Annotated in this window: 163 protein-coding genes, 6 tRNA genes, 1 other RNA gene, 1 pseudogene and 2 riboswitches (1 of these 173 only partly in view); of the genes and pseudogenes, 109 read left to right on the top strand and 62 right to left on the bottom strand. The window is 67.5% G+C overall.

The annotated features are described in order from the left end of the window. Positions 1 to 539 precede the first annotated feature (539 nt). From ACTWQD_RS09425 to ACTWQD_RS09385, 9 genes are all read left to right on the top strand, one after another. The gene (locus ACTWQD_RS09425; protein WP_066437226.1) at positions 540 to 959 is read left to right on the top strand and encodes a DUF3052 domain-containing protein; all 420 of its coding nucleotides are present in this window, start codon (positions 540 to 542) and stop codon (positions 957 to 959) included. Beyond that, on the top strand, positions 956 to 1,453 hold the full coding sequence (locus tag ACTWQD_RS09420) for a peroxiredoxin (protein WP_443195871.1): 498 nt from the start codon (positions 956 to 958) through the stop codon (positions 1,451 to 1,453). Before ACTWQD_RS09425 ends, ACTWQD_RS09420 begins: the two co-directional genes overlap by 4 nt. Before the next feature lie 31 nt (positions 1,454 to 1,484). Beyond that, positions 1,485 to 2,378, top strand: a complete 894-nt coding sequence (locus ACTWQD_RS09415; RefSeq protein WP_443195870.1) for an NAD-dependent protein deacetylase — start codon at positions 1,485 to 1,487, stop codon at positions 2,376 to 2,378. Between the two features lie 101 nt (positions 2,379 to 2,479). Then, positions 2,480 to 2,555 (top strand) — tRNA-Val (locus tag ACTWQD_RS09410). A 252-nt stretch (positions 2,556 to 2,807) separates the two neighbouring features. Further along, positions 2,808 to 4,670 (top strand): DUF222 domain-containing protein, encoded by a 1,863-nt coding sequence (locus ACTWQD_RS09405; protein ID WP_443195869.1) that lies wholly within the window; start codon positions 2,808 to 2,810, stop codon positions 4,668 to 4,670. 141 nt (positions 4,671 to 4,811) lie between these two features. Further along, entirely contained in the window at positions 4,812 to 5,090 is a 279-nt protein-coding gene (locus tag ACTWQD_RS09400) for a hypothetical protein (RefSeq protein ID WP_443195868.1), read from the top strand. 272 nt (positions 5,091 to 5,362) lie between these two features. Further along, the gene (locus tag ACTWQD_RS09395; RefSeq protein ID WP_443195867.1) at positions 5,363 to 6,193 is read left to right on the top strand and encodes a fumarylacetoacetate hydrolase family protein; all 831 of its coding nucleotides are present in this window, start codon (positions 5,363 to 5,365) and stop codon (positions 6,191 to 6,193) included. 192 nt (positions 6,194 to 6,385) lie between these two features. Beyond that, positions 6,386 to 7,183 (top strand): IclR family transcriptional regulator, encoded by a 798-nt coding sequence (locus tag ACTWQD_RS09390; RefSeq protein ID WP_443195866.1) that lies wholly within the window; start codon positions 6,386 to 6,388, stop codon positions 7,181 to 7,183. A gap of 160 nt (positions 7,184 to 7,343) precedes the next feature. Then, positions 7,344 to 8,699 carry an MFS transporter gene (locus ACTWQD_RS09385; RefSeq protein WP_443195865.1) on the top strand — a complete coding sequence of 452 codons (1,356 nt, stop codon included), beginning with the start codon at positions 7,344 to 7,346 and terminating at the stop codon, positions 8,697 to 8,699. A gap of 462 nt (positions 8,700 to 9,161) precedes the next feature. Here ACTWQD_RS09385 and ACTWQD_RS09380 read toward each other — a convergent pair whose 3' ends face one another. Continuing rightward, the gene (locus ACTWQD_RS09380) at positions 9,162 to 10,226 is read right to left on the bottom strand and encodes a D-2-hydroxyacid dehydrogenase (protein WP_443195864.1); all 1,065 of its coding nucleotides are present in this window, start codon (positions 10,224 to 10,226) and stop codon (positions 9,162 to 9,164) included. Between the two features lie 78 nt (positions 10,227 to 10,304). On the opposite strand from ACTWQD_RS09380, the gene ACTWQD_RS09375 reads away from it, so the two are divergent. From ACTWQD_RS09375 to ACTWQD_RS09365, 3 genes are read left to right on the top strand one after another with little or no spacing between them, the layout of a single operon-like run. Next, positions 10,305 to 11,264, top strand: a complete 960-nt coding sequence (locus tag ACTWQD_RS09375) for an NAD(P)-dependent oxidoreductase (protein ID WP_443195863.1) — start codon at positions 10,305 to 10,307, stop codon at positions 11,262 to 11,264. 14 nt (positions 11,265 to 11,278) lie between these two features. After that, positions 11,279 to 12,049 carry an SDR family oxidoreductase gene (locus tag ACTWQD_RS09370; protein WP_443195862.1) on the top strand — a complete coding sequence of 257 codons (771 nt, stop codon included), beginning with the start codon at positions 11,279 to 11,281 and terminating at the stop codon, positions 12,047 to 12,049. Beyond that, the gene (locus ACTWQD_RS09365) at positions 12,049 to 13,116 is read left to right on the top strand and encodes an L-idonate 5-dehydrogenase (protein WP_443195861.1); all 1,068 of its coding nucleotides are present in this window, start codon (positions 12,049 to 12,051) and stop codon (positions 13,114 to 13,116) included. Before ACTWQD_RS09370 ends, ACTWQD_RS09365 begins: the two co-directional genes overlap by 1 nt. Before the next feature lie 41 nt (positions 13,117 to 13,157). Here ACTWQD_RS09365 and ACTWQD_RS09360 read toward each other — a convergent pair whose 3' ends face one another. Next, entirely contained in the window at positions 13,158 to 13,886 is a 729-nt protein-coding gene (locus tag ACTWQD_RS09360) for a FadR/GntR family transcriptional regulator (RefSeq protein ID WP_443195860.1), read from the bottom strand. A gap of 239 nt (positions 13,887 to 14,125) precedes the next feature. Here ACTWQD_RS09360 and gndA point away from each other — a divergent pair, with 239 nt between their 5' ends. Next, positions 14,126 to 15,562, top strand: coding sequence for an NADP-dependent phosphogluconate dehydrogenase (gene gndA / locus ACTWQD_RS09355; RefSeq protein WP_443195859.1), 1,437 nt, complete (start codon positions 14,126 to 14,128; stop codon positions 15,560 to 15,562). Positions 15,563 to 15,688: 126 nt separating this feature from the next. Beyond that, positions 15,689 to 16,522: an oxidoreductase gene (locus ACTWQD_RS09350; RefSeq protein WP_443195858.1), complete on the top strand. Its 834-nt coding sequence runs from the start codon at positions 15,689 to 15,691 to the stop codon at positions 16,520 to 16,522. A gap of 28 nt (positions 16,523 to 16,550) precedes the next feature. On the opposite strand, the gene epsC is transcribed toward ACTWQD_RS09350, so the two are convergent. The 3 genes from epsC to msrA all read right to left on the bottom strand — a co-directional run bounded on the left by epsC (position 16,551) and on the right by msrA (position 18,700). Next, entirely contained in the window at positions 16,551 to 17,135 is a 585-nt protein-coding gene (epsC, locus tag ACTWQD_RS09345) for a serine O-acetyltransferase EpsC (RefSeq protein ID WP_066437290.1), read from the bottom strand. Between the two features lie 38 nt (positions 17,136 to 17,173). After that, complete coding sequence (cysK, locus tag ACTWQD_RS09340) at positions 17,174 to 18,109, bottom strand: cysteine synthase A (RefSeq protein ID WP_443195857.1); 936 nt, start codon at positions 18,107 to 18,109, stop codon at positions 17,174 to 17,176. Between the two features lie 66 nt (positions 18,110 to 18,175). After that, entirely contained in the window at positions 18,176 to 18,700 is a 525-nt protein-coding gene (gene msrA, locus ACTWQD_RS09335) for a peptide-methionine (S)-S-oxide reductase MsrA (RefSeq protein WP_443195856.1), read from the bottom strand. 79 nt (positions 18,701 to 18,779) lie between these two features. Here msrA and ACTWQD_RS09330 point away from each other — a divergent pair, with 79 nt between their 5' ends. Both ACTWQD_RS09330 and ACTWQD_RS09325 read left to right on the top strand, forming a co-directional pair. After that, positions 18,780 to 19,697: a Nif3-like dinuclear metal center hexameric protein gene (locus tag ACTWQD_RS09330; protein WP_443195855.1), complete on the top strand. Its 918-nt coding sequence runs from the start codon at positions 18,780 to 18,782 to the stop codon at positions 19,695 to 19,697. A gap of 122 nt (positions 19,698 to 19,819) precedes the next feature. Next, positions 19,820 to 20,557, top strand: coding sequence for a zinc ribbon domain-containing protein (locus tag ACTWQD_RS09325; protein WP_443195854.1), 738 nt, complete (start codon positions 19,820 to 19,822; stop codon positions 20,555 to 20,557). Between the two features lie 30 nt (positions 20,558 to 20,587). Here ACTWQD_RS09325 and ACTWQD_RS09320 read toward each other — a convergent pair whose 3' ends face one another. After that, positions 20,588 to 21,352: a YaaA family protein gene (locus ACTWQD_RS09320; protein WP_443195853.1), complete on the bottom strand. Its 765-nt coding sequence runs from the start codon at positions 21,350 to 21,352 to the stop codon at positions 20,588 to 20,590. A 34-nt stretch (positions 21,353 to 21,386) separates the two neighbouring features. Next, entirely contained in the window at positions 21,387 to 22,283 is an 897-nt protein-coding gene (locus tag ACTWQD_RS09315) for an alpha/beta hydrolase (RefSeq protein ID WP_443195852.1), read from the bottom strand. A 72-nt stretch (positions 22,284 to 22,355) separates the two neighbouring features. Between ACTWQD_RS09315 and rnpB the strand changes: the two genes are divergently transcribed. Together rnpB and ACTWQD_RS09305 are read left to right on the top strand one after the other, a co-directional pair. Beyond that, positions 22,356 to 22,749, top strand: an RNA gene (gene rnpB, locus ACTWQD_RS09310) — RNase P RNA component class A. Between the two features lie 213 nt (positions 22,750 to 22,962). Next, positions 22,963 to 24,573, top strand: a complete 1,611-nt coding sequence (locus ACTWQD_RS09305) for a GMC family oxidoreductase (RefSeq protein ID WP_443195851.1) — start codon at positions 22,963 to 22,965, stop codon at positions 24,571 to 24,573. A 27-nt stretch (positions 24,574 to 24,600) separates the two neighbouring features. Here the strand turns inward: ACTWQD_RS09305 and ACTWQD_RS09300 are convergent, their stop codons facing one another. Further along, on the bottom strand, positions 24,601 to 25,431 hold the full coding sequence (locus ACTWQD_RS09300; RefSeq protein WP_443195850.1) for a glycerophosphodiester phosphodiesterase: 831 nt from the start codon (positions 25,429 to 25,431) through the stop codon (positions 24,601 to 24,603). Between the two features lie 260 nt (positions 25,432 to 25,691). Between ACTWQD_RS09300 and ACTWQD_RS09295 the strand changes: the two genes are divergently transcribed. From ACTWQD_RS09295 to ACTWQD_RS09285, 3 genes are all read left to right on the top strand, one after another. Beyond that, positions 25,692 to 27,188 (top strand): glyceraldehyde-3-phosphate dehydrogenase, encoded by a 1,497-nt coding sequence (locus tag ACTWQD_RS09295; protein ID WP_443195849.1) that lies wholly within the window; start codon positions 25,692 to 25,694, stop codon positions 27,186 to 27,188. 84 nt (positions 27,189 to 27,272) lie between these two features. Then, positions 27,273 to 27,482: a hypothetical protein gene (locus ACTWQD_RS09290; RefSeq protein ID WP_443195848.1), complete on the top strand. Its 210-nt coding sequence runs from the start codon at positions 27,273 to 27,275 to the stop codon at positions 27,480 to 27,482. A 100-nt stretch (positions 27,483 to 27,582) separates the two neighbouring features. Then, the gene (locus tag ACTWQD_RS09285) at positions 27,583 to 28,386 is read left to right on the top strand and encodes an HNH endonuclease family protein (protein ID WP_443195847.1); all 804 of its coding nucleotides are present in this window, start codon (positions 27,583 to 27,585) and stop codon (positions 28,384 to 28,386) included. Position 28,387: 1 nt separating this feature from the next. Here ACTWQD_RS09285 and ACTWQD_RS09280 read toward each other — a convergent pair whose 3' ends face one another. Then, a complete protein-coding gene (locus tag ACTWQD_RS09280) occupies positions 28,388 to 29,362 on the bottom strand; it encodes a 1-phosphofructokinase family hexose kinase (RefSeq protein ID WP_443195846.1) in 975 nt (324 codons plus the stop codon). A gap of 152 nt (positions 29,363 to 29,514) precedes the next feature. Between ACTWQD_RS09280 and ppk2 the strand changes: the two genes are divergently transcribed. After that, positions 29,515 to 30,447, top strand: coding sequence for a polyphosphate kinase 2 (ppk2, locus tag ACTWQD_RS09275; RefSeq protein ID WP_443195845.1), 933 nt, complete (start codon positions 29,515 to 29,517; stop codon positions 30,445 to 30,447). Positions 30,448 to 30,495: 48 nt separating this feature from the next. Beyond that, a complete protein-coding gene (locus ACTWQD_RS09270; RefSeq protein ID WP_443195844.1) occupies positions 30,496 to 31,200 on the top strand; it encodes an alpha/beta fold hydrolase in 705 nt (234 codons plus the stop codon). Positions 31,201 to 31,210: 10 nt separating this feature from the next. Here the strand turns inward: ACTWQD_RS09270 and def are convergent, their stop codons facing one another. From def to orn, 4 genes are all read right to left on the bottom strand, one after another. Continuing rightward, the gene (gene def, locus ACTWQD_RS09265; protein WP_443195843.1) at positions 31,211 to 31,783 is read right to left on the bottom strand and encodes a peptide deformylase; all 573 of its coding nucleotides are present in this window, start codon (positions 31,781 to 31,783) and stop codon (positions 31,211 to 31,213) included. Positions 31,784 to 31,830: 47 nt separating this feature from the next. Then, positions 31,831 to 32,985: an acyl-CoA dehydrogenase family protein gene (locus ACTWQD_RS09260; RefSeq protein ID WP_443195842.1), complete on the bottom strand. Its 1,155-nt coding sequence runs from the start codon at positions 32,983 to 32,985 to the stop codon at positions 31,831 to 31,833. Between the two features lie 118 nt (positions 32,986 to 33,103). Further along, a tRNA-His gene (locus ACTWQD_RS09255) sits at positions 33,104 to 33,176 on the bottom strand. Between the two features lie 156 nt (positions 33,177 to 33,332). Continuing rightward, positions 33,333 to 33,992: an oligoribonuclease gene (gene orn / locus ACTWQD_RS09250; RefSeq protein ID WP_443195888.1), complete on the bottom strand. Its 660-nt coding sequence runs from the start codon at positions 33,990 to 33,992 to the stop codon at positions 33,333 to 33,335. Positions 33,993 to 34,194: 202 nt separating this feature from the next. Here orn and mptB point away from each other — a divergent pair, with 202 nt between their 5' ends. After that, on the top strand, positions 34,195 to 35,751 hold the full coding sequence (mptB, locus tag ACTWQD_RS09245; RefSeq protein WP_443195841.1) for a polyprenol phosphomannose-dependent alpha 1,6 mannosyltransferase MptB: 1,557 nt from the start codon (positions 34,195 to 34,197) through the stop codon (positions 35,749 to 35,751). On the opposite strand, the gene ACTWQD_RS09240 is transcribed toward mptB, so the two are convergent. Continuing rightward, entirely contained in the window at positions 35,748 to 36,425 is a 678-nt protein-coding gene (locus ACTWQD_RS09240) for a DNA alkylation repair protein (RefSeq protein ID WP_443195840.1), read from the bottom strand. The two genes, mptB and ACTWQD_RS09240, sit on opposite strands and share 4 nt — an antisense overlap. 44 nt (positions 36,426 to 36,469) lie before the next feature. On the opposite strand from ACTWQD_RS09240, the gene map reads away from it, so the two are divergent. Next, positions 36,470 to 37,237 (top strand): type I methionyl aminopeptidase, encoded by a 768-nt coding sequence (gene map / locus ACTWQD_RS09235; RefSeq protein WP_443195839.1) that lies wholly within the window; start codon positions 36,470 to 36,472, stop codon positions 37,235 to 37,237. 97 nt (positions 37,238 to 37,334) lie between these two features. On the opposite strand, the gene ACTWQD_RS09230 is transcribed toward map, so the two are convergent. Further along, the gene (locus ACTWQD_RS09230; protein WP_443195838.1) at positions 37,335 to 37,802 is read right to left on the bottom strand and encodes a LapA family protein; all 468 of its coding nucleotides are present in this window, start codon (positions 37,800 to 37,802) and stop codon (positions 37,335 to 37,337) included. Positions 37,803 to 37,979: 177 nt separating this feature from the next. Between ACTWQD_RS09230 and ACTWQD_RS09225 the strand changes: the two genes are divergently transcribed. After that, on the top strand, positions 37,980 to 38,996 hold the full coding sequence (locus ACTWQD_RS09225; RefSeq protein ID WP_443195837.1) for a magnesium and cobalt transport protein CorA: 1,017 nt from the start codon (positions 37,980 to 37,982) through the stop codon (positions 38,994 to 38,996). Between the two features lie 74 nt (positions 38,997 to 39,070). On the opposite strand, the gene ACTWQD_RS09220 is transcribed toward ACTWQD_RS09225, so the two are convergent. Continuing rightward, a tRNA-Arg gene (locus ACTWQD_RS09220) sits at positions 39,071 to 39,146 on the bottom strand. Between the two features lie 236 nt (positions 39,147 to 39,382). Here ACTWQD_RS09220 and ACTWQD_RS09215 point away from each other — a divergent pair. Together ACTWQD_RS09215 and ettA are read left to right on the top strand one after the other, a co-directional pair. After that, positions 39,383 to 39,952, top strand: a complete 570-nt coding sequence (locus tag ACTWQD_RS09215) for a single-stranded DNA-binding protein (protein WP_443195836.1) — start codon at positions 39,383 to 39,385, stop codon at positions 39,950 to 39,952. Positions 39,953 to 40,106: 154 nt separating this feature from the next. Beyond that, positions 40,107 to 41,789, top strand: coding sequence for an energy-dependent translational throttle protein EttA (gene ettA, locus ACTWQD_RS09210; RefSeq protein WP_443195835.1), 1,683 nt, complete (start codon positions 40,107 to 40,109; stop codon positions 41,787 to 41,789). 88 nt (positions 41,790 to 41,877) lie between these two features. Here ettA and tesB read toward each other — a convergent pair whose 3' ends face one another. After that, positions 41,878 to 42,858: an acyl-CoA thioesterase II gene (gene tesB / locus ACTWQD_RS09205; RefSeq protein ID WP_443195834.1), complete on the bottom strand. Its 981-nt coding sequence runs from the start codon at positions 42,856 to 42,858 to the stop codon at positions 41,878 to 41,880. Positions 42,859 to 42,921: 63 nt separating this feature from the next. On the opposite strand from tesB, the gene ACTWQD_RS09200 reads away from it, so the two are divergent. Both ACTWQD_RS09200 and ACTWQD_RS09195 read left to right on the top strand, forming a co-directional pair. Then, complete coding sequence (locus tag ACTWQD_RS09200; RefSeq protein ID WP_443195833.1) at positions 42,922 to 43,581, top strand: hypothetical protein; 660 nt, start codon at positions 42,922 to 42,924, stop codon at positions 43,579 to 43,581. 87 nt (positions 43,582 to 43,668) lie between these two features. Next, positions 43,669 to 44,388: a Pr6Pr family membrane protein gene (locus ACTWQD_RS09195; RefSeq protein WP_443195832.1), complete on the top strand. Its 720-nt coding sequence runs from the start codon at positions 43,669 to 43,671 to the stop codon at positions 44,386 to 44,388. A gap of 106 nt (positions 44,389 to 44,494) precedes the next feature. On the opposite strand, the gene ACTWQD_RS09190 is transcribed toward ACTWQD_RS09195, so the two are convergent. After that, on the bottom strand, positions 44,495 to 44,953 hold the full coding sequence (locus ACTWQD_RS09190; RefSeq protein ID WP_443195831.1) for a globin: 459 nt from the start codon (positions 44,951 to 44,953) through the stop codon (positions 44,495 to 44,497). Positions 44,954 to 44,957: 4 nt separating this feature from the next. Beyond that, positions 44,958 to 45,626: a mechanosensitive ion channel family protein gene (locus ACTWQD_RS09185; RefSeq protein WP_443195830.1), complete on the bottom strand. Its 669-nt coding sequence runs from the start codon at positions 45,624 to 45,626 to the stop codon at positions 44,958 to 44,960. 136 nt (positions 45,627 to 45,762) lie between these two features. Here ACTWQD_RS09185 and ACTWQD_RS09180 point away from each other — a divergent pair, with 136 nt between their 5' ends. Then, complete coding sequence (locus ACTWQD_RS09180; RefSeq protein WP_443195829.1) at positions 45,763 to 46,770, top strand: NAD-dependent epimerase/dehydratase family protein; 1,008 nt, start codon at positions 45,763 to 45,765, stop codon at positions 46,768 to 46,770. 54 nt (positions 46,771 to 46,824) lie between these two features. Here the strand turns inward: ACTWQD_RS09180 and ACTWQD_RS09175 are convergent, their stop codons facing one another. Together ACTWQD_RS09175 and pepN are read right to left on the bottom strand one after the other, a co-directional pair. Next, a complete protein-coding gene (locus ACTWQD_RS09175) occupies positions 46,825 to 47,310 on the bottom strand; it encodes an OsmC family protein (protein ID WP_443195828.1) in 486 nt (161 codons plus the stop codon). A gap of 74 nt (positions 47,311 to 47,384) precedes the next feature. Continuing rightward, positions 47,385 to 49,937, bottom strand: a complete 2,553-nt coding sequence (pepN, locus tag ACTWQD_RS09170; RefSeq protein WP_443195827.1) for an aminopeptidase N — start codon at positions 49,935 to 49,937, stop codon at positions 47,385 to 47,387. Between the two features lie 145 nt (positions 49,938 to 50,082). Between pepN and ACTWQD_RS09165 the strand changes: the two genes are divergently transcribed. The 3 genes from ACTWQD_RS09165 to ACTWQD_RS09155 all read left to right on the top strand — a co-directional run bounded on the left by ACTWQD_RS09165 (position 50,083) and on the right by ACTWQD_RS09155 (position 52,650). Continuing rightward, a complete protein-coding gene (locus tag ACTWQD_RS09165) occupies positions 50,083 to 51,084 on the top strand; it encodes a hypothetical protein (RefSeq protein WP_443195826.1) in 1,002 nt (333 codons plus the stop codon). 130 nt (positions 51,085 to 51,214) lie between these two features. Further along, positions 51,215 to 51,712, top strand: a complete 498-nt coding sequence (locus ACTWQD_RS09160) for a ribose-5-phosphate isomerase (protein ID WP_443195825.1) — start codon at positions 51,215 to 51,217, stop codon at positions 51,710 to 51,712. Further along, the gene (locus ACTWQD_RS09155) at positions 51,712 to 52,650 is read left to right on the top strand and encodes an Fpg/Nei family DNA glycosylase (protein WP_443195824.1); all 939 of its coding nucleotides are present in this window, start codon (positions 51,712 to 51,714) and stop codon (positions 52,648 to 52,650) included. Before ACTWQD_RS09160 ends, ACTWQD_RS09155 begins: the two co-directional genes overlap by 1 nt. 134 nt (positions 52,651 to 52,784) lie before the next feature. Here ACTWQD_RS09155 and ACTWQD_RS09150 read toward each other — a convergent pair. Beyond that, positions 52,785 to 52,855: transfer RNA gene (locus tag ACTWQD_RS09150), tRNA-Gly, on the bottom strand. Between the two features lie 133 nt (positions 52,856 to 52,988). Between ACTWQD_RS09150 and ACTWQD_RS09145 the strand changes: the two genes are divergently transcribed. The 6 genes from ACTWQD_RS09145 to ACTWQD_RS09120 all read left to right on the top strand — a co-directional run bounded on the left by ACTWQD_RS09145 (position 52,989) and on the right by ACTWQD_RS09120 (position 58,283). Then, a tRNA-Pro gene (locus ACTWQD_RS09145) sits at positions 52,989 to 53,063 on the top strand. Between the two features lie 67 nt (positions 53,064 to 53,130). Then, complete coding sequence (tig, locus tag ACTWQD_RS09140) at positions 53,131 to 54,525, top strand: trigger factor (RefSeq protein WP_443195823.1); 1,395 nt, start codon at positions 53,131 to 53,133, stop codon at positions 54,523 to 54,525. A 244-nt stretch (positions 54,526 to 54,769) separates the two neighbouring features. Next, positions 54,770 to 55,414 carry an ATP-dependent Clp protease proteolytic subunit gene (locus tag ACTWQD_RS09135; RefSeq protein ID WP_443195822.1) on the top strand — a complete coding sequence of 215 codons (645 nt, stop codon included), beginning with the start codon at positions 54,770 to 54,772 and terminating at the stop codon, positions 55,412 to 55,414. 34 nt (positions 55,415 to 55,448) lie between these two features. Continuing rightward, on the top strand, positions 55,449 to 56,108 hold the full coding sequence (locus tag ACTWQD_RS09130) for an ATP-dependent Clp protease proteolytic subunit (protein WP_443195887.1): 660 nt from the start codon (positions 55,449 to 55,451) through the stop codon (positions 56,106 to 56,108). Positions 56,109 to 56,257: 149 nt separating this feature from the next. After that, positions 56,258 to 57,538: an ATP-dependent Clp protease ATP-binding subunit ClpX gene (clpX, locus tag ACTWQD_RS09125; protein WP_443195821.1), complete on the top strand. Its 1,281-nt coding sequence runs from the start codon at positions 56,258 to 56,260 to the stop codon at positions 57,536 to 57,538. A 133-nt stretch (positions 57,539 to 57,671) separates the two neighbouring features. Beyond that, complete coding sequence (locus ACTWQD_RS09120; RefSeq protein ID WP_443195820.1) at positions 57,672 to 58,283, top strand: mycothiol-dependent nitroreductase Rv2466c family protein; 612 nt, start codon at positions 57,672 to 57,674, stop codon at positions 58,281 to 58,283. Positions 58,284 to 58,631: 348 nt separating this feature from the next. On the opposite strand, the gene valS is transcribed toward ACTWQD_RS09120, so the two are convergent. Then, positions 58,632 to 61,238 carry a valine--tRNA ligase gene (gene valS, locus ACTWQD_RS09115; RefSeq protein ID WP_443195819.1) on the bottom strand — a complete coding sequence of 869 codons (2,607 nt, stop codon included), beginning with the start codon at positions 61,236 to 61,238 and terminating at the stop codon, positions 58,632 to 58,634. A 93-nt stretch (positions 61,239 to 61,331) separates the two neighbouring features. On the opposite strand from valS, the gene ACTWQD_RS09110 reads away from it, so the two are divergent. Then, on the top strand, positions 61,332 to 62,105 hold the full coding sequence (locus ACTWQD_RS09110) for an SDR family oxidoreductase (protein ID WP_443195818.1): 774 nt from the start codon (positions 61,332 to 61,334) through the stop codon (positions 62,103 to 62,105). 72 nt (positions 62,106 to 62,177) lie between these two features. Here the strand turns inward: ACTWQD_RS09110 and ACTWQD_RS09105 are convergent, their stop codons facing one another. Then, the gene (locus ACTWQD_RS09105) at positions 62,178 to 63,224 is read right to left on the bottom strand and encodes an endonuclease/exonuclease/phosphatase family protein (protein ID WP_443195817.1); all 1,047 of its coding nucleotides are present in this window, start codon (positions 63,222 to 63,224) and stop codon (positions 62,178 to 62,180) included. 336 nt (positions 63,225 to 63,560) lie between these two features. Here ACTWQD_RS09105 and ileS point away from each other — a divergent pair, with 336 nt between their 5' ends. From ileS to ndk, 4 genes are read left to right on the top strand one after another with little or no spacing between them, the layout of a single operon-like run. Next, the gene (gene ileS, locus ACTWQD_RS09100; protein ID WP_443195816.1) at positions 63,561 to 66,938 is read left to right on the top strand and encodes an isoleucine--tRNA ligase; all 3,378 of its coding nucleotides are present in this window, start codon (positions 63,561 to 63,563) and stop codon (positions 66,936 to 66,938) included. Between the two features lie 3 nt (positions 66,939 to 66,941). Beyond that, a complete protein-coding gene (locus ACTWQD_RS09095; protein WP_443195815.1) occupies positions 66,942 to 68,300 on the top strand; it encodes a bifunctional folylpolyglutamate synthase/dihydrofolate synthase in 1,359 nt (452 codons plus the stop codon). 3 nt (positions 68,301 to 68,303) lie between these two features. Next, a complete protein-coding gene (locus ACTWQD_RS09090) occupies positions 68,304 to 68,747 on the top strand; it encodes a DUF4233 domain-containing protein (RefSeq protein ID WP_443195814.1) in 444 nt (147 codons plus the stop codon). A gap of 39 nt (positions 68,748 to 68,786) precedes the next feature. Further along, positions 68,787 to 69,206: a nucleoside-diphosphate kinase gene (gene ndk / locus ACTWQD_RS09085; protein ID WP_066437408.1), complete on the top strand. Its 420-nt coding sequence runs from the start codon at positions 68,787 to 68,789 to the stop codon at positions 69,204 to 69,206. A 102-nt stretch (positions 69,207 to 69,308) separates the two neighbouring features. On the opposite strand, the gene ACTWQD_RS09080 is transcribed toward ndk, so the two are convergent. Next, positions 69,309 to 69,977 (bottom strand): vitamin K epoxide reductase family protein, encoded by a 669-nt coding sequence (locus tag ACTWQD_RS09080; RefSeq protein ID WP_443195813.1) that lies wholly within the window; start codon positions 69,975 to 69,977, stop codon positions 69,309 to 69,311. A gap of 489 nt (positions 69,978 to 70,466) precedes the next feature. Here ACTWQD_RS09080 and ACTWQD_RS09075 point away from each other — a divergent pair, with 489 nt between their 5' ends. The 12 genes from ACTWQD_RS09075 (at position 70,467) to ACTWQD_RS09020 (ending at position 83,914) form a co-directional block, all read left to right on the top strand. Next, positions 70,467 to 73,763: an Rne/Rng family ribonuclease gene (locus ACTWQD_RS09075; protein ID WP_443195812.1), complete on the top strand. Its 3,297-nt coding sequence runs from the start codon at positions 70,467 to 70,469 to the stop codon at positions 73,761 to 73,763. 106 nt (positions 73,764 to 73,869) lie between these two features. After that, positions 73,870 to 73,967: riboswitch (TPP riboswitch) on the top strand. Continuing rightward, positions 73,960 to 75,582 (top strand): bifunctional hydroxymethylpyrimidine kinase/phosphomethylpyrimidine kinase, encoded by a 1,623-nt coding sequence (locus tag ACTWQD_RS09070; RefSeq protein WP_443195811.1) that lies wholly within the window; start codon positions 73,960 to 73,962, stop codon positions 75,580 to 75,582. Its footprint overlaps the riboswitch before it by 8 nt. A 353-nt stretch (positions 75,583 to 75,935) precedes the next feature. Continuing rightward, a complete protein-coding gene (gene rplU / locus ACTWQD_RS09065) occupies positions 75,936 to 76,244 on the top strand; it encodes a 50S ribosomal protein L21 (protein WP_024368343.1) in 309 nt (102 codons plus the stop codon). A gap of 61 nt (positions 76,245 to 76,305) precedes the next feature. Next, positions 76,306 to 76,569 carry a 50S ribosomal protein L27 gene (gene rpmA / locus ACTWQD_RS09060; RefSeq protein WP_009372867.1) on the top strand — a complete coding sequence of 88 codons (264 nt, stop codon included), beginning with the start codon at positions 76,306 to 76,308 and terminating at the stop codon, positions 76,567 to 76,569. Positions 76,570 to 76,686: 117 nt separating this feature from the next. Then, positions 76,687 to 78,276 (top strand): GTPase ObgE, encoded by a 1,590-nt coding sequence (gene obgE / locus ACTWQD_RS09055; protein ID WP_443195810.1) that lies wholly within the window; start codon positions 76,687 to 76,689, stop codon positions 78,274 to 78,276. Then, a complete protein-coding gene (proB, locus tag ACTWQD_RS09050; RefSeq protein ID WP_443195809.1) occupies positions 78,266 to 79,411 on the top strand; it encodes a glutamate 5-kinase in 1,146 nt (381 codons plus the stop codon). The genes obgE and proB overlap by 11 nt, the downstream gene beginning before the upstream one ends. Before the next feature lie 26 nt (positions 79,412 to 79,437). After that, complete coding sequence (locus ACTWQD_RS09045; protein WP_443195808.1) at positions 79,438 to 80,859, top strand: glutamate-5-semialdehyde dehydrogenase; 1,422 nt, start codon at positions 79,438 to 79,440, stop codon at positions 80,857 to 80,859. A gap of 80 nt (positions 80,860 to 80,939) precedes the next feature. Continuing rightward, a complete protein-coding gene (locus ACTWQD_RS09040) occupies positions 80,940 to 81,179 on the top strand; it encodes a hypothetical protein (RefSeq protein ID WP_066437427.1) in 240 nt (79 codons plus the stop codon). 55 nt (positions 81,180 to 81,234) lie between these two features. Beyond that, positions 81,235 to 81,879, top strand: a complete 645-nt coding sequence (gene nadD, locus ACTWQD_RS09035; protein WP_443195886.1) for a nicotinate-nucleotide adenylyltransferase — start codon at positions 81,235 to 81,237, stop codon at positions 81,877 to 81,879. Positions 81,880 to 81,886: 7 nt separating this feature from the next. Beyond that, on the top strand, positions 81,887 to 83,218 hold the full coding sequence (locus ACTWQD_RS09030) for a hypothetical protein (RefSeq protein ID WP_443195807.1): 1,332 nt from the start codon (positions 81,887 to 81,889) through the stop codon (positions 83,216 to 83,218). A 79-nt stretch (positions 83,219 to 83,297) separates the two neighbouring features. Next, a complete protein-coding gene (gene rsfS, locus ACTWQD_RS09025) occupies positions 83,298 to 83,699 on the top strand; it encodes a ribosome silencing factor (RefSeq protein ID WP_443195806.1) in 402 nt (133 codons plus the stop codon). Positions 83,700 to 83,841: 142 nt separating this feature from the next. Then, positions 83,842 to 83,914, top strand: a tRNA-Ala gene (locus ACTWQD_RS09020). 44 nt (positions 83,915 to 83,958) lie between these two features. On the opposite strand, the gene ACTWQD_RS09015 is transcribed toward ACTWQD_RS09020, so the two are convergent. Further along, positions 83,959 to 84,486, bottom strand: a complete 528-nt coding sequence (locus ACTWQD_RS09015; protein ID WP_443195805.1) for a DoxX family protein — start codon at positions 84,484 to 84,486, stop codon at positions 83,959 to 83,961. Positions 84,487 to 84,572: 86 nt separating this feature from the next. On the opposite strand from ACTWQD_RS09015, the gene ACTWQD_RS09010 reads away from it, so the two are divergent. The 3 genes from ACTWQD_RS09010 (at position 84,573) to ACTWQD_RS09000 (ending at position 87,552) form a co-directional block, all read left to right on the top strand. Further along, positions 84,573 to 84,926, top strand: coding sequence for a zinc ribbon domain-containing protein YjdM (locus ACTWQD_RS09010; protein WP_443195804.1), 354 nt, complete (start codon positions 84,573 to 84,575; stop codon positions 84,924 to 84,926). A 104-nt stretch (positions 84,927 to 85,030) separates the two neighbouring features. After that, positions 85,031 to 86,215: a class I SAM-dependent methyltransferase gene (locus ACTWQD_RS09005; protein WP_443195803.1), complete on the top strand. Its 1,185-nt coding sequence runs from the start codon at positions 85,031 to 85,033 to the stop codon at positions 86,213 to 86,215. Positions 86,216 to 86,349: 134 nt separating this feature from the next. Continuing rightward, positions 86,350 to 87,552, top strand: coding sequence for an ROK family transcriptional regulator (locus tag ACTWQD_RS09000; protein ID WP_443195885.1), 1,203 nt, complete (start codon positions 86,350 to 86,352; stop codon positions 87,550 to 87,552). 24 nt (positions 87,553 to 87,576) lie between these two features. Here the strand turns inward: ACTWQD_RS09000 and ACTWQD_RS08995 are convergent, their stop codons facing one another. Continuing rightward, complete coding sequence (locus ACTWQD_RS08995) at positions 87,577 to 87,780, bottom strand: hypothetical protein (protein WP_066437441.1); 204 nt, start codon at positions 87,778 to 87,780, stop codon at positions 87,577 to 87,579. 150 nt (positions 87,781 to 87,930) lie between these two features. Between ACTWQD_RS08995 and ACTWQD_RS08990 the strand changes: the two genes are divergently transcribed. From ACTWQD_RS08990 to metE, 8 genes are all read left to right on the top strand, one after another. After that, a complete protein-coding gene (locus tag ACTWQD_RS08990) occupies positions 87,931 to 88,926 on the top strand; it encodes an AAA family ATPase (protein ID WP_443195884.1) in 996 nt (331 codons plus the stop codon). 2 nt (positions 88,927 to 88,928) lie between these two features. Then, the gene (locus ACTWQD_RS08985; protein WP_443195802.1) at positions 88,929 to 89,819 is read left to right on the top strand and encodes a DUF58 domain-containing protein; all 891 of its coding nucleotides are present in this window, start codon (positions 88,929 to 88,931) and stop codon (positions 89,817 to 89,819) included. A gap of 5 nt (positions 89,820 to 89,824) precedes the next feature. After that, complete coding sequence (locus ACTWQD_RS08980; RefSeq protein ID WP_443195801.1) at positions 89,825 to 90,373, top strand: hypothetical protein; 549 nt, start codon at positions 89,825 to 89,827, stop codon at positions 90,371 to 90,373. After that, on the top strand, positions 90,364 to 91,398 hold the full coding sequence (locus tag ACTWQD_RS08975) for a vWA domain-containing protein (protein ID WP_443195800.1): 1,035 nt from the start codon (positions 90,364 to 90,366) through the stop codon (positions 91,396 to 91,398). Before ACTWQD_RS08980 ends, ACTWQD_RS08975 begins: the two co-directional genes overlap by 10 nt. Beyond that, the gene (locus tag ACTWQD_RS08970) at positions 91,395 to 92,444 is read left to right on the top strand and encodes a VWA domain-containing protein (RefSeq protein ID WP_443195799.1); all 1,050 of its coding nucleotides are present in this window, start codon (positions 91,395 to 91,397) and stop codon (positions 92,442 to 92,444) included. Before ACTWQD_RS08975 ends, ACTWQD_RS08970 begins: the two co-directional genes overlap by 4 nt. Further along, positions 92,441 to 93,229, top strand: a complete 789-nt coding sequence (locus tag ACTWQD_RS08965) for a hypothetical protein (protein ID WP_443195798.1) — start codon at positions 92,441 to 92,443, stop codon at positions 93,227 to 93,229. Before ACTWQD_RS08970 ends, ACTWQD_RS08965 begins: the two co-directional genes overlap by 4 nt. Before the next feature lie 355 nt (positions 93,230 to 93,584). Then, positions 93,585 to 94,544: a methylenetetrahydrofolate reductase gene (locus ACTWQD_RS08960; RefSeq protein WP_443195797.1), complete on the top strand. Its 960-nt coding sequence runs from the start codon at positions 93,585 to 93,587 to the stop codon at positions 94,542 to 94,544. A gap of 25 nt (positions 94,545 to 94,569) precedes the next feature. Continuing rightward, positions 94,570 to 96,951 (top strand): 5-methyltetrahydropteroyltriglutamate--homocysteine S-methyltransferase, encoded by a 2,382-nt coding sequence (gene metE, locus ACTWQD_RS08955; RefSeq protein ID WP_443195796.1) that lies wholly within the window; start codon positions 94,570 to 94,572, stop codon positions 96,949 to 96,951. 128 nt (positions 96,952 to 97,079) lie between these two features. Here metE and ACTWQD_RS08950 read toward each other — a convergent pair whose 3' ends face one another. Both ACTWQD_RS08950 and ACTWQD_RS08945 read right to left on the bottom strand, forming a co-directional pair. Next, a complete protein-coding gene (locus ACTWQD_RS08950) occupies positions 97,080 to 97,586 on the bottom strand; it encodes a DUF2004 domain-containing protein (protein ID WP_443195795.1) in 507 nt (168 codons plus the stop codon). Positions 97,587 to 97,649: 63 nt separating this feature from the next. Continuing rightward, on the bottom strand, positions 97,650 to 99,545 hold the full coding sequence (locus ACTWQD_RS08945) for a BCCT family transporter (protein ID WP_443195794.1): 1,896 nt from the start codon (positions 99,543 to 99,545) through the stop codon (positions 97,650 to 97,652). 90 nt (positions 99,546 to 99,635) lie between these two features. Between ACTWQD_RS08945 and ACTWQD_RS08940 the strand changes: the two genes are divergently transcribed. Beyond that, positions 99,636 to 101,054 (top strand): aldehyde dehydrogenase family protein, encoded by a 1,419-nt coding sequence (locus tag ACTWQD_RS08940; RefSeq protein WP_443195793.1) that lies wholly within the window; start codon positions 99,636 to 99,638, stop codon positions 101,052 to 101,054. 34 nt (positions 101,055 to 101,088) lie between these two features. Here ACTWQD_RS08940 and ACTWQD_RS08935 read toward each other — a convergent pair whose 3' ends face one another. Then, a complete protein-coding gene (locus tag ACTWQD_RS08935) occupies positions 101,089 to 102,021 on the bottom strand; it encodes a LysR family transcriptional regulator (protein WP_443195792.1) in 933 nt (310 codons plus the stop codon). Positions 102,022 to 102,195: 174 nt separating this feature from the next. Here ACTWQD_RS08935 and ACTWQD_RS08930 point away from each other — a divergent pair, with 174 nt between their 5' ends. The 9 genes from ACTWQD_RS08930 (at position 102,196) to ACTWQD_RS08890 (ending at position 112,677) form a co-directional block, all read left to right on the top strand. Continuing rightward, positions 102,196 to 103,635, top strand: coding sequence for an NAD(P)/FAD-dependent oxidoreductase (locus ACTWQD_RS08930; RefSeq protein WP_443195791.1), 1,440 nt, complete (start codon positions 102,196 to 102,198; stop codon positions 103,633 to 103,635). Then, the gene (locus ACTWQD_RS08925) at positions 103,632 to 104,363 is read left to right on the top strand and encodes a DUF1365 domain-containing protein (RefSeq protein ID WP_443195790.1); all 732 of its coding nucleotides are present in this window, start codon (positions 103,632 to 103,634) and stop codon (positions 104,361 to 104,363) included. Before ACTWQD_RS08930 ends, ACTWQD_RS08925 begins: the two co-directional genes overlap by 4 nt. Further along, positions 104,360 to 105,802, top strand: a complete 1,443-nt coding sequence (locus tag ACTWQD_RS08920) for a class I SAM-dependent methyltransferase (protein WP_443195789.1) — start codon at positions 104,360 to 104,362, stop codon at positions 105,800 to 105,802. Before ACTWQD_RS08925 ends, ACTWQD_RS08920 begins: the two co-directional genes overlap by 4 nt. Next, positions 105,799 to 107,037, top strand: a complete 1,239-nt coding sequence (locus ACTWQD_RS08915) for a class I SAM-dependent methyltransferase (RefSeq protein WP_443195788.1) — start codon at positions 105,799 to 105,801, stop codon at positions 107,035 to 107,037. Before ACTWQD_RS08920 ends, ACTWQD_RS08915 begins: the two co-directional genes overlap by 4 nt. A gap of 469 nt (positions 107,038 to 107,506) precedes the next feature. Next, on the top strand, positions 107,507 to 107,752 hold the full coding sequence (gene nrdH, locus ACTWQD_RS08910; protein ID WP_056429759.1) for a glutaredoxin-like protein NrdH: 246 nt from the start codon (positions 107,507 to 107,509) through the stop codon (positions 107,750 to 107,752). 36 nt (positions 107,753 to 107,788) lie between these two features. After that, positions 107,789 to 108,256 carry a class Ib ribonucleoside-diphosphate reductase assembly flavoprotein NrdI gene (gene nrdI / locus ACTWQD_RS08905; protein WP_443195787.1) on the top strand — a complete coding sequence of 156 codons (468 nt, stop codon included), beginning with the start codon at positions 107,789 to 107,791 and terminating at the stop codon, positions 108,254 to 108,256. Positions 108,257 to 108,315: 59 nt separating this feature from the next. Then, positions 108,316 to 110,436 carry a class 1b ribonucleoside-diphosphate reductase subunit alpha gene (gene nrdE, locus ACTWQD_RS08900; protein ID WP_443195883.1) on the top strand — a complete coding sequence of 707 codons (2,121 nt, stop codon included), beginning with the start codon at positions 108,316 to 108,318 and terminating at the stop codon, positions 110,434 to 110,436. A gap of 91 nt (positions 110,437 to 110,527) precedes the next feature. Continuing rightward, positions 110,528 to 111,502, top strand: a complete 975-nt coding sequence (nrdF, locus tag ACTWQD_RS08895) for a class 1b ribonucleoside-diphosphate reductase subunit beta (protein WP_443195786.1) — start codon at positions 110,528 to 110,530, stop codon at positions 111,500 to 111,502. A 428-nt stretch (positions 111,503 to 111,930) separates the two neighbouring features. Further along, positions 111,931 to 112,677 carry a toll/interleukin-1 receptor domain-containing protein gene (locus tag ACTWQD_RS08890; protein WP_443195785.1) on the top strand — a complete coding sequence of 249 codons (747 nt, stop codon included), beginning with the start codon at positions 111,931 to 111,933 and terminating at the stop codon, positions 112,675 to 112,677. Between the two features lie 147 nt (positions 112,678 to 112,824). Here ACTWQD_RS08890 and ACTWQD_RS08885 read toward each other — a convergent pair whose 3' ends face one another. After that, positions 112,825 to 113,481, bottom strand: a complete 657-nt coding sequence (locus tag ACTWQD_RS08885) for a hypothetical protein (protein ID WP_443195784.1) — start codon at positions 113,479 to 113,481, stop codon at positions 112,825 to 112,827. A gap of 99 nt (positions 113,482 to 113,580) precedes the next feature. Then, positions 113,581 to 114,483 (bottom strand): annotated as a pseudogene (locus ACTWQD_RS08880) (DUF3387 domain-containing protein); the annotation flags it as partial. Between the two features lie 809 nt (positions 114,484 to 115,292). Between ACTWQD_RS08880 and ACTWQD_RS08875 the strand changes: the two are divergent. Together ACTWQD_RS08875 and ACTWQD_RS08870 are read left to right on the top strand one after the other, a co-directional pair. Further along, positions 115,293 to 115,967, top strand: coding sequence for an endonuclease/exonuclease/phosphatase family protein (locus ACTWQD_RS08875; protein WP_443195783.1), 675 nt, complete (start codon positions 115,293 to 115,295; stop codon positions 115,965 to 115,967). A 150-nt stretch (positions 115,968 to 116,117) separates the two neighbouring features. Continuing rightward, positions 116,118 to 117,476 (top strand): nucleotide-binding domain-containing protein, encoded by a 1,359-nt coding sequence (locus ACTWQD_RS08870; RefSeq protein ID WP_443195782.1) that lies wholly within the window; start codon positions 116,118 to 116,120, stop codon positions 117,474 to 117,476. A 218-nt stretch (positions 117,477 to 117,694) separates the two neighbouring features. On the opposite strand, the gene ACTWQD_RS08865 is transcribed toward ACTWQD_RS08870, so the two are convergent. From ACTWQD_RS08865 to ACTWQD_RS08855, 3 genes are all read right to left on the bottom strand, one after another. After that, positions 117,695 to 118,183, bottom strand: coding sequence for a hypothetical protein (locus ACTWQD_RS08865; RefSeq protein WP_443195781.1), 489 nt, complete (start codon positions 118,181 to 118,183; stop codon positions 117,695 to 117,697). Positions 118,184 to 118,312: 129 nt separating this feature from the next. After that, on the bottom strand, positions 118,313 to 118,480 hold the full coding sequence (locus tag ACTWQD_RS08860; protein ID WP_443195780.1) for a hypothetical protein: 168 nt from the start codon (positions 118,478 to 118,480) through the stop codon (positions 118,313 to 118,315). A gap of 42 nt (positions 118,481 to 118,522) precedes the next feature. Further along, positions 118,523 to 119,098 carry a KH domain-containing protein gene (locus ACTWQD_RS08855; RefSeq protein ID WP_443195779.1) on the bottom strand — a complete coding sequence of 192 codons (576 nt, stop codon included), beginning with the start codon at positions 119,096 to 119,098 and terminating at the stop codon, positions 118,523 to 118,525. A 138-nt stretch (positions 119,099 to 119,236) separates the two neighbouring features. Here ACTWQD_RS08855 and ACTWQD_RS08850 point away from each other — a divergent pair, with 138 nt between their 5' ends. After that, complete coding sequence (locus ACTWQD_RS08850; protein ID WP_443195778.1) at positions 119,237 to 123,259, top strand: NB-ARC domain-containing protein; 4,023 nt, start codon at positions 119,237 to 119,239, stop codon at positions 123,257 to 123,259. Between the two features lie 115 nt (positions 123,260 to 123,374). Then, positions 123,375 to 123,584, top strand: a complete 210-nt coding sequence (locus ACTWQD_RS08845) for a hypothetical protein (RefSeq protein ID WP_443195777.1) — start codon at positions 123,375 to 123,377, stop codon at positions 123,582 to 123,584. Between the two features lie 244 nt (positions 123,585 to 123,828). Here ACTWQD_RS08845 and ACTWQD_RS08840 read toward each other — a convergent pair whose 3' ends face one another. The 3 genes from ACTWQD_RS08840 to ACTWQD_RS08830 form a co-directional block, all read right to left on the bottom strand. Next, positions 123,829 to 124,284, bottom strand: a complete 456-nt coding sequence (locus tag ACTWQD_RS08840) for a hypothetical protein (RefSeq protein WP_443195776.1) — start codon at positions 124,282 to 124,284, stop codon at positions 123,829 to 123,831. 230 nt (positions 124,285 to 124,514) lie between these two features. Further along, positions 124,515 to 125,009, bottom strand: a complete 495-nt coding sequence (locus ACTWQD_RS08835) for a hypothetical protein (protein ID WP_443195775.1) — start codon at positions 125,007 to 125,009, stop codon at positions 124,515 to 124,517. Positions 125,010 to 125,051: 42 nt separating this feature from the next. Further along, complete coding sequence (locus ACTWQD_RS08830) at positions 125,052 to 125,921, bottom strand: PhzF family phenazine biosynthesis protein (protein WP_443195774.1); 870 nt, start codon at positions 125,919 to 125,921, stop codon at positions 125,052 to 125,054. A 266-nt stretch (positions 125,922 to 126,187) separates the two neighbouring features. Between ACTWQD_RS08830 and ACTWQD_RS08825 the strand changes: the two genes are divergently transcribed. The 3 genes from ACTWQD_RS08825 to ACTWQD_RS08815 all read left to right on the top strand — a co-directional run bounded on the left by ACTWQD_RS08825 (position 126,188) and on the right by ACTWQD_RS08815 (position 130,546). After that, positions 126,188 to 127,597 carry a phenylacetate--CoA ligase family protein gene (locus ACTWQD_RS08825; protein WP_443195773.1) on the top strand — a complete coding sequence of 470 codons (1,410 nt, stop codon included), beginning with the start codon at positions 126,188 to 126,190 and terminating at the stop codon, positions 127,595 to 127,597. A gap of 51 nt (positions 127,598 to 127,648) precedes the next feature. After that, a complete protein-coding gene (locus tag ACTWQD_RS08820; protein ID WP_443195882.1) occupies positions 127,649 to 129,283 on the top strand; it encodes a LuxR C-terminal-related transcriptional regulator in 1,635 nt (544 codons plus the stop codon). Positions 129,284 to 129,457: 174 nt separating this feature from the next. Continuing rightward, positions 129,458 to 130,546 (top strand): class I SAM-dependent methyltransferase, encoded by a 1,089-nt coding sequence (locus ACTWQD_RS08815; protein WP_443195772.1) that lies wholly within the window; start codon positions 129,458 to 129,460, stop codon positions 130,544 to 130,546. Positions 130,547 to 130,628: 82 nt separating this feature from the next. Here the strand turns inward: ACTWQD_RS08815 and ACTWQD_RS08810 are convergent, their stop codons facing one another. Continuing rightward, on the bottom strand, positions 130,629 to 130,784 hold the full coding sequence (locus tag ACTWQD_RS08810) for a hypothetical protein (protein WP_443195771.1): 156 nt from the start codon (positions 130,782 to 130,784) through the stop codon (positions 130,629 to 130,631). A 129-nt stretch (positions 130,785 to 130,913) separates the two neighbouring features. Between ACTWQD_RS08810 and ACTWQD_RS08805 the strand changes: the two genes are divergently transcribed. Then, positions 130,914 to 131,258, top strand: coding sequence for a hypothetical protein (locus tag ACTWQD_RS08805; protein ID WP_443195770.1), 345 nt, complete (start codon positions 130,914 to 130,916; stop codon positions 131,256 to 131,258). 30 nt (positions 131,259 to 131,288) lie between these two features. On the opposite strand, the gene ACTWQD_RS08800 is transcribed toward ACTWQD_RS08805, so the two are convergent. Together ACTWQD_RS08800 and ACTWQD_RS08795 are read right to left on the bottom strand one after the other, a co-directional pair. Beyond that, positions 131,289 to 133,451 carry a transglycosylase domain-containing protein gene (locus ACTWQD_RS08800; RefSeq protein WP_443195881.1) on the bottom strand — a complete coding sequence of 721 codons (2,163 nt, stop codon included), beginning with the start codon at positions 133,449 to 133,451 and terminating at the stop codon, positions 131,289 to 131,291. A 361-nt stretch (positions 133,452 to 133,812) separates the two neighbouring features. Beyond that, the gene (locus ACTWQD_RS08795) at positions 133,813 to 136,023 is read right to left on the bottom strand and encodes a transglycosylase domain-containing protein (RefSeq protein ID WP_443195769.1); all 2,211 of its coding nucleotides are present in this window, start codon (positions 136,021 to 136,023) and stop codon (positions 133,813 to 133,815) included. Between the two features lie 226 nt (positions 136,024 to 136,249). Here ACTWQD_RS08795 and ACTWQD_RS08790 point away from each other — a divergent pair, with 226 nt between their 5' ends. From ACTWQD_RS08790 to ACTWQD_RS08750, 9 genes are all read left to right on the top strand, one after another. Next, positions 136,250 to 139,747 (top strand): glycogen/starch synthase, encoded by a 3,498-nt coding sequence (locus tag ACTWQD_RS08790; RefSeq protein WP_443195768.1) that lies wholly within the window; start codon positions 136,250 to 136,252, stop codon positions 139,745 to 139,747. Next, positions 139,744 to 140,835 carry a phosphotransferase gene (locus tag ACTWQD_RS08785; protein ID WP_443195767.1) on the top strand — a complete coding sequence of 364 codons (1,092 nt, stop codon included), beginning with the start codon at positions 139,744 to 139,746 and terminating at the stop codon, positions 140,833 to 140,835. Before ACTWQD_RS08790 ends, ACTWQD_RS08785 begins: the two co-directional genes overlap by 4 nt. A 71-nt stretch (positions 140,836 to 140,906) precedes the next feature. After that, complete coding sequence (locus tag ACTWQD_RS08780) at positions 140,907 to 142,760, top strand: ABC transporter ATP-binding protein (RefSeq protein ID WP_443195766.1); 1,854 nt, start codon at positions 140,907 to 140,909, stop codon at positions 142,758 to 142,760. After that, entirely contained in the window at positions 142,757 to 143,782 is a 1,026-nt protein-coding gene (locus ACTWQD_RS08775) for a hypothetical protein (RefSeq protein WP_443195765.1), read from the top strand. The genes ACTWQD_RS08780 and ACTWQD_RS08775 overlap by 4 nt, the downstream gene beginning before the upstream one ends. Further along, entirely contained in the window at positions 143,779 to 144,783 is a 1,005-nt protein-coding gene (locus tag ACTWQD_RS08770; protein WP_443195764.1) for a phosphotransferase enzyme family protein, read from the top strand. The genes ACTWQD_RS08775 and ACTWQD_RS08770 overlap by 4 nt, the downstream gene beginning before the upstream one ends. 108 nt (positions 144,784 to 144,891) lie before the next feature. After that, complete coding sequence (gene ggt / locus ACTWQD_RS08765; protein ID WP_443195763.1) at positions 144,892 to 146,718, top strand: gamma-glutamyltransferase; 1,827 nt, start codon at positions 144,892 to 144,894, stop codon at positions 146,716 to 146,718. A gap of 78 nt (positions 146,719 to 146,796) precedes the next feature. Beyond that, positions 146,797 to 147,309 carry a mycothiol transferase gene (locus tag ACTWQD_RS08760; RefSeq protein WP_443195762.1) on the top strand — a complete coding sequence of 171 codons (513 nt, stop codon included), beginning with the start codon at positions 146,797 to 146,799 and terminating at the stop codon, positions 147,307 to 147,309. A 272-nt stretch (positions 147,310 to 147,581) separates the two neighbouring features. Beyond that, entirely contained in the window at positions 147,582 to 148,040 is a 459-nt protein-coding gene (locus ACTWQD_RS08755; protein WP_443195761.1) for a universal stress protein, read from the top strand. A gap of 227 nt (positions 148,041 to 148,267) precedes the next feature. Next, positions 148,268 to 148,588, top strand: a complete 321-nt coding sequence (locus tag ACTWQD_RS08750) for a GYD domain-containing protein (RefSeq protein ID WP_443195760.1) — start codon at positions 148,268 to 148,270, stop codon at positions 148,586 to 148,588. A gap of 58 nt (positions 148,589 to 148,646) precedes the next feature. On the opposite strand, the gene ACTWQD_RS08745 is transcribed toward ACTWQD_RS08750, so the two are convergent. Then, positions 148,647 to 150,206: a DUF222 domain-containing protein gene (locus tag ACTWQD_RS08745; protein ID WP_443195759.1), complete on the bottom strand. Its 1,560-nt coding sequence runs from the start codon at positions 150,204 to 150,206 to the stop codon at positions 148,647 to 148,649. A 319-nt stretch (positions 150,207 to 150,525) separates the two neighbouring features. Between ACTWQD_RS08745 and ACTWQD_RS08740 the strand changes: the two genes are divergently transcribed. Beyond that, positions 150,526 to 151,176, top strand: a complete 651-nt coding sequence (locus ACTWQD_RS08740; RefSeq protein ID WP_443195758.1) for a DNA alkylation repair protein — start codon at positions 150,526 to 150,528, stop codon at positions 151,174 to 151,176. A gap of 49 nt (positions 151,177 to 151,225) precedes the next feature. On the opposite strand, the gene ACTWQD_RS08735 is transcribed toward ACTWQD_RS08740, so the two are convergent. Next, entirely contained in the window at positions 151,226 to 151,495 is a 270-nt protein-coding gene (locus tag ACTWQD_RS08735; protein WP_443195757.1) for a hypothetical protein, read from the bottom strand. A 202-nt stretch (positions 151,496 to 151,697) separates the two neighbouring features. After that, a riboswitch (cyclic di-AMP (ydaO/yuaA leader) is annotated at positions 151,698 to 151,867 on the top strand. Positions 151,868 to 151,872: 5 nt separating this feature from the next. Between ACTWQD_RS08735 and ACTWQD_RS08730 the strand changes: the two genes are divergently transcribed. After that, positions 151,873 to 152,625 carry an NlpC/P60 family protein gene (locus ACTWQD_RS08730; protein WP_443195756.1) on the top strand — a complete coding sequence of 251 codons (753 nt, stop codon included), beginning with the start codon at positions 151,873 to 151,875 and terminating at the stop codon, positions 152,623 to 152,625. A 57-nt stretch (positions 152,626 to 152,682) separates the two neighbouring features. Here ACTWQD_RS08730 and ACTWQD_RS08725 read toward each other — a convergent pair whose 3' ends face one another. Continuing rightward, positions 152,683 to 153,270, bottom strand: a complete 588-nt coding sequence (locus ACTWQD_RS08725) for a dihydrofolate reductase family protein (RefSeq protein WP_443195755.1) — start codon at positions 153,268 to 153,270, stop codon at positions 152,683 to 152,685. 212 nt (positions 153,271 to 153,482) lie between these two features. Between ACTWQD_RS08725 and ACTWQD_RS08720 the strand changes: the two genes are divergently transcribed. Together ACTWQD_RS08720 and ACTWQD_RS08715 are read left to right on the top strand one after the other, a co-directional pair. Beyond that, on the top strand, positions 153,483 to 154,514 hold the full coding sequence (locus tag ACTWQD_RS08720) for a serine hydrolase (protein ID WP_443195754.1): 1,032 nt from the start codon (positions 153,483 to 153,485) through the stop codon (positions 154,512 to 154,514). 71 nt (positions 154,515 to 154,585) lie between these two features. Further along, a complete protein-coding gene (locus ACTWQD_RS08715) occupies positions 154,586 to 154,792 on the top strand; it encodes a DUF1918 domain-containing protein (RefSeq protein WP_443195753.1) in 207 nt (68 codons plus the stop codon). A 7-nt stretch (positions 154,793 to 154,799) separates the two neighbouring features. On the opposite strand, the gene ACTWQD_RS08710 is transcribed toward ACTWQD_RS08715, so the two are convergent. Continuing rightward, positions 154,800 to 156,257, bottom strand: coding sequence for a DUF5129 domain-containing protein (locus tag ACTWQD_RS08710; protein ID WP_443195752.1), 1,458 nt, complete (start codon positions 156,255 to 156,257; stop codon positions 154,800 to 154,802). 152 nt (positions 156,258 to 156,409) lie between these two features. On the opposite strand from ACTWQD_RS08710, the gene ACTWQD_RS08705 reads away from it, so the two are divergent. Beyond that, positions 156,410 to 156,928: a hypothetical protein gene (locus ACTWQD_RS08705; protein WP_443195751.1), complete on the top strand. Its 519-nt coding sequence runs from the start codon at positions 156,410 to 156,412 to the stop codon at positions 156,926 to 156,928. Further along, complete coding sequence (locus tag ACTWQD_RS08700; RefSeq protein WP_443195750.1) at positions 156,868 to 158,598, top strand: DUF5671 domain-containing protein; 1,731 nt, start codon at positions 156,868 to 156,870, stop codon at positions 158,596 to 158,598. The genes ACTWQD_RS08705 and ACTWQD_RS08700 overlap by 61 nt, the downstream gene beginning before the upstream one ends. Positions 158,599 to 158,639: 41 nt before the next feature. On the opposite strand, the gene ACTWQD_RS08695 is transcribed toward ACTWQD_RS08700, so the two are convergent. Together ACTWQD_RS08695 and ACTWQD_RS08690 are read right to left on the bottom strand one after the other, a co-directional pair. After that, the gene (locus ACTWQD_RS08695) at positions 158,640 to 160,334 is read right to left on the bottom strand and encodes a SulP family inorganic anion transporter (RefSeq protein WP_443195749.1); all 1,695 of its coding nucleotides are present in this window, start codon (positions 160,332 to 160,334) and stop codon (positions 158,640 to 158,642) included. A 12-nt stretch (positions 160,335 to 160,346) separates the two neighbouring features. Next, on the bottom strand, positions 160,347 to 161,057 hold the full coding sequence (locus ACTWQD_RS08690) for an endonuclease/exonuclease/phosphatase family protein (RefSeq protein WP_443195880.1): 711 nt from the start codon (positions 161,055 to 161,057) through the stop codon (positions 160,347 to 160,349). A gap of 151 nt (positions 161,058 to 161,208) precedes the next feature. Here ACTWQD_RS08690 and ACTWQD_RS08685 point away from each other — a divergent pair, with 151 nt between their 5' ends. After that, on the top strand, positions 161,209 to 162,015 hold the full coding sequence (locus ACTWQD_RS08685) for a thioesterase family protein (RefSeq protein ID WP_443195748.1): 807 nt from the start codon (positions 161,209 to 161,211) through the stop codon (positions 162,013 to 162,015). A 65-nt stretch (positions 162,016 to 162,080) separates the two neighbouring features. Here ACTWQD_RS08685 and ACTWQD_RS08680 read toward each other — a convergent pair whose 3' ends face one another. Then, positions 162,081 to 162,464: a DUF2177 family protein gene (locus tag ACTWQD_RS08680; protein ID WP_443195747.1), complete on the bottom strand. Its 384-nt coding sequence runs from the start codon at positions 162,462 to 162,464 to the stop codon at positions 162,081 to 162,083. On the opposite strand from ACTWQD_RS08680, the gene ACTWQD_RS08675 reads away from it, so the two are divergent. Next, the gene (locus tag ACTWQD_RS08675) at positions 162,457 to 163,227 is read left to right on the top strand and encodes a lipoate--protein ligase family protein (RefSeq protein WP_443195746.1); all 771 of its coding nucleotides are present in this window, start codon (positions 162,457 to 162,459) and stop codon (positions 163,225 to 163,227) included. The genes ACTWQD_RS08680 and ACTWQD_RS08675 overlap by 8 nt on opposite strands. On the opposite strand, the gene ACTWQD_RS08670 is transcribed toward ACTWQD_RS08675, so the two are convergent. Then, positions 163,228 to 163,671, bottom strand: a complete 444-nt coding sequence (locus tag ACTWQD_RS08670) for a MarR family winged helix-turn-helix transcriptional regulator (protein WP_443195745.1) — start codon at positions 163,669 to 163,671, stop codon at positions 163,228 to 163,230. Positions 163,672 to 164,068: 397 nt separating this feature from the next. On the opposite strand from ACTWQD_RS08670, the gene ACTWQD_RS08665 reads away from it, so the two are divergent. Genes ACTWQD_RS08665 through ACTWQD_RS08655 form a run of 3 tightly spaced genes read left to right on the top strand, consistent with a single transcriptional unit; the run spans position 164,069 to position 165,903 of the window. Continuing rightward, entirely contained in the window at positions 164,069 to 164,857 is a 789-nt protein-coding gene (locus ACTWQD_RS08665; protein WP_443195744.1) for a hypothetical protein, read from the top strand. After that, a complete protein-coding gene (locus tag ACTWQD_RS08660) occupies positions 164,854 to 165,276 on the top strand; it encodes a phage holin family protein (RefSeq protein ID WP_443195743.1) in 423 nt (140 codons plus the stop codon). The genes ACTWQD_RS08665 and ACTWQD_RS08660 overlap by 4 nt, the downstream gene beginning before the upstream one ends. 18 nt (positions 165,277 to 165,294) lie before the next feature. After that, on the top strand, positions 165,295 to 165,903 hold the full coding sequence (locus tag ACTWQD_RS08655) for a DUF3618 domain-containing protein (protein WP_443195742.1): 609 nt from the start codon (positions 165,295 to 165,297) through the stop codon (positions 165,901 to 165,903). Between the two features lie 159 nt (positions 165,904 to 166,062). On the opposite strand, the gene ACTWQD_RS08650 is transcribed toward ACTWQD_RS08655, so the two are convergent. The 4 genes from ACTWQD_RS08650 to ACTWQD_RS08635 form a co-directional block, all read right to left on the bottom strand. After that, positions 166,063 to 167,559 carry an FAD-dependent oxidoreductase gene (locus ACTWQD_RS08650; protein WP_443195741.1) on the bottom strand — a complete coding sequence of 499 codons (1,497 nt, stop codon included), beginning with the start codon at positions 167,557 to 167,559 and terminating at the stop codon, positions 166,063 to 166,065. Continuing rightward, complete coding sequence (locus ACTWQD_RS08645) at positions 167,556 to 168,134, bottom strand: cysteine hydrolase family protein (protein WP_443195740.1); 579 nt, start codon at positions 168,132 to 168,134, stop codon at positions 167,556 to 167,558. Before ACTWQD_RS08645 ends, ACTWQD_RS08650 begins: the two co-directional genes overlap by 4 nt. Further along, a complete protein-coding gene (locus ACTWQD_RS08640; protein ID WP_443195739.1) occupies positions 168,131 to 168,271 on the bottom strand; it encodes a hypothetical protein in 141 nt (46 codons plus the stop codon). The genes ACTWQD_RS08645 and ACTWQD_RS08640 overlap by 4 nt, the downstream gene beginning before the upstream one ends. Before the next feature lie 310 nt (positions 168,272 to 168,581). After that, positions 168,582 to 168,956, bottom strand: a complete 375-nt coding sequence (locus ACTWQD_RS08635) for a DUF2243 domain-containing protein (protein ID WP_443195738.1) — start codon at positions 168,954 to 168,956, stop codon at positions 168,582 to 168,584. On the opposite strand from ACTWQD_RS08635, the gene ACTWQD_RS08630 reads away from it, so the two are divergent. Beyond that, positions 168,945 to 169,073 carry a hypothetical protein gene (locus ACTWQD_RS08630; protein WP_443195737.1) on the top strand — a complete coding sequence of 43 codons (129 nt, stop codon included), beginning with the start codon at positions 168,945 to 168,947 and terminating at the stop codon, positions 169,071 to 169,073. The two genes, ACTWQD_RS08635 and ACTWQD_RS08630, sit on opposite strands and share 12 nt — an antisense overlap. A gap of 45 nt (positions 169,074 to 169,118) precedes the next feature. On the opposite strand, the gene rfaE2 is transcribed toward ACTWQD_RS08630, so the two are convergent. Further along, a complete protein-coding gene (gene rfaE2, locus ACTWQD_RS08625) occupies positions 169,119 to 170,714 on the bottom strand; it encodes a D-glycero-beta-D-manno-heptose 1-phosphate adenylyltransferase (RefSeq protein WP_443195736.1) in 1,596 nt (531 codons plus the stop codon). 302 nt (positions 170,715 to 171,016) lie between these two features. Between rfaE2 and ACTWQD_RS08620 the strand changes: the two genes are divergently transcribed. Further along, positions 171,017 to 172,213 (top strand): glycosyltransferase family 9 protein, encoded by a 1,197-nt coding sequence (locus ACTWQD_RS08620; RefSeq protein ID WP_443195735.1) that lies wholly within the window; start codon positions 171,017 to 171,019, stop codon positions 172,211 to 172,213. Here ACTWQD_RS08620 and ACTWQD_RS08615 read toward each other — a convergent pair. The 7 genes from ACTWQD_RS08615 to ACTWQD_RS08585 form a co-directional block, all read right to left on the bottom strand. Then, complete coding sequence (locus ACTWQD_RS08615; RefSeq protein ID WP_443195734.1) at positions 172,179 to 172,892, bottom strand: SDR family oxidoreductase; 714 nt, start codon at positions 172,890 to 172,892, stop codon at positions 172,179 to 172,181. The two genes, ACTWQD_RS08620 and ACTWQD_RS08615, sit on opposite strands and share 35 nt — an antisense overlap. Before the next feature lie 77 nt (positions 172,893 to 172,969). Further along, positions 172,970 to 174,346, bottom strand: a complete 1,377-nt coding sequence (locus ACTWQD_RS08610) for a PfkB family carbohydrate kinase (RefSeq protein WP_443195733.1) — start codon at positions 174,344 to 174,346, stop codon at positions 172,970 to 172,972. Continuing rightward, complete coding sequence (locus ACTWQD_RS08605) at positions 174,343 to 175,041, bottom strand: D-sedoheptulose-7-phosphate isomerase (RefSeq protein ID WP_443195732.1); 699 nt, start codon at positions 175,039 to 175,041, stop codon at positions 174,343 to 174,345. The genes ACTWQD_RS08610 and ACTWQD_RS08605 overlap by 4 nt, the downstream gene beginning before the upstream one ends. Further along, the gene (locus ACTWQD_RS08600; protein ID WP_443195731.1) at positions 175,038 to 176,315 is read right to left on the bottom strand and encodes a glycosyltransferase; all 1,278 of its coding nucleotides are present in this window, start codon (positions 176,313 to 176,315) and stop codon (positions 175,038 to 175,040) included. The genes ACTWQD_RS08605 and ACTWQD_RS08600 overlap by 4 nt, the downstream gene beginning before the upstream one ends. Beyond that, positions 176,312 to 177,328, bottom strand: coding sequence for a glycosyltransferase (locus ACTWQD_RS08595; RefSeq protein WP_443195730.1), 1,017 nt, complete (start codon positions 177,326 to 177,328; stop codon positions 176,312 to 176,314). Before ACTWQD_RS08595 ends, ACTWQD_RS08600 begins: the two co-directional genes overlap by 4 nt. Continuing rightward, positions 177,325 to 178,401: a glycosyltransferase family 9 protein gene (locus ACTWQD_RS08590; RefSeq protein ID WP_443195729.1), complete on the bottom strand. Its 1,077-nt coding sequence runs from the start codon at positions 178,399 to 178,401 to the stop codon at positions 177,325 to 177,327. The genes ACTWQD_RS08595 and ACTWQD_RS08590 overlap by 4 nt, the downstream gene beginning before the upstream one ends. After that, complete coding sequence (locus ACTWQD_RS08585) at positions 178,398 to 178,952, bottom strand: D-glycero-alpha-D-manno-heptose-1,7-bisphosphate 7-phosphatase (RefSeq protein WP_443195728.1); 555 nt, start codon at positions 178,950 to 178,952, stop codon at positions 178,398 to 178,400. Before ACTWQD_RS08585 ends, ACTWQD_RS08590 begins: the two co-directional genes overlap by 4 nt. Before the next feature lie 92 nt (positions 178,953 to 179,044). Between ACTWQD_RS08585 and ACTWQD_RS08580 the strand changes: the two genes are divergently transcribed. Next, positions 179,045 to 179,989: a glycosyltransferase family 9 protein gene (locus tag ACTWQD_RS08580; protein WP_443195727.1), complete on the top strand. Its 945-nt coding sequence runs from the start codon at positions 179,045 to 179,047 to the stop codon at positions 179,987 to 179,989. On the opposite strand, the gene ACTWQD_RS08575 is transcribed toward ACTWQD_RS08580, so the two are convergent. Further along, on the bottom strand, positions 179,947 to 180,220 hold the end of the coding sequence (locus ACTWQD_RS08575) for a sigma-70 family RNA polymerase sigma factor (protein WP_443195726.1). The gene runs 497 nt beyond the window's last position; the window shows 274 of its 771 coding nt (coding positions 498-771); its start codon lies off the right edge, out of view; the stop codon is at positions 179,947 to 179,949. The two genes, ACTWQD_RS08580 and ACTWQD_RS08575, sit on opposite strands and share 43 nt — an antisense overlap.

Below are 180,220 nucleotides of genomic sequence, written 5' to 3'. Positions count from 1 at the left end.
TCCTGAATCAAAGCATCCAGGGACTCCAGCCACTCGGCGGTCTCTTCCGGATCACGATCAGGCAGCTGGTTAGTCAACCCGCTGAGGATATGGGAGGTCTCTTCTCCTGCAGCCACGTCCAACCTCTCTTTGAGCGCATTCATCGGCGCCCTCAGCTCCGGCAGGGTGACTGCCTGGCGTGAACGCGACATGTGCGACGTATCGGTTACAACTGCCCGGTCATGTGCGCCGGGCAAGGTCCAATCACAACTAATCCCGCCTTCGTCAGCGGGTATTCGCCCTCGCGGGCGTAGTCGTCACCAGCCACTCTAGCTCTGACAGCTCAGGGATGCGTAGCCGTCGTGTGGGGGCCCTGTCGTATTTGACCGGCATACTGGTTGTGTGACGACGTGCCGCCCGGCGGTGCCCGGATCGCGGCGTGTGACGCAGAATATGGCGGATCGCGGGGCCAACAGCTTGAAGCGCGGGCGCAAAGGGTGTTGGCTTGGAGTAATGGAAATCACTAGCGCTATTGAAAACACCAAGCATAGGAGCAACACGTGAGCGAGGCCGACGCCGCCACTTCGGTAAATGTGGCGGAAAAACTGGGTTTCAAAGCCGGGGACCTGATTCAGGAATTCGGCTATGACGACGATGTCGACTTCGACCTGCGTGACGACATTGAAGACCTCACGGGCTCTGAACTCTTCGACGAGGACGACCACGAAGTAGTCGATGCAGTGATTCTTTGGTGGCGCTCCGACGACGGCGACCTGGTGGACAACCTGGTCGGCTCGCGCACCACCCTGACCGAGGGCGGCGTCGTCTGGGTACTCACCCCGAAGTCCGGCCGGGTCGGCTACGTCTCACCGGCTGACATCCAGGACGCTGCGCCCACTGCCGGCCTGCACTACACCACGTCTGCCGGCGTCTCCAAGGACTGGAGCGCCACCCGCCTCGTCACGCGGAAGAACAAGTGACCCAAGCGGCAACGGTCGTCGACATCGACGCCGTTCCCGCCGTCGGCGAGGTAGCTCCCGACTTCGAACTGCTGAACCAGTTCGGCGAACCCGTGAGGCTTTCGGAGCTGCGGGGCCGGAACGTGGTGCTGGTGTTCTTCCCGTTCGCCTTCTCCGGCATCTGCACGGGGGAGCTGTGCGAAATCCGGGACAACCTGGCCCTGTTCGAGGACGCGGACGCCGTCGTACTTGGCATTTCGGTGGACAGCAAGTTTGCCCAGCGGGCCTACGCCGAGAAGGAAGGCTACTCCTTCGACCTGCTGGCCGACTTCTGGCCGCATGGCGCCGTCGCCGGGCAGTACGGGGTTCTGGATGCCGGGAGCGGCATGGCGAAGCGGGGGACCTTCATCATCGACGCCGGCGGAGTGGTGCGATACGTGGTGGTGAACCCCCGCGGCCAGGCCAGGGACTTCACCGAGTACCGCGAAGCCCTGGCGGGACTCGGCAGGAATTGACGCGGTGAGGACGCGGCGGCCCGGGACCGGCATGACTGGTTTTGCCAGCCTGCCCCCGGTCCCCGCGGGCGAACCCGCCCGGGACGAACTCGAAGTCCTGCAGGAGATCCATGGCATCCTCGCGGGGGAGCGCTTCGCGCTGCTGACGGGGGCCGGCCTCAGTACTGATTCCGGCATCCCGGACTACCGGGGACCGGGCGCGGCGCCCCGTGCGCCCATGACCTATCAGGAGTTCATCGGCGCAGCGGAAAACCGCCGCCGTTACTGGGCGCGCAACCACATCGGCTGGTCCCATCTGAAGCGGGCGGATCCGAACGACGGCCACGTCGCCGTCGTCCGCCTTGAGCGCCGTGGGCTGCTTACGGGCCTCATCACGCAGAACGTGGACCGTCTCCACGAGGACGCGGGAAGCGTCAACGTTGTTGACCTGCACGGACGCTTTGACCAGGTGGTGTGCCTTGCCTGCCACCGCCGTTTCAGCCGCACCCTGCTTGCCGGGGTGCTGGAAGAACTCAACCCGGGGTTTCTGGACAAGGCCCTGGCCGCCGGAGCGGTCGAAATGGCGCCGGACGCGGATGCCACGGTCGAGGACGCGGCGCTGATCGAGAGTTTCGTCGTGGCGCACTGCCCGGCCTGCGGCGGCACGCTCAAACCGGACTTCGTCTACTTCGGCGAGAACGTCCCCAAGGACCGGGTGGAGCGTTCCTACGCCATGGTGGACGAGGCCGCCGCGCTCTTGGTGGCCGGGTCCTCGCTGACCGTCATGAGCGGCCTGCGCTTTGCCCGGCACGCCGCGAAGCAGGGAAAGCCGGTGGTCATCATCAACCGGGGCCAGACCCGCGGGGATGACCTTGCCACCGTCAAACTCAACGCCGGCGTCAGCGAATCGCTGACCTGGCTCGCTGCCGAACTTCCGCCGCTGTAAGCAGCACACTGCCGCCCCGCGGCCAATTGGCGCTGGGCCTTGTTCATCCGGTACAGTAACTGTTCGTTGGTTGAAGCGCGGAAGCGCAGAAGCAGCGGTTTGGGTCTTTAGCTCAGCTGGTAGAGCGCCACGTTTACACCGTGGATGTCATCGGTTCGATCCCGGTAGGACCCACCACGAGAAACCCCGTCACAGCAGGCCCAAGGGCTGCAGTGGCGGGGTTCTTTTGTGTGGTGTGGCGGCTTCGGGCAGGCACCTCTATCACCCGGAGTGGCATGGTGTGGGCTGTCCCGTTTTCTGTCGACGACAGGCAGGCTCTATCTGACGTCCGTCGCGCTAATGACTTTCGAGAGCCGCTGAGTTTTCCCTAGTCCGCGGCCGCTCACGGCACGGACCATAAATGTCGGTGGTCTCTGGTGGGATGGTTGCATGAAAGCCTCCCAGGATTTCATCACCGTTGAAGACTCGGACTTGAGCATCGTTCCGGCCGGGGACTCCGGTGCGGACGGCTTGAGCGTCGCGGAGGCTGTGGACGCGGCCCTGGCGCTCCTACGGGATGCGGGGTCGCGGGCGGCCGGGGACTCCGCAGTGTGGGGGTTCCAGGAGGCGTCGGATATCGCCGGCCGGGTGGAGGAGGCGTCGCGGCACATCGAGCACCTGCAGATCGCCGCGGCCGGGGCCGTGGACCGAACCAGGAAGCAGGCCGCGGCCGCCGCAGCGAAGGCCAATACATCGTGGACCACCGGCTGGCGCGATGATTCGAGTAACGGGACCACACCCACGACTGCGGATCCAGCTTCCGGTGTTGCGGCCGGCTGGCGCGATGATTCGAGTTACGGCACGCCGGGTGGTGTTGCAGATGCCGGGGCCGCGCAGGCCGTCCCTTCCGGCGATGCTGCCGGCTGGCGTGATGATTCGAGTTTCGGGACCCCGGCTGCGGTACCGCCGCGGGGTGCCGTGGTGGCGGGCGTGGCGGGTGCCGCTGCTGCGGCGGCTGCTGCGGTAGTGGATGACGGGTACCGGAACACGACGGAGTTTCTGCGGGCGCGGTTGCGGGTCAGCGGCCCGGAGGCCCGCCGCCGGCTGGCGCTGGCCGGGGAGCTGCTGCCGCGGCAAGGCTTCACGGGTGAAGTATTGCCTGCGGTGCGCGGAGAACTCGGTGCCGCTGTCGCGTCCGGGGAGGTCGGTTCCCGGGCCGCGACCATCATCACTTTGGCGCTGGACCGGGTCCGGCACGTCTGCGCTCCGGAGGCCGTGGACGGGATGGAGTACGCCCTGACCCGTGTCGCGGCCGAGAACGACCAGGACTTCCTGGCCCGGGTGGCCCGGAAGTGGGTTGATGCGCTGGATCAGGACGGGGCCGAGCCGTCCGAGGAACTCCTGCGCCAGCTCCAGGGCGCGTTCATCCGCAAACCCCGCCACGGCCTGCACCACCTGGAGATCTTCGCGACCGCCGACCAAGCCGAACAGCTCCTCACCGTGATGAACACCGGCACCAACCCCCGCACCAGCACCGGTGCGGGAACGGCAACCGACGCGGCAGCACCGGGCCCCGCAGCGGCGGAGACCACGCCAGCCCACCCGGGAACGGGCTCCGTCGGAGCCGCCTCCGCCTGGCCCGCGAGCTCCGCGGACGCCAGCGCCAAGGATGGCGGTGCCGGTCCGGGCGTTCCGCTGGATCTCCGCACCCGTCCGCAACGATTACTCGATGGCCTCGTCGGCGCCTGCAAAGTCGCGTTGGCCGCCGGCGGGCTGCCCGCCACCGGAGGGCTCCGCCCCCAGGTCATGGTCACCATCGACTACCAAGACCTCCTCGCCCGCCTCAACACCGTAGACATGAGTACTGCGGGGAACACGGGGACCATGCTGTTCACCGGGCCTGTGACCGCTTCCACGGCCCGGAAAATCGCCTGCGACGCGGACATCATCCCGGTCTTGCTCGGCGGAAACGGCCGGATCCTCGACATCGGCCGCACCTCACGGATCTTCCCGCCCCACATCCGTAAAGCCCTCACCGCCCGCGACCAGGGCTGCGCCTTTCCCTCCTGCACCATCCCCGCCACCTGGTGCGAGGCCCACCACATCACCTACTGGTCCCGCGGCGGCACCACCGGCACCGACAACGGCGTCCTGCTCTGCTCACACCACCACCACCTGATCCACAAAGAGCAATGGACCATCCAACTCCACACCGGCATCCCGTGGTTCATCCCGCCACCCCACATCGACCCCCACCAAGAACCCCGCCGCAACCACTACTTCCACCCCGACCACCACGACACCGCAGCGTGACCACCGTCGCTGGATCTTCAACTGACTGCCGAGAACGGTCGTGGCCACTGCATGAGCGCTGCGGCATCCGCCTTGTGGCAGTGCAAGGGCCGGTGAAGATTGTCGGAGCCTCGTCGTACTGTCGCTGGCATGGAACACGTCATGGTGAAATCGGGCCCGGATGGCAGGCCCCAAGCGGTGGTACGCGGCGGCCGCGAATGGACAGTCGGTGCCGAGCCGGTCCGCTGGTTCGAACGGGTGAGTTGGTGGGAGGCGGAGCGGCGGATGCCCAAGGGGCTGAGCCGCGTCGACGTCGAGGTTTGGCAGGTGCAGGCGAGGCTGGGCCGCAACGTGGGTTCCGCCCTCACCACCATGGAAATTATCCGTGACGGACTCGGTGGGGGCTGGCGGCTTCGGGACGTCGTGGCGGACGCCGCGTAGAGACGGTCCGGTGCTTCGACCGGAGCCCTGGCCCGTATGGCGGTCCCGAAATGCCGGGGCATTGGAAAAGCCTTCCACCGCGACTATTGGGGGATGCCGCGGTGGAAGGCTTAAACATGAATATACCGTGAAGATTCGGAAATGAGAAACAGGAGGTGGGCGTTTCCGAGCTGCAAAAATGCCCATTCGATGGCGTAATCGTCGGCCTCTTAGCGGCGCAATGCCAGCACTTCTGTGCATGGCTGGTTGGCTCCCCGGCCTAGGATGTGTGGATGAATGCCGCACCTACCCGCCGGATTGCCCGGGTCCGCCCCTTGGACGCCATGTCGGAGGCTGAGTACCACTTCGTCGCCAACGATGCCCCGGACTTCGGAAGTGAGGCGGGTCTGGCATGGACCGTGATCGGCTCGCCGTTTCCGGATTCGCCGGCCAACGCTGGCGGCGTACCCCGCCCAGGCTGGGAGCCGGGCATCACGGTTGAAGAAGGCTCCTTCACTTTCCTGGCACCCAGCACACCGGCCAACATCCTGGGGATGGCCCACAACACAGGGCAGGCAGGCCGCGAGCTCCCTCCCCAGGCCTTCCATAAGGCAGCAACCAGCGTGGTGGGTCCGGGCGATGCCATAGAACTGGGACCGGCCGTGGGGCACGTCGAGCCGGAAGCGGAACTGACGGTTGTCATCGGGAGCAAGGTTCGGGGACTCACCCTCGACAACGCGCACACCGCTATCCTCGGTTACACCATCGGAAACGACGTCTCTGCCAGGGATCTGCAGAAAACCGACCAGCTCTGGATCAGCGCCAAGAGCCAGGACACGTTCACGCCGGCGGGGCCATGGATCGTCACCGGCCTCGATGCCGCAGGCCTTGCCATCGGCATCACGCACAACGGCGTGGACCTTAGGCCGGCCACTACGGCCGATCTGGGCTGGGGGGTGGACGAAATCCTGGTCTACCTGACTTCTTTTATGACCCTTCATCCCGGCGACCTGGTGCTCACCGGATTCCCGGCCGAATGCGCTCGCATCGTTCCCGGTGACACCGTCACCTGCCGGATTGCGGGCGTCGGGGAACTCACGAATCCGGTTGTCGCAGGGCTCTGATTCCCAACACGGCTCGGGTCCCGCCCAAGGATGGTTCCCGGGGCCAACGTCTCCGCAATTCGGCCACCGCCGGGGCCGGCCGCCGTCGGGTGTGGGGGCTCAGTTGATCCAGACATTATGATGGTTACTGTTCAGCTGAATGGACACCATTGCTGGCGCCTGCGATCCACACGCGATATTTGAAGGAGAATCATGGCCGATTCCCGAGTTTCCCGAACCTCCGATGGGCTGGGGAGCGCATCGCCCGCGCCGGCAGTTACCCGCGCGGCGGCCGTGCTGGAGGCGTTGGCGGCGTCCGCGACCGGGCGCCTGACGCTCAGTGATCTCGCGCGGGAGCTGGGCATCCCCAAATCGTCGACGTCGAATCTCCTCCTTGCGCTTGAGGAAGCCCGGCTAATCAACCGCCAGGGTGCGGAGTTCACACTGGGACGCAAATTGGTCGAGCTTGGCGCGGCCTACCTCAGCCGCCTCGACGAGGTCCAGGAGTTTTACCGGTTCTGCGAACAGGCGCCGACGCTGTCCGGCGAAACGGTCCGCATCGCCATGCTGGACGGAACGAACGTCATTTACCTGGCCCGCTATGAGGGCCACCCCGCCGTGCGCCTGACGTCCAATATCGGCGACAGGATGCCGGTGTCCCTCTGCGCCGTGGGCAAAGCCCTGATCGCGCGCCTGCATGACCATGACGTTGCGGAAATGTTCCCGGACGACGCCGAGCTGCCCGTCCTGACGCCGAAATCTCTGCGGACCGGGGCCGAACTCAAGGCGCAGCTCGAGGTCATCCGGGAACAGGGCTACGCCTTCGAGGACGAGGAATCGACAACGGGCGTCGTCTGCCTTGCCGTCTCAGTCCCGACACGGGGTGCCCACGGCCCGAGCCTGGGCCTCTCCGTGACCGCGCTGAAGGCCACCTATTCCGAAGACCAGGGCGCGCAGATGGTCAAAGAACTCAAGGAGCTGGCCCGGTCTCTGGGCAATCCCATGGGCTAAAAGGACACCTTTGCCCGGCAAATCAGGGGAACAAAAAATAAATCAGATGACACATTGGCTAGGTGATCACTATGTTGTACGCTGTTCAACATGGTGATCATCCCCTCCGGGGTTGTTCGCACCCACCAGGCCAACGGGGGTCTGGGGTGTCCTTGAGGGAGTGCTTGTGTCTACCAGTACCACTACACAGCTTGCTGAAGCTGACGGCGCCGTCGTCGAACCGGACCAGCTGCGGAGGGCAACTCTTGCCAGCTCCGTCGGCTCGGCACTGGAGTACTACGACTTTTACATCTATGGCCTGGCCTCGGCCCTGATCTTCGGGCCGCTGTTCTTCAAGCCGCTTGGCGACGACGGCGCACTGATCGCATCCTTCGCCACCTACGGCGTCGGATTCGCGGCCCGTCCCTTCGGCGGAATGCTCTTTGGCTACATCGGCGACAGGTTCGGCCGCAAGATGGTCCTCATCCTCACCATTGGCCTGATGGGTACGGCCAGCTTCGCCATCGGCCTGCTGCCCACCTTTGAACAGGCGGGGATGGTGGGAGCCGTCCTTCTGGTCACCCTGCGCATCCTCCAGGGCCTGGGCGCGGGCGCAGAGCAGGCCGGCGCCACCACGCTGATTTCCGAAGTGGCGCCGCGCCGCCGTCGCGGATTCTTCGCTGCGCTTCCCTTCGTCGGTATCCAGCTGGGCACACTGCTTGGTGCCGGAACCTTTGCGCTTATTGCCATGGCGGACAAGGCCACGCTGGAGGGCTGGCTGTGGCGGGTGCCGTTCCTGGCCAGCGTGCTCCTGATCGCGGTGGCCGTCTTCATCCGGCTGCGGCTGAAGGAAACCCCTGTCTTCCAGGAACTCGAGAAGCACAAGAACGTCGCCAAGAACCCCATTGGCCAGCTCTGGAAGCACTCCAAGAAAAACACCCTGATCGGCATCGGCCTGCGCATGGGTGAAAACGGCAACTCCTCCATCTACTCGGCCCTCCTCATTGCCTTCCTGGCAGCCAAGGATGGGGTGTTCCCGGGGGACAAGTTCATCGGCCCGGTGGGCCTGCTCATTGCGGCCGGTTTCGCCGCCGTGATGGTCGTGACGTTCGGTGCGCTGTCTGACCGGTTCGGCCGGGTGCCTGTCTACCGCTATGGGGCGCTGTTCCAGGCGCTCATCGCTTTGCCGGCGTTCTACCTCGTAACTCTGGGCAACGTCACCCTGGTGTGGGTCGTGATGGTTGTGGGCATTGCCCTGGGCGTCCAGTCCATGCTCGGCCCGCAGTGCCCGCTCCTGCCCGAGCTCTTTGGGTCGCGGTACCGCTTCACCGGCGTAGCCATGAGCCGCGAGATCTCTGCCGTGATGGCTGGCGGGCTCGTTCCGCTGGTGGGTGCGGCGCTCCTGGCGGTGACCGGCCACTCCTGGCTGGTGCTTGGCATCTACTCGCTGGTGCTGGCTCTGATCTCCTTTGTCACGACGTTCTTCACGCCCGAGACTGTGGGACGCGACCTCCTCCTCATCGAGGACGCCAGCTAGCCGCCTGGCACGTCAGGCCGCTGACAGCCCGGCAAGGCCGTGGCCCCTTCCGACCAGGAAGGGGCCACGGTCTTCTGTTGTTCCGGGGCGTTTTGGGGTGTGCAGGGGCGTCCGGCACCGGGATGTGCGGCGCCGGTCAGCAACCGCAGCGCGGGATAGTGATCGCGGGCATTGGTGGGGTGTGGCGACGCGCAAAGTGCCTTATGACGCGGCAAGGTCTGTGCGATGCGGGAGTACCGGCGCGCTGGGCAGGATGCGCGTCGTCGGGCACGACGTGGGTCGCCGGGACGGAAACTCAGCGCAGGCCGGGCGCGGGACGCGTCGCCGGCAAGGGGCAAGGGGCAGGGGGCAGGCGACGCGGCGTGAGTCCTTCCGCACCCCGCCCACAAAAAATCGGCCCCTCCGATGCCGGAAGGGCCGATTCTTTGTCCGCTGCACCAGGGCTGCGGGCCCCGGGGCGGCCTAGTAGAAGTGGACCGTGTCCACCAGGTGGGGGAGTTCGCCGCCGTCGAGGAACGTCCGCAGGTTGCTGCAGAAGCGCTCGGCGATCAGCCGGTTCTCCGCCGCGCTGAGGGCCGAGGTGTGCGGCGACACCATGACCTTCGGGTGGCTCCACAGCGGGCTGTCCGCCGGCAGCGGTTCGACGGCGAAAACGTCGAGGCACGCATAGGACACCTGGCCGTTCCCGAGCGCCTCCAGCAGCGCTTCCTCGTCCACAACGGTGCCGCGGCCCACATTCACGAACACCGTTCCCGGCTTCATGGCCGCGAACACGTCGCGGTTGAAAAGCTTCTCGGTGGACGGCGTCCCCGGAAGCGTGTTCACCACCGCATCCGCCGTGGCGAGCAGGCCCGGGAGGCCGTGGTTGTCCGTGACCTCCTGGATTCCGTCGAGGGGCTCCACCGTCCTCTTGGTGCCGCTGACGCTCATGCCGAGGGCGCGGGCGATCCGCGCCGTCTCGACGCCGATCTCGCCCAGCCCGGTGATCACGAGGTGTGAGCCGTTGACCAGGCGCGTGGGGGTGCGGATTTCCGGCCAGTTCCGGGCCGCCTGGTCCTGGGCCAGCTCGGCGCTGCGCTTGAAGCCGTTCAGGATCCCGAGGGCGGCGAACTCGGCGAGGGGCAGCGCGTGGACGCCGGCCGAGGTGGTCACCTTGAGTTTCTGCAGCGCCTGTGCGTCCAACCCGGAAGCCTTCACTGCACCGCCGGCGCCGGCGGCCATGGCGTGGATCCACTCCAGGTGCGCGCTGCTTTCGGCGATCCTGGCGAGGCCCGCGGGGCTCTCGTTCGGGAAGCCGTACAGCACCTGGGCCTTGTTGAGCATGTCCCAGTACCGCTCCTCCTGTTCCGGCGTCCGGCGGAACGCGGGATCACCGGCGTGGTCGGCGGGGTAGCGCTCCGGAGGCAGCAGGTCCGGCTCGTAGAGGACGGTCACGGAGGGATCTACGGCGCGAATGCGCTCCACAAACTCTGCTTCGAGCGGGACGGCGATCGCGACGGTGGTTTGAGTCGTCATAGTGTTCATCATACTGAATGGGGGCTAGGATATTGAACAGATTGTTGAAATTCACCGGCAGAAACCACAACGGAGTGAGGCGGAATGCATATGGACCGGAAGGAAGCCGGGTTTGTGGGACTGGGCCTGATGGGGGCGCCCATGGCCGGAAACCTCCTCGCTGCGGGCTGGGCGGTCCGCGCCTGGAACAGGTCGGCGGCGGCGCTGGAGAAGTTTGAGGCCCTCGGCGGGTCAGGGGTTGCCCACGTCGAGGAACTCCGCGACGCGCCGGTGGTCATCTTTATGCTGCCGGACCTGTCCTACATCGAGGACGCCGCCGCACCGCTTCTGGCCGCCTGGTCCCGCAACCCTCCCGCCGCGGGGACCTTCGTGGTGGTCATGAGCAGCGTCTCGCCGGCCGCGGTGAAGGAATTCGGGGCGCGGGTGGACCAGGCGAGCGGCGGAAACGCCGTCGTGGTCGATGCCCCCGTCAGCGGCGGCACCGCCGGCGCCGTTGCAGGAACCCTGGCCATCATGGCCGGTGCCTCCGAGGAAGACTTCCAGCGGCTCCTTCCGCTGTTCAGCGCCATGGGCAGCACCGTCCGGCGGCTGGGTCCGCTGGGCTCCGGCTCGCTGGCCAAGGCGTGCAACCAGCTCATCGTCGGGACCACGACGGCGGCACTCGCCGAGGCCGCCGAACTCGCCGAACGTTCCGGCATGGACGTTGACGCCCTCTACGGCGTCCTCGCCGGCGGCCTGGCCGGCAGCCGGGTCCTTGAGATCGTGGGCCCGCGGCTCGCCGCCAAAGACTACGAGCCGACCGGGCCGGCCAAGTTCATGCACAAGGACCTGTCCTTTGTGCTCGAGAGCGCCCGCGCCGTCGATGCCGCGGTGCCCATGGCCGCCGCCGGAGTGGACCTCTACGCAGAACTGACGCGCCAGGGACTGGGGGACCGGGACCTCGCCGTGGTGCGGCAGGCCATCGCCAACCTCAGCGGCGCCGCCGGAGGCGGCAGTGCAGGCGACACGACAGACGGCGCGGCAGCCACCATCACAGCCAACACCAAGTAAGGACCAGCAAACGCATGAGTGGACTCTTTGACCTGACCGGCCGGACCGCACTGGTGACCGGCTCCAGCCGGGGGATCGGCAACGCCCTGGCCCGCGCCCTGGCCGACGCCGGGGCAACCGTGGTGCTCAACGGTGTCAACCCCGAACGGCTGAAGGCCGCCGAAACCGCCATGGCCGTCGACTACCCGCCCGGCCGGATCGCCAGCTGCGCGTTCGACGTCACCAGCGACGCCGAGGCGGCACGGGGCATCGCATGGGTGGAAGACACCATCGGGCCGCTGGAGATCCTGGTCAACAACGCCGGCATCCAGCACCGGGTCCCCATGCTGGAGCTCGACGTCGCCGACTGGGAACGCGTCATCGCCACCGACCTGACCAGCGCCTTTCTCGTGGGGCGGGAGGCCGCCCGGCACATGATTCCGCGCGGCCGGGGCAAAATCATCAACATCTGCTCCGTCCAGACGGACCTGGCCCGCCCCACCATCGCGCCCTACGTCGCGGCCAAGGGCGGCCTGCGGAACCTGACCCGTGTCATGACAGCCGAATGGGCAGGTTTCGGGCTGCAGATCAACGGCATCGCGCCAGGCTACATCCACACTGAAATGACCCAGAACCTGGTGGATGACGAACAGTTCAACGCCTGGATCCTGGGCCGGACCCCGGCGCGCCGGTGGGGGACGGTGCAGGACCTGGCCGGCCCGGCCGTCTGGCTCGCGTCCGACGGCTCGAATTTCGTCAACGGGCAGACCATCTTCATCGACGGCGGAATGACGGTGGTGGTCTGATGGCCGGCGCAGCGCTCCTTCCGGCCACCGCGGCCGCAGTGGTGGCCCATGCCGCGGGCGACCTCCGTATAGAAGACATCCCCCTCGCCGCCCCGGCGTCCGACGAGGCTGTGATTGAGGTGGCCTTCGGCGGCATCTGCGGCTCGGACCTGCACTACTGGCTGCACGGCGCCGCCGGCGAATCCGTCCTCAAGGCGCCCATGATCCTCGGCCACGAAATCGTGGGGACGGTGCTCCAGGCCGCCGCGGACGGCACCGGGCCGACGGCCGGAACCCGGGTGGCCGTCCATCCCGCCACGCCCGGCCCGGGCACCGTCCCATACCCCGCAGACCGGCCCAACCTTTCGCCGGGCTGCACCTACCTCGGCAGCGCCGCGCGCTATCCCCACACCGACGGGGCCTTCAGCCGGTACACAATCCTTCCGGCCCGGATGCTCCGCGCCCTGCCGGACAACCTCGGGCTGCGGTCCGCCGCGCTGGTGGAACCCGCGGCCGTCGCCTGGCACGCCGTCTCGCGCGCCGGGGACGTGGCGGGCAAGACCGCCCTGGTGATCGGCAGCGGTCCCATCGGCGCGCTAGCCGTGGCGGTCCTCAAACGGGCCGGCGCACGGCGGATTGTGGCCGTGGACATGCACGCCAGGCCACTGGAGATAGCCCGCGCCGTGGGCGCCGACCACGTTCTCAGGGGCGACGAGACGGAAGCCATCGAAGCCGTCGCCGCGGACGTGGTCATCGAATCCTCCGGCAGCCACCACGGGCTGGCCTCCGCGATCAAGGGGGCAGTGCGCGGCGGCAAGGTGGTCATGGTGGGCCTGCTGCCGGCCGGGCCGCAGCCGGTCCTGATCTCGCTCGCCATCACCCGCGAACTGGAACTGCTGGGATCCTTCCGCTTCAACGACGAAATCGACGACGTCATTGCGGCGCTCGCCGACGGGACGCTGTTCGTCGACCCGGTGGTCACCCACACGTTCCCGCTGGGCGAGGGGCTCGAAGCCTTCGAAGTGGCCCGGAATTCAGCAGCTTCCGGGAAGGTGCTGCTGGACTTCCGCCCGGACGCCGGAGCGTGACCGGCCCGGACGCAGGGCCGGTAACGACAGGCAGGGGAGGCTTACGGCCGGGGGACCGGGACGAACACCCGTGGCTGGTCCTTCCATTCGGGTTCCATCTCGGAGATGGTCTGCCGCATGATCCGCTCCGAGGCCTCGCGGGCACCGGCCGGGTTTCCCGCGGCAATCGCCTCGGCCACATCCACGTGCCACTGCAGGGCCGAATCGTTCGGGTGGTCCGGCATGAGGCCGTGCACAGTGCGTCCGGTCAGCGTTTCGGCCACCTGGCCCACCATGTTGGCGAACATCTCGTTCCCGGAGCCGGTCAGCAGCAGGGAATGGAAGTGGATGTCCAGCTCAAGGAACCTGGGCACGTCCCCGCCCTTCCCTGCGTCGTGCATGGCGTGCGCGACCTCCACCAGTTCGCGGCGGATCTCCTCGGGGGCGTTGGCGGCGGCCAGTTCGGCGGCCACGGGTTCGACGGCGGTGCGCAGCTCGGCGAGGGAGCGCAGCTGCGCACCGCGTCCGACGCCGGCGAGGCGCCAGCGGATCACCTGGGGGTCGAAGGGGTTCCACCGGCTGGCCGGCAGCACCCGGATGCCCACCCGTTTGGTCGTTTCGACCAGGCCGAGGGACTGCAGGACGCGCACCGCTTCACGGACCACCGAACGGGACACCTTGAGTTCCCCTTCGAGGTGCTCGGCGAGCATGATGTGGCCGGCCGGGAGCTCGCCCGTCACGATGCGGGTGCCGAGGTGCTCAATCGCGCGGTGGTGGAGGCTGGTTGACATAGTCGTAAGCATAGTGCGGCGCGGGGTCAGCCACCTGCCGCACGGCCCCGGACCGGCGCAAAGGGCGCCGAAAATCATAGACTGTTTGTGACGCGCCATATTCCGCCACGTGGGCACTGCTTTCCCGTAGCCCGTGGAAATACATATGGTTTATTGACAGCCACTGATCCCAAAGAAGATAGTGCCGCCTTCCGCGCGGCACGGACTGCACTCGTTGCACAGAATGAATTGGAGTTTTGATGTCAGCACACATCGGTGTCACCGGCCTTGCGGTGATGGGGGCCAACCTCGCCCGCAACCTGGCCCGGAACGGCTTCACCGTTGCCCTGCATAACCGGTCCGTCGAGAAGACCGACGCGCTCCTGGCCAAGCACGGCCACGACGGTGACTTCGTCCGCACGGAAACCCTGCAGGAGCTCGTCGACTCGCTGGAGAAGCCGCGCCGCGTGCTCATCATGGTCAAGGCCGGCAAGCCGGTTGACTCCGTGATCGAACAGCTCGAACCGCTCCTGGAACCGGGCGACATCATCATCGACGCCGGCAACTCCCACTACGAGGACACCCGCCGCCGCGAGGCAGCACTCGCGAAGAAGGACCTGCACTTCGTCGGCATCGGCGTCTCCGGCGGCGAAGAGGGCGCGCTCAACGGCCCGTCCATCATGCCCGGCGGATCCAGGGAGTCCTACGACGCCCTCGGCCCGCTGCTGGAAAAAATTGCCGCCCAGGTGGACGGCCAGCCCTGCTGCGCCTGGATCGGCACCGACGGCGCCGGCCACTTCGTCAAGATGGTCCACAACGGCATCGAATACGCCGACATGCAGGTCATCGGTGAAGCCTTCGACCTGCTGCGCTCCGGCGCGGGCATCGAACCTGCGGACCAGGCAAAGATCTTCGAAGAGTGGAACAAGGGCGACCTCGCCTCCTTCCTGATCGAAATCTCCGCCGAGGTCCTCGGCCACGTCGACCCGAAGACCGGCAAGCCGTTCGTCGACGTCGTCGTGGACGCCGCAGGCCAGAAGGGCACCGGCCGCTGGACTGTCATCTCCGCACTCGAGCTGGGCTCCCCGACGTCGGGCATCGCCGAATCGGTCTTCGCCCGCGCCCTGTCCTCCCAGACGGAGCAGCGCAAGCTGGCCCAGGAGCTCCTGGCCGGTGCGGAAGCCGACGTCGAGATCCCCGAGAGCTTCGTCGAGGACGTCCGCCAGGCGCTGTACGCCTCCAAGCTGGTCTCCTACGCGCAGGGGCTGGACATGCTCACCTCCGCCGCCAAGGAATACGGCTGGGACCTGAAGCTGGACGAGATCGCGTCCCTGTGGCGCGGCGGCTGCATCATCCGCGCCGAGCTGCTCAAGGAAATCACCAAGGCCTACGCCGCGGAGGAGAAGCCGGCGAACCTGCTGTTCGCCCCGGCCTTCACCAAGGCGATCGCCGATGTCCTCCCGGCCTGGCGCCGCGTGGTCTCGACCGCCGTCCAGCTCGGCATCCCGGTGCCGGTGTTCTCCTCCTCGCTGGCCTACTACGACGGCCTCCGCCGCAAGCGCCTTCCGGCCGCCGTGATCCAGGGCCAGCGCGACCTCTTCGGCGCGCACACCTACGGCCGTGTTGACGCCGAAGGCACCTTCCACACCCTCTGGGGCGAGGACAAGTCCGAAATCGAGGCAGTGGACACGCACTAGTTCCGGCCCCTGACGCCGGCGGCCGGTGCTCCCGTTACTCTGGGAGCACCGGCCGTTTGTTTTTCCCCGGGCCCCGTCCCGGAATCCACACCCGCCGTCCACGCCGCCGTCCGAGGAGTGCAGCAGATGAACCAGCCCGTAGCGTTTGTCACCGGAGCTTCCACCGGCATCGGCTTCGAGGCCGCCTGGAAGCTGGCCGCCCGGGGTTTTATCGTGTATGCCGGCGCCCGCCGGGTCGAGAAGATGGAGCCGCTCAAGGCCCACGGTGTAACGGTCGTGGAGCTGGACGTCACGGACGAGGACTCCATGAGCGCCGCCGTCGGGCAGGTCATCGCTGCCCACGGCCGGGTGGACGTGCTGGTGAACAACGCCGGCTACGGGTCCTACGGTTCGCTGGAGGAAGTTGAGCTGGCCGAGGGGCGGCGGCAGTTCGACGTCAACGTCTTCGGCCTCGCACGGATGACCCAGCTGGTGGTTCCCGGGATGCGGGCCGCGGGGCGGGGGAGGATCATCAACGTGTCCTCGATCGGCGGGAAAATGTATGAGCCGCTGGGTGCCTGGTACCACGCCACGAAGTTCGCCGTCGAGGGCCTCAGCGATTCACTGCGCCTCGAACTGCAGCCCCACGGCGTCGAGGTGAGCATCATCGAGCCGTCCGGGACCGAATCGGAGTGGGGGGCCATCTCCGGTGACAGCCTGCTCGCCACATCCGGCCACGGACCCTACATGGACCAGGCAAAGGTGGTGGCGGCGGCGCTGGCGTCCACGGTGGGCTCCACGATGTCGACGCCCCCGGGCGTCATTGCCGACGCCATCGTCCACGCCGCGACGTCCCCGAAGCCCAAGACCCGCTATCCCGTGGGCAAGGGCGCCCGGGCCATTCTGCTGCTGCGGCGGGTGCTCCCGGACCGGATCTTCGACGTCGTCATCTGGAACATCTACAAGCGGTTTACCGCGTAACCCCGCCGGGAGCCGGGCGGCCCGCCGGTCAGATCCGGTATTCGATCAGGTACTCGGCGGGGTCGACGGCGGCCTTGGTCTCGCGCTGCGCGTCCCGGTGCCGCCACGTGGCGGGCACGCCGGTGAGGATCGATTCGGCGGGGGCGTCCTTGACCACCACGGCGTTGGCGCCCACGGCGCTGTCCCGGCCGATGGTGATGGGGCCCAGGATCTTGGCCCCGGCCCCGATCACCACGCGGTCCTCGATGGTGGGGTGCCGCTTGACCTTGGCCAGGGAACGGCCCCCGAGGGTGACGCCGTGGTAGATCATGACGTCCTCACCGATTTCGGCGGTCTCGCCGATCACCACGCCCATGCCGTGGTCGATGAAGAAGCGGCGGCCGATCGTGGCGCCGGGGTGGATCTCGATCCCGGTGAGGAACCTGGCCAGCTGCGAGACCAGCCGTGCCGGGAACCGCAGCGCCGGGTTCTGCCACATCCTGTGCGTCAGGCGGTGGAGCCAGATCGCGTGCAGGCCGGAGTAGGCAAAGAAGTTCTCAAAAGAACCTCGAGCCGCCGGGTCGTGGGACCGGGCGGCGTCGAGGTCTTCCTTCAGTCTTGCGAAGAAGCTCACAAAGACCTTTCTACGAATTCTGGGGACACGGCCGGGACTCAGCCGCGGATGTCGTCGTACAGCACGGTGGAGATGTAGCGCTCACCGAAGTCGCACACAACAGCAACAATCAGCTTACCGGCGTTCTCGGGGCGCTTGGCCAGTTCCAGGGCAGCCCACACGATCGCGCCGGAGGAGATGCCGCCCAGGATGCCTTCCTTGACGCCAAGGTCGCGGGCCACGCGAACCGAGTCCTCAAGGGTGGCGTCGAGGACCTCGTCGTACACGTTGGTGTCGAGGATCTGCGGGACGAAGTTGGCGCCGATGCCCTGGATCTTGTGCGGGCCCGGTGCGCCGCCGTTGAGGATGGCGGAGTCCTTCGGCTCGACGGCGATAATCTGCACCTCGGGCTTGCGCTCCTTGAGCACCTGCCCGACGCCGGTGACGGTTCCGCCGGTGCCGACGCCGGCGACGAAGATGTCCACCTTGCCGTCCGTGTCGGCCCAGACTTCCTCGGCCGTCGTCTGGCGGTGCACCTCGGGGTTGGCCTCGTTGGCGAACTGCTGGGCCCAGATGGAGTTCTCCGTGTTGGCGACGATCTCCTGGGCCTTCTCGACGGCGCCGCGCATGCCCTCGGACCCGGGGGTGAGCACAATCTCGGCACCGTAGGCGCGCAGCATGACCCGGCGTTCGGTGGACATGGTCTCCGGCATGGTCAGGATGACCTTGTAGCCGCGGGCAGCGCCCACCATGGCCAAGGCGATGCCGGTGTTGCCGGAGGTGCCTTCGACGATGGTTCCGCCGGGCTTCAGCGCCCCGGACTTCTCCGCGGCGTCGACGATCGCGACGCCGATGCGGTCCTTGACGCTGTTGGCCGGGTTGTAGAACTCCAGCTTGACGGCCACCGTGGCGTCCAGTCCTTCGCTCAGCCGGTTGAGCCTGACCAGCGGGGTTCCGCCGACCAGCTGGGTAACATCGTCATAGATCCGTGCCATGGGTGTCTGCGCCTGTCTGTCGAAGAGGGAATTGAGGTCAGCTTAACGAGGGCTCTCGGACCCTAGCTAAGCATTAAGCCATGCAGAGTAATATTTCCTGGCCTTTGCCAGCTTCGGATTGATGATCACCTGGCAGTAGCCCTGCTCCGGGAACTTGGCGAAGTAGTTCTGGTGGATTTCCTCCGCCCGGTGGAACACGGGCAGCCGGCTGACCTCCGTGACGATCGGGTGCGCCCACAGGGCCTGGTTCCGGTCGATCGCTTCCTCAAAGAGGATCTTCTCCTCGGTCGTTTCGTAGAACATCGAGGAGCGGTACTGGGTTCCGACGTCGTAGCCCTGGCGGTTGAGGGTGGTGGGGTCATGCAGCGCGAAGAACATGTCCAGGATGACCTCCGCGGGGATCACCTCCTCATCGAACGTCACGGCCACAACTTCGGCGTGGCCCGTGGTTCCCGAGCAGACGGCGTAGTAGTCCGGGGCGCGGTCATGGCCTCCGGTGTAGCCCGAGACGACGTCGCTGACACCGCTGGTTTTCTGGTAGACGGCGTCGAGGCACCAGAAGCAGCCTCCGCCGAGGACAAAAGTTCTCATGCTCTCTTCAATGGTTCAAGGGCCCCGATGATTCCCGGCGTCTGCGGCGGAGCCCGGCCGATAGGGTAAAAATGTGGGTATGGAACCTGAAAACACCGACGTTTCAGCCACGCCGGCCGAAGGAAACGATGCTGCCGGCAACGGGTCCGGGGACGCTGCCGAGGCTCCCACGCTGGGCACCGTCCTGCTGGCTGTCGAGGAACTCTGGCCGGAATCGCTCGCTGAGGACTGGGACGAGGTGGGCCTCGTGGCCGGCCATCCGTCCGCGCCGGTCGGCAGGATCCTTTTCGCCGTCGATCCCACCCTCGAGGTGATCGAGGAGGCCATCGAGTTCGGCGCCGAGCTGCTCATCACGCACCATCCGCTGTTGCTCAAGGGGGTCACGTCGGTCGCGGCGACCACCGCGAAGGGCCGGGCCATCCACCGGCTGATTGAGTCAGGGACGGGCCTCCTGACCGTGCACACCAACGGGGACTCCGCCGTCGGAGGCGTCTCGGATGTCCTGGCCGACGCCCTGGGGCTGCAGAACGTCGAGCCGCTGACCCCGGCGGCGAACGGCCTGCCGGAAGAGGGCATCGGGCGGGTGGGTGACCTCGACGAGGTCGTGACCCTGGGCGACTTCGCCGCCCGCGTCTTCGGCATCCTGCCCGCGGTGGCCGGCGGGGTGCGCGTCTCCGGGGACCGGGACGGGCTGGTGCGCCGTGTAGCGGTATGCGGAGGCGCCGGGGACTCGCTCCTCGGCGAGGTCCGGGCGAGCAACGCCGACGTGTACCTGACGGCGGACCTCCGGCACCACCCGGCGTCGGAAGCCCGCGAGGCGGCGGTCAACGACCGGCCCTACCTGATCGACGTTTCACACTTCGCCAGCGAATGGCTGTGGCTGCCGGCCGCCGCCGAGGCGCTGGGCAACGTGCTGAGCGACCAGGGCCACGACGTTGAAATCCGGGTCAGCACCACCAACAGTGACCCGTGGGACTTCATTCTGACTCCGGGCTAAGCCTGGCGTGCGAAGGGCCCAAGTGGGCGCAGCGAGGCCGGGGAGTACGCTAGGCGCTAGAGTCTAGGGAGCGCCGCGTAGGCGCCCGGCTCCGGCCGGCAGGGAACAAGCGGAGGTAAATAGTGGCCAAGGCAGCACCGGCGGAACAGTTGAAGTTGCTCGAATTGCAGGGACTCGATGCGAAGCTCAAGTCCCTGTTCAACCGCCGCCGAAGCCTTGAAAGCGACTCCCGGATCACCGATCTCGAAGCCGCCCTCGCCGTGGCCAACGGCGAACTCGGTGCCGCGAAAGTGGCCGTCCACGACGCCGAACTCGAGCTCAAGCGCGCCGAAGCGGACGTGGAGCAGGTGGCGTCCAGGATTGAACGCGACGAGGCCAGGCTCAACAGCGGCACCGGGCTGTCCAAGGACCTGGTGGCCCTGCAGCGCGACCTCGTCTCCCTGAACAAGCGCCGCTCCGACCTTGAGGACGTGGAACTGGAAGTCCTGGAGCGACTCGATTCCCTCCGCCTGCGCCAGGCCTCCCAGCAGCAGATCGTGGACGACATCCAGGGCTCCTTCGGTGCCATCCGTGCCGAACTCGACGAGAAGCTCGCCGAGATCGCCGCCGAGGCCACCGTGGTGCGCGGCAAGCGTGCCGAATTCGCCGACGGCCTGGACGCCGGACTGCTGGCTGTGTACGAGAAGACCCTGGCCAAGCGCGGGGTCGGCGCGGCCCGCCTTTTCCATGGAACGTCCGAGGGGTCCGGCATGCAGCTGAGCCCGGGCGACCTCGCCGACATCAAGGCCGCGGCGGAGGACGACATCGTCTTCTGCCCGGACTCCGGCTGCATTCTGGTCCGCTCCGCCGAATGGGCCTAGGGCCCGCCTGACCGCCGGCGGGTTGTACCGCTAGCCGGGCAGGATGATGTTGAGGGCGTGCGGCTTCCGGGCTGTGCCCTCGACGAGTTCCGCGGTCCACTTCTCGGCCGCGGCCTTGTGAAGCTGCGCGGGGGTCTGCGGCGCCTTGCCCCGCCGGACCAGCAGGTGCCGGGCGAGCTCGCCGCGGGTGTGTTTGGCGAAGTGGCTGACCACCTTCCGCACGCCGCCCGCCTCGGTGAACACGTTCACGGCAACGGTTTGCTGCGGCGGGGGAGCCCACGCCGCGGCGTACGTGCTGGAGCGGCAGTCCACCAGCAGCTCACCGTCCACGGCCGCCGCGAGGGCAGCCGTGAGCTGCGGCTTCCAGAACGACGCAAGGCGTCCGACGTCGGGCAGTGCGGTCCCCATGGAGAGCCGGTAGGCGGGCACACAGTCGCCGAAGCGGATGGCTCCCCAGAGCGCGGAAATCACCAGGACAGACTCATCGGCCCTGCGTTTTTGCGCCGGCGTCAGGGTGTCGTAGCCCAGTGCGTCGTACAGAACGCCGGAGTAGACCTGGTGGGCGGGGGCCGCCGGCTCGGCGTGCAGCCGGGTGTTGCGGTCGACGTCGGCCTGCAGCGAGGGCCCCACGCCCAGGAGCGACAGCGCGTCCTGGTGGGCGCTGACCGTTCCGAGCCCGTCCAGCACCTTGGCCCGGCAGGCGTTCAGCGCGGGAAAGCTCAGGGCGGACCAGTCGATGGTGTCGCCGGCCGTGGCGGGGGTCTTGCCTTCGGAGGGCGGGAGCAGAATCAGCACCGGTCAATCTTAGCGGTGCCATCCTGTCGCGGGCTCAGGCCAGGTGGCGGCCCAGGAAGGCCAGCACGTCGGGCATGATCGAACGCCAGTAGCTGTCGTTGTGCCCGCCGGGCTGAAACCCGCCCTCGACGGGGCCCGGCAGTCCGGCGCGGTAGGCACGAACGGTGGCGGCAAGTTCGTCCCCGGTGCCGCAATCAATCCTCGTGGGCAGCGCCGCGAGCCGGGGCCGGAGCGCGAACACGTCGTTGGCCGCGAAGTCGGCCGGCCCGTCGAAGGCGCCTTCCATCCCCGAGTCGTAGTTGTCCCACACGGCCGGACTCATGGCCGCGACGGCCCGGACGCCGGGCAGCCGGCCTTGGGAGGCGAGCAGGAGCGAGCCGAAACCGCCCATCGAGAGGCCGAAGAGACCGATGCTGCCGAGGTCGTAGCCCCGCTGGCCGAGGAACGGCGCGAATTCCTGCACCAGCATCGCCTGGGTGTCGGTGCCGTTCGCGCGGGCGTGCCACCAGTTGTCCCCGCCATCCACGGCAGCGAGCGCCATCGGCGCCCCGCCGGCGTCGAGGTGCCGCCGCAGGGCCTCGTCGGCGGCGAGGCCCTGCAGCAGGGCGGAGTGGTCGCTGCCGAGTCCATGCAGAAATATCGCCACGGGCAGTTCGGGCTGCGCGCTGCCGGGCGGCATTTCGGGAGCGGCGAGGGACCAGTGCGTGGCGACCCCGGGCCGGTAGGCCGAGACAAACTGGCCCGTGCTGGTGCGGACGGCCACAGGGGCGGGCCGCGCTGGAGCCGGGTCCGCCGCCGGGCCGGTGGGGGAGTCCGTCTCGACAGGGGTGAGCCCGGCCGTGCACGCCGTGAGCGCGGCCGTGCTCACCCCTGTCGAGACAGTTGCGGCCAGTTGCAGCAGCCGGCGCCGGGACAGGACGGACGGATCCATGCCCCGATCTTAGGCCCGGCCGCCCGTGGTGTCGCAGGACAGGTCTGCGCTGACCGTAGAATGGACTGCGGATGGGTTGACCAGGCGGCCGCGCGTCACGCAAGTGGCTCGAGGAACGTCCGGGCTCCGCAGGGCAGGGTGGTGGGTAACGCCCACTCGGGGTAACCCGCAGGCCAGTGCCACAGAGAACAGACCGCCTGCATGCGGCGCGTGCCTGCACGCGCGGCAGGGCAGGTAAGGGTGAAACGGTGGTGTAAGAGACCACCAGCTTCCCGGGTGACCGGGAAGGCTAGGTAAACCCCACCCGGAGCAAGGCCAGACAGGGCACGTTTGAGGGCTGCCCGCCCGAGTGCCCGGGTAGGCTGCTGGAGGGCGTCGGCAACGGCGTTCGTAGATGGATGGCCGCTACTCCCGCGCTGGTAACGGCGCGGGAACACAGAACCCGGCGTATCGGTCAACCCATCCCACTACTGAATAGTTGCGGTTGCGCCAGCGCGGCGCCGCGGGCTCGCGATTCCTGCGCCCGGTTCCGGCCCGCCGGGACGCTTTTCCGGCCCCGCCGGCCTCCTCCCGCGGTACTGCGGGCCAAACTGATTGCTTGACATCCCTTCTGCCTAACCAGAGACTGCAAGGAACGCTTCAAGCGACGGTGGATTTTGCGAACAGCATAGGAGCCAGAATGCCGGATGACGCAGCATATGACTATGTGATTGCCGGGGGCGGCAGCGGCGGCAGCGTTCTGGCCGGCAGGCTCAGCGAAGATCCCTCGATCCGGGTCCTGCTGCTTGAGGCAGGCAGATCCGACCGCCACCCCTTCATCCACGTCCCCTCGGGCTTTCCGAAGCTGAAAGGCAGCCCCTACCAGTGGGACTACGCCAGCATCCCGCAGCAGCACAGCAACGGGCGCTGCATCCCGCTCACGCAGGGCCGCGTCCTGGGCGGCGGGGGCTCCATCAACTCGCAGGTCTTCACCCGCGGCGTCGCTGAGGACTACGACAGCTGGGTGACTGACTTCGGCTGTGAGGGCTGGTCCGCCTGCGAGGTGAACGAGTACTTCGTGCGCTCCGAATCGAACAGCCGGCTCTCGGCACCGCACCACGGGACCGACGGCCCGCTCGGGGTTTCCGACCCGCAGCGGCCGCACAAGCTGTCGGCGGCGTTCGTCAAGGCCGGCCAGGAGTTCGGGCTGCCTTACAACAGCGACTTCAACGGCGCCGACCAGTACGGTGTGGGCTTTTACCAGACCACCACGAAGAACGGCCGCCGGTGCAGTGCTGCGGTGGCCTACCTCAAACCCGCACGGAAGCGGCCCAACCTGACTGTCCGCGCCAATGTGACCGTTTCCAAGGTGATCATCAAGAACGGCAGGGCCGTCGGGATCCAGGCGATCGAGGGCGGCAGCCTGCGGACGTACAGCGCCAACCGCGAGGTGATTGTCTCGGCCGGCGCCTTCGGTTCGCCCAAGCTGCTGCAGCTCTCCGGCATCGGCGACCCGGCGGACCTGGCGGCCGCCGGCATCGACACCGTCCATGCGCTGCCGGGCGTCGGCAAGAACCTGCATGACCATTGCGACGTCGACATTGTCTACGAGCTCAGGGATTACCACAGCCTGGACCGGCTCAACCAGGTGCGGCCGGCGACGGTGCTGGCCGGCGTCGAGTACCTGGCCTTCCGGTCGGGCCCTTTTGCCTCAACGCTGGTCGAGGCAGGGGGGTTCAGCTACGCCAACACGGACGAGAAGAGCCCCGACCTGCAGTTCCACTTCCTGCCGGCAGCCCGGGTGGGGACGGCCGCGGAGGCACTGAAGCCCGGGTTCGGGGCCACACTGAATTCCTACTTCCTGCGGCCCCGCAGCCGGGGAACGGTCCGGCCCTCATCCTCCGACCCCAGCAAGCCACTGCTCATCGACCCGAACTACCTCGCCGATGACTACGATCTTGAGATGTCCATCGCCGGGGTAAAGCAAAGCCGCGAGATCATGAGCCAGTCGTCCATGGCGTCGCTGGTCAAGGCGGAGCGCATCGGCGACGGCACACGCGTGGAAACCCGCGACGAGTACGTGAACTTCGTACGGTCCTACGGGCGGACGTCGTACCACCCGGTGGGCACCTGCGCCATGGGAACCACTGACCAGTCCGTCGTCTCGCCGCGACTGAACGTCCACGGGCTTGAGGGTCTGCGCGTTGTCGACTCCTCGATCATGCCGCGCCTGGTCAGTGCCAACACGCAGGCGCCCACCATCATGATCGCGGAAAAGGCGGCGGATATGATCCTCGCGGACGCCAACTAGAACGTTTCTGCTGAAGCCGGGGCCGGATCAGCGCGTTTCCAGCTGCTCTGCCAGCTCCCACGGGGTATCGGTGAAGACTCCGTCGGCACCGCCGGCCCGCAGCCGGGACGCGGTTGCGGCATCGTTGACCGTGTAGGGCCACACGGTCAGGCCGGAGTCCTTCAGCCGCTGCAGGTACTCCGGGCTGATGCCCTTGTGCGGGCCCACATGCCCGATTCCGGCTGCAGTGATCGACGCCGGATCGGGCTCGTCGCCGTCCCTCACGAGGTACAGCACCTGCAGGCCGTGCCCGGCCAGCGCCTGGGCTGCGGGGAAGCTGAAGGTCTGCACCACCACTTTCTCCTGGATGCCGCGCCGCAGGATGGACTGCGCAAAGGCAGCGAGGTCGATGGCGGGGTCCTTCACCTCGGGGACCAGGACGTTCCGGCCGCCGTACAGATCCAGCATTTCTTCCCATGTGGTGGGTGTGCCCTCGGCGCCGCCCGCCGGGTGCCTGATCCGGGCCGCTCCCCACTGGGCCGGAGTGATGTCGCCCGGGCGGCCGGTGACTCCCGTCATGGTGCGTTCGGCGGCGTCGTCATGCAGCGGGACAAGCGTGCCGTCCCGGAGCTGGCGGAGGTCCGTCTCGATGGGAAACGCCGTCTTGCTGACGGCATCGAAGGCTTCCGCCGAGGACTCCGGGTAGACCAGCGCGCCGCCCCGGTGCGCCACCAGGGTGAACCCGGCCGCCGTCGGAACTCCGGGACGGGCATCCGACGGCGGCCCCGGCGACGGCGACCCGTCCGGCGCTCCCTGGCCGGCCGCCGCGCAGCCGGTGCACAGCACAACGGCTAGTACCAGTAACCCCATCTTGACCATCGCCCCAGCCTAGCGGGGCAGGAACCGGTGTGAGTCAATTCACGCACGGCCGGGCACGGGTCCTGCCCGTCCGCCCGTAGAATGGATGGTGAACGTAGAAGTTCTGCCGCCGGGTCTGCGTTCGCAGCCGGCGGTTTTTCTTTGCTCGTCGCAGGCGCCCCGGGGTGGACCGAATCCCCGGCGCCGAGGTGCCGGACAACCTCCGGCAGCCGACTTCCGCATACGAGGGCGTATGTGGTGGATTCTAGGAAGGTATTTCTGTGAGCCAGACGTCAGATTCTTGTCTTGATACGTGGATGGGCCGGGAGGCGCTCGCCGAGGCCATGATCCCGGTGATCGGCCGGCTGTACCGTGAGAACAACGTGGTGACGTCCATCCATGGCCGCAGCCTGATCAACAAGTCCACCATGAACATCCTCAAGGCGCACCGCTTCGCCCGCCGGATGAGCAAGGAAGAACTGCGCCTCGAGGAGACCGCTCCTCTGCTGGACGCCCTGACCAAGCTGGATCTCGGCGCCGCGGCGATCGACATCGCCCGCCTCACCGAGAAGTACCGGGTTGAAGGCAACGGCGCCAGCCTGGATGAGTTCCTCCGGAAGGAACTCGCCGAGGTGGTCGGCAAGCGCGGCGGCGACGACCGCACCAGCACCGACGTCGTTCTCTACGGCTTTGGCCGCATCGGCCGGCTCCTGGCCCGCCTCCTGATCGAAAAGGCCGGCGGCGGGCACGGCCTGCGGCTGCGCGCCATCGTGGTCCGCCGCGGGTCGGACAACGACCTCGCCAAGCGCGCAAGCCTCCTGCGCCGCGACTCGGTCCACGGTTCCTTCGAAGGCACCATCAAGGTGGACACCGAGAACGACACCATCACCGCCAACGGTGTCCAGATCCAGGTCATCTACTCGGACAACCCCGCGACCGTGGACTACACCGCCTACGGCATCCACGACGCCCTGGTTGTTGACAACACGGGACGCTGGCGCGACGCCAAGGGCCTGTCGCAGCACCTCCAGAGCAAGGGCGTGGCCCGCGTGCTGCTCACCGCTCCGGGCAAGGGCGAGCTGAAGAACATCGTGCACGGCATCAACCACACCGCGATCACCGATTCGGACACCATCGTCTCGGCCGCCTCCTGCACTACCAACGCCATCACCCCGGTCCTGAAGGCCATCAACGACCGCTACGGCGTGGTGCACGGCCACGTGGAGACCGTCCACTCCTTCACGAACGACCAGAACCTGATTGACAACTTCCACAAGGGTGACCGCCGCGGCCGCTCCGCGGCGCTGAACATGGTCATCACCGAGACCGGTGCCGCCACCGCGGTGGCCAAGGCCCTGCCGGAGCTCCTGGGCAAGCTGTCCGGAAGCTCCATCCGGGTCCCCACCCCGGACGTGTCGCTGGCCATCCTGAACCTGAGCCTGGAAAACGGCACCACCAAGGATGAGGTCAACGACTACCTGCGGGAAATGTCGCTGCACTCGGACCTCCGCAAGCAGATCGACTACATCGATTCGCCCGAGGTGGTCTCCACCGACTTCGTCGGCTCACGCCGCGCCGGCATCGTCGACGGCCTCGCCACCATCTCCAACGACAAGAACGTCATCCTCTACGTCTGGTACGACAACGAGTTCGGCTACAGCTGCCAGGTGGTCCGCGTGATGGAGGAAATGGCCGGCGTGAACCCGCCGTCGTTCCCCGCCAAGGACGCGGCCGCCACCCTGGAGGCTGCCGGCCTGCCCGTTGAGGTCACGGCCTGACGCTCCGGCCCTGAAAGCTGTCCTGTTCTGTCTTTCCCGGCCGATCCTCTGGAATCGGCCGGGGAAGGGCACCACAATGGTGCAATGGAACAGAACTCAGCAGTGGAGCACGAAACCACCCTGGAACATGCGCTGGATGTCGCGCGGCGGAACGCCAAGGAAGCCAAACGGCTCCTCGACGACGCCCGCGCGAAGCACGCCGCCGGTGACGTCGATGACGCGAGGGTCCAGCAGCTCGAATCGCTGGCGGCCCTCGCCAACGAGGACCTCATCCGGGTGACAAAAGAGAATTGACAGGCGCACTCGTCCTCCACGCTGTGGACAACCCCGGCAGCATTGGGGGAGCGGCCTAGGCTTTTGGGGTGGAGAGTTTTCGCTCCGTCCCGGAGCCGGCATGACGCTCACGTGGGCGGAGTTCCGGAAGGAACGACGGCGGTCCCGCCAGGCGTGGGCGCTGCTGGCTGCCGCTGCCCTGGCTGTTGTTGCGGGGCTCGGCTGGTTCTTCACCGCAGGACAGTTCGCCGCCGTTGGGCCGCCGGCAGACGGACCCAGCGAGGCGCCAGTGCTGGCTCCCGGCTGGATGGAGGCCGTCACCTCCGTGCGGCAGGTCCCTTCGGGTTCCGCCGCGGCGCTGCTGGACACGCTCCCGGTCAAGGGCCGGGCCAGCCGGGACAACTACGACCGCAGCGCCTTCGGCCAGGCGTGGCTGGACGTCGACCGCAACGGCTGCGACACGCGCAATGACATCCTCCGCCGCGACCTGGCAGACGCCACGTTCACCGCGGGGTCCCGCTGCCTGGTGGCCGCCGGATCGTTCCGGGAACCCTATACCGGCCATGAGGCAACCTTCCGCCGGGGAGCCGAAAGCAGCGCAGCGGTGCAGATCGACCACGTCGTGGCGCTGGGGGATGCCTGGCAAAAGGGGGCCCAGCAGCTGACACCTGCACAGCGCGAGCACCTGGCGAACGATCCGCTGAACCTGATCGCCGTCGACGGCTCCGCCAACCAGGACAAGAGCGCCTCCGACGCCGCTACCTGGCTCCCGCCCAACAAGAACTTCCGCTGCCACTACGTCGCCCGGCAGATCTCCGTCAAGGCGGCGTACCGTTTGTGGGTCACGCCGGCGGAGAAGGACGCCATGAAACGGATCCTCGGCTCCTGCCCCGGCCAGCAGGCGGTGGTCGCGGCGGCGCGGTAGGTCAGGCGCTTCCGTCCCGGGCCTGGGCGGCGAGTCCGGCCTCCAGCCGCTCCACGTCCTCGCGGTGGCAGAGCTCGGTGGCGGCCGTCGTCACCGTGGCGCTTCCGGCGGCGACGGCGGCCCGGAGCGCCTCCTCGTGCGTGCGGCCCTGCGCCAGGCGCAGCACGAACGCGGCCAGGAAACTGTCACCGGCCCCGACGGTGCTGCGGACCGTCACCTGGGGCACAGCCATCCGGAGAACGCCCGACGCCAAGGCGAGCACGGCCCCTTCTCCGCCCAGGGTCAGGGCAACGTGTTCCGCGGAGCCGTCCGCCACCAGCGCCCTGGCCGCCTCAACCTGGCTCTCGGCGCTGTCCAGGGGTTTACCGACGTGCAGCCCCAGCTCGCGCCGGCTTGGCTTCACCAGGAACACCCCCTCGGCGAGGGCCTCAGACAGGGCCGGGCCGGAGGCGTCCACGATGCACCGCGCACCATGCAGGCGAGAAAGCCGGGCCACCTGGGCGTAGAAGTCCTCCGGCACGCCGGGCGGGAGGCTGCCGCTGGCCACAACGTACCCGCCCACCGGGATCGAATCCGCCACGAGCGCCAGGCACAGACGCCACTCGGGCTCACTTAGTTCGGGGCCCTGCAGCACGAAGCGGAACTGCCTGCCCGTCGTCGTCTCGTCGACGGTGAAGTCCTCGCGGGTACTGCCCTGGATGGGCACGGCGAGGGTGGGGACGCGTTCTGCTTCGATCAGCCGGCGGTACGCCTCGCCGGTAGGTCCGCCGGCGGTGTAGACAGCCAGGGTCCGCCCGCCCAGGCGTTGCACCACCCGGGACACGTTGATGCCGCCGCCGCCCGGATCCAGCCGGCTGGTGTGGCAGCGCAGCTTGTGGCCGCTGATGACCTCCTCTGTCGCGGTGCTGACGTCCAGGGCGGGGTTCACCGTGAGCGTGAGGATGGGCTGCATCGCTGTCCGGGCTGGGGGTTCCATGGCCCCAGCATAGGAGCCCGGGTTCCCGTTGTCCCGGGTGGACGTGCCCTTGTGGGCCGCCGGCCGCTCCGCGAGAATGGGCGCGGCGGGCAAAAGTGGCAGGTCTTGCGACTGGAAAAGTCCGCCACGCCGCAGGGAACGGGACGGGAACCATGGCACATCCAAAAGGCGGGTCCGGCAAGGCCGGCAACGGCAGAACCGGCTCCGGCAGGGCCGGCTCGGGAAAGGCAGGCTCGGGCCGGAAGGGCGCCAAGGGCGCCAAGGGCGCCCGGGAGCGCCCCGGGCGGTTGAGCCTCGCTGTCTACGAGGCCGAGCTGGTCCGTCTCCAGTCCGAGCTGGTGGCGCTGCAGGAATGGGTCCGCAGCACGGGCGCCCGGGTGCTGGTGATCTTCGAGGGCCGCGATGCCGCCGGGAAGGGCAGTGCCATCAAGCGGGTCACCGAATACCTGAATCCGCGGGTGGCGCGCATTGTGGCCCTGCCGGCCCCCACGGAGCGGCAGCGGGGCGAGTGGTACTTCCAGCGCTATGTGGCGCATCTTCCCGCCGCGGGCGAAATCGTGCTGATGGACCGCTCCTGGTACAACCGGGCCGGCGTCGAGCATGTCATGGGGTTCTGCACCCCGGCCGAACATAAACGCTTTATGGCCCAGTGCCCGGTCTTTGAGCGGCTGCTGATCCAGGACGGCATCCTGCTGTTCAAGTACTGGTTCTCGATCAGCCATGCGGAGCAGGAACGGCGGTTCAAGTCCCGGCTGGACGACCCGCTGCGGCAGTGGAAGCTCTCCCCGATGGACCGTGAGGCGATCCTCCGCTGGGAGGACTACTCGCGGGCCAAGGACGACATGTTCATGCAGACGGACACTGCCGAATCGCCGTGGTACGTGGTGGAGGCAGAGGACAAGCGCCGGGCCCGGATCAACATGATCGCCCACCTGCTGTCCAGCATCGACTACACCGAAGTGCGGACCGAATCAGTGACCCTGCCCGAACGGCCCAAAGCCGTCAACTACACCCGCCCGCCGCGGGAGCTGTTCCGGTACGTGCCTGACCACGCCGGCAAGCTGGAGCGGCCCGTCGAGGGCTGATGGTCAGATCCCTGCCTTTTTGTCGGACCGGGACGGTAGGGTACCGGCATGGACATCATCCTCGTACCCGGATTCTGGTTGGACGCCGCATCGTGGGAGGAGGTCACCCCGCCGCTTGTAGCGGCCGGGCACCGGGTCCACCCGCTCACGCTGCCCGGGCTCGAATCGGCGGACGCGCCGCGCGCCGGCATTGGCCTGCGGACACACATCGAGGCTGTGGTGGATGCCATGGACGCTTTTGAGGCCCCGGTGGTGTTGGTGGGCCATTCAGGCGGCGGCGCCGTCATCCACGGCGCCGTCGACTCCCGCCCGGACAAGGTCCGCCGCGCCATCTACGTCGACAGCGGCCCGCTCGGCGACGGAGGCGTGATCAACGACGAGCTGCCCGACGACGGCGACGACGTGCCGCTTCCCCCGTGGGAACTTTTCGAGGACGAAGACCTCACCGACCTGGACGAGGAACTGCGGGCCCGGTTCCGGGCCCGTGCCGTCCCGCAGCCCAAGGGCGTGGCGCAGGACCGGCAGCGGCTGCACGACGAGCGCCGCTACGATGTCCCCGCCACCGTCATCGCGTGCGAGTTCCCGTCCGCCATGCTCAAGGAGATGATCGACGCCGGCCACCCGTATGTTGCGGAGCTCGGACGCATCCGCGACGTCGACTACGTGGACCTTCCCACCGGGCACTGGCCGCAGTTCACCCGGCCTGCCGAGCTGGGCGCGGCCATCCTGGCCGCCGTCGACCGGACGGCGTGATTTCGGGTCCCTAGTGGCCGAAGGGGTCCGGGTCCACACCCGGCATCCAGGTCAGTCCGGGCACGCCCCAGCCGCTCTTTTTTGCCTGCTTCAGGGCCTTGCGGGCGTAGCGGTCAATCAGGCGGTTGACGTACAGCTTGCCGTCAAGGTGGTCATACTCGTGCTGCATCACCCGGGCGAACCAGCCGGTCGCCTCGAACGAGACCGGGTTGCCGTCCCCGTCGAAGCCCTCCACCCGGGCCCACTCGGCGCGTTTGAGCGGATACTGCCCGCCGGGGAAGGACAGGCAGCCTTCCTCTTCCTCGTCCGGGTCCGGCAGCGCGCCGGAGACCTTGGAGAGGGTCAGCACCGGGTTGACCACGACGCCGGTGGGCGGGGCGCCGTCGTCGTTCTCGTATTTGTAGACGAACAGGCGTTTTCCCACGCCCACCTGGGGTGCGGCGAGCCCGACGCCGTTGGCGGCGTCGTTGGTCTCGAACATGTCGGCGATCAGGGTCCGGAGTTCGTCGTCAAAGACTTCGACCTCGGCGGCCCGGCGGTGCAGGACAGGCTCACCCCAGATGGTGATGGGCAGAACGGTCATGTCAGGAAAGGTCCTCTGGTGCTGGGCTGTGATTTGCGGGATGCCGGTCAGTCCGCGATGGTGCGGCCGACGACGTCGCGCATGATTTCGTTGGTGCCGCCGAAGATGGTCAGCAGCCGGGCGGCCAGGTAGGCCTGCGCCACGGGGTACTCCAGGATGTAGCCGTAGCCGCCGTGCAGCTGCAGGCAGCGGTCGGTGACGGACTTGGCGCGCTCGGACGCCCACAGCTTGGCCCGGGCGGCGCCTGCGGCATCGAGCTCACCGGCGTTGAAGGCCAGGACTGCCTGGTCCACGTACGCCTCGGTGACCTCCACCTCGGTGAGGATGTCCGCGAGTTCGAAGCGGCTGTTCTGGAAGTCGATGATCCGCTCGCCGAAGGCGTTGCGGTCCTTCGTGTAGCTGACGGTGGCCTCATAGACGGCGCGGACGACGGCGGAGCTCGCCACAGCGATCGCGAGCCGGCCCTGGGGGAGCTGCTCGGCGGCGTACTGCAGGCCCTTGCCCTCTTCGCCGACGAGGTCGCCGTGCGGAACCCGGACGTTGTCGAAGAAGAGCTCCGCGGTGTCCGAGGCCTTCAGGCCCATCTTGTCCAGCTGCTTGCCGGTGTTGTAGCCCTCGCCCTTCTGGACCATAAACAGGGAGAAGGAATCGGCGTTGCCGCGGCCGGTGCCGCCGTCGGTGCGGGCCAGGACGAGGGAGGCGTCACCGGAGATGCCGTTGCCGATGAATGTCTTCTGGCCGCTGATCAGCCAGCCGTCGCCGTCGCGGACGGCCTTGGTGCGGATTCCCCGGAGGTCCGAGCCTGCGCCGGGCTCCGTCCAGGCCACCGACGTGACCTTTTCCCCGGAGACCATGCCGGGAAGCCAGCGGCTCTTGAGGTCATCCGAGCCGTAGGCCAGCAGGTGGGGGAGGACCAGGTCGTCGTGGAGGTGGAAGGCCAGGCCCACGGCGAGGTGGTTGCTCCTGGCAAACTCCTCATCCAGCACTGCGCGGAAGCGGTAGTCGCTCATGCCCATGCCGCCGAATTCCTCGGGGACCGCCAGGCCCAGCAGGCCCTGCCCGCCGGCTGCCGTCCACAGCTCCCGGGACATGATGTGGTCCTTGTCCCACTGGGCGTAGTGCGGCGCCACCTCCCGCGTGTTGAACTCGGCCGCCACCTCACGGAACATCTCGTGGTCTTCTTCAAAAAGCTTGCGCTTCAAAGCGGTTCCTTCCGTTCAAGGTTCCTGGCACGGGCAACTGGAGAGACAACAAAGGCCGCACCGGATAACCGGTACGGCCTTTGAAAAGGATCGGACAATTCCTGCCGTCCTTCGTGAGGGTGAGCGACGGGGGTTGAACCCGCGACCTCCTGGACCACAACCAGGCGCTCTGCCAACTGAGCTACGCCCACCATGTGCCCCGCCATGCCCTCCGGTGAACCGGCGGGCTGAAAAGGCAACGACAAATAGCTTACCTGCTTCCGGGGGCTGCTTTTGCCACTTTTGCGGTTTTCGGGAAAATTTTCCTCAAACGTGGCGCAGATTACACCCGGGGAGCGGGGCCGGGGTCACAACACCTGGCTGGCGGCAGGGTCGGCCGCAGTGTCTCCGGCAGGATCTCCTGTAGTGCCGCTGGTAGTGCCCGTGGCTGGTGCGGGCTGGTCCGCTGAGCCCATGACCCGCTTGGCGATCCGCTGCGCCGTGGCGCTGTCCGGCCCGGGGGCGGGGACGAAGACCGCCTCGCGGTAGTAGCGAAGCTCGTCAATGGAATCCTGGATGTCACCGAGGGCGCGGTGGCCGCCGAGCTTGGCGGGGGACTGAAAGTAGGCCCGCGCATACCAGCGCCGGGACAGCTCCTTGATGGTGCTGACATCGATGACCCGGTAATGCAGGTGCTCCACCAGCTCCGGCATGTCACGGACCAGGAACACCCTGTCGGTGCCCACGGAGTTGCCGCCCAGCGGCGCCTTCTTCGGGTCCGGCACCCACTTCTTGATGTAGTCCAGGACGATCGCCTGGGCCTCGGCCATGGTCTTGCCGTGGGGGAGTTCGGCCAGCAGCCCGGAGCGGGTGTGCATGTCGCGGACGAAGTCGTTCATCTGCGCCAGGGCCGCGTCGTCGGGCTTAATGACGACGTCGACGCCGTCACCGAGGACATTGAGCTCGGAGTCCGTCACCAGCGCGGCCACCTCGATGAGGGCGTCGTTCGTGGTGTCCAGGCCGGTCATTTCGCAGTCGATCCAGACGATGCGTTCATTAGATATAGGCACGCGCCCAGCCTACCGTTTCGTCGCCTCCGGGAGGCTCGATGCTAGGATTTCGGGTACGCGGGCGGCGAAATTTTTTCGTTCCCGCGGCGCTCCCCGGGCCTCGTTCTGACGCCCGGCCGCGGGCGGAGACGAGCCCCACAACAGATTGGACGATCCTGAGATGACGGCGCCTGTGCCTGCGGCAGGGAAAACGGCTGCCGGCACGTCCCCGGCGGCACCTCTGGCTGAAGTGGACAACGCCCGTTCACCGCTGCTGGCGGGATTTGTCGGTTCGCACTTTATGGCGATCGGGTCTCTCGGCGTCGGCTGGCTCGCCCCGGCCTCCGAACTCCGCCGGGTGCCGCTGTTTATCTGGATGCGCACCGAGGCCGTCGGCGTCGCCTTGTGCATTGTGCTGCTGGCTGTCGGCGGGATGCTGCTGGTCCGCGCCTGGCTGAGGCTGGGCCAGCGCGTGCGGGTCTGGGGGGCGGAGGCCCGCAAGGCCACGCTGCAGGCGGTTGTCCTGTGGGGGCTGCCCCTGATGTTCTCGGTGCCCCTGTTCAGCCGCGACGTCTACGCCTATATCGGGCAGGGCCGGCTGATGGTGGAGGGCTTCAACCCGTACGAAAACGGCATCTCCGCGCTGTCGAACTACTTCCAGCTCGGGGCCGACAAGATGTGGACCGAGGCCCCGGTTCCGTACGGCCAGCTCTTCCTGTGGATCGAGCAGTTCGTGGTGTGGTCCACCAACGTGCACCCGGAGGCCAGCATCATGCTGTTCCGCGTGGCGGCGCTGATCGGGGTGGTGCTGTGCATCATCTACGTGCCGAAGCTCGCGGACCTGCACGGCGTCAACCCGCACCGGGCCCTGTGGCTCACCGCCGCGAACCCGCTGTTCCTCACCAACTTCATCGCCAGCGTTCACAACGACGCGCTCATGATCGGCCTGGCACTGGCCGGGCTGTACTACTGCGCCACCCGGCGGGTCATTTTCGGCCTGGTCCTGGTTACCCTCTCCATCTCGGTCAAGCCCATCACCATCGTCTTCCTGCCGTTCATCGGCCTGCTGTGGGCCGGGAAGGACGCCGGCTGGCCGCGCAAGTTCGTGTTCTGGGCTCTCACGGCAGGCATCAGCCTGGGTCTGCTGTACGCCATGAGCATGGTCAACGGCTTCGGGTTCGGCTGGATCAACGGGCTTTCGGCCCCGGGCAGCATCTGGATCTGGTACGCCCCGGTGGGGCTGATGGGCCTGGTGGTGGCTTCGATCTCCAACGCCTTCGGACTGGACGGCTGGGGCCTGGCCAAGTGGGTGTACGACGCCGGCAAGCTCCTGGCGGTGGGCATCATCGCCTGGCAGATCTTCCGCGGCGACTACGACCGCCTGATCCGCCGGCTCACGCTGGCGTTCGCCGCCGTCGTGGTCCTGGCCCCGATGATCCAGTCCTGGTACGTTGTGTGGCTCATTCCGCTATTCGCCGTGACCGGCATCCGCGATGACTGGCAGGTCAAGGCCCTGTACTTCATCGTGTCGTTCTTTATGGTGTACGCGATCTCAGACCAGCTGGAAGTCTTCCCCTACCTTCAGACCGCCGATCTCGGCCTTGCCCTTGCCCTGGCCCGCAACGCCGCGGCAATCATTGCGCTGCTTTTCGCCCTGTACCTGATCTTCCTCGACCCCAAGACCAAGATGCTCTTCAGCAAGTCCGAGGAACCTGTCACCACCCGCCCTGTCATCTAGAGTTTCCGCAGCGCTTCCCGCCGGGAAAGCGGGCTCAGCGCATCTAGGTGCCGTGCCACGAAGCTCCGGACCCACGCGGGGTCCGTGGCGGCGTAGTCCCGCAGCGCCCAGCCGATCGCCTTCCGGATGAAGAACTCCCGGTCCGCCAGGTTGGGTTCGATCACCTCTGCCAGCAGGCCGGGGTCCGTGGCCGACTTCGCGCCCAGCTGCGCCGTGATGGCGGCCCTCCGGATCCAGACGTCGGTGTCCACGCTCCAGCGGCGGAGCACCGCGGACATGTCCTCCCGGTGCGCCTGAAGCAGCCCGCGCAGCCGCTGCGAAACCCCGTCCACCAGGTCCCACCACGCTCCGCTGCGGATCATCTCCTCATAAAGGGCAAGCATGCCCATCTCGCCGGCGGCCAGCCGCAGCCCCGTGAGGTCGATCGCCGCGTAACGCTCCTCCCGCCAAGCGGCTTCCCGCCAGAGCAGCAGCACGGAGCCCTGCAGGTCCGCCAGGCTGCCGGGCGGCAGCTCCCTGGCGGCGGCCTTGACGATCTGCCGGACCTCCGGAACGCGGACGCCCAGCAGGGGCATGGCCGACTTCAGGTAGGCCTGCGCCCCTGCGGCCCGGGCCGGGTCCGCTGCCTGCCGCAGCTGGAACCGGATGGCGGATATCAGTTCAGCGCTGGCCATGGGGCCACTTTAGCCAAGCACCGGCTGGCCCTACAGTTGAGGACATGTCGATGATCAAAACCCCTGCCGAGATTGCCCTGATGCGCGAAGCAGGCAGGGTGGTGGCGACCACGCTGGAGCGCGTCCGGGAGGCGGCCGCCGTCGGGGTTTCCCTGAAAGAACTGGACGGACTGGCCGCGGACACCATCGCCGCCGCCGGAGCAACGCCCGCGTTCCTCAACTACAAGCCGCGGTGGGCGTCCGTCGCGTTTCCGGGTGTGATCTGCACCTCCGTCAACGACGCCGTGGTGCACGGCATCCCGGGCGGCTACCGGCTCCAGGACGGCGACCTGCTCAGCGTGGACTGCGGCGCGTTCCTCGACGGCTGGTGCGGGGACGCCGCCGTCAGCTTCATCGTGGGAACGGCCGATCCCGTGGACCAGGCGCTGATCGACGCCACCGAGGCCGCCTTGGCCCGCGGTATCGAGGCGGCACGGATCGGCAACAAGATGGGGGACCTGGCCTACGCGATCGGCGGGGCGTCGCGCCGGGCCGGTTACGGCCTGCTGGCGGACCACGGCGGCCACGGGATCGGCAAGACCATGCACGCCGACCCGCACGTCCCCAACGACGGCCGGCCCGGCCGCGGCATCAAGCTGACCGAGGGCCTGGTCATCGCGATCGAGCCCATGCTGATCCTGGGCGGCAAGGACGACTACTTCCACGACGACGACGAATGGACCCTCCGCTCGGCCAACGGCCGCCGGGCCGCCCACAGCGAGCACACCGTGGCCATCACGAAAGACGGGCCGGTCATCCTGACCCTGCCCTAGGAACCGGACGGCCTGGGAACCGGGTGCGGGGCCGGCCGATGCCCGTGCCGACGGGCGGGGCGGGCCGGCGTCAGCGCCTGGGTACGCCCGGGCGGGCCTAGCGGGTGGCGCGGCTGCGGCGCGCAGCGACCCGGAGCTGGATGATGCGCGCGGCTCCGGCGATGGCGACCAGCACGCCGCCACCCACCGCAGCGATGAGCAAAGCAATGCCCAGCGGGACCGATCCCTCGAGGCCAAAGAACTTCACCTGGACGTATTCCTGGTTCTGCAGGATGAACGCGATGAGCAGGATCAGGACCACCAGCGCGCTGGCAACCGCGGCCCAGACCATTCCCGCACGGGTGACCTGGCGTTCCGGATCGGGAGCGGGCGTTGGGGGCGCGCCGGCCGCGGGCCCCTCGCCACGCCCTGCCGCCGTTGCGGCAGCCGGGGTCCCGGGCACCAGATCGGTGCCGGCGGCGGGGGAGGCTGCGCCGGAGCCTTCCCCGGCATCCGGGGCGCCAAAGGCCTCCGGCTGGGTGGGCGGGACGTTGGTCGGATCGAATCCGCGGGGTGTCTGGGTCATGGCGGCCGTACCTTTCGGTTGCGGGCAGGGACTTTTCCTCGGGCCTCTGCCTGTCTGCTCAATACTAAGCGTGCTGATGGCTTAAGTCTGATAGCCGGGCAGGGGCCCGTTGGCAGCGGACGGGCAACGGTATAGCGTCGCAGCCAGAGGATGCGATGCCAAGAGGAGGCGGCCGCCGTGAGCATTGTCGATAACGCGGTGTACGTGGACGGCTTCCGGACGGCCGACCCGGAGGGCCTCGAAGAGACGTACTTCATCCTGCGGCAGCGCCAGGGCATGGCCTGGATCGGACTCTACCGGCCGGATCCGGGCGAGCTCCGCTCCGTGGCTGAAGAATTCGATTTAAACCATTTGGCCGTGGACGACGCGCTTGCCGGCCATCAGCGGGCCAAGCTGGAACACTACGGCGAAACGCTCTTCCTGGTGCTCCGTCCGGCGCGGTATCTGGACGACGTGGAGCAAGTGGAGTTCGGCGAAATCCATGTCTTCGCCGGTGAGGACTTCGTCGTCACGGTCCGCCGGGCCGAATCACCGGACCTCGCACGGGTCCGCCGGCGCATGGAAGCCCGGCCGGGGTTCCTGGCGCTCGGCCCGGACGCCGTGCTGTACGCGATCCTTGACCAGGTGGTCGACGAGTACGAGCCCGTGGCAGCCGGCCTGGAAAACGACGTCGACGAAATTGAGAACGATCTCTTCGCCGCAGACCCGGGCGTGTCCCGCCGGATCTATGAACTTTCCCGCCAGGTCATTATGTTCCAGCGCGCGACGGCGCCCCTGGTCCCGATCCTCCAGGCACTGATGGGCGGGCCGCCGGACCGCCAGCTCCGGCCCGAGCTGCAGGACCACTATCGGGACGTCCTGGACCACGCGCTGCGGCTGGGCGAGCGCGTCGCGGCGTTCCGCGCCCTGCTGCAAAACGCGCTAGCCGTGAACGCCGCACTGGTGGCCCAGCGGCAAAACGACGAAATGCGCCTGCTGACCGAGTCAAGCTATGCCCAGAACGAGCAGGTCAAGCGGATCTCCTCATGGGCGGCCATCCTGTTCGCGCCCACGCTGATCGGCACTATCTATGGAATGAATTTCCGGGCCATGCCTGAACTGGACTGGGTCTTCGGCTACCCGATGGCGCTGGGCCTGATGATCGGCATGGGCCTGGTGCTGTTCTGGGCCTTTAAGCGCAACAAGTGGATCTAGCCGCGCTGCGCCGGCTTCCGTTGGAATGCCGGCCCCGGCCTGCGGAAATATTTCCGGCAGGCCAGGCCGCGCTCTGGTGCCCCAGGAGGGAATCGAACCCCCGACCGGCGGATTAGAAGGCCGCTGCTCTATCCCCTGAGCTACTGGGGCGGGACCTGACCGGCCATTGCCGGTGGACGCCTCAAAAAGCTTACCGTGCCCGGCGGCCGTCCGCTGTCAGGACCTATGCGGCGCGTATGACCCCGGGCCGGACACCGACGTGCCGGCTGAGGCGGCTTCCGGTGCGGGTTTTCCACATGGCGCACCGGCGCTCTCGCGGAGAAACCCGTCCGGCGCGAAGCTGAAAGAGCCTGCTAGGGCACGACATTTCGAGAGAGGACATGAGCATGAGCGACAACATCACGGTCCGCGGCTTCGTTGCTACGGAGCCCAAGAGCTCGACGACGCCCGGTGGTGTGGCGACGGCGAACTTCCGGCTGGGTTCCACCGAACGTCGCTTCGACCGCGAGACGAACGCCTGGATTGACGGGAACACCAACTGGTTCAAGGTCCAGGGGTACCGGCAATTGGCCGGAAACATCGGTTGCAGCGTTAAGAAGGGCCAGAAGGTCATCGTCGTCGGACGACTCAAGTTGAGGAGCTGGGAACACGACGGGCGCATCTACCACTCGGCGGAAATCGACGCCGAATCGGTCGGCCACGACCTGACATGGGGGTCCGCCAACTTCATCCGCACGGCAGCCAACGGCCCCCTGGACGCGGCCGCCGCAGCCGGTCCGTCGGCAGGTTCCACGGACGGCGGCCCGGACGGGAGCCACGTGGACGACGATCCGTTCGAGGGCCCCGACGACGACGGTGACCCGCAGGGATCCCGGACCGTCTTCGTCAATGACGTCAACGGCGAGGTGGAGGAACTCGACGAGGAGACGGGCGAACTGAAAGGGGCCGCCGCCTGAACGGGTACCCGCTGCCGGGGTTCCGTGGCGCCAGCGGTCCGGCCCGGCGCCACGGCCGGCGCGGCGGCTGAGGCTGCATCCTTCCCCGCCGGCGGGCGGACATCAGGGCCGCATGAATGTGAGTTATCCCGGCTGAACCACTAGATTTGTAGGCATGGCGGAATTTATCTACACAATGACCAAGGCCCGTAAGGCCGTTGGCGAAAAACTTATCCTCGATGACGTGAGCATGTCCTTCTTCCCGGGGGCCAAGATCGGCGTCGTCGGCCCGAATGGTGCAGGTAAGTCCACCATTCTCAAAATTATGGCGGGGCTGGACACACCTTCCAACGGTGAGGCCCGGCTGAGCCCCGGCTACACGGTCGGCATCCTGCTGCAGGAACCGCCGCTGAACGAGGACAAGACCGTCCTGGGCAACGTCCAGGAGGGTGTCGGCGAGATCTTCGGCAAGATCCAGCGGTTCAACGAAATCTCCGAGGAGATGGCCAATCCGGACGCCGACTACGACGCCCTCCTTGAGGAGATGGGCCAGCTGCAGGAAGCGATCGACGCCGCCGACGCCTGGGACCTCGACTCCCAGCTCGAGCAGGCCATGGACGCCCTCCGCTGCCCGCCGCCGGAATCCGACGTCACCCTGCTCTCCGGTGGTGAGCGCCGCCGCGTCGCACTCTGCAAGCTGCTCCTGCAGAAGCCTGACCTGCTGCTCCTCGACGAGCCCACCAACCACCTCGACGCCGAGAGTGTGCTCTGGCTCGAACAGCACCTCTCCAGCTACCCCGGCGCCGTGCTCGCCGTCACCCACGACCGGTACTTCCTCGACCACGTGGCCGAGTGGATCGCCGAAGTGGACCGCGGCCACCTGTACCCGTACGAGGGCAACTACTCCACGTACCTCGAGAAGAAGCGCGCCCGCCTGGAAGTCCAGGGCAAGAAGGACGCCAAGCAGGCCAAGCGGCTCACCGAGGAACTCGAGTGGGTCCGCTCCAACGCCAAGGGCCGCCAGACCAAGTCGAAGGCCCGCCTGGCCCGCTATGAGGAGATGGCGGCCGAGGCTGACCGGACCCGCAAGCTGGACTTCGAAGAGATCCAGATCCCGCCGGGACCGCGCCTGGGCGGCCTCGTCCTGGAGGCGAAGGGCCTGCAGAAGGGCTTCGAGGACCGCACGCTGATCGACGGGCTCTCCTTCAGCCTGCCGCGCAACGGTATCGTCGGTGTGATCGGGCCCAACGGCGTCGGCAAGACCACCCTGTTCAAGACCATCGTGGGGCTCGAGCCCCTCGACGGCGGCGAGCTGAAGATCGGCGACTCGGTCAAGATCTCCTACGCGGACCAGAGCCGCGGCGGCATCGACCCGAACAAGACCCTGTGGGAGGTCGTCTCCGACGGCCTTGACTACATCCAGGTCGGCCAGGTGGAAATGCCGTCCCGCGCCTACGTCGCCGCTTTCGGTTTCAAGGGTCCGGACCAGCAGAAGAAGGCCGGTGTGCTGTCCGGTGGTGAGCGCAACCGCCTTAACCTGGCCCTGACCCTCAAGCAGGGCGGCAACCTGCTGCTCCTCGATGAGCCCACCAACGACCTTGACGTCGAAACCCTCAGCAGCCTCGAAAACGCCCTGCTCGAATTCCCGGGCTGCGCCGTTGTGGTCTCGCACGACCGCTGGTTCCTGGACCGGGTGGCCACCCACATCCTTGCCTACGAAGGCGACGAGGAGAACCCCTCGAAGTGGTACTGGTTCGAGGGCAACTTCGAATCCTACGAGGAGAACAAGGTTGAGCGGCTGGGCCCGGATGCGGCCAAGCCGCACCGCGTGACCCACCGGCGCCTCACCCGCGACTAGTCCGCGGGCATATAGCGCCACAACAAAACGCCGGCTCCCTGACAGGGGAGCCGGCGTTTTGTTTGCCGCCGCGAGGGAGCAGCCCGGATCAGCCGCGCTCGGCCTTGCGCATCTGGTGCTGCAGAACCTTGGACTGGACGGCGCCCTTGACCTTGTTCTTCAGGTCCGTAGGAACCCGGATCATACCTTCCTGCGCCACCGTGGCCACATGCCGGCCGTCGCGGCTGAAGATCCGGCCGGTGGCCAGGCCGCGGGCACCCTGGGCGCTGGGGGACTCCTGGACGTACAGCAGCCACTCGTCCACGCGGACCGGGCGGTGCCACCACATGGCATGGTCCAGGCTGGCCACCGACATCCCCGGCGTGATCCAGCTCATCCCGTGCTTGCGGAGGATGGACTCCAGGAGGGTGTAGTCGCTGGCGTAGGCCAAGGCGGCGCGGTGCAGGTCCGCATCGTCCGGCATGGGGCCGAAGGTCTTCATCCAGACCGCGTTGCGGGGTTCCTTCTCGCCCTTGGCCGAGACGTACAGGGCCGGGTCAACGTGCCGGATGTCGAAGGGCCGCTCGTAGGCCCAGTGCCGCGCCACCGGGTGGTCGTATTTGCCCAGCAGGTCGGCGGTGCTGGGCAGCGACTCCGGCGCGGGGATGCCGGCCGGCATCTCGGACTGGTGCTCGATGCCCTCGTCCTCGTCCTGGAACGACGCGATCATGGACAGGATGGGCGTGCCGTCCTGGTAGGCGTGGACGCGCCGCGCGGAGAACGAGCGGCCGTCCCGGAGCCGCTGGACGCCGAAGGTGATGGGCTGGTTGGCGTCGCCCGGGCGCAGGAAGTAGCCATGCATGGAATGCACGCTCCGGCCTTCGGGAACAGTCCGGCTCCCGGCAATGAGTGACTGCGCCAGCACCTGGCCGCCGAACACTCGGTGCCGGGGCTGCTGCTGGGAGGGGCCCATAAAAATGTCCTCATCCGTCCGGGCACCCTCCAGTTCACCGAGGTTCAGCAGTTGGAGGAGTGAGGAGGTGGGGTCCTGGGTCGGCGGCCCCTGCAATCCGGCTTCGGCTTCAGTCATGGTTCGACTCTAGACGCCACTTCGGCGCCGTCCCAAGGAGGCACAGCCGGTAGAGTCAATATTGTGTCTGACGTTCTCACCCAGTCCCTGCAGTTTACCGATCCCCGCGACCTCGCCGATCTGCGCACTTTCGCCACCCGCGCCAAATCGATTGACGACGGCGCCATCCGGCTCCAGGCCTCGGGCCGGGTGCTCGCCGCCTACGTCTGCGTGCTGCGGCCGCGGCTGCTGGGGGAGTCGACGCCGACCATCCTCGGGCTGCGGACCATGGCCCTGGCGCAGCCGTCCGATGCGGATGTCACCGTCCCGGTCTCGGCAGTGCTGGACCGGCTCGCCCGGGCAGGGGAGAACGACGTCGGCCTGCCGTTGCCGCCGGTCACCGTCACCGAGTCGTGGGCCGGTGTCGGGGCGCCCCGCACCGGATGGGAACCCGCGGGCACGCTCCAGGATGCCGCGCTGCGCCAGTCCGCCGAGGCCGGCATTACCGAGATCGCCGCCATCATCCCGGACAAACCCGGCGCATTGATCGTCAACAACGCCCGCGCCACGGTCTGGGGCAGGGAACTGCCGGGCGCCGCCGGGCTTCCGCTGGGCGCCGCCTTCGCGGCCCTCACCCTCGGCTTCCTGGCCGACGGGGAACAGCAGCTCTTCCGCGCGGGACGCTGGTTCCGGCTCAGCGGTGCCCGGGGCCACGTCCTGGCCCGCACCGGTCCAGGACTCTAAGCCACCCGTCCCCGTGCGCCGGCCAAGGCCTCGGCGCCGGAGGACTTCCGCCCCAGGCACTCTTGACGGCCCTGCCATACTGGCCCCATGAACGGCCTGTCAGTGCTGGATCCGCCGGTAGAGCGGCACTATGGTTTCAACGATTCGCTGCATCCTGACCGCCGCTGGATCCGGATGCTCCGCCTCGCGGTGGGTATCTTCGTGCTCGTCGCCCTTGTCCAAAAGACGTACGACGCAATGCTCCCCGGCAGTGACGTGGACATCTTCCAGCTGTATTCGGAGTTTACGGTCCAGTCCAACCTCGTCCTCGGGCTCGTGCTGATCGCCTCGGCCGCACGGCGGCGGGCCCGGTTGCCGGAGTGGTGGGACCACCTGTTCGGTGCGCTGGTCTTCTATCTGGTGATGACCGGCATCATCTATGCGGTCCTGGTGGCCCCGCCGGACGAGCCCTGGTGGAGCTGGGACATGTACTGGCCGCAGCTCGCGCACCACCGGCTGGCTCCGCTGTTCGTCGCGCTCGACTGGCTACTGGTCACGCGGACCGCGCACGGCAGGTGGTGGCGGCCCGTCGTGTGGCTGAGCTACCCCGTCGCTTTTCTGGCCTTCTCCTGGCTGCGCGGCGCTCTTGACGGATGGTACGTCTACGACTTCCTCGATCCCACGCTCGACGGCGGGTGGCCGGCCGCACTGGGGACCACCGCCCAGGTTCTCGTCGCGTTCCTCGTGGTTGCGTTCCTCGTGCACGCCGCCGGCAACGGACGCGCCGCCTTGGCCGTCGCGCATACGCGGACCCGACCCGGTTCGTAAGGCGCCAAAAAATATTTGCCACCCGATACCCGGCCCGGTATTATTTACGCAGAAAGACCCCGGAGACATCCCCCCAAGTGCCTCCGGGGTCTTTCCATGTCCGTGCCTAGGCGCCGGACGGGCTGTTGACCATCGACAGGGCCGCGCGCTCCATGTAGTCCCAGAGCGTCCCCTCATACAGGGGCGGGAGCTCCAGCGCATCCACGGCGGTGCGCATGTGGAACAGCCAGCGGTCTTTCGCCTCCGGGGTGACCCGGAACGGCATGTGGCGCATCCGCAGCCGGGGGTGTCCGCGTTCCTCGCCGTACGTCGTGGGCCCGCCCCAGTACTGCTCCAGGAACATCAGGAAGCGGCGTTTCGCCGGGCCCAGATCCTCCTCCGGGTACATCGGCCGCAGCAGCGGATCAGTCGCCACGCCGTCGTAGAACACGTCGATGAGCTTCACGAACGTCTCGTGTCCGCCCACGGCGTCGTAGAAGTTGTCCGTGTAGCCGGGCTTGCTGAACGGATCGTTCTGCAGCAGCTGCTTGGGCTGCCGGGGCTGGCCGGCGCTGGGAATCGTCATGGTCCTATTCTCCGGCCTTCTGCTGGGGAGCAGCGTCCGCGTCGTCCTCCGCCGGCGTCTCCGGCGGGATGTAGGTGCCCTGGGAGCGGTTGCCTACGCGCAGGATCTCGCCGTTGCGCAGGTACCAGATGGTGCCGTCCTCGGCCCGGACCCGGGTGATCCGGAGGTTCATGGCCTCCACCGTGCCCACCACCTCGGAGGTCTCGATGACGTCCCCGATGCCGTACTGGTCCTCGATGGTGATGAAGATGCCGGCGAGGAAGTCGCGGATGAGCTGCTGGGCGCCGAAACCGATGGCGATACCGAGGATACCGACGCTGGTCAGGATGGGAGCCACGTCCACGTTCAGGTTCTTGAGCACGTACACGCTGGTGAGGACGGAGATGAGGACGCCCACCACGCTCCGGAGCAGCGCGCCGATGGTGTGGGCCCGCTGGACGCGGCGTTCGTGTTCCAGCGCGCGGAGTGCGGGCGCCGCCCAGCGGAAGTACGGTTTCTTGAAGAAGGTGGATCCGGCGGCGATGCGCTTGGTGATGACGGAGATCACAAAGGACGCCACCAGCCACACGGCGATGCCGACGCCCAGGCTGATCAGGACGCCCGGCAGGTTGATCTCGGACATTGCCGACATGTCCGGCGGGGTGATGGGTTCGGTGGTGGTCAAAATGGACATCGCCGGGGGAACTCCTCGTTGCTGCGTTCTTGCTGCCGGCCGGGTGGCGCCGGGCTTGGGGTCCGGAGGGCGGCCGGTGTTCGCCGGGCGCATAACGCTCTGGTCCCCTTCAACAGTAGCGCCGTAGCGTGACCCCATGCGCATCCTGGTCCTCGGCGGCACGGCTTTCCTGTCAGCAGAAATCGCGCGGCAGGCCGTGGCCGCCGGGCACGACGTCACCTGCCTGGCGCGCGGGAGCACGTCCGTCCCGCCCGGCGGCGCCGCCTGGCTGCGGGCGGACCGCTCGCAGGGTGCGGCGGCCTATGCACCAGCCGCCGCGGGTCCGGCGTCCGGCGGCCGGTGGGACGCCGTCGTCGACGTCGCGCGGGACCCGGGCCAGGCGCGGGAAGCGCTCGAGGCATTGGCCGGCTCCGCCCGGCACTGGACCTTCGTCTCCAGCTGTTCCGTCTACGCGGACCACTCCGTGGCCGGGGCGGCGGAGGACGCGGAGGTACTGGCGCCGCTCGCCGCCGGCACGGAGCCCGGCGCGGACACCTACGGCGAAGCCAAGGCAGCCATCGAGCAGTTGACCGCGGAGCTCGCGGGGGACAAGGCCCACATCTGCCGGCCCGGGCTGATCGGGGGCCCGGGCGACGGCTCGGACCGCTACGGGTACTGGCCGGCCCGGTTCGCCCGGGACGCCGGACCCGTCCTGGTCCCCGACATCCCGGCAGACGCCACCCAGGTCATCGATGTCCGGGACCTCGCGGCCTGGATCCTTGCCGCCGCCGAAAACGGCACCACCGGGGCGCTGAACGCCGTCGGCGAGCCGGTTCCGTTCCATGCCTACCTCGAGGAAGCCCGCAGGCTGGCCGGCGGCGCCGAGGTGGTGGCCGCTCCGCCGGATTGGCTGGCGTCCCGCGGGGCGAACTACTGGGCGGGCCCGGACTCGTTTCCGCTCTGGCTCCCGCCGGGACATGATGGGTTCGCGGCCCGCAGCAGCGCCGCCGCCCGGGCCGCCGGACTGCGTACCCGGCCCTGGCCGGACACGCTGCGGGACACCCTGACCGACGAGCGCCGGCGCGGACTGGGCCGGGCCCGCAAGGCCGGGATGAGCCCGGACACCGAATGCCGCCTCCTGGCCGAGTACCTGGCCTCTGCGTAGGGGCCCCCGCGTTAGGGGCCCCGGGCCGCGGGCCGGCGACACTGCCGGCCCGGGTCAGCCGGCGGCTTCCTCGACCACCGCCGTGGGCTGGTGCAGCACCGGGAAGTTGACGCTCCGGGCGATGAAGCAGACCTTGTTCGCCGCGGCGTGCAGTTCCTCCAGAAGGCCCTCCGCTGCCGGGGCGGCCAGGGTCACGCGGGGCCTGAGCGTGGCCGATTCAAACTGCCCGCTGCCGTCCCGGTTGGTCCGCATCAGGGCCTCGGCACGGTCCTCGTAGGCCGTCACCACCACGTTATGCTTCACGGCCACGTGCAGGAAGGACAGCATGTGGCACTGGGACAGGGCGGCCAGCAGCAGCTGTTCCGGGTTGTACCGGTCCCGGTCGCCGTGGAAGGTCGGGTCCGCGGAACCGTGCAGCACGGGGAGCCCCGGGATCTCGACGTCGTGGTCCCGGGAATAACCGCGGTACGACGCCGTCCCCTCGCCCAGGTTACCGGTCCAGCGGACTGTCAGCGCATAGCGGTGCTCGTCGAGGCTCATGGCTCCAGCCTAGAACGCAAAACCCCGGCGCCGCACAGCGGCGCCGGGGTTTCCCGCGGTGCTGGAGGTTGCGGCTAGATATCCGCCTGCCGGGCCCGCAGGGCGCGCGCCACGCCGTCGCGGTTTTCCAGCATCATCCGGCGCAGCGCCGCGCTGTCCTCCGGCAGCGAGGCGAGGAACTCATCGGTCCGGTCCACGGTGGCCTGGGTGGTCAGCTGCGCCGGGTAGAGCCCAACGACGATCTGCTGCGCCAGCGCGTGGGTGCGGTCCCTGACGATGCCCGGGACGGCGTCGAAGTACTTCGCCGCGTACGGCTCCAGCAGGGAGGGGTCGAGCACCCGGGTGAAGCCGCTGACGGCCGAACCCTGCAGGGCGTTGGACAGCTCGCCCTTGACCACAATCGACTCCCACGCGGCTGCCTTGGCTTCCGGCGTCGGAATCGCAGCCTTGGCGAGGGCGGCCGCGTTCTGGCCGGTGGCAGTGTTGTCGTGCTCGAGTTCGGCGTCGATCTGCTCCTGCCCGGCCCGGCCGCCGGCAACCAGGGAGGTGAGCAGCTCCCAGCGCAGGTCCTGGTCCACGGCCAGGCCCGCCAGCGTCACGCTGCCATCCAGCAGGCCGGCCACGGTATCCAGCTGACCGCCGCTGCGGGCCAGCAGCGCGTAGGACTTGACGAACTGCAGCTGCGCGTCGGAGCCGGCGGGGACGGCGGAAGCCAGCTGCCAGAGCCGGTCGGCGGCGGCCACCGTGGTGGCTTCCTTGTGGTCGGCGGCCACATAGAAGTTCAAGGTGGTGGCCAGCTGGCGCAGCTGGACCAGGATCACCGAGGAATCGGATTCCTCCGCGATGTTGGCCAGGATCAGATCCACATAGCCGCGGGCGGGTGTTTCGCCGTCCCGGGCCGCATCCCAGGCGGAGCCCCACACCAGGGTGCGGGGCAGGCTCTGGCTGAAGTCCTTGAGGTGCGCGGTGGCGGTGGCCAGGGATTCCGGGTCGAGGCGGACCTTCGCGTAAGCGAGGTCGTCGTCGTTGAGCAGGATCAGGTCCGGCCGGGCACGTCCGGCCAGGGCCGGCACATCGGTGCGGACGCCGTCGACGTCGAGCTCCTCGCGGTGGACCCGTTCCAGCTTCCCGGCGTCATTGAGGTTGTAGAAGCCGACGGCGAGCCGGTGCGGGCGGAGGGTGGGCTGGGCCTCGGTGGCGGACTGCAGGATCGCGAAGGAGGAGATGGTGCCGTCCCCGTCCACGGACAGCTCGGGCTTGAGCGTGTTGACGCCGGCGGTCTCCAGCCAGAGCCGGCCCCACTGGTCCAGGTCGCGGCCGCTGGCCTTCTCAAGTTCCACCATCAGGTCGCTGAGCTCGGTGTTGCGCCAGGCGTGCTTGCTGAAGTACTCGCGGACGCCGGCCATAAACTGCTCCGGGCCCACCCAGGCCACCAGCTGGCGGAGCACCGAGGCGCCCTTGGCGTAGGTGATGCCGTCGAAGTTCACCTCGACGTCCTCCAGGTCGTTGATCTCGGCGAAGATCGGGTGCGTGGTGGGGAGCTGGTCCTGGCGGTAGGCCCAGGACTTTTCCACCGACGCGAAAGTGGTCCAGGCGTGGTCGAACCGGGTGTTTTCGACGGCGGCCAGGTGGGACATGTACTCGGCGAAGGACTCGTTGAGCCAGAGGTCGTTCCACCAGCGCATGGTGACGAGGTCCCCGAACCACATGTGGGCCAGCTCGTGCAGCACGGTGATGGCGCGGCGTTCCACCTGGGCGTCGGTGACCTTGCTGCGGAAGACGTAGCCCTCCAGGATGGTCACGGCCCCGGCGTTCTCCATGGCCCCGGCGTTGAACTCCGGAACGAACAGCTGGTCGTACTTCTCGAACGGGTACGGGCAGCCGAACTGGGCCTCGAAGAACTCGAAGCCCTGGCGGGTGAGCTCGAAGATGTTGTCCGCGTCCAGGTACTGCATCAGGGATTTGCGGGCAAAGACGCCCAGCGGGGTGACTTTCCCGTCGGCGGACACCACTTCGCTGCGGACCGACTGGTACGGCCCGGCGATCAGCGCAGTGACATAGGAGGAGAGCCGCGGGGTGGGGGCGAATTCCCAGACGGAGCGGGCGCCGCCGTCGGCGCCGGGGATGGTTTCCACGGGCACCGGGGTGGGGGAGTTGGAGATGACATCCCAGTGCGACGGGGCAATGACCGTGAACGTGAAGGTGGCCTTGAGGTCGGGCTGTTCAAACACCGCGAACATCCGCCGGGAATCCGGAACCTCGAACTGGGTGTAGAGGTACACCTCATGGTCCACCGGGTCCACGAAGCGGTGGAGCCCCTCGCCCGTGTTCATGTACGGGGCCTCGGCCACAACCAGCAGCTCGTTGACCGCCTCCAGCTCCGGAAGCTGGATCCGGACGCCGTCGGAGACCTCGGCGGGATCAAGCTCACGCCCGTTCAGGGTCACGCTCTGCACGGAGTCGGTCACGGCGTCGATGAACGTCGAGGACCCCGGTGTGGCCGTGAACTTCACGGCCGTGGTGGCGCCGAAGACCCTCTCCCCGCGGGTCAGGTCCAGCTCCACCTCGTAGGAGTCGACGTTGATCAGTTGGGCGCGCTCGCGCGCTTCGGCGCGCGTCAGGTTCATTCCGGGCAAAGTGGGGCCTCCAGGGACGGATAACGGTAGGAACTCGATACTGTGAAGTCATTCTTTCACTTCTGCGCCGCTTGGCAAGTTGCCCAGGTCACACCAAGATACCGAACGCCGGGCCGCCCGGAGTAGCGTTGGAGGCATGGGAAAGCTTCGAGATTCCGTGGACGTCAGGGCGCTCCGCTTCGCGGCGGGTTTCCCGCTGATGCTCGCCGCCGGGTTTGTGGTGTGTGCTTTCCTGATCCGCTCCGACCTCCCCGAGCCGCTGGCAGTGCGCTGGTCCGGGGGCGTGGCCGTGGACTTCGCGCCGTTCGGATCCGTTGTCGGGGCGGGGGCGGCGCTGATCGTTCTGGTCGGCTGGGGCATCCTGGTCCAGGCCGCGCCGCTGTCCCGCCCGGCCATCATGCGCAGGATCATGATGGGCACGGGACTGTCCGTCAGCCTCTTCATCGCCACGGTGCTGGCCGCTGTGCTGGTGGGCCAGCTCGGCCTGGACAGCGCGGAGCAGGCCCGGGTGGATGTCGCGGTTCTGGCCATGGGCAGCGGCGCGGCCCTGGGCCTTGGGGTGGTGATGGGCTTCGTCTTCAAAGCCGACGAGCGCTGGTCCACGGACGACGACCGGGCCATGGAAGCGGCACTGGCCCGGGAACTCGATCCCGACCTGGCACGCGACTCCATGAGCCTGTGGGTGCACGCCCGCAGTTCCGTCTTCGTGATGATTGGGATCGCCACCCTGCTGCCGGCCGCGCTGCTCACGATCGCCGTGCCCTGGCTCGCTGCCCTCCTGGCCGCACTGGCCCTGCTTGCGGCCGCCTGCCTGTTCGCCCGCATCCGCGTGGACCGGGCCGGCTTGCGCGTGTTCGCCGCCGGGTTCGTCAGGATCGCAGACGTGCCGGCGGCCGCCATCGAGGCCGCGACGCCCAAGGATGTCAGGGCAGCAGACTACGGAGGCTGGGGCTACAGGAGCCACGGAACCGCGACGGCACTGCTGGTCAGCAGCGGCCCCGCCATCGTCGTCGACCGCTCCGACGGCCGCACCCTGACGGTCAGCGGCGGCAGCGCCACGACGGCGGACAACATCGCCCAGGTGATCTCCCGGGTCGCGGCGAGGGCCCACCGGCCCGGCAGCGGCACCGGAATGTGAAGTCCCGGACGCCGGACGGACGAGCCGCCCGGCCGTGGCCCTAGTAGGCTTGGGGTCAGCCCCCACACCCGCAGCAGCAGCCCCGCGGCCCACCGCGATCCCGGCGGCTGCCCGACCGAACGGATACGCCGTGACCCCAACAGATTCAGACTTTCCGCGCGTGCACATCGCCACCGACCACGCCGGCATGGAACTGAGCGCCCACCTCGTCAGCCACCTCAGCGCCAAGGGCTACGAGGTGGTGGACCACGGGCCGAAGGTCTACGACGCCTTGGATGACTACCCCTCGTTCTGCATCAACGCCGCCCGCGCGGTAGTGGCCGACCAGGAAAACGGCACCAGCGCCCTCGGGATCGTGCTGGGCGGCTCGGGCAACGGCGAACAGATTGCCGCCAACAAGGTCAAGGGCGTCCGCGCCGCTTTGGCCTGGAACCTGTCCACCGCCAAGCTCGCCCGGGAGCACAACGACGCCAATGTGGTGGCCGTCGGCGGACGCCAGCACAGCGTCGAGGAGGCCACGGACATCATCGAGGCGTTCCTGGCCGAACCCTTCAGCAATGATGAGCGCCACGTCCGCCGGATCGGCAAAATCGCGACCTACGAGCGCACCGGCGAGGTCGTCGACTAGTGCCGGAAGGGCATTCCGTCCACCGGCTGGCCCGCCAGTTCGGGGACGTCTTCGCGGGGGAGCGGCTTGCGGTCTCCAGCCCGCAGGGCCGGTTCAGCCAGGGCGCGGCGCTGCTCGACGGCCACACGCTCACCGGGGCCGTGGCGCACGGGAAGCACCTTTTCCTGGAGTTTGAGCACGGGCTCGTGCTGCACGTCCACCTCGGCCTCTACGGCGCTTGGGACTTCGGCGGCGACGAGAGTTTCCGCGGCGCGTCCAGCATCGGCGCGCCCCGCAAGGTGGGGGAGCGGGAAGAGTACGACGCCGTCGGTGGAGATGCTGCCGGGGCGGCCGGCGCTGACGGGGCCGCCGGGTACGCGGGCCCGCCCCCGCCGGTCGGAGCCGTCCGCGTCAGGCTTGCCGGCGCCCACGGCTGGGCCGACCTCCGCGGCGCGACCACGTGTACGGCGATCACGGAAGCGGAGGCCGCCGCCGTCGTGGCCCGGCTCGGTCCGGACCCGCTGCGGAACCTCCCCGGTGACCGGGACTCCTTCACGGAGGCCGTCCTGGCCAGGCGCACGCCCCTCGCTGCCCTCCTGATGGACCAGAAAGTCGTTGCCGGCATCGGCAACGTGTACCGCGCCGAACTGCTGTTCCGGCAGCGCCTCGACCCCTGGCTGCCCGGCAACGGGCTCCCCGCCGAGGGGGCGCAGCGGCTCTGGGACGATACCGTCGCCATGATGTCCGACGGAGTCCGCGACGGCCGGATCATCACCACGCCCCCGCAGTACTGGTCCTCCGGAGCAACCGCCGCGGCGTCCGCCACCGCAGCGCCGGAGGAGGCCCACTTCGTCTACCGGCGGCACGGGCTCGATTGCCGGGTGTGCAGAACGCCGGTGGCCCTCACCGAACTCGCTACCCGGAAGCTCTACTGGTGCCCGGCCTGCCAGGCCGCCTGACCGGCCTCGTGGCTCCAACCCCATCGACTGCTCCATAACTGCCCTTCTGAGCCGCCAAAAGGGCCGTTATGGAGCAGCCGATGGTGCGGGTACGAAAAAAGCCCCTCCGGAGAGGGGCTTTCGTCATCATTCGGAGGGGACGACGGGAATCGAACCCGCGTAATCAGTTTGGAAGACTGAGGCTTTACCATTAAGCTACGTCCCCGGGAAATTGCAGGACCTTTCCTGCAAAACTTCCGGGCGGCTGTTGAAGCCGGATACAACTAAACCTAATTCAGGGCCCCGGTGTCAAATGTGCAAACCGGCTCATTTTGACCGTAGACTGTTCTGTGCACTTACGGGGTGTAGCTCAGCTTGGCTAGAGCACCTGCTTTGGGAGCAGGAAGTCGCAGGTTCAAATCCTGTCACCCCGACTCTGCTGGTACCGCCAGGCCTTGGCGGTGCAGAACCCCACCCCCTAAAACCAGGAGTACTTAGACTGTGAAGAGCGCTGTCGAGAACCTCACCCCCACGCGGGTCAAGCTCAATGTTGAGGTCCCCTTTGAGGAATTGAAGCCCAGCATCGCAGAGGCATACAAGACTGTTGCTTCGCAGATCCAGGTCCCCGGGTTCCGCAAGGGCAAGGTCCCCTCCAAACTGATCGACCAGCGCGTCGGCCGCGGCTACGTCCTGGAGACCGCCATCAACGAAGGCCTCAACGGCTGGTACCAGGCAGCTGTCCAGGAAACCGGCATCCGCCCCCTGAGCCGCCCCGAGGTTGAAATCACCGAGGTTCCGGACCCGTCCGCCACCGACGGCGAACTCAAGTTCCACGCCGAGGTTGATGTCCGCCCCGAGATCGAACTGCCGGATTACTCCGGCATCAAGGTCGAGGTTGCCGCAGCCGAGTCCACCGACGCCGACGTCGACAAGGCCCTGGATGAACTCCGCGGCCGCTTCGGCACCCTCAAGTCCGTCGACCGCCCCGCGGCCGACAAAGACTTCCTCACGATCGACATCGCGGCCTCCATTGACGGCTCCGAGGTCGACTCCGCCTCCGGCCTGTCCTACCAGGTGGGCGCCGGCACCATGCTCGAAGGCCTCGACGAGGCTGTCACCGGCCTCAGCGCCGACGAGGACGCCATCTTCGACACCACCCTCGTAGGCGGCGACCACGCCGGCGAGGCTGCCCAGGTCAAGGTCATCGTGAAGTCCGTCAAGGAGCGCGAGCTGCCCGAGGCTGACGACGACTTCGCCCAGCTCGCCTCCGAATTCGACACGCTGGCCGAACTGCGCGAGGACCTCGCCAAGCAGGCCGCAGAGTCCAAGGTCGTCGAGCAGGGCGTTGAAGCCCGCGACAAGGTCCTCGACAAGCTCGTTGAGCTGGTAGAGGTTCCCGTCCCCGAGTCCGTCGTCGAGGAGCAGCTGGAGCAGCACTTCAACGCCGAGAACTCCCACGGCGAAGGCGAGCACGACACCGAGGAGCACCGCGCCGAGGTCAAGGCCAACACCGAGCGCGCCTTCCAGAACGAGATCATCCTCGACGCCATCGCGGAAAAGGAAGAAGTCAACGTCAGCCAGAACGAGCTGATCGACTACATCGTCACCACCGCCAGCCAGTACGGCATGGATCCGAACCAGTTCGCCCAGATCATCGATCAGAGCGGCCAGGTCCCCATGATGGTCTCCGAGGTCCGCCGCCGCAAGGCCCTGGCCGTCGTCCTGGGCCAGGCCGAGGTCACCGACTCCGAGGGCAACAAGGTTGACCTCAGCGACTTCGTCCGCCCCGGCGGAGAAGAGGCACCGGTTGAGGCCGACGTCGAGGAAGCCGCTTCCGAGGAGACTGCTTCCGAGGAAGCCCCCAAGAACGATGACCCGGCAGCCGTGAAGTTCTAGCACTTCCCGCACCCGCGTTACCTGCCGCACCCCCGGATCCATGATCCGGGGGTGCGGCGCTTTTAAGCCCACGATGAACCCGTCCGGGCAAACGTGCGCCGTCAGCGAACAGCCCCGCGCCTGAGCACAAAGCAGGCGGGAAAACGGTTAGTGTCCATGTAGGAAAGTTCAGTGAGGCCGTAGTGGCGTCACCGTCGCCAGCGAGAGGTAAGTACACATGTCACAGCAAGCAGGGGCCCCCCGGATGGCTACTGTCGATCCGGCAGCCCAGGATAACTACATTTACAACCGCCTGCTGAAAGAGCGCATCATCTGGCTCGGCTCCGAGGTCCGCGACGAAAACGCCAACGCGATCTGCTCCCAGCTGCTGCTGCTCTCGGCCGAGAACCCCGAGAAGGACATCTACCTCTACATCAACTCCCCGGGCGGCTCCGTCACCGCCGGCATGGCCATCTACGACACCATGCAGTTCATCCCGAACGACGTCGTCACTGTCGCCACCGGCCTGGCCGCCTCGATGGGGCAGTTCCTGCTCTCCTCCGGTACCAAGGGCAAGCGCTACGCCACCCCCAACGCCCGCATCCTGATGCACCAGCCCTCCGGCGGGATCGGCGGCACGGCTTCCGACATCAAGATCCAGGCCGAGCTGATCCTCCACATGAAGAAGGTCATGGCCGAACTCACGGCAGACCAGACCGGTCAGACGGTGGAAACCATCCTTAGGGACAACGACCGCGACAAGTGGTTCACGGCCAAGGAAGCCCTCGAATACGGCTTCTTCGACAAGATCGCGGCGCACGCCGGATCCGTGGCCGGCGGCGGCGGAACAAATGCCAACGGCGGCGACGCAGGCGGCACCGCAGGCGACGACACCGCCACCCAGAACTGACCCGGCACAGTAAACGAATTCAGGAGCAATGACCATGAACTACAACTTCGGTTCGACGGCCGGCAACCTGCCCGCCAGCCGCTACGTGCTGCCGCAGTTCGAAGAGCGCACGCCCTACGGCTTCAAGCGCCAGGACCCCTACACCAAGCTCTTTGAGGACCGCATCATCTTCCTCGGGGTCCAGGTTGACGACGCCTCCGCCGACGACGTCATGGCGCAGCTGCTGGTGCTCGAGTCCACCGACCCGGACCGCGACATCACGCTCTACATCAACTCCCCGGGCGGTTCCTTCACCGCCATGACGGCGATCTACGACACCATGACGTACATCCGCCCGGAGATCCAGACCGTCTGCCTTGGCCAGGCCGCCAGCGCTGCCGCCGTGCTCCTCGCGGCCGGCACGCCGGGCAAGCGACTGGCCCTGCCGAACGCCCGTGTGCTGATCCACCAGCCGTCGCTGTCCGGCGGCCAGGGCGGGCAGGCCTCGGACCTGGAGATCCAGGCCGCCGAGGTCATGCGGATGCGTTCGTGGCTCGAAGACACCCTGGCCAAGCACTCCGGCCGCACGCCGGAGCAGGTCAACAACGACATCGAGCGCGACAAGATCCTCACCGCCGCCGAGGCCATGCAGTACGGCCTGATCGACCAGGTGCTGGATTCGCGCAAGATCAAGCCGCAGGCGATTGCCAAGTAGCGCAACAAGTACGTCACAAGCAGTTTCCGACGCCGGTGCGGCCCATGTTAAGTGGCCGCACCGGTGTCGGCTTTCCACCCAACCGGCCTAAAGTGACCTAGAGTGGAACATGTCACAGGCCGCAGCAAGATACTAAAAGGGGTTCACATATGGCTCGGATTGGCGAGAGCACGGATCTCCTGAAGTGCTCTTTCTGCGGAAAGAGCCAGAAGCAGGTCCGGAAGCTCATTGCCGGGCCCGGCGTCTACATCTGCGACGAGTGCATTGAGCTCTGCAACGAGATCATTGAAGAGGAACTCGCCGAGGTGGCCGACCTGGGAAGCTTCGAGCTGCCCAAGCCCCGCGAAATCTTCGACTTCCTGCAGGAATACGTGATCGGCCAGGAGCCCGCGAAACGCTCGCTCGCCGTCGCCGTGTACAACCACTACAAGCGCATCCAGGCCGGCCACGCCCCCAAGAGCGGCAGCCTCGCCGAGGGAATGCACCATGACGACGTCGAGATCGCCAAGTCCAACATCCTCCTGATCGGGCCCACCGGCTGCGGCAAGACCTACCTCGCCCAGACCCTCGCCCGCCGCCTCAACGTTCCCTTCGCCGTCGCCGACGCCACCGCGCTGACCGAGGCCGGGTACGTCGGCGAAGACGTCGAAAACATCCTGCTCAAGCTGATCCAGGCCGCCGACTACGACGTCAAAAAGGCCGAACAGGGCATCATCTACATCGACGAGATCGACAAGATCTCGCGCAAGAGCGAAAACCCGTCCATCACCCGGGACGTTTCCGGCGAGGGCGTGCAACAGGCCCTGCTGAAGATCCTCGAAGGCACGGTGGCCTCGGTTCCGCCGCAGGGCGGCCGCAAGCACCCGCACCAGGAATTCATCCAGATCGACACCACCAACGTCCTCTTCATCGTGGCCGGCGCCTTCGCGGGGCTGGAAGAGATCATCGGGTCGCGCTCCGGGCGTAAGGGCATCGGCTTCGGCGCCCCGCTCAACGAGGTCAAGAACACCACCGATTCCTACGGCGAGGTCATGCCCGAGGACCTGCTGAAGTTCGGGCTCATCCCCGAGTTCATCGGCCGGCTCCCCGTCATCACCACGGTGTCCAACCTGGACCGGACCGCGCTGATCCAGATCCTGTCGACGCCCAAGAACGCCCTCGTGAAGCAGTACCAGAAGATGTTCCAGCTCGACGGCGTCGAACTGGTCTTCGACGACGAGGCGCTGAACACCATCGCCGACCAGGCTCTCGAGCGCGGCACCGGGGCCCGCGGGCTCCGCGCCATCATGGAGGAAGTCCTGCTTCCCGTGATGTTCGACCTGCCCAGCCGCGATGACATCGCCACGGTGGTCATCACCGAGGACGTCGTCGCCAACAAGGCGGCGCCCACGATGATCGCCCACGACGTCAAGCGCCGCAAGTCCGCCTGATCCGGACCGGCCCGGTACGGAATGTGACGGTCCGGAATAAACGGCCCGCCCGGACCGCTGTTCCCTTCAGTGGTGCCCGGTCCCGGGCCGGCGATGCGCACCTTTTCCCCGCAGACCTTCAAGGAGCTCACCTGTGCCTGAAACGAACAAAGCCGACTTCTGGTTCGATCCGATGTGCCCTTTTGCATGGGTGACCTCGCGCTGGATCAGTGAGGTTGAAGACGTCCGTGACATCAGCACCGACTGGCACGTCATGAGCTTGTCGGTGCTCAATGAGGGCCGCGACGATCTGCCGGAGGAATACCGGGCGCTGATGGCCAAGGCCTGGGCCCCGGTACGGGTCATCACGGCCGCCGCCGAGCAGCACGGCAGCACCTACGTGAAGGCGCTGTATGACGCCATGGGCACCAAGATCCACAACGAGGGCAACAAGGACATCGGCGAGGTCATCGCCAAGTCCCTCGCCGACGTGGGCCTGCCCGCCGGGCTGGCCGCGGCCGGCGACAGCGACGAGTTCGACGCCGCCCTCCGCGCCAGCCACGAGGCCGGCATCTCGCTGGTGGGCCAGGACGTCGGTACGCCGGTGGTCGCCTTCAACGGCACCGCTTTCTTCGGCCCGGTGCTCACCCGCATCCCGCGCGGCGAGGAGGCCGGACGCCTGTGGGACGCCACGGTCACCCTGGCGTCGTTCCCGTCCTTCTTCGAACTCAAGCGCAGCCGGACCGAAAGCCCGGTCTTCAGCTAACGGCCCTGTACCCATTGAACGGCCTGGCAGCAAAGAGCCCCGAAAGAATTACTGTGGTGTAGTTCTTTCGGGGCTCTTGTGCTTCCGGAACGGCGGGAGAACAATGGAATTTACCCACTTCGAAAGAAGCGGGACGCAGGAACCGAAGATTCAGTGACACTCATCCGACGCAGCCATCGGCAAAGTCAGATGATGGCTACCAGTGACGAGGTAGGAAGACCTGAAAATCCAAGGATCCTGCCAGATTGTCTAAGACGTCACGTGACAATCGAAAAAGTCGAAGCCCCACCAACGGCAAAACGCTGATGGGGCTTCCCCTTTGCCCGGAAACCGGGCCTTGGCTGCCGGTCAGGCTTCGGCGGGTGCCAGGACGACGTCGCTCACGGTCAGTTCCCCGTCACCGCCCACCAGGGTCAGCTCCCGCGCGTTGGCTGCAGCCTTGAGGTCGGGCAGGCCGGCCTTCAGCTGCGTGATGAGGGATTCCGGAGCGCTGATCGCCGCGGTCAGCACCTCGGTGCGCTGTTTGACCTTGGCCTCCGACTTGGCTTTGCGGATGCCGCTGAGCGCGGTCCCCACGGTGGCCAGCAGGGTCGTGTCGCCGTCGACCGCCACGGCGGACGGCCAGGCGGCGCGGTGCACCGACCCGGCGCGCCACCAGCTCCAGACTTCCTCCGTAGCGAAGGGCAGGAACGGGGCGAATAGGCGCAGCAGAGTATCCAGGCTGGTGGCCAGCGCCGCCAGGACGGACGCCTGCTCGGCCTCGCCGGCGGCACCGTAGGCGCGGTCCTTGATCAGCTCCACGTAGTCATCGGTGAAGTTCCAGAAGAAGCTCTCCGTGATCTGCAGCGCCCGGGCGTAGTCGTAGTTCTCGAATGCCTTCGTCGCCTGCCGGACCACGTCGGCGAGCTGGGCCAGCACCGCCCGGTCCAGGGGGTTGCTCAGCACGGAGAGGTCAGTGGAGACCACGGAGTCCTCGGTGGCGCCGAGGTTCAGCACGAACTTGGACGCGTTGAGCAGCTTGATGGCCAGGCGGCGGCCGATCTTCATCTGCGCGATCTCGTAGGCCGTGTCCGCGCCGAGCTTGGCCGAGGCCGCCCAGTAGCGGACGGCGTCGGAGCCGTATTCCTCCAGCACGTCGGTCGGGACAATCACGTTGCCCTTGGACTTGGACATCTTCTTGCGGTCCGGGTCCAGGATCCAGCCGGAGATGGCCGCGTGCTTCCAGGGCGCCGCACCCTGCAGGGCGTCGGCGCGCACCGCGGAGGAGAACAGCCAGGTGCGGATGATGTCGTGGCCCTGGGGGCGCACGTCGAACGGGAAGACCTTGGCGAACAGCGCCTCGTCGGTGCTCCAGCCGCCCACAATCTGCGGGGTCAGTGAGGACGTGGCCCAGGTGTCCAGCACGTCGGCGTCCCCGGTGAAGCCGCCGGGAACGTCGCGCTGGGCTTCCTCGAAGCCGGGGGCCGCGTCCGCTGCGGGGTCCACCGGCAACTGCGCATCGGACGGGACGATCGGTGCCGTGAAGTCGGGGTTGCCGTCGGCGTCGAGCGGGTACCATACGGGCACCGGCACGCCGAAGAAGCGCTGGCGGGAGACCAGCCAGTCGCCGTTGAGCCCGGTGATCCAGTTCTCGTAGCGGGAGCGCATGAACGACGGGTGGAACTCGATGTCGTGGCCGCGGCCGATCAGGCGTTCGCGGCGGTCCTCGTCGCGCCCGCCGTTGCGGATGTACCACTGCCGGGAGGTGACCACTTCGAGGGGCTTGTCGCCCTTTTCGAAGAAATTGACCGGGTGCATGATCTTCTTCGGCTCGCCGTCCAGGAGGTCCGCCGCGGCGAGGAGCTCCACCACGCCTTCCTTGGCGCTGAAGACCGTCTTGCCGGCGATGGCCGCGAAGCTGGCACGGCCCTCCTCGGTGGTGATCCATTCCGGGGTCTCGCCGATGATGCGGCCGTCGCGGCCCACAATCGCGCGGGTGGGCAGCTGCAGTTCGCGCCACCAGGTGACGTCGGTGAGGTCGCCGAAGGTGCACACCATGGCGATGCCGGAGCCCTTGTCCGCCTTCGCCAGCGGGTGGGCCTTGACCTCCACCTCGACGCCGAAGAGCGGGGAGGTGACCTTCTTGCCGAAGAGCGGCTGGTAGCGCTCGTCGTCGGGATTCGCCACCAGGGCCGCGCAGGCGGCCAGCAGCTCGGGGCGGGTCGTCTCGATGAAGATCTTTTCGCCGTCTTCGGTGAAGAACGGGTACCGGTAGTAGGCGCCCGCCACTTCGCGGTCCTCGAGTTCGGCCTGGGCCACGGCGGTGCGGAAGGTGACGTCCCACAGGGTGGGGGCCTCGGCCATGTACGCATCGCCGGCAGCGAGGTTGGCCAGGAAGGCACGCTGGGAGATGGCGCGGGACTTGTCGTCGATGGTGCGGTAGGTCAGGTCCCAGTCCACGGACAGGCCCAGCGTCTGGAAGAGGTGCTCGAAGACCTTCTCGTCCTCGACGGCGAGTTCCTCGCAGAGTTCGATGAAGTTGCGGCGCGAGACGACGTCGAAGTCGCGCTGGTTCTTGGCGGGCTCGGCCGGCGGGCGGTAGCCGGGGTCGTATGCGGTGGCGGGGTCGCAGCGCACGCCGTAGTAGTTCTGCACGCGCCGTTCGGTGGGCAGGCCGTTGTCGTCCCAGCCCATGGGGTAGAAGACGTTCTTGCCGGTCATGCGCTGGTAGCGGGCCAGGACGTCGGTCTGGGTGTAGGAGAACATGTGTCCGACGTGCAGCGAGCCCGATGCCGTGGGCGGGGGAGTGTCGATCGAATAGACCTGCTCCCGGGTGGTGTCCGGGTTGAACTTGTAGGTCCCTTCGTCAAGCCAGCGCCGGGTGAGGGCGCCTTCCAGCCCCTCAAGGGCGGGCTTGTCCGGAACGTTGATGGGGGCGGTGGTGGGCGTGTCTGTACCCTGAGTGTCTTCAGCCATGGGCCAATTCTTTCACGGCCCGCCGCGGGCAGGCGCAGCGCCCTGCCGGGAGGCCCGCTGCGTCTGCCCCCGGCGGGCCGCTAGGGTGGTGCCATGACTGAGGGAAACACCAACACGGCAACAACAGCCAAAGCAGCACTCGTCACGGGCGCCAGCACCGGAATCGGGGAGGCCACCGTGCGTGCGCTCCGCAGCGGGGGCTGGACGGTCTATGCCGTCGCCCGCCGAGCGGGCCGGCTCGAGGCGCTCGCCGCGGACACCGGCGCCGTCGCGCTGCCAGCCGACGTGACCTCCGACGACGACGTCGCCCGGCTCCTCGACGAGGTGACCCGCGCCGGCGGCATCGACACGCTGATCAACGTGGCCGGCGGCGCCCGCGGCGCAGACACCGTGGCCGGGGCCCGCACCGAGGACTGGGAATGGATGTTCGAGGTCAACGTCCTGGGCACCATGAAGCTCATCCGGGCCTTCCTGCCGATGCTGCGCGCCTGCGGCGAAGGCACCGTCCTGAACCTGACGTCGACGGCGGGACTGGCCGCCTACGAGGGCGGCGGGGGCTACAACGCGGCGAAGTTCGCCCAGCACGCCCTCACCGGCGCCCTCCGCCTCGAAGAGGCCGAACATAACGTCCGGGTGATCGAGGTGGCGCCCGGGCTGGTCCAGACGGAAGAGTTCGCCCTGAACCGCCTCGGCGACCAGGGTGCCGCGGCGAAGGTCTACCAGGGTGTCGAGAAGCCCCTCACCGCGGCGGACGTTGCCGACGTCGTCCGGTACGCCGTCGCAGCGCCGCACCACGTCAACCTCGACCAGATCGTAATCCGCCCCGTGGCACAGGCCGCCAACTACAAGCTCATCCGCAAGGGCTGACTGCCACGCGGGGTCATCTACCGCCCATAAGAGGGGGTATTTTGGGCGCGGACTGACCCCGCGTTGCTTCGCCTAGCCGGTGGTGGGGACGGACAGCGTCACCACAATGGCGGCGTGGTCCGTGCCGGCCACCCGGTGCACCGAGTAGTCCGCGCTGCGCACCGCGGGGCTGGTCACGATGTGGTCGATCGTGATCCCGGGAAGCGGAAGGTCCTCCATGGGCCACGTGGGGACCAGGCGTGACCCCTGCGCCAGACCGACGTCCACCATCTTCCGGTCCCCGTCCTGCAGGACCCGCCGGAATTCCGCGTGGTCATAGCTGGCGTTGAAGTCGCCGGCGAGCAAAACATGCCCCGGCCGGGACCCCAGCCGGCCGAGGGCGGCGAGGTCACTGCGCCACTTCGGCAGGCCCACTCCCACGGGCGCGCGGGCGTGGACGCTGGTCAGCCCGACGTCGGCCGTCCGCCCGCCGTCCTCGGCGGTGAGCCGGATGACCGGCATCGGGAAATGCGAGTCCGGCACTTTCCCCTCGCGGACCAGGCGGTGGACCGAGTAGACCGCGGTGCCGGCGGCGTGGGCTGCCGGGTCGTTGATCCGGTTCGGAAGCAGCTCGGTCAGGCCCGCCGCCTCAAGCCGGAGCTCGAGCGGCCGGGTGTATTCCTGCAGGGTGAGCACAGTGACGCCTTGCTCACGGACCAGCCGGACGATCTCGGCCGCGTCCGCCTTGCCGAGTTTGGCGTTGAGGCTCATGGTGCGCAGCTCCAGGGCATCCTCCCCGGTTCCGTCGGCGGCCTCCGCCTCCGCCCGGCCGTAGTCCACGGGAACCAGCCAGAAGAGCTGGACCGCCACCAGTCCCGCGGCGGCGCCCGCCATCCACCGCCGGCGGCCCAGCACGGCAAACACCAGCGACACACCGGCGGGCAGCACCAGCCAGGGGGTGAAGGACACCAGCTGCACCACGGTGGTGGGCCATTCCCGCGGCACGGCACGGAACACGGACACCACCACGACCGGGGCAGCTGCCAGCCCCGCCAGCACCCGCCAGGCGGAGTGCGCCCGCGAGCCCGCCCCGGCGGCGCGGCCTCCGGCCCGGACCATCTGGGGACCCCGGAACATCATGGGACCCAGTGTAGGCACTGCACACCCGTTTGAAGTTGTTAGACTTCTGGTATCAGCTTTGACCCGGCCATCACCGGTGAGCTTCCGGAAGAACGCCCCGGCGCCATGACTTTCCTGCAAGGTCACGCGCCAGGGCCGGTAGAACCGGACGGGTAAGCCCGTCACAGCAGTAATGAGCGGCCGGTGCAGGCGCAGCTTCCTCGTTCCGGGGAAGCGGTTCCCGTGCCGGTAAGTGAGGTGGTACCGCGGTGCCGGTGTTGTCGCAAGACAGCGCGGGAGCCGTCCTCGCATCCTGAATGAATCCATGTGATCACCAGCTCAACCCAGGATGTCGAGATGACTTTTTACCCGAAGGCCTCCGCCGCACAGTCCGGCCCAGCGTCCAACCCGGCTTCCAACACCTCCGGTGTGTCTGCCTCCGTGAAGTTCCCGGAGATCGAGGAACGCATCCTCAAGTACTGGGACGCGGACGGCACCTTCCAGGCCAGCATCGACCAGCGCGCCTCCGACCTTCCCGGCGGCGCGCCCGGCTCCAATGAATTCGTCTTCTACGACGGCCCGCCCTTCGCCAACGGCCTGCCGCACTACGGCCACCTGCTGACCGGCTACGCCAAGGACCTGGTGGGCCGCTACCAGACCCAGCGCGGCCGCCGGGTGGAGCGCCGCTTCGGCTGGGACACCCACGGCCTGCCCGCCGAGCTGGAAGCCATGAAGCAGCTGGGCATGACGGACAAGACCCAGATCGAGGCCATGGGCATCGACAAGTTCAACGACGCCTGCCGCGCCTCCGTCATGAAGTACGCCGACGAATGGAAGAGCTACGTCACCCGCCAGGCACGCTGGGTGGACTTCGAAAACGACTACAAGACGCTCAACGTCGAGTACATGGAGTCGGTGCTCTGGGCCTTTAAGCAGCTGCACGAGAAGGGCCTGACCTACAACGGCTACCGCGTGCTGCCCTACTGCTGGAAGGACGAGACGCCGCTGTCCAACCATGAACTGCGCATGGACGACGACGTCTACAAAAACCGCCAGGACCAGACCGTCACGGTCACGTTCCCGATCACGGCGGGGGAGTCGGAGCTGTCGAAGCAGCTCGCCGGGGTGCAGGCGCTCGCCTGGACCACCACGCCCTGGACGTTGCCCACCAACTCGGCGCTCGCCGTCGGGCCGGCCATTGACTACGTCGTCCTGCCCGCGGGACCCCACGGCATCAAAGCTGCCGCCGCGGACGCGCCGGTGGCCGGGAGCTTCCTGCTCGCCGCGGAACTGCTGGGCGCCTACGCGAAGGACCTCGGCTACGGCGACGGCGCCGAGGGTGCCGCCGCTGCCGAGGCTGCGGTCACCTCCCGCCACACCGGCGCCGAGCTTGAGGGCCTGGAATATGAGCCGCTCTGGGACTACTTTGCCGACAACGAAAAGTACGGCAACCAGAACGCCTGGCGGATCCTCGTGGCGGACTATGTCACCACCACCGACGGTACCGGCCTCGTCCACCAGTCCCCGGCCTACGGCGAGGATGACCAGAAGGTCTGCGAAGAGGCAGGCATCCCCGTGGTCCTCTCCGTGGACGAGGGCGCCAAGTTCCTGCCCCTGTTCGGCCACGGTCCCCTCGCCGGGATCGCCGGCCTGCAGGTCTTCGAGGCCAACAAGCCCATCACCCAGGTGCTCCGCGCCCAGGGCCGCCTGGTCCGCCAGGCCAGCTACGAGCACAGCTACCCGCACTGCTGGCGCTGCCGCAATCCGCTGATCTACCGCGCCGTGTCCTCCTGGTACGTCGAGGTCACCAAGTTCAAGGACCGCATGTCCGAGCTGAACCAGGAGATCAACTGGATCCCGGGCAACGTCAAGGACGGCCAGTTCGGCAAGTGGCTCGCCAACGCCCGGGACTGGTCCATCAGCCGCAACCGGTACTGGGGCAGCCCCATCCCGGTGTGGCAGTCCAGCGACCCGGACTACCCGCGGACGGACGTCTACGGCTCGCTCGCCGAGATCGAAGCCGACTTCGGCCGCCTGCCGCTGAACAAGGACGGCCAGGTGGACCTGCACCGGCCGTTCATCGACGAACTGACCCGCCCCAACCCGGACGATCCGCGCACCCCGGAAGAGGGCCAGTCCGTCATGCGCCGCGTCGAGGACGTCCTGGACGTCTGGTTCGACTCCGGCTCCATGCCCTACGGCCAGGTGCACTACCCGTTCCAGAACGAGGAATGGTTCGACACCCACAACCCGGCGGACTTCATCGTCGAGTACATCGGCCAGACCCGCGGCTGGTTCTACATGCTGCACATCCTCTCCACCGCGCTGTTCGACCGGCCGGCCTTCCGCAACGTCATCAGCCACGGCATCGTCCTGGGCTCCGACGGGCAGAAGATGTCCAAGAGCCTGCGCAACTACCCGGACGTGTCCGAGGTGCTGGACCGCGATGGCTCCGACGCGATGCGCTGGTTCCTGATGTCCAGCCCCATCCTGCGCGGCGGTAACCTGGTGGTCACCGAGCAGGGCATCCGCGACGGCGTCCGCCAGGTCATCCTGCCGCTGTGGAACGTGTACAGCTTCTTCACGTTGTACACCAACGCCGCTGACGGCGGGCGCGGCTACGACGCGAAACTCCGCTACGACGGCTACGCCGACACTCTGGATGCCTACCTCATGGCCAACACCGGGGACCTCGTCCGGAACATGACCGCGCAGCTGGACAGCTACGACATCTCCGGGGCCTGCGACGAGCTGCGCAGCTACCTGGACATGCTCACCAACTGGTACGTCCGCCGCAGCCGCCAGCGCTTCTTCGACGAAAACGTGGACGCCTTCGACGCGCTCTACACCGCCCTGGAGACGGTCTGCCGGGTCTCCGCGTCCCTGCTGCCGCTGATCTCCGAGGAGATCTGGCGGGGCCTCACCGGCGGCCGTTCCGTGCACCTGGCCGACTGGCCGGACGCAACCCTGTTCCCGGCCAACCCGGATCTGGTCGAGGCCATGGACCGGGTGCAGCAGATCTGCTCCACCGGCTCCTCGCTGCGCAAGGCCGCGAACCTGCGCGTGCGCCTGCCGCTGCAGGAACTGACCGTCGTGGCACCCGGCGCGGACGCGCTGGAGGGCTTCGCGGCCGTCGTCGCCGACGAACTGAACATCCGCTCGGTCCGCTTGCTCGACGCCGGGAGCGCCTCCCCGGAGGAATTCGGGATCGAACAGAAGCTCGTGGTGAACGCCCGGGCCGCCGGCCCGCGCCTGGGCAAGAACGTCCAGCAGGCCATCAAAGGCTCCAAGTCCGGGGACTGGTCCGTGGACGACGCCGGAACGGTCACCGCCGGCGGGCTGCAGCTTGAGCCGCAGGAATACACCTTGGAAACCGTGGTGGCCGAGGCTGCCGACGGTGAAGGCGCGGGTCCCGCCACAAGGGCCGCCGCGGTCCTGCCCGGCGGCGGCTTCGTGGTCCTCAACACCGAGGTCACCCCGGAGCTGGAGGCCGAGGGCGCGGCCCGCGACATGGTCCGTGCCATCCAGCAGGCCCGCAAGGACGCCGGACTCGACGTCAGCGACCGGATCCACACCACCGTCACCGCGCGGCAGGACATCGTCGACGCCCTGCTGGCCAACGCTGACCTCGTCAAGACCGAAACGCTGACCGTCCAGCTGGACACCGTAGCTGGGGACGTCAAGGAACCGCAGGTCAGCGTCGTCAAGACCGCCGCAGAAAAAGTAAAGGCCTGACCCATGACCGATGAATTCTCCGTGGAAAGCGTCTACGCCGAACTGCTGGGCCGTGCTCCGGAAAACAAGATGGAGCCCCGGCTGGCGCCGCTGCACCGGGCCATGGACATCCTGGGGGAGCCCAACAAGGCGTTCCCGATCATCCATGTCACCGGCACCAACGGCAAGACCTCCACCGCCCGGATGATCGAGGCCGGGCTGCGCGCCCACGGCCTCAGCACCGGCCGGTACACCAGCCCGCACCTCTCCAAGGTCACCGAACGGATCAGCATCGACGGCGCCCCCGTGCCGGACGAGACGTTCGTCCGGATCTGGGACGAGATCCGCCCCTACCTGGCCATCGTGGACGCCGAACTCGAAGCCGAGGGCCAGCCCCGGCTCACGTATTTCGAGTGCCTCACCATCCTGGGCTTCGCGGTCTTCGCCGACCAGCCCGTCAACGTCGCCGTCATCGAGGTGGGCCTGGGCGGCATCACCGACGCGACCAACGTCGGCGACGGCCAGGTCTCCGTCGTCACGCCGATCTCGCTGGACCATACCGACCTCCTCGGCGACACCACGGAGGACATCGCGTACGAAAAGGCCGGCATCATTAAGCCCGGCGGCTTCCTGGTCAGCGCCGCGCAGCCCCGCGACGCTGCCCAGGTGCTGCTGGAAAAGGCCAAGGAGACGAACGTCCCGTTCCGGTTCGAGGGCGTCGAATTCGGCGTCGAATCCCGCACCGTCGCCGTCGGCGGGCAGGTGGTGACCATCCAGGGCATCGCCGGCCGCTACGAGGACCTGCTGGTGCCGCTGCACGGCGCGCACCAGGCCGAGAATGCCGCCGTCGCGGTTGCCGCGCTGGAAGCCTTCTTCGGCGGCGAGAAGGCGCTCGACGCCGAGGTGCTCCAGGAGGCGTTCGCCTCGGTCACCTCGCCGGGTCGCCTTGAGGTGCTGCGCACCGCCCCGACCATCATCGTGGACGCCGCGCACAACCCCGACGGCATCAGGGTCTCCGCCGAGGCCATCCACGAGGCCTTCAGCTTCACCAAGCTGGTCGTCGTCGTTGGTGTCCTGCGGGACAAGGACGCCGAGGAAATCCTCCGCCAGCTCAAGGAATCCCTCGGCGACCTGGCAGCCGAGTACTGCTTCACCCAGTCCAACTCGCCCCGTGCGGTGCCGGCCGGGGACCTCGCGGAACTCGCCCTGGAACTGGGCTTCGGCGAGGACAACATCCACGTCGCGGAAAAGCTGGACGACGCCCTCGAGTGGGCGGTGGAACACGCCGAATCCAACGACGACCTCGCCGGCGGCGTGCTTGTCACCGGGTCCATCACGCTTGTCGCCGACGCCCGCATCCTGCTGGGAAAGGCGGACGCGTAAGCCATGGCGAAACTCACCAAAGCGCAGCGCGAATGGCGCCCGGGCATGCCCAAGAAGCGCCGCTCCACCAAGGTCATGTTCGCCTCGACGGTGCTGCTGCTGGAAGCCTTTGTGGTGCTCTTCGGCACCCTCACGGTCTTCGGACTTCGGCGGGACGAGTTCCCGCCGGTCCTGATCTTCTCGGTGGGGATCGGGCTGGCCCTCCTCTACGCCTTCACCTGCGCGGTCCTCACCAAGCCGTGGGGGGTGGCGCTGGGCTGGATCCTGCAGATCGTCCTGATCCTGACCGGCATCTTTGAGCCTGCGATGTTCCTGGTGGGCGGGCTGTTCGCGGTGGCCTGGTGGTACGGGATCCGCACCGGGATCCGGATTGACCGCGAGTCGGCGCAGCGCGAACGCGAGCAGGCCGCCTGGGACGCGGCCCATGCGGAAGAGCAAAGCAACTAGACTTGTGTCCGAATCCCACCCCAACACATTGGAGCAGCTGTGAGCATTGAGCGCACCCTCGTCCTGATCAAGCCCGACGGCGTCACCCGCAACCTGACCGGCAGCATCATCGCCCGCATCGAAGCCAAGGGCTACACCCTGGCCGAGCTCAAGAAGGTCGACGCGAGCCGGGAACTGCTGGAGCAGCACTACGAGGAGCACGTGGGCAAGCCGTTCTACGAGCCGCTGGTCGAGTTCATGCTCAGCGGACCCGTCGTCGCCGCGATCTTCGAGGGCCACCGCGTGATCGAGGGCTTCCGCTCACTGGCCGGCACCACCGACCCCACGACGGCGGCTCCCGGCACCATCCGCGGCGACTTCGGCCGCGACTGGGGCCTGGCCGTGCAGCAGAACCTGGTCCACGGCTCGGACTCGGCGGAATCCGCCGAGCGCGAGATCAAGATCTGGTTCCAGGGCTAAGCTCCGGACCCACCCCCGCCGAGGTGACAGTTAAGGCCAACGTTCGCGTGCGAACATTGGCCTTAACTATCACCTCGCGGCGGTTAACCGGGGTCCGTCTCCTCAGTAGCCGGAGGTCCCGATGAAGACCTGGATGAAGGCGAAGAAGATAGTGGCGACCACGGCGACGTAGAGCAGCGCCGTGATGATCCAGCCGGAGTCGCCCAGGATCCGGGTGGGGCCTTCGGGGAGCGGAATCACGCCGTGGGAGATGTTGCGGACGGTGACCCAGACGAACAACGGAATCATCGCGGCCCAGACCACCATGCAGAACGGGCACAGGATGTGGATGGAATACAGCGCCTGCGACCACAGCCACACCACAAAGGCGAACCCCAGGGTCACGCCGGCCTGCAGGCCCAGCCAGTACCACCGGGCGAACGTTGCGCCAGCGAGCATACCCATCGCCGTGGTGATGATGACGGCGAAGGCCACGATGCCCATGAACATGTTGGGGAAGCCGAACACCGACCCCTGCCAGGTCTGCATCACCTGGCCGCAGGAAATCCACGGGTTCACGTCGCACACGGTCACGTGGCTGGGATCCTTGAGGACCTCGAGTTTTTCCAGCACCAGGGCGCCCGACGCCAGCCAGCCGACGACGCCGGTGACCAGCAGGAGCCACGCGAACGGCCGGTCGCGGGTCATCGGAGGCAACGGCCGTTGCTCTGCCGGTGTGCTGGAGTTGTACTGCGCGGGTGCCTCGCCGGTGGCACTGGAGATGCTGGGCATGGAATGGGTGTCCTTCAGATCGGTGCAACTGCAGATCGGTGCAACTGGGTTGATTCTATCGCCGGAGGCTGAATGAAATCCGGGAAGCCCGGTCCCTTCCCCAGTGATTCGGTCCGGACGGCGGACAGGATGACCGGCTTACGCCGGCTTTGACGGCTCCTGTGAGACAATGATCGTGGCTGGAACCCGATCCACATCCGGGTCCCGGTCCGGCGACTTTGTTCCCAAGACCGCCAATGAAGAGCAGGGAGCCACGGATCCGTCGATCCAGGCTGTCCCGCAATGCCATTGGACGGCACCTGGTTCTGGCGTAGAGGTCAACGGGTTTCAGAACAATTCCGCCGGCCCTCCAGGTCTGCCGCACCCCACTGCCGGTGCGAACCTGAGGGTATCCAATTGACTTCTGTCAATGCCCGCGGGTGTTGACAAATATTTGCCCCAACGGGTGCCGGATGTGGCGGCGCATCAGGGGCAGGAGTGTCGCCACATATGGATAATGACCAGGTAGCAACGGATACCGAGAACAATGTTGTCCCCGCTGAAACAGACGAAGCGGCTGTAATCACCCCGCCGAAGCGCCCGCTCCGGACCCGCCGCAAGCCCCTGCCCAAGGCGGGGACCCCCGCCGAGGAAGCAGAGCCGGTGGCAGCTGCTCCCGTGCAGCTCGACCAGGCGCCCGAGGAAGCCGGCGAGGCTGCTCCCGCCCCGGAAGCCAAGGCCAAAGCGCCCGCCCGCCGCTCCCGCGCCCGCAAGGTGGCCGAACCGGCCGAAACCCTGCCTGCCTTCGCTGCTGACGCCGCAACTGATGACGCGGCCGCCTCCCAGCCCGCCGGGGACACGGCAGCCGGCACGGATGCCGCCGAGGTGGCTGCAGCCGCCCCGGTGGAGAAGCCGGTCCGCCGCCGCGCCAGCCGCGCCAAAGCCGCCGCGCCCGTGGTTGAGCCCGCTGCGGACAATGTGGAAACCCAGGCCACGGAAGCCCAGGCCACGGAAGCCCAGACTGCGGAAACCACCGCGCCTGCCGCTGCCGCGCCTGCCGCCGTCGCGCCCGTGGCAGAACCCGTTGCAGCAGAGGCCCCCGCCGCGTCCGTGGCAGAACCCGTCACAGCAGAGGAGACGCCGGCTGCGGCCCCCTCGCTCTTTATGGAGCCCGGCGCGGTCACCTCAATGATCTTCCAGGCCCCCGACCTGACCGCCGTCGTGCGCCCGGCGCCCGCCGCCGTGGCGGAAGTCGAGGACGACGAGACTGAATCCGAGTCCGACGACGACGCCGGCAACCGCCGCCGCCGCCGCAGCCGGGGACGCCGCGGACGCAGCGGCCGCGCCGGCGGCGAATCCGAATCCGAGACGGACGCCGAGGACAGCGGCGACGAATCCGACGAGGTGTCCGAGGGGACACTGGACGACGGCGTGACCTCGCGCCGCCGCCGTCGCCGCCGCCGCGGCGACCAGGACCTGGAACTCACCGGTGGGGACGATAACGATCCGCCCAACACGGTGACCCGCGTCCGTGCACCCCGGGCAGCCGCCGAGGCGCCCGTCAACAACCGCGTCACCTCCCTCAAGGGCTCCACCCGGCTCGAGGCGAAGAAGCAGCGCCGGCGCGAATCCCGCGACACCGGCCGCCGCCGCACAGTGATCACCGAGGCCGAGTTCCTGGCCCGGCGCGAGTCTGTCGACCGACAGATGATCGTCCGCCAGCGCGACGACAGAATCCAGATCGGCGTCCTGGAGGACGGCGTCCTGGCCGAGCACTTCGTCTCGAAGACCCAGCAGGACTCCCTGATCGGCAACGTGTACCTGGGCAAGGTCCAGAACGTGCTGCCGTCCATGGAAGCGGCCTTCGTCGACATCGGACGCGGCCGCAACGCCGTGCTCTACGCCGGCGAGGTCAACTGGGACTCCGTCAACCTTGAGGGCAAGCAGCGCCGGATCGAGAACGCGCTGAAGTCCGGCGACTCCGTGCTGGTCCAGGTCACCAAGGACCCGGTGGGCCACAAGGGCGCCCGCCTGACCAGCCAGATCTCGCTGCCCGGCCGCTACCTCGTGTACGTGCCCGGTGGTTCCATGACCGGCATCTCCCGCAAGCTGCCCGACGTCGAACGCAACCGCCTCAAGCGGATCCTGAAGGACCGCCTGCCGGAGGACGCCGGCGTGATCGTCCGCACCGCCGCCGAGGGCGCGTCCGAGGAAGAGCTGACGCACGACATCAACCGGCTACGTGCCCAGTGGGAAGGCATCGAGGGCCAGTCGACGTCCACCAAGATCCTTGCCCCGGAACTGCTCTACGGCGAACCCGATCTGACCATCAAGGTGGTCCGTGACGTCTTCAACGAGGACTTCTCCAAGCTGATCGTTTCCGGCGAGGAAGCTTGGGACACCATCGAGGCGTACGTCACCTACGTGGCGCCGGACCTGGTGGGCCGGCTGGAGAAGTGGACCAAGGACACGGACATCTTCTCGGCGTGGCGCATCGACGAGCAGATCCACAAGGCGCTGGACCGCAAGGTCTTCCTGCCCTCCGGCGGGTCCCTGGTGATCGACCGCACCGAAGCCATGACCGTGGTGGACGTCAATACGGGCAAGTTCACCGGCAGCGGCGGCAACCTCGAGGAGACGGTCACCAAGAACAACCTGGAAGCGGCCGAGGAAGTTGTCCGGCAGCTCCGGCTCCGCGACATCGGCGGCATCATTGTGATCGACTTCATCGACATGGTGCTCGAATCGAACCGCGACCTGGTGCTGCGCCGCATGGTGGAGTGCCTGGGCCGGGACCGGACCAAGCACCAGGTGGCTGAGGTGACGTCGCTGGGCCTCGTCCAGATGACGCGCAAGCGGATGGGCACCGGCCTGCTGGAAGTCTTCGGCGAACAGTGCGAAGCCTGCGCCGGCCGCGGCATCGTCACGCACGACGAGCCCGTGGAACACCGCCGTGCCAACGTCGTTGCCGCCGAGCACCACGTGCCTCGGACCGAGCAGCAGCAGCAGCCGGCTGCCCGGACCGAACGCAAGAGCCGCCGCCGCGGCAGGGGAGGCCAGGGCACGGAGCCCCAGTCCGCCCCCGCCGCCGTCCACGCCGAGCCCACCGAGGCAGAGCGCCACGCCAAGGCCGAGGCCACCCGCGTCGCCCTGGCGAACATCGCCGCAGCAGCGCACGCCGCGCACCTGCACGACGGGGAGGGCGCCACCGGCGCCGATGCCCGGACCCGGGAAGCCGCTGTGGAAGCCGCCGTGGAGCTGGCCGCAGCAGAGGAAGCCGCCGGACGCCCCGCCGCGGTGCTGACCTTCGGCGGCGAGCAGGTGGCCCTGCCGTTCGTGGAGCACGCGGACGAGGCCACCGCGCCTGCCTTGACCCTGGACCTGCTCACCGAGGCGTTCGCGCACCTGGGTGCAGCCGAGGCGGCCCCGGCAGCTTCGGAGTCCGCAGCTTCGGAAGCTGCGGTATCGGAGCCCGCAGCCGAAGAGCCCGCGGCAGCGGAAGCGGCGCCCCAGGCGCCCGCCGCGCCGGAACGCGCCGAGGAACGTCCCGCCCAGGAACGCACCTCGGAACGTCCGGTCCAGGAGCCGGCGGCCGGCACGTCGCGCCGCGGCCGCCGCAACCGGAGCGCCAGCCGCGCCCAGGGAGCAGCGAACGAGACCTCGGTGGAGCAGCGCCAGGAAACCCGGCAGGCCGCTGCCGGTTCGGTGCACGAGGCCAAGGCTCCGGCCGCCACGGCGCCGGCGGCCAAGCCCGCCGCCAGCGAGCCCATCATCCTGGGCGTCGGGGTCCCGGCCTCGGAGCTGTAGCCCGCAACAGAGAAGCAGCAAGGCCGCGGGCGCGGTCCGGACGCGTAGCACTACGCAAAAGTCCGGACCGTGCCCGCTCCTTCGTTAAGGGTTGCGGCTAGGCTGGGACCCTGACACGGGGTGCCGCGCATCGAGCCGGCTGAGATCCAGACCCGTTGAACCTGTCCGGTTAGCACCGGCGAAGGGATGTCTCGCTGTGACCACTTCCTCTTTCCTGCCCATTTTCCCTGCCCGGGCGGCGGCCCCGATCCCGCGGGTGCTGTCCATCGCCGGCTCAGACCCCTCCGGCGGCGCGGGCATCCAAGCCGATTTGAAGAGCATTGCCGCGCACGGCGGTTACGGCATGGCGGCCATCACCGCCCTGACCGCGCAGAACACCCGCGGCGTCACGGCCGTCCATACCCCGCCGGCAGCCTTCCTGACCGCCCAGCTCGACGCCATCAGCGACGACATCACCGTCGACGCCGTCAAAATCGGCATGCTCGGGGATGCCGCGGTGATTGACGCCGTCCGCAGCTGGCTGGAGAAGGCGCGCCCCGCCGTCGTCGTTGTGGATCCAGTTATGGTGGCCACCAGCGGCGACCGGCTGCTGGAGGAGTCCGCCGAGGCAGCGCTGCACGCCCTGCTGCCGTACGCGGACCTGGTCACGCCCAACCTCGCCGAGCTGGCGGTCCTGCTCGGTGAACCTGCCGCCCGGGACTGGACCGCTGCGCTGGAGCAGGGCAAGCGGCTCGCCGCCCGAACGGGGACCACGGTCCTGGTGAAGGGCGGCCACCTCGACTCCGACGACTCCGGAGAGGCCGGCGAGGCCGGCCCCGGCGGCGGGTGCCCCGACGCGCTGGTCAATACCGCCGGGCTCCTGGCCCAGGACGTTGTGGTGGTGCCGGGGGAGCGGGTGCCCACCCGCAACAGCCACGGCACCGGGTGCTCGCTGTCCTCGGCCCTGGCCACCGTCCAGGCTGCGGGCATCCTCCAGTCCGGGAACATACTCCCGGCGGCCGGGGACTGGGAGGCCGCACTCCGTGTGGTCAAGCCGTGGCTGCAGGAGGCGTTGCGCACGGCCGGGGAGCTCGACGTCGGAACCGGCAACGGCCCGGTCCACCACTTCCACCACGTGCAGCCACACACCCGGGACCACGGCGCTGCTGCCGCCGCCCGCGGCCCGGCGGCGGGCGAGTTCGCCGCCGCGCTCCGGGCATCGGCCAGCGGTGACCTTGACGCGATCTACGGCCTGGACTTCATCAGGGACCTCGCCGACGGGACTCTGCGGGAGAAGGAGTTTACCTACTACCTCGCCCAGGACGCCCTGTACCTCAACAGCTATTCGCGGGTGCTGGCCCGGGCCGCCGCGATGGCACCCACCGAGGCCGAGCAGCTGTTCTGGGCCCGCTCAGCGCAGAACTGCCTGGAAGTGGAATCGGAGCTGCACCGGTCCTGGCTGGACGGACGGGCGCCCGGAGCCACACCGGGCCCGGCCACCAAGTCCTATGTCGACCACCTGCTGGCCGCCTCGGCCTCGGGCAGCTACGCGGTCCTGGTGGCTGCCGTGCTGCCGTGCTTCTGGCTTTATGCCGAGGTGGGCCAGTCTCTCCACGCCCGGTTCGCCGCCGCGGGAGCCTCGGAGGCGCACCCGTATGCGGCGTGGCTGCGCACCTATGCCGACGAGGAGTTCGCCGCCGCCACCCGCCAGGCCGTGGCCTATGCCGACGCCGCGGCCCGGGCGGCGTCGGCGGGGGAACGGGACGCCATGGCCCTGGCCTTCCGGCAGTCCTGCCGCTACGAGGTGGACTTCTTCGACGCGCCGAGGCTGCACGCCTGACGGCGCACGCCCGGGGCAGCCTGTACGATAGGTGGGCGCGGTTCCGGAAGTCGTTGCGGCACGCCCTGTCCATGCAGGGTGGCGCCTATCACGTACCTCACTCCGGAGCCAGCCTCATTTGCGGCCGAAGGCAAAATTAGCGTAGTCTAGATCTTCGGTGCTTACGCCAACACTTGGGTTATGACCTTGAGGACGCTCCATCCGACTCCGGATGTGATTGTCTCCGGGATAGCTCATGGGTTCCCCCGGGGAATCCACCGGCGTAGAGGCACAGCGTGAGCCGGACCAAACACTTTGGCCCCAGGTTCCGCACGCAAATCTAGTAATAAACGTCGAGAGAAGTGAGTTCCCCAGTGGTGTACGCGATTGTCCGCGCAGGCGGCCGCCAAGAGAAGGTTTCTGTTGGAGACTTCGTTACCCTGAACCGCGTCCCCGGTGGAGCCGGCAGCACCTTTGAGCTGCCCGCACTGCTCCTGGTAGACGGTGACAAGGTCACGTCTGCAGCTTCGGACCTGGCCAAGGTAAAGGTTACGGCTGAGATCCTTGAGGACCTCCGCGGTCCCAAGATCGTCATCCAGAAGTTCAAGAACAAGACCGGTTACAAGAAGCGCCAGGGTCACCGTCAGGAATTGACCAAGGTCAAGATCACCGGTATCAAGTAACTCACCGTTACTGTTCAGGTTTTCAGCAGATTCCCCAGAATTTTAAGGCAGGCATTTCCAAATGGCACATAAAAAAGGCGCGAGCTCCACTCGCAACGGTCGTGACTCGAACGCCCAGTACCTCGGCGTCAAGCGCTTCGGCGGCCAGGTAGTTTCCGCAGGCGAGATCATCGTCCGCCAGCGTGGCACCCACTTCCACCCGGGCGCCGGCGTAGGCCGCGGCGGCGACGACACCCTGTTCGCGCTGACCCCGGGCGCTGTCGAATTCGGCACCCGCCGCGGACGCCGCGTCGTGAACATCGTGGCTGCTGCAGCCGCAGAGTAATACCAAGTCTTAAGTCGGTGGGGCGGGCCATTAGGTCCGCTCCACCGGTGTTTTAACAGCCTTACAATCATCTTGGGCCCCTGTGGGGACCTAAGGAACAGCACTGAGGAGATCCACGTGGCCAGCTTTGTAGACCGGGTAGTACTGCACGTATCCGGCGGTACCGGCGGCCACGGTTGTGTCTCCGTCCACCGTGAGAAGTTCAAGCCCCTCGGCGGCCCCGACGGCGGCAACGGCGGCAACGGCGGCGACGTCATCCTGCGCGTGGACCCGCAGACCACCACGCTCCTGGACTACCACCACGCCCCGCACCGGCACGCCACCAACGGCGGCCCCGGCATGGGCGACTGGCGCGGCGGCAAGAACGGCGAAACCCTGATCCTGCCCGTGCCCGAGGGCACCGTGGTGAAGACCAAGTCCGGCGAGGTCCTCGCCGACCTCGTGGGCGAAGGCGCCGAATACGTCGCCGCGGCCGGCGGCATCGGCGGCCTCGGCAACGCCGCACTCTCCTCGCAGAAGCGCCGCGCCCCGGGCTTCGCCCTGCTCGGCATCGAGGGCGAGTCCAGCGACATCGTCCTGGAACTGAAGTCCATCGCCGACATCGCCCTGGTCGGGTTCCCGTCCGCCGGCAAATCCAGCCTCATCGCCGCGATGTCCGCCGCCCGGCCGAAGATCGCCGATTACCCCTTCACCACCCTCATTCCCAACCTGGGCGTCGTCCAGGCCGGCGACGTCCGCTTCACCATTGCCGATGTCCCCGGCCTCATCGAAGGTGCCAGCGAAGGCAAGGGCCTGGGCCACAACTTCCTGCGCCACGTGGAGCGCTGCGCCGCCCTGGTGCACGTGCTCGACTGCGGCACCCTCGAAGCGGACCGCGACCCCCTCTCCGACCTCGCGATCATCGAGGCCGAGCTCGAGAAGTACGCCGTCGACATGAGCTACGCCGGCAGCGACGGTGAGGTGGTCCCGCTGAACCACCGCCCCCGCCTGGTGGCACTGAACAAGGTGGACCTGCCGGACGGCAAGGACATGGCGGAGTTCGTCCGCCCGGAACTGGAATCCCGCGGCTACAAGGTCTTCGAAATCTCCGCGACGAGCCACGAGGGCCTCCGCCAGTTGGGCTTCGCCATGGCCGAGATCGTCAAGGCCGCCCGCGACTCGGTCGCCGCGGCCCCGCCGAAGGTGCAGGCCCCGGTCCTCAAGCCACGCGCCGTCAACGAATCCGGGTTCAAGATCCGCCGCGAGGAGAAGAACCTGGAGCCGCTGTTCCGCGTCCTGGGCGACAAGCCGGTGCGCTGGGTCAAACAGACCGACTTCACCAACGAGGAAGCCATCGGCTACCTCGCCGACCGCCTGGCCAAGCTCGGCGTCGAAACCGAACTGTTCAAGCAGGGCGCCAAGCCCGGCGACACGGTGGTCATCGGCGAGGACGACGGCGTCGTCTTCGACTGGGAGCCCACCATGATGGCCGGTGCCGAACTGCTGGCCTCCCCGCGCGGCACCGACGTGCGCTTCGCCGACATCGGCGACCGCCCCACCCGCGGGCAGAAGCGCGAGGAGCAGCAGGAGCGCCGCGACGCCAAGGCCGCGGCCCGCGCCGAACTCGAAGCTGAGCGCAAGGCCGGCATCTGGACCGAATCCGTCAGCGGACGCCGGGCCGCAAAGCCGCTCAAGGAGAGTGGACTGGGCGAAGCAGATGACGAGTAAAACCGTCTCCTTGCCGGCCGCGGCGCCTGACCGGTCGGTGCTCTCCGGGGCGCGCCGGATCGTGGTCAAGGTCGGGTCGTCCTCGCTGACGTCCATCAAGGGCGGCATCTCGGAGGAGGCCCTCACGGACCTCGCCGACGCCCTCGCGCACCAGCGCAACGCCGGCACCGAGATCATCCTGGTGTCCTCGGGCGCGATCGCGGCCGGGCTCGCCCCGCTGGGGCTGGCGAAGCGTCCCCGCGACCTCGCCACCCAGCAGGCGGCCGCCAGCGTGGGCCAGGGCCTGCTCATGGCCCGGTACACGCACGCCTTCGGCGCCCACGGCGTCACCGTCAGCCAGGTGCTCCTCACCGCCGAGGACTTTATGCGCCGCAGCCAGCACACCAACGCCCTGCGCGCCCTCGACCGGCTGCTCAACCTCGGCGTCGTGCCGGTCGTCAACGAAAACGACACCGTGGCCACGCACGAGATCCGCTTCGGCGACAACGACCGGCTCGCCGCGCTCGTGGCCCACCTGGTCCGCGCCGACGCGCTGGTGCTGCTCTCCGACGTCGACTCGCTCTATGACGGCCCGCCCGCCCACGGCGCGCGGCGCATCTCCCACGTGACCGGCCCGCAGGACCTCGACGGCGTGACCATCGGCCGCACCGGGAAGGCCGGCACCGGCACCGGGGGAATGGTCACCAAGGTCGAGGCGGCCACCATCGCCGCAGGCTCGGGCATCCCCGCGATCGTCACCTCCACGGGAAACGCCGCCGCCGCGCTGGCCGGCCACGACGTGGGGACCTGGTTCTCCGTGAACGGCTCCCGCAAGCCGGTCCGCCTGCTCTGGTTGGCCCACCTCGCCGCCGTGGAAGGCACCCTGGTGCTCGACGACGGCGCTGTGCGGGCTGTCCGGGACCGCCGCACCTCGCTGCTGCCGGCCGGGATTTCCGCCGTGCGCGGGCATTTTGAGGCCGGCGACGCCGTGGAGATGGTCTCGACCGAGGGCGTGGTGATTGCCCGCGGGCTGGTCAACTACGGCGCCGCCGAGCTTCCGCAGATGCTGGGCCGCTCCACGCGGGAACTCGGCGAATCGCTGGGCCGCGGATATGACCGCGTTGTTGTTCATGTTGACGATCTGGTGCTGGTCTAAGCCACCCGCTCGCCTAAACTGGAAGCATGACTGAGGCCCTGACCCCCCGCTCCGCTGTGCTCGCCGACAAGCTGTTTGCCGAAGGCCTGATCCCGGCTGACGGCCCGGCAGTCGTCAGCCCGGCGGCGTCCGGCCGGGTCACGGCCGCGGAAGCGCCTGACGAGGCGGCCACCGGCGCCAGTGCAGCCGCCGACGTCGAGGCCGCCGTCCACGCCGTCGCCGACCGCTCGCGGCACGCCGCACGCCGGATGGCCCGCGCCAACCGGGCGTGGAAGGACCGCGGGCTGCGCGCCATCGCGGCCGCGCTTGGAGAGAACAAGGACCGCATCCTCGCGGCGAACTCCAAGGACCTCGCCGCAGGCAAAGCCAACGGCACGTCCGCGGCCATGCTGGACCGGCTCACCCTCACCGACGCCCGGATCCAGGGCCTCGCCGCCGCCCTGGAAAACCTCGCCAACCTGCCCGACCCGGTGGGCAACGTGGTCCGCGGCCAGACCCTGCCGAACGGGTTGCGGCTGCGCCAGGTCAACGTGCCCATGGGCGTCGTCGCCGCCATTTACGAGGCGCGCCCCAATGTCACGGTGGACATCGCGGGGCTGGGCCTCAAGAGCGGCAACGCCGTGATCCTGCGCGGCGGGACCGCTGCCGCCGCCACCAACGCCGCCCTCGTCACCGTGCTGCGCGACGCCCTCGAATCGGTGGGCCTTCCCGCCGACGCGGTGCAAAGCGTGGACCAGTACGGCCGGGAAGGGGCCAACGCCCTGATGCGGGCCCGCGGTCGGGTGGATGTGCTGATTCCCCGCGGCGGCCGGGACCTGATCCAGTCCGTCGTCACCAACGCGAAGGTCCCGGTAATTGAGACCGGCGAAGGGAATGTGCATATTTTCCTGGACGCCTCCGCGGACGAGGAGATGGCGGTAGAGATCCTGCTGAACGCCAAGACCCAGCGGCCCAGCGTCTGCAACACCGTGGAAACCCTGCTGGTCCACTCCGGCTCGACGGTACTTCCCGCAGTTGCCGCCGCCCTGCGCGACGCCGGCGTCACCCTTCACGTCGACGACCGGGTCCGGGCCGCCCTGCCGGCGTCGGTGGACTCGGTCCCCGCCACCGACGAGGACTGGGCCACGGAATACATGGACTTGGACCTCGCCGTGGCGATGGTGGACAGCCTGGACGACGCCGTCAAGCACATCCGTGCGTGGTCCACCGGCCACACGGAGGCCATCCTGACCAACGACCTCCGCAACGCCGAGCGGTTCATCGCCGAGGTTGATTCGGCTGCCGTGATTGTGAACGCCTCCACCCGCTTCACCGACGGCGGAGAACTGGGGCTGGGTGCCGAGGTGGGCATCTCCACCCAGAAGCTGCACGCGCGCGGCCCGATGGGGCTGACGGAACTGACCACCACGAAGTGGATCGTCCAGGGTGAAGGCCAGATCAGGGCCTAGCAACGCTGTAACATGGAACAGAAGTCCGGAACGGCGGGGATCTCCGCCGTCGTCAACTCTTGAACTCTTTAGGGGAGAACATGCTCTCGCAGCAGATCGCCACCATCGTCGCCGCCGCCGGCGAATCAGGCCACGAGGAACTCGCGCCGCTGATCGCGCCGCCGTTCGTCATTGGCGGCATCATGTTCGCCATCATGCTGATCATGCTGTTCGTCACACTGTCCTACTCCAACCTCGGCAACCGCCACGAAGCCGTCGAGGAGCATGCGGACCCGCACCGCCAGCACCCGAACAAGCACGATCACGGCCAAGGCCACTAATATTTCCGCCTCCGGAAAGCAGCCCGGCGCCACGCGCCGCCTGCGCCTGGGTGTGATGGGTGGCACGTTTGATCCCATCCACCACGGGCACCTTGTCGCCGCCAGCGAGGTCGCAGCCGAGTTCGACCTGGACGAGGTGGTGTTCGTCCCCACGGGACAGCCCTGGCAGAAAATGAGTAAAAAGGTCAGCGAGGCTGAGCACCGCTACCTCATGACCGTCATCGCCACGGCCTCGAACCCCCGGTTTACCGTCAGCCGCGTGGACGTGGACCGGCCCGGGCCGACCTACACCATCGATACCCTGCGCGACCTGCACACCCTGCGCCCCGACGCGGACCTGTTCTTCATCACCGGCGCTGACGCCCTGGCCCAGATCCTGTCCTGGAAGGACATTGACGAGCTGTGGTCCCTGGCCCACTTCGTCGGGGTCACCCGGCCCGGCCATGTCCTGGACGGGATGGGCCGCAAGGACGTCAGCCTCCTGGAGGTCCCTGCCATGGCGATTTCCTCGACGGACTGCCGCGCCAGGGTCGCGGCCGGGAGTCCCGTCTGGTACCTCGTCCCGGACGGCGTGGTCCAGTACATCGCCAAGTACAGCCTGTATGGCGGCGACCCGGAGCCCGGGGACATGTCCGCCGGCAATGGCGCCGCACGCTATGACCGAAGTACCGAGATAGCCCAACCCGCCAGCACCGAATGAGTTTGCAATGAGTCAGGAACAGCCACCAATCCGCAGCCGCCGCGAACTGCGGCAGGCCAGAGATGAACGCCAGGAAACGGGCCGGGAGACCGGGACCCCCGGTCCCGGCGCGGTGCCCCCTGCCTCAACCGGTCCTGCCTCAACCGGCGCTGCGGCCGGCGCCCGGCCCGGCGAGCCCACCGAGGCGGAAATCACCGGCCGGCGGCGCATTCCGGGGCCCGCGGACGCCGTCCGGACACCCGCCGGCACCGAGAGGTCCTCCCAGGTCCGTGCCCGGGACCGCGCCACCCTGCGCACCATCAAGGAACTTGCGGAAAAGGAAGGCCACCTCGCCGGTGGGGGAACCCCCACCCGCCGCCAGCTCCGGCTCATGCAGCTGGCCGCGGAAACGGCCCCGGCCACCGCCGCCAACCTCATCGTCCCTGCCTCCCCGCGTACCCGGGCCACACCCGTCGTGCCGCAGCCCGGCACCCCGGGAGCAAAGCCAAGTGCCCCGGGCGGCAAGCCCGCCCCGGCCGGCAGCCCGGCTCCCGATTCAAGGGCCGACGGCGGCCCGGAGTCCGGGACGGTCACCTTGGCCGGCGCGGGCGCACCGGCAGGGCAAGGCCCCGAGGGGATGTCGGTGGAACAGGCGCTGGCTGCCCGTGAACTCCTCGCGATGCAGGCCCACAACCAGCTGGCCAAGATGGAACACATCAACGCCACGGACCCCGACGCCGTCGATCCTGCCGTCCTGGCCGAGCAGATCGCCCTCGCCGAGCGGGCCGCTGTGCTGAACCGGCGGGCGGCGGCCAAGCAGAAGCTGGCCGAACAGAACAGCAAGCCCGAACCCGTCCGGAACGATCCCACCACGGCCAACAACCTGGCCATGGTCACCCCGCTGGAATTCGTCCAGGTCCCCGGCATGGAGCGGCCCGTCCTCAAGCGCCCTGCCACGTCGTACGTCCCGGTGGTCACCAACCCGAGCCCACGGGTGGAGCCGCCGCGCAAGCCGGGCGGGCGCCGTCCGGTGTCCTCCCGCCAGCAGGCTGCAGCTGCCCTGGGCAGCCGCGGCGGGGTACTGGCCCGCGCCGAAGCCGCCGCCAAGGCTGCCGCCGCGCCCCAGGATGTATCCCGGCCTGCTGCGGGGGACCCCGTAGCCGCCCGGCCCGACGAGGATTTCGCCGGCAGGACGCCCGTCGCTGCCAATGCGGCCTACGGACTGGATCCCCTGGACGCGGCCACCGCCGGGCTTGCCAGGGCCCGCCGCCTGCGCCTTGTGCAGCTGGTGGTGCTGGCCCTCGGCATCATGGCGCTCATCGCCGGGATCACCCTGATCATCACCGGCCTCTCCGGCTAAGACGCCCTGCACCGGCCCGGTTGTCCGGGCCGCCTTCCGCATTTCTATAACCCAAGATTTTCACCCAACAAGGAGTCCCGTGACTGCAACAGATTCATCCATCGCCACAGCCCGCCATGCAGCCCGAGCTGCCGCGGAAAAACTCGCCGAGGACATCGTCGCCATGGACGTCAGCGAACGGCTGGCCCTGGCGGACGTCTTCCTGATCGCCTCGGCACCGTCCGAGCGCCAGGTCAACGCCATCGTGGACGGCATTGAGGACGAACTGTCCAAGTTCGACCTGAAGCCGATCCGCCGCGAAGGACGCTCCGGTGGCCGGTGGGTCCTGCTGGACTACGGCGACGTCGTCATCCACGTCCAGCACGAGGAAGACCGCGTCTTCTACGCCCTGGAACGGCTCTGGAAGGACTGCCCCGTCGTGGACCTCCAGCTCGCAGACGACGCCCCGGCGAAGGCGGCTGCAGCTTCCGAATCGGAGTAGCGGCCGCACCGCAAGAGCGGAATATGCCCGATTTGGAATTTTCCAAAAGGCTGTTCTAAGATATTTGAGTTGCTCCGGAGAGATCCGGACCAAGAACCGGAGCCGGAAGCGCATGCTGACGGAGTCGGAGCAACGAAAATTCGGGGCTGTGGCGCAGCTGGTAGCGCACCTGCATGGCATGCAGGGGGTCAGGGGTTCGAGTCCCCTCAGCTCCACCGAAAAGGAGGTCCTGCTCATTGTGAGCAGGACCTCCTTTGTTTTACCTGGGCCTCTTTCGATGACCGGCTTGCTGCCGGCTCTCCCGCCAGGCGCGCCAGGCGCCCGTGGACCACAGTGCCCACAGCACCAGCAGCGGCTGGAACAGCAGGCGGAGTCCGCGGCTCAGGTCCGAATTGAGGCCGAAGGAATCGGTGGCCGTGGCGAACTGGGAGATGTTGCCCGGGAAGACCGCCACGAAGAACGCCGCAACCACCCAGCCCAGAGCCACCCGGGACCGCCTGAGCAGCAGCAGACCAAGCCCCAGGCAGATTTCCACCAGCCCGGACGCCACCACAACGAAGTCGGCGTCGACCGGCAGCCATGGGGGCACCTGGGCGTAAAACGCTTCACGGCTCCAGCCCAGGTGGCTGACGCCGGCCAGGACGAGGAACGCCCCGAGCAGCAGCCGGCCGGCGGTCCGCGCACGCCGACCCCACCGGGACTCAGCGGCGCGGGACGGGACTGAACGATGGGGTGGAAGCCCACCGCGTGGAACCGGGCCGGGGGACGGGCTTGGGGTGTCGGTCATGAGGCGCCGCCTTCACTCTGGGGAGATCAGCGTAGCAATCCGCCCTGCCCGGCTCTGGGCCCGCCCGCTCGACTAAAGTTGGGGTCGTGAACGAAACCCTGCCGCCGTGCCCCGAATGCTCCAGCGAATACACCTATGAGATGGGGGCGCTCCTGGTCTGTCCGGAGTGCGCGCATGAGTGGCCGGCCGCCGCGGAACCGGAGGCCGGCGAGCTCGAACCGAAGCCGATCAAGGACGCGGTGGGCAACGTCCTCGCCGACGGGGACACCGTCACCGTCATCAAGGACCTCAAAATCAAGGGAAGTTCCACCGTCATCAAGGTGGGCACCAAAGTCCGGGGCATCCGGCTCGTCAACGGCGTGGGCGACCACGACATCGACTGCAAGGTGGACGGCGTCGGGCCCATGCAGCTGAAGTCCAGCGTGGTCAAGAAGATCTGACCGGGAACCGGCCATCGTGCCCGCCGGGGCCATCGCCCGGCCCCGCACCCTGGGCCCAGACCCACTTCCCCCAGACCCACTTCCGAAAAGGCGGCACCTCGCGCGTGGCGGACAACACCCTCGATTCCCTCTTCTCCCGGCTGGGCAGGTTCCCTGACGTGGAGGCGCCCAACCTGCAGGCCTGGGACGCCACGGACAGGCTCCTGCTGGACTCGGCCACGGACCTGCTGGGGTCCGGCGCCGTGCGGCCCGGCCGTCTCGCCATCGTCGGTGACCGCTACGGCGCGCTGACGCTTGGGGCCCTGGCGCTTGCCTCCCGCACCGGCAGCGCAGTGGCCGGCGGCGGGGCCGGCCCGGTCCGTGTCCACCAGGACCTCATCACCGGTGAACAGGCCCTCCGCCACAACGCCGCGGCGCTCGGCGTCGACGGCGGCTTCGAGCAGCACCCGCTGGGGGCCGGCCTCCTGGCCGGGGCCACGATGGTCCTCCTCCAGCTGCCCAAATCCCTGGCGGAGCTTGAAGAGATTGCCGACGCCGTTGCCCGCCACGCCGGACCCGACGTGGTGCTCTTGGCCGGCGGCCGGGTGAAGCACATGAGCCTGGGCATGAACGCCGTGCTGGAGCGTTACTTCGGCGAGGTCCAGCCCCAGCTGGCCCGGCAGAAGTCCCGGATCCTGCTGGCCCGCGGACCCAAGCCCGCCACGGGTGCCCCGCCGTTCCCCGGCGCCGAGGTCAACACCGGGCTGGGGCTCACCGTGTGTGCGCGGGGCGCCGTGTTCGCCGGCACCGGGCTGGATATCGGCACCCGGTTCCTGCTGGAGTTCCTGCCGGACATGCCGCAGGCGCGGCGCGTGGTCGACCTGGGCTGCGGTACCGGGATCCTCGCCGCCATGTACGCCCGCGCCAACCCCGGCGCCCGGGTGACAGCCACCGACCAGTCCGCGGCCGCCGTTGAGTCCGCCCGGGCGACGGCGGACGCCAACGGCCTCGCGGACCGTGTCACAGCGCTGCAGGACGATGCCATGGCGTCGCTGCCGGACGCCAGCGCGGACCTGATATTGCTCAACCCGCCGTTCCACGTCGGCGCGGCGGTCCATGCCGGAGCCGGCATCAAACTCATCGAGGCTGCGGGCCGGGTCCTCGCCCCGGGCGGGGAACTCTGGACCGTGTTCAACAGCCACCTCCACTACCAGCCGGCGCTGCAGCGGCTGGTGGGCCCTACCCGCGAGGCCGGCAGGAACCCGAAATTCACGGTGACCGCAAGCGTCCGGAAATCCGCCGAAGTGTGAAGCCGACGTGTGGGCGGTCACACCGGCGTAACGTACGATTCTGGGATAAGCAGTGCGTGGCCAAAGACGTTTAGGGGTTACCAGTGACTGAGATCCGCCAGCCCTCGCCCAGGCGCGGAACCAACCTGCCCCGCATGGGGGACTTCAACCTCACGGTGATCCTCGATGCCATCCGGCGTTCCCCGTCCGGCCTGAGCCGGGTGGAACTGGCCCAGATGGTGGGGTTGTCCCCGCAGACCATCTCGAACATCTCCCGCCGGCTGCTCGACCAGGACCTGATCTACGAGGCAGGCAAGGAAGGCACCGGACCCGGCAAGCCGCGGACCATGCTCCGGCTCAACTCCTCGGGAATGTACGCCGTGGGCGTCCACCTGGACCCCGCCGTGACCACCTTCGTGGTGCTGGACCTGGTGGGCGCCGTCGTGAAGCATTCCCGGATCAAGACCCCGGCCGGCACCGATCCCGGCGCGGTCATCGACACGATCGCCGCTGAAATCAAGCAGCTCGTCTCGGAATCCGGCGTCGACCCGGCACGGATCGCCGGCCTCGGCATCGCCTCGCCCGGGCCGGTGGACCTGGAGGAAGGGACCGTGGTTGACCCGCCGCTCCTGGTCGGCTGGGACCGTGTGCCGCTCCGCGATGCCCTCGCCGCCGCCACCGGACTGTCCACCATCGTGGACAAGGATGTCACCAGCGCCGCCGTGGCGGAGACCTGGGCGGGCGGTCCCAGCGGAGCCGGCAGCTTCGTGTTTATGTACATGGGCACCGGAATCGGCTGCGGCATTGTCCTCAACGACGAGGTGGTCCGCGGCACCTCAGGCAACGCCGGGGAAATCGGGCACATCATCGTGGACCCCGACGGCGCACCCTGCGACTGCGGGATGCGCGGCTGCATCAAGTCAACCTGCATTCCGCAGGTCCTGGTGGCCCAGGCCGTCGACGCCGGGGTGCTGGAAGGTCCCGTCTCGGCCGCCACCGGCCCCGCCATCCAGGAAAGCTTCATGGAACTGTGCGCCGCCGCGGGCGCCGGCGACCCGAAGGCACAGGGCATCATTGACCACTCCGCCGTGCTGGTGGCCCGTGCCGTGTCGACCATTACCAACGCCCTGGACGTGGACCGTGTGGTCTTCGGCGGGCCATTCTGGACCTGCCTCTCCCAGCGCTACCTGGAAAAGATTCCGGCGCTGGTCCGGGACGGCAGCGCCACCCGGAAAATCCACGAGATCGAGGTGGTGGGCACCGGCGTCGGCGAGGACGTCGGTGCAGTCGGCGCCGCGTGCCTGGTCCTGGAGCACACGCTGGCACCCCGCTCGCAGCGCCTCCTGCTGGAGGGCTAGAGCCGGACGCCGGCGCAGGCTGTTTCAGTCAATGTCCTCGACGACGGTGCCGAACGGAATCGTGTCGTCCAGGTGTGCCTGGTGCCCGGTGGGGCCGGGGTTGTACAGCACCCGGACACCGTGCAGCTTGTCCGCGGCGGACTGCATCAAAATGGGCCGGACCGTGTTGACGAAACTCTCGCTCTTATCGGCGAGATACTCCTGGTAGCTGGCTGGAAGCTGGATCATGGCAAAAGGATAGACCTGCGCGGGCACGATGGGGAGAGGTCCCCATTGCCCGGATTCACGGCGCAGGCTTGGATAGGATGGCCGGTGGCGGACGCCGGGCCGGGCCGCGGACACAGACCAGTTACAGGGGGACTTCGATTGCTTCAGACCATGGCCGCCGCGCGGATTGAACCGGCGGAACTGGACCGGGCCCGGCAGGCCCTCGCGGCCATCTCCCGCAGCTTCGACACCAGGGTGGTGGGCCAGGCCCGGCTCCGCGAAACCCTCCTGGTCGGCCTCATGACCGGCGGCCATATCCTCCTCGAAAGCGTGCCCGGGCTGGCGAAGACCACCGCCGCGCAGGCCGTGGCGGACGCCATCAGCGCGGAGTTCCGCCGGATCCAGTGCACCCCTGACCTGCTCCCGAGCGACATCGTCGGCACCCAGCTCTACGACGCCGCTCAAGGCACCTTCGTGACCCAGCTGGGGCCGGTGCACGCCAACATCGTTCTGCTGGATGAGATCAACCGCTCCAGCGCGAAAACCCAGAGCGCCATGCTGGAAGCCATGCAGGAGCGCCAGACGTCCATCGGGGGAGTGGTGCACCCGCTGCCGGCCCCCTTCCTGGTGCTGGCCACGCAGAACCCCATCGAGCAGGAGGGCACCTACCTGCTGCCCGAGGCCCAGATGGACCGCTTTATGCTCAAGGACGTGCTGGACTATCCCACCCCGGCCGAGGAGGCGGAGATCATCCGCCGGATCGACGCCGGCGTGTTCACCCCGGAGCAGAAACCCGCCGCGGCCGCCTCGCTCGACACCGTCCGGGAACTGCAGGACATTGTCCGCCGTGTGTACATCGACCCGGCGATCATCCGCTACATTGTGGGGCTCAGCTACGTCACCCGGAACGCGGCGGACTACATCGACGCGCGGCTGGCCGGCTTCATCGAGTTCGGCGCGAGCCCCCGGGCCAGCATCGCCTTCAGCCAGGCGGCGCGGGCGGTGGCGCTGCTGGACGGACGGGACCACGTGATCCCCGAGGACGTGAAGTCGCTGGCGCACCGCGTCCTGCGCCACCGCCTGATCCTCGGTTTCGACGCGGTGGCCGAGCAGGTGCCGGTGGAGGCCGTCATCGACGCCATCCTCGCCGCCGTCCAGACCCCCTGAGGATGGGCAGCCTCCTCCACCGGGTGAAGTCGAAGCTGTCGATCTTCGCGCACCGCAGAGCCTGCGGCATGCTGGAAGGCCAGTACGGTTCGGTCGGCTCCGGCCGCAGCCTGGACTTCGATGACCTGCGAGCCTACGTGCCCGGCGACGAGGTCCGCGACATCGACTGGAAGGCCACCGCCCGGCACGGATCGCCTCTGGTCCGGCGGTACCTCCCGGTCCGCCGGCAGACCCTGCTGCTGGTCACCGACACCGGCCGCGACATGGCCGCCGAGTCCCGGGGCGGCGAGCCGAAGAAGGATGTTGCCGTGCTGGCCCTGGGGGTGATGGGGTACCTCGCGCACCGCCACGGCGACGCCGTGGGCATGGTGTGCGGCGACTCCGCCGGAACCCGGGCGCTGCCGGGGAAGACCGGCGAAGCGCACCTGGAACGGCTGCTCCGCGAAATTTGCGACGGCGCCTCGCTGGACTCCGCGCCGAGCCGGCTCCACGCCCAGTTGGACTACGTGGCCCGGACCTTTTCCCGGCGGATGCTGCTCCTGGTGGTGGCCGACGAGTTCAGCCCGGACGCCGAAACCGAGCTCGTGCTGCGCCGGCTGCGCGCCCAGCACGAGGTGCTGTGGCTGACCGTGCGGGATGCCGACCTGACCGTCCCCACCGACTCCTACGACGTCGCGGGCGTACGGGCGGGCGGCGTGCCGGCCCTGCTGCCCGGCGTGCTGGCCGGATCCGCCGCCATCGCCGCGGGCTATGCCCGCGCCCGGGACGAACGCGACGCCGCCCGGCAGTCGATGCTGCGCCGGCTGGGGATCGCCGAGGCCGACGCCGGCAGCAGCGACGACGTGATCCCCGCAGTCTTCGCGCTCCTGGCCCGGCACCGGCGGGGCAGGTGACCCCGGTGAACAGTGACCTGGCGGGTGCTGGTTTCCTCGCGCCGCTGCAGTACAGCGCCTGGTTCCCCTGGGCGGGCCTGGGACTGCTGGCCCTCGTTGCGGCCTGGTACACCTGCGTCCTGCTGGGCACCCGGCCGCGGCCCGCGGCCCGCATAGCGGCACAAACCCCCGCGGCTCCTGCTGCCGGCAGCGCCCCGGACCTGGCCCGGCTCCGGGACGAATACCTGCTGCAGATCGATGCCGTGGACCGCGAGGCCGCGGCCGGCACCCGCTCGGTCCGCTCGGCGCATCAGGAGCTGAGCCTGCTGATCCGCAGCTTCATCCGCGATGCCTCCGGAGTGGACGCCCCCCGCATGACCCTGGCCGAGCTCCGCGTGGCCGGCCAGGGCCCGCACCGGCAGCCCGGGGCGGAGCATGTCCCGTCAGAACGCCAGTTCCGTGCCGCGGCGGACGCCGTCGCCGGACTGTACCAGGGGGCTTTCGCCGCCGCCCCGGCGTCCGCCGTCCCGGACGCGGCCCGGGCCGCGCGGGAGGTGGTCCGTTCATGGAACTGATCTTCTGGTGGATGCTGCCGGCCGCCGCCGTGCTGGCCGCCGCGGCCTGGCTCCTCGGGCGGCGCCGGGCGCGTGCCGTCCGGCGCCGTCCGGTGGCGCACAGTGACCGCCTCACCGCGCTGCCGGAGTACCAGGCGGCCCTCGCGAAGCACCGCAACCGGCTCCGCCTCGCCGCCGCGGCCGGCGCCGTGCTGATGGTCGCCGCCGTCGCGGCCGCCGCCCGCCCGGCAGAGCGGAGCACCGTCCGGCCCGAGCAGCACCAGCGCGACATCATCCTGTGCCTGGACGCCTCGGGTTCCATGAACACCGCCGACGCCGCGGTGGTGGACGTCTTTGGCCGGCTCGCCCGGGAGTTCGACGGCGAGCGCATCGGCCTCACGGTCTTCGACAGCAGCGCCGTGCAGGTCTTCCCCCTGACCGACGACTACGGCTACGTGCAGGACCAGCTGGGGCAGGCCAAGCTGGCGTTCGACGGGTCCGGCAGCGGCAGTTTCCTCGACGGGACGTGGAACGGCGAGGGCTCCTCGCTGATCGGCGACGGCCTGGCCTCCTGCGTTGAGGGTTTTCCGGAGTCCGGCACCAACAGCGACGGGGACCGCCGGCGCGCCCGCTGGGTCATCCTGGCCACGGACAACTTCCTGGCCGGCACACCACTGGTGACCCTCGCGGAAGCCGGTCAGCTCGCCAGGGACCGCGACGTCAGGATCTTCGCGCTGAACCCCGGGGACTACGACCTGAACCCTGGCGACCACGAAGCCGGCCGGGACGCCGGCACTGACCAGCCCGGCATTGACCAGCCCGGCGCCAGCCTCCGCAGCGTGGCAGAGGCCAGCGGCGGCGCGTACTACGCCCTCGACAGTCCGTCCGCGGTGCCCGGCATCGTGTCCGGAATCGAGGCCACCCAGGCCGCAGCCTTCCGGGGCGCACCCCGGGCCGTGGTGGCCGACCGCGCCGAGGTACCCCTCGCGGTGGCCTTGCTCGCGGGGCTGGTCCTCGCCGGAGCGTCCTGGAGGCCCCGGCGATGACCTTCAACCCCGTCCTGACCTGGTGGGTGCTGGGCCCGCTGGCAGCCGCCGCCGTCCTGGGCCTCGGCTGGGTCCTGTCCCGAACCCGGGCGCAGCCGGAAGCAGCGCAGCCGGAAGAAAACAGGGCCTGGCTCTTCCGCGCCGCCCTGGTGCTTCTCCTGCTTCTGGCCGCCAGCCGGCCGGGCCTTCCGGACGGCCAGGTCCAGGCCGCCGCCACCAACCTGAACGTGTTCTTCGTGGTGGACACCAGCAGCAGCATCGCCGCGGAAGACCACAGGCCGGCCGACGGCGGCGGCCCCCGGGCACCGCGGCTCGACGGCGTCCGGGCGGACATCCTGGCGGTCGCCCGCGAACTGGGCGGCGCCCGGTATTCCCTCATCACTTTCGACTCCGGGGCCGCCGTGCGGATGCCCCTGACAGCGGACACCTCGGCACTCGAAACCGCGGTGGCGGTCCTGGCACCCCAGGTCACCAACTACTCGCAGGGCAGCAGCGTCACCGCCGCCCGCACCGTCCTCGCCGAACGGCTCGCCGCCGCACGGGACACCCAGCCGGAACGGCCCCGGCTGGTGTTCTACTTCGGCGACGGCGAGCAGACCAGCGCCGCGGCGCCCCAGGACATGGGCCTGGACGGATCGCTCGTCAGCGGCGGAGCCGTCCTCGGCTACGGCACGAAGGACGGCGGGCGGATGCAGGAAAACAGCGGAGACCCCGCCCGGCCTGCTCGGACCTACATCCAGGATCCGGCCACCGGTACGGACGCGCTCTCCCGGCTCGACGAGGAGCGGCTGCGCGGGATCGCACAACAGCTCGCGGTGCCCTACGTGCACCGGGCGGCCGGGGCCGGGCCCGCCCCCATGCTCCAGAACGCAGCGCCCGGCACCCTGGAGCGAACCGGTGAATCCCTCGCGGGCAGGACGGAACTCTACTGGCTGCCGGCTTTCGCCGCGTTCCTGCTGGCCCTGCGCGAGACGCTCCTCGCCTCCCGGCAGCTCCGGGAGCTCCGGCCTGCCCGTGGAACTGCAGGCAGGGGGCCGGACGCATGAGCCTCCGGCGGCGGCGCCGGCACCTGCTGCTGTGGTCCACCATCCCCGTGCTGCTGGCACTGCTGGTGGCCGTCAAACTCCTCAGCGCCGCATGGTTCGCCGGCCGGGCCGGTGATGCCTTCTCCCGGGCGGATGTCCCGGCGGCGGAGTCGGCTGCCTCGGCGCTCGGCTTCGCCAACATCCTGGAGCCGCACAAAGCACCGTTCGCGGCGGGGGACGCCATGGCGCTCCGCGGCGAGTACGGCGGCGCCCGCGGCGCCTTCGAGGCGGCCCTCGCCGCCGCGCCCCCTGCTGACGAATGCCGAATCCGGGCCAACCTGGCGCTGAGCATCGAGCGGCTGGGCGACGCCGGAAGCGCCGGCGGCACCCCGGCCGGTCCGGATGAGGCCGCCGGTCCCTACGAGGCCGCAGGTCCCGACGCCCGCGACGAGGCTCTCCGGCTGTACCTCGAGGCACTGGCCGTGGTGGACGCGGCGCCCGACGGCTGCTTCGGTGCGGGACGGACCGACGCCGCTGCGGGGGAGAGCCTGGAGTCGTCCCGGCAGCGGCTTGCGGAGAAGACTGAGCGGCTCCGGCAGGAGCCCGGCGGCGGGGCCGGCGAGCAGGACCCCGAACAGCAGGACCCCGAACAGCAGGACCCCGAATCGGGGACTTCGGCCGGGGAGCGGCTGGAGCAGCTCCGGGAGGCCGGACAAGCGGCGCAACAGGAACGCAACCGCGGCCTGGAGCGCGAGGAGTACCTTGACGGCAACGGGACCGGGCCGCTCACCGACCGGCCTTGGTGAGGTTTCCGGCGAAGAAAATTCTTCCACGGCTCGAAATGTGCCGTAAAACTGGGACTTAATTCGGCGGCCGACTTGAACCGCTTCCCGGGATGCCCGTAGAGTTCTAACCAAGTTACCTCAGTAACGTGTCAGCGATCCTCCGCTTACGGCCGGCCTTTGGGAAAAACCAGGGGCAGCCCAGGAGGGTGTGGGTGCCCCCATGTGGGCCTGACATTTGCTCACGGACAACTTCGTATCAGGCGTAACAGTCGCGGCTGCGTCCTGCTGGAGTTCCCTCCGTGTTCCCCAAACTCAACCCACCGACGCCCCCCGGTTTCCGGGCACAGCCGTCGGTGTTCTACAGCCAAGGACGCAAATGTCTCCACCAAGCCTTATTGACACCCATCCAAATCTTGCCGGCACCGCACCGGTGGCCCTGTCCTACGAACTTTTCCCGCCGCGGTCGGCCGCGGCCGCCGAATCGCTCTGGACCACCATCGGCGAACTGGAAAGCACGGCCCCGGACTATGTGTCCGTGACCTACGGCGCCAGCGGTTCCAACCGGGACACCGCCGTCGGGCTCATCAACCGCCTCGTCCAGGAAACCACCCTGCGGCCGCTGGCACACCTGACCTGCGTGGGTAACTCCCCCGAGGAGCTCGCCGAGATCATCGGTGAACTGCTCGACGTCGGCGTGCGCGGCATCCTGGCCCTGCGCGGCGACCAGCCCAAGGACGGCGGGGCCCCGCCGGAGGGATCGCTGCGGTATGCCCAGGACCTGATCGAGCTCATCCGCCGGGTCGAACAGAGCCGCTCCGCGCTGCTCTGCGCCGGCAAGGTGGCGGTCGGCGTCGCCGCGTACCCCACCCGGCACCCCGAGTCGCCGAGCGAGGCGCACGACGTCGAGGTGCTGCTGGCCAAACAGCGCTCCGGCGCAGACTTCGCCATCACCCAGGTGTTCTTCCACGCCGGGCAGTACGCGGACCTGCTGACCCGGGCACGCCGGGCCGGCGTCACCATCCCGATCATCCCTGGCGTGATGCCGCTGACCAGCATCCGCAGGCTCACCCGCCTCGGCGAGCTGGCCGGCGTCGAACCGTCACCGGAACTGATCGAACGGCTCGCCGCCGCCGGCTCCGACGCCGAACGCACCCGGATCGGGGTCAGCGCCACCGTGGACCTGGCCAACGCGGCCCTGGCCGCCGGCGCCCCCGGCCTGCACATCTATACCTTCAACGAACACTCGGCCGCCCTGGACGTGCTGGACAAACTTGCCCTGGCCCGCCCTCGACGAGGCAACCAGCGCACTCCCGGCCGCGCCCAGCTCGCCAGCTGACCACCCCAACGCTTAGGACTTTCCCATGACTGAACTTCCCGTCACTGAACTGCGTACCACCGAACTGCGCACCACCCCCTTCCCGGCCGCGTCCATCCTCGGCTACCCGCGCATCGGCCGCCGCCGCGAACTCAAGAAGGCCGTCGAGGCCTACTGGGCCGGCACCATCGACGCCGCGGCCCTCGACGCCGCCGCCAAGGACATCCAGCTCGGCACGGCCAAGCGCCTGCAGGGCCTGGGCCTGACCGAGGCCGCCGCCATCCCCGGCACCTTCTCCTACTACGACCAGGTGCTCGACGCCGCCGCCCACCTCGGCGCCGTGCCGGCCCGCTTCGGCAACCTCCTGAACGCCGACGGACAGCTGGACCTCGACGGCTACTTCACCCTGGCCCGCGGCACCAAGGACCAGCAGCCGCTGGAAATGACCAAGTGGTTCGACACCAACTACCACTACCTGGTGCCCGAAATCGGCCCGGAGACCAGCTTCGCCCTGACCTCCCAGCGGATCGTCGAGGAATTCAGCTACGCCCTCGCCAACGGGGTGGAGACCCGCCCGTACATCGTGGGGCCGGTGACGTTCCTGCTGCTCAGCAAGGCCTCCGACGACGCCCCGGCCGGCTTCAGCCCGCTGTCCCGCCTCGAGGACGTCCTCCCGGTCTACACGGCCCTGCTGGAGAAGCTCGCCGCCGCCGGCGCCGCCTGGGTCCAGCTCGACGAGCCCGCCCTGGTGGTGGACCAGGACACCCCGGCAGTGGAGATCCAGGCCGCCGTGGCCCGTTCCTACGAGGTGCTTGCCGCAGCCGCCCACCGGCCGCAGCTGTTCGTGTCCACCCCGTACGGTGCGCTGGGCGGCCAGCTCGGCACCCTCGCCGCGACCGGCATCGACGCCCTGCACCTGGATGTCTTCAAGGGCGGGGTCCCCTCCGCCGCAGCCCTGGCCGCCCTCGGCAACAAGACCCTGGTCGCCGGCGTGGTGGACGGCCACAACATCTGGCGCAACGATCTCGCTGCCTCCGCGGCGAAGATCGCCGAGCTGCAGAAGTCCGTCGCCACGCTGGCCGTCAGCACCTCCACGTCCACCCAGCACGTCCCGCACGACGTCGACGAGGAAGTCCAGCTCCCCGCGCAGCTGCGCAGCTGGCTGGCCTTCGCCGACCAAAAAGCCGTCGAGGTGGTGACCCTCGCCGGCCTGCTGACAGACCCGGCAACCGGCGTTCAATCACGGGATGTCCAGCCGGCCATCGATGAGGCCACCCGCATCATCGCCGGCCGGGCCGCGGCCGACGGCGTCCGCCGCGCCGAGGTCCGGAACCGCACCGCGGCCCTGACCGACGCCGACTTCGGCCGCTCCGCCTATGCGGTCCGCGAGGCCGCGCAGGCTGAGTCGCTGCACCTGCCGCCGCTGCCCACCACCACCATCGGCTCGTTCCCGCAGACCGGCGAGATCCGCACCGCCCGGGCCCGTGCCACCAAGGGCGACCTCAGCACGGCGCAGTATGAGCAGCTCATGAAGGACGAGATCAAGCGCGTCGTGGAGCTGCAGGAAGACCTCGGCTTCGACGTCCTGGTCCACGGCGAGCCCGAGCGCAACGACATGGTCCAGTACTTCGCGGAGAACCTCGAAGGCTTCGACGTCACGGTGCACGGCTGGGTCCAGTCCTACGGCTCCCGCTGCACCCGGCCCTCCATCCTGTGGGGCGACGTCACCCGCAGCGCCCCGATCACGGTGGAATGGGCCCGGTACGCGCAGTCCCTGACCAACAAGCCGATGAAGGGCATGCTCACCGGTCCGGTCACCATCCTGGCCTGGTCCTTCGTCCGCGACGACCAGCCGCTCGGCGAGACCGCCAACCAGGTGGCCCTCGCCCTCCGCGACGAAGTCGCCGACCTCGAGGCCGCCGGCATCGAGGTCATCCAGGTGGACGAGCCCGCACTGCGCGAACTGCTGCCGCTGCGCAAGGCCGACCAGGCCGCGTACCTGGACTGGTCCGTGAAGTCCTTCCGCCTCGCCACCGCCGGCGCCGCGGACACCACCCAGATCCACACGCACCTGTGCTACTCCGAGTTCGGCGCCATTATCGACGCGATCGACGGCCTGGATGCCGACGTCACCTCGATCGAGGCCGCCCGCTCCCGCATGGAAGTTGTCCACGACCTCGAGTCCCACGGCTTCGGCCGCGGCGTGGGCCCGGGCGTCTACGACATCCACTCGCCGCGCGTCCCCGGCGAGCAGGAAGTCACCGAACTGCTCAACACCGCCGTCAAGCACGTCCCGTCCCGCCAGCTCTGGGTCAACCCTGACTGCGGCCTGAAGACCCGCGGCTACGCCGAGACCGAAGCGTCCCTGCGCAACCTGGTCACGGCCACCAGGACGGTCCGCGCCGGACTGCTGGAAGCCGCCAAGTAACAGGCTGAATTAACGACGGCGGCCGGCCACCCCGCAAAGGTGGCCGGCCGCCGTCGTACGTTCTACTCATCGACTGCTGAGAATCCGCCCTTTTGACCGCTCATAAGGGCCGTTGCGGAGCAGTCGATTCAGGACTCCCAGAGGATCTCGTCATCCACGACGCCGTCCTCGTCCGCGGAGGCCACCAGGACCTCGTCGGTGAAGTGCGAACCGAGGGTGAAGTCCAGGACAAAGTAACGTTCCGGCTGGCCGGGGAAGATGCCCACGTGGCCCAGCTTCAGCGCTTTGAGGAAGACGGCGTCGGTGAGCTGGCTCTTGTCCTCGACGCCGAAGACCGTCCGGAGGTGCTCCTCCTTGATCGCGTTGCAGTGGAAGTGCCGGTACTCCTGCGGGCTGGTGCCGTCCTGCTCCAGTTCGTCGGCGATCATTTCGCGGACCTGGTCCACGAGTTCGGGCAGGAAGCGCAACCGGTAGTCAACCTTGTGCATCGCCGCTTCGTCGAAATGGTCATGCGCATTGACATTGAGGTCAAGTTCCACGACCTGCCCGGCCAGCTCATGCTTGGCGGTGAGGTTATGGTCCCTTCCGTGGTTGAGCTCGACCTCTCCGAAGTGCTTGCTCGCTACCTTGTTCATATCTTCAACATAGTCCTCAAATCCGGCCCGTTCCAGCCTTCCGGCGGGCTTTGTCTGACCTGATCACCACCGGCTTGGCGTCGCGTCGCCGCGATCCGGCACGTCCTTGACGTCCCGGGAGGCCAGGGGATCGTGGTCCACCACGTCGTCCACATCGGCGATCAGCACGCCGTCCGCTTCGGCGTTCTCCACCTCCAGGGCCCGCTCCGAGGCATGCCGGGGCTTCTGCGCGGCGGCCATGACGGTGTCCACGGCGGCGGTCGACGGCTCGGGGCTGGGCATGATCTCCTCCGGCACGCCGGCCCCGGCCCGGGCACCGCGGCGCCGGAGCAGCTGCATCCACCGCGGGCTGTTGCCCAAGATGCCCTGGCCGGCGAGTTCCTCCACCTCCAGGCCGTAGAAATCTCCGATATGGTCGACGAACTGCGCGCGCCGGGCCCGTTCGTAGGCCCTGCGCTCCCTGCTGAAGGCGATCACCGTGGCCCAGCAGATCAGCAGCATGATGACGCTGAACGGCAGGGCAATGATGATCGCGGCGGTCTGCAGCGCCACCAGCCCGCCGGAGATCAGCAGCGCAATGGCCAGCACTGCGGTGATGGCCGTGAAGAAGGTCCGCACCCGCTTTTTCGGGTTCACCTGGCCGCCGGTGGCGATCATGCCCATCACCAGCGCCCCGGAATCCGAGGAGGTGATGAAGAAGACGGCAATCAGGATGATCACCCCGACGGTCAGGACCGGCGTGCCCGGAACGTAGGAGAGCATGCTGAACAGGGCGCTGGAGACGTTGACGCTGCCGTCAGGTTCCAGGAGGTTGCCGGTTCCGCTGAGCTGTACCGCCAGGGCGGTGCCGCCGAGCACGCTGAACCAGAGGATGCCGATCAGGGTGGGCACCAGAATGACCCCGGCGACAAACTGGCGGACGGTCCGCCCGCGGGAAATCCGTGCGATGAAGATGCCCACGAATGGCGCCCAGGAGATCCACCATCCCCAGTAGAACGATGTCCAGGAGGCCTGCCAGGCAGCGCCTTCCTCGCCCGAGAAGGCATTGACGTTGAAGGACAGGCTGACGAAGTTCTGGATGTAGGCACCCATGGACTGGACAAATTCGCGGAGCAGGAACGTCGACGGCCCGAAGACCAGCAGGTACAGCACCAGCATTCCCGCGAGCACGAGGTTGGTGCTGGAGAGCCACTTCATGCCCTTGGTCACCCCGGAGAGGACGGACAGGAGCACGAAGAGGGAAATGACCAGGATGATGATGATTTCAGCGCCCTGGCTCGGTTGGAGCAGGTTGATGCTCTCCAGCCCGGCGCTGATCTGCAGGACGCCCAGGCCCAGCGACGTGGCAACGCCAAACAGGGTGCCGACAAGGGCAACGACGTCGATGACGTTGCCCCACGCGCCCTGGACGCGCCTGCCCAGGAGCGGCTCGAGGGCCCAGCGGATGGACACCGGCCGTTTCCGCCGGTGGATGGCGTAGGCGAGGGCCAGCCCGATCACCACGTAGATGGACCAGGCATGGACACCCCAGTGCAGGTACGTCTGGCTCAGCGCCTGCTGGGCGAGCTCCGGCGGACTGCCCGAGACCCCCGGACGCGGGGTGGCGAAGTGGCTGAGCGGTTCGCCGACGCCGTAGAACACGAGCCCGATGCCCATGCCGGCGGCAAACAGCAGCGCAAACCAGGCCATCAGCGAAAATTCGGGTTCGTCGTCGTCGTGGCCGAGCTTGATATCCCCGAACCGGCTGAATCCGAGGAACAGGCTGAAGGCGACGAAGAAACTGGTAATCAGCACGTAGTACCAGTTGAAGGAATTGACGATGTTCTCCTGGATGCCGGCAAACATCGCTTCGGCGGTCGCGGGTGCCACGAGGGCAAACGCCGCAAACAGCGCCACCGTAACGGCGGCAGGCCAGAATACCCAGGGTTCAACGGTGCGGGTTTTCGACTGTTCGGACATTTTTCAAGGCTACGCTTCGGCCCCGGGCGGCGCAGGGGAAATTTGAGCCCCTGGCCCTTCCCGGACGCCCGGGGCCGGTAGATTGGGCGGATGCAGACTGTTGCCCCCGCCGTCGCCCGCGCCCGTGAACTCTATGACAGCGGCATCACCCGCCCGCTGGCCTGGCGGCTGGAGCAGCTGCGCAGCCTGCGCCGGATGCTGGCCGAGCGCCGCACGGAGTTCGCTGAGGCGCTGGAAAGCGACCTGGGCAAGCACGCCACCGAGTCCCTGCTTACGGAAATCGGGTTTGTCACCGCCGAAGCTGCGCACCTCGAGAAGAACCTCGAGGCGTGGCTGCGGCCGCGGCCGGTCCCTGTGCCCCTGGCGGTCCAGCCGGCCAAGGCGTGGACCGAGCTGACCCCGCTGGGGGTGGTGCTGGTGATCGGCCCGTGGAACTACCCGCTGCAGCTGCTCCTCGCCCCGCTGGCCGGCGCCCTTGCCGCCGGCAACACCGCGGTGCTCAAGCCCAGCGAACACGCCCCCGCCACCGCCGCCGCCCTGGCGCGCTGGATCCCGGAGTACCTGGGCGGCGCGGCCGAAGTGGTCCAGGGCGGCATCCCGGAAACCACAGCCCTGCTGGAGCAGGACTTCGACCACATCTTCTTCACCGGGGGCGAAGCCGCCGCGAAAGTGGTGCTGCGGGCCGCGGCGGAGCACCTCACCCCGGTCACCCTGGAGCTCGGCGGCAAGTCCCCGGCCTACGTGGACTCCACCACGGACCTCGCCCGGGCGGCCAAGCGGCTCGCGTGGGGCCGGTTCATGAACGCCGGGCAGACGTGCGTGGCGCCGGATTACATCCTGGCCACCGAGGACGTGCTGGTGCCGCTGGAACGCGAACTGGTCAAGGCGATCGGCGAGCTTTTTGGCGCGGACCCGGCCCGCAGCGGCTCCTACGGCCGGATCGTCAACGACCGGCACTTCGCCCGGATCGCGGCGCTCGCCGACGGCAGCACCGTGGTCCACGGGGGCGGGCGGGATGCCGCCAGCCGCCACTTCGCCCCAACCCTGCTCCGCCCCGCCGCCGGGGACGCGGTGATGGGGGAGGAGATCTTCGGCCCGCTGCTTCCGCTGGTCCCGGTGGCCGGCCGCGACGAGGCCATCCGGATGATCAACGACGGCGCCAAGCCGCTGGCGCTGTACGTGTTCAGCAACGACGCCGGCACCCGGCGGGCGTTTGCCGAGGGCACCTCTTCGGGGGCGCTGTGCTTTGACGTCCCGGCGGCGCACCTGATGGTCCCGGGGCTGCCTTTCGGCGGCGTCGGCGGCAGCGGGATGGGCGCCTACCACGGGGAGCACTCGCTGCGGACGTTCTCGCATGAGCGGTCCACGCTGGCCAAGCCGCAGCGGCCGGACACGCTGGAACTGATCTACCCGCCGTACAGCCCGGCCAAACACCGGATTGCCACCGTGATCGCCGGAATGGGGACCGGGTTGCGGCAGCGGCTGGGAAACGGCTTCCGGCGGCGCTGACCCCGCGCTGATGCGGCGCTAGTCCCGTGCCGGCTCAGCCCTTGCGGGGGACCGCCGGCTTCAGGGTCGAGGAATTGAACGTGTCCGCCAGCAGCTCTACGAACAGCTGCACCTGCGCGGTCTGCTTCTCGTTGATCAGCAGGGCGAAGACGTTGCGGGCCAGCCGGATCTCCGGTACGTCCAGCACCACCACCCCGGCCGGTCGGTGCAGCAGCGCCAGTTCGGGCACCAGGGCCGCGCCCAGCCCGGCCGCGGCCATCTCGAGGCTCGCGTGGAAGTCGTCGCTGTATGCCACCACCCGCGGGTGCAGGTTGCAGCTGGCGAAGAGCCGCTCGATCACGGTGGCGTCCGATGTGCCGGGGTGGTGCACAATCCATGGCATGTCGGAGAGGTGGTCCGCCGCCACCTTGGAGTCCGTGCCGATGCCCCAGGCTGCCGGCAGCACCACCCGGAAGTCGTCGTCGCCGATCCACTGCCGGTTCACGGTATGCGGCCACGCGAGCCCGGACTGCCCCACCTGGTAGACCAGTGCGACGTCGAGTTCGCCGCCGGTGCGCAGGCCCTGGATGGTCTGGGCGGGTTCCGCCACGGACACCCGCAGGTCGATGCCGAGCTTTTTCCAGGCCGGGTTTTGCAGGAGCCGCGGCAGCACATAGGTGGCCAGGCTGGGGAAGATGCCCAGCCGGAGCTCCTGCCGGGCCGGATCGCCGGTGCGGGAGGCTGCCGCCATGAGCGCCTCGATGTCCGTGAGGACCTTGGCCGCGTGCCGGGTCATGACCAGGGCGGCGTCGGTGGGGTGGATGCTGCGGGCCGAGCGCTGGAAGAGCTCGACGCCGGTGTCGCGTTCCAGCGCGGACATCTGCTGCGACACCGCCGACGCCGTATAGCCGAGCCGGGCAGCGGCCGCCGCGAAGGATCCCAGCCGGGTCACTTCGACAAGGGTCCGCAGGTGGACGGGATTGATCACAGCGCTGCCCTTCGCAGGTTCCGGTGAGGCGGGACCGAAATCCCGCTTCATTCTGGCACATTGGTGGGAAACGAAATGTTGGAAAGTCGCACTCATCCGCCGGTACCCCGGCGACGAATTGCCCATAAGACGATTCATCAGGACGATCCAGGCGAAGCCAACAGGAGTAGACCAGTGTCAGATGCAGCAGGGATCCCCCAGGGCCGGCGCGTAGCCGTGGTTGGCAGCGGAGTGGCGGGGCTGACCGCCGCGTATGTCCTGAACCGACAGGACCACGTGACCCTTTTCGAGGCCGACGCACGCCTGGGCGGCCACGCCCACACGCACGACGTGCCGCAGGACGGCGGGCCGGAACTGCGGATCGACACCGGCTTCATCGTCCACAACGAACGGACCTACCCCACGCTGCTGCGGCTCTTCGCCGAGCTGGGCATCGAGACGCAGGATTCGGAAATGAGCATGTCCGTCCGCTGTGACGGCTGCGGCCTGGAGTACGCCGGCGCCCGGGCGAAGGGCCGGGGCATCTTCCCGCGGCCGTCCACCCTGCTGCGCGGCCGCTACCTGCTGATGCTGCTTGAGGTGACGCGCTTCTACCGCCGGGCCCGCGCCCTGCTGGCCGAGGCGGCGTCAAGCGGCACGGACAACAGCGGAACGGACAACAGCGGGACGGGTACCCGCGAACATGAGCTGACCCTGGGGGAGTTCCTGGCCCGGGAGAAGTTCAGCAGCTACTTCATCTCGCACTTCATGACCCCGGTGGTCAGTGCGGTGTGGTCCTGCGACCCCTCCACCGCGCTGGCCTACCCGGCGCGCTACCTCTTTACCTTCCTGGGCCACCACGGGCTGCTCGGCGTCACGGGCTCGCCGCAGTGGCGCACCGTCACCGGCGGCTCGCGCACCTACGTGGACAAGCTGGCCGCCACCCTTCCGGACATCCGCCTCTCCAGCCCGGTCACCGGCGTGCGCCGCCACGGCGGCGGGGTGGACCTGACGGTCGCCGCCGGCGACGGCAGCCAACGCACCGAAACCTTCGACGCCGTCGTGATCGCCACCCACCCGGCGCAGGCGCTGGACATGCTCACCGATGCCTCAGCCGCCGAACGGGATGCGCTCGCCGGCATGCCGTACTCGGTCAACCACACCGTCTTCCACCGCGACAGTGCCGTGCTGCCGTCCGCCGACAACGCCAAGGCGTCCTGGAACTACCGGCTGCCGTCTTGTGACGCCCGGCCGGACAAGGTCCTGGTCAGCTACGACATGACCCGGCTGCAGCGCCTGGCCCCCACGGACCTGGGACGTTACATCGTCAGCCTGGGCGAATCCGACCTGATCGCGGACGGCACAGTGATCGAGCGCATGGTCTACGAGCACCCGCAGTACACCCCCGATTCCCTGCAGGCCCAGCAGCGGATCCTGGCCTTGAGCGACGGCCGGCTGGCCTTCGCCGGCGCCTACCACGGCTGGGGTTTCCACGAGGACGGCGCCCTCTCCGGCGTCAAGGCCGCGGAGCGGCTCGGACGGACGTGGGAGGATCCTGCCGTCGTGCTGAACGAGGAGTACCGCGCCGTTGCCGTCGATCCGGACCTGCAGACCGTCCCTGCGGAGAGCTCATGAGCACCACGGCCGCCATCTACCGCACCTCCATCGCGCACGTGCGGCGCACCCCGCTGAAAAACGCGTTCACCTACCGGAGCTACAGCTGGTATGTCGACGTCGACCGGCTCCCCGCGCTGCCCCGGCTGCTCCGCCCGCTGGCCGGGTTCCGCACCGCCGACCACCTGGGCGACCCGCACGGCACCCTGCGTGGCAACGTCGAGGCGTTCCTCGCCACCCGGGGGATCACCCTCGACGGCGGCCGGATCACCATGCTGGCCAGCGCCCGCGTCTTCGGGCACGTCTTCAACCCCATCAGCCTCTTCTGGTGCCACACCGCCGCCGGGGAGCTGCGCTGCGTCCTCGCCGAGGTCCACAACACCTACGGCGAGAGGCACTGCTACGTCCTCGAGACGGACGGCTCCGGCCGGGCCACCGTCCCCAAGGAGTTCTACGTCTCGCCCTTCAACGACGTTGACGGCCGGTACCGGATGAAGCTCCCGGAACCCGGCGAACGGCTGTCGGTCTCGATCGTCCTGGAGCGCGAGGGGCAGCAGCCGTTCGTCGCCACCATGGACGGGGAACGCCGACCGGCCACCGTGCCGAACATCCTCGCCGCGGCGCTCGCGGTCCCGCTGGCACCCCTGCGCGTCACCGCGCAGATCCGCTGGCAGGGAATTAAGCTGTGGGCACGCCGGCTGCCCATCATCAAAAGACCCCACCACCCCTCACAGGAGGCAGTTCAGTGACAATGACCGAAGCGACCGGATCCGCCGCAGGGCGGGGCCACGAGGCCACCACGGCTGCGCGGCCCGGCACTGTCCCCGCGGGTGCCGCTGTTCCCCCGGGCACTGTTCCCGCAAACGCGGTGCCCTACACCGTGCCCCAGGCCCCTGCCGCCGTCGACGCCGCCATCTGGCCCAGCATCGCCACCGTCCCGTCCGGCCTCAAGGCCAAGGTCGCGGGCCGGGCGGCGGACGCCATCTTCAGGGCCGCCGTCCGGCGGCTGCCCCTCGAGGTCCGGTACCCGGACGGGTCCGTCCTCGGCCGGGAGCCCGAGCCCGGGCACACGTACCCCGTGATGACCCTGAACCGTCCCGAGGCGTTCGCGGCCCGGCTCGGCGACGGCGGGCTGATCGGCCTGGGGGAGTCCTTTATGGCCGGGGACTGGGACGCGGACGACCTGACCGCCGTCATGGAGGTCTTCGCCGCCCGGGTGGGGACGCTGGTGCCTGAACCGCTGCAGAAGCTGCGCGCGCTGTACCTCCCGCGGCAGCCGCGCAGGGAACGCAACACGGAGCAGAACACCCGCTCCAACATCTCCCGCCACTACGACCTTTCCAACGAGCTCTTCGCCACGTTCCTGGATTCGACCATGACCTACTCCAGCGCGCTGTTCCCGGAATCGGGCGACGCACTGCAGACCGTCGCCTGGGACGGCCTCGCCGCCGCGCAGCAGGCCAAGATCGACCGGCTCCTCGACAAGGCCGGCGTGAAGGAAGGCACCCGGGTGCTGGAAATCGGCACCGGCTGGGGCGAGCTGGCGCTCCGGGCCGCTGCCCGCGGCGCCACCGTCTACTCCGTCACGCTCTCCAGCGAGCAGCAGGAGCTGGCCCGCAAGCGCGTGGCCGACGCCGGCTACACGGACGCGGTCACCATCGAGCTCAAGGACTACCGCGCCGTGGAAGGCGAGTACGACGCCGTCGTCTCGGTGGAAATGATCGAGGCCGTGGGCTTCGAGTACTGGGCCACGTACTTCCAGACGATCGAACGGGTGCTGGCACCCGGCGGCAAGGTGGCCATCCAGGCCATCACCATCGCCCACGACCGGCTGATGGCCACCCGCACCAGCTACACGTGGGTGCACAAGTACATTTTCCCGGGCGGTGTGATCCCCTCGGTGCGCGCCATTGAGGAGATCACCGCCAAGCAGACCGGACTGCGGGTCCGTGAGCGCCTCGCCATGGGCGAGCACTACGCCCAGACCCTGCGGCTCTGGGAGGAACGCTTTATGGACCGCTCCGACGAGGTCAACGCCCTGGGCTTCGACGCGGTTTTCCAGCGGATGTGGCTGTTCTACCTCTGCTACTCCCGCGCAGGCTTCGAGACCGGCTACCTCGACGTGCAGCAGATCGTGCTGGACCACGCCGCCACCAAGGGCGCCGCGGCGAAGGGTGCGGCCGCGTGACGGCCCCGCTCGCGGCAACCATCGAGCAGGTCCTGCGGCCCGTCGTCGGCGGTGACCTCCCGGTCCGGCTGGTGGTGTGGGACGGCAGCGAGGCCGGGCCCGCCGGCGCCCCGGTGGTCCGGCTGAACTCTCCGGACGCCATCCGGCGCCTGCTGTGGGCGCCGGGGGAACTGGGCGCCGCCCAGGCCTACGTCACCGGGGAACTGGACGTCGACGGCGACCTCAACTCGGCGCTGGAACACCTGTGGAAGGTGGTGCGGGACCGCGGCCTGACCGGGATCCGGCCCACCCCGGCCGTGCTGGCAGGCGTGGCGCGGATTGCCCGCGACGCCGGCGCCCTCGGTGCCCCGGCCCAGCCCCCGGCCAGCCAGGCCCGGGTCCGGGGGCGGCTGCACAGCCTGGTCCGCGACCGCGCCGCGATCAGCCACCACTATGACCTCAGCAACGATTTCTACGCGCTGATCCTGGATCCGCAAATGGCTTATTCCAGCGGGTACTGGACGGATTCCTCCGAAAGCTACGGGCTGGAGGACGCGCAGCGGGACAAACTGGACCTGGTGTGCCGCAAGATCGGCCTGCGGCCCGGAATGCGCCTGCTGGACGTCGGCTGCGGGTGGGGATCGCTGAGCCTGCACGCCGCACAGCACTACGGCGCCGAGGTGGTGGGCGTCACCCTGTCCCGGGAACAGAAGGCGTTCATCGACGCCCGGATCGCCGAACGCGGGCTCGAGGGCCGGGTGGAGATCCGGATCCAGGACTACCGGGAAATCCCGGACGGACCGTTCGACGCCGTCGCCTCGCTGGAGATGGGCGAGCACGTCGGCCAGCGGAACTATCCCGTCTACGCCGCCGCGCTGTTCAACAACGTGGTGCCCGGCGGACGGGTGCTGGTCCAGCAGATGTCCCGCCGCGGCAAACACCCCGGCGGCGGTCCGTTCATCGAGTCCTTCATCGCACCGGACATGCACATGCGCCCGGTGGGGGAGACGCTCGGCTTCCTGGAGGCCGCGGGCCTGGAGATCGAGGGCGTGCAGGGGATGCGGCGGGACTACGTCCGCACCCTCGAAGCCTGGTACGCGCGGTTCGAGGAGAACCACGATGCCGCCGTCGCCATGATGGGTGAGGAGGTCGCCCGCGTCTGGCGGCTCTACCTCGTGGGCGCGCTGCGCAGCTTCGCGGAGCGGCGGATGGGCGTGGAGCAGATCCTGTGCAGCCGGCCGGAGGCCGGGCACTAAGCAGGAAACGCGTCACGCATCACTGACTAACGGCGGGCACCCCCGGGGGTGCCCGCCTTTTGCGTGTTTCCGGCCACTACATCCAGTGCTTAACGGCACTCCGGAGCGGTGCGGGCCCCAGGCGCGACACGCCGTCTCCGGCGCGACACGCAGGGGCATTAATTGTGCAAAGGTACTCCACAGCCTGTGGATTTCGTCCGCCGGAATGCCGGATTCCCGGACATTTTGAGGCACCCCGCCTGTGGACTGGGGGTGCATTAAATGACATACTTGTAATACATCATCTTGGGGTCCGCACCGGACTCTTGCACTACATGTAGTATCGACATACAGATCCAGACGAAGAGTTCCGAAGCGCGGCAGAGGCTCAGCTCACCCGCCGCAACTCATCCGCAGGACACCACGCAGTGGATTTCACACAGCAGATTTCACGCAGTACCAAAGACTTCAACAAAAGGGGACAGGGACCATGACCGTTACGGTTTACACGAAGCCGGCCTGTGTTCAGTGCAACGCGACCTACCGTGCGCTGGACAAGAAAGGCATCACCTACCAGAGCGTCGACATCTCGCAGGATGCGGATGCCCTTGAGCGCCTGAAGGCCCTGGGCTACATGCAGGCCCCGGTAGTCGTCACGGACCAGGACCACTGGTCCGGTTTCCGCCCCGACAAGATCGAAGAGCTGGCTCAGGCGTCCGCCGTCGCCGTCGCCTGAACCGCTTCGACAGAACACATCGATGAGGTGACCCCCATGGCACTGGCAACCGCCGGCACGCCGCCGGCAACGGAAGTCCGGACCACCGGCAGCCACCTCATCTACTTCTCCTCCACCTCCGAGAACACGGCGCGCTTCGTTCGGAAGCTGGGCCTCGACGCCGCCCGGATCCCCCTCCACCCGAGGGAACCGGCGCTCGTGGCAACCCGGCCGTTCGTGCTGGTGCTTCCCACGTACGGCGGCACCGGTGGAGAGGGATCTGTGCCAAAGCAGGTCATCCGGTTCTTGAACGATCCGGGCAACCGGAAGCTGATCCGCGGAGTGATCGGCGCTGGAAACACCAACTTCGGGGACAACTACTGCATGGCCGGCGACATCATCGCCGCGAAGTGCAAGGTCCCGCACCTCTATCGCTTCGAACTCATGGGGACGCCGGAAGACGTCAACCGCGTACAACAAGGATTGGAAGAGTTTTGGACACGACTGTCGCAGACAAAGCAGTAACGGAAGGCGCGGCCCCGCACACCGGCCCGGACGCCGTCGAACTTAAGACGAAGCCCGAGATGCCGGCCGCCTACAAGGGCCTGGGCTACCACGAGCTCAACGCCATGCTGAACCTCTACGGCCCGAACGGCGAGATCCAGTTCGAAGCCGACCGCGAGGCCGCACACCAGTACTTCCTGCAGCACGTGAACAACAACACCGTGTTCTTCCACGACCTCGAGGAAAAGCTCGACTACCTCGTCAAGAACGAGTACTACGAGCGCGAGACTCTCGACCAGTACACGATGAACTTCATCCGCGAGCTGTTCAACCGCGCGTACAAGAAGAAGTTCCGCTTCGAGACGTTCCTGGGCGCGTTCAAGTTCTACACCTCCTACACGCTGAAGACGTTCGACGGAAAGCGCTTCCTGGAGCGCTACGAGGACCGCGTCTGCATGGTGGCCCTGCACCTGGCCCGCGGCGACGAGAAGCTCGCCACCTCGATGGTGGACGAGATCATCGAGGGCCGCTTCCAGCCGGCCACCCCGACGTTCCTGAACGCCGGCAAGAAGCAGCGCGGCGAGCTGGTCTCCTGCTTCCTGCTCCGCATCGAAGACAACATGGAGTCGATCGGCCGCTCCATCAACTCCGCCCTGCAGCTGTCCAAGCGCGGCGGCGGCGTGGCGTTCGCGCTGACAAACATCCGCGAAGTGGGCGCGCCCATCAAGCAGATCGAGAACCAGTCCTCCGGCGTCATCCCCGTGATGAAGCTCCTCGAGGACAGCTTCTCCTACGCCAACCAGCTCGGCGCCCGCCAGGGTGCGGGAGCTGTGTACCTGCACGCGCACCACCCGGACATCTACCGGTTCCTCGACACCAAGCGCGAGAACGCGGACGAGAAGATCCGCATCAAGACCCTTTCGCTCGGCGTCGTGATCCCGGACATCACCTTCGAGCTGGCCAAGAAGGACGAGGACATGTACCTGTTCTCGCCGTACGACGTCGAAAAGGTTTACGGCATGCCGTTCTCCGACGTCTCGGTCACCGAGAAGTACTACGAGATGGTGGATGATTCCCGGATCAAGAAGACCAAGATCAAGGCGCGCGAGTTCTTCCAGACCCTCGCCGAGATCCAGTTTGAATCCGGCTACCCGTACATCATGTTCGAGGACACCGTGAACCGGGAAAACCCGATCGACGGCAAGATCATCATGTCCAACCTGTGCTCCGAGATCCTTCAGGTTTCCCAGCCCACCACGTACCACGATGACCTGTCCTACGACCACACGGGCAAGGACATCTCCTGCAACCTGGGCTCGCTGAACATCGCGAAGACCATGGACTCGCCGGACTTCGGCCTGACCATCGAAACGGCCATCCGGTCCCTCTCGGCCGTGTCGGACATGTCCAACATCACCTCGGTGCCTTCGATCGCCCGCGGCAACGACCAGAGCCATGCGATCGGCCTCGGCCAGATGAACCTGCACGGCTACCTGGCCCGCGAGCGGGTGCACTACGGTTCCGAAGAGGGCCTGGACTTCACCAACATCTACTTCTACTCGGTGGTGTTCCACGCGGTCCGCGCCTCCAACCTGCTGGCCATCCAGACGGGCCAGACGTTCGGCGGCTTCGAGAAGTCCAAGTACGCCTCCGGGGAGTTCTTCGACAAGTACACCGAGCAGGAATGGGTCCCGCAGACCGCAAAGGTCGCGGAGCTCTTCAAGAACATCCACATCCCCACGCAGGATGACTGGCGCGAGCTGAAGGCTTCCGTCATGGAGCACGGCATCTACAACCAGAACCTGCAGGCCGTTCCGCCGACGGGCTCGATCAGCTACATCAACAACTCCACTTCCTCGATCCACCCGGTGGCGTCCAAGATCGAGATCCGCAAGGAAGGCAAGCTGGGCCGCGTGTACTACCCGGCGCCGTACCTGACGAACGACAACCTGGAGTACTACCAGGACGCGTACGAGATCGGCTATGAGAAGGTCATTGACACCTACGCCGCGGCCACGCAGCACGTGGACCAGGGCCTGTCCCTGACGCTGTTCTTCAAGGACACCGCCACCACGCGCGACATCAACAAGGCCCAGATCTACGCCTGGAAGAAGGGCATCAAGACCATCTACTACATCCGTCTCCGCCAGCTCGCGCTGGAAGGGACCGAGGTCGAGGGTTGCGTCTCCTGCATGCTTTAAGCTTCAACTAAGTTGTGCCAGTACGACGGCGGGTGCCCGCCCGCCGTCGTACGCTTTAACCAGAGAACTAACCCAACATTGAGGGGATGACATGACCGAGAAGGTCAAGCTGCTTAGCCACGTCGAGGCGATCAACTGGAACCGTATCCAGGACGACAAGGACGTGGACGTCTGGAACCGCCTGGTCAACAACTTCTGGCTGCCGGAGAAGGTGCCGCTGTCCAACGACGTCCAGTCCTGGAACACCCTGACGCCAGCCGAGCAGCAGCTCACCATGCGCGTGTTCACCGGCCTGACGCTGCTGGACACCATCCAGGGCACCGTCGGCGCCGTGTCGCTGATCCCGGACGCGCTCACCCCGCATGAAGAGGCTGTGTACACGAACATCGCGTTCATGGAGTCCGTGCACGCCAAGAGCTACTCCTCCATCTTCTCCACGCTGGCCTCCACCAAGGAGATCGACGAGGCGTTCCGCTGGTCCACCGAAAACGAGAACCTTCAGAAGAAGGCCCAGATCGTCATGGACTACTACCAGGGCGACGACCCCCTGAAGCGCAAGGTGGCCTCGACGCTGCTGGAGAGCTTCCTGTTCTACTCGGGCTTCTACCTGCCGATGTACTGGTCCTCGCGCGCCAAGCTGACGAACACGGCCGACCTGATCCGCCTGATCATCCGCGACGAGGCCGTGCACGGCTACTACATCGGCTACAAGTTCCAGAAGGGCCTGGAGGGTCTGTCCGAGGAGCGCAAGCAGGAAATCAAGGACTACACCTTCGAACTGCTCTTCGAGCTGTACGAGAACGAGGTCCAGTACACGCACGACCTGTACGACGGCGTCGGTCTGGCCGAGGACGTCAAGAAGTTCCTGCACTACAACGCCAACAAGGCGCTGATGAACCTGGGCTACGAGGCTATGTTCCCGGCCTCCGTCACCGACGTGAACCCGGCGATCCTCTCGGCCCTGTCGCCGAACGCCGACGAGAACCACGACTTCTTCTCGGGGTCGGGTTCGAGCTACGTGATTGGCAAGGCAGTCAACACTGAGGACGACGACTGGGACTTCTAGTCCGCCGCCGCCGCAGCCCTCTCTCTTTTCTCGCGTCGACTTGATTGGCAAGACGTGTAGTCTCGTCGCCCTGTTGGTTGGTAGTTCGACAGTTCAGTTGGATCTTCTTTGGTCGTTCGGATGACGACGAGGAGGCGACGCCTCCCGACGGCGACCTTCGTTCCGCGGATTGTTGTTTGGGAAAGTCGACTCGCCGGCGGTCAGCTCGGAGGTTTCTCACCATCGAGCGCGCAACGGGGGCTGCGACGCCATTTGTAACTAAGTACCCCAGACTGGATGCGCCGGGGCGCAGAGCCAGGCTGTATGGGCGTGGTGGGGGTAACCGCTATTGGAATTTTAGGGGGGCATCATTGGGTCACGAAAGCGAGTTGCGGCGCCTGCGTTCTGAGTCATCCAGGCTCAGAGGTGACGTTGCCAAGGCTTCTGGGGTGGTGGCAGCTCAACGGAAGAAGGCGGCAGACGCGAGCAGTGCGGCCAGCAGGTCGACAAGCAGTTCGACAATCAAAAGCAAGCTTGCCGAAGCGGAGCGTGCGACTAAGGCAGCAAATGACGCCGAGAAGAAGCGTGCGGAGTCCGAGACCAGACTCGCTGGCATTGAAACGAAGGTCTACGCCACTCAACAAAAGTACGAGAAGGAACAACGAGATGCGCAAACTAAGGCCTTCGCCCAGCTGAGACGGGAAAATGATCGGGCTGCCGTTCAATTTCGCACTCCTGCTCGAATTGGATCAGCGATTCCGGCCGGCAAGTCGGTCACCGCAACATCAGACGTGTTTCTTTCACACGCCAGTGAAGATAAGGACGACATCGCACGCCCACTGAAGGACGCTCTTGAAAGCCGTGGAATCTCAGTCTGGTTTGATGAACTAAAGATTAAACTCGGCCAGAGTATCCGTCAGGAGATTGAAGCTGGGATCGCGAACTGCCGGTTCGGTGTGGTCGTTGTGTCGCCGGATTTCTTCAGAAAGCAATGGACGCAGGCGGAGCTCGACGCTCTATTTGGGAGAAAGATGGAGTCCGGAGAGAACCTGATCCTCCCGGTTTGGCATCGAGTGTCCAAGGATGAGGTCGTGGCCCAGTCGCCTCTGCTGGCCGGAATTTTGGCGCTCAATTCGTCACTTACCACCATCGAGGAAATGGCGGAGGAGATCGCGGGAGTCGTTCGTGCTAGCTAAGGCGATTCTTGTGTGGGCTCGTACACGGAGTCGATAACTGGAAGCTGGTTTACGGAACGCGTCGACAGATAACTGCCGGAGCTGAAATGAACAGCTTGGCCGCCCCCCTCGTTCTTCAGCGATGGCTGAGCCAGTGAAGGAATCATATCATTTCCGCCCGCTATTGACAGCTTGGACGATGCCCTTCAGTTGCTGAATGACTTCCTTCATTTGCTGATCTAGGTCCCGGCTAGACGTGGTGGTGAGGTCGTGCATGCGCTTGACCATCGCTACGGGAAATGTTTCTGTATACCGGCGATTTACTCCTGGTACGAGATTGAAGATGCTCCGTCGGTCGTACGAAATGGTGATCTCTTCGTCATCCTTAGGCAGGCCGTCTATTGCTTTTTGGTGTTCCGTTCCCAAGATCCAGCCATTTACTTCCTTCTGCCCAGGACCCCATGTGTGAATAGGCTTGGAATACTTCTTCAGGAGATATTCCTTATATAGTTCCGCGTTACTTCCGGCGGGTGGCTTAGCGCCGACATAGTCCTTGGTAAATGTCACCAAGACGTTTGAAGCAGGCGAAGCTCCGTGATTCGTGATTGCGAGATCAAGCCCGCCTCCCCATTTCGTTAGCTCAAGTTCTGGAGTCAGTACTGGCCGGTTGCGGGCCCGGCTGTCGCCTATGGCGGCCGCAACGGTTGCTACACCGGCGAGGACCAAGAGGGCAGTCGCCAGGGCCGTCAAAGCCGTCCAGCCTGTTGAAGACAGACCTAAAAACATCTCAGTCGCCGGCATAAGCTGGTCGGCTATTGCTACCATTTGGGAATCCTTCTTCTTTTGAGATGATCGGTTCCGCACCTACGACTTCAGGTGCGTGAGATTGGACGCATATGACAGGACAGAATTCGAGGAACGAATTTAGCGCCGTGCCTCGGCAAACCGCGGTGCCATGGATTCCATCTGCTCCATGACCAACTTGATGGCTTCGGGCTGCTTGTCCGGCGGGTAGCCGAAACGGACCAGGAGCCTCTTTACGGAGGATCGCAGCTTGGCCCGAACATCGTCACGCACGGTCCAATCAGTGCGCACGTCCCGCCGCATCACTGAGACCAGTTCGCGGGCGATGTCTGCCAAGACGCCCTCGCCCTGGACTTCGACTGCCGATTCATTCGACGCTACAGCGTCGTAGAAGGCTAGTTCGTCTGTATTCAGTGGGGGAGTGAACTGCGCACCGCGGTTGCCTTCGGCGGCAACCTCCCGGGCCAGTTCCACCAGCTCCGCAATCACTTCAGCGGACGTGAGCTGCTGGTTGGTGTACTTCTTCATCAACTCGGTGATCCGCTCGGAGAACGCCCGCTGGCGGATCACGTTGTTCCGGGTGATCTTCGCCGACTCATCAGCAATGAACTTCCGCAGCGCCTCAATCGCGAGCTGCGGGTTACGCGCCTGCTGCGTCTTCGCGATGAACTCCGGCGTCAGGTCATTCAGCGACGGCTTCGGCATACCGGCAGCCTCGTAAATGTCGAGTACTTCCCCGGAGGACGTCGCGGTAGCGATCAGGGTGCCCAGCAGCCGCTGGATCTCCTCCGGCACTGGTTCCCCGCTGGACTGCCGGTCGGCGGCGTCGAACTTGGCCATGTAGACCCGGGTCTCTTCGTAAACCTGGATCTCCGGCCGTAGCTCCGCTATTGTCTCGGAACCCGAGCAGAGCGCCCACGCCCGGGAGAGCTGGCTGGAGAACCGGCGGTACTTCGAGGCCAGCGTCTCCTCGCCGTCGGCCGGCTGGTTGCCCGGCGTCTCCGGGCTGCGCAGGTAGTTCGCCTCGTCCTGGACATTATCGAGCTAGAAAATTCGCCCTGAGCAAAGCCCTAAACGACGACTGTCTCAAAGCATGCTCAATACGTGGGCTGCAATGGCCGATGTTTACGGCCAAGGCACCACGCCAGCAGAACTCGAAATGAACCGGCTTGATCTCCTGGCCGACTGGGGCCACGCCCTCGTGGGGTTGCCAGGATCCGGATTCCCGGGGGGAACTGTCATGCTTACCCGATACGTGGACGAACGTCGTCGCCTTGACCTCAGCCAGCTTCGGAAAGACAAGACTGACTTCAAGTATGTGGGTCTTGTGCTTGAGTTCGTGAGACTTCAGGAGCAACTCGTGTGGCCACTAACGTCGGTCGCTAGGCCTGCTCAGCAACAGGCAGGGAGTCCGGCCGCCGGGGCAACGAAAGCGCCTGCTTCCGGCACTGCTCGAAACCAATGCACGCGGAATTCCGTATACGAAGACGATCGACTGCCTTGCTTGCCAACGAGCGGGAGGCGATGGATTGAGCCTTCAGCCAACCTCGTGTATGAGCTCTACGGAAACTGGAGGGAAGACTGGCGTAACACGCTGCAGTAACTGTCGCTACCCTCCCACAGAAGCTGGGTGGCCGAGGGTCTTCCCGCCGGTGCGTTCCAGCAGGCCCCGCACTCCATGACATGCGGGGCTGGCTGCGCCAGGAATTGCAGGCAACGGTCGGCTCCGACACTGGGAGACCGGGAGGACTGCCATGCGCCTGCCAGAACTCAGCCAGCAAGTGTCGCCGGTATGATGCCATCAGCACTTTCGCCGAGCGCAAAGGAACCCAGTGCGAATCGTCTCGTGGAACTGTTCTATGGCGTACTACAAGAAACGCCACCTGATCGAGGCGCTGCGGCCCGACGTCGTCATTCTCCAAGAGGTCGCCAAGAAAGACATTTCCGCGGCTGAACAACCCTTCGCGGCATGGACGGGCAGCAATCTGAACAAAGGTCTCGGAGTTATTGGTTTCACCAACGCTCGCTACAAAATTTCAGAACACGCGGATCCCAACTTGCCGTGGCATCTTCCCTTCTCGATGGATGGCCTCAACGTCATTGCTCTTTGGGCGCATCAGTTGGATCGCGAGCTCAGGTATGTTCGCGTTACCCATGAAGTAGTGGACCGCCACGCTGGATTCCTTACCGGCAGCGACGCCTTGCTCATCGGGGACTTCAACAGCAACACAGTCTGGGACAGGGCGCATCCGGGCAGGAACCACAGCATGCTGGTCGAGAAACTTGCTGGGCTTGGGCTCAGTAGCGTGTACCACCGCGACGAGGTGGACGGCCAGGGGGCGGAGCCGACGAAAACGTACTTTCACACCCGGAACCTCCGATTTGGGCATCACATCGACTACGCATTCCTGAGCGACGGCATCCCGGCCGATCTTCGCGTAGGGGATTCCGAAGACTGGCTGCCGCATAGCGACCACATGCCGCTGATCTTGGACATCGCCCAGTAGCACGAAGTTTTGAGGCGCCGAAGCCCACTCAGCAACCTTCATGCGCGGTGCCCCGAAATGCCGCGGCAAGTGGGGACTTCCCGCGAGCCTTGTCCGGACTGATCTTCGGGTCATTCCTGCGCGTGGAGAGAAGGACCATCTTGCCTGTACATGGGGAGACGGGACCAGGCCAAGGCCTCGGCGCTCTCTAACGAAGCGCGCAAACTCAGACTTGCCCACCTCGATGCACGCGTTGGAAGCATCAATGAGGCGCTCAAAGGGTCATCGGATATGGATGGCAGGCTTTTGGACACGGTTCCCCAGGGATCGTGGGCGCATAGGACCATAATTCGTCCGCCGGACAACATCGAGTTCGATGCTGACTTTCTCGTGCAACTGGCTGAGGACACGGACGGGAACGATAACCCGCGCAGCTATGCAAATGCTGTCTGGTCAGCCATCTCCAGCCACAGTATTTATGGGCCAATGGCCACCAAGAAGAACCGCTGTGTCCGGGTCAGCTACGCGAATGACTGGCACATTGACATTGTCACTTACGTGGTTCTTGCTTCGGGGCGACAGGCCATTGTCAACCGTAAATCTAATGAGTTCGAGGACGCCAACCCCGTCGGGTTCACCGAGTGGATCCAGGAGAAGGACGATCTGACCAACGGCAACCTTCGCAAAGTCCTTCGTCTGCTTAAGTACCTCCGCGACCATCAAGAAGCATTCAGCATCAAGTCGGTGCTCTTGACGACGATAGTGGGTAACCTCGTTGACGCATGGCGCGTATATGGGACGGACAAGTACAAGGATGTCCCCTCCACCCTTGTTAACCTGGTAGAGGACCTCGACCGCTGGCTCCAGTCCCAGTGGTCCAAGCCTTCGATTGCTGATCCCAGTTGCCCGGCGACTACCTTTGACCACCGGTGGACCGAATCCCAGTTCGAAGCGTTTCGGACTAAGATTCATAATCTTGTGCCGCGCATCCGAGAAGCCTATGACGCCTCAACGGTCTCTGAAAGTGTCTCCGGTTGGCGAGCAGTATTTGGCCCGGCGTTCCCGGACTCGCTCTTAGGGCTTGTAGCTTCCAGCACGGCTACTGTCCTCACCAAAAACGAACCCCGCATCGATCGTGCTCCCAACGAACAGTTCATCGAGGATATGTTCCCGGTCAACGAGTCGTACCGCCTCTCGATGGTTTGCGAGGTGTCACCGCCGCAACAGTTGAACCGGGCGGCGCGCCGGGCACTCAGAGCCACGGGCGGGCGTGTGCCGAAAGAGCACTCACTCCGCTTCAAGATTACGGAAACGACAGTTCCGGGTCCCTATCACGTGTTCTGGAAGGTGCGAAACCACGGCGCGGAAGCTACGGCACGAGGGTCCTTGCGGGGCGAAATCACGAAAGACGCCGGACAACAGGAACGGACTGAGAGCACGCTGTACGCCGGTAACCACTATGTCGATTGCTACATAGTTAAGGATGGCGTCTGCGTGGCCAGGACACGTGAGCCCGTGCTGATCGCTTAATCCGTCGGCTGGCCCGGGTGGCGCATAAGCCACTGCACGGCCAGCCAGGAGCATGGCAGCCCTTCCAAAGCGGATTTTTACATCCAAGTGCTGCAGGGCTCACGCAAAAGTATTGCGGTAGTTGTTCTATAGCGGCCTAGGCCGTCCCGTCCGGGGGATCGGCTTCTATCGTCTGCTCCCACGGAATTGGAGCGAACCCGTTTAGTTTGAGCCGGGAACTAGGAAAAAAATCTTTGTATGGGGGACATCCTCTGAAGCTCGTACTCTGAAGCACCGCGGTCGATGGCTTGCTGTCGTGCATCTACGAGGTGCTTTACGCTGCCGAGCCAAAGTGACACTTGTGTAGCGGTGAAATTACCTGGGACGGGAAAGCACAGGGAGGGGCCGAACTCAGCGAATCGAAGGCTCTGCCGCTGGTATGCAATGTCGGCATTGGAGAGCGGGTCCACACGAAGACGGAAGTCCTGTTTTACGCCAAGTTTGTCTATCCACCGAACGTCAACCGCCTGAACTTGGCCGTCATCCGCGATGATTCCGTTTACACCTGACACAGCATCCAGTATCGGCTTCACGATGTTATCGATGTTTGCGACTCGACTTGTCGCATACCGGACCCATGAATCAACGTACCAATCAATTTCAACCTTGACATCGCATAGCCTCACGATGTCCGTGGCCTCCACTACGGCAGCCGCTAATTCCTTCATGTAGGCCTGCTTTCGTGCCGGATTGGCTTGATCTCATCTAGAGGGGACGCACCTTCTTTCCTATGAATAGCGCCCCGTCCGGGGCCGCCATTAGTGGCTATCCGGACGAGGCGATTTCCTACTTCCGAGTCACTTCTTCGTTGTACGCATGCTGAAGGTGTTGTTGGAATGCTTCACCTTTTCGTAGCCGCCGAACGCGTTGGCTGAGCCAGTCTTCTGCTGGAGGCGCGCCGGAGAAACCGTGCGGGGTACGGCTCCCGTTTTTGCTGCGCCATTGGAATTCTTGCTGGTCATCATGATCACCTCCTTACGTTTTTCGTAGGATTACGCACGAGCACTTCAGGCTGCTCGATAGCCGCTGGGGCCCGCGCCATGGGCGCGATCGATGACTCTGAAGATCATCTGTTTGGCCTTCTCAACGGACGCAGCACAGCCGGCCGAAACTGTCACCATCCCAGTCCTGCCGATACTTATCCGAGCGTTCGTGGCGGCCTCGATCTGGCGAATGCTGGAGCCCCCAGGCCCGATGACGATTCCAGTTTGACCAGCCGGGATCTGAAACGTCTGGACTAGGTCAGCCCACGCCGTCGTCTTCACTGTCGCTTTGTTTGCTGTAATCCAGTGTTCTGCTACTACCCAGACCTTCAGGATCCGTCCATCAATCTGGGCTTCGAGGCGCACGCTCTCATTATCCCGACCCGGGATCTGTCGACTGGGCTTGGCAAGAACCTCTTCGATGTGGTGCTGCTGCACCTGGCGTTCGAGCATCCGCTCCCTTGCATGATTCGTGTAAACAGGCGGTACAGCAAATCGGGGCCGGGATGACCGTTGGCTTCTCAGGTAAGTGAATATCCAAAGAGAAAAAGCAGCGAGAACAGCCGCCCCGATAAGTAGCGCCGCAATGGTTGTGTTCATGTCCTGCGTTCCTTCCGTTCCAGATGCGTCAGTTGACGCTGGTTCCACGATCGAACGAGGCACCGCTAGGCATCAACCGCCCGTATGCCTAGCGATGCCTTGGCGCAGATTAAGTGCGACAGGTGAGAAAATCCAGTCATGGGAAACGCGGAGCTGCGTGTAAACGGCACACTCACACAAGCAATCAAAGACGTTTTGGGATACTCTCCGAACACAGCGGAGCCTGTGGTGGTTCTCGCAGCCTATCTCCATAGTTTGGTAGCTAGATACGGCCTGACGGACAGTCAACACCTCGACCCCAATGCGTTCGAGCGCCCCGAATTGCCCTTCGCAGCGCGACAATTTGTCGACAGCTTTGTCGATTCTGCCAACACCGAATCGCTGAGAAATTCGCTTTATATGGCTTCCGTGGACCTCGCTGATGACGGAATGGTGCGTAGCGCTCTCAATAAGAACCGCGCCCTGAGCGAGCGTGAGGTCCTTCTCTTGGCTCAGGTGGCCTGGAATCTGGAACACAACGACCAACGCCCTTTGCTGCCGTTGCTTCCGGATGAAATCCTCAAGGATGGGAAGAAGGTCAAGGCGGACATTTTCGCCCCCGGCATCGGCAAGGACTTTGCGACTATGCATTGGACCGATCGCGGAAACCAAGCAGGAGTTCAAGGAAAATCTGCTGGCGACACTTTCCGGAGGCAGACGGCTAGGCTCGCCGTACTAGCCGCCCAGTGGTTCCTCGACTCCCATACGAAGTCAGCGCCAACGGTTGGCGAAGCGAAAATGCTGAACGGCGACAAGCCAGGACGCAGAAGGATTGTTTGGCCATCGACAACTGCTGACCAGGTGGATGATGTCGGCCTCCCCATCTCTGCGGTCCACGTACCAACTGACGCGTTACCGCAACAATCAAAAGGATCGCCAACCGATCAGATACTTGTTGGGAACTTTGCGGAGGTGGGGGGCCACTATCAGCCTCGTGCATTCGAGAACGAGATTGACCGACTTTGGGGGGACAACGGCGATCGGCGTGTGTGGTTGCGTGGCGGGCCTGGTTTGGGGAAATCCTACGCGGCGCGCAAGATCATGCAGGAAGCGCTCGGGAGTTTAGGCGACGAGCGTCACAACCTGCTGATTTGGGTGGAGTCCGCCGATGCCGTGGCCGTAACCCGGGAATTGGCACGGGCAGCGGAACGACTTGATGGTGGCCCCAAAAACTCCGTCGCAGCAAACGCCGGGGATCGCGAAGACCAGCTTGCGCGCGGACTGCTCGATCATCTGAGAACGGCCGACATGCGCTGGCTGATCGTCTTCGACGACGCGAACGCCGCAGAGCTAATTGAGCGCAAATTGGTCCCACCGGGGACGAATCCGAGGGGACGGGTTCTCATCACAACATTGAGCGCCTCCCATCTGATCAGCGGCTCTGGCCATCAGGTCGAAGCGGAGCTGTTCTCTCCGGGCGAGGCTGAAGAATTTCTCAATACCCGCCTGCCCGAGACGTCCGCGCATGACAGGGCCGGGTTGTCCGACACAGTGAGGCACCACCCGTTGGCGCTGTCCATTGCGGCTTCCACAATTGCCGCCAACAGGATGACTGTCTCTGACTGGGTCAAAGAGTTCCATGAGTCCCCGCGAATGGATGAAGCGGCCGATTATTCTGATGCTGGAGGCTATCCAACGCTTATAGGCGCTACGTGGAAGGTCGCACTAGACAAAGCCGCTCGAGGCATGCCGAACGGTGTGGTGGAACGGACAGCAATGGTCGCGGCCCTGCAGGATCCAGATGGACACCCCACGTGGCTCTGGCAGCGGGATAGTGTCTGCGAGTGGGTTGCAGGTGAGGCAGATCTGCCGGCAACCAGGACGAGAATGCATCCCGGGGTCAAACGCCTCGTTGACTACGGAATCATCCAGCTCACAGGAAGCTGGCAGGTTGGCCGCCTCGCGATTCATCAATTGGCAGCTCGCGCCATCCGTGAGGCCTCAGCCCCCGAGGAACTCGCCCTAGCTGGCGCCGTTCTGGCCGAGCAGTGGCTGCGTGAGCTCACGTCGAATCCAGCCAACGCACAGCACCAGATCATTCGGGCGGCCGTAGGACCCATCGCGGCCTTACCCAAGCTGAACGCTTTGACGCGAAGCACGGCAACCGCGCTTGTGGGGTTCTCCGCGCCATCGACGGACCAAACAAGTATCGAGTGGGATCTGTGGGAACTGGAACTACTGGAACCGCACCTAGTCCGTGGCGGTGCTGTCGGGCGTGCTGATCTGGCGGAGCGCTTAGCGAACATTGGATGCGCTCAACGAGAACTGGGACGACACTCGGAAGCGCACAAGAATCTCGATGCCGCTTCCTCGATATACCGCGACCTTGCGGCACTCCCGGATCTCAACGACAATTTGCGGGCAGAATACCTCGTCTCCCTGGCAGACATCGATGCAGAAATGGATCAGGCCGAACTGTCTCTAGAACGTCGTAGAAAGGCTGCAGAACTGCTAAAACGATGGGCCGCACGAAGGTCGACGAGCGACGCCCCGATTTCGGACAGGTTGGCACTGGCCGAGATTTATCAGAAGCTGTCGGACGATAACGAATCCCGGGCGGCGCTCGATAGCGCTCTGTCACTCTGGGAGAGCCGACCGCCCGCCGACGCAGTTGAAGATCGTGATGCGGCTGAGGAGGCATCAACGCTCGCAAAGCTTGGGCAGCAGCTGGCAATAGCAGGACGACTCACCGAGGCGAAGAGTTATTTGCTTCAGGCAGCCCGCCTCAACGAAAAGACGGAACGTGGCCGCTTGGTCCGACTCGAGCGTATCCACACAAGGTTGGCGTACGTGTGCTCCCAGTTGGGCGAGTGGCGGGAAGCTGAAAAGTGGTTCGAGCGAACGGAATGCGACCCTCTTCTCCTTGCCAGCGTTCAGTTGCACCAGGGGCGAGTAAGAGAGGCACGAGCAAACGTCGATACTTCAGCGTCGAGATACTCCGCCCGCTCAAATCAGAACCCCGATCGCGATGATCGGGAGGTTGACTCGGAGATTCGCGAATTGATTAAGGACTCACTCGCGCTGCCGCTCGCTAGGCTGGCTCAAACGGCGATGAAGCACGAGCGGTGGGAGGATGCAGCGGGTTTGGCAGAAGGAAGCCTGGAAATCACTCGAGCCAAGTCTGACGCGTCCCCCGGGGAAGATCCCATCGAACTCTCCAACGCCTACCGCCACGCCGGATATACCTCGTTAAGAGCTGGCCGCTTTCAGGTGGCTGCCAAGCACTTCGCGAATGGGGCTAACATCGCGGAATTGCTTTGGCAGATGTCTCCCGCAGACCACAAGAGACGGTTGGAGTACGGGCAATCACTCTATTGGGTGGCTTCCTCTCACGCGAGGGCCGGCCAACCGGATGCTGCGGTGAGGCCCGCGCGAAGAGCCGTCGAAGTCCTTGAAGGGCTCGAAGGAGTGGATGATGAAGCACGGTTCTGGTTGAGCGCAGCTACTTCAGTTCTCGGGCCGGCCCTCCTCCAGAAGGGCGATGCGGACGAAGCCGTCGTGTCTTTGACACAAAGAGTGCAATCCTGCCAGGCGTCACTTGCTGAGACTCCCGATGACCACGATTCAATGAGAACGCTCGGCGATGCCCTTCAAGAATTGTGGACGACTCTTTTCGCCGCAGGCCGATGGCAGGATTCCATTCAACCTCTAATGGACACCATCGCGATCTATCGCACCATGTCGAGTGGAGCCAGGGACCAACGCAGGAGCATGGCAGATGTTTTTTTCATGCTTGCCTACGCCCACAACCAGCTACTGGAGCATTCCGAAGCCGCTATCGCCGCCGAACAGTCAGCCAACGTTTGGCAAGCACTAGTTGACGGCGACCCCAGCGACAACGAACTCCAAGTCTCGCTCGCACACGCGCTTGGTCTCCTCGGAGAATCGTTAAGCGCACTCGACCGTCGTAATGAGGCCGTGCAGGCAATTACCCGAGCTGTTGGCCATCTCCAGTTGCCTGCTGAGCTAAACCCAGATGACCACATGCAACATCTCACACATCTTCTCGATCGTCTCGGAACTTACCTTCGCGACCTAGAACTCTCCGTCGAGGCAGAGGAAACACAGGCACGTCTGGACGATCTTCGACGGCGGTTCCCGAAATCTGCCGAGGACACGTGAGTGCCAGCCGAACCGCCTGGCCAACAAAATTGCAGGTAGCGTCCCTGGCAGTGGTGTGGATTCCCGGGCTTGATGTGTCGCTCCGGCGATGTGAAAAGCCATCGTGCGAAGGTCGGTGAGAACGACTAAGAACTCACAGAAGGACACTTACGCACGATGGCCCTTAACCTCGATCGGGACCAACGAGACGAACACCGAGGCGCAGCCCGGCGAGATCCGGCTGGAAGAGGAAGCCAGCCGCCGTCTGGCCAGTGACCGGCGCATGCCGTTCGACGACCTGGTAGCCGAACTCCGCCTCGAGTCCGATGCAAAAAGGACCAACTAGCTTGACCACGGGACGATGCCGGGCTCATGCCGCCGCGTGAGCGCAGGGGAGGGGAATGGTCCTCGGGACCAGGTAGCCTGCCGATCTACAGTCCGCATTCAAAAACAACGACCCCTCACGCGTGAGCGTGCGGGATCGTTTCTTTTGATTATCCGGATCTTTATCCTGTCGACTGTGTGGGGATTGTTGGCAGGACAGCGGTGACAGTCCCTGGCGAAGGAACTGATGGTCGGCTCGAAGCCGATCAACGCGCCCGTACGAGCCTGATTGCCTGCACGAGGATGCCCAAGTAGACAAATAGCGCGAAAAAGTTTGGCCGCATTCCCTCCACATTCAGGGCGTCCAGGAAGTTGATGAGTGCAAGTGCAAGTCCGATGCCGGACAGGGCAAGCGCCGCAATAGGGGGAGCCGGGGCTTTGCTGCGTCGTGCTGCGATGTTCCAAATCCCGCCTCCGAGCAGGGCGAGAATGAAAAGGACATTGAGGGCGTCGAATATGACGACTTCGGCCCTCTCGCTCTCGCTGAGGGTGCCAATGAGCGAGCCGTATTGCATGTACAACCAGACCATGCCAAACGCGGCAAGCGCACCCACTACAAGGAGACCGATTCCGATGCTGGTCCGTCCCTTACGGGAGCGCTTGGCTTCTTCAGTCTCCCCTGCGATGGCTGCGTAGGCCGGGTGTGGATATTCAATGCTCATGTGAGTTCCCCCTCGAGAGTGCAGGGAGTACCCAATGCCCCCCAGCTGGGAACAACGTAGCAGGCCAGGGACCTCTTGGGCCCAAGGTCACTGTGAACAATGGAAATGGTTCCGTATTCATTTTGTGGAATGGTCCAAATAGATCGGAATCTCACAATTCCTTTCCCTCTGCCGGTCATTACCGGCGGCCCGGTCGATCGGGTCTTGTCCTGAAGGGACAGGCTGGGCAGTCAGTTGTCAGTGTGGGATCCGGAACCGGGCCGGAGGTAGTCCCGCAGCAATGGGAATTCCGTGCGCACGTGGGCATCCAGGTCCGCGGTGAACCGGGGCGAGAAGTACAGCCGCAGCAGCGGGTCCAGCAACCGGCCCATCCCGGACCACCCGGCGGTGATTGTGTGGTGCACCGACACCCCGCCAGGTACCGGGGTGAACTCCAAAGCCAGGCGTGCCGGGAGAGGCACCACCTTGCGGAAGCGCCACACGAGCCTGCGGCCCGGCTCGACCGCCTCCACCACTCCTCGCAGGCGCAACCGGCGCCGGCCGACGAACTCGTCCATCACCACCACAGCACCCACCCCGCCGGTGGAACGCCCCAGCACGTGGAGCTGCAGGTGGGTACCCGGCCACCAGTTCTGGTACTGCTTATCGGTGCAGGCCATCATTAAGTCCGTGACGTCACGACCCGTCAATCCCGCGACATCGACCCTCGATTCGATCACCCGCATCGGTGCCCCTTCCGCCGTCGTGCGGCCTCGCCCTGAACCTGATCAGCTGTCGGCCGGAGGGATCCGGACGGCCGTGCCGCTGACCACTATTCCACCGGCAACGGGAATGTCCACCGTGAGTAGACCCGGCCGGCCGACGTGCCGCCCCTGGTGGATCAGGACCCTCGATGGAGGCTCGACCAAACCCAGGATGCGCAGGTAGGCGCCTACTGCAGCAGCGGCGGCCCCTGTTGCAGGGTCCTCCGTGATTGCGCCGACCGGGAACAGATTCCGGGCTTCGAATTCGCCATCCGCGGTCCGGTGCAGGACGGTCACCGTTGCCGCCCAGCCCTGATGGTGCATGAGGCGGCGCACCGCCTCCGGGTCGAAGCCAAAGGAATCGAAAAGGGCAGGGTCGGCGAGGACCAGCACCGGATGCCAGTTTCCCGAATATGCGATCCGCGGCGGATAGGCCGGATCGAGGTCGCCCTGCCCGACGCCGAGCAGTCCGAGGAGTTCAGCCAGGACGGCGTCGTCGAATTCGGCCAGTTGCGGCTCGACGGCGGTAAACGATGCGGTGATGTCGGCGTCGTGGCCAGCTGTCTCGATGACGACCGGGCCCACAGGGGTGTCGAAGGTGAAGGATCCGGCCCCGTCGCGAACGCTCAGCGCTACAGCCAGCGCAATCGTTGCGTGGCCACAGAATGGCACCTCGGCGATCGGCGAGAAGTACCGGACACGGCTCCGCCGCGGGTCGCCGTCGACGCCCTGATCCGTCACAAACGCCGTCTCGGCATATCCGACGGCGGCCGCCACCGCCAGCATCCCGGCCTCATCCAGGTGGCCGGCGTCCAGGACCAGCCCGGCAGGATTGCCGCCGTCTGGCGTCGTGGAAAAAGCTGCATAACGGAGGACCTCGGGGGAGTTATCCATACCGCGATCCTCCCATGCCTGGTCACAGAATCAGCGGCTCGCGAGCTGCTGATTGCGGCGCAACCACGGCCGCCGCAGTCGTGCTGCCCGCACCGCAGCCCCCGCGGGTCCGGTCACCGCGTAGTTCGCCGAGATCGTAGCTGGATGATCTGGCGGGCATGGCTGGGTGGCCTTGACGAAATAGGCACGCCAAGGAGGTGGTGACCACAGGCCGCACCTGACCAATGACCCTGTGCCGGATCCGGGACCGGTCCTATGGTCGATGCATGAAACTACGGCGGCGGACGCGGACTGGCGACCGGGGGCCCAGCGCGGCCTGGGTGTGGTGGGACGCCGTCCGGGCCCGCCGGAAGGGTCCTGAGGAGATCAGGCGCCGGCAGAAGGCGCGCCTGGCCGAGCTCGTCGCCTACGCCCGGACCCACTCGGCCTACTACCGCGAGCTCTACCGCGGGCTGCCCGAGCGCATCGAGGACGTCTCCCTACTGCCGGTGACGAACAAGAAGGAGCTGATGGCCCACTTTGACGACGTCGCCACGGACCCGGCAGTGACCCTGGCCCGGGTCCAAGAGTTCGTAGCGGACCCGGAGCGGATCGGGCGCCGGTTTGCCGGGAAGTACCTGGTGGCCACCACCGCCGGTACAACCGGCACCCGGGGCATCTTCGTGCTCGATGACCGTTACTGGGCCGTGACCTCCGGCCTGATGGGGATCCTGGGCGCCAAATGGTTGTCCTGGCGGGACATAGTCCGCATGATCCGCCGCGGGACGCGGTTTGCCGGGGTGGTTGCCACCGGCGGGCACTTCCTGTCCATTGCCGCCAGCACCCGGGAGAAACAGGAGAAGCCGCGCCGGCACCGCAGCCTGGGAGTGTTTTCGGTCCACACGCCCCTGCCCCGGCTGGTGGCGCAGCTGAACAGTTTCGGCCCGGCCGTGCTCGGCGGGTACGCCAGCGTCTTGCGGATGCTGGGCACCGAACAACAGGCCGGCCGGCTGCGGGTGCACCCCGTCCTGGTGCTCAGTACGGCCGAGGGGTTGCCGCCGGATGAACGGGACCGCCTGGAAGCGGCCTTCGGTGCTGTGGTGCGGGAGGTCTATGGCTGCACCGAATCCGGTTACACCGCCTACGGCTGCGGCGAGGGCTGGTTGCACCTGCTCCAGGACTGGGTGATTGTCGAGCCGGTCGACGCCGGCTACCGGCCCGTGCCGCCGGGGACCGTTTCCCACACGGTCTTGTTCACGAACCTTGCCAACCGCGTCCAGCCCATCATCCGGTACGACGTCGGCGACCGCGTCCTGGTCAGGCCCGATTCCTGCCCCTGCGGGGATCCCGCCCCGGCGATCCGGGTGCAGGGACGGGCCTCGGACGTGCTCACTTTCCCGGCCGCGGACCGCGGCGGCGAGGTGACGGTGCCGCCCCTGGCCCTCGGAACCATCGTCGACCGGACCCCGGGGGTGGTGCTGTTCCAAGTCGTCCAGACCGCACCCGCCAGCCTGTCGGTGAGGCTGCGCCCGGACCCGGACGCAGACGCCGAACAGGTCCGGAGAACGGTACTGGAGGGCCTCACCAAACTGCTCGCCGGCCTCGGCTTGGCCCATGTCACGGTGGAAGCCGCTGCGGAGCCTCCGGAGCAGACCACCGGAGGTAAATACCGCACCGTGATCCCGTTGTATGCCTGAGCCCCTCGACCCGCCGCCGTCCCCGGCGCTACCGTTGAAGTGGTGTCTGGGATGGACGACTTCGACGGGTTGCTGGCCACGGCGCGGACGGCGTACGCCCGCGGTGACTGGCACGCCGCGTACCTGCAGCTCGGCCAAGCCCGGTCACTATCGGAACTGGATACAGCGGACCTGAGCCTCTTGGGCAGGGCGGCGTGGTGGCTCGGCCAAGTCCAGGAGTCGCTGGAGATTTCCGAGGACGTCTTTTACCGCTTCCAGGACGACGGCGACGCATCGGACGCGGCCATGAAGGCCCTGCACCTGGGGTTGCTGTGGTTCATCCGTGGAGACGTGGTCATCGCGTCCGGCTGGGTAAACCGCGCCCGGGGCCTGCTGCAGGGCCTGCCGGAGGGCCCCGAGCACGGTTACCTGCTCTACCTGGACGCCAGCCTCGCGCTCAGCGCCGCGGACCTGGCCCCGGCGCGTGAGACCGCAGCCAAGCTGCAGCTAATGGGCCGGAGCATGCGCGTTCCGGCACTGACCTCCTTGAGCCTGGTGCTCGCCGGCCTGGCGGACTTGCGCAGCGGCAGCACCGCCTCCGGATTCGCCCAACTGGACGAGGCCATGCTTCCGGTCCTAGCAGGCCGGCTCCCGCCGGAATGGGCCGGCGAAATCTACTGCACGGTGATCCACGCGTGCCACGAGCTGGCCGACCTGCCCCGGATGCGTGCCTGGACGGACGCCACCGAGCAGTGGGGCGGGCAGTTCGTGGGCGACGTGGTGTATGCCGGCATCTGCCGCATCCACAGGCTGCAGTTACAGAGCATTGAAGGCGGCTGGGACGCGGCGGAACGGGCGATCGAGCAGACCGGGGCGGAGTTGGTGGGCCGGAACAACTGGGTGGCGGGGGAGGCCTACTACCAGCTGGGCGAACTCCGTCGGCTCCGCGGCGACAGCAAGGGTGCCGAGGAGGCTTACGCCCGGGCGTGGAAGCTGGGGACCGAGCCGCAGCCGGGCGAGTCGCTGCTGCAGCATGCCGCCGGAAACAACGAGACGGCCTGGGCCGGATTGTGTGCAGCCCTGGCCGGACGGGACCGGCTGGCCTGCGCACGGCTGCTGGTGACCGGCGTCGACATCGCCCTTGCCCTCGGGCATGCCGATGAGGCCGAGCGGCTCTGCGCCCGGCTGGAGGAAACCGCAGCCGAGTTCGGAACCGCCGGTTTCCGTGCCTGGGCCGGCCAGGCGCGGGCCGCCATGCTGATCGCACAGGCGCAGTACGCCGGGGCGCTGCCCGTCCTGGAGGCCGTAGTCCGCGACTACCGCAGCCTGCACGCCCGCCACGACACCGCCAGGGCCTACGAGATGCTGGCCCAGGCGCACCGTGGACTGGGACAGTCCAGCGTCGCCGCCGCGGATTCCGCGACCGCACTGGCGATTTACCGCGAACTCGGCGCCCTCCCGGATGTCCAACGGCTCGACGGCGGCCCGCCCACCGGGCGCCTTCCCGGCGGCCTGACCGAGCGCGAGGCGGACGTCCTGGCGTTCACCGCCGCGGGTGCCAGCAACAAGCAGACCGCCGAAGCACTGTTCATCAGCCAGAAGACGGTGGGCCGGCACCTGGCGAACATCTTTGCCAAGATCGGCGTCTCCTCGCGCACCGCCGCCGCAGCTTGGGCACACGAACACGGCCTGCAACCCCGCCGCTAACCGCCGTCGTCCATTCTGTGGAACACGGGCGCAGCCGCCCGGACGGTCGGCTGCATGATTTGCCCCATGGACCCCTTATCAGAACGCATCATTTGCCCGATGCCGCCGCCACCCCCTCATTCCTACGCTGGAAGAACTCAGGCAGCGACGCCTGTACCAAACGGAGGAACAACAATGACCATCGACCAAGAAGTATCCCTGGGAGAGATTGACGCGGAGGCAGCCCAGGCTTTCGCCGGCCGTTATCTGGGCATCCTGAACGACGCCTCGATCGCCCTGCTGACCAGTGTGGGGCACCAGACGGGCCTGTTCGAGACGCTGGCAGGTTTGCCTGCCGCCACCAGTGCGCAGATTGCCGACGCCGGCGACCTCAACGAGCGCTATGTGCGCGAATGGCTGGGCGGAATGACCACAGCGGGCGTGGTCTGCTACGACCCTGTCACAGGCACGTACTGGCTGCCCCGCGAACATGCTGCCGTCCTGACCAGCGCCGCGGGCCCGGACAACATGGCGATTCTGATGCAGCACATCTCCATGATGGGCGAAGTGGAACAGAAGATTGTCGAGCGGTTCCGGCACGGCAGCGGGCTCTCCTACGAGGACTACCCCCATTTCCACCGCAACATGGCCGAGACCAGCGCGGCGGTCAACGACGCGGCGCTGCTGGACGTGATCCTGCCTTTGGTGCCCGGCCTGCCGGAGCGGCTGGCGGCCGGGATCGACGTCGCCGACGTCGGCTGCGGCAGCGGCCACGCGGTCAACCTCATGGCCCGGGCTTACCCTGCCAGCCGCTTCACCGGCTACGACTTCTCCGAGGCGGCCATCCGTGCCGCCCGCGATGAGGCAGCGCGGTGGGGCCTGGCGAACGCCAGCTTCGGGGTGGTTGATGTGGCGGCCCTGGACACCGCGGACTGCTTCGACCTGGTGACGGCCTTCGACGCCATCCACGACCAGGCGCATCCCGCCGCGGTGCTGCGGAACATCCACCGGTCACTGCGGGCGGACGGGACCTTCCTGATGGTGGACATCAAGGCATCCAGCAAGGTGGAGGAGAACATCGGGCTCCCGTGGGGTAGCTATCTTTACGCGATCTCGACGTTCCACTGCATGAGCGTTTCGCTAGGGCTCGACGGCGACGGGCTGGGCACCGTCTGGGGCGAACAGTTGGCGCTGTCGATGCTGGCCGACGCCGGTTTCGCGGACGTGGAGTCTTGTGACGTCGAGTCGGACCCGTTCAACGCGTACTTCATCGCCGGAAAGTAGGACGCTGCCGCAGCGCGCACATTCGGAGCGCCCTGCCCAGCCTTGCCGGAGCGTTCGTGCAGCTTCGTTTCGGTGTGGTGGGTCAGGGTGTTCCGTGACCAACCGCTTTCGACGGCGGCAGCCGGGTATCCTCGTCGCTAAGTTTCTCCAGCAGAATGACGATATGGCCCCTCACCAATTTTGCAACAGCCTGTTGCAACATTGGGAAGTCCGGCCACGCCTCGGCGAAAGACTTCATGTACCGGAGGTTCCGCGGCGAAAATCCTTTTGCCTCTGGACCCCCGGCACGGGATCGCCCCCCGGGGGACCGGCGCGCCATATGCTGTGACAGCAACCATGAGGAACACAATCGAAAACCGGGGGACAGATGTCGACAAGCCAGTACGGACCACCAAACGCTTTCCAGCAGCAGGATCAGCGGCCGGTGACCATGGGGGAGCTTCGCTGGTATATGGAGGGCATGCGGCACGCCCGGCTGGCGACCGTGTTTGGCGTCCTGTCGATATTCAGCCTGGGGATCCTGTTCGGTCCGCTGGCGATCGGCCGGGCGAAGAAGGCTGAGGCGTTCGGAGTGCCTGCGCCTGAGGGGCGGGTGCTCGGCTGGGTGGGGATCGGCTTGTTCATCCTGGGGACGGTGTTCTTCGTCGGCTACATGGCCCTGATCTTCAGTGTCGTTGGCAGCCTCTCGGATCCGGGCAGAATGTCCGCGTAGAACACCGGGACAGGACCGGGTGCAGGTCCCTCAGCCGCCGTCCTCGGAGGCCCGTGTCATCGACTCCGGCGGCGCCGGGAACGGCTCCGCGGGGTAGAGTCCGGCGGCGTCGAGCATGTAGTTCGCCCACTGCGGGCCGGCGAGCATGTAGCCGTCAATGTTCTTGTAGAACTTGCCGTTGACGGTGACGTTCTGGCCGGGCCGCTTCTGGCCCTCCAGCGCGTCGCCGAAAAAGGATGCGGTGGCGAGGCCGCTGGTGTAACCGACCACCCAGGTGGCGCCGTTGTTGTTGGACGTGCCGGTCTTGGCCGCGACTGGGACCTGACCCTGGACCTTGGGCTCAATGTAGACTCCGGAGCCCTTCTTCAGCACATCCTGAAGCACAGCATTTACGCCGCGGGCTACCTCGGGCTTGACCGCCATGCGGCAGTCGCCGGTCTGGGCCGGAAGTTTCCCGCCGGCTGCATCTTTCACGTCGGCGATGGCGATCGGTGCGCAGTACTTGCCGTCATTGGCGAACGTGGCAAAGGCATTGGCCAGCACCAGCGGCGCCACCCCGATGGCCCCCAGCAGGTTGCCCAGCTGGTGCATGTTCACCTGTGCGTTGTCCACGCCGCTGTGGAGTCCGACGGCGTCCACCATTGCCTGGATGCCGCAGAAGTCCAGCTGGGTGGCTTCCGCGAAAGTGGCCGTGTTGATGGAGTTGTAGAGCCCGTAATCAGCGGGCATTGTGCGGTAGTGGCCCTCGTCGTTGTTCTGCAGATCGTCTGCGGCGCCGAGGTCCTTTTCAGCCGTATTGTAGGCGCCGAGGACCTTTCCGCAGGTGGACTTCCAGGGAAAGTCCAGCGGATAAGTGCGCCGGGCGGCGTCCACCTCGGCGGCCAGGGACTTGCCCTCGTTGAGCCACTCCGCGAATATGAACGGTTTCATCGTGGATCCGGGCTGGAAACCGCCGGCGCCGTTTAAATCGTTGCCATTGGCGTCCTTGGCATCCACGTTGAAGTTCAGCTGGGTATCGAACTTTCCTTCCTCCGGGAGGAACACGGTGTTTTGCGCCATGGCCAGGATTTTGCCGGTGCCCGGCGCGATCGAGACCAGCGCCGCCCCCCACTTGTCCGGATTGTCCCCGGCCGTGGCATCGACCTGCGCCTGCGCGGCCGTCTGCAGCCTGCTGTCCAGCGTGGTGGTGATGGTCAGGCCTCCGCGGTACAGCTTCTGCTCGCGGCTGGCGACGTCGGGGCCGTACGCCGGGTTGTTGAGGATCAGGCGGGAGACGTAGTCGCAGAAGTACGGCGCCATGTCGGCCGCCGAGCACCCCTGCTTCGCCGGCGTGAGCTTCAGCTCAACCCCGCTTGAGGCGGCGGCGTCATGATCGGCCTGGCTGATTTTTCCCCCGCGGAGCATTTCGCCCAGGACCTGGTTGCGCCGTTTGATGGAGTTGTCCGGGTGGACGGCGGGATCGTAGAAGCTGGGGCTGTTGACCAGGCCGGCCAGCAGGGCAGCCTGCGGCAGGGTGAGGTCCTTTGCGGTGGTGCTGAAGAAATGCCGGGTTGCGGCCTCAATGCCGTACGCGTCCCGGTTGAAGAACACGATGTTGAGGTAACCCTCGAGGATCTGGTCCTTGGTGAGTTTCTTCTCCAGATCAAGGGCGAGCTTCATCTCCCGTACTTTGTCGCCGACGGTCTTCTGCCCGCTCAGGACGACCTGGTCGCTCCTGTCCGCGGACAGCAGGGACTCATTGATCACGTTCGTCACGTACTGCTGGGTCAACGTGGAGGCGCCCTGTCTGCCGCCGCTGGTCAGATTGGAGTAGATCGCCCGGAGAACCCCCTGCGGGTCAACGCCGGCGTGCTCGTAGAAGCGGCTGTCCTCGATGGCGACGATCGCGTCCTTGATGTAGGGGGACATCTCGTCCAGCCCGACCTTCACGCGGTTCTCCGCGTAGAAGGTGGCGATCGGTTTCCCGTCCGCGCTCATCACCGTGGTGGACTGCGACGGCGGCTCAACCGCCAGCTCAGCGGGGAGGCTGTTGAAATAGACGATCGACCTGCTGACGGCCATGCCGCCGGCAGCGACGCCGGGGACCGCCAGGCTGGCGACCAGGACACCGCAGATCGCGCTCACCGCGACGAATCCGAGGACCCTCCAGAGGGCCGCGGCCGGTCGAGTTCGAGTTCGTGTCTTCCGCGCCATGGTCTGTCCAGCTGTTGCGCTCAAAACGGATGCCCAGAATACGCCGGGACTCCGCCGAAGGACCAGTGCCGGAAGTACTGGGCGGCCGGGGCTGTGAAGCGGGGACAGCAGCCGGATTCGTCAGGGACGGTGATGAGGGCCAAGGGCTCTACCCGCCTCCGGGCCGGGCTGTTACACCGGAAGTCACGCTGGACGCGCGCCGGCGCGTCCCCGCATTCTTTCGGCGGCATCCAAACACCGCGCCGAGTCAGCTGGCGCCTGAGCGGCTAGGGGACCGGTCCGGGGACCTGTGACGTCACCCCCGGCGGTTCGTGTCCAGGACGGTGACGTCCAGGGACATGCGGCTGCCGGCGACGGCAGTTCAGTCCTCACCCTTGTCGGATTTGCCGGACTTCCCGGACGTGCCCGGCTTGTCGGATTTGCCGGACTTCCCCGGTTCCCTGGTCATCTGCTCCGACGGCGGCGGGAACGCTGCCGCGGGATAGAGTCCGCCGACCTCGAGCATGTAGTTGGCCCACTGCGGGCCGGCGAGCATGTAGCCGTCGATGGCCTTGTAGAACTTGCCGTTGACGGTGATGTTCTGGCCGGGCCGCTTCTGGCCTTCCAGGGCGTCGCCAAAGAACGACGCGGTGGCCAGGCCGCTGGTGTAGCCCACCACCCAGGTGGCGCCGTTGGTATTCGACGTGCCCGTCTTGGCCGCGACCGGGAAGCTGTTGTGGACCTTGGGCTTGATGTACACGCCAGAGCCCTTCTTCAGGACGTCCTGCAGCACGGAGTTCACGCCCCGGGCGACGCTGGGTTTGACGGCCTCCCGGCAGGACCGGGTCTGCGCCGGGAGGTTCTGGCCGGCCGCGTCGGTCACTTCCGTGATGGCCACCGGCTCGCAGTACGTGCCGTCGTTGGCGAACGTGGCAAAGGCGTTGGCCAGCACCAGCGGCGCCACCCCGATCGCCCCCAGCAGGTTGCCCAGCTGGTGCATGTTCACCTGCGCGTTGTCCAGGCCGCTGTGGATTCCGGTGGCGTCCACCATCTTCTGGATGCCGCAGAAGTCCAGCTGGGCTGCCTCGGCGAATGTGGCGGTGTTAATGGAGTTGTACAGCCCGTAGTCCACCCGCATCCTGCGGTAGTAGCCGGCGTCGTTGTTCTGCAGGTCATCCGCCGCGCCGAGGCTCTTCTCCTTCGAGTTGTAGGCGCCGAGGACCTTGCCGCAGCTGGACCTCCACTTGAAATTGAGCGGGTACGTCCGGCGTGACGCGTCCACCGTGTCCGCCAGGGACCTGCCCTCCTGGAGCCATTGCGCCAGGGTGAACGGTTTCATGGTGGACCCGGGCTGGAACCCGCCGGCGCCGTTCAGGTCATTGCCTTTGGCGTCCTTGGAGTCGACATTGAAGTTCAACTGGGTGTCGAATTTTCCCTCCTCCGGAAGGAACACGGTGTTTTGCGCCATGGACAGGATCTTCCCCGTCCCCGGCGCGACGGACACCAGGGAGGCGCCCCATTTGTCCGGGTTCGCGCCGGCGGTGGCATCCACCTGCGCCTGCGCCACCGCCTGCAGCCGGCTGTCCAGGGTGGTGGTGATGGTAAGACCGCCGCGGTACAGCTTCCGTACCCGCGAGGGAAGGTCGACGCCGTACGCCGGGTTGTTCAGGATGAGGTGGGACACGTAGTCGCAGAAGTAAGGTGCCATCTCCGCGCCGGCGCAACCCTGCCGTCCCGGGTTGAGGTTCAGGTCAATCCCGCTACCCACAGCGGCGTCGTATTCCGCCCGGGAAATCCGGCCGAGCTCCAGCATGGCGTCGAGGACGTGGTTACGCCGCTGGAGGGCGTTTTCGGGGTACAGGGAGGGATTGTAGAAACTGGGGCTCTTCACCAGCCCGGCCAGGACAGCGGCCTGCGTCAGGGTCAGGTCCTTGGCCGTGGTGTTGAAGAAGTGGCGCGATGCAGCTTCAATCCCGTAGGCGTCCCGGCTGAAGAACACGATGTTGAGGTAGCCCTCGAGGATCTGGTCCTTGGTGTATTTCTTCTCCAGTTCGATGGCCAACCGCATCTCGCGGACTTTGTCCCCGATGCTCTTCTGTCCGTTGAGGACAATCCGGTCCCCCTTGTCCGCTGACACAAGGGACTCGTTGAGGACGTTGGTGACGTACTGCTGCGTCAGGGTGGACGCGCCCTGCCTGCCGCCGTTGGTGATGTTGGACGCGAGGGCCCGCAGGATGCCCTGCGGGTCAATGCCGGCATGCTCGTAGAAGCGCCGGTCCTCGATGGCCACTATCGCATCCTTGATGTAGGGCGACATGTCAGCCAGGCTGACCCGCACGCGGTTCTCCGCGTAAAACGTGGCGATGGTCTTGCCGTCCGCGGTGAGGACTGTGGTGGACTGCGACGGCGGATCGATGGTCAGTTCGCCGGGAAGGCCGTTGAAGAACCCGACCGATTCCCGGAGGGTGACTCCGGCCCCGGCAACGGCGGGGACCACCAGGCTGGCGGCAAGAACCCCGCAGATTACGCTCACAGTGACGTAGCCCAGTATCCCCCTGAGGGCCTTGGCCAGCGGTAATCGCGGTCGAGCCATGCTCTGACCCTAGAGGCGTGCTGCCGGCCGGGACCTCACCCGAAGGGGATGGTCCCGGCCGGCCGCCTGCAGGGCGATATCCCCTAAGGTTTTACTGTTGACACCCCACTTTGGACGGGACAAGACTGGCCCCACACAACAAACTCCGGCGGTCTTTGCCAGCGCCTTGGAGTGAGGTGGGACGATGCAGATTCCGGCTCCATTCGAATACTTGCGGCCCCCTGTGATGGACAGCACGCCGGCCGGCGGCTCCAGCCCGCGACGGGCGCAGCGCGTGCTGTTTGCCAGCGCCGAGGCGTATCCGTTCGTCAAAGTGGGCGGGCTGGCCGATGTCAGCAGCGCGCTGCCTAAGCGCCTGGCCGAGCTCGGCTTCGACGTTCATTTGGTCATCCCGGGATACCGCGGGCTGGGGGGCACCCCGGTGCTGGCGTTCGAGGTCCCGTTGGGCCCGGTCGCTGAGCGCGTCGAGGTCCGGCGCTTGCAGCCGTTGGGCAGTGTGGAAGTCTTCTCACTGTGCATTCCGGGCTGGTTCGAGCGGGATGTCCCGTACGGCTACCAGGACGACGACGTTCTGCCGTTTGTGCTGTTCGCTAAGGCCGTCACGGCCCTGGCCGCGCAGGAAGCGTGGCGCCCCGACGTCATCCACTGCAACGACTGGCACTGCGGCCTGGTGGCGCAGGACGCCCGGGAGGGACGGCACCGCCGGGAGCTGGCGCGCACCGGGATCGTCTTTACGATCCACAACGTCGCCTACCAGGGGCGGGTCGGGGCTGCCACCGAGCGGCTGACCGGCCTTCCCCCGGCCGGCACCCTGCTGGAGCGGGGCATCGCCTTCGCGGACCGGGTCAGCACTGTCAGCCCCCGCTATCTGCAGGAGATCCGCACCCCGGCCCTGGGGGCGGGGATGGATGAACTGCTGCGTGCCCGCGGGGACACCGCCAAGGGCATCCTCAACGGCATCGACTACGAGGAGTTCAACCCCCGGCGGGACCCCTGGATCGCCACCCGCTATGACGGCTCCTTCGCCGCCGGGAAGGCCGTGAACAAGGAGGTGCTGCAGCGCATCAGCAACCTGGATCCCGTGCCGGACCGTCCGCTGTTCGGCATGGTTGCCCGGCTGGTCTCCCAGAAAGGGGTGGGCCTGCTGTCCGCGGCGCTGGACCAGATCGTGGCCCGGGGAGCCCAAGTGGTGGTGGTGGGCGAAGGGGCGCCGCGCTACCGGCGGGCCCTGCAGGCCGCGGTTCCGCGTTTCCCCGGAAACGTGGCGTACCACCCCACGTCACGGGAATCCCTGGCCCGGCAGGTCTACGCCGGCGCCGACTTTTTCCTGGCACCGTCCGTCTTCGAACCCTGCGGGCTGACCCCCCTGATCGCCTTGCGGTACGGCACCATTCCGGTGGTCCGCCGGACCGGGGGCCTCGCGGACACGGTGAGCGACTATGCCGACGATCCGGAGTCGGGGCTGGGGTTCGTGTTCGTCCAGCGCCGGGTCGCTTCGCTGCTATCGGCCGTGGACAACGCGCTCGCGGTCTACCGGCGTGTGCCTGAATGGCACCGGCTGCAGCAGCGGGTGATGGCGGCAGACTTCTCCTGGTGCGGGCCAGCCGGGGAGTACGCCACCCTGTATGAGGAAGCCGTGCGCTCGCGGCGGGATCCCGACGTCGGGCAGCATCCCGACGTCGGCCAGCACACCGACGTCGGCGCCGCGCGGCCGGGCGTCCTGGCGCCCCGCTCCAGGCCGCGCCCTGCGCCGCTTCCCCTGGCCCTCGTCCACCACGCAAACCAGTACCTCGTCACCGACGGCTACCAGGACAGGGAAGGCCTCACCGCGATTGTTGCCGGCTATGGGGCCCTGCTGAAACTGCATGAGAAGTACCGCACCCCGGTGGCCCTGCATTTGTCCGGGACCATGGTCGAAGCGGCCGCCTGGCACCACCCCTGGTTCCTTGCCGACGTCCGCCGGCTGCGCGCGGCCGGACTCGTTTCGCTGGTCGGCGGGACCTACTCCGAGAATGTCCTGACGTCCTTCGACCCGGAGTTCAACCGCCGGCAGCTGCAGGAGCTGTTCTGGCTCTACCGGCGCCACCTGGGATGTGCGCCCGAGGACCTGGAGATCTGTTGGGTTCCCGAACGCGTGTGGGACACCGACCGGCTTGCCGGGATCCTCACGGACCCGTCGCTCCCCAACGGCGGCTACCGGTACGTCTTGCTCGATGACCGGCTGCTTTATCCCACCGACGGCGCCCACGGCGGCGACCGGGCCGATTTCGACGGTGCCGACCCGGACAGCCCGCCGCCGGCGGACGCCCTGCGCCCGTACTGCATTGCGGGCGGCCACGGCATGCAGGTGGTGCCCATGTCCACCCGGCTGCGGTACTGGATCCCCCCTGACGGCCGGAAGCGCTGGCGCAGCCTGTCCCGCGCGGCCGAACTCCCCACCGCCCCCGGCGACGACACCGTGCTGGTGTACGCCGATGACATGGAGAAGAGCGCCGGAGTGGGCCCGTGGCACCCCGCCGCGCTGGGCCGGTACGAGGACTTCCTGCGCTGGTTGGCCACCCAGCCGAAGCTGGTGCCGGTGGACCTCCCGTCATGGCTGCGCCAGCGCAGGCGCGTCCCCGGCATCCGCGTGGTGGAGCGCGGCACTTTTGTGGAGCTGGCCCAGGACTGGCACGCGGGGGAGGACTACCGGGGGTGGGACCAGGACCGGGCCTGGCGCCCGTACCAGGAGCACCTCGCCCGGGCCCGCCGTGCCGTGACCGTGGCGGAGAAGGCAGACGCGGAGCCGCGGCTTACCGCGCTGGCGTGGAAGCACCTCCTGGCGTCAGGCTACGAAACCGCCTGGCACGACACGGACCTCCCCGATCGGCCGCCTGCCGCCTGGGCGAAGGCGGTGGCGAGCCACGGCCGCGCCACCGGCGTCCTCGCCGCCGCGGCCCGGTGGTTCGGCACCCGCGACCGCCGGCTCGGGGCGGAGCTGGCCGACATCGACGACGACGGCACGGAGGAGCTGGTGCTGCGCAACGAGCACCTCTTCGCCGTGCTGGCGCCGGACTGCGGCGGGCGCCTGGTCTACCTCGCGTGCCGCGGCCCCGACGGCGGCGTGCTGGTCATCGGTAACCCCACCGATGACTGGAACCGGCAGGAGGAAATGAACCGCTACATGGACGTCCCCGGCAACCACCCCGGAGCGCTCGCCGACTGCGGCGGCGTCCACGACCGGTACCTCGCGGGCATCTCCGGCGGGGACGGCGTCGTCCGGGCGGAGCTGGTGAACGTCCAGGCGGGCAGCCCGCTGCGCGGGCTCCGCAAGCAGATACTCCTGGAGACCGGAAGCCCCGCGTTGCTGGTGTCCTATCACCTTCCCGCAACAGCACCCGGGATCACCGTGGAGTCCTGCCTGTCACCTGACTACTACCGGCTGCTCCGGCACGGCACGGCTGGGCTGCAGCGGCTTGGTGGACGTTCGTGGCGGGGCGCGCGCAACCACGGCGCCGCGGTGTGGATCGCGCTGGCCGACGACGAGGAAACCGCCTGGTGCGAGCCCGCCGGGCCCGAACCCGGACACGGCGTGATGGTGCGCCTGCGCGCCGGAGCAGGGTCCTTCCATCTGCTCCTTGGCGCCGGGGACGTCGAGGACGGCTCTGCGGCACGGACCCTGCAGGCGGCCCGCGAACGGCTTGCCGGACTGGCCGCCCACGACCCGGTGGGAGGCCGGGGATGAGTGCCGTCGCCGCCACGCCCTCCGGGGCGCCGCGGGCAGAGCGGCTCGCAGCCGCCGAGTCGCTGCTGGCGTCGCCGCCGCCCCTGGACGCCCTGCTGAATGGCCCGCTCCATGACCTGCCCCGCGACCCGCAGGCGGACCCGGGGGAGCAGGGCCCGGTGCAGCCCGCCACGGTGCAGGTGGTCACACGCACGGTGGTGCACGCGTCCCGCAGCCGGCCGGTGGTCAAGTGGACGGTGGCGCTCAACGGCGGCCCGGAGGCGCCGGTCCCGCTGGCGGTGATCGGCAAGGGGTACCGGGCAGGCGGCGGCGAGCAGGCGTGGCGGCTGCTGGACAGCCTGCGCCACGCCGGCTTCGACCACCCCGGGTACCAGGTCCCGGCACCCTACGGCTTCGATCCGGCCCGCCAGCTCCTTGCGCAGGAGGAAGCGCCGCCCTGCACGCTCCACTCGCTGCTGGACGGCGACCTGGGCGCGGCCGCACCCGACGCCGGCCGGGCAGGAGCCTGGCTCGCCCGGCTGCATGCTGTCCGGGGCGTGCAGGTACCGGACCTCGCGGCGGACTTTGAACGGCTCAAGCTCACCGAGTACACGGCGGCGCTGGCCCGGCTGCTGCCGCACGACGCCGGGCGGCTGGCCGCGCTCAGTGCGGCCACCCTGGCGGCACTGGAGCGTGCAGGCAACGGCACTGCCGGGCGCACCGTGGTGACCCACGGGGACTTCCAGCCCAAGAACATCCACCTGGATGCCCGCCGCATTGTGGTCATCGACTTTGACCGGGCCGCCCTCGCCCCGGCCGCGCGGGACCTTGGCCATTTCATCGGGCAGACCCTGACCATGGGTGCGTCGAGGCGCGGCGACCTGTCGGCCGCGGCGCCCTGGGTGGAGGCGTTCCAGGCCGGCTACTCCGGCGGCGGCGGCGACGCCGGTGCAGTCCGGGCCGCCCCGGCGTATGTGGCCCGCACCTTCGCCGAAGTCCTCTTCTACCGCCTTGTGGTCCGCCCGGTCAAAGACCCCTCGTTTGTGCCGGACTGGCTCAACGGCTGGGAAGCGGCCGTGGCGGACGCGGCAGGGGGCGGGTACCGGTGAGCGGCACCCGGTATAGACGGAGCGGCGCCGCGGCTGCCGGGCGTCAGGCGGGTGCTTCCGCCCTGCCCGTCATGAGCGCCAAAGTGATCCTGCGGACCTTCGGGCCGTTCCTGCGCCCGCAGTGGCCAGGCTGCCTGCTGGCCGGGCTGCTGGCCGTTGCCGGGACGGGGGTGGCGCTCCTCAAGCCTTGGCCGCTGAAGTACCTCTTCGACGAAGTGCTGCTTCCCGCTGACGGTTCCGGCAGCCAGGACGTGCAGCGCATCCTTGCGCTGGTGGTCCTGGCGCTGGCCGGCATCGCCATTCTGGACGCGCTGGTCGGCGCAGCACGCAGCTACACTCAGGCCGTCGTCGGCGAGCGCGTGGCCGCGGCCATCCGCACCAAGCTGTATGACCACCTGCAGCGCCTGCCGCTCAGCTACCACGAGCGGACGCCGACCGGTGAACTGACCACCCGCCTCACCGGCGACGTCGACAGGGTGCGCGCGCTGCTCACCGTGACACTGGTCGACGCCGCGACCAACGTGCTCACGCTCGCCGGCATGGCGGGGGTGCTGCTGGTCCTCGACTGGCAGCTCAGCGTGGCGCTGCTGCTGGTGCTGCCCCTGCTCCTTCTGACAGTGGCCAGCTTCCGCGCGCGCATCCGCGCGGTGGAGGAGGACTCCCGCGCCATCGAGGGCGACCTCGCCGCGCTGGCGCAGGAGTCGCTGGTCGCGGTGAAGCTGGTCAAGGCCACGGGCCGGGAGGAACATGAGTCGCGCCGCTTCCGGAGCCGCTCCGACGCCGCAGTGGCGGCCGTGCTGCGCTCCGCGCGCACCAGCAGCGCGTTCGGGGCCGCAGTGGATGCCGTGGTGGCGGTGGCCATCGCCGGCCTGGTCTGGCTGGGCGCCCAGCGGGTGTTGGCGGGTGCCCTCACGCCGGGCGACCTGGTGATCTTCACGTCCTACCTGCGCGACTTCTTCGGACCCACGCGGTCATTGTCCAAACTGCCTGCCCAGCTGACCCGCGCCGGTGTCCGGGCCGCACGCATCGCTGACACGCTGCACCGCCGCCCAGACGTGCAGGACAAGCCCGATGCAAAAGCCGCCGGCCGGCCACAGGACAGCCTGAGCCTCGACGGCGTCGGGTTTTCCTACACGCCGGGCCACCCCGTCCTGCAGGACATCGACCTGACCGTGCCCGTCGGCAGCACCCTCGCCGTCGTCGGCCCCACGGGCGCGGGCAAGTCGACCATCGCCGCCCTGCTCTGCCGGCTGCAGGACCCCACCAGCGGGCGTGTGCTCCTGGACGACGCCGACCTGCGCGACCTGACCGGCGCGAGCCTGCACGCCCAGGTGGGGCTGGTGACCCAGGACGCCCTGCTGTTCCGGGCGTCGGTGCGGGATAACATCGCCTACGCGCGCCCCGACGCGTCTGCGGCCGACGTCGAGCACGCCGCCCGCGCGGCGCAGGCCCACGAGTTTGTGCAGGCGCTCCCGGACGGCTACGAGACGGTCCTGGCCGAGCGCGGGGCGACCCTGTCCGGCGGGCAGCGGCAGAGGCTGGCCCTGGCCCGCGCGGTGCTGCAGGGGTGCCCCGTCCTGGTGCTCGATGAGCCGACCACCGGCCTGGACGCCCGGTCCGAGGACGCCGTCCTGCGCGCACTGCGGGACGTCACATCCGGACGGACCACGGTGATCATCACGCACCGCATGACGGCCGCCATGGCCGCGGACCAGATTGTGGTGCTCGACGGCGGGCGCGTGGTGGAACGCGGCACTCACAGCCACCTCCTCGCGGCCGGCGGCCTCTACGCCGAGATGTGCCTTCTCCAAGGAATCGCCGGCCCGCTGGCGTTCCTCAACGGCACCGCCGGCTACGGCCGCCACGCCGCCAGCCCCTGCGAATCCCTGCCCGAACACATCACCACCTTGAAGGAGGAAGCATGAACCGCGCCGAGGTCCACTCCCAGTTCCGCCGGGTGATGGAGCAGCAGACCGATCGTGCCGAGCGGGTCAGTACACCGGAGTTCCTCGACCACTACGTCCGCCCCCACCTGGGCCCGGACGCCCCGGCCGGCGGGAGTTGGACCACCCAGGTGATCCAACTCGACGGCTCAGGGGCAGCCACCGTCCGGGTGAAGCTCGACGGCGGCCCCCCGGTGTTCGCGAAGCTCTTTCCCTTTGAGGACGGACCCGCTGTGCACGCGAAGCTGCAGGCCCTGCGCGGGGCCGGGCTGGGGGAGGGCTCCCCGTACCAGGCAGTCGAACCCCTGGCCTGGTATGGGGAGGAAAAAGTCCTCCTGTGCCGGGGTGCGCCCGGCCTCCCGCTGTCGGACCTGCTCGCAGCGGACGGTCAAGAGCTCGTTGCGGCCTGCGCCCGCGCCGGGCGGTGGCTTGCCCACCTGCACGGGACCGACCTGCGGGTCGGGGCGCCGCAGTCCCTGTTGGTGACGGGCGAGCTGACAAGCCTGGCGAAGCGCCTGGCCAAGGTGGCGGCCGGGAACCCGGGCTACGTCGACACAGCCCTGGCCATGCTCGAACGGCTCGACGCGCTCACGCACGACACGGCTGACGGCGTGGTGGCCCAGAGCCACGGGCAGTACCGGCCGATCCACGTCTTCCTCGGGGAGGACGCGGTGACCGTCATTGACCTCGACCGCAGCGCGCCCGCCGACCCCGCCCGCGATGCAGCCGAGTTCCTCCACCGCCTGCGCATCGGTGTGCACGACGCCACCGGCGACATCAGGCGGGCCAACCCGCCGAGCGCCGCCTTCCTTGACGCCTACCGCGCGGCGACGCGCGGGGACCTGCTGCGGAACCTGCGGTTCCATTGGGCGCGCTACATCCTCCACAGCGTCAACCGCAGCATCAAGTCCGGGGAGGCGGACTGGCGGGACGGCGGCGATGCCGAGTTCCGGCTGTACCGGGACGAGTTCGACCGGGTGGTTGACGGGCGGGCCGGGGCATGACCACCCCGGCGGGCGTGCTGCTGGACCGGTCCGGGAACGAACTCCCGCTGGCCGAGCTCGCCGCCCTGTGGCCGCTGGGCGGCTGGACCTCCATAAGCCTGGTGCCGGGCGGCAAGAACGAGCATTTCCGCGTGGCCGCGGCGGACGGGATCTATTACCTGCGCCGCTCGCACCGGCTCAAGCCGCTGGACGAGCTTCTCGGGCAGCTGGGCCTCATGCGCCTGCTCCGGGGCCGGGGCTTCCCGGCACCGGAGGTGGTTCCCAGCCGCACCGGCTCCGGCCACGCGGAACTCTCCGGCCGGTGGTGGATCGCCACCCGCGGCATCGAGGGGCAGCCGTTCGACGGCGGCTCGCGGGCGCACGTGCAGGGTCTGGGCCGGACGCTGGCCCGCTACCATGCGGTGGTAGCCGACCAGCCCGCCGCAGTGGCGGAGCCGGCGGTGCTCACTGAGCTGCGCAGCCGGGTCGCTGCGCAGGACACTGATCCGGCCCTGCGGGCCCGGGCCGAAAGTGTTCTCGAAGGGCTGGCCGGCCTGCTGCCCGAGCTGCCGCGGGTGGTGGTGCACGGAGGCGCCCGGCGCGGGAGCCTTGTCTTCGACGGCGACGACGTGGTGGGGGTCCTGGACTTCGACAGCGCCCACGCGGACGTGCGGGTCCTGGACCTCGCCGTCGCCGTCCACGACGTCGGCAAGGTCTACACAAGCCCCGGCGGCCGGGACAACAAGGTGGCGCTCGATCTTGGCCGGGTGACCGATCTGCTTGCCGCCTACAGCCGGGAGCTGGAGCCCACAGCGGCAGAGCTGGAAGCCCTGCCGCTACTGCTGGAGGCAAAACGGCTGAAGCGGGGCCTCGGCCGGCGGAGCCGTGCCCTGGACGGGGAAAGCCTGTCTGCTAGCGACTACGGCAAGATCCTGCTGGAGGACCAGCGGCTTGCATGGCTGGACGGGCACCGCGACGCCCTCGCGGCAGCCTGCCGCAAAGGCGTCAGCTGGCCGGAATGACCAAGCCCTTGAAACTTCGTCTCCGGACCGGGCCGTATTGAGTGTCCACCCGCCGCGTAGTAGCGTGACAGGAAATGTCAATCCGCAATACAAGCCCTTGGAGCGATCATGACATGTGTCACGCGGCGATTGGTGTCCGTCACGGCAGCGCTGGCCCTCAGTGTGACAGGAGCCGCCGTGGCTGGCCCCGCACACGCGGACCCGCGCGAGACGGTGAAGGAAGCCACCGCCACCGGCTACGGCGGCGCTGTCAGCACGGTGGACCCGGAGGCCTCCGCTGCTGCCCTCGATGTGCTCAGAAAAGGCGGCAACGCCGCTGACGCCGCCGTCGCCGCCGCCGCCACCCTCGGCGTGACCGAGCCGTACAGCGCAGGGATCGGCGGGGGAGGCTACTTCGTTTTCTATGACGCGGAGACCGGCAAGGTGGGCACCATTGACGGCCGGGAGACGGCGCCGGCCAAAATGCCGAACGATGCCTTTATCAACAAGGCGACTGGACAGCCCTACCGGTTCACCCCAGACCTTGTCACCAGCGGCGTCTCCGTCGGCGTTCCCGGCACGCCCGCCACCTGGGAGCGGGCCCTCGACCGCTGGGGCTCGCTGAGCCTCGGCGAGGCGCTGAAGCCCGCCATCAAAGTGGCAACGCGTGGCTTCGTGGTGGACCAGACGTTCCGCCAGCAGACCCTGGACAACAAGTCCCGCTTCGCCGCCTTCACGTCGACCAGCAGCCTCTTCCTTCCCGGCGGTGACGCCCCCGCCGTCGGAAGCGTCTTCCAGAACCACGACCTGGCCGCGACGTACCGGCTACTCGCGAGGGAGGGCACGGATGCGTTCTACGGCGGCCCGCTGGCGGGGGAGATCGCTTCGACGGTCCAGGCTCCGCCCAAGACGGCCGGCACGGACCTGCCAGTCCCGGCCGGGTACCTTACGGCGAAGGACCTGGCCGGCTATCGTGCCCTGGACCAGGCGCCCTCCCATGTGGAGTACCGCGGCCTGGATGTCTACGGCATGGCACCGTCCAGCAGCGGCGGCACCACCACGGGCGAAGCGCTGAACATCCTGGACACGTTCAACCTCGCCGACATGTCCCGCCCTGGCGCGCTGCACCACTACCTTGAGGCCAGCGCCCTGGCCTTCGCGGACCGCGGCAAGTACGTGGGCGATCCCGCGTTCGTCGACGTCCCAACCGAGGCGCTCACGGATCCACTGTTCGGCAAGGAGCGCGCGTGCCAGATCGACCCAGCACGCGCCGCTGCCAAGCCGGTCCTGCCCGGGGACGTGTCCTCGTACGACGGCGTGTGCCCGGCTGCCCCCGCAGCGGCCGCCGACGAGAAGGACACCGAGAACATCTCGACGACCAACCTGACGGTCGCGGACAAGTGGGGGAACGTGGCCGAGTACACCCTCACCATCGAACAGACCGGCGGCTCCGGGATTGTGGTTCCGGGCCGCGGTTTCCTGCTCAACAACGAACTGACCGACTTCTCCACCGTGTATGACGCTTCCGATCCGAACCGGATCCAGCCGGGCAAGCGCCCGCGCTCGTCCATGGCCCCGACCATCATCCTCAAGGAGGGCAAGCCGTTCCTGGCCCTCGGCTCGCCCGGAGGGTCGACCATCATCACCACCGTGCTCCAGACCATCCTCAACCGGGTGGACCTGGGCATGGACATCTCCGAGGCCATCGCGGCGCCGAGGGCCTCGCAGCGGAACACTGCCGCCGTCACCGCCGAGCCCGCGTTCATCGACGAGTTCGAGGAGTATCTGACGGGGTACGGGCACAAGCTCAACCCGTCGGGCGACGCGTTCACCTCTGCTGCGGAGATCGGTGCGGCGACCGCCATCGAGTTCCTGCCCGGGGGAGGGATGACCGCAGCGGCCGAACCCGTGCGGCGCGGGGGCGGCTCGGCGATGGTCCTCACACCGTCGCGCTGAGTCCCGCCATCCCTTCCCGTCCGGTGGGTCCCCGTGCCAGCATGGGGACCCACCGGACGATGAACAGCGAGGGACCCTATGCAATCCAATGAACTGCTGCTGGACGCCTTTAACAGGATCCATGAGACCGTGGCCTACGTCCTCGACGGTGCCGGCGACGACGATCTGGCACGCCGGCCCGGCGGGAGCGGAAATTCGATGGCGTGGCTGATCTGGCACCTCAGCCGGGTGGAGGACGCGCAGGTCGCGTCCGCCGCCGGCCTGGAACAGGTCTGGACCGCGCAGGGGTTTGCCGGCCGCTTCAATCTTCCGCTCTCCGGCCGCGACACCGGCTACGGCCACTCCAGCGGACAGGTGGACAGCGTGAAGGCCCCGGCGGATCTCCTGCGCGACTACTACGACGCCGTTCACCGGCAGACCGTGGACTACGTGCAGACCCTGGGCGGCGCGGACTTCGACCGGATTGTGGACACCCGCTGGGACCCGCCGGTCACGCTCGGGGTGCGGCTGGTGAGCACCATCGCCGATTGCCTGCAGCACGTGGGGCAGGCGGCGTATGCCAAAGGACTGGTCGCCGGACCTGGAAGCTAGGCAGTGCTGCCCGCGCCGTGGCCCGTCTCCAGTGCCGCGGCCACCAGCCGGTCAAAGCTGTCGGTCCCGCTCTCCGGCGGGACCACGGAGAACACTGGAACCCACATAGTGCGCCCATCCGTCTCCAGCGTTGCTGTTCCAATGACGACACCCTACTGTCGAGGCTGGACGCCGCCACTACTGGCCGGCTGCCCCGGCCTTGACACTGACTTTGGACCGCGCGGAAACTGAAAAGTCCAGGCTGCTCACCGAAGCTAGGGAACGGAAAGACAATGACCGATACAGGCTTGTTCGTGATTGTGGTGGGTTTTGACGGTTCCGAAAATTCACACCTTGCGCTGACGTGGGCTGTGGAGGAAGCCCGCCAGCGCAACGGCCAGATCCGCGTGGTCACGGCCTGGAGCAAGCCGCCGCTTTCCTGGTATCCGGCGTTGCTCGAAACAGCCGCCGGCGAAGTCGTGGCGGAAGATTCCCCCGAAAAGATCGCCGGCACGGTCCAGGCCGAAGCCCTCAAGACAGCGGAGGACGCGGGAGTGGCCGCCACAGGACAGGTGGTGCACAGCGATTCTCCCGCGTCTGCCCTGCTGGACGCGGCCAAGGACGCAGACCTCGTGGTGGTGGGGGCCCGGGGCCACGGCGGGTTCAACGGCCTGCACATGGGCTCCGTCTCCACCCAGGTCATCGGCCACGCACCGTGTCCCGTCCTTGTTGTCCGGCCCAAGGCCGCCTGAGGGACAAACCGCCGTCGCCCGTGATTGCCTGTGGCATCCGTAGCCACTGCGCACAACGATTTCCCGCGGGCCGGGGTACTTACCGGTGACCGTTGTAAGGGCGTGGCGGAGCGCCTACGATGTGGCCACGACCCCATGCTGGGGACCAATTCCGGGACCCGCCGTCAAAGTGGCTGTGACGCGTTTTGCGCTGCCCGGGTCCTGGATATGACAGGACGGAAAGGGCCATGACCAAATATCTGTTCGAAGCGAACTATGTGGGCGAGGGCATCAAGGGCCTCATGCGTGAAGGGGGAACGAAACGCCGCGATGCCCTGATCGAGGCCCTCAAGTCCGTGGGAGGAACGCTCGAATGTTTCTATTACGCGTTCGGGGAGAGAGACGTACTGGGGGTCTTTGACGTCCCGGCGCCGTCCGATGCCGCCGCGCTCTCGCTCCTGATCAACTCGTCAGGTTCGGTGAACGTACGCCTCAAGCCGCTCCTGACGCCGGAGGATCTTGACGCAGCGGCAAAGAAGACGCCGTCGTACCGGGCCCCGGGGCAGTAGGCCGTCGGCGCGGGTGCACTCTTCGGCGGGCGCGCTCTCCGCGCGGCCTGACCGCGAGTCAGGCCGCGGGCAGCCGTTGGCGACGGGCCCGTCTAAGTAATTTTGCCTGGCGCCGGAGTTCGCGGCGCTGGTTCGTGCTGTCCTGGGTCGGCCTTGCGGTTGTGTCTGCCAGCGGCCTTGCGGGCAGGACGGGGCCGGTGTGTCGAGTGCCGGGCAGCATTGATTCGGCGTACGGGGTGCCGGGGAGGGGTGGTGCGGTGGAGTGGTAGGTGTGGCCGGTGGGGGTGGTGATGTTGAGGGTGTGCCGCGGTCCCGGGCGGGGTTGGACCCGCCAGCCGGGGGTTTCTTTGGTGTGGTTGCAGGCTTCGCAGAGTCCGGCGCCGTTGGTGGCGGTGGTTTCGCCGCCGTCGTGCCAGGGGACGATGTGGTCCAGGTGCCTGATGGGCGCGTCGCAGTAGGGCGTGCGGCAGGTGGCGTCGCGGGCGGTGATGAAGCGGCGGAGTCCGGGCGGGAAGAGCCTTGCGCGGGAGTCGAGTGCGACCAGGTCTCCGGTGCCCGGGGTGGTGTAGAGCCGTCGGAGCCAGATGCGCAGGTCCTCGTGCGGGTCGGTGCCGGTTCCCGGTCCCGTGGCGGTTCCTCCACTTGTGAGCAGTTCCCGGGCCCATCCGGCGGGGACGATGCCGTAACCGGGGAGTCGGGCCGGTTCGGCGTCTGCCTGGAGGAGGGTGCGGTCGGTCATGACGAGCTGGATCTCGACGCCGGTGATCCCGCCGGGGGTGCCGGTGGTGCGTTCGACGAGGGCGTCGGCTTTGAGCTGCCCGCGGGTGCGGGGGTCTCCGGCGGCGCGGGCGGTGTCGGCGTGCCGGGTGAGTGCGGCGTACACGGCGACGCCGGCGGAGGCGGGGAGCAGGGCGGTGAGGTAGCACATGGTGTCCGGGGCCGGGCGGAGGGTCACGGTCCGTTCGGTCGCGGCGTGGGCGGCGCGCTGGGTGACGGTGCGCGGGTCCCGCCGGTAGGCCGCGGCCCGCGCGGCGGCGATGATCTGCCGGTCTCCGGCGCCGTCGAACGTTCCGGTGTCGGCGGCGAGCTCTTCATCGACGGCGGCCCGGTCCTCCGCGGACAGGGCCGCGGTTTCGCGCACGAGCAGGGTGGCGCGCCATTCGTTGACCTGCCCGGCCTCCAGCGCCGCCAGGGTCCGGGGCATTTCGGTGACGAGGGCTTTCGCGAGGCCCAGGAGCCGGCCGCCTTTGGCCGGGGATTCGCGCCGGGCCAGCGCAATCTGCGCTCCGACCCCGGCGCCCAGTTCCGCCGCGGGGACCCCGGCGGCGGCCTGTTTCCGGCGCTGGACCAGATCGAAAGCGACGGACAGCCGTGCCTGACGGGCAGACATCGCAGACTTCTCGTCCTCGATTTCCCGGATCTCAGCAATCAACGCGGCACTCTCACGGTCGAAACTGTCACTGGCGGAGCCCTCGTGCCCGGCCCGGCCCGGCTGGGCGTCTTCCGGCCCCATCCTGCCCGAATCCGGCACTTCGAGGCGGCCGACGGCCACCCGCGGCACGTCCACGACCGTCCAGCCCGCCGGCTGAACTGCCTCTGGATCCCGCCTGTTCTCCATAATCCAACGCTACTTTTGACCTACGACATTTAACGACGAGCCAATCCATCCAGACTGACAGGCTACAAGCTCCGCCCGGCAGCGAGCCGGCGGGGAAGCCGGCAGGTCCCAGACCGCGGGCGGACAGGCATCACGCCACCAACGCGGTCCGGCCGGGATCCGGCAGACTCCAGGCCGCGGGTGTGCAGGCCTCACGCCGCAGGCATCACGCTGCAGGCTCCGCCCGCCTGGGATTCGCCTGGGCTCCGGCAGGGCTCCCGTGGGCAGCCGGCAGGTTCCCGACCGCGGGAAGTCCGCCGGCATGCGACAGAATGAAGAAATGAGCGATGCCGGCGACTTCATAGACACTGCGCTCCAGCGCGAGTCGTCATGGGAGCGCGCCGAGGACGCCGAAGCGAGGCACGGCGGCAACCACCGGTATTACGGCGCCTCCGTCGGGGCGGTCCGCGGCACGGTCCGCGATGCCCTCCGCCGCCATCCCGCACTGACGCACGATGACATCACTGCGCTCAGTTCCGAGTTGTGGGAGGTGCCCGTCTTCGAGCGCCGGCTCGCCGCCGTCGTCCTCCTGCAGTCCAGAGTCCGCCTCCTGACCAACACGGACCTGACGCGGATCGAGGGCTTCGTGCGGAGCGCACGCACGGCCGCGCTGGTGGACCCGCTCTCCACCGACGTCGTGGGCCCCCTGGTGGAGCGGCTCGACGTCGTCCGGAGGGTGCGCGCCGACAGCGTCCTGGACCGGTGGGCGCGGGATCCCGACGATTGGCTGCGCCGGGCCGCCCTGCTGTCCCCGCTCCGCGCGCTCCGGGCAGGTGCCGGGGACTGGCCCCGGTTCGCGCGCCATGCGCGCCTGGTGCTGGCGTCGACGTCCGGCCGGGACGTGGAGGACGACGGCGGCGCTGCCGCCGCGGAGGCGGTCGCCCGTGTGGTCGACGACATGGCCCGGCGCCGGCCCGAGCTGCATCTCTGACCCTCGCGCCGCGCAGCCGGGCCCGGGCCGGCTCAGCTCTATGGCCGGCTCAGGTCCCGGGCCGGCGCTCCACCACCGCGTAGGCCTTCCCGTCGAAGAATTCCCAATCGGTGACCACCATAAAGCCGAGCGCATCCACCCGGTCGTTGAGCACGTGCGCGTCGAAACCGCCGTCGCGCGGCTCTGCGTCCCACGTGGAAACGTGGACTTCACCACTTTCCAGGACCAGGAGTTCAGTGTTGACGCTGAAGTCCTCCTGCGGCTCGCTCCGCAGCTGGCACAGGGCGACGCAATGCCGGTTGAACTCGGGATTGTTCATGATCGGGCCTCCGCCTCGGGGGAACGGTGATGGCATCATCCTATGCCGGATGCCCTTGCCGTCGATGGGCAATCACCTGCCGGCCCGGCACCCCGCCGTTACCTCGATGTGACACTCCGTGATCATTCCGTTACCGTGGTTAAGTGCCTGTTGTTACCGAGACGGGCTCTCCCCAGCCGATTGCCTAACTCTGCCGCGGCCAGGGGATAACTCGCAGCAACGTCCGGCAGAGACGGGGAAACCACATTTTGGCCCGCTGTTCCAGGGGTCTTGGGGTGAAGCCGCACGGCCCGCAATGTTCGGGCCCGAGTGCGGCCGGGTGCCTCCCATCCGAATCCGACAGCTCACCTCGCAGGCATTGGGAGAGGCTCTTTTCAATGACTTTTAGCAATACCCGTGCGTCCAAACGCGCCGAACTTCGCAGCAAACGCCGTACCGCCGGAACCATCGGCCGCCAGGCCGCAGTCCTCGTCGCCGCTTCCGGAATGGTGCTCAGCGGCGCCATGGCCGCCAACGCAGCCGACGCGCCGGCCGAGCGCGACGCCTCCCCGGCGTCGACCGTGGACGTCCAGGGCCAGGTAGCACCGGTCATGGCGGATTCCGCAGTCCAGATCACCTTCGAGCGCCCGGCCGTCGAGACGACGCCGGCCCCCGTGGTCGAGGCCCCGAAGCCCGTCGCCGCTCCGAAGGCCCCGGCTGCACCTGCCCCGGCAGCAGCACCGGCCCCCGCAGCCAAGGCCACCGTCAAGGTCCAGTCGGCGCCCGCCCCGGCAGCAGCAGCCCCGGCCGCCGCAGCCCCGGCAGCAGCAGGCGGAGTCAACGCCACCCTGCTGGCTGTCGCGTACGGCCAGATCGGCATCACCCAGGACTGCACCGCCGTGGTGGAGAAGGCCCTGAACTCCGCCGGCATCCCGGTCGGTGACATTGGACCGATGGCCTTCATGAAGTACGGCACGGTTGTCTCCACCCCGCAGCCCGGCGACATGATTGTCCAGTCCGGCCACGTTGCCATCTACGCCGGCAACGGCCAGGCCATCAGCGGCGGCATGAACGGCGTCAACGCCACCATGACCCACCCGCTGTCCTGGCTGACCGCCACCGGCCCCGTGACGTTCGTCCGCGCCGGCTAGCAGCACCGCCATCCGCACGCAGAAGACCGGTGGATCGGTTGCCTTGGGGGCAACGGATCACCGGTCTTTTGCGTGTGCTGTGTCCGCCTCCACCGCGTACCGCAGCAGCGCCACGCCGTTGCCGAAGGTCCGGGTCTCCAGCAGCCGGAGCGGCGTGGAGGCATCCGCCTCCGCAAACAGGGGCGTGCCGCGTCCAACCAGTACCGGATGAACGTAAACCCAGTATTCGTCGATCAGGCCGAGCCGCCGGAAGGTTGCCGCGAGGTTCGCACCGCCAACGGCCATGTCCCCACCGGGCTGTGCCTTGAGCAGCGCGATGTCCTCGGCGACGACGTCGCGCACCACCTCGGTGTTCCATCCCGCCGCCGGCAGTGTCGAGGAGTACACAATTTTGGGCATGTCCCGCCAGATTGCGGCGAATTCAGCTTCCGTGGGCGTACTGGCCGGGTCCTGGTCCGCCGTCGGCCAGTAATCAGCCATCAGTTCGTAGGTCACGCGGCCGTCCAGGAACATTCCCATCTTCCGGAGCTCATGGTTGAAGTGGCTGTGCAGCTCGTCATCGACCCGGTGCCAGCTCAGGTCGTGGCCCGGTCCCTCGATGAACCCGTCAAGGGAAACCTGCATCATGACAATGGCCTTGCGCATCGGAGCTCCTTTGCTGTTCTTCCGGCAGGGGCTTTCAGAATACGGCGGGGACCGACAAGCCTTCCCCCTTGCACTCGGGCGGTACCCGGGGCAGAATGCGATAGATTTGAAGCCGCGCCGCGGTTTTGTACTTTTCAAGGAACAGAATGCCTGCGATCTTGTCTGCGGCAGCCGTTATCGCGCGCCCGACGAAGCGCCGGGAATGAGGTCGGATGAAGTCCTGGGGGCCCGGCCGGCACTACAGCAGCAGCCGGCATGCACGTGACGCCACCAGCGGTGGTCTATGGGGGGTGGCCCGGCGCCTTGGCGGGATCCGCCCGCAGGTCCTGCTGGTGCTGGTTACCGTTCTTGCACTGATTTCTGCCGCGACGGTGTACGCCACCATCCAAGTTAGGGGTTCTGCCGACGCCGGCGCTTCAGCCACCGCGTCCGCCTCACCGGGAGTGGGCGGGGAGGCCAGCCCGCTGTCCGCCACCGGTCCCACATCCACCGACGCCGCGCCAGCGGCGGAAGTATCCCCGTCAGCGGCCGCTTCGCCTACCCCCGCCAAGCCCACCATTGGGCCGGCACTCGATGCCGAAATCAACGCCGTCATCCAGGCCAACAGCGCGTACAAGGTAGGCGTGGCCCTCGTCGACATGAGCGACGGAGTGGTGCACGAATACGGCACCAAGACCAAGTTTGTCGCCGCCAGCACCGGCAAGATCCTCGCGGCGGAGGCCTATTACCACCTGGTGGAAACGGGGAAGGCATCCCTGGGAGCCAAGATGGGGGCGTCCACCGCAGGCCAGCAGATCCGGCAGATGGTCCAACAAAGCAACAACGATTCGTGGGCGCTGATCCTGGCTGCCGTCGGCCACAAGGGCCTCATTAACTACGCCGCGTCCATGGGCATACCCTACGACCGGACCGTGAACGGCCTGACTCCGGCCGAAATGGCGACCACCCTGTCCGGGCTGTACAGCGGCCGGCTGCTCAACGCCGAGAACACCGCCCAACTGCTGTCCTACATGCAGAACACCAACTACGAGACCCTGATTCCGGCCGCCGCGCCTCCGGGGGTGGACGTTTTCCACAAATACGGGTTGCTCAACGGCAACCTCCATGACGCGAGCATTCTGGTGCAGGGGGACCGGGCGTTTGTCTTTGTGGTCTACACGCAAGGCCGGGACATGTCTGACATGGCGGCACGGGCCGATGTCATCCACCAGCTCACCGGCACCGTCACCGCGGGACTCTTTTAGCTCTTTTTGACGAGCGGGTCCGTTCCCCAAAGCGGACCCGCCTCGTAGTCTGAAGGAGGGAGGTGATTGCCATGAAGGCAGCACAGGGAGACCGCATCATCATCCGTGGCACCACGGTGGAATCATCGGACCGGCACGGGGAAATCCTTGAGGTCAAGGGTGCGGACGGAGCGCCGCCCTATCACGTCAGGTTCGACGACGGCCACGAGACCATTTTGTTCCCCGGCGGCGATTTCGTCGTCGAGCGCGGTACGGGTGAGCACGGCACGACGGCCTGACCCGGGGCTAAAAGCTCGAGGAACTGCCGGAGCCTGAGAAGCTTCCGCCGCTGGCACCGTAGCCTGTAGTGCTGCCGCCGCCCCCGCGGGCGCTGCTGACACTGCTGACGCCGGTATTGAACCCGGAGTTGAACGTCGGCACGGAGAAGAAGTAGTACGCGGGGTAGACGGTGCCGAGGATGCTGGGCTCATACGTCCGCCCGTGCCGGTCCTTGCTGCCGGCCTGCGCGTCCTCCATGTCCCGGCGCATAAGCCTGGCTTCCTTCTCGTTTTTGGCGAACCCCTCGATGACCGTGTCGGCGTGGTTCTTGAGCAGCTCTGATAGGTGGGTGCGCGCGTCCCGCAGCCGGTCAAGGGCGGTCTCCGGAGTGATGGACCCGTCTGACAGTTCCGCGGTCCACCGTTCCAGGTCCCGGTGACTTTGGTCCCGGAAGGCGCGCAGGGCCGCCGCCGTCGCGGAGCCGTCCTCGGCATGCTTCCGGGCCAGCATCTGTTCGATGGCGGCCAGGTCCGCGCGGTACGGGGCCAGCTGGCGGTCCCAGGCGGGAGCCCAGGCGGAGCCGCGGTTGAGCAGGGCGTTGGTGTCGGCGATGACGTCGTCCAGGGCGTCCAGCTCGGCGGCGGCGTCGGCGTAGCTGCGGACCAGCTTCAGGTTCGCCCGCCTGCTGAGGCCTTTCGGCGACAGGGCGTGGACCTGGTTGGCGAGCGCGGTGGCCGCGTTGTACTTCGCCATGAACGTCCGGTGCTTCTCCAACACGGTGCTTCCGTAGCGGGAGGCCTCCGGAATGGTGCCCGCATTCAGCTCGGTGACCTGCAGATCCATGCTCACGTTGGCGTAGCTGGCGTCTCCACGGGCCAGCTCCTTCCGGCTGTCCACCCTGGTCCGCCAGCGCACAATCAGCCAGGTGGCCGCGCCGCCCACGGCGAGGACCACGGACGTCCAGGCCGTGACGAGGAAGGCCGTGGACCGGTACCAGGGCTGGTTGATCAGTTCCGCCCCACGCTGGATGCCGGCGATGGTGCCGTCCGTCCACTGGGCATCGCGCAGGAGCTCCTTGGAGGCGTTCTGGATATCCTCGCGCTGTTCGGGCGAGACCTTGCGGTCCTCGCCCATATACGTCCCCACATGCCGGCCCACGGGATCCAGGGCAAAGATGAAGAGCCCGTCCGCCCATTTCTGCCCGTCCGCGCTGATCCACTCGGGGCGTTCGGCGCGGGCAAACCGCAGGACCTCTTCGTTGAGGTTGTCCGAGGCGGAGCCGTTGTAGGTGTAGACGGCCACCGTGGTGGGCTCGTAGAACTCGATCGCCTGCACGGCGGGCACCAGCGTGTTCTGGTCCAGCACCCCGGCCCGGTCCTCTACGACAATCGCGGCCGGCGGAACGGCCAGTGCCGCCTGCCCGGTGCCCGCAAGCCCGATCACCACCAGCAGGACGACACCCAGGACTTTCCGAACGATTCCCATTTCTTGAGGGTAGTGCGTGCCGCAGGCGGCGTCGATGCGCCGGGGCCGGACCGCCGTCAGGGGGCGGCCCGCGGCGGTGAAACAGCAGGTCAGGGCGGATTGGGGCCTAAAGACACCGTGACGGCGGGTCCTCCCTGCCGCATACTGGCGGCATGAGTCCAGAGGCGAGAGAACCCGAGCCGAACCAGCCGGCGCCGGCAGCAACCCCGGAGCCCGCCCGCCACCGGCCGGACCGCACCCTCTACGCCATCCTTGCAGCCATCGCGGTCCTGGTGGTCGTTGCCCTGATCGTTGTGTTCACCCGCGGCGAGCCGGCGCCGGTGGACGAGGCCACTCCTGCCGGGGTGGTTCAGCGGTATTCCGCCGCCGCCATCGAGGGGGACGAGGCCGCCGCAGCGGCTTACCTGACGGACGCCGCAAAGAGCCGCTGCAGCGGCTACATGGAGCGGATGCCCGGGGACAACCTCCGCGTCACCCTTGTCTCCACCACCGAACGGCCCACGTCCGCCGACGTGAAAGTGCTCATCACCGTCTCCGAGGGCGGCGGTCCCTTCGGGAGTTCCGAGTACCAGATTGAAGACGTTTTTGACCTGGTCAAGACGGGGGACAAATGGCTCATCGACAGCGCACCCTGGCAATTGACGGTATGCCCGGTCCCGGCGGCAAAGTGATGACCGCCGACGCTGCTGCCGGGTCGGCCCAGCGGACCGTCCGCCGGCTCATCACGTATCTGCTGCTCTTCGCCCTGGTGGTGGTCGCCGCCGTCGGACTCAGCGGACTGCTGGAACGCCTGCTGGTGGCGGGCACCGAACTGGCGACGGCGGACGTCGCCGGCCTGGCGCGTTCGCTGGCCTTCGCCCTGATCGGCGGGCCCCTCGCCGCGCTCCTGTGGTGGGTGGTCTGGCGGCGCCTTGCCGACGACACGGAACGGGCATCCGTCGGCTGGGGCCTCTACGTGTCCGGGGCATACGTGGTCTCCCTGGTGGTGGCGACCACCAACCTGCTCAGTGCGCTGTCCACTCTGATCGCAGGCCAGTCGCAGCAGTGGCGCCCGTCCCTGGCCGCCGGGGTGGTCTGGGCCGGGGTCTGGGGCTGGCACCGCTGGATGTGGCGGCATCCCCGCAAGCGTCCGCTCGACCTGGTCGAGGTGCCCACGTTGCTGGGTGCATACTTCGGGCTGGTGATCGGTGCCGGCGGTGCCATCGCGGCCCTGTCCACCCTGCTCGACGCCGCACTCCGCGGGGCGACGGCCGCCGCGACGGTAGGCAAGCCATGGTGGGTCTCGGCCCTGCAGTCCGTGATCTGGGCCGCAGGCGGGGCACTGGTCTGGTGGTGGCACTGGAAGCACGACGGCGGCCGCCGGCTGCGCGGCGGACTCGCCAGTGTGGCCCTCATCGCCGTCGGGGTGCTGGGCGCAGGGGTCCTGACGCTGGGAGGCGCGGGCGTTGTGCTGTTCGTCCTGCTCCGGCTCGCCTTTGACCGGACCGACGCGATGGATGTGCTGCTCGAGCCGCTGGCTCCGGCAATCGCCGCTGCCGCCGTCGGCTCGCTCGTGTGGGTGTACCACCGCGGGCTGGCGCGCGACAGCTCGGAGACCATCCGCCAGGGCAGCCGGCTGGTGACCTCGGGGGTGGCCCTGGTGGCCGCCGCCTCGGGCATCGGCGTGATCGTGAACGCCACCCTCGCCATGGCGGCCACCCCGCTGGCGGGTTCCGGGGCGCGCACGCTCCTGCTGGGCGGGATCAGTTCGCTCCTGGTGGGCGGCCCGGTCTGGTGGCTGTCCTGGAAACCGCTCGACCGGACCACCCCGGCGGGCCCCGGCAAGGCGGGCGCTCCGGCCGCCTGGTTGAACGCCCGGCGGGTCTACCTCATTGTGGTGTTCGGACTCAGCGCCGTGGTGGCCGTGATCACCCTCCTGGTGATCGGGTACCGGATGTTCGAGTACTTCCTGGGCGACCTCTCGGGCGGCAGCCTCGTGGAGCGGATCCGCGCCCCGCTCGGCCTGCTGGTGGCCACCGGCCTGGTGGCCGGCTACCACTTCGCGGTGTGGCGGCACCAGCGCGCGGTCCTCACAGCGGCGGGAACCGCCAGGAAACGCACCATCGGGCACGTCCTCCTGGTCACCGGAGGGAATCCGGCTCCGCTGCACCGGGCCATCGAGGACGCCACCGGCGCCGGTGTGACGGTGTGGAGACGGGCCGACGTCGGGGCGGGTCCCGGTCCCGACGCCGGCCGGCTGGCCGGGGAACTGGCCGGCCGGCTTGAGGGCGTGGCCGGCAACCGGGTGCTGGTGACGGTCAGCCCGGACGGCGTCATCGACGTCATTCCGTTGCTGGGTTAGTCCACGGCCCGGCAGGTCCCCTGTGGGAAAGGGAACCGCGCCTACTCCAGCCCGAACTCCCGCTTGTAGCTGCGCACCGCGTTGGTGACGGTGGGGAAAAAGTGGTCGGGGCCGAACCGGCTGCTGACGCCGAACCGGATCAGGCGGTCCTTGATGGGGCCCTTCATCTCCGCGAAGACCAGGCTGATCCCGCGCCTGGCCAGTTCATCGTCGAGCGCCACAAGGTCATCCAGCGCGGTGGTGTCCAGGCCCGTGATGGCCTCCGACGCCACAATCACCCAGCGCACCGGATCCGGCGCATGGGCCACGAGCCTCCGGATGTGGTCCGTAAAGACGGCACCGTTGGCGAAGAACAGCGGGGCGTCGAATCGTGCGATCACCAGCCCGGGGATGCGCTGGCCCTCGGGATGGCGGTTCAGGTCGTGGTAGCCGGGCACGTCGCCGACGCTGCCAAGTTCGGTGCGGTAGGGGTCCAGGGCGCGGAGCACAAAGGCAATCAGGGACAGGCCGATTGCCACCACAATGCCCTCGAGGACGCCCACGAAGGCGACGCCCAGGAAGGTGGCCACCAGGAGGGCGGCCTCCGTCCGGCTCATTTTGAGGAGGCGGCGGAGCGTCTTCACGTCAAGGATCGACGCCGCCGCCACCATCACAACGCCGGCCAGGACGCTGGACGGCAGGTAGGTGGTCAGCCCGGGCACCGCCACCATGAACAGCACCACCAGTACGGCGGCTATCGCTCCGGCCAGCGGGCTCTTGGCCCCGGCCTCGACGGCGATCGGCGTGCGTGAGGTGCTGCCGGAAATCGGAAAACCGCCGAAGAGGCCGCTGGCAACGTTCGCCGCACCGAGGGCACCCATTTCCTGGTTCCCGTCGACGGGGACCCCGCTCCGGGACGCGAAGCTCTTGGACAGGACCGACGTGTCGGCAAAGGCAATCAGGGCGATGCCGGCCGCCGGGGCGAGCAGGGCGAGGACGTCCGGCAGGCTGACGCCGTCGAGCGCCGGCGCGGGCAGGCCCGAGGGTAGGGCGCCCACGGTGGGGAGCGCCGCTGTCAGGTCCAGCGCGGCGGTGAGCGCGGTGGCGGCGATGACGGCGATCAGCACGCCGGGGAGCTTTCCGGGCAGGAAGCGGCATCCGACGATAACGGCGATGCTGCCGGCGCCAAAAAGCAGGGCGAGGGGATTGACGCCGCCCTGGGCTACGGCCTGCGCAGTGCCGGCAGCCGTAGTGACCAGGGAGCCGCCGGGACTGGAGATTCCCAGCAGCTTGGGCAGCTGGCTGAGCATAATGACGATGGCGATGCCGTTGAGGTAGCCGACGCGGATGGGTTTGGACAGCAGTCCGGTGACAAAGCCCAGCCTGAAGACCCTGCCCGCCAGCAGGAAACTGCCGATCACCAGGGCCAGGACGCCGGCGAGGGCCACGGCGCGGTCCGGATCCGTGCCGGCCAGCGGCAGGACGGCGGCGGCGATCATGGGCGCCAGGCTGGAGTCCGGGCCGATGATCAGCACCCTGGAGGGCCCGAACACGGCGTAGGCCAGGAGCGGGATGACCGAGGCGTAGAGGCCGGTGACGGCCGGGAGCCCGGCGGCCTCGGCGTACGCCATGCCGGCCGGGATGAGGAACGCGCTGAGCGCAGCGCCCGCGGCCAGGTCGGATGTGAACCACGGACGCTGGTAGTCCCGCACCATGGCCAGGCCTGGGGGGAGGTTCAGTGCCCTGGCTCCCCGCATGGTGGTACCCGGCTACGCGGCGGGGGACGAGGCGTCGCCGGCCGCCGGCGCTTCCTGGCCGTACTCCGCCGAGATGAGGATGGGCAGGTGGTCCGAGGCGCCCCTGGGAAGGGTCTCGACACTTTCAATGTTGAGGCCCTGCGAGGTGGCGAAGTCGAAGTGGCCCTTGAACACCTTGTACCGGGTGTAGGTCCGCCGGTCGCTGAGTGTCAGGTCGTAGCCGGCATCCTTCATCTGCGCCGTGAGGCTCTTGGTGAAGAAGGGGTAGTTAAAGTCTCCCACCATCAGCGTCATCAGGCTGCCGCCCATGCTCATCAGCTCCGCGTGCGCGGCGTGGATCTGGTTGCGCCGCAGCGAGTTCGACGCCGTCAGCGGAGCCGCGTGGAAGGAGGCGATGACCAGGTCGTGGTCCGTGTCGTTGTCCACCACCCGGGTGCCGATCAGCCGCTCGTGGGCCGGTGTCAGCACACGGTCATGCAGGGACTTCTTCAGGGCGAACGTCTTCGTTTCGTAGGCCGTGAACCGGTCCATGCGGTAATAGATGGCCAGGCCCAGCCGGTTGCCCTTCGTCGAATCGGCAAGGTGCAGGTCGCCAATGGTGTCCGGAAGGTCATTGGTGTCGCATTCCTGCAGGCATAAGGCATCAATCTCAAAATTGCGGGCCAGGTCAACCAGCTCACCGCTGGCATGGTGCTTACGCAGGTTGTAGCTGATGACTCGAATCAGGGGAGCACCTCTTCGGTGGATAGTCGCGGAACGTCTGATCCTGAGTCTACCCAGTCCGGCCAGCAGTGGGGGACCAGCGACAGGCCGTTGGGGACGCTTTGAAGCGATAGGGTGTTCTGGGATTACCAGCCACGTGAAAGGGCGGACAATGACGACTGCTGACCTGCCGGATCTTGCCGAGGGAAACTTCTACTACGAGGCACTGGGTGACAGCCGCTTCCGTTCCACCATCCACGCCCAGGGTGCCTGGAACGAACACGAACAGCACATGGCACCGGCGTCGGGCATCCTGGCGGACTGCCTGGACCGGCACGAGCCGCGCGACGACATGCGGATGGCCCGCCTGAGCTACGAGATACTTGGCCTGATCCCGGGCGGCGAATTCGAGGTGGCCACCACCACCCTCCGCCCGGGCCGGACCATCGAGCTGGTGCAGGCCGAGCTGATCGCCGAGGGGCGCACCGCGATCCGTGCCACGGCCTGGCGGATGATCACCTCCGACACGGCTGCCGTCGCTGCCTTCGAGGATCCCCGGATTCCCGCCCCGGAGGACTGCAAACCCTACGACGCGTCCACCATCTGGCCGGGCGGCTACATCGCATCGCTGGAGATGCGCATCGCCGAGGGCCACCGCGCCGGCTCGGGCACGGTCTGGCTGCACACCGCGCACCCGCTGACGGACAAGGAGGACAGCAGCGACCTCGCCCGGCTTGTGGGCCTGGTGGACACCGCCAACGGCATCGCCGCGCGGGTCCCGCCGGGCAAGGGCAGTTACGCCTTCCCCAACCTGGACCTCCAGATCCACATGTACCGGCGCCCCGAGGGGGAATGGCTGGGCCTGGACAATGAGGTCTCGTTCGGCACCGACGGGATCGGCCTGACCTCCACCGTGCTGCACGACCTCACGGGCCCGTTCGGCCGCGCCGAGCAGATCCTGACGCTCCGGAAGTCGTAACGGCAGGCGACCGGTCGCTGGCGCCCGGCCCCTTGGCTCGCGGGTCCTCGCGGGTCCTGGCGGTCCTAGTGGAACACCAGCCACCCCACCACGGTGGCGAGCCCCGTCAGCACGGCGCCCCAGGCGATGTCCGCCACGACGATCACCAGCGGCCAGTTCTTCAGTGTTGCGGCGTTGGTCAGGTCATACGTGGCGTAGGCAAAGGTGCCCAGCGCGGCGCCGTAGCCCAGCGCCGTGAGCCAGCTGCCGCCGTCGAGCGCCGGCTGCAAGGCGAAGAAGACGATCCCCGCGATGTACAGGACGTAGAAGACGACGGCGTACCCTAGATGGGGCTTGTCCGCCATGAGATGGCCGAGGTGGCTCCGGTAGAACTTGCTCATCGACTTGAGCCAGACGGAATCGATCACGGCGAATGCGGCGGCTACGACGAGGAACTGCAGGATGACCATAAGGGAGCATAACAAGATGCCGGAGGCCGCAGACGCACCGCGGACGCTGACGATTTTCCGGCAGACGGAATCCCTGGGCGCCGCCGCGGACCTGGACTTTGCCCTCGAGCTGCTGCGCAAGGTCAAAACGGGCGAGGCGGGCCCCATGCTCCGGCTCTACAGGCCTGCGCCCACCGTGGCCTTCGGGCAGCGGGACACGCATCTGCCCGGTTTTGACGCCGCGGCGCAGGCCTGCCGCGACCTGGGCTTCGAGCCGCTGGTCCGCAAGGCCGGGGGCCGGGCCGCCGCGTACCACGAGGGCACCCTGGTGGTGGATCACCTCGAACCGGAGCGGGATGCGATCGCCGGGGCGAAGGGGCGCTTCTCCTTCTTCGGCGAGCTGCTGGCGGATGCGCTGCGGAGCGCCGGCGTCGACGTCGCCGTGGGGGAGATCCCCGGGGAGTACTGCCCGGGCGAGTTCAGCGTCCACGGCCAGGATCCGTCGTTTCCGCAGCACCAGGTCAAGCTGATCGGCACCGCCCAGCGCGTGGTGGCCGGCGGCTGGCTGTTCAGCTCGGTGATTGTGGTGGAGAACTCGGCCCCGATCCGCGCTGTACTTGAGGCCAGCTACGCGGCCCTCGGCCTGGACTGGGACCCGGCGACCGCGGGGGCCGTCAACGACCTTGTGCCGCACCTGGATGTGGACGCCATTGAAGCCGCCGTGATCAACACGTACGCCCGGTACACCACGCTGGACTACGGCGATTTCGGCAGCCTGCTCTAGTCAGTTCCGGGTCGAATCCGGTGCCTGCCGGGGACCGGGGAAGGAGCTTACGAGTTGGGTGAGTTGTTCCCGAAGGATTTCCCATCCCTCGAAGTCAGAACGGAGGGCGGCGCTTTCGGCCTCGCGGGCGGCTCTGAGGGCCGCTTCCCCGGCGTCGGTTGTCTGGACCTGGAACTGGCGGCGGTCACGGGGGTCCCTTGTTCTCGTGACCAGGCCTTCCGCCTCCAGACGCGTCAGGACGCGTCCCAGCGACTGGCTTTGGACATGGACCAACGCGGCCAGCTGTTCCTGGTTCATGGGACTGTTGGACATGGCCTTGAGTGCGATGAACGCGGCTCGGGTCAGGCCCAGTGGCGCGAGTGCGTCGTCAAAGCGGCGTTGAACAATGCGGGCAGCCCTGGTGAGCAGGAAGTAGCCGTCTCGCACCTTGGGGTCGAGGGGCATTGGTGACGGCCTTCCTTGAGGGGAACAGATGGCTGCCCTCCTTGGTCGTAACAAGTCGAGCAGGGTAGGCAGGCCAGGAACCGGCAGTAGCCGCGACCCTGAACTGCCCCTTGAGCTAGCGGGGCGTGCTAATTACGCCGTCCGTTTCAATGCGTGGCCGTCGTACATGTATCTACAATAAGCATGCTTACTAAACACTTGGCAAGTCTGCTTAGTATTTTTTGAGGATGGCACCCGGCCGCCAGCCGGAGCGGTCGATCCCTGCCGGCCGCCGCGAACAGGTCTTGCATCGCAGATCGGAAGTGTGCTTAGTATTTAGATAGTAACCGTGCTTACTAATTCACCGGTCCTGCGGGTTCACGTTTCACCTGCGGATCCTTCCTGAAAGAGAGCAACGATGACAGAGAACCAGTGGCCCCAAGCGACTCCTTCAACGTCCGCTGACGAGTACCCGGGCACAGGGACGGCTCCCGCCGAAGGTGTGGCGGGTTCTGCGTCCAAGAAAGAAGCAGCGAAGGGCGAAGCAGCCGACCTAAAGCGCCAGGCGGCCCACTCCGCCCAGGATGTTGTCGGCACTGCTAAGGCGGAGGCCGGCCACGTCGCCTCCGAGGTGAAGACGAACGCCCGGGATCTCCTGCAGCAGGCCAAATCTGACTTGACCGATCAGGCCGGCACGCAGCAGCAGAAGGCCGCGGATGGGATCCGTGCTATCTCTTCGCAGCTGACCACTATGGCCGATGCATCCGATCAGCCCGGCGTCGCAACGGACCTTGTCCGTCAGGCTGCCGAGCGGTCCCAGTCCGTCGCCTCCTGGCTCGAGAACCGGGATCCCGGTTCACTGTTGGAGGAGGTAAAGTCCTTCGCACGCCAGCGCCCCGGGACATTCCTCTTGGCCGCAGCCGGTGCCGGACTCCTCGCCGGCCGGCTCGGACGAAGCCTGCAGGCCGGAGCCCCGGACACGCAGCTGACGCCGTCGAAGCCCTCACATCTGTCCTCCCCGGCAGTGGCGCCGGCCCACCAGGAGACGGTTATCGCCGCAGGAGCCGGCGACCGGTTCTTCGACGAGCCGGCCCTTCCCGGCACGGCAGGGCCTGTGTCGACCCGGACGTTACCCTCCGGCACGGCGGCCGATGCCACGCTTCGGGATGATGTTCCCTTGTCGAACCGGGAAGGCGGCCAGCTGTGAGTCACCAGGTACCGGAGCCGCCTCCCACTGCGGCGCAGGCGAAGGCAGAGACGTCGTCTCTTGGCGATCTTCTGGGTGACGTCACGCGGGACATGTCCACTTTGATGCGGCAGGAAGTCGAGCTGGCCAAGGTTGAGCTCAAGCAGTCCGCCACCCGGGCCGGCAAGGGCGCGGGGATGCTGGCCGGTGCCGGCGTCGCGGGGCACTTCGTGTTGTTGTTCCTCTCCCTGGCGCTCTGGTGGGCGCTCGGAACCGTGATCGGCCTCGGCTGGTCCGGCGTCGTCGTCGCCCTCATCTGGGGCATCGTCGCCGCGGTCCTGGCCTCGATGGGCCGCAAGGAACTCAAGGCGATCAAGGGCATGCCCCAGACCGCAGAGACGCTGCAGGAAATCCCGCCCACGCTCAAACCCACCACCTAGACCCAGCGAGGAACAACCATGAGTGAAAACCCGGATGTCATCCGAGCAGATATTGAAGCGACCCGCGCACGGCTCGGCACCAACGTCGACGCCGTAGCGGACAAGGTCACCCCGTCACACGTCGTCCAGCGCCAGACCGAGAAGGTCAAGGAAAGCGTGAAGGACGCCGTGTTCGGAGCGAAGGAGAAAGTCATGGGAGCGGCAGACCACACCGCAGGGAACGTCCATTCCGCCACCGGTTCGGCCGGAGCCCACCTGGGCGACGCCGGCGCGGCGATCGGGGACGCCCCGGCCCGGGCCAAGACCAAAACCCAGGGCAACCCGCTGGCCGCGGGCCTGATCGCCTTCGGCGCCGGGCTGCTGGTCTCCTCCCTGATCCCGGCCAGCCAGAAGGAACGCGAAGCGGCGGATGCCCTGAAGTCCGCGGCCGAACCGCTCACCACGGAACTGACCGAGGCTGCGAAGCACGTTGCCGAGGGGCTCAAGGAACCGGCGCAGGAAGCCATGGAAAACGTCAAGGCCACGGCCGCAGACGCCACCGCGCACGTCAAAACGGAGGGCCAGGGCGCCGTAACGGACGTCAAGGACCGCACCGCCGAAGCCAAGGACAACGTCCAGCAGGCCTGATCCCAGTTTGGTCCCGCGGCCGGCCGCCCCAGCGCACCCGCGCCGGGCGGCCGGCCGAGGTGTTTAAAACCCCGTGCTCGGCCACCGTGTCGTTCAGGTCCGGCGGCCCCTGCTTTTTTGCAACGGATCGGGATGCGGTCAGGCCGGGTGTCTGGTCCTTCAGTCCAAGGCCGTTAGCCTGGCAGTGGCGGGTCCTTGGAGGACGTCGCCGGAGGGCGTAAAGCGGGAACCGTGCAGCGGACAGTCCCAAGTGCGTTCAGCGTCGTTCCAGCTCAGAATCCCTCGCAGGTGGGTGCATACCGCCGACACCCGGCAGGTGACGCCGTCGAAAGTGGAGACCGCGACGGGATTGCGGCCGTTCCTGACGATCATGCCGGCGCCTTCGTCGGGAACCGTGTCGGCTGCGGTGTCGGGAGCGGCCGTTTCGGCTTTTAGCCAGCCCCCGGCCATGGTTTTTACCGTGTCGGCGTTCAGTCCGATCACGGAAGCGGCCCCGGCGGGTGACGTAATCCTGTGGTGGATGGTATCGGCCCACGGGAGATGGCCGCCGAGGATGTCGGCGGTGATGGCCAGTGAGGCCGCGATGCCGTTGCTCATGCCCCATTTGTTGTAGCCCGTGGCGAAGTGGATTTTGCCTCCGCCGCGGGGCAGTTTGCCGAAGAAGGGCATAAGGTTGGCGGCCCGGTAGTCCTCACCCGACCAGGTATGGGTCGCTTCGGCCCCGGGGAAGTGCTCCAGCGTCCAGTCCAGCAGCTCCTGCAGGCGGGCACTGGGGGAGGGGTCCCTGCCGACGCGGTGTCCGTTGCCGCCCGCGATTAGGATCTCCCCGATGTCACTTGGATAGGTGCGGAGTGAGCGTCCGGGAGTCTCAGCGGAGAGATACATTCCGGTCGGGAGCGTCGTGGCGGCTGGCATCCGGAAGGCCGCGGCGTAGGACTGGGAGGCTTTGAGCTTGGCGAAGTACAACCCGCGATCCAGGATGGGCGTGCCTGTGGCCAGCACGACATGCCCGGCGTGAACGTCGCCAGCGTCGGTCCTGATGGAGAGGGTCTCGCCGTTGGTGATGTTTCGGACGCGCACCCCTTCGACGAGAATTCCGCCATGGGAGTGGAAGTCAGCCGCGAGGCTCTCGAGGACGTCCATGGGGTTGAACTGGGCTTGATCGGGGAGGCGGATGGCGCCGCGGGTGGGGAAAGGGAGCCCGGGATCGGCCACTTCCGCGACGGCCAGGCCGGCTGCCCGGCTGACCGCGAGTTCCGAGCGGACGCGGTCCGCCCCTTTGTCGGAGACGGCAAAGGTGTAGGCATCCCGGTGCTGGAAAGGGACCGCGTTCTCCTGAAGATGCCGGAGCAGCCAGGCCTGCCCTTCGCGGTTGGCCTCGACGTAGGCGTTGACGACCTTCTGCGGGTACTGCCGGCGCAGACCGGACAGTACGGTGCCCTGAAGGAGGCTAAGCTTCGCGGTCGTGTTGCCGGTAGTCCCTGCCCCCACCGAGCGGGCCTCCAGGACTGCCACCGTCATGCCTGACCGCGCAAGAAGTGCGGCGGTTGCCAAGCCCGTGATCCCGGCCCCGACGACGACGGTGTCGTAGGTGGATCCCGGCGAGAAACCGTCAACCGGAATCACTCGGTCTCCGTCGAGCCATAGTGACTTCATGACATCACTTCCTGTCCCTTGAGCGGAGTCATGAGGCGGTTCATGACCTCCGCGACCGGGAGAATCTGCTGCCGGTATTCACGGCAGAGAATGTCTTGGACGGCGGCAGCGGCTTTTGGGTTCTCCGACGCCGTCGCCTCGGCGGCGTAGATGACGCGGAGGTTGTGGCCGAACGCATCCGCCGCTGTCTGGGCGATGCAGTTGTGCGTGGACACCCCCGCGAGCACTACTGTGTCGACATTCCAGTTCCGCAGCCGGAGCAGCAGGTCGGTGCCGAGGAATGCGCTGTCCCGTGTCTTCACCATCCGGGGCAGACCGTCGGTCGTGAGCCCAGTGACAAATTGGGCCTGGGGAGTTCCCCGAAAAATGAAACCCTGGTCGTCTTCCAGCATGTTCAGCGTCCAGGTCGATTTGTCCTCTTCATGCTCGGTCTTCACAAGCAGGACCCTCGCTGCATTTTCCTGCGCCGCGGCGATGATCGCATTGCAGGCTCTTGTCACGGCCTCCCGGCTGTTGCTGAGCACTGGATCCTCGAAAAAGGCGTTTTGCATGTCGATGATCAGTACGGCAATCATTGGTGGTCCCCCGTGTCGGTCGTGGAACCCCGGGCGGACTTCGAGGACGGCCCGCCCCCGCCGCGTCGCCAGACCACGGCTGCTGCACCAAGAGCAATGACCAGCGCCGCGGCGATGACGTAGGGCGCGTAGTCCACGCGTGTCTCCTTGGCCTCTGGTGACTCGCCGGTTCCCGGATCCTTGGGGCCCGGGGGAGTCGCTGAATCCGTAGGAGTGGCCGCGGAAGCACTAGCAGCAATCGCGGCGGGAGGAGAATCAGCGCCCGCCGCGCCCGCAGGAAGCAGGAGGGCAGCGCACAGCGCCAGGGCGGCAAAGGCGGTTTTCAACAAAGCTGGCATTGAACTCTCCTAACGACGCGTGTGGAGCAGAGACTCATCAGTATGCTTACAATATGCGGTTGCGACTGCTCTTGCCAGAGGTTCCAAGACGGGCTTCCGGGTCCGGATATCAGGGGTTCGGGTCATTCCTGGCGCCCCTCAGGTGAAGGGCCATGCCTCCTCCGATGAGGAGCAGCCCGAAGATGAGGAATGCGGCGTCCCACATCCACGGACCCCCAAGGTCGTCCCGCACGTGGTGAATCTGCAGGAGATGATGATTGACCAATCCCTCCACGATGTTGAACAGGCCCCACCCCGCCAGCACCAGGCCGAAGTGAAAAGTCCAGCTGGGAGCCCGCCGCCCTTTCCGCCATGAGGCAATAGCCGCCGTCGATCCCGCCAAGACGAGCAACCACGTACCCATGTGAAAGAAGCCGTCCGCCAGGGTGTTAACTTCCAGCCCTTCAAGGGTCCCGACGGGAAAAGCCTCCACGTGGCTGACCATATGGTGCCATTGCAGGATCTGGTGAAGGACGATCCCATCAACGAATCCCCCAGCCCCAATCCGAGCAGAAGCCCGGCGGTCCTTGAGGGCGCCGGGGCGGACGCCGGTGCTGCCTGAACGTTCATCGATCGGATCCTTCCTGGCGTGAAGGGCATAGTGGATTTATCCGCCCTGAGGTGGCGGAGTCGCTGCGCGGCCTGGGGAATGAGCCTCAAGGTGTCCGTCGTTCGGAGCATTATTGCTGGTGCGGATCCGCTCCACGACGGCCGTGGTGGAGTGTTCAGGAACATAGTCGAGGATGGCTACGCGTCCTCCGTAGTCTTCAACGGCGGATGTTTCTGCGAGCATCTCAGGGCTGTAGTCGCCCCCTTTGGCGTAGATCTCAGGACGGATCTTCTGGATCAGTGGAATCGGCGTAGCCGTTTCAAACACAGTCACGTAGTCGACGCAGCTGAGCGCGGCAACGACGGCGGCCCGGTCCCTGATGGTGTTGATGGGGCGTCCTGGGCCCTTGAGCCGATGCACTGAATCGTCGCTGTTGAGCGCCACGACCAGGACGTCACCGAGTTGTTTGGCCTGGTTGAGGTACCGGGTATGGCCGCGGTGCAGAACGTCGAAGCAGCCATTGGTGAGAACGATCTGTCGCCCCTCCGCCCGGTGCCGGGTGATGTGCGTGAGGAGCTCGTCGGCGTCGACGGCGCTGTCTGTGAAGCTGCCCAGATGACGGCTGAGGTCCGCTGTGCTGCACACGGACGTCCCGGGACGGTGAACGGCGAAATCTGCTGCGGCCTGGGCGAGGTCCATACAGGTCGTCAGCGGTAGCGACGCGGCCCGGGCCAGTGTTAATGCGGCGACGAACGTATCACCGGCCCCCGAGGCCTGCTTTTCCTGAACGGGCCGTGCCCAGGTACGGTGAGAATCCCCGGACCTGGGCAGAAACACGGTGCCCTCCCGGTCCAGGGTGACCACGACGGCATCCGCTCCGGCTGCTTGAAGCAGGGCGTCACGGTGGGCGGCCATGACTGCTGCCCTGCCGGATCGGGGATCAAGTTTCAGGCCGAGCATATCGGCCGCTTCCTGTGCGTTGGGAGTTGAGAGATCGGGTTGCAGCTCCGCCCAGGCGCCCGGCTGGTGGGCATCCACAACCACCAACATCTCCGGTCGGGCCCTACGTCCGTCCAGGAGCTTTTCCCGCACGACGTCCCCGAGGGCGCCCGCGCCGTAGTCGCAGACCACGACTGCCTGGCGGTCCTGCAGCACCTGCGGGATGACCCCTGCCAGCGCGGACAGCGCTTCGTCGGTCAACTCCCGCTGAACATCGTCAATCCGTAAAAGCACCTGAGCGCTGCTTGTGATTCGTGTTTTGGTGGTGGTCGTTGCGCCGGGAACCTGAACGACGCCCGAGACGTCCACTCCTGCTTCGCGCAATTGGCGCAACAATTCGTTGCCGGCGTCGTCGCACCCGGCGATTCCGGCCAGGCCTACCTTGCTGCCGAGGGCGGCGAGGTTCATGGCCGTATTCGCCGCTCCGCCCGGCGCGAACCTCCGCTCCTGAATTTCCACGACAGGCGCCGGCGCTTCCCGGCAAAGCCTTTCGATGGAACCGGACCACCAACCGTCGAGCATGACATCCCCGATGACCGCAATGGACGGTTGGACCGAGGCCAGCCACCGGGGCAACCACTCGGTCAGCCCCCGTTGCTCAGCAACACTGCGTTCTCCGACGGCGTCTGCACCGGGATGCCGGGGCCCGTTCACGGGATCCGCCGCCTGGCCAGGGGCCTGGAGCCGGGATCTACGGCGCGTCCCGCCGAAGCGAAGAGCTTAATCGGCACAATCGCTGACATGTGTTTCCTTCCCAGTGGAGTGCCACACAGTGAATGGGGCGGAGGCCGCGGCGCCTTCGCCGGCAGATGAGGCTCCTACACAGTCCAGTACCCCGTCAGGGGCGCCTTCACACCCCTTTCCCCAGGGCAATCGCGTCCAGGGAAACGCCCGACCCAACCGGGTTCCTCCGCGCGCAACGGGCCGCTAGCCAAAGCACAGAACCGGGACTTAGGGTGAGCCCACCACAGGAACAGCGGACGGACAGGACTGCCTTGGAGGACCTCGCGCCGGAATTTGGAGGGGCCGGTATCACCGGCTGGGGAGTCGGCCCTGTTCTTGAGAAGTTCTCGGATGTTGGGCGCATCGCAGTGCTGCGGGGCGGGGGACTGGGCGACCTTCTCTTTGCCCTGCCCGCCGTTTCCGCCCTTGCGGCAGCCTACCCCGGGGCAACCGTGACGCTCCTCGGAACACCCGCCCACGCCGAACTCCTCGGCAGCACCCCTGGCCCGGTACGCGACGTGCGGATCCTGCCAAGAGCTGAAGGGGTCAGGCCGGGACCCGTGGACCAGGCAGCGACCGAGTCCTTTTTCACGTCCATGCAGCGGGAAAAATTCGACCTGGCGGTCCAACTTCACGGTGGAGGCCGATTTTCCAATCCTTTCCTGCTGCGGCTGGGGGCCCGTCACACCGTGGGCTCGCGGACGGCGGATGCAGCCCCGCTGGAGCGCAGCCTTCCGTACATTTATTACCAGCACGAGCCGCTTCGCGGCCTGGAAGTGGCCGGGCTGGCCGGAGCTCCGCCGGCCGGGCTCGAAGCCCGCCTTGAGGTGCCGGATCATGACGCTGCCCAGGTCCACGAGTTGCTTCAGCTCCGTCATGACAGCCCGGGGACCCCCGTTGTCGCCCTCCATCCGGGGGCCACGGATCCCCGGCGCCGCTGGCCGGTTGAGCGCTTCGGTGAGGTCGCGGCGGAGTGCGCCGCCGATGGTTGCCGGGTGTTGGTGATCGGCAGCGCGGACGAGCGGAACCTGGCGGGCAAGGTCGTGGAGGCCGCCGGGTCTGACGGCGTCGTGTCCATGGCCGGCAGGTTCGGACTGGGAACCCTGCCGGCGCTGCTGGGCCGGTGCGACGTTCTCGTGGGCAATGACAGCGGACCCCGGCACCTGGCCCAGGCCCTTGGAGTTCCGACCGTTGGCCTGTACTGGGTGGGGAACCTCATCACCGCCGGGCCACTTGGCCGCAGCGCGCACCGGGTCCATCTTTCCTGGGCGACCCGGTGCCCCGAATGCGGCGTAGACATCACACAAGTGGGGTGGACGGCTGCCCGCTGCGCGCACGATTCTTCCCTCTTGGCGGGCATCAGCGCGTCGGATGTCTACCGGGACGTGCGGCTGTTTACGGCCAGGAATCCTCTTGCGCGTGGCAGATGACCAGCTCGCGGACTTCGCAGCCGGGAGGCTGTGAGAGCGCGAATATGACGGCCCGCGCCACCCTGGACGGATCGTTCAGCCGGGAGTCGTCCCGGGGTTTGTACTGCTCGGGCCGGTCATCGAAGAACCGTGTCTTCATGCCGCCCGGGATCAGCGTTGTCACTCCGATCTCCGCGCCGGTTTCCGCGGCAAGGGCCTGGCTGAATCCGATCACGCCGAACTTGGATGCGCAATACGCTGAGGCCTCCGGCAACGCCCGCTTGCCCAGCGTCGAGGCCACGGTGACCACGCGCCCGCCGGAAGACTTCAGGTACGGCAAGGCCGCCCGCACAACGGAGACCGTGCCGAGAAGATTGACGAAGATGACCTGCTCCCAGTCTTCGGCCGGGACGTCTTCGAGCTTTCCGCACCGGTCGATGCCGGCCGCCGTCACTACGGCGTCCAGACCACCCAGTGCCTCCGCGGCCTGGGTGACGGCGGCCGTCACCGCTGCCCGGTCCGCGACGTCGACTTCGATCGCCTTCGCGGCGGAGACAGTGCGGACTTCGCGATCGAGCACAAACGGCATGCCGCCGGCTTGGAGCACGGCCTCGACGACGGCGGCGCCGAGTCCTGATCCGCCCCCGCTTACCAGGACTCTGCCGGCGCCGGGAAGGACGGATGACGTGGTTTCTTTCATGGTGTTCCTTTCTTATGTCTGGCCGGTGTCCGGCCGGAGGAGGTGGCTGGCCGGTCTTGGCCGGTCCGCCCAGCTGTTCAGCCCACCCGGGCCAGTGCCCCGGCGAGTCGGGTTGTGGAGCGTGCCGGGTGGTAAGGCACCGCCAGGCAGCGGCCGCCCCAGCTCTCCATCAGCGCGGTTTCGGGCAGTTGCGTGGGGTCATAGTCACCGCCCTTTACCCAGAGGTCAGGGCGGAGCAGGTCAAGGGCCTTTTCCGGGGTATCTTCGTCGAAGACGAGGACGGCGTCCACGCATTCGAGGGACATCAGCAGTTCCGTTCTGTCCTGTTGGCCGATGATGGGACGGGAGGGCCCTTTGTTGCGGCGGGTTGAGGCATCTGAGTTCAGGCAGACGATGAGGCAGTCTCCCAGGCCCCTTGCGGCTGCGAGAGTGCGGGTGTGCCCCGCGTGCAGGAGATCGAAGCAGCCCCCGGTCGCCACCACGGTGCCCCCGGCTGCCCGGACGCGGCGGACGACCGCCAGGGCGTCAGCTCCTTTCCCTGGAAGCGGCGGTGGCGGAGGTGCGGATGGCAGGGCGGCGACGCCGCCGGCAGCCAGGAACGCGGCCGCTTCCCGGACGGCGCGGCGGCAGGAGTCTTCGACCTCTCCTCCGGCCATGAGGTGGGCGGCGAGGCTGCCAGCCAGCCTGTCGCCGGCACCGCAGGCATCCGCGACGGCGGTGGGCGGGGCCGGGAAGTGGACAGGTGCCGGGGTTGAACCGCTCACCAGGGTCGCGCCGTCACCGCCCTGCGTGACCAGGACGGCCTGGCTCTTCCAGCCGCGCAGCAGTGTTGCCGCGATTTCAGGGACACCGTGCGGAGGGCCCGGCGACCCGTCCGTGACGGCTGCCGCGGCAGCCAGGGCTTCCGAAAGGTTCGGCGTCACAACCGCGACGCCGGGGACGGGATCGGCCCCGGCGGGGTGCGGGTCCCAGATGACAGGAATGCGCCGGGCAAGGCGCGCGATCATTGCGCGAAGGGCCGGCTGCGAGGTCAGGCGCCGGCCGTAATCCGCCACGATCAGCGCTCCGGCACCCTCCATTGCTTCCATCATGTCCGGCGTTACGTCGGGCGTGGGAAGGACCTGGCATCCTTCATCAAACCTGGCCACCGGGTGTCCGTCTGCCCGGAGCCGGGTCTTGACCGGGGTCGGTGCCCCCGAAGGACCTGCCACCACGGTGATGCCCGCCAGCTCCTCGAGGAGACGGCGGCCGGGGTCATCGTTGCCAAGCGCGGTCACGAGGCACACCTGGTGTCCGTCTCCGGCGAGTATCCGGGCCACCAGGCCGGCGCCCCCGGCTCTTCCCCGAACGTGTGCGACGTCGACGACGGGGACGGGCGCGTCCGGGCAGAGCCGGGTGGCTGTGCCATCCAGGTCAACGTCGAGCAACACGTCACCAACAACGACGATTTTCATGGCCGACGCCGCGTTTCCCGAAGGCCATGGCGACTGACTTCGGCGTCGAAAGCCCGGCAGATTGCATGCAGGGCGATCAAATGGCACTCCTGGGCGTTGGCGGCGGGCCCGTCGATGGCGATCGTTTCGTCGCAGCTCAGGGATAGCGGGTTTGGGCCCCGTCCGGTCAGCGCCCAGGTGGTAACGCCCATCCGGGCCGCGGTTCTGGCGGCCCGCAGAAGATTGGGGCTCTTGCCGCTGGTGGACAGCAGCATCAGGATGTCCCGCGGGCGGCCGTGCGCCCGGACTTGCCGCGCATAGAGTTCTTCAAACCCATAATCGTTGGCAATGGCCGTCACCGCCGACGTGTCGGCGTGCAGGGAGATGGCGGAGAACGGGGCTCTTTCGCCGTCAAAGCGTCCCACGAGCTCGGCCGTAAGGTGTTGAGCTTCTGCTGCGGAACCCCCGTTCCCGGCCGCGAGCAGCCGGTTACCGGCCAGCAGCCGGCGGGCGAGTTCCTCGCCCCAGAGCGCGAGTCGTGCGGACTCGGCGCGCAGGGATTCAAGGGCCGGGACGATATTGCGCAGGTGGGTCTCGACGGCGGCTGCGGGATCCGGACCGGACCATTCGGCGACGCCTGCGCCCGTCTGCTTCCCGGACAGCAGCGCGGAAGGGGCGGGGAGTGACACCTTGGCAAGAGGCAGTTCGGTGCTCACAGCACTGCTCCTTCCTTCACTGGGTGGAGCTGGCCGCGGGCCTCGTGGCTACGCCCGGCGGCTCCGGTGAGTGTGTGCAGATAGGCTTTCTCGGTCTCGGCGGCCACCCTGTCCCAGCTGTAGCGGGACCTGGCACGCTGCTGGCCAGCGCGGCCCAGGGCTTGGCGCAGCCCTGGGTCGGCCAGCAGCCGCGCAAGGGCGGCTGCCGTTGATTCCGGGTCCCGCGGCGGTACGTGCAGCCCGGTCCTCTCGTCCACTACGGTGTCCCGCAGGCCGCCCACCGCTGCGGCTACTACCGGGACGCCGCACGCCATGGCTTCGAGGGGGACGATGCCGAAGGGTTCGTACCAGGGGGTGCAGACGACGGCATCGGCGCTGCGGAAGATGCCCGGCATTGCCTCCCGGGGTACTTGTCCCCGGAAACTCACTTGTTGCCGGACGCCCAGCTCTGCGGCGATGGCCAGCAGGCGGCGGGGTTCAGAGTCTCTCTCCGTTTCTGTGGCGTCGCCGCCGCCGCCGACGACGAGGAGTTCGACGTCGGGAAAGCCCGCCGCGCGGAGCAGCGGCAGAGCCCGGATGACCACGTCGACGCCCTTTCTGGGCACGAGGCGCCCGACAGAGAGGATGCGGTGGGTCCGGGCGCGCCGGTCGGCTTGTCCGGTACCCGGGAAGAGGTCCAGGTCCACTCCGCACGGTGCGATCGAGATCTTTCCGGGCGGGATGCCCATCGCCTTCAGTTCGAAGACTTCGTTGGGGCAGGTGGCGATGATCCGGTCGGCGCTGCGCCCGACGGCGGGCTCCAGCAACCGTCTCTCCGACGGGCTGGTGTCCGCACTGCCTTGATGGCGGCGCTTCACCGTCCCCAGAGCGTGGAAGGTCTGGACCACGGGGATGTGGGCCCCCGCGGGCCCTTGGCGGGTCGCGTCGAGGGCCGCCAGGCCCGACATCCAGAAGTGCCCGTGGACCAGGTCCGGCCGGTGGCGCTCCCAGTCGCGTGAAATCCCGCTGGCAAGTTCTTCCATGTAGGGAAGAAGGTCGTCTTTGGGGACGTGGCGGGCCGGCCCGGCCTGGATGTGGACAACTTCAACCCGAGGAAAAATCCGTACCCGGTGCGGGAGGTCGTCCGCGTCCCGCCTCGTGTACACCGTGATGTGGTGCCCGCGTCTGGCCAGCGCGGCCGACAGCGCCGCCACATGGACGTTCTGGCCGCCGGCGTCCACTCCGCCGAGGGCCGCCAGCGGGCTGGCATGCTCGGAAACCATCGCAATTTTCATGGGCTCTTCCTTTCTTCGGTTGCCACGAGGAGCCGCCCGACCCTGAACCGGGGGCCGGTCAAGTCCTCCAGCAGGGCGTCCCAGGCCGCCAGGAACGCTGGCAGGCCGTAGCGGGCCAGCGCGATTTCGCGGGCAGCACCGCCACGGCGGCGGGCCTCTTCCGGGTTGTCGATAAGGAACCGCGCGGCGCGCACCAGGTCGTCCACACTGGTCGAGACCGCTCCGGCCTCCGGCGGGACCGCGCGGACTGCCTCCGTGGTGGCTAAGGCCACGACCGGCATGCCGAGGTGCATTGCCTCAAGGAGTGCCAGGCCCAGGGAAGTCCAGCGGAAAGGGTGGAGGTAGACCCGGCAGCGGGACATTTCACGGTGCAGCTCATCCATCGGCAGATCCCCCCCGACCGCCAGCCTCGGGGCCGGAACACCCGCGGCATCCGAGAGTCCGTCGCCGCCCATGCCAAAAACCCGCAACGGCGCTGCCGTGGCAAAGCGGCCCAGGAGGTCCGTTCCGGCGACCCGCCCCCTTCGCACCGGCTCGTTGACGACGACGGCCAGTTCCGGAACTTCACCGCTGTACCCGGGCCCGGGATCAGGGACGCCGTGTTCGATCACCAGCGTCGGGGTGGTGCCGCTATCCCAGAACAACTCGTTGAAATGCGTCACGTGGACAACCGGAATGGACTGCTGGCCGGCCAGCGGATGAACCGAATACGGCACGTCACCCCGGGGAGCGTTGTGTTCCAAATACGCGGCAGGCAGGTCCTTGCCGGGCGTCCGGCCCAGGGCCCGGGTCACCTCCGCCGCTTCCTCCGGCCGTTGCAGGATGACGGCATCCACGCTGTCCGCATCGAGTGCATCGAGCTGTACCTCGCGGACGGTGGAGGGCCAGGGACGGCCTGCCCGGCCCAGACCCCAGGGCCCACCTCCGGGCAGCACCGGCAGGAGGTACTCGTGGCGGCCACCGACAAACGCATCAGTCCACGAACCGTGCACGTGCCACAGCAGGATCCTCATGGGTGCCGGACCTTTCTGCGGGTTGAGAGCGAGGACACGCCACTGATGAGCCGCTCCACCGCGTCCAGGAGCTGTTCGGGGGCCACGGACGACAAGCAGGGATGCCCGGCGACAGGGCACTCCGTTGCACGGCTGAGCCTGCAGGGTGCTGTTTGGTCGCCCAAAAGTTCCAGCGGGACACCGTAGGGTGCCCAGCGGGCCGCCGGAACAACGGGGGAGAACAAGCACGCCACCGGTGTCCCCACCGCGGCCGCCAGATGCGCCGGACCGGTGTTACCCGTGACCAGGGCCTGGGCCCCGTTCAGCACACCGGCCAGGGTCTTCAGGTCCGTCCGTCCTCCGAGGTCCAGTGCCGAGGGTCCGGCGACCGTGGCGGTCAACCTGGTTTCGCCTGGGCCGCCGGTGACCACAACGCGGTGTCCGGCTCCTTCCAACAGCTCTACCGCCGCGGCATGGTGCAGCGGCGGCCAGGCCCGCGACGGCGCAGCGGCGCCGGGATGGACCACGACGTAAGGTTCCTCCCCAACCAGGGGGCGCGCATCGGGGTAGCCCTGAATCCGAAGCCTGCCGTCATCTCCCGGGGGTAGCCCGAAGCCGGCCGCCTCGGCAATGCCCAAGGCCCGTTCCGCTTCTGGCCGGTCCTCGGGAAAGTCCTCGCCGGGACGCAACCTCACGTCCAGCAGGCTCCCGGCGTAGTCAGTGGAGGCCCCGGTGATGCGCTCCACCCCGGCCAGCCGCAACAACAGGGCCAGCGGCAGCGGGGACTGGTGAAAGGACGTCAGGATCACGGCCTCGTCAACCCGCGATTGCCTGACATAGGCAGTAAGGACCTCCAGGTGGATCTGTTGCACCTTGGGTGCCGGCTTGATGATCCACGGACAACTCCAGCTGTAGACCTCCGTTGCTCCCGGCAACAGGGAAGCGGCAGCCTCGCCCTCCGGCCCGCACAACAGGAGGACGTCGTTGGGAGCACCGCCGTCGTGTCGTCGGCCGAACGCCACGGCGCGGACCGCCGGGCCCGCCAGGAGCACATCACCCATTCCGTCCAGCCTCGCGACCAGGACCCGGCTCACGGGATATTCCTTCGGGAGGGCGCCGGCAACAGTAGGTCTATTGCGGAGCGGAGGTCAGCAGCCACTTCCGGCGCGGCTTCAACTTCTGCCGGCAGGGTCAGAGGGGTGGGAACCATCACGCCCCGGACGCCTGCCGCACGGGCCGCCTCCACATCGCTGCCGATGTCACCGACATAGGCGGCTTCTGCCGGCGATATTCCCAGCCTCCTGCAGGCCCGGCTGATCAACTCTGGTGCCGGCTTCCGGCAGCGGCAGCCATCCTCAGGACTGTGCGGACAAATTTCCCACACGTTGAACGGCCCCAGCAGCTGCTCAACCCGGGCGTTGACAGCTCCCACCTGTTCGTATGTCAGCAAGCCCCGGCCAAGCCCGGACTGGTTGCTCACCACACCTGTGGCCATGCCGCAGAACCTGAGCCGCTTCAGCACCGCCCTGGCCTGCGGCATGGGCCGCACGCGGCCCGGGTCGCCGTTGTAGGGCACGTCCCGGATCAGGGTCCCGTCCCGGTCGAACAGAACAGCCCGCAGGGACGGTCCATCGCTAGGTTCCATAACTGTCCCGTTCCCCGAAGACGCCCGGTCTAAACACCCCGGGCTCGCCCCGGGGTCTAAACTCCGGAATTGGAGCCTTAGGAAAGGTGGGCATGATGGACGGATTTCAGGACGACGACCGGCCGGTGCTGCTCGTCCTGCGGGCGCTCAAGCTTGGTGACCTGCTCGTGGCCGTGCCCGCCCTCCGCGCGCTGCGCCGCGCCTACCCGCGGCACCGGCTGCTCTATGCCGCGCAGGACTGGCTCGACGACGGGCTCGCCCTGGTCGGCGGCTATGAGCTGCTGCCGATCCATGGGCTGGATGAACCGCTGCCCCTGCGGCCCGGGACTGTGGACGTGGCGGTCAACCTTCACGGGCGCGGCCCTGAAAGCCAAGGCCGTATCGAGGCCCTCCGGGCAAACCGGACCATCTCACACCGGTCCGGCCAGACACCGGGGCCACCCTGGCTCGAGGGCATCCACGAGCGGGAGCGCTGGACGCGGCTGTTGACGTGGCACGGGATCGACGCCGACCCGCAGGAATTGTTCCTCTCCCCGCCAGGCACCCCAACGCACCTGCCGGGGGCTACCGTCATCCACGTCGGTGCGGCCTACGGCAGCCGGCTGTGGCCTTCCGAGCGTTTCGCCGCCGTCGCCGCCGAGCTGCGGCAGACCGGCCACAGCATCGTGTTTACCGGCGGTTCAGCAGAACGGCACCGCGCCCTTGATGTCGCACGGCAATCGGGTACCGGTGCAGGTTCGGTGCTCGCCGGCAGGCAACCGCTGGGGCAGTTTGCGTCGCTGATAGCATCGGCGCGCCTGGTAGTCACCGCTGACACAGGAGCTGCCCACCTGGCGTCCGCCTTCGGCCGCCCCTCCGTGGTGCTCTTCGGGCCAGCCACGCCGGAGGAATGGGGTCCACCGCCAGGGCCTCACGTTGTGCTGACCAAGCCGGAGCTGCGCCGGGGTGACACATTCGCCCGGGAACCTGACCCGGCGCTGCTGGGCGTGTCGGTTCAGGAGGTACTGGCAGCAGTCCGGGAACTCGGCTTACGGTAGGCGTCCGCCTCGGTGAACCGCTCTTGAAGGCACACGAGCACGCGCGCGAGCCGGCGCGAAATCTGCATCTGCGACACCCCGAACCTTCTGCCCAGCTCCGACTGGCTTTCCTCACAAAAGTACCGGCGATAAAGGAGCTCCCGATCGGAAGCCGACAGCTTTCCCATGGCCTGACTGAGGCAGATGATTTCTTCCAGCCGCTCGAACGACGGATCCTGCACCGCGGGACCG

Source organism: Pseudarthrobacter sp. 1C304, from assembly GCF_052245515.1.
Lineage (GTDB): Bacteria > Actinomycetota > Actinomycetes > Actinomycetales > Micrococcaceae > Arthrobacter.
This window is presented reverse-complemented; position numbering and strand designations above follow the sequence as displayed.

Coding starts and splice junctions, on each gene's coding strand:
- ACTWQD_RS08580 (WP_443195727.1), top strand. CDS start 179,045: ATGATGGACGGATTTCAGGACGACGACCGGCCGGTGCTGCTCGTCCTG.
- ACTWQD_RS09165 (WP_443195826.1), top strand. CDS start 50,083: ATGGGAAAGCTTCGAGATTCCGTGGACGTCAGGGCGCTCCGCTTCGCG.
- ACTWQD_RS09395 (WP_443195867.1), top strand. CDS start 5,363: ATGAATGCCGCACCTACCCGCCGGATTGCCCGGGTCCGCCCCTTGGAC.
- ACTWQD_RS08860 (WP_443195780.1), bottom strand. CDS start 118,480: ATGATGACCAGCAAGAATTCCAATGGCGCAGCAAAAACGGGAGCCGTA.
- ACTWQD_RS08735 (WP_443195757.1), bottom strand. CDS start 151,495: ATGAACAATCCCGAGTTCAACCGGCATTGCGTCGCCCTGTGCCAGCTG.
- ACTWQD_RS09040 (WP_066437427.1), top strand. CDS start 80,940: ATGCTCTCGCAGCAGATCGCCACCATCGTCGCCGCCGCCGGCGAATCA.
- ACTWQD_RS08800 (WP_443195881.1), bottom strand. CDS start 133,451: ATGGCGCGGAAGACACGAACTCGAACTCGACCGGCCGCGGCCCTCTGG.
- ACTWQD_RS08885 (WP_443195784.1), bottom strand. CDS start 113,481: ATGGTAGCAATAGCCGACCAGCTTATGCCGGCGACTGAGATGTTTTTA.
- ACTWQD_RS09305 (WP_443195851.1), top strand. CDS start 22,963: ATGCCGGATGACGCAGCATATGACTATGTGATTGCCGGGGGCGGCAGC.
- ACTWQD_RS08700 (WP_443195750.1), top strand. CDS start 156,868: ATGGCTCATCGACAGCGCACCCTGGCAATTGACGGTATGCCCGGTCCC.
- ACTWQD_RS09045 (WP_443195808.1), top strand. CDS start 79,438: ATGACTGAGGCCCTGACCCCCCGCTCCGCTGTGCTCGCCGACAAGCTG.
- ACTWQD_RS08840 (WP_443195776.1), bottom strand. CDS start 124,284: ATGAGCATTGAATATCCACACCCGGCCTACGCAGCCATCGCAGGGGAG.
- nrdI (WP_443195787.1), top strand. CDS start 107,789: ATGGCACTGGCAACCGCCGGCACGCCGCCGGCAACGGAAGTCCGGACC.
- ACTWQD_RS09030 (WP_443195807.1), top strand. CDS start 81,887: ATGAGTCAGGAACAGCCACCAATCCGCAGCCGCCGCGAACTGCGGCAG.
- ACTWQD_RS08830 (WP_443195774.1), bottom strand. CDS start 125,921: ATGGATAACTCCCCCGAGGTCCTCCGTTATGCAGCTTTTTCCACGACG.
- msrA (WP_443195856.1), bottom strand. CDS start 18,700: ATGAGAACTTTTGTCCTCGGCGGAGGCTGCTTCTGGTGCCTCGACGCC.
- ACTWQD_RS09185 (WP_443195830.1), bottom strand. CDS start 45,626: ATGTCCATTTTGACCACCACCGAACCCATCACCCCGCCGGACATGTCG.
- ACTWQD_RS08730 (WP_443195756.1), top strand. CDS start 151,873: ATGACTTTTAGCAATACCCGTGCGTCCAAACGCGCCGAACTTCGCAGC.
- ACTWQD_RS08710 (WP_443195752.1), bottom strand. CDS start 156,257: ATGGGAATCGTTCGGAAAGTCCTGGGTGTCGTCCTGCTGGTGGTGATC.
- ACTWQD_RS09110 (WP_443195818.1), top strand. CDS start 61,332: ATGACTGAGGGAAACACCAACACGGCAACAACAGCCAAAGCAGCACTC.
- ACTWQD_RS08950 (WP_443195795.1), bottom strand. CDS start 97,586: ATGAACAAGGTAGCGAGCAAGCACTTCGGAGAGGTCGAGCTCAACCAC.
- ACTWQD_RS08760 (WP_443195762.1), top strand. CDS start 146,797: ATGCAATCCAATGAACTGCTGCTGGACGCCTTTAACAGGATCCATGAG.
- ACTWQD_RS08815 (WP_443195772.1), top strand. CDS start 129,458: ATGACCATCGACCAAGAAGTATCCCTGGGAGAGATTGACGCGGAGGCA.
- pepN (WP_443195827.1), bottom strand. CDS start 49,937: ATGAACCTGACGCGCGCCGAAGCGCGCGAGCGCGCCCAACTGATCAAC.
- ACTWQD_RS08995 (WP_066437441.1), bottom strand. CDS start 87,780: ATGATCCAGCTTCCAGCCAGCTACCAGGAGTATCTCGCCGATAAGAGC.
- ACTWQD_RS09000 (WP_443195885.1), top strand. CDS start 86,350: ATGGGGGACTTCAACCTCACGGTGATCCTCGATGCCATCCGGCGTTCC.
- ACTWQD_RS08695 (WP_443195749.1), bottom strand. CDS start 160,334: ATGCGGGGAGCCAGGGCACTGAACCTCCCCCCAGGCCTGGCCATGGTG.
- orn (WP_443195888.1), bottom strand. CDS start 33,992: ATGACCGGCCTGGACACCACGAACGACGCCCTCATCGAGGTGGCCGCG.
- ACTWQD_RS08635 (WP_443195738.1), bottom strand. CDS start 168,956: ATGGTCAGCCACGTGGAGGCTTTTCCCGTCGGGACCCTTGAAGGGCTG.
- ACTWQD_RS08725 (WP_443195755.1), bottom strand. CDS start 153,270: ATGCGCAAGGCCATTGTCATGATGCAGGTTTCCCTTGACGGGTTCATC.
- ACTWQD_RS08975 (WP_443195800.1), top strand. CDS start 90,364: ATGGAACTGATCTTCTGGTGGATGCTGCCGGCCGCCGCCGTGCTGGCC.
- ACTWQD_RS08825 (WP_443195773.1), top strand. CDS start 126,188: ATGAAACTACGGCGGCGGACGCGGACTGGCGACCGGGGGCCCAGCGCG.
- ACTWQD_RS09415 (WP_443195870.1), top strand. CDS start 1,485: ATGACTGGTTTTGCCAGCCTGCCCCCGGTCCCCGCGGGCGAACCCGCC.
- ACTWQD_RS08870 (WP_443195782.1), top strand. CDS start 116,118: ATGGGGAGACGGGACCAGGCCAAGGCCTCGGCGCTCTCTAACGAAGCG.
- ACTWQD_RS08685 (WP_443195748.1), top strand. CDS start 161,209: ATGACGACTGCTGACCTGCCGGATCTTGCCGAGGGAAACTTCTACTAC.
- ACTWQD_RS08655 (WP_443195742.1), top strand. CDS start 165,295: ATGAGTGAAAACCCGGATGTCATCCGAGCAGATATTGAAGCGACCCGC.
- ACTWQD_RS08650 (WP_443195741.1), bottom strand. CDS start 167,559: ATGAAGTCACTATGGCTCGACGGAGACCGAGTGATTCCGGTTGACGGT.
- ACTWQD_RS08665 (WP_443195744.1), top strand. CDS start 164,069: ATGACAGAGAACCAGTGGCCCCAAGCGACTCCTTCAACGTCCGCTGAC.
- ACTWQD_RS08670 (WP_443195745.1), bottom strand. CDS start 163,671: ATGCCCCTCGACCCCAAGGTGCGAGACGGCTACTTCCTGCTCACCAGG.
- ACTWQD_RS08705 (WP_443195751.1), top strand. CDS start 156,410: ATGAGTCCAGAGGCGAGAGAACCCGAGCCGAACCAGCCGGCGCCGGCA.
- proB (WP_443195809.1), top strand. CDS start 78,266: ATGACGAGTAAAACCGTCTCCTTGCCGGCCGCGGCGCCTGACCGGTCG.
- ACTWQD_RS09285 (WP_443195847.1), top strand. CDS start 27,583: ATGACGCTCACGTGGGCGGAGTTCCGGAAGGAACGACGGCGGTCCCGC.
- map (WP_443195839.1), top strand. CDS start 36,470: ATGTCGATGATCAAAACCCCTGCCGAGATTGCCCTGATGCGCGAAGCA.
- ACTWQD_RS08790 (WP_443195768.1), top strand. CDS start 136,250: ATGGACAGCACGCCGGCCGGCGGCTCCAGCCCGCGACGGGCGCAGCGC.
- ACTWQD_RS09360 (WP_443195860.1), bottom strand. CDS start 13,886: ATGTCAACCAGCCTCCACCACCGCGCGATTGAGCACCTCGGCACCCGC.
- valS (WP_443195819.1), bottom strand. CDS start 61,238: ATGGCTGAAGACACTCAGGGTACAGACACGCCCACCACCGCCCCCATC.
- ACTWQD_RS08720 (WP_443195754.1), top strand. CDS start 153,483: ATGAAGTCCTGGGGGCCCGGCCGGCACTACAGCAGCAGCCGGCATGCA.
- ACTWQD_RS09280 (WP_443195846.1), bottom strand. CDS start 29,362: ATGGAACCCCCAGCCCGGACAGCGATGCAGCCCATCCTCACGCTCACG.
- ACTWQD_RS08600 (WP_443195731.1), bottom strand. CDS start 176,315: ATGAAAATTGCGATGGTTTCCGAGCATGCCAGCCCGCTGGCGGCCCTC.
- ACTWQD_RS09130 (WP_443195887.1), top strand. CDS start 55,449: ATGAACTACAACTTCGGTTCGACGGCCGGCAACCTGCCCGCCAGCCGC.
- ACTWQD_RS09270 (WP_443195844.1), top strand. CDS start 30,496: ATGGACATCATCCTCGTACCCGGATTCTGGTTGGACGCCGCATCGTGG.
- cysK (WP_443195857.1), bottom strand. CDS start 18,109: ATGGCACGGATCTATGACGATGTTACCCAGCTGGTCGGCGGAACCCCG.
- ACTWQD_RS08645 (WP_443195740.1), bottom strand. CDS start 168,134: ATGATTGCCGTACTGATCATCGACATGCAAAACGCCTTTTTCGAGGAT.
- ggt (WP_443195763.1), top strand. CDS start 144,892: ATGACATGTGTCACGCGGCGATTGGTGTCCGTCACGGCAGCGCTGGCC.
- def (WP_443195843.1), bottom strand. CDS start 31,783: ATGACCGTTCTGCCCATCACCATCTGGGGTGAGCCTGTCCTGCACCGC.
- ACTWQD_RS08835 (WP_443195775.1), bottom strand. CDS start 125,009: ATGCGGGTGATCGAATCGAGGGTCGATGTCGCGGGATTGACGGGTCGT.
- nadD (WP_443195886.1), top strand. CDS start 81,235: ATGGGTGGCACGTTTGATCCCATCCACCACGGGCACCTTGTCGCCGCC.
- ACTWQD_RS08805 (WP_443195770.1), top strand. CDS start 130,914: ATGTCGACAAGCCAGTACGGACCACCAAACGCTTTCCAGCAGCAGGAT.
- ACTWQD_RS08715 (WP_443195753.1), top strand. CDS start 154,586: ATGAAGGCAGCACAGGGAGACCGCATCATCATCCGTGGCACCACGGTG.
- mptB (WP_443195841.1), top strand. CDS start 34,195: ATGACGGCGCCTGTGCCTGCGGCAGGGAAAACGGCTGCCGGCACGTCC.
- ACTWQD_RS09090 (WP_443195814.1), top strand. CDS start 68,304: ATGGCGAAACTCACCAAAGCGCAGCGCGAATGGCGCCCGGGCATGCCC.
- ACTWQD_RS08770 (WP_443195764.1), top strand. CDS start 143,779: ATGACCACCCCGGCGGGCGTGCTGCTGGACCGGTCCGGGAACGAACTC.
- ACTWQD_RS09075 (WP_443195812.1), top strand. CDS start 70,467: ATGGATAATGACCAGGTAGCAACGGATACCGAGAACAATGTTGTCCCC.
- ileS (WP_443195816.1), top strand. CDS start 63,561: ATGACTTTTTACCCGAAGGCCTCCGCCGCACAGTCCGGCCCAGCGTCC.
- ACTWQD_RS09300 (WP_443195850.1), bottom strand. CDS start 25,431: ATGGTCAAGATGGGGTTACTGGTACTAGCCGTTGTGCTGTGCACCGGC.
- gndA (WP_443195859.1), top strand. CDS start 14,126: ATGTCAGCACACATCGGTGTCACCGGCCTTGCGGTGATGGGGGCCAAC.
- ACTWQD_RS08775 (WP_443195765.1), top strand. CDS start 142,757: ATGAACCGCGCCGAGGTCCACTCCCAGTTCCGCCGGGTGATGGAGCAG.
- nrdH (WP_056429759.1), top strand. CDS start 107,507: ATGACCGTTACGGTTTACACGAAGCCGGCCTGTGTTCAGTGCAACGCG.
- ACTWQD_RS08960 (WP_443195797.1), top strand. CDS start 93,585: ATGTCTCCACCAAGCCTTATTGACACCCATCCAAATCTTGCCGGCACC.
- ACTWQD_RS09135 (WP_443195822.1), top strand. CDS start 54,770: ATGGCTACTGTCGATCCGGCAGCCCAGGATAACTACATTTACAACCGC.
- ACTWQD_RS08850 (WP_443195778.1), top strand. CDS start 119,237: ATGGGAAACGCGGAGCTGCGTGTAAACGGCACACTCACACAAGCAATC.
- ACTWQD_RS08990 (WP_443195884.1), top strand. CDS start 87,931: ATGGCCGCCGCGCGGATTGAACCGGCGGAACTGGACCGGGCCCGGCAG.
- ACTWQD_RS09390 (WP_443195866.1), top strand. CDS start 6,386: ATGGCCGATTCCCGAGTTTCCCGAACCTCCGATGGGCTGGGGAGCGCA.
- ACTWQD_RS08750 (WP_443195760.1), top strand. CDS start 148,268: ATGACCAAATATCTGTTCGAAGCGAACTATGTGGGCGAGGGCATCAAG.
- ACTWQD_RS08785 (WP_443195767.1), top strand. CDS start 139,744: ATGAGTGCCGTCGCCGCCACGCCCTCCGGGGCGCCGCGGGCAGAGCGG.
- ACTWQD_RS09375 (WP_443195863.1), top strand. CDS start 10,305: ATGGACCGGAAGGAAGCCGGGTTTGTGGGACTGGGCCTGATGGGGGCG.
- ACTWQD_RS08855 (WP_443195779.1), bottom strand. CDS start 119,098: ATGAACACAACCATTGCGGCGCTACTTATCGGGGCGGCTGTTCTCGCT.
- ACTWQD_RS09215 (WP_443195836.1), top strand. CDS start 39,383: ATGAGCGACAACATCACGGTCCGCGGCTTCGTTGCTACGGAGCCCAAG.
- ACTWQD_RS09230 (WP_443195838.1), bottom strand. CDS start 37,802: ATGACCCAGACACCCCGCGGATTCGATCCGACCAACGTCCCGCCCACC.
- clpX (WP_443195821.1), top strand. CDS start 56,258: ATGGCTCGGATTGGCGAGAGCACGGATCTCCTGAAGTGCTCTTTCTGC.
- ACTWQD_RS09080 (WP_443195813.1), bottom strand. CDS start 69,977: ATGCCCAGCATCTCCAGTGCCACCGGCGAGGCACCCGCGCAGTACAAC.
- ACTWQD_RS08675 (WP_443195746.1), top strand. CDS start 162,457: ATGACCATAAGGGAGCATAACAAGATGCCGGAGGCCGCAGACGCACCG.
- ACTWQD_RS09330 (WP_443195855.1), top strand. CDS start 18,780: ATGGAACCTGAAAACACCGACGTTTCAGCCACGCCGGCCGAAGGAAAC.
- ACTWQD_RS08865 (WP_443195781.1), bottom strand. CDS start 118,183: ATGAAGGAATTAGCGGCTGCCGTAGTGGAGGCCACGGACATCGTGAGG.
- ACTWQD_RS08810 (WP_443195771.1), bottom strand. CDS start 130,784: ATGAAGTCTTTCGCCGAGGCGTGGCCGGACTTCCCAATGTTGCAACAG.
- ACTWQD_RS08755 (WP_443195761.1), top strand. CDS start 147,582: ATGACCGATACAGGCTTGTTCGTGATTGTGGTGGGTTTTGACGGTTCC.
- ACTWQD_RS08985 (WP_443195802.1), top strand. CDS start 88,929: ATGGGCAGCCTCCTCCACCGGGTGAAGTCGAAGCTGTCGATCTTCGCG.
- ACTWQD_RS09350 (WP_443195858.1), top strand. CDS start 15,689: ATGAACCAGCCCGTAGCGTTTGTCACCGGAGCTTCCACCGGCATCGGC.
- ACTWQD_RS08680 (WP_443195747.1), bottom strand. CDS start 162,464: ATGGTCATCCTGCAGTTCCTCGTCGTAGCCGCCGCATTCGCCGTGATC.
- ACTWQD_RS08940 (WP_443195793.1), top strand. CDS start 99,636: ATGCAGACTGTTGCCCCCGCCGTCGCCCGCGCCCGTGAACTCTATGAC.
- ACTWQD_RS09095 (WP_443195815.1), top strand. CDS start 66,942: ATGACCGATGAATTCTCCGTGGAAAGCGTCTACGCCGAACTGCTGGGC.
- ACTWQD_RS08965 (WP_443195798.1), top strand. CDS start 92,441: ATGAGCCTCCGGCGGCGGCGCCGGCACCTGCTGCTGTGGTCCACCATC.
- ACTWQD_RS08585 (WP_443195728.1), bottom strand. CDS start 178,952: ATGGAACCTAGCGATGGACCGTCCCTGCGGGCTGTTCTGTTCGACCGG.
- tesB (WP_443195834.1), bottom strand. CDS start 42,858: ATGACTGAAGCCGAAGCCGGATTGCAGGGGCCGCCGACCCAGGACCCC.
- nrdE (WP_443195883.1), top strand. CDS start 108,316: ATGCCGGCCGCCTACAAGGGCCTGGGCTACCACGAGCTCAACGCCATG.
- ACTWQD_RS08615 (WP_443195734.1), bottom strand. CDS start 172,892: ATGAAAGAAACCACGTCATCCGTCCTTCCCGGCGCCGGCAGAGTCCTG.
- ACTWQD_RS09190 (WP_443195831.1), bottom strand. CDS start 44,953: ATGACGATTCCCAGCGCCGGCCAGCCCCGGCAGCCCAAGCAGCTGCTG.
- metE (WP_443195796.1), top strand. CDS start 94,570: ATGACTGAACTTCCCGTCACTGAACTGCGTACCACCGAACTGCGCACC.
- ACTWQD_RS09105 (WP_443195817.1), bottom strand. CDS start 63,224: ATGATGTTCCGGGGTCCCCAGATGGTCCGGGCCGGAGGCCGCGCCGCC.
- ppk2 (WP_443195845.1), top strand. CDS start 29,515: ATGGCACATCCAAAAGGCGGGTCCGGCAAGGCCGGCAACGGCAGAACC.
- rpmA (WP_009372867.1), top strand. CDS start 76,306: ATGGCACATAAAAAAGGCGCGAGCTCCACTCGCAACGGTCGTGACTCG.
- ACTWQD_RS08610 (WP_443195733.1), bottom strand. CDS start 174,346: ATGAAAATCGTCGTTGTTGGTGACGTGTTGCTCGACGTTGACCTGGAT.
- ACTWQD_RS08780 (WP_443195766.1), top strand. CDS start 140,907: ATGAGCGCCAAAGTGATCCTGCGGACCTTCGGGCCGTTCCTGCGCCCG.
- ACTWQD_RS09370 (WP_443195862.1), top strand. CDS start 11,279: ATGAGTGGACTCTTTGACCTGACCGGCCGGACCGCACTGGTGACCGGC.
- ACTWQD_RS09400 (WP_443195868.1), top strand. CDS start 4,812: ATGGTGAAATCGGGCCCGGATGGCAGGCCCCAAGCGGTGGTACGCGGC.
- ACTWQD_RS08925 (WP_443195790.1), top strand. CDS start 103,632: ATGAGCACCACGGCCGCCATCTACCGCACCTCCATCGCGCACGTGCGG.
- nrdF (WP_443195786.1), top strand. CDS start 110,528: ATGACCGAGAAGGTCAAGCTGCTTAGCCACGTCGAGGCGATCAACTGG.
- ACTWQD_RS09405 (WP_443195869.1), top strand. CDS start 2,808: ATGAAAGCCTCCCAGGATTTCATCACCGTTGAAGACTCGGACTTGAGC.
- ACTWQD_RS08595 (WP_443195730.1), bottom strand. CDS start 177,328: ATGAGGATCCTGCTGTGGCACGTGCACGGTTCGTGGACTGATGCGTTT.
- ACTWQD_RS09015 (WP_443195805.1), bottom strand. CDS start 84,486: ATGACCGACACCCCAAGCCCGTCCCCCGGCCCGGTTCCACGCGGTGGG.
- ACTWQD_RS09380 (WP_443195864.1), bottom strand. CDS start 10,226: ATGATGAACACTATGACGACTCAAACCACCGTCGCGATCGCCGTCCCG.
- ACTWQD_RS08740 (WP_443195758.1), top strand. CDS start 150,526: ATGAGCGATGCCGGCGACTTCATAGACACTGCGCTCCAGCGCGAGTCG.
- ACTWQD_RS08745 (WP_443195759.1), bottom strand. CDS start 150,206: ATGGAGAACAGGCGGGATCCAGAGGCAGTTCAGCCGGCGGGCTGGACG.
- ACTWQD_RS09175 (WP_443195828.1), bottom strand. CDS start 47,310: ATGAGCCTCGACGAGCACCGCTATGCGCTGACAGTCCGCTGGACCGGT.
- ACTWQD_RS09290 (WP_443195848.1), top strand. CDS start 27,273: ATGGAACAGAACTCAGCAGTGGAGCACGAAACCACCCTGGAACATGCG.
- ACTWQD_RS09180 (WP_443195829.1), top strand. CDS start 45,763: ATGCGCATCCTGGTCCTCGGCGGCACGGCTTTCCTGTCAGCAGAAATC.
- ACTWQD_RS08970 (WP_443195799.1), top strand. CDS start 91,395: ATGACCTTCAACCCCGTCCTGACCTGGTGGGTGCTGGGCCCGCTGGCA.
- ACTWQD_RS09195 (WP_443195832.1), top strand. CDS start 43,669: ATGAACGGCCTGTCAGTGCTGGATCCGCCGGTAGAGCGGCACTATGGT.
- ACTWQD_RS08945 (WP_443195794.1), bottom strand. CDS start 99,545: ATGTCCGAACAGTCGAAAACCCGCACCGTTGAACCCTGGGTATTCTGG.
- ACTWQD_RS08795 (WP_443195769.1), bottom strand. CDS start 136,023: ATGGCTCGACCGCGATTACCGCTGGCCAAGGCCCTCAGGGGGATACTG.
- ACTWQD_RS09315 (WP_443195852.1), bottom strand. CDS start 22,283: ATGGATCCGTCCGTCCTGTCCCGGCGCCGGCTGCTGCAACTGGCCGCA.
- ACTWQD_RS09365 (WP_443195861.1), top strand. CDS start 12,049: ATGGCCGGCGCAGCGCTCCTTCCGGCCACCGCGGCCGCAGTGGTGGCC.
- ettA (WP_443195835.1), top strand. CDS start 40,107: ATGGCGGAATTTATCTACACAATGACCAAGGCCCGTAAGGCCGTTGGC.
- ACTWQD_RS09240 (WP_443195840.1), bottom strand. CDS start 36,425: ATGGCCAGCGCTGAACTGATATCCGCCATCCGGTTCCAGCTGCGGCAG.
- ACTWQD_RS08820 (WP_443195882.1), top strand. CDS start 127,649: ATGGACGACTTCGACGGGTTGCTGGCCACGGCGCGGACGGCGTACGCC.